This window comes from Escherichia sp. SCLE84 (assembly GCF_012584495.1).
Taxonomy (GTDB): Bacteria; Pseudomonadota; Gammaproteobacteria; order Enterobacterales; family Enterobacteriaceae; genus ECMA0423.
This window is the reverse complement of record NZ_CP051430.1, coordinates 3166673-3397358: the sequence shown is the minus strand read 5'-3', so window position 1 is coordinate 3397358 and position 230686 is coordinate 3166673. Positions and strand designations below refer to the sequence as shown.

Here is a 230686-nt window from a genome sequence, read left to right as displayed (position 1 = left end):
GACTGAGCTGATTTCCAGAATCAGCTTAAAAAAAGCCTTTCAAAAGTAAGCAACGTCTGCTTACTGCCCCTCTACCTGCTTCGGCCGATAAAGCCGACGATAATACTCCAGACGTTGTAGATATAACGGCACGCTTTCATCGGGTATTCCGGACGGAATCGCGTTACGGGGAGGAAGTTTTTTCAGATACTCCCGGAACGCCTGGCTTGATGCCATGAAATCTACGGCTTTATCGATAAGAAGCGGAACGTTTTCACCTAATTTGCCCATGATGATATCTCCGTATTACCCCGCGCCGGGAATGCGCGGCCGCCAATTTTAGTTTAGGTTCCCGGTAAAGATGACATTAAGGAAAACGTGCTGAATCCTCAATAATCATCCGCTGCTGTTTATTATCTTTTTTCTATAGATTTCTTAATTAATCAACGAATTGCGTAGTTTTTGAGCATGTTAATGATTACGTTGCAGAACTATTACAATGTCATCAGTTGTGAACAAAGCACCTGGTCGCGCATACTAGGGGCTATAAATTTATCTTTATCAGAAGCCATCACATGAAAGAAGTCGAAAAAAACGAAATCAAACGTCTCAGCGATCGCCTGGACGCCATCCGCCACCAGCAGGCCGATCTATCGCTGGTTGAAGCCGCAGACAAATATGCCGAGCTGGAAAAAGAGAAAGCCACGCTGGAAGCAGAAATTGCTCGCCTGCGTGAGGTTCATAGCCAAAAACTGAGTAAAGAAGCACAGAAGCTGATGAAGATGCCGTTTCAGCGCGCAATTACCAAAAAAGAGCAGGCTGATATGGGCAAGCTGAAGAAAAGTGTTCGCGGACTGGTGGTTGTGCACCCAATGACCGCGCTGGGCCGTGAAATGGGCCTGCAGGAGATGACTGGATTCTCTAAGACTGCGTTTTAAGCGCCTCAGACGACTGGTTCGATCATATCAACCCGCATCTGGCTTGCCTTAGCTGGTCAATGCGGGGACTCTCCTGTCTACTCGCCTAATTACCAAACAATTCACTCCCTTTACGTCGATTTACCGCTGGTTGATATTCTGAAAATGCATTTTTACCGAAATAGCCACCTATAAACAATAAAAATATATAGAAGATATCATTTATTAATTAACAAGCATTTACGTCTCTTTTTTTCGGATTTAATTGTGAAATTTTAATCATCATATTCATACAATAAATTATCTGTAAATTTTTTCCCAGACATGGTTTCTTTCATATTTGACATTTATTAATAATCATCATTAGAATCCACGAAAATAATATATTCATACAAACACAGACATCTTTTGAAACGAATGATACATTTTTATGATGAATGCTTAAAACAATATTTAATCGACACACATCACTGTCATTAATATAAAGCAACATAGATCACCAATAATACAATGGACAACTCTACCGGCATTGATCGCTGGTCGGAGGAAATAAGGATTTTTACATGAACTTGAAGAAGATTTTTTTCAGTGCTGTCACTGTTTCAGTTCTCTGCGCATTAACGGGATGTGACTACATTGAAGAAGGCAAGCCAGAAAGTAGTTTATTGAAACAACAAGAAGAACATAACAATAAAATTGATCTACTTGAAAAACAACAAGCACAGCTAAAGAGTCAACTGGAAACTATTCAAAAACAACAAACTGGCATAATAAGCAGTACAAAGACTTTAACTCACGTAATTAAATCCGTTAAAGATCAACAAAACACTTTTATTTTTACCGAGTTTAACCCAGCAAAAACGAAGTATTTCATCCTGAACAATGGTTCGGTGGCTTTAGCGGGTCGAGTGTTATCCATTGACGCCACAGAGAATGGCAGTGTTATTCATATTTCACTGGTCAACTTATTAAGTACACCTATCTCAAATATTGGTTTTAATGCGACATGGGGTGGTGAAAAACCTGTCGATGCCAAAGAGTTTGCCCGGTGGCAACAATTACTTTTCAACACATCAATGAAATCCACATTGAAATTATTACCAGGTCAATGGCAAGACATTAATTTGACCCTGAAGGGTGTATCGCCCAATAACCTGGGATATCTGAAGTTAGCCATCAACATGGAAAATATTCAGTTCGACAATCTTCCCTCTGCTGAAAATCGGCAGAAAAGAAGCAAAAAATAAATGCAGTTAGTACGCTTATAACAAGGAATAGCGAGCATCATTAATGAACAAAATATTTAAAGTTATCTGGAACCCTGCGACAGGGAATTATACTGTTACCAGCGAAACGGCAAAAAGCCGTGGCAAGAAATCTGGGCGCAGTAAGCTGTTAATTTCTGCGCTGGTTGCGGGTGGAATGTTGTCGTCGTTTGGGGCATTGGCGAATGCCGGGAATGACAACGGTCAGGGTGTTGATTACGGTAGTGGATCAGCTGGCGACGGCTGGGTTGCTATAGGCAAAGGGGCGAAAGCAAATACTTTTATGAACACCAGTGGTTCCAGTACTGCTGTGGGTTATGACGCTATAGCTGAAGGCCAATATAGCTCTGCCATCGGGTCAAAAACCCATGCGATTGGCGGTGCATCAATGGCCTTTGGGGTTAGTGCAATATCAGAAGGCGATAGAAGTATAGCACTGGGTGCCTCTTCGTATTCATTGGGCCAATACTCAATGGCCCTCGGCCGTTATTCAAAAGCATTGGGTAAATTGTCTATTGCTATGGGGGACTCTTCCAAAGCGGAAGGAGCAAACGCCATTGCCCTGGGAAATGCCACTAAAGCTACTGAGATTATGAGTATTGCTCTTGGCGACACCGCCAATGCGTCAAAAGCGTATTCAATGGCGCTGGGAGCAAGTAGCGTCGCATCTGAAGAAAACGCAATTGCCCTGGGGCGTAGCAGTGTAGCTAGCGGTACTGACAGCCTCGCATTTGGCAGACAATCACTTGCCAGCGCAGCGAACGCTATTGCGATAGGTGCTGAGACCGAAGCCGCTGAAAATGCAACTGCTATTGGCAATAATGCGAAGGCAAAAGGGACTAATAGCATGGCAATGGGGTTCGGAAGCCTTGCCGATAAAGTCAATACTATCGCATTAGGAAATGGCAGCCAGGCTCTGGCAGATAATGCAATCGCCATAGGCCAGGGCAACAAAGCTGATGGCGTGGATGCCATCGCTCTGGGTAATGGTAGCCAGTCGAGAGGCTTAAACACCATTGCCTTAGGCACAGCCAGTAATGCAACTGGTGATAAGAGTCTTGCGCTTGGTAGTAATAGCAGTGCCAACGGTATTAACTCTGTCGCACTGGGCGCAGATTCCATTGCGGATTTAGACAATACCGTCTCTGTCGGCAATAGTTCATTAAAACGCAAGATCGTTAATGTGAAAAATGGCGCGATCAAGTCTGACAGTTACGATGCCATTAATGGTTCACAGCTTTATGCCATTAGCGACTCGGTAGCAAAAAGGCTTGGAGGAGGGGCTGCAGTAGATGTTGATGACGGTACTGTTACAGCACCAACCTACAATTTAAAAAATGGTAGCAAAAATAACGTAGGGGCTGCGCTCGCTGTACTTGATGAAAACACCCTGCAATGGGACCAAACCAAAGGCAAATACAGCGCTGCTCATGGTACTAGTAGCCCAACTGCCAGCGTAATCACCGATGTTGCGGATGGCACGATTTCAGCCTCCAGTAAGGATGCGGTTAACGGTTCCCAACTGAAAGCTACCAATGACGATGTCGAAGCCAACACCGCCAATATCGCTACTAATACCAGCAACATTGCCACGAATACGGCAAATATTGCCACCAATACCACCAATATCACCAACCTGACGGATTCCGTTGGTGACCTTCAGGCTGATGCCCTGCTCTGGAACGAAACTAAAAAGGCATTCAGTGCAGCTCACGGCCAGGATACCACCAGCAAAATCACCAACGTTAAAGATGCCGACCTGACGGCTGACAGCACTGATGCTGTTAACGGCTCTCAGCTGAAAACCACCAACGATGCTGTGGCGACGAATACCACCAATATCGCCAATAACACTTCCAATATTGCCACTAACACCACCAACATCTCTAACCTGACTGAGACGGTGACTAATCTTGGTGAGGATGCGCTGAAATGGGATAAGGACAATGGTGTATTCACGGCAGCTCATGGCACCGAGACCACCAGCAAAATCACCAACGTTAAAGATGGCGACCTGACGACTGGCAGCACCGATGCCGTTAACGGCTCTCAGCTGAAAACCACCAACGATGCCGTGGCGACGAATACCACCAATATCGCCACTAACACCACCAACATCTCTAATCTGACTGAGACGGTGACTAATCTTGGTGAGGATGCGCTGAAATGGGATAAGGACAATGGTGTCTTCACTGCAGCTCATGGCAACAATACCGCCAGCAAAATCACCAATATCCTGGACGGCACAGTCACTGCAACCAGTTCCGATGCCATTAACGGTAGCCAGCTTTATGACTTAAGCAGCAATATCGCCACCTACTTCGGCGGCAATGCTTCTGTGAATACTGACGGTGTGTTTACCGGTCCAACCTACAAAATCGGTGAAACAAATTATTATAACGTCGGCGATGCACTGGCTGCGATTAACTCCTCATTTAGCACGTCTCTCGGCGATGCTCTGCTTTGGGATGCCACCGCAGGTAAATTCAGTGCCAAACACGGTACTAATGGTGACGCAAGCGTGATCACTGATGTCGCAGATGGTGAAATTTCAGACTCCAGTTCTGACGCAGTAAACGGCTCACAACTCCACGGCGTGAGCAGTTATGTTGTTGATGCGCTGGGGGGTGGTGCCGAAGTCAATGCAGACGGCACCATCACTGCGCCGACGTACACCATTGCTAATGCTGATTACGATAATGTCGGTGATGCCCTGAATGCTATCGATACCACTCTTGACGACGCTCTGCTCTGGGATGCGGACGCCGGTGAAAATGGTGCATTTAGCGCCGCTCACGGAAAAGATAAAACTGCCAGTGTAATCACTAACGTCGCTAACGGTGCAATCTCTGCTGCCAGCAGCGACGCGATTAACGGCTCACAACTCTATACCACCAATAAGTACATCGCTGATGCGCTGGGTGGTGACGCAGAAGTCAACGCTGACGGCACCATCACCGCACCGACTTACACCATTGCGAACGCCGAGTACAACAACGTCGGTGACGCCCTGGATGCGCTTGATGATAACGCCTTGCTGTGGGATGAGACTGCCAATGGCGGTGCTGGAGCCTACAATGCCAGCCATGACGGTAAAGCCAGCATCATCACTAATGTCGCTAATGGCAGTATTAGTGAGGACAGTACCGATGCAGTGAACGGTTCTCAGTTGAATGCGACGAATATGATGATTGAGCAGAACACCCAAATTATCAATCAGCTCGCTGGTAACACCGACGCAACCTATATCCAAGAAAACGGTGCGGGTATTAACTATGTGCGTACTAACGACGACGGCTTAGCGTTCAACGACGCCAGCGCACAGGGTGTTGGCGCTACAGCTATAGGTTATAACTCTGTCGCCAAAGGCGATAGCAGCGTAGCTATTGGTCAGGGCAGCTACAGCGACGTTGATACGGGTATCGCCCTGGGTAGCAGCTCTGTTTCCAGCCGAGTGATTGCCAAAGGCTCCCGTGACACCAGCATAACGGAAAATGGCGTTGTTATTGGTTACGACACCACGGATGGCGAACTGCTCGGTGCATTGTCTATCGGTGATGACGGTAAATATCGTCAAATCATCAACGTAGCCGATGGTTCCGAAGCCCATGACGCCGTTACGGTTCGTCAATTGCAGAATGCGATTGGTGCGGTCGCAACCACGCCGACTAAATACTTCCACGCTAATTCAACGGAAGAAGATTCACTGGCAGTGGGAACTGACTCGCTGGCAATGGGTGCGAAAACCATCGTGAATGGCGATAAAGGTATTGGTATCGGTTATGGTGCCTACGTGGACGCGAATGCACTTAACGGCATTGCCATTGGTAGCAATGCGCAAGTCATTCATGTCAACAGTATTGCGATAGGTAATGGTTCTACGACCACTCGTGGCGCTCAAACCAATTATACCGCCTACAACATGGACGCACCGCAGAACTCTGTCGGTGAATTCTCAGTCGGTAGTGCGGATGGTCAACGTCAGATCACTAACGTCGCAGCAGGTTCGGCTGATACCGATGCGGTCAACGTGGGTCAGTTGAAAGTAACGGATGCGCAGGTTTCCCAGAATACCCAGAGCATTACTAACCTGAACAATCAGGTCACTAATCTGGATACTCGCGTTACTAATATCGAAAACGGTATTGGCGACATTGTCACCTCCGGTAGCACCAAGTACTTCAAGACCAACACCGATGGCGTAGATGCCAACGCCCAGGGTAAAGATAGCGTTGCTATTGGTTCTGGTTCCATTGCTGCCGCTGACAACAGCGTCGCACTGGGTACCGGTTCCGTTGCAGAGGAAGAAAATACAATCTCTGTAGGTTCTTCTACTAACCAACGCCGTATCACCAACGTAGCTGCCGGTGTTAATGCCACCGATGCGGTTAACGTGTCGCAGCTGAAATCTTCTGAAGCAGGCGGCGTGCGCTACGACACCAAAGCTGATGGTTCTATCGACTATAGCAATATCACCCTCGGTGGTGGCAACGGCAGTACGACTCGTATCAGAAACGTCTCCGCTGGCGTCAACAACAACGACGCGGTGAACTACGCGCAGTTGAAGCAAAGCGTGCAGGAAACGAAGCAATACACCGATCAGCGGATGGTTGAGATGGATAACAAACTGTCTAAAACTGAAAGCAAGTTGAGCGGTGGTATCGCTTCTGCAATGGCAATGACCGGTCTGCCGCAGGCTTATACACCGGGTGCCAGCATGGCTTCTATTGGTGGCGGTACTTACAACGGTGAATCGGCAGTTGCTTTAGGTGTATCGATGGTGAGCGCCAATGGTCGTTGGGTCTACAAATTACAAGGTAGTACCAATAGCCAGGGTGAATACTCCGCCGCACTCGGTGCCGGTATTCAGTGGTAATGATCCATTAAGTTAGTGTGACTAAGGGCAAACGCCAAATTGCCTGATGCGTTACGCGCATCAGGCAAGATAAGGCGCTCCGGGTCAACAATCTAAGGGCAATTCTCTGATGAGGATTGCCCTTTTCTTTACCAGACATCTCCCCCCCACAAGAATTGGCCCTACCAATTCTTCGCTTATCTGACCTCTGGTTCACAATTCCCCAATTAAAACTCACATCAATATTGCCAATACATAACATTTAGTTAACCATTCATTGTCATTATCCCTACACAACACAATTGGCAGTGCCACTTTTACACAACGTGTGACAAGGAGATGAGCAACAGACTCATTACACGATGTGCGTGGACTCCAGGAGACCTGCAATGAATCTCTGGCAACAAAACTACGATCCCGCCGGGAATATCTGGCTTTCCAGTCTGATAGCATCGCTTCCCATCCTGTTTTTCTTCTTTGCGCTGATTAAGCTCAAACTGAAAGGATACGTCGCCGCCTCATGGACGGTAGCAATCGCCCTTGCCGTGGCTTTGCTGTTCTATAAAATGCCGGTCGCTAACGCGCTGGCCTCGGTGGTTTATGGCTTCTTCTATGGTTTGTGGCCCATCGCGTGGATCATTATTGCAGCAGTGTTCGTCTATAAGATCTCGGTGAAAACCGGGCAGTTTGACATCATTCGCTCGTCTATTCTTTCGATAACCCCTGACCAGCGTCTGCAAATGCTGATCGTCGGTTTCTGTTTCGGCGCTTTCCTTGAAGGAGCCGCAGGCTTTGGCGCACCGGTAGCAATTACCGCCGCATTGCTGGTCGGCCTGGGTTTTAAACCGCTGTACGCCGCCGGACTGTGCCTGATTGTTAACACCGCGCCAGTGGCATTTGGCGCGATGGGCATTCCAATCCTGGTTGCCGGACAAGTAACAGGCATCGACAGCTTTGAGATTGGCCAGATGGTGGGGCGGCAGCTACCGTTTATGACCATTATCGTGCTGTTCTGGATCATGGCGATTATGGACGGCTGGCGCGGTATCAAGGAGACGTGGCCTGCGGTCGTGGTTGCGGGCGGCTCGTTTGCCATCGCTCAGTACCTTAGCTCTAACTTCATTGGGCCGGAGCTGCCGGACATTATCTCTTCGCTGGTATCACTGCTCTGCCTGACGCTGTTCCTCAAACGCTGGCAGCCAGTGCGCGTATTCCGTTTTGGTGATTTGGGGGCGTCACAGGTTGATATGACGCTGGCCCACACCGGTTACACTGCGGGTCAGGTGTTACGTGCCTGGACACCGTTCCTGTTCCTGACAGCTACCGTAACACTGTGGAGTATCCCGCCGTTTAAAGCCCTGTTCGCATCGGGTGGTGCGCTGTATGAGTGGGTGATCAACATTCCGGTGCCGTACCTCGATAAACTGGTTGCCCGTATGCCACCAGTGGTCAGCGAGGCTACAGCCTATGCCGCCGTGTTTAAGTTTGACTGGTTCTCTGCCACCGGCACCGCCATTCTGTTTGCTGCACTGCTCTCGATTGTCTGGCTGAAGATGAAACCGTCTGACGCTATCAGCACCTTCGGCAGCACGCTGAAAGAACTGGCTCTACCCATCTACTCCATCGGCATGGTGCTGGCGTTCGCCTTTATCTCGAACTATTCCGGACTGTCATCAACACTGGCACTGGCACTGGCGCACACCGGTCATGCATTCACCTTCTTCTCGCCGTTCCTCGGCTGGCTGGGGGTATTCCTGACCGGGTCGGATACCTCATCTAACGCCCTGTTCGCCGCGCTGCAAGCCACCGCAGCACAACAAATTGGCGTCTCTGATCTGTTGCTGGTTGCCGCCAATACCACCGGTGGCGTCACCGGTAAGATGATCTCCCCGCAATCTATCGCTATCGCCTGTGCGGCGGTAGGCCTGGTGGGCAAAGAGTCTGATTTGTTCCGCTTTACTGTCAAACACAGCCTGATCTTCACCTGTATGGTGGGCGTGATCACCACGCTTCAGGCTTATGTCTTAACGTGGATGATTCCTTAATGATTGTTTTACCCAGACGCCTGTCAGACGAGGTTGCCGATCGTGTGCGGGCGCTGATTGATGAAAAAAACCTGGAAGCGGGCATGAAGTTGCCCGCTGAGCGCCAACTGGCGATGCAACTCGGCGTATCACGTAATTCACTACGCGAGGCGCTGGCAAAACTGGTGAGCGAAGGCGTGCTGCTCAGTCGACGCGGCGGCGGGACGTTTATTCGCTGGCGTCATGACACATGGTCGGAGCAAAACATCGTCCAGCCGCTAAAAACGCTGATGGCCGATGATCCGGATTACAGTTTCGATATTCTGGAAGCCCGCTACGCCATTGAAGCCAGCACCGCATGGCATGCGGCAATGCGCGCCACACCTGGCGACAAAGAAAAGATTCAGCTTTGCTTTGAAGCAACGCTAAGTGAAGACCCGGATATCGCCTCACAAGCGGACGTTCGTTTTCATCTGGCGATTGCCGAAGCCTCACATAACATCGTGCTGCTGCAAACCATGCGCGGTTTCTTCGATGTCCTGCAATCCTCAGTGAAGCATAGCCGTCAGCGGATGTATCTGGTGCCACCGGTTTTTTCACAACTGACCGAACAACATCAGGCTGTCATTGACGCCATTTTTGCTGGTGATGCCGACGGGGCGCGTAAAGCAATGATGGCGCACCTTAGTTTTGTTCACACCACCATGAAACGATTCGATGAAGATCAGGCTCGCCACGCACGGATTACCCGCCTGCCCGGTGAGCATTATGAGCATTCGAGGGAGAAAAACGCATGATTATTTCCGCAGCCAGCGATTATCGCGCCGCAGCGCAACGCATTCTGCCGCCGTTCCTGTTCCACTATATGGATGGTGGTGCATATTCTGAATACACGCTGCGCCGCAACGTGGAAGATTTGTCAGAAGTGGCACTGCGCCAGCGTATTCTGAAAAACATGTCTGACTTAAGCCTGGAAACGACGCTGTTTAATGAGAAATTGTCGATGCCGGTAGCACTGGCACCGGTGGGTTTGTGTGGCATGTATGCGCGTCGTGGCGAAGTTCAGGCAGCCAAAGCGGCGGACGCGCATGGCATTCCGTTTACTCTCTCGACGGTTTCCGTTTGCCCGATTGAAGAAGTCGCGCCAGCCATCAAGCGCCCAATGTGGTTCCAGCTTTATGTACTGCGCGATCGCGGCTTTATGCGTAACGCGCTGGAGCGAGCAAAAGCAGCGGGTTGTTCGACGCTGGTTTTCACCGTGGATATGCCGACACCGGGCGCACGCTACCGTGATGCGCATTCAGGTATGAGCGGCCCAAATGCGGCAATGCGCCGCTACTTGCAGGCGGTGACGCATCCGCAATGGGCGTGGGATGTGGGCCTGAACGGTCGTCCACATGATTTAGGTAATATCTCAGCTTATCTCGACAAACCGACCGGACTGGAAGATTACATCGGCTGGCTGGGGAATAACTTCGATCCGTCCATCTCATGGAAAGACCTTGAGTGGATCCGCGATTTCTGGGATGGCCCGATGGTGATCAAAGGGATCCTCGATCCGGAAGATGCGCGCGATGCAGTACGTTTTGGTGCTGATGGAATTGTGGTTTCTAACCACGGTGGCCGCCAGCTGGACGGTGTACTCTCTTCCGCTCGTGCGTTGCCCGCTATTGCAGATGCGGTGAAAGGTGATATCGCCATTCTGGCGGATAGCGGAATTCGTAACGGGCTTGATGTCGTGCGTATGATTGCGCTCGGTGCCGACACCGTACTTCTGGGTCGTGCTTTCCTGTATGCGCTGGCAACAGCGGGCCAGGCGGGTGTAGCTAACCTGCTAAATCTGATCGAGAAAGAGATGAAAGTGGCAATGACGCTGACTGGCGCGAAATCGATCAGTGAAATTACGCAAGATTCGCTGGTGCAGGGGCTGGGTAAAGAGTTGCCTACGGCACTGGCTCCGATGGCGAAAGGGAATGCGGCATAGTCGTTTGAGCCCCCTCACCCTAACCCTCTCCCTCAGGGAGTGGGGACCGTTCGGCGCTGTATGTACTCCCTCACTCTGAAACGACACCGCACTCTTTTTTTCTCCCTCGCCCCTCCGGGGTGAGGGGAAAAGGCCGCACTGCTCACCAATTTTCTGCTATCCTGCCCCCGCACTAAGGGGGCAGTATGCTAAACATCGTACTTTACGAACCAGAAATTCCGCCAAATACTGGCAATATCATCCGTCTTTGCGCTAATACCGGCTTTCGTCTGCATATCATCGAACCGATGGGATTTGCCTGGGACGATAAGCGCCTGCGCCGCGCGGGGCTGGACTATCACGAGTTTACCGCCGTTACGCGTCATCATGACTTTCGCGCGTTCCTCGAAGCAGAAAATCCCCAGCGCCTGTTTGCCCTCACCACGAAAGGTACGCCTGCTCACAGCGCCGTAAACTATCAGGATGGCGATTATCTGATGTTCGGCCCGGAAACACGCGGCCTGCCAGCGAGCATTCTTGATGCCCTGCCCGCTGAACAAAAAATTCGCATTCCGATGGTGCCGGACAGCCGCAGCATGAACCTGTCCAATGCGGTGTCAGTTGTGGTGTATGAAGCCTGGAGGCAGCTGGGATATCCGGGAGCGTTGTTGAGAGATTAGTTACTGTATGCCGGATAGATGATTACATCGCATCCGGCACGATCACAGGACATCAGATCCCATCCCCATACTCAAATGTATGGTTAATACCGTTGAAATGCTGGTCCATATCCATTGATGGCTTATCGCTGTCTGGTTTACCGACAATACGAGCCGGAACGCCAGCGGCGGTTGTATGCGGCGGCACCGGTTGCAGCACCACGGAACCTGCGCCAATCTTCGCGCCGCGACCAACTTCAATATTGCCGAGGATTTTCGCGCCCGCGCCAATCATCACACCTTCACGAATTTTCGGGTGACGGTCACCACCAGATTTACCCGTACCGCCAAGCGTCACAGATTGCAGAATCGATACGTCGTTTTCAATTACCGCCGTTTCACCCACAACGATGCCCGTGGCGTGGTCGAGCATAATGCCACGGCCAATTTTTGCTGCCGGGTGAATATCGACCTGGAACGTCACAGAAACCTGGTTTTGCAGAAAGATTGCCAATGCGCGACGCCCCTGATTCCACAACCAGTGACCGATGCGATAGGCCTGCAAGGCATGAAAACCCTTCAGGTATAACAACGGGGTTGAGTATTTATCGACTGCCGGGTCGCGGGTACGCACCGCCTGAATATCACAGGCCGCAGAGGCGATCATTTCCGGGTCAGCGGCGTAGGCTTCTTCCACCACTTCACGGATAGCAATAGCAGGCATAATTGGCGATGACAGCTTGTTCGCCAGCATGTAGCTCAGTGCACTACCAAGGTTTTCGTGCTTGAGTAGCGTCGCGTGGTAAAAACTGGCCAGCATTGGCTCACAGTCCGCCAGCGTTCTGGCTTCGGCTTTAATATTGTTCCAGACAATTTCCAGTTCTTCACACGACATTGCTTACTCCACACGATGAGATAATGACCGGCCCGTTCTGCGCGGGCCGGGTCATAGCGGTAACAAAGGTTCCCTGGGGTTAGTGGCTGCTGCGCTCGTCCTTGCGTGCACGACCTAATAACGTCAATGCTGCCTCGCGCGCGTTTTTTCCGCAATATAATACTTGATAAATTTCCTCGGTTATTGGCATTTCAACGCCGAAGCGATGCGCCAGTTCGCGGACTTCTTTCGTATTGCGGTAGCCTTCCACCACCTGACCAATCTTCTCCTGCGCGCTTTGTACATCCATGCCCTGACCGAGCATCATGCCAAAACGGCGGTTACGCGACTGGTTGTCGGTACAGGTAAGCACCAGATCGCCCAGCCCCGCCATGCCCATAAAGGTGGCAGGATCGGCACCCAGCGCCGCACCAAGACGCGACATTTCAGCCAGCCCACGGGTGATCAGCGCCGTACGCGCATTCGCACCAAAACCGATACCGTCGGACATCCCCGCACCAATGGCAATGACGTTTTTCACCGCGCCGCCAAGCTGCACGCCAATGAAATCCGGATTGCTGTAAACGCGGAAACTTTTGCCACAGTGCAGCAGCTGCTGGAGATCATCGGCAAAGGTCTGATCGGTCGAGGCCAGCGAAATAGCTGTCGGTAAACCTGCCGCCAGTTCTTTCGCAAACGTTGGGCCAGAGATAACCGCCAGCGGAATTTGATCGCCTAACGCCTCGCGCGCCACGTCCTGTAACAGACGTCCGGTTTCCGCTTCCAGCCCTTTGGTCGCCCACACCAGACGCGCATCAGGACGCATCAGCGGTTTAATCTGGCGCAGCACTTCACCAAAGACATGGCTGGGTACGACGACAAGAATATTACGGCTGGCGGCCAGTGCGGTGGCGAGATCGCTTTCAAGATGGAGCGTATCGGGGAAAGGCACATCGGGGAGAAACGCGGCGTTACAGCGGTCGCGTTCAAGCGTTGCGATATGTTCAGGGTCATGGCCCCAGAGGACAACCTCGTGGCCATTTCTTGCCAGGGTAATGGCAAGAGCGGTGCCGTACGAGCCGGCACCGATCACAGTCATTGAAGCATTACGTTGGTTCATCAGGCATCCTGATGTTCTTCAGTACCTTCGCCAGCCTGCTGCTGCAAATAGTTCATGAACAGCGCATCGAAGTTAACCGGCGCAAGGTTCAGTTGCGGGAATGTACCGCGGGATACCATGCTGGTGATGCACTCACGAGCATACGGGAACAGAATGTTCGGGCAGTATGCGCCCAGGCAATGTGCCATCTGGGTGCCTTCGATACCCGCGATGGAGAAAATACCGCCCTGCTGAACTTCACACAGGAACGCGGTTTCTTCGCCCAGGGAGGCCGTTACGGTAACACGCAGTACCACTTCGTATACGTCATCTGCCAGTTGGGAAGATGCCGTATCCAGATCAAGTTTAACTTCTGGTTGCCAATCTTTCTGGAAAACGTGCGGCGCGTTCGGCGCTTCGAAAGAGATATCCTTGGTATAAATACGTTGGATCTGGAAAGTCATTTCAGTGTTGTTTTGTTCTGACATGTGTAGAAAACCCTTAAGTGTTGTCCTTAAATACTGCGCAATGTAATGCCAACGTTCACACGTTATTTCAGCAGGGGATCCAGTCCACCACGTGCATCCAATGCATACAAGTCATCACAGCCGCCAATGTGCTGTGCGTCAATAAAAATCTGGGGAACCGTGGTGCGACCGCTGCGTTTGATCATCTCTTCACGCTTGGCGGCATTGCCATCGATCGGCAACTCCTGAAAACTCACGCCCTTGCTGCTCAGCAGTGCTTTTGCACGATGGCAATACGGGCAGGTTTCTTTGGTATAGATTTCAACATTGGCCATAATTTAGCTCCTGTTTTTTTACCCTGAAATTTCATGTTGCAGGGCGGCTGCAAAATGGAGTGTCCCCAGAAGCTTATAACAATAAGTCGCTGGGGGCCTAATTGCAGCTAACGGCCTGCATCATGAAAGACGACAGGTAAATTATTTGCCGCGCACCAGAGGCAAGTTTTCGCCAGCCCAGCCAGCAACGCCCTCTTTCAGCACGAATACTTGCGCAAAACCAGCTTTCGTCAGCGCGTTTGCAGGCTCCTGGCACTGCATGCCAGAACCGTCTACCACGATAACCGGTTTGTCTTTGTGCTTCTCAAGCTCACCAACATTGTTGGCTTTGATTTCACTCGGCAACAGATTGATAGAACCTGCGATATGGCCTTTACGGAAGTCATCACGCTGACGTAAATCCACAACCACAGCGTCTTCTTTGTTGATCAGACGCGTAGCTTCACCACGAGTAATCACCTTCACTTTCGAGGTCAGGCTCTTAAACGTAGTCACAAGAACCGCCACCAGTAACGCGATCCAGGCGATACTCAGTATGGGATGACGGCCAACAAATTGCATAATTTCTTGCATGGGGGGTAACAACTCCCGACGTAGTGATTAAAAAAACCAGGAAAGGAGTATACCTGCGCGGTGCGGCAAATACAGCCAGCGCGTTAACTGGAATGCAATTTTGCGGGGCACGACGAAAAAAAAGCGCAAATCTGGCATCGGCTTGCCGCGAGCGGTCGTATATTTTGATCTTCAGAGGCTATTTTATCGATTCAGCTGTAGTAAAATTACGCAAATTTTGACTCTTGAGTATGAGGTTGTCGCAATGTCGGTTTCTAAAAAACCTATGGTACTGGTGATTCTGGATGGCTATGGCTATCGTGAAGAACAGCAGGATAACGCCATTTTTAGTGCTAAAACCCCGGTAATGGATGTACTGTGGGCCAATCGTCCGCATACCCTGATCGACGCTTCCGGTCTGGAAGTCGGTCTGCCTGACCGTCAGATGGGTAACTCCGAAGTAGGCCACGTTAACCTGGGTGCCGGCCGCATCGTGTATCAGGACCTGACTCGTCTGGACGTTGAAATCAAAGATCGCGCTTTCTTTGCTAATCCAGTGCTGACTGGCGCGGTAGATAAAGCGAAAAACGCAGGTAAAGCAGTACACATTATGGGTCTGCTCTCCGCAGGCGGCGTACACAGCCACGAAGATCACATCATGGCGATGGTAGAACTGGCAGCTGAACGCGGCGCAGAAAAAATCTACCTGCACGCATTCCTTGACGGTCGCGACACCCCGCCGCGCAGTGCTGAATCCTCGCTGAAAAAATTTGAAGAGAAATTTGCTGCGCTGGGTAAAGGCCGCGTAGCGTCCATCATTGGTCGTTACTACGCGATGGACCGCGATAACCGTTGGGATCGCGTTGAAAAAGCCTATGACCTGCTGACTCTGGCGCAGGGTGAGTTCCAGGCCGATACTGCCGTTGCTGGTTTGCAGGCAGCTTATGCTCGCGACGAAAACGACGAGTTCGTGAAAGCGACCGTTATTCGTGCAGAAGGTCAGCCAGATGCGGCAATGGAAGACGGCGATGCGCTGATTTTCATGAACTTCCGTGCTGACCGCGCGCGTGAAATCACTCGTGCATTCGTGAACGCTGATTTCGATGGCTTCGCGCGTAAGAAAGTGGTTAACGTCGATTTCGTGATGCTGACCGAATACGCCGCTGACATCAAAACTGCGGTTGCTTACCCACCCGCTTCCCTGGTTAACACCTTCGGCGAGTGGATGGCGAAAAACGACAAAACTCAGTTGCGTATTTCCGAAACCGAAAAATATGCCCACGTTACTTTCTTCTTCAACGGTGGCGTAGAAGAGTCGTTCAAAGGCGAAGATCGCATTCTGATCAACTCACCGAAAGTGGCTACCTACGATCTGCAACCGGAAATGAGCTCCGCAGAGCTGACCGAAAAACTGGTTGCGGCCATCAAGAGCGGCAAATACGACACCATTATCTGTAACTATCCGAACGGCGACATGGTAGGTCACACCGGGGTGATGGAAGCGGCGGTTAAAGCGGTTGAAGCACTGGATCACTGCGTGGAAGAAGTCGCGAAAGCGGTTGAGTCCGTGGGTGGACAACTGCTGATCACCGCTGACCACGGTAACGCTGAACAGATGCGCGATCCGGCAACGGGTCAGGCACACACGGCACACACCAACCTGCCAGTTCCGCTGATTTATGTTGGTGATAAGAACGTGAAAGCGGTTGAAGGCGGCAAACTTTCTGACATCGCGCCGACCATGTTGTCGCTGATGGGTATGGAAATCCCGCAAGAGATGACTGGTAAGCCGCTGTTCATCGTGGAATAATCCCTCCCCATGAGGGGAAAGGCGATTAATACCATGACACGGGCCGTGAAACCGCGCAGGTTTGCAATCAGGCCCATCATCTACGCCAGCGTTCTTAGCGCTGGCGTATTGTTGTGCGCCTTTTCCGCCCACGCGGATGAGCGTGACCAACTCAAATCTATTCAGGCCGATATCGCCGCAAAAGAGCGCGCGGTACGCCAAAAGCAACAACAACGCGCAAGCCTGCTCGCACAATTGAAAAAGCAGGAAGAAGCGATCTCTGAAGCCACCCGTAAGCTGCGCGAAACGCAAAACACGCTCAATCAACTCAATAAACAGATTGATGAGATGAACGCGTCGATTGCCAAACTGGAGCAGCAAAAAGCCGCCCAGGAGCGCAGCCTCGCCGCGCAACTGGATGCCGCATTCCGTCAGGGCGAGCATACCGGTATTCAGCTAATTCTCAGCGGTGAAGAAAGCCAGCGTGGACAGCGTTTACAGGCTTATTTCGGCTATCTCAACCAGGCGCGACAAGAAACCATTGCCCAGTTGAAGCAAACGCGTGAAGAAGTCGCCATGCAGCGTGCTGAACTGGAAGAGAAACAAAGCGAGCAACAAACGCTGTTATATGAACAGCGCGCCCAACAGGCGAAACTGACTCAGGCGCTGAACGAGCGTAAAAAGACGCTGGCAGGGCTGGAGTCTTCCATCCAGCAAGGTCAGCAACAGTTGAGCGAGCTGCGCGCCAACGAATCCCGTCTGCGTAGCAGCATTGCCCGTGCGGAAGCCGCGGCGAAAGCGCGTGCAGAACGAGAAGCACGTGAGGCCCAGGCGGTTCGCGACCGCCAGAAAGAAGCGACGCGTAAAGGCACCACCTACAAACCGACTGAAAGCGAAAAATCGCTGATGTCCCGTACCGGTGGTCTGGGCGCGCCGCGTGGTCAGGCATTCTGGCCGGTTCGCGGGCCGACGCTGCATCGCTATGGCGAACAGCTACAGGGTGAATTACGCTGGAAAGGGATGGTGATTGGTGCCTCTGAAGGTACTGAAGTTAAAGCGATTGCCGACGGTCGGGTGATTCTGGCTGACTGGCTGCAAGGCTACGGTCTGGTGGTGGTGGTTGAGCATGGTAAAGGCGACATGAGTCTTTACGGCTATAATCAGAGCGCACTGGTGAGCGTTGGTTCGCAGGTTCGCGCGGGCCAGCCAATTGCACTGGTGGGCAGCAGTGGCGGTCAGGGTCGGCCTTCACTCTATTTCGAAATTCGCCGCCAGGGTCAGGCGGTCAATCCACAGCCGTGGTTGGGAAGATAAGTTTTGTTTCCATTTCGTCGTAACGTTCTTGCATTTGCCACTCTGTTGGCGCTCTCCTCCCCCGTACTTGCTGGCAAACTTGCCATCGTCATTGATGATTTTGGGTATCGCCCGCACAACGAAAACCAGGTGCTGGCGATGCCTTCCGCTATCTCCGTCGCTGTATTACCCGATTCACCGCACGCCAGAGAGATGGCGACCAAAGCGCATAACAGCGGTCACGAAGTGTTGATTCATCTGCCAATGGCACCGTTGAGTAAACAGCCGCTGGAGAAAAATACGCTGCGCCCGGAGATGAGCAGCGACGAAATTGAGCGCATTATTCGTAGTGCGGTCAATAACGTGCCCTATGCCGTGGGGATCAACAACCACATGGGTAGCAAGATGACCTCTAACCTGTTTGGTATGCAGAAAGTGATGCAGGCGCTGGAGCGTTACAATCTTTACTTCCTCGACAGTGTAACCATTGGTAATACCCAGGCGATGCGCGCCGCGCAAGGCACTGGCGTGAAGGTTATTAAACGGAAGGTGTTCCTCGACGATTCACAGAACGAAGCGGACATCCGTGTGCAGTTCAATCGCGCAATTGATCTGGCGCGTCGCAACGGTTCAACCATTGCCATTGGGCATCCTCACCCTTCAACGGTACGCGTGCTACAACAGATGGTTTATAACCTGCCGCCAGACATTACGCTGGTGAAAGCCAGCAGCTTGCTGAATGAACCGCAGGTTGATACGTCTACACCGCCGAAAAACACTGTGCCCGACACACCGCGTAATCCGTTCCGTGGCGTGAAGCTGTGCAAACCGAAGAAACCGATAGAACCTGTTTATGCTAATCGCTTCTTTGAAGTATTAAGCGAAAGCATCAGCCAGAGCACGCTGATCGTTTACTTCCAGCATCAGTGGCAAGGCTGGGGCAAACAGCCCGAAGCGGCGAAGTTTAACGCTAGCGCAAATTAAAGGCGCTACGCGTAATGCGATGGTGCGACCGCGTTTTGTCGCGCCATTGCCATAAGCGGAAAGACCACAGTAACGCCTGGTAACCGACCTTCACGCTGCGCACATTGGTAATCAGGCGCTTATACATACCGGAAGTAAATATCTCGGCAATCATCCGTTGGCGGGTAAGAATATCCGGCTCTTTGCGCACCGCATGGCAAACACGCAATGCCTCGTAAGTTATTTGCTGATGAAATTCCGGATAAATCATAATTTTGTCGGCATAATTTCGATTTAATTTCTCCAGCAGGCGGGTAATCTTAATATAGTGACGTTGATAATTAAGGTTTTTATTCCCTTGTCTATGCAACCGACTCACTGACGTATTATGCAGATAATATTTATATAATGATTGCTCGGTATATCGCGCACGCAGCGCGTTAAACATGAATTCTGTTGTCCAGACAATATCCTGATGATGTAATCCGGCAATAAATTTAATGTTATTTTTAACAATAACATCACGGCGATAAACCCCCATCCAGACAACGTGAGTCCAACGGCGCGAAGAAAGCCCCATCCGCAGCCAGTCCGGGCCGGTTAATACGCCGGTTGAGCGAAGGCGATCGCTGGGGATGGATTGCCAGGTTTCTCCCGTTTCACGAAAACACCAGTCAGCGTTGCACTGCGCCACGTCGAGGTCATCCTCTAACGCCATGGTCATCAGCGTTTCGTACATGGTGGGATAGACCTCATCGTCAGCATCGACAAAAGCGACATATTTGCCCGTCGCCACCTCGATCCCACGATTACGCGCTACCGATGCGCCAGCATTCGCCTGATGCAACAAACGAACGTGCGGATAGTTTTCTGCGTAATGCTTTGCTATTTCAACAGAATTATCCGTTGAACCATCGTTAATAATAATGATTTCCAGAGCAGTCCAGGTTTGCGTAATTAAAGATTCCATACAAGTGCGGAAATCATCGCCCGCATTATATAACGGAATAATAACACTAAGTTTATTGGTGCTGTTCATCATAAATTACCGACGACCTCTGAAGTTATCCTGACGTTTTACAGGCTTTGTATTAAGAAACTATTAAGCCTGTGAGATATTATTTTTACAGGTGAGAGAGTCACTTCAGGGTAGAGAGATAATGAGAGCAGCTATATAAGAGATCAGCGCAATTACGATATCTTTATTACACTGACAGGATTTTACATATTTAACGGATTATCCTCAGGCAAAAGGGCTGGAATACCAGCCCTTGTTCGTGTTAATCCCAACTCAGAATTACTTTCCCGGACTGGCCCGAACGCATAGCGTCAAAGCCCTTCTGGAAATCATCGATAGAGAAACGATGGGTAATGATCGGCGAGAGATCCAGACCTGACTGAATCAGCGCCGCCATCTTGTACCAGGTTTCAAACATCTCACGACCGTAAATACCTTTAATGAACAAGCCTTTAAAGATTACTTTGGTCCAGTCGATAGACATATCGGACGGTGGAATACCCAGCATCGCAATGCGACCGCCGTGGTTCATGGTGTCGAGCATGGTACGAAACGCTGGCGGCGCACCGGACATTTCCAGACCGACATCAAAGCCTTCGGTCATGCCCAGTTCTGCCATCACATCATTAAGGTTTTCTTTAGCGACGTTGACCGCACGGGTGATACCCATTTTGCGCGCCAGCTCAAGGCGGTATTCGTTAACATCGGTGATCACCACATTGCGTGCACCAACGTGTTTCGCCACCGCCGCAGCCATAATACCTATCGGACCTGCACCAGAAACCAGCACATCTTCGCCCACCAGATCGAACGACAGCGCGGTATGCACGGCGTTACCGAAGGGATCAAAAATGGAAGCCAGGTCGTCGGAGATATTGTCGGGGATTTTGAAAGCGTTGAACGCCGGAATCACCAGATATTCGGCGAAGCAGCCCGGACGGTTAACACCGACACCAATGGTGTTGCGGCACAGATGGGTACGACCGCCACGACAGTTGCGACAGTGACCGCAGGTGATATGGCCTTCGCCAGAAACGCGATCACCGATTTTGAAGCCTTTCACTTCCTGACCAATACCTACCACTTCACCGACATATTCATGGCCTACGACCATCGGCACCGGGATGGTTTTTTGCGACCACTCATCCCAGTTATAGATGTGAACGTCAGTCCCGCAGATGGCTGTTTTACGGATTTTAATCAGCAGATCGTTATGCCCGAGTTCCGGTACAGGAACGTCGGTCATCCAGATGCCCTCTTCCGCTTTCAGTTTGGATAACGCTTTCATCTCACATCCTCAGGCGATAACGCCCAGTTGTTTACCAATACGCGTGAATGCTTCTACTGCACGCGTAATTTGCTCAGGGGTATGCGCCGCAGACATCTGGGTACGAATACGCGCCTGACCTTTCGGAACGACCGGATAGAAGAAACCGGTGACGTAAATGCCCTCTTTTTGCAGCTCACGGGCAAATTTCTGTGCCACTACTGCATCGCCAAGCATGACCGGAATAATGGCATGATCGGCTCCCGCCAGGGTAAAGCCCGCCGCCGACATTTGCTCACGGAACTGGCGCGCGTTCGCCCACAGACGGTCACGCAGTTCGCTGCCCGCTTCGACCATCTCCAGTACTTTGATGGACGCGGCAACAATGGCCGGTGCCAGCGAGTTGGAGAACAGGTACGGACGAGAACGCTGGCGCAGCCACTCAACCACCTCTTTGCGCGCCGCGGTATAACCACCAGAAGCCCCGCCCAGCGCTTTACCAAGCGTACCGGTGATAATATCGACCCGGCCCATCACATCGCAGTATTCATGGGAACCACGACCATTTTCACCGACAAAACCGACCGCGTGGGAGTCATCCACCATCACCAGGGCATCGTATTTATCTGCCAGATCGCAAACGCCTTTCAGGTTGGCAATCACGCCGTCCATTGAGAACACACCATCGGTGGCAATCAGCACATGACGCGCACCGGCTTCACGCGCTTCTTTCAGACGTGCTTCCAGCTCCTGCATATCGTTGTTGGCATAGCGATAGCGTTTAGCTTTGCACAGACGCACACCATCAATAATAGACGCGTGGTTCAGTGCGTCGGAGATAATGGCGTCTTCCGCACCCAGCAGCGTTTCAAACAGTCCACCGTTAGCATCAAAGCAGGAAGAGTAGAGAATCGCATCTTCCATCCCCAGGAATGCCGCCAGTTTTTGTTCAAGCTCTTTATGGCTGTCCTGAGTGCCGCAAATAAAACGCACCGAAGCCATGCCGAAACCGTGAGAATCCATTCCCGCCTTTGCTGCCGCAATCAGATCCGGATGATTCGCCAGCCCGAGATAGTTGTTGGCACAAAAGTTAATGACGTGGCTTCCATCAGCCACAGTGATATCTGCTTGCTGCGCAGACGTAATAATGCGCTCTTCTTTAAACAACCCTTCCGCCCGTGCGGTTTCCAGATCGTTGGTTAACTGCTGATAAAATTCTCCACGCATTGCGATTCTCCAGACAGGGCAAATTCCAGCACATATTACCCAAACTTATAGGTCGCGACGAGATGACGCGTTAACACTTCTGCAAAATTCAGGATAAATAACGTGTAACTTGATGTCTCTCAACACCTACAGATAGTAGAAAAACTGTACAGTTTTGGCTGGGCATAATGATGATTGATTTTACTGCATTGATATAAAAAGAAAAAATGATGCCAAAGCATCATTTTTCCTATCTCAGTTGGTATCAAAACGCTACCCACTAATGGAGGGAAACCTATTTTCTTGAAAGGAAAATTCTCAGCGCCTGCATTTTTGCCCCTAAAGTGTTACTCCTGAAGCAGCGAAACAAATCGAACCATTTTCCTCTCCCCAGATAGTTTAGGTTGAAGAGATCGGGGCGTTTGTAATAGCACATGACAAAAATGCCCTGGTCATCATCCACAATGTTATTATTTAGTGTTATTTTTTGACTTTCCAGAACTAATTTATAGAATTCTTTCCATTTATGCTGTGAACCAACAATTGCGCCCCCAATAATATATACATGATTGCCAATCATGAAATCAAAAACCTGTTGTTGAGATGTGACAGTAAGCCCTTTTTTTATAGTGAAAAGATGCATCTTACTTTCATCAAATGGGAAATCCCAAATTTTCAATCCTCGAGTTACATTTGGCTTACGGCAATAGCCAAAATCTATCCACGCAACAAGAGGCGTTTTCACTAAGCCCATGTTGATAGCTTTATTTACAAAATAGGCCTTAAGGTTACATACCAAAACATACTCTGGTGACCAGTACTCTGGGTTTTTTAATTGTCGAGGCTCAAGTCTATTTGTAAACGACTCATCTTTTTGAATTTTTTCGATACGACTTCTGATATATCTAAATTTCTTTTTTATATCGATAACGATAACCGTTGTTGGTTTTCCGTTGCGAATCGCTTCAACCCTTGGTTTCAAATCGGGAGAAGTGAAAATAATCATCTCATTTTCAAGTGCGGCCAGACGCTCAAAGTAACTAAAATAAACATCAACTGAACGAGCTAGTTTTTCACGGAACCCTTTATTAGCAGTCCAATCCCCTCTACCAATGTCAAAATATGCAGTGATAATTGTGGTGGATGATTTCATTACTAATAAGACCATTAATATAAAAAAAGAATTATATCATAAATATTAACAGAATGTATACTGTATATTATCCATTCAAATGCTTCCGTTATTTATCATACATCGGAATATTGATACTAAAGCACTATTCACATGCAAAACCAACATCCGCCATGAAGGACTAGCTAAAACCCAAACTAGTTTGTTGCAATTAGCATCCTTGCACCTCTATGTAAAGGGCTGAAGGGATTCGGATGTGATGGTATGATTACAGACATTCGTGTCTGAGATTGTCTCTGACTCCATAATTCGAAGGTTACAGTTATGATCATCGTTACCGGCGGCGCGGGCTTTATCGGCAGCAACATCGTTAAAGCCCTGAATGATAAAGGCATCACCGATATTCTGGTGGTGGACAACCTGAAAGACGGCACCAAGTTTGTGAACCTGGTGGATCTGAATATCGCAGACTATATGGATAAGGAAGACTTCCTGATCCAGATTATGGCTGGCGAAGAGTTCGGCGATGTCGAAGCGATTTTCCACGAAGGCGCGTGCTCTTCCACCACCGAGTGGGACGGCAAGTATATGATGGATAACAACTATCAATACTCCAAGGAGCTGCTGCACTACTGCCTGGAGCGTGAAATCCCGTTCCTGTACGCTTCTTCCGCAGCCACCTACGGCGGACGCACCTCCGACTTTATTGAATCCCGCGAGTACGAAAAACCGTTGAACGTCTACGGTTACTCAAAATTCCTGTTTGATGAATATGTTCGTCAAATCCTGCCGGAAGCGAACTCGCAGATTGTTGGCTTCCGTTATTTCAACGTTTATGGACCGCGTGAAGGCCATAAAGGCAGCATGGCGAGCGTCGCTTTCCATCTCAACACCCAGCTTAACAACGGTGAATCACCGAAGCTGTTTGAAGGTAGCGAGAACTTCAAACGCGACTTCGTCTATGTGGGCGACGTGGCTGATGTGAATCTGTGGTTCCTGGAAAATGGCGTTTCCGGCATCTTCAATCTCGGTACTGGTCGTGCGGAATCCTTCCAGGCGGTAGCTGATGCTACGCTGGCTTATCACAAGAAAGGCCAGATCGAATACATTCCGTTCCCGGATAAACTGAAAGGCCGCTATCAGGCGTTCACTCAGGCAGATCTGACGAATCTGCGCGCGGCGGGTTACGACAAACCGTTCAAAACCGTTGCTGAAGGTGTAACGGAATACATGGCCTGGCTGAATCGCGACGCATAAGAGCTCTGCATGAAAATACTGGTGATCGGCCCGTCTTGGGTTGGCGACATGATGATGTCGCAAAGTCTCTATCGCACGCTCCAGGCGCGCTATCCCCAGGCGATAATCGATGTGATGGCACCGGCATGGTGCCGTCCATTATTATCGCGGATGCCGGAAGTTAACGAAGCTATTCCTATGCCTCTCGGTCACGGAGCGCTGGAAATCGGCGAACGCCGCAAACTGGGTCATAGCCTGCGTGAAAAGCGCTACGACCGCGCCTACGTCTTACCCAACTCCTTCAAATCTGCATTAGTGCCTTTCTTCGCGGGTATTCCTCATCGCACCGGCTGGCGCGGCGAGATGCGCTACGGTTTACTCAACGATGTACGCGTGCTCGATAAAGAAGCCTGGCCGCTAATGGTGGAACGCTATATAGCGCTGGCCTATGACAAAGGCATTATGCGCACAGCACAAGATCTGCCGCAGCCATTGTTATGGCCGCAGTTGCAGGTGAGCGAAGGTGAAAAATCATATACCTGTAATCAATTTTCGCTTTCATCAGAACGTCCGATGATTGGTTTTTGCCCGGGTGCGGAGTTTGGTCCGGCAAAACGCTGGCCACACTACCACTATGCGGAGCTGGCAAAGCAGCTGATTGATGAAGGTTATCAGGTGGTTCTGTTTGGCTCGGCGAAAGATCATGAAGCGGGCAATGAGATTCTTGCCGCTTTGAATACCGAGCAGCAGGCATGGTGTCGGAACCTGGCGGGGGAAACACAGCTTGATCAAGCGGTTATCCTGATTGCAGCCTGTAAAGCCATTGTCACTAACGATTCTGGCCTGATGCATGTTGCGGCGGCGCTCAATCGTCCGCTGGTTGCCCTGTATGGTCCGAGTAGCCCGGACTTCACACCGCCGCTATCCCATAAAGCGCGCGTGATCCGTTTAATTACCGGCTATCACAAAGTGCGTAAAGGTGACGCTGCGGAGGGTTATCACCAGAGCTTAATCGACATTACTCCCCAGCGCGTACTGGAAGAACTCAACGCGCTATTGTTACAAGAGGAAGCCTGACGGATGCGGGTTTTGATCGTTAAAACATCGTCGATGGGCGATGTTCTCCATACGTTGCCCGCACTCACTGATGCCCAGCAGGCAATCCCAGGGATTAAGTTTGACTGGGGGGTGGAAGAAGGGTTCGCACAGATTCCTTCCTGGCACGCTGCCGTTGAGCGAGTTATTCCTGTGGCAATACGTCGCTGGCGTAAAGCCTGGTTCTCGGCCCCCATAAAAGCGGAACGCAAAGCGTTTCGTGAAGCGCTACAAGCAGAGAACTATGACGCAGTTATCGACGCTCAGGGGCTGGTAAAAAGCGCGGCGCTGGTGACGCGTCTGGCGCATGGCGTAAAGCATGGCATGGACTGGCAAACCGCTCGCGAACCTTTAGCCAGCCTGTTTTACAATCGTAAGCATCATATTGCAAAACAGCAGCACGCCGTAGAACGCACCCGCGAACTGTTTGCCAAAAGTTTGGGCTATAGCAAACCGCAAACCCAGGGCGATTATGCTATCGCACAGCATTTTCTGACGAACCTGCCTACAGATGCTGGCGAATATGCCGTATTTCTTCATGCGACGACCCGTGATGATAAACACTGGCCGGAAGAACACTGGCGAGAATTGATTGGTTTACTGGCTGATTCAGGAATACGGATTAAACTTCCGTGGGGCGCGCCGCATGAGGAAGAACGGGCGAAACGACTGGCGGAAGGATTTGCTTATGTTGAAGTATTGCCGAAGATGAGTCTGGAAGGCGTTGCCCGCGTGCTGGCCGGGGCTAAATTTGTAGTGTCGGTGGATACGGGGTTAAGCCATTTAACGGCGGCACTGGATAGACCCAATATCACGGTTTATGGACCAACCGATCCGGGATTAATTGGTGGGTATGGGAAGAATCAGATGGTTTGTAGGGCTCCGGGGAATGAGTTGTCTCAATTGACAGCAAATGCTGTTAAGCGGTTCATTGAAGAAAACGCTGCCATGATTTAAATTACAACTCTTTAATAGATAATTTTGAAATAAAATCAGCTTCCTTGCTGATTTTATTTCACATATTCATTACTTCTCTAATAAACATTGGTCCGATTGTGCTTTAAAATAAGCACAAAGCAATATTATGGTGATAAACACAGCAGTCGGAACCGGTTTAGAAAAGAGTATTACATCACTTAGTCCTACTACCAGTAGTGAAAAAAGCAAGATTAAAATATAAGGTTCTTTAGCAGTTCTTAAGGCATATATGAGTATTGCTGAAAATGCTAAAATTGTTAATACAACTCCAGGAATACCACGCGTTGATAACGTATCTATGAGATCGTTATGCAAATGAGAATCTACATAGGGTAAAGCGCCACTCAATCTAGGCTCTTTTTCTTCTAGTTCATGTATTTTTTCCGCACGTTTTTCCAGTGATTGTCCTATTGGAGAATATGTTTTTAAGCCAACTTCATACATTGCCAGACGGGCACCGACTGAAGTTCTGGTGTTATCATGCGAATAATTAACTAAATCGTTATTTAAGTCATTCATTCTCATAAGCAATGTATCTTTAAAAGAAAATACACCTGCTAATAATGCAATCGTAATAAAACAATATAACTTATAATTAATTCGCTTATTAATATAACTATCCATTACGATTAATATTAACGCAAAGAATGGAAACACTAATATGGCTGCACGCGTCTCAGTTACTATGACAGCACATAAGCTAAGCATGAAGTTAATTGTATATAATGTTGTTTTATGTCTAAAGTCGGATTTTAAAATGAGAATTGATGCCAGTAAAGAAGGAAAAAGGATGATGTAGCCTGCTGTTGTAGCGTGGGAAGCTGATAATGCAACACGGTCGACGTTTAAATAGAAATGTTGCCACATGGCATGCGCAAAAAAAAGTAACTGCGTTGCCAGGGATGCGAACAGAATTAGTTTCCCAAATTTTATTTTTGTTCTCATCTCATTTTTAGCAAAAAGAACTAATAAAATAAAAGCGCTACACAAGGCAATTTTTCCAGTTTCCATTGGGCCACGATATGCATTGGTATAAACAGAGCCTGAAACTTTATAATGTGAATACCAGATGATATTTACGATACCCAAAAGACATAATGAGATGAAAATTAACAAAGTAGGATTATTAGTTATTGTTTTTTTTGGTGTCGCAAGAAAATACAATGCAGATATAATTCCAGCTGCATGAAGAAACTTTGTTGCAACATCATCCCATAAAGACAAAGTCATTAAAGAAAAAATACATAATATGAGAATTAAAGACTTTATACCAGAATTAATTTCATTCCAACAAAACGACATATAGTTTCAACCTATGCTACGAGGATGGGTTATTTAATGCAAGATCTAACGTTTATTCTTTTTTCTATTTACCAGTCTTACCATCCTCCAGAGAATATAATTTTTTGATGCTAATATTTTTGCTCGTCTCTTATCTCTCTTGCCAGGAAGATTACAATCTCTTAATTCTTTTTCATTGCTTTCAACTAATTGATTCAATAGTTTAAAATCACCATTAAGTAGAACATTCCATAAATAACGAGTTTTATGATAAGCTCTATTTTGACTCAATAATGTATGAATTTCTTCTTTCCGGTTACCTTTGTATAACTGCATCACAGAAGAGTAGATTCTTTCGTGCGCAAATGACTCATGTCGATAATGAGTGATGGTTCTACATGAGTTCATTAAGGAATTTTCTCTATAGTTATGCTTATACATATAATATGGAACCGCATACATATCGCATGTAATTAGCAGTCGATAGATAAAATCAAGATCTTCTCCTAGTCGTAAATCTTCATCAAAAAAAAGATTATTCTCTTCCAGAAGTTGTTTTCTTATAAACAAGCACCCTATATGGAATCTAACCTTTTTATAAAAAAAGTCGAAAAGTAAAGATCCTTCATTAAACTCTGTATTTATAGGTGAGTAAGTAACACCATCTTTTATATAATGGCCATAAAGCCCACAATAAATCGCATCCCCTCCCGTCTCATGTTGTCTGGTATACATCTTCAGCAGATAGTTAGGATCTATCTCATCATCATCATCCATAAAACATATAAACTGTCCTTGCGCCTTGCGGATACCTGTATTCCTGGCAGACGAAACACCGCCATTTTCTTTATTGATAATAATTAATCGAGAGTGGGTTAACCCATACTCTCTCAAAACGTTTGATGTGTTATCTTTAGAACCATCATTAACAATAACAATTTCAAAATTTGGGTAAGTTTGTTTTTCTAATTTCGTTAGAGTTTCAGTAATGTAATCAGATGAATTATACGTCGGTATTATTATGGATACTAAAGGGTAATCATTGCTCATCGTGTTCTCTTGCCTGAACTAATAAAATATGATAGTACTCATCCTTAATTATTATTGTAACTCAGACATCCATGATTTTTATTATTATCCAAATAGTTTTCTTTTATACTTATTTAATTTAAATTTAATGAAGTAAATAAAAGCGTTAAACGTATCACCATTTTTCTTTGCATGTTGATATTTTACTTGATGCTGCTTTTCATTCGTGGCTGGAATAAACGCCACATCATTCCAGCAAGAAGCCTGATAAGCCTCATTAAAATACTTCTGGCAGGGATAATTCGTCCAGTCGTTCCAGGGCTTCGTTACGCCAACATAATGAATCAGCTTAGTATCATCGGTAATGGTCTTTTTATAATCTTCATCGCTTTTATTTTTTAACTCATAGTCAATGCCATAAAAGCAATCATAATCGCCGCTAATAAAAATACAATGACCAAAGAACAGAATATTTAAAATATCCTGATCAAGGCATTTATACTTCGTGTGCTGCGGGTCACTTGCCAGCATAGCAATGGCTTTATTCATAAAATCATTTTTCGCCCATGCTTCAAGCTGCAGATATACTACACCGGCGTTGAAATAATTCCCTGGAAGTCCCTCTATAGCCAGACGCTTCGCTGGTTTTTCCTGCATAAAAGGCACATCTTTAATAACAGCTGCGAACTTATCCTCATCAAAATTAATATCAAGCAATCCAGCTAATGAGCCTTTACAGATGACATCAGCATCGATATATAACAGATTTTCAATAGTTTCACTCAAATACTGGAACGCAACTAAACGGAAGAATGTTGCATAAGACCACTGTTTCAGGCTGGGGAAGATATCAATAAAGGCATTGGAGACTTTATAAATTATTACTTCAACGTTAGCATTTTTGCTGGTAAAAGCATTAACACGTTGTAGATAATCTTCATCAATGTAGTCGGTAAAGAGATGAAACTTAACCGCAAGATCCGGGTTATGCATAACAACTGATTGCATAGATACTGCCGCACCAAATAAAAAGTTACGGTCAATACCGTAAGCGATATTTAACACACGATCGGTGTTAGCAATTTCCCCAGAGACAGCGACTTCAGTAATACTCTCAGCTAATAAATCCATGTTGGTTCCGTTTTGACTGTGTGGTTTACGCTTTGCCTTTTAATTTTTTAATAAATTTGCGTAGTTTGGTTCTGTAGATTACTGAATAGTAGCCATAATCTTTTATTTCGTTGACAATACCCAGGTGACGTTCCATGGCCAGACGATCACGAGCTTTACGCTCTGCCGTACAGCTTTTACCGGATAGGTCAATTATCCTGACACCATCTTTACTAACGATAAAGTTACCCCGGTGTGGGTCGCCCGATAGCATATTTAAGGCATGCAATTTTTCCATTGAAGCCTTAATTTCTGCTTTAACATTTTCTGGAATAATCGGCATATCATTGAGCTCTACGCCCTCGACATACTCGATAAGCATGATAAAAACACTGGCATAGTTGAAAATTTTACGCTCAGCCAGAAAATAAAAATCATTAGGAAAAGTAAGACCTGCACTTCTGACACGATCGGTTTCAACGATCAAATTCTGATAGTAGTCACCTTTTACAAAAGATTTTAAAAAACGTTCATTCCTTTTCGTTTTCGGAGCAAAGACTTTAAAAACATAGCGACCATATTTCGTATCAATCAAAGATACTTTGGTATCATCAATATTACGTAATACTTTTACTGTTTTAAAATTATAGGCCAGTATTTCATCAAAGATTTCTTTATATTTATTATCATTATCTTTGTAATAAAATGAGAAGCCGCGATAACGTATACTTGTAATCATAAGAGTAATTTATTTCTTAAGCTTGTACTTAATTAATGAAGTTATGCCTTTTATATACTCACCATGGGCAAACAGATGCTTATATTGTTTCTGCATTTCTGCAACAGTCCGCGCCTCTTTAAGAGGATATTTCTTCCAGGGAGATTGTTCACGCGCGATATTAAAGTATGATGCAGACGGATATCCAGCCCAGCTATGCCATGGTTTAGTTATCCCTGTATAGTGAATCAACACTGTTTTATCGGTAATGGTTTGCTGATACTTTCGATGACTACGATCATAAAGTTCGTTTTTCAGGGTATAAATAGTATCAAAATCCTTCGCAAGGTAGATATTATTCATATTAAATGCGATATTCAACGCATCCTGATCTAAATATTTAAGAGAGCCATATTTAGTTTCCCCTCGTAAAAGTTTGAGTAAATACGGTGTCAAATTTGCTTCATGCCATTTTTTAAGATTGACATAGATAACGCCTGCATTGAAATAACGTCCATTCATTTCGGGAATGTTGAGGCGTTTTGCACATGCCGCCTGAGTACTATCATTGTCAGGAATGACCGCAGCAAACTCATCTTTAAATATAATTTCTGTGAGAGGTTTCAGGCTTCCTTTACAAACAACATCGGCATCCAGATACAGCAGTGTGGAAATACTTTCACTCAGATATTCAAAAGACAATACCCTGAAGTATGTCGCGTACGACCAAAACTGTGACGTCGGCAGATCAGCAAAGTATTTGGGGTCAATTAAATATACAATAATTGAGGTATTAAATTGTTTTGCTGTTTCATTAAATGACTTTAAATAATCATCATCCACATAATCAGTGAAAACATGAAAGACAAAATTAATATCTGAATTATTAATCAAAACGGAAGAAATTGAAACGCCAGCACCATACAAAAAATTCTTATCGATACCGTAGGAAACATTTAGCTCTGGGGCGTTTTCTTTTTTATTATCTGCTAAATACGAAAACCGTTCTTTTATAAATTCATTCATTTAACTTTTCTCAATTTCATTTTATTATCTTTAAATAAAAATAATAAATATAATTCATTATCCCGTTAATTGGTTTGTTTTGTTTAAAATTATGCTTGGCGCAATAACGAGCATAGTTTGAGTTAACTGGCCGCATTAACGGTTCATTTTTCCAGGGCGATGCTTCTTTGGCTTTGATAAAAGGTTGCGCACTTGGATAACCGGCCCAGTAATGCCAGGGTTTTGTCGGGCCGACATAATGAATTAATACGGTTTCATCATTAATTGGACAAACAAATGATTTTTTTAATTCATAATTTAAACTAAATTGCGTATTGTATTTAGCATCAATGAATTTAACTTTCCCTAACAGGATAAGATTAAGGATATCTTGATCCATATAGGTTAAACGGGAAACGATGGCTTTATCAGCAAGCATCGACATCGCTTTAGCAGAAACGGACTCCTGCGCCCACGCTAGTGTATTAATTAACAGGACACCTGAATTAAAGTAACCCTTTTCAAGTTCATTACACTGCAGACTTTGACCCCGTAACGACCACCAGTTAGCATCGCGTTCAGTAACAACAGCAGCAACGTTATTGGCAAGATCCATTGTTATCAGCGGCTTTAAGTTTCCCTGACAGGCGATATCAGCATCCAGGTAAAGGATCTTATCTTGTTGATCAATAAAGTAATCTGCAATTACAAAACGGAAATACATGGCAATAGACCAATTTTTGGTCGTCGGTAATGCCTTAAGCCGTTCACAATTTACCAGATGGATCTGGATACAGGTACGATAGCTTTTCGCCAATTGGGCTAAACGCTGGATATCGGCTTCAGGGATATCATCAATAAAAACGTGGAAAACAAAACTCACGTCGTTGTTATGTAACAAAACTGACGTGATTGAAACACCACAACCAAAAAGAAAGTTTTTATCAATGCCATAAGCAACATGGAATGATGATGCCACTGACGCCGCTGGCCTTTCATCGAAGATGATTGTCTTATTGATCATCTCTTGTGGATTAAAATAGTGGGCACTCATATTTCTCTCCGGAAATTACAACGATTTTCGAATCGTTCTTTCCCTGATTTTTGTGGCTTTTGCTTCTGCTTGCGACAGCAGTCCTTGTTCCTGCTTGAGAATGTCTTTAAGCGGGGCGGCAAAATACACTTTCATAAACCGCCAGATATCCCGCTGAGTCAGGCCGATATTCATCGAAGAAAAATAAAGCCCAATAAGATCTTTATCCCGCCAACGACGTGGAACGCGCGTGCGAAGCTGCGCCCGGTGCAGGTCAATTACCGAAATTTTTAACTCCTCTTCCTTACCGGAAAAAGGCAAGTGCAGCAGGAAATGACAGATATAACAGTCACGGTGGTTAATGCCCGCAGCATGCATATCGCGCACCATCGTCGCGACACGCTTAATAAGCATACGCTTTACGCGAACATCTGGAGGGTTAGTCGCCCAGTCAGCACAGTAATCTTCAAGACTTATGGTTGGTGTCAGATCTTCGGTAATAATAAATGAAGTTCTGGTCAGCGGATTCATGCCTTTTTCGCCGAATGCCACCCCATACATAGTATCAACGCCGACATCCCGCAGTCGATGAATCGCATTCCATTCGCGGTCTGCGCCTAATACTGGCATCCGCAATGAGAGTAAATTTTTGATTATCTCTTTCAGGGTCGTGCCGCGATGCCATTTGAGAAAATAGCTTTTGCCCGCCATTTCAAAGCGCAGAGTACGGCGAGTTTCCAGTTCACGAAATACCTCACCCTGCAAGGTTTTAACTTCCTCAAAAGGATCTTTGCCGCGCCATAACGTGGCAAACGGCTCTTTAAGTTCAACCATCCAGACCACCCGTTATGATATCCGCCGCTTTCTCTGGCAGACTGTATAAATCTTGTGTATCAGCATAATGTCGCGCATTTTCCGCCCAGGCCTGGCGCAATGAAGATTGCGTTAACGCTTTGCGTAAAATCTCATTCAATGTTTCCTGGCGGAATGGCTCAGCAATAGCCTCGCCGCAATTAGCGTCGACAATATAATGCGCATAGCCACAAACGGCAGTTGTTAGTACCGGTAATCCTGCAGTAATCGCTTCCAGCAGCACAATTCCCGCCGCTTCCTGGTAGGCAGGATGCAGTAATAAATCCGCCGCCGCCATTAATTCCGAGACATCGTTGCGCCCCGAGAAGAAGTGAACATTACTGCGCACGCCGCGTTTTTCTGCCAGTGCCTCAAATTTTCGCGGTTTATCCTGCCCAACAACATATAGCAATGTGTTGTGGCGCAGCGAATCCGGTAACGAAGCAAGTGCTTCAATGGAACGATCGACACCTTTACGCGTGAAGTCTGAACCGACCTGCAACAATAAATATTGTTGTTCGGTTATTCCATTCTTCTTACGGAAGATTTCACGGCTATTGGCTGGCTGCTGGCTATATTTACGATCAGGATAAATCCCCGGTGGCAGAATATGAAAACGCTCCGCTTCAGTCTGATAATGTTTCTGGAAATCGGCGATTTGCTTATCTGTCAGCATCAGCAGCTGTGTCGGCTTGCCCTGTTCGAAGGTTGCCCGCTCAAAGGCGGCATAATGGCGATAACGTGACGTCAGGCGATAGAAAAAGCCTTTTTCCTGCGCTACTTTCTCGGCATAACAAACATCAGCGGCATAATAAACGTCCAGCCCCGGCATTTTGTTGAATCCAACGACTTTATCGACGGGATGTTCGCGTAAATGTTTTTGCACCCAGGCAAAATACTCCGCATTGCGCCCGTGATTGGTATGCGATTTAACCGGCGCTTTGATCAGTTCAAATACATCAGGGCATTCGCCTTCCCACGACTGGGTATAAACCCGAACATGATGACCTCGGGCGGCGACTGTCTGAGCAATACGCATAAAATCGCGCTGCAAACCGCCAAAGGGAAAATATTTATATAAACAAAAAGCAACGATCATAACGACGTACCTGTCGTGGAGGAGGGCAGTAATTTATCGACAGCAGCAATGACATCTGCCGCCGGAATAACCGAAAGATACATCTCATTTCGGTCACGCTGATCGCGCGTTGGCATTTCCCGGTAATCTCCCGCCCAGAATTGAATCATGTTATTTGACCAGGGACGCCAGAAAATATGATCTGTTGCGCCAAACAGCGATATCAGCGGCGTATTAACTGCAGCGGCAATATGCGCCGGTGCGGAATCAACGCCAATAAACAGCTGCGCATGATCGATTAACGCACCAAGTTCCGGGAAGGTCACCTTTCCAGCCAGCGCCGTTACTGGTGGCGTCTGGCATCCCTGCGCAATTTCATTGACGCAGGCCAGATCGTCTTTATCTGGGCCGGACGTCAGAACGACTTCATAACCACGAGCATGTAAGGCATCAATCACAGCGGAAAACTTGGCGTTGTCCCAGCATTTGAAGATTTGCCGCGCCGTAGGTTGGATAACCACATAATTTTGTCCAACACCAGCGTGATCAAGTTCGCGACGCATACGTTTCCAGCTTGCAGGCGGGTAACTCATGGTTGTCTGCTTCACCAACGAATCAAGTCCCAATGGTGTCAGCACGGATAAGTTACTTTCCACCACATTTCCACCCTGCAACGGCACCAAATGGGTGAAACTTTTACGCCAAAAAGCAGACTGCCGATGATGATAATCCTGGGAAATTTTCACACGGGCATTTAATAAGCGAACCAGTATAGCAACCATCCATTGATCGGTAAGATTGACGATAAGGTCATACTTATTGGCACGTAATACCTTGATGAGATGAAAAAAGTTGGCAATTTTTTCTGAGGCTTTTGCTTTTTTATTTTTTATGCCGTAGAGCGCGTTAATCTCTGGATTTTCAGACAGGATCGGGATGGTGTCCTGATAAAGCAGCACATCGATTTTTGCGTCAGGGTAATTTTTTTTCAGCGAACTAATGACGGGAGTAGTTAATAACATATCCCCATGAAAACGCATCTTAATGAGCAAAATTCTTCGAAATGGCTTATCCACAAGTAACTCTTTTTGTTGAGATTATCCGATTAAGGTGAAGCAGAAAAAGCACGCTACCGCCCCAGGCTCAACAGCTACCTGAATACTGATACCGCACTGATATTGACGCGCTAGTGTATCACTTCTTTCGCGGCAATCCGACCCGAATGATTTTTAAGCACATTGTTGATTTTCAATAAAGAAATCAATCAAATAAAATCATTAGCAACCATATTCTTTCACTGTTGCTCTGCGATTCCTTCCTGCACGTACAGCAGAAATCAATGAATCGCATAAAAATACAAAAAAAGTATAGATGTTCAGCAAGAATTGGCGGGTAAATTGCTATTTAAGTCAAAAACGGGAAAAGTAATGGTAAAGCCACAGCTAAATACATAGAATCCCCAGCACATCCATAAGTCAGCTATTTACTATGCTCGAATTGCTTTACACCGCCCTTCTCTACCTTATTCAGCCGCTGATCTGGATACGGCTCTGGGTGCGCGGACGTAAGGCTCCGGCCTATCGAAAACGCTGGGGTGAACGTTACGGTTTTTACCGCCATCCGCTAAAACCAGGCGGCATTATGCTGCACTCCGTCTCCGTCGGTGAAACTCTGGCGGCGATCCCGTTGGTGCGCGCGCTGCGCCATCGTTATCCTGATTTACCGATTACCGTTACAACCATGACGCCAACCGGTTCGGAGCGCGTACAATCGGCTTTCGGGAAGGATGTTCAGCACGTTTATCTGCCGTATGACCTGCCCGATGCACTCAACCGTTTCCTGAATAAAGTCGACCCTAAACTGGTGTTGATTATGGAAACCGAACTATGGCCTAACCTGATTGCGGCGCTACATAAACGTAAAATTCCGCTGGTGATCGCTAACGCGCGACTCTCTGCCCGCTCGGCCGCAGGTTATGCCAAACTGGGTAAATTCGTCCGCCGCTTGCTGCGTCGTATTACGCTGATTGCTGCGCAAAATGAAGAAGATGGTGCACGTTTTGTGGCGCTGGGCGCAAAAAATAACCAGGTAACCGTTACCGGTAGCCTGAAATTCGATATTTCTGTAACGCCGCAGTTGGCTGCTAAAGCCGTGACGCTACGCCGCCAATGGGCACCACACCGCCCGGTATGGATTGCCACCAGCACTCACGAAGGTGAAGAGAGCGTGGTCATTGCCGCACATCAGGCATTGTTACAGCAATTCCCGAATTTATTGCTCATCCTGGTACCCCGTCATCCAGAACGCTTCCCGGATGCGATTAACCTTGTCCGCCAGGCTGGACTAAGCTATATCACACGCTCTTCAGGGGAAGTCCCCTCCACCAGCACGCAGGTTGTAGTTGGCGATACGATGGGCGAGTTGATGTTACTGTACGGCATTGCCGATCTCGCCTTTGTTGGCGGTTCACTGGTTGAACGTGGTGGGCATAATCCGCTGGAAGCTGCCGCACACGCTATTCCGGTATTGATGGGGCCGCATACTTTTAACTTTAAAGACATTTGCGCGCGGCTGGAGCAGGCAAGCGGGCTGATTACCGTTACCGATGCCACTACGCTTGCAAAAGAGGTGTCCTCTTTACTCACCGACGCCGATTACCGTAGTTTCTATGGCCGTCATGCCGTTGAAGTACTGTATCAAAACCAGGGCGCGCTACAGCGTCTGCTTCAACTGCTGGAACCTTACCTGCCACCGAAAACGCATTGAGGTTGTTATGCAAAAACGGGCGATTTATCCGGGTACTTTCGATCCCATTACCAATGGTCATATCGATATCGTGACGCGCGCCACGCAGATGTTCGATCACGTTATTCTGGCGATTGCCGCCAGCCCCAGTAAAAAACCGATGTTTACCCTGGAAGAGCGTGTGGCACTGGCACAGCAGGCAACCGCGCATCTGGGGAACGTGGAAGTGGTCGGGTTTAGTGATTTGATGGCGAACTTCGCCCGTAATCAACACGCTACGGTGCTGATTCGTGGCCTGCGTGCGGTGGCGGATTTTGAATATGAAATGCAGCTGGCGCATATGAATCGCCACTTAATGCCGGAACTGGAAAGTGTGTTTCTGATGCCGTCGAAAGAGTGGTCGTTTATCTCTTCATCGTTGGTGAAAGAGGTGGCACGCCATCAGGGCGATGTCACCCATTTCCTGCCGGAGAATGTCCATCAGGCGCTGATGGCGAAGTTAGCGTAGCGTTTATGCCGGATGGTATGCCATCCGGCGCGCATGAATTACTTCTGGCACTGCCGACAATAAAACGTTGCCCGCTGCGCATGTTTAGTCGCCACAATCGGCGTACCGCACACCCGACACGGCTCACCTTTTCGCCCGTAAACCTGCAATTCCTGAGCGAAATAGCCCGGTTTACCATCACTTTGCAGAAAATCTTTCAGCGTTGTACCACCCTGCTCAATCGAACGCAGCAACACCGCTTTAATCACCCGAGCTAACAATTCACACTCTGCCAGCGACAGTGATGACGCCAGCCGATCCGGATGGATCCCCGCCGCAAACAGTGATTCGCTGGCATAGATATTCCCTACCCCTACCACCAGCTTGTTATCCATCAGCCACGGTTTAATCGCCGTTTTTTTCTTCGCGCACTTCTGATGCAGATACTCACCATTGAAATCGTCGCTAAGCGGCTCCGGTCCAAGATGAGCCAGCACGTTGTGCCCTTCCAGCTCTTTGGTCCACAGCCAGACACCAAAGCGGCGCGGATCGGTGTAGCGCAGCACTTTGCCGTTGCTCATCACCAAATCCACATGGTCATGCTTTTCAGGGGGAAGTTCTTCTGGAAGGATGCGCAGGCTGCCAGACATCCCTAAATGAATGATAATCCAGCCCTCAGGCAGCTCCAGCAGCAGATATTTAGCCCGCCGCTGCACGCTAAGCACTGGTTGGTCGCTTAAACGGTAGATCTCTTCTGAAACCGGCCAGCGCAAGCGTCCGTTGCGCACCACTGCATGAAGAATGGTTGCACCAACGAGATGCGGTTCTATGCCGCGGCGGCTGGTTTCAACTTCGGGTAATTCAGGCATAGCATCTCCAGGAATGAACAGATGCAGTCAATATGGGGGCAAGCAGATAACAAAAAACCCCGCCGGAGCGAGGTTTTTTGTTACATCAAAGCGAGAATTATTTGATTTTCGCTTCTTTGTAGATCACGTGCTGGCGAACAACTGGATCGAATTTTTTCAGTTCCAGTTTTTCCGGCTTAGTACGTTTGTTCTTCGTAGTGGTATAGAAGTGACCAGTACCAGCAGAAGAAACCAGCTTGATTTTCTCACGAATACCTTTAGCCATGATTTATTTCCTCTAAGTACTTAGTACTTTTCGCCACGGGCACGCAGTTCAGCCAGAACTGTATCGATGCCTTTTTTATCGATTACACGCATACCTTTAGCAGATACGCGCAGGGTGACAAAACGCTTCTCGCTCTCAACCCAGAAACGGTGAGAGTGCAGGTTCGGCAGGAAACGGCGTTTAGTCGCGTTCAGTGCGTGGGAACGGTTGTTACCGGTCACCGGACGCTTGCCAGTAACTTGGCAGACTCGGGACATGTCTATTCTCCAAAAATCAAATTAGCTCGAGCTTCGTATGGGGTATTGGCGCCTCGTCAGGCTTTACAGCCCGGTCATCGCAGTTCTATGTGAACTCTCGATTGCCAGGCCCAAATGCCAAACCCGAGATTCTCAAAGGTGGCGTAGTATACGCTGACTCAGCGATGTGCTCAAGTCCCGAACAGACAAAGATCCCGAAGGATCGCGCATAGCGGGTTAAATCCAGCCGCGTTCGGCAAAAGAAACATACTCTCCACGCCCAATCACGATATGGTCGAGCACGCGTAAATCCATGAACTGACAACTCTTTATTATCCGTTCAGTAATGAGTTTATCCGCTTTACTGGGTTCAGCACAACCCGAAGGGTGATTATGTGCAAGGATCAGCGCCGAGGCGTTTATTTTTATCGCTTCGCGGATAATTTCCCGAGGATGGACTTCAACATGGTTTAGCGTGCCGGAAAAAAGACGGCTATGCGTTATAACCCGGTGTTGGGAGTCGAGAAAGATCACCATAAAGATCTCCCGCTCCTCACCCGTGAGCTGGCTTTGTAAAAATTCCCTCGTCATCTCCGGGCTGAGTAAAGGGCTTTCTTCACGCATCCGCACGTTGTAGTAACGCCGCGCCAGTTCAGCAATCCCCTTTAACTGGGCAAATTTCGCCACGCCAATTCCATGAACGCCACTAAATTGTTCATATTCAGAGGTTAACAAGCCATAAAGAGAGCCGAAATTCTCCAGCATCTCTTTTGCCAGGGTTAATACATCTTTACCGCGCGTTCCGGTACGCAGAAATAGCGCCAGCAGCTCGACATCCGTTAAGGCGCTAATACCAAACTTCAGCATTTTTTCGCGCGGCATCAACAGCTGTGAATTGTTTTTCACCTTCACCTCCTTTGTGGTGCTCGCATCCTGTCATAGCCGTTCCGTTAAATCGACGGCCAGTTTTCAATCCTGGAAAGCGCCTCGCAAAGTGATTCTCAGGTGAAGGCACGACAACAAAAGTATTGTGATAAAATCGCCAACTTCTGGTGTCACCCAACAGGAAAAATCATCATGAGCCTGGCCGGTAAAAAAATCGTTCTCGGCGTTAGCGGCGGTATTGCTGCCTATAAAACCCCTGAACTGGTGCGTCGTTTGCGCGATCGCGGGGCCGACGTCCGCGTAGCCATGACCGAAGCGGCAAAAGCCTTTATCACCCCACTTAGCTTGCAGGCGGTTTCTGGTTATCCCGTTTCCGACAGTCTGCTGGACCCGGCAGCCGAAGCCGCTATGGGCCATATTGAGCTGGGTAAATGGGCTGATTTAGTGATTCTCGCCCCTGCCACGGCAGATTTGATTGCCCGTGTTGCTGCCGGAATGGCGAATGACCTGGTATCGACGATTTGTCTGGCTACACCTGCGCCTGTAGCCGTGCTCCCCGCCATGAACCAGCAGATGTACCGTGCCGCTGCCACGCAGCATAATTTAGAGGTGCTTGCTTCCCGTGGTTTGCTCATCTGGGGGCCAGACAGTGGCAGTCAGGCTTGTGGTGATATCGGTCCTGGGCGAATGCTCGATCCGTTAACCATTGTGGATATGGCGGTAGCGCATTTTTCGCCCGTCAACGACCTGAAACATCTGAACATTATGATTACCGCCGGCCCGACGCGTGAACCGCTCGATCCCGTGCGTTATATCTCTAATCACAGCTCCGGCAAGATGGGTTTTGCTATCGCCGCCGCCGCTGCCCGTCGTGGCGCGAACGTCACGCTGGTATCAGGTCCGGTTTCACTACCGACGCCACCGTTTGTTAAACGTGTTGATGTGATGACCGCGCTGGAAATGGAAGCCGCCGTGAATGCTTCTGTACAGCAGCAAAATATTTTTATCGGCTGCGCCGCCGTGGCGGATTATCGCGCAGCTACCGTGGCCCCAGAGAAAATCAAAAAGCAGGCCACGCAGGGTGATGAATTAACAATAAAAATGGTTAAAAACCCCGATATCGTCGCAGGCGTTGCCGCACTAAAAGACCATCGACCCTACGTCGTTGGATTTGCCGCCGAAACAAATAATGTGGAAGAATACGCCCGGCAAAAACGTATCCGTAAAAACCTTGATCTGATCTGCGCGAACGATGTTTCCCAGCCAACTCAAGGATTTAACAGCGACAACAACGCATTACACCTTTTCTGGCAGGACGGAGATAAAGTCTTACCGCTTGAGCGCAAAGAGCTCCTTGGCCAATTATTACTCGACGAGATCGTGACCCGTTATGATGAAAAAAATCGACGTTAAGATTCTGGACCCGCGCGTTGGGAAGGAATTTCCGCTCCCGACTTATGCCACCTCTGGCTCTGCCGGACTTGACCTGCGTGCCTGTCTCGACGACGCCGTAGAACTGGCTCCGGGTGACACTACGCTGGTTCCGACCGGGCTGGCGATTCATATTGCCGATCCTTCACTGGCGGCAATGATGCTGCCGCGCTCCGGATTGGGACATAAGCACGGTATCGTGCTTGGTAACCTGGTAGGATTGATCGATTCTGACTATCAGGGCCAGTTGATGATTTCCGTGTGGAACCGTGGTCAGGACAGCTTCACCATTCAACCTGGCGAACGCATCGCCCAGATGATTTTTGTTCCGGTAGTACAGGCTGAATTTAATCTGGTGGAAGATTTCGACGCCACCGACCGCGGTGAAGGCGGCTTTGGTCACTCTGGTAGTCAGTAACACATACGCATCCGAATAACGTCATAACATAGCCGCAAACATTTCGTTTGCGGTCATAGCGTGGGTGCCGCCTGGCAAGTGCTTATTTTCAGGGGTATTTTGTAACATGGCAGAAAAACAAACTGCGAAAAGGAACCGTCGCGAGGAAATACTTCAGTCTCTGGCGCTGATGCTGGAATCCAGCGATGGAAGCCAACGTATCACGACGGCAAAACTGGCCGCCTCTGTCGGCGTTTCCGAAGCGGCACTGTATCGCCACTTCCCCAGTAAGACCCGCATGTTCGATAGCCTGATTGAGTTTATCGAAGATAGCCTGATTACTCGCATCAACCTGATTCTGAAAGATGAGAAAGACACCACAGCGCGCCTGCGTCTGATTGTGTTGCTGCTTCTCGGTTTTGGTGAGCGTAATCCTGGCCTGACCCGCATCCTCACTGGTCATGCGCTGATGTTTGAACAGGATCGCCTGCAAGGGCGTATCAACCAGCTGTTCGAGCGTATTGAAGCGCAGCTGCGTCAGGTATTGCGTGAAAAGAGAATGCGTGAGGGTGAAGGTTACACCACCGATGAAACCCTGCTGGCAAGCCAGATCCTGGCCTTCTGTGAAGGTATGCTGTCACGTTTTGTCCGCAGCGAATTTAAATACCGCCCGACGGATGATTTTGACGCCCGCTGGCCGCTAATTGCCGCGCAGTTGCAGTAATATGACGCCGGATGACTTTTCATCCGGCGAGTTTCTTTAAACGCCAAACTCTTCGCGATAGGCCTTAACCGCCGCCAGATGTTCCGCCATTTCCGGCTTCTCTTCCAGGTAAGCAATCAGGTCTTTCAGGGTGATGATAGAGATCACTTTGCAGTTGTAATCACGCTCAACTTCCTGAATCGCCGAAATCTCGCCGCGCCCCCGTTCCTGACGATCAAGCGAAATCAACACGCCAGCAAGCGTCGCGCCATTAGCCTGAATAATCTCCATCGATTCGCGAATCGCCGTTCCGGCGGTGATCACATCATCTACCAGCATTACGCGTCCTTGTAACGCGCTACCAACCAGATTGCCGCCTTCACCGTGGTCTTTTGCCTCTTTGCGGTTAAAGCAGTACGGCAGGTCAAGGTCATGATGCTCCGCCAGCGCCACGGCGGTAGTGGTGGCAATCGGGATCCCTTTGTAAGCAGGGCCAAACAGCAGATCGAACTCAAGGCCGGAATCCACCAACGCTTCAGCGTAAAAACGGCCTAACAGTGCCAGATCGCGCCCGGTATTAAACAGCCCGGCGTTGAAGAAATAGGGGCTTTTGCGCCCGGACTTCAACGTAAACTCGCCAAACTTTAACACCTGCTTGCCAAGCGCAAATTCAATAAACTGGCGCTGATATGGTTTCATGCCTTCGCTCCTCATCTTACTTTTCTACAGACAAAAAAAAGGCGACTCATCAGTCGCCTTAAAAATCAGTTTGCCAGCGCCGCCTTCTGCGTCGCTACAATGGATTCGATTCCCCCTCGGGCCAGCGCCAACAAGGTGAGTAGCTCTTCATGGGTGAACGGCTCGCCTTCTGCCGTCCCCTGCACTTCAATGATGCGCCCGTCTTCGGTCATCACTACGTTCATGTCGGTCTCTGCGGCTGAGTCTTCAACGTATTCCAGATCGCAAATTGCTTCACCGTTTACAATACCGACAGAAACTGCGGCTACCATCCCTTTCATCGGGTTGGTTTTCAGCTTGCCGTTTTCCACCAGCTTCTGTAGCGCATCTGCCAGCGCCACGCAGGCACCCGTAATCGACGCGGTACGCGTGCCACCATCAGCCTGAAGCACGTCGCAGTCCAGCGTAATGGTGAACTCACCCAGCGCTTTCAAATCTACTGCCGCGCGAAGAGCACGGGCGATCAGACGCTGGATTTCCATTGTGCGTCCACCCTGCTTACCTTTCGCCGCTTCACGAGCGTTACGGGTGTGGGTAGAACGTGGCAGCATGCCGTACTCTGCGGTGATCCAGCCCTGGCCCTGACCTTTCAGGAAGCGCGGCACGCCTTCTTCAATAGAGGCGGTACACAACACTTTGGTATCGCCAAATTCGACCAGCACCGAGCCTTCTGCATGTTTTGTATAGTTACGAGTCAGGGTAACGGGACGCACCTGATTATTGCTACGGCCTGCTGGACGCATATTGAAATCTCCGGCTTGAAACAAATGTGGCTGCGCATTATACGGACTTCCGGCGGTTATTCCTATCCTGACAAGGCATCGATGGCTATAATCCTTCCACCTCTCCTTTTATAAACAGGAACGTCTATGATCCGCAGTATGACCGCCTACGCCCGGCGTGAAATCAAGGGTGAATGGGGGAGCGCAACCTGGGAAATGCGCTCGGTAAACCAGCGTTATCTGGAAACTTACTTTCGTCTGCCGGAGCAGTTCCGTAGCCTTGAACCTGTCGTTCGCGAGCGTATTCGTTCTCGCCTGACGCGCGGTAAAGTGGAATGTACCCTGCGCTATGAGCCAGATGTTAGCGCACAAGGTGAGCTGATCCTCAATGAAAAACTGGCTAAACAGCTGGTAACTGCCGCGAACTGGGTAAAAATGCAGAGTGACGAAGGGGAAATCAACCCGGTTGATATTCTGCGCTGGCCGGGCGTGATGGCAGCCCAGGAGCAGGATCTCGACGCCATTGCCGCTGAAATTCTCGCGGCGCTGGATGGTACGCTGGACGACTTTATCGTCGCACGTGAAACCGAAGGTCAGGCACTGAAAGCATTGATCGAGCAGCGTCTGGAAGGCGTCACCGCCGAAGTGGTCAAAGTCCGCGCCCATATGCCGGAAATCCTGCAATGGCAGCGTGAGCGTCTGGTCGCGAAGCTGGAAGATGCTCAGGTTCAGTTGGAAAACAACCGTCTGGAGCAGGAGTTGGTTCTGCTGGCACAACGAATTGACGTTGCCGAAGAACTGGACCGCCTGGAAGCGCATGTCAAAGAGACCTACAACATTCTGAAGAAAAAAGAAGCCGTTGGTCGTCGTCTGGACTTTATGATGCAGGAATTCAACCGCGAGTCGAACACTCTTGCGTCGAAATCTATCAATGCCGAAGTGACAAACTCCGCCATCGAGCTGAAAGTGTTGATTGAGCAGATGCGCGAGCAGATTCAGAATATCGAATAAGCTATCAGTAAAAATCACCAAGCAGCAAAAAACCACAAAGCCCGCGAAATGTCGGGCTTTTTTGTTATCATGAGCTATCATAACAACGCAACAAAGCGCACAATATGCGTGTACATAGAGGTGTACATAATGACTTTCATGTACATTGCTTTATGTACACCCCCATATTCGATATTCAGGTATTCGCAATGCCAAAACTCACAGATATGCAGATCCGCGCATGGATAAAGGCGGGAGACAGATTTGATGGCAAGGCAGACGGCAACGGCCTTTATATTTGCTACCCCAAAAACTACACAGTCCCGTTCTGGCGATTCCGCTATAAGCTCGCAGGAAAGCAGCGGGCTATGGTTATAGGCTCTTACTCCGAACTGTCACTATCAAAAGCCAGAGAAACAGCAAAAGAGCTGTCAGCCAGAGTTGCTCTTGGCTATGACGTAGCAGCAGAGAAACAGGAACGAAAAGCTGAAGCACTGGCAAAAATGGAGGCTGAGAAAAACGCCATGCGTGTTTCAGATCTGGCCTCCGAATACTTCGAGCGCCAGATACTTCCGAGATGGAAACATCCCGATATCCTTCGCCGGAGAATTGATAAGGATATTAACCCCTGCATTGGGCATATGAAGGTAGAGGACGTTAAGCCACGCCACATTGACGACATGTTGAAAGGTATCGTTGACCGAGGAGCACCAACGATAGCAACAGATGTATTACGCTGGACACGCCGTATCTTTGACTATGGGATAAAACGCCACGCTCTGGAGATAAACCCTTGTTCAGCGTTTGAAGTATCTGATGCTGGTGGTAAAGAGGTTTCCCGCGACCGTTGGCTAACTCGCGATGAGCTTATCAGGCTATTCGAGGCTATGCGCACCGCAAAAGGATTCAGCCGCCAGAACGAACTGACATTTAAGCTATTGCTGGCACTATGCGTTCGTAAGATGGAGTTATGCGCCGCACGATGGGAAGAGTTTGATTTAGATGGTGCGGTATGGCATTTGCCGGAAGAACGCAGCAAAAACGGAGACCCTATTGATATACCTCTACCTTCCCCAGCCGTTGAATGGTTGAGAGAGCTACACACCTTTTCATGTAATAGCGCATGGGTGCTTCCGGCCAGGAAGATGCAAAACAGAATGATCCCACATATTCAGGAAAGCACTTTACCCGTAGCACTGGCTAAGGTTCGCGCCGAAATGCCGGATGTGCCTAATTTCACGATTCACGACTTCCGACGCACCGCACGTACTCATTTAGCAGCGTTGGGTGTTGATCCTGTTGTGGCGGAACGATGCCTCAATCATCGCATTAAGGGCGTAGAGGGGATTTATAACCGCCATCAGTATTTTGATGAGCGTAAAGCAGCACTGGCACAGTGGGCTGATCTGCTGGTGGCACTGGAAAGCGGAAAAGACTACAACGTAACGCCTCTCAGAAGGGCGAACTAACTGAATAGATTGAGCCTAGCTCGACGGGGCGAAAAGCGGGAAGCCTTACCGCCTGGCTCAATCACAAAATAAGGCGCAGCGTAAAAGGTGACGCAATGAACGACTCTCATGAAACAACTGCGGTGCATAGAAATTTATGGCAGGAATCAGGTATTCCACCTTTGGACTACTGCACGATAGAGCGAGCATCAAAATTATTAAATTGTGAAATTGATGATATATGGCATTGGAAAGATAGACTACATATAGACTTTTATGTCTATGCTGACTTTCTTGATTTCATTGAAGCTGATGCCGCCATCCACTTCAAAAAAGATGCTGATTTTATAACTGATTTATTACTTATGTACCCAGAAGAAGTAAGGTTTACATTTCCTTTTCTTATTACCAGCGCAAGCAACGAAGTTTATATCCCAGCATCTGAAAGCGGTGCTTATGAGCTATTTTATGCACATAAACCACTGACAGTTGAAGACAGAGACAATAAAAATGTTTTTGAACAAATTGGCAAAAACTCTTTTATTGTAAGAAAATCAATTGCATGCGGATTGTTGCGTGTACGCGGTAGTACAACACGACATTATCATTCACAAGAATGTGGAGAGCCATATGTGCGACTTGAAGCAACATTTGATTGTGATCTATATAAATTCAAAATGCAAAGTTCCCAGATTCACCTGAGTAGCCTGTCAGATAAAAACATTTATATAACAAAGGCTGATTTAGAATATCTTCACGACGCAAAGGTTAATGGAAGTTTTGACGCAGCTAAGAGCAAAAAACGATACGAAATGGCGGTAGAACAGGAACTAATACCTGAAATAAAAAATAGCAACCATAATGCCGAGAGACATGCTGAAAACAGGGAAAAACTTTTCAAATCAGCAATATATCTTTTGTCAAAGTATCCTGATGAATGCCGTGGCAAAAAGAAAGAAATAAGCCCTGAGAAGTGGCGGGATTGCATAGTGGCTCATAAAGACGAAATTCCACCGTTAGCAATCACAAATGAAGATGTGATTTTGAGACACTTACGTGCTGCCGCCAACGGTAAGGGGTAGAGTAGCTAACTATTCAGGCACAGTATCATTACTGTGCCTTTTTATTGTTCATATATGTACAGATACTTCCTCCCGTAACGAAGCAACAACTATCGCTAAGAGGTTACGGGAAGCATGAACACCGACACTATTCCTACAAAAGGCTATATCAGACGCTTCCGCCTGGCTGAATTGCTGGGCGTTAGTGTATCCACCATCGACCGTAAAGTAAGAAACGGTTCACTACCACGTCCGGTAAAGCTGGGAGAAAAAATAACTGCGTTTGATGCGGTTGAGATTCACAACTGGCTAGCAGAACGCCGCGGGAAGGTGGCCTGATGGAAAAGAAAAACCGCCCATTACAGGCGGCTAATTCAGATATTCGCGTATCTGATGTTACGCCCCTGACAAAATCCCTTCAAGCACCAAAGCGCACACCGAAAAAGCATCGTGCCAGAGTCTATATGCTGCGTACTGGTATAGAGGGATGGACAGAAAATGACATTCTTCGCTACTGCCGTCTGTCTTCTGGTCGTAACTATGCAACAGAGTTAGAACGCCAGCTTGGAATCACTCTGGAGCGTATCGACGAAAAGAATCCTGATGGTATCGGAACACACCTTCGCTACCGTTTCTCCTGCCGTGGTGATGTTCTGAAAGTGATCACTCATATTAACCATCTTGCGAACATAAATGATCACAACGGACTTTCTCAGCAGGAAATTGCCGACATTCTGAAACTCTACCCGGACGCGTTTAACGCCGCCTAACGGAGACTGAAAATGAACATCGAAAAAAGCAGATTAATTTCTGAGGCCGCCCCTCATCTGAACGCCTCTCTGGGCACAATTAACGGTAATGAATTTGCCGCAATTGTCCCGGTTATTCCTGGTCATATCGGTGGGCGTGAAACCAATATTGTTAGCGCAAAAGCGTTGCACAAAGCGTTGGGCGTGGGAAAAGACTTCTCTACATGGATCACTGATCGCATCTCTGAATATGACTTCACCATTGGGCACGATTACTCAGTCCATAAAACAATTTCCCCAAATTTGGGGAAAAGCCCGAATGGCGCGGCTTACAGCAAGATTAAGCACTCTGGCAGACCCGGCAAAGACTATCTGTTAAGTGTCGGAATGGCGAAAGAACTGGCAATGATCGAACGCAATGATCAGGGTCGCGCTATCCGCCGTTATTTCATCCAGTGCGAGGAAGAATTACAGCGTAGCGTTCCTGAAATCGCCGCCCGCTATCGTCGCCAGCTAAAAGCCCGTCTCAGTGCCGCAAACAACTTTAAGCCAATGTGCGATGCGCTGAACATGGCCCGTGCCGAGCAGGGGAAAACGACGCAGCAACACCACTACACAAACGAGAGCAATATGATTTCTCGTATCGTTCTTGGTGGGCTAACTGCTAAGCAGTGGGCGCGGATAAATGGCTATTCTGGCGAACCTCGCGACCATATGAACGCAGAACAGCTTGAGCACCTCTCATATCTCGAAAGCACCAATATCACGTTAATTGATATGGGCATGGAATATGAGCAGCGCAAAGGAGAACTCACCCGCCTGTCGCAACGCTGGCTCGCCAAGCGTCTGGAGGCGCTCAATGTCTAAGCCAACAGGAACACCACAACCACAAAAACGCTACAAAGATGCCCACGGAGCACTCGTTACTGTCGAAAGCGTGTCTCACAACCGAGTGACGTTTTATCGCGACGGGTATCAATCGCCATGCGTACAACCGCTGGCGCGTTTCATGAAGGAGTTCGCGGAGGTTAACCAATGATACCCGTCCAGAAGAAGACATTTTCACTGGCTGGCATGTCGCCAAAATCCAGAAATATGACGGCAAAGTCAGGCATTAATACAGCAGATACAAGCAAAGTTTATCATTTGCTGGTGGTCGGAACGGATGCCTTAACCATACCAGAAATCTCGGGCGATGATATTAGCATTGAGAAGGTCAGCGGCTGCGCCAGAAAATTTCTGGTCGTAGATGATGTCTTCAGCTCGTGTAGTGACTCCACAAAAACATTCGTCCACGCGCGTGACGTTAACGAAATGAGCGCGATGTACTGTGCTTCTGGTTCTTCCAATAGTGAGTTTTCGGAGTCCATAAAAAAGAGCTTGCCGTTATGCGGCAACACGGTTTATGGTTATAAGGCACCTCATAAAACGGGTGCCGGGATTGGCGTCCTGGTAAATCGAATGGCGACATATGACGCGCCGAGCGTCTTTTTTTATGTCGTAGGTCTGACTCACCCATTTTTTGGGCGTTGGTGTATAATCCAGCGCCTTTGTCAATCAATGGTGGCTCAGGCAGGGGCTTCTTCGGAAGCGCCGGTATCCATTCGAGCCGGTTACGCCAACCCTGTCTGGGCTACCACCAGCGAAATTGGCGTTTCCGGTGGTAGCGTTACATGCTATCGAATGGAGGCTGCCACATGCTGGCTACTACCCCTACCCAAAAACCGCAATTTATCTGGATTATCGCCGCAGTTCGCCGCGATTGCCCGACAATTACCGCCAAAATTCATCATATTGCTGCCGAGTCTGAACGCGATGCTCGCCGTTCTCTGGTGCGCGATCACATCTGCTTTTTTGCTGGTCGTATCCGCATGGAGGTGGCACATGATTAAAACCTACGATGTGCATATGGATCCCCTCGAACGCACAAGCCAGATCATCACACTGACAGAAGTGATTAACGACATTCTGGTGAGCAACTCTCCCTCACGAGACGAAAGACTGAAGGCGTTACTCGCGATATTGGATCTCGCCGTTCGTGACGTTCATTTCCTGCTGGAAGGTGGCGAAATGCCAGGAAAAACGGGGGCAACCAATGAATAACTCAATTAATACCCCTCGCCTTACGTCCGCACTTCAATTAATCGAGCAAGCAGCGGCTGTCCTGGTTGCTGTCAGTCTTTCGGCTGAAGAAATGGACGCTGCTGATGTCGTGGATGCGATTAAAGCGTGCTCATCTTTGGTTAACGATGCCCGTGCCGAGCTGGTAATTCTTGGGGGTGAAAAATGAATATCAACTTAATTTATCGTCATCCGTGTGAGCTGGAAATTGAATCATTGCTGGGGCGTGAAGAGCCATATCCAGACACATTCACTCCCGCAGATTGCGCGACTGAACGGCTTACCAGAGCGCGCACAGGTCTGGTTCATGTGATGAATGAGATTGTTCCCTCGGTGGGAGGGGAACAGGCGACAGTAATCAATAGCTGGCTACAAAAAGTTACCTCCCTGATAGATATCGGTTTAATCGATGTGGAGAGTGCGAAATGACCAACATCCAGCTCATTGAAGCGCAATGTCGCATCGAACAGGTTCAGACTGTTTTAGGGTTCTGGCTTGAAGGGGCCAGCCCCAGCAACAGAGACAAGTTAATGATTGGCGCGGTTATGTCACTGCTCAATGGCGTACCAGAAGCTATTCAGGAAGCGGACGAATTGTTGGGCAAATATGAGTTACAGAATCATTCAGGCGAGGCGAAACATGAATAATTTCTTAACTTTCCATGCAGAAGCAACGCCTGACGGCGTAAACATCATGTACCGCAGCAACGATGGCATGACAGAACGCGTTGAGGCCGTCTCATATATTGATGCCGTAAATCGTCTGGATGCCGGGGATTATGACGATAAACCAGATGAAGGTATGTCAATACATCTCGCTATTGCCGATGGCGGCAACCAGGGATATTTCGATTACACATCACAGCATAACGTCATTATGTGGAGATGGCTGATCGCAACAGTATTCATGCTGGAAATGAGAGAGGAAAACGGCACTGTCAGCATCATTGATGATACTGGCAATCCTTCCGAAGTGGCTGTTTATTCCAACGGCATCGTCGCCATGCCGCTGTATCCAGTAGCAGAGCGCCTCGCTATGGCAAACAACATTGAGGGAGCGATGATAGAACGTTTTGGCATCGAGTCTGGCACAGAACGCGCCATCATTTTCTACAGAGCCATGATGGATGTGGAACAAGGAGCACTGACTCCATTTGGTCGTGAAACGCTTGCTGAACTTCACAACAGCTTTATAGCTGAACTGAATGAAAACGGCATGCCAGCGGAACCAGTGACGCACTGAGGATGGAGCCATGATTACTAAAAATTTCCGACTGAATGCGCTGGCAAATAAGTATGCGTCGGCACTGTATAACCACATTACCTCCACCAGCGGCGGGGACTATTTCATGGTTGATGCGGACGGCGAGGCCGTACGTGTGGAAATCGTCAATGGAGTAAAAGGCGTTCGCAGCCTGATCGATAGCTACACACTGGCAGCCATGAAAGTGTTCTACCCGCAGTGGGAAACCGTGGGGATCGAGCTTCTTGAGCGTTGCGTCACTAAGGACGGATTGACTGGCGTCGGGCGTGAGATATGGCAAAGCATGGTTAATGACATGGGCGCAACTGTAGCGGGAGGTTCTCATGCGTGAAAATGCAGAAATGGCGCTTAGCTCCGCAATCGGAGAGCAGGTGGCAAAGATTGCTGGTGCTGTGTGGATTCATAACCTTCATTCTACTGGTGAAGAGAAAATGGCAATTCAGACGCCAGAGGGACGCACCATTACTACATCTCTGAAGCCGTCAGATGTTTGTGATCTGATTTGCGCATTCATGTACCCAGCAATGAGGACTGTCCACGGCGATAAGTGGAAACTTGCGACAACCGCTGAATTTGATATGTGGCTAAACAATGATGGCATGATGACTGATTACGGAATAACCAAGTGGCAGATGCTGGTTAGCCATATCGCAAACGCTATAGACCACGTGGGGTACGGTGATGCGAAACATTGATCTTATCCGTCAGGTTATCAGTGCGTCTGAAAACAACTGGCCTCATGTGCTGGGCTGCCTGAACATAAATGTCCCTGACTCTCCGCGCCGTCATGCTCCCTGCCCTGCATGTGGGGGCAAAGATCGATTCCGGTTCGATGACAACGGGCGCGGTAGCTTCATCTGTAATCAGTGCGGCGCTGGTGATGGGCTGGATTTAATTAAACGCGTAAATAACTGCGACACAACAGAGGCGGCGCTTCTTGCCGCTGATGTTCTGGGTATTGATTACCGGACAACGGAAACACCAGAAGCCACCAGCCAGAAACGGGAACAACTGGAAACCGAGCGCCAGCGACGCGAACAGGAGCGCCTGAAAAGGGCAGAGAAGGACGAACAACAAAGACGGGATACGTTTTCCCGTCAGTTTGATGACATGCGCAGAAAGGCTGTAAACGGCAAATCTGATTATCTGGTTGCGAAAGGGGTAGGTGATTTTACATTCCCCGTGTTGCCCGATGGATCTCTGTTGCTGGCGCTGGTGGATAAATCCGGCGCAGTCACAGCAGCACAGACTATTACATCACATGGTGAAAAAAGACTCCTGACAGGTTCAGCAAAGCGGGGGGCATATCACGCCATAAACGCGCCAGAAACAACACATAGCATCTTAATCGCAGAAGGGCTGGCAACGGCATTATCTGCCCATTTAATTCGTCCAGAGGCGCTGACAGTGGCGGCGATTGATGCCGGGAACCTGTTATATGTCGCCCAGGTACTGCGGGATAAATTTCCTTCAGCACAAATCATCATTGCTGCGGATAACGACCACAGCGAAGGAAGACAAAACACGGGGAGAATAGCAGCAGAAAAAGCAGCTTTATCTGTTTCTGGATGGGTGGCATTACCCCCGACAGATCACAAAGCAGACTGGAATGATTACCACCAAAAACACGGCATTAAATGCGCCACAGAAGCGTTCAATAAGTCAATGTACCAACCACAGGGTAATGGCGTGAAACAGGAGCCACAGACCATTGAGGGAAGCGATTTTAAGGTTATGGATACCGACCCACTGAAACCAAGAATAGAAAGCCGCGAGGATGGTATTTATTGGGTATCTCCGAGAGCTGACAGCCAGAGTGGAGAAATCATCAATAACGAAAGCTGGTTATGTTCTCCGTTAAGCGTTATCGGTACTGGCAGAGACGATAAAGACCAGTATCTCATTCTTCGCTGGCTGTCGTTTGGTTCTGAAACGCCGACAACCGCTGCCATTCCACTGGCTGATATTGGTGAACGTGAAGGATGGCGCACACTTAAAGCTGGTGGGGTAAATGTCACGACCAAAAGCAGCCTCAGAGCAATACTGGCAGACTGGCTACAACGCAGTGGCTCTCGTGAATTGTGGCGTGTTGCTCATGCCACTGGCTGGCAATGCGGAGCGTACATCATGCCTGATGGGGAAATCATCGGAACACCTGAAAATCCTGTGCTGTTCAGCGGGAGAAGCTCAGCCGCAGCCGGATATACCGTCTCAGGGAGCGCGAAAAGCTGGCGTGATAACGTGGCGCGTCTGGCCTTTGGTAACTATTCAATGATGACCGGGATCGGCGCAGCACTGGCAGCGCCATTGATTGGGCTGGTGGGCGCTGACGGGTTCGGCATTCATTTCTATGAGCAGTCGAGCGCAGGTAAGACCACCACGGCAAACGTGGCGAGCAGCTTATACGGCAACCCTGATTTACTGCGGCTGACGTGGTACGGAACCGCGCTGGGGCTGGCAAATGAGGCCGCCGCCCACAATGACGGACTAATGCCGCTTGATGAAGTTGGTCAGGGCGCTGATCCTGTCAGCGTTTCACAGTCTGCCTATGCGTTATTTAACGGTGTAGGGAAACTGCAAGGCGCTAAAGATGGTGGAAACCGGGATCTAAAACGCTGGCGTACAGTGGCAATCAGCACCGGAGAAATGGATTTAGAAACATTTATCGCTACTTCCGGGCGAAAAACCAAAGCCGGGCAACTGGTGCGACTGCTGAATATTCCGTTGAGTAAAGCAGTACGCTTTCACGATTACCAGAACGGAAAACAGCACGCAGACGCACTGAAAGACGCTTACCAGCATCACCATGGCGCAGCCGGGCGTGAGTGGATTAAATGGCTGGCAGACCACCAGCAACAGGCTATTAAAACTGTTCGTGATTGCGAAAGCAGATGGAGAAGCCTGATCCCACCCGATTATGGTGAGCAGGTTCACCGTGTAGCCGCGCGATTTGCCATTCTGGAGGCCGCATTGCTGTTAGGCGAGGTTGTAACAGGCTGGGATGCTCAGACATGCCGTGATGCGATACAGCACAGCTATAACGCATGGTTGCGCGAGTTCGGCACAGGTAACAAAGAACATCAGCAGATTATTGAACAAACGGAGGCATTTCTTAATGCCTATGGGCTTAGCCGTTTTGCACCATTTCCATACAGCCCGGCAGATTTGCCCATCAAAGATTTAGCCGGATACCGTCAGCGTGGAGAACATGACGAAAGCCCAATGATTTTCTACACATTCCCGGCCACATTTGAAAAGGAGATCGCATGTGGTTTCAACGCAAAACAGTTTGCTGAAGTGTTGAAAAAAGCCGGGATGCTAACCCCACCAAACAGCGGTCGTGGATACCAAAGAAAATCACCACGTATTCAGGGACGACAAATAAACGTTTATGTACTCAATTACCAGCCAGGAGATTATAACTCATCTGAAGAATGAGCTTCTTCATGTGCGTAGAAAAGGTGTTGGTTCAGTTGGTTCAGTTGGTTCAATTTGTAAAGAGTATTGTTTTATAAGGATTTTATTCTTTTTATTGAACCAACACTGAACCAACAACACGGTATTTTGAACCAACACAATGTGACTGAATTGATGCGCACAACACCTGGCTGGCATCAGAGAGTGTTTTACGAGACTTTCGTAAAATCCTGTGTACAAGGGCGTGACGTTTTTGAAAGTGAGCACTACGAAATTTTCGTAGTTCAAAAAACAGCCTCTGAGAAGTTATTATGCCTGTTCAGCAAACCATCCGCATAGCTGATCGCGAATCAAATTACCAATGGAGCCAGAAGCAAGGGCAGAACTGAAAAGCGCCTGCCGTGAAGAGTAATGCGATACCATAAATATAGTTTTTAGAGTCCATAAAAAACCTGTCAAAACCTGACACACAGAACGATGCCACCAGCTACTGAGCGGTGGCATTTTTTTGTGCTATTTGTTTCATATTTTGCAATTACGATGATGAATATTGCGATTTGTGAAACTATAATAACTGTTGTTTTATACAGTTCTAAGGGGGCGTTATGGCTATTTCAGTAAAGCCGGTATTGATAAGTGAGAAGCAAATGGAAGCGATAAAGAAAATTCAGGAAGAGCAGCGTAAAAAATCAGGAATTGGAGTAGCGCCAACTCTGCATGAAATTGCACGAGGGTTAATAGATAAGGCGCTGGCAGGCTGTATGTGAAAATGGATGGCATCGCATGGAACTAAAATTTATTGATAACCCTGTGCGATTACAGGCCTTTCTTAACGAGCCAGGCAATACCGAAAATATTGTTGAGCCGGGGCACACGTACTACATCAAGCCTGATGCGGTATATCTCGGCATCTACGAAGGATTAGTGCTGGCTGGCGTTCATGAAGTGCGTAACTTCTGGCATAGCGTTGTTGAATGCCATGCGGTGTACGACCCCGGATTCCGTGGTGAATATGCACTGCAAGGGCATCGATTATTCTGCAAGTGGCTTCTCGAAAACTCACCATTCCTTAACAGCATCACTATGGTTCCTGACACCACAAAATATGGACGGGCAATTATCCGTTTGCTTGGCGCTACCCGTGTTGGTCACCTTGATGATGCTTATATCAGATGTGGTAAACCCGTCGGCGTAACGCTTTATCAGTTAACTCGGCAACAATATAAGGAATTCAGCGAATGTTAATTACCCATATAGCTCATAAACATCTCAATCGTGCCGTATACGAAAAAGGCGGTGATGGTGGTGCCTCTAAAGCTCAGGCGAAGGCCCAGCAGCAGGCAATTGATTTGCAGCGCGAGCAGTGGAATACGGTGATGAATAATCTCAAGCCGTATGCAGAAGTCGGATTGCCTGCTTTACAACAACTGCAAGGACTGATGACTCTGGAAGGGCAGAATAAAGCCGCGAATGATTTCTTTGGTTCTGGTTTATATAAAACACAGGCAGATCAGGCCCGTTATCAGAACCTTGTCTCAGCAGAAGCTACCGGGGGGCTTGGCTCAACAGCTACCAGTAACCAGTTATCTTCCATTGCGCCCATGCTTTATAACAATTGGCTCAGTGGGCAAATGCAAAATTATGGAAACCTGCTAAATGTCGGGATGAATGCGGCATCAGGGCAGGCAACGGCAGGGCAAAACTACGCCAATAATACCGGACAACTCTTGCAGGGGCTTGGCGCTATTCGTGCAGGTCAGGCGCAGCAGCCATCCAGTCTTGCGCGTGGTATTGGTGGGGCAGCATCAGGCGCTTTAGCGGGTGCGCAACTTGGTTCCGTTGTTCCTGGAATAGGAACTGCGGCCGGCGCTATTGGTGGTGGGCTTATTGGTCTTGTTGGGGGGCTTGGATTCTAATGGCGACATGGCAACTTGGCGGGCTGCCTAGCATGGCACCGCAAAATGATAATGCTCCTCGTTCTTCCGTTCCTCAGCCTGTGCAGTATCAGCAGCAGCCAAACGTAGGTTTAATGGCGCTACAGGGGCTAAGAGGCGTTGCTGAGATTAATCAGCAGGCGCAAATTTCCCAGCAGTTAAAAGAATATCAGGCACGGTTGGGTAGTGCGGTAGCTAATAATGATCGTGTTGGCGTGCAGAAGTTAATGGCCCAGTATCCCCAGTTTATGGCTGATTCTCAAAAACAGATGGGATTCATTGATGCTGAGCAAAATCGACAGACCGCTGACGCTGCCATGAATCTGCGTCTTGCGTCACAAACTGGAGATCCACTGATCATGCAGAAGGCCATTCAGCAGGCAAATCCAGTATTACAGCGATTTGGTCTTCCTGCTGAAGAGGTTTATCAGTCTTGGCAGAATGACCCACAGGAATTCAACAGAATCACTGACCTCATCCACCTCCATGCTGATCCAAATAGTTACTTTAGTGTTCAAGAGAAGCAGCAAGGGCAGAGCATTGCACAGCAGAACGCAGATACATCCGCATATAATGCTCAGGTTAATGCGGAACAGGGTAATCGACGTCTCGATATGGAGCAGTTCAAAGTCCTATCCGATAACCAACTACGCACGAGAGAAATGGTTCTGAAAGCACGACTTGGACGTGCTCAAAATGACATCGAGAGAGACAAGCTCAATGCTGAACTGAGCAAGGTACAGCAGGCGAAAGTGGAGAAGATGAACGATAAAATTAATACTGTTGCAGGTAACATCGACTCCTTGAACTCTGCGCTTGAAGTGGGTCATGAACTGGCGGGAATTGTAGGGAAACATCCTTCGGCCGTTACCCGCTCGCAGAACTATAACCCCCTGACGCTGGGGTTTGGATTCCTTCCTGATGTAGCAGAAGACACACGAAGCCTACGCGCCAAAGCTGATGAATACAACCTAAAGGTTATTCTGCCTAGCCTCAAAGGGACTTTTGGCTCTAACCCAACCGAAGGGGAAAGGGCTGCCCTTATGCAATCTCAAAATGGCATTAAGTCAGCAACCAGCAATGAGGCATTTTTGCGAGAGTTGAATAAAGCGCAGGACGTAATTATTCGAATGCAGAAACGACAGATTGCCGGGCTCGGTATTCCTGTAACCAAATCTAAGGACGAAGAAACTGATACCAAAATGCTGTTGCAGGATCCTTCACTGGTTAAGGATTATGTGACCGCACATGGCTATCTGCCGGAAAGTTACTATCAGGCAAAACTTAAGGGATGGCAATGATGGCACAACTGACAGAAAAACAGAAAGCCTATTCCCGTCATCTCGATGAAAAATATGGTTTCCCATCAGGGACGATGGAAACATTAGTTGGCAATGAATCTAGTGGTAACGGAAGTGCCGAGTCACCGAAAGGAGCTAGAGGATTTGCTCAACTGATGCCCTCAGTAATGAGTGATGCTGGTTATCGTGGAACAGATCCGCGCTCACTGCCATTTGAAAAGCAAATGGATATCGCAGCAAACCATCTCAATAAAGGAATGAAGCGATTTGGTGATATAGGTATGGCATTGGCTGGGTATAATTCTGGCTATGCTCGTATTAATGCCGTCAGAAACGGTAAATCTACACTGCCAGATGAAACGGCTAATTACGTAAGTAAATTTGCAGATGCCGGAATAATCCCTGATGACAGTGAAATCTTGCAGTTTGCACAAACCAGTCAACATCGCAATCTTCAGCAGCCTGACTACTCAGAGCTTGATAAAGAAATCTCTCAGGTGGGAGATATTTCTGCATGGGAAGCAAAACGTCAGCAATTTAAGAACATAGAAGCAGGACTACCAACAGCCAGTTCATGGGAGCAGAAAAGAGCTCAGTTTCTCGCCGATGAAAATGCCGGGGAACCGCAGCAGCAAGTAGCCAAGTCTAACCTTAATCCTGAGATGGAATATCTTTCGCCAGGACTGAAAGCTGCGCCAGAGCAGATGGCCAGAGGGATTGCTAATATACCGTTTGATGTAATGGACGCAGGCGTGGGGGTAGTCAATGCGGCGCAATCAGCCGGAGCATGGGCAGCTCAGAAGCTTGGTGTGGGTGATGGCACATACACGCCCATATCACCTGTCTTTCGCCCAGTAGACCAACCTACAGATCCATACGCGCAGGCTGGTGAGCAGCTAGCACCTTACCTTATTACAGGATTAGGTGCAGGAAAGGCAGCTACCGCAGCTTCTTCAATTGCCAACGCTCCACGTGCTGAACGTGCGGCCACAAAGGTGGCTAGTATGTTGGCAGAAAACCTGCCAGGTACATTGGTGAACGCCCAAAAGAACGGGCAGATCAGCCCAGAAGACCTAGCAAAAGAGACAGGTATTGGCCTAGCAGGATCGCTAGGAGCACGCGCTTTAATAAAGAGCGGACAGACAGCCAGTGACGTAATGCGAGATGTATTGCGGAGTAATACAAATCAATCAGGCCATGTGTTAGGGGCAGCAAATACTCTGGAAACCGCCAATGATGTATCGAAAGCAGCGCGTTCTGCCGTAGGCCGAGAGCATATCGCATCGCAGGCATCAAACGTCAGAGATGATGTCGCTAAGGCGGCGAAAATCACTGGTATTAATATCAACACCCTGACGCCTGGAATGCGCTCAGGTAGTCGTGGAATTGCCCAAGCAGAAGGTGTTCTGGCATCAACTCCTGGGAATGTTCAGGATGCTCACCTTACGGCCTTCAATGAAATATCCTCAAAGTTGAATAAGCAGTTGTCTGATTTCGGTGCTGAGTCTGGAAGCGCATCAGAAAAAAGCGCAGCAATTAAAGAGCGCATCATCGCGAGCCTCAGTGATATGAAAACAGCAGAGAATATGGCATGGGCAGAACTGCGAAGCACGATGCCACGCGAAAGGATGAAAATGAGTAATGGGATGGCTGTCGTCCAAGCAGAAAAAGCAGCCAATGTTCCACTCAGCCCGGAGATGAAACAGTTTCAGGCTGCCAACAACCAAGGTGGCGGCATAACCTTCGACGGGATGAAGGCATGGCGTGCTAAGTTTGCTGATGCTGAACAAGCAAACACCCGGGCAGGTAAGGCCAATGCCGCCCGGATTGCCGGAGAAATGCGCAGAGCTATCACTGATGACATGCGCATCATGGCTGAAAAAGGAAACTTCCTCACAGAATGGCAGAAAGCTAACGATCTCTCTAAAAGTTACATTATCGCCAAACAAAATGCCGAATCTGTTTTTGGTCGAGATCTCGCATCAGACGCTATGGTAAGAAAAGGTGCCGATACGCTTAAGGCATCCGCAAACACTGGAACGGGAGCTTTTCACCGTCTTATCTCCGCGCTGCCGGAAGCAGAACGCCAACCTGCAATAGCATCTATTCTTCAGCATGCTGTGGCGCAGGGAGAGAAGGGAGGAATCGGTGAAGAGTCAGGTATCCAGTATTTTGCCAAGCTCATGACCCAGCAGAATGTAAACGCCATCAGTCGTCATGCGCCAGATCTCGGTAGAATGATGAAAGAGTTCGGTGTACTCGCTAAAGCCAGTACCAGACCGCAGCGATACGTAGAGCGCACGGGAAGAACAACTGAGGCTCTCAAAACGCTCGATTCAGGCCTTCCAAAGATCGTCGGCGTGATTATGAACGGAGTTCAACAGTCAGGTGCGATCGCTGGAGGCTTTGGCGGTGGTGTAATTGGTTCGATTAGTGGTTTGGTTGCTGGTGGCGCGCTAAGAAATACTGTGGCTAAGATTGGGGCGACAAGAAGTGGTCGATATGCGATAGAGAAAGCCGTTCAGGAAGCTACAAAAGCAGTGCGCGCAGGGGCATCACCAGCAGCGATCGCCGCAGCAGAGAAACGATTTTCGGCCAATAAAATTGCCATGAAAGCAATTCGTGATGCCGTTGGGGCTGAAGAATTCGTGAAACTGACAAGGGCCGGGATTGTAGCTACCCTCAGTGGCATGAAAGATGTTAGCGAATGGGAATAGACGCTCTAACTAACAAAACCATAATAGCCAAGGACGGCATACTGATATTGAGCCAACTATCAAAATTCCATATCACATTACGAGCCTGTGGCTTACATTCGCTTACAGTGATGATAATTTATAACCACGCAATTCTTAGGTGAGATTATCATGATTAAAAATCTTCTTTTAATATTATCCCTGTCATTATTGGCTGGATGCGTACAAAAACCGTTAGTAACGGTCAATGCTTTATCTTCCGGGCAATCTGTCGGTAAGAAGTTCTTGATCATCCCCGCAAGCCAAGAACTTTGGAACACCAAACAGATTGAATACACTCAAATAGCTACGGTAGTAGCCGCCAGTTTATCAAGCCAAGGATATACACAAGTTAAAGATGAAAAATTGGCTGACCAGGTAATTCTCTTGAACTTTTTGAGAAGCGGGGCCATTTCAAATACTCGTAATGTAACCATCCCAATATACGGGCAAACTGGTGTGAGCTCAGCAACAACGTACGGAAACTCGAACACCACGTTCAATAGTTATGGTGGTGGCTACGGTACAGCTAATACCACTGGAACGGCAACAACAGTTTATACGCCTACTTATGGAATTACTGGCGCGTATAACACAACTGTGACGGACACGTTCTACGGCGCAGGGGTGATACTCCAGTCGTTTGATGCCAAGGCTTATCTCAATAATAGGCAGATTAATATGTTATGGAAAGTTGGTAGCTCAGTCGTCTCGCAACAGTCTGATGGAATTGCTGATTACAAGGGGTTGGCGAGAATAGCCGCTAGCTATGCCGGGAAAAATACAGAAGGTGATATAACTTTTAATGTTGACCCTAAAGCACCAAATTAACTAATAAGCCCGGTACGCCGGGCATTTATGCCCCTATTATTCATGAATCGCTTTTTCTAGAAGGTATGCGACAAACGTTAAGTGACATTGCCTACACATTCGGGGCGGGATTTCAAATCCGCTCCCAGTTGATGGGGCCATTACAGTACGCGCATATCCGCTTTATGTGAAACAGGAAGATTTTTCTGATATCACTGCCACAGCAAAACACCAATTTCGTGACCAGTACGCGCGCGAGGGGTATCAGTTGCAAAATTTTTTGCAACTGCGTCCGACCAGTACGCACACGATGGCGGGGGATACCATGAAACTGTTCTCTACACGAGACAGAGTGGTGGTGATGTGTTGATTATCGGCGTATATGCGCACAGGACGCGCTATGACGATGTTTTATGCGGGTACACCAATCACATGTATCTGGTGTGATAAATCGCGTTACATGACCTCTCTGTTGTGCTGGTGGTTATCACGACGTTCTGAATCTGGCTTTTGTCTGATATTTTGCGACAAGTACGTGCGCGTAGCATCGACAGCATACACATTGGATATTCATTTTGTGACCAATGCGATAAGTAGCGGGATAAGCATTGATAAAATCAACAGGCCGATGATCCACTTTTGATTTTCACTGGCCTTATCTCTATTTTCATCAATCTTATCCATAATTCGACGCTCCAAGCCGTGCATATCACCGCGAATGGCAATTATCTCATTGCGAACATCCGAGAAGTGGTTGGCTTGATGTTCCATGTGTGGCGTTCTGCCTTTCATGCCTGATCCTCACCTATCGTCACCACCTGCTGGTGTATAAAGGTATTGGCCCAAGCAGCTTTCCAATGGGCACTCATGTTTATACGCTGACCTTACAATCAATCACCGCTTTTAACTTTTCAGCATTGCTTCCCTGACGCTTCCACGCGCTGTAAATATCTTTATCCCACGCTTTACCAGCTTTTGTTTGATAGCCTGCTTCATTGATCCGTTCAGCTATCACACGCCCATTATCAAATCCCTGTTGGATGGTATCGGCAATGATCTTTATAACTGCCGTTTCGTTATATGGTTTTGGTGGGATGTTCGGCTTTCCGGCAATAAGCGACGCAGCGGCTTTTTCCATGCGATCCACCAGCCCAAGCATTCGTGAATCAATAGACTTTTCCGGCTGCCCCAGCTTCATGCGAATCGCATCAACAAGCCAGGAGGTTTTATCCCCTCCAGAAGCGAGAACAGACCGATTAAACTCATCCTGCAATTCAGATGGGATGCGGAACGCGATCAGATTAGATTTGCTCATTGCAAAGACCATATCAGTGAGTAATATCCATACAGTATACCACTGTATAACACTGTTATACGCTCAAATATCAGCCAGAAAATAACAGACCAATCACAAATCTATCGCTGTGTTGTTGGTTCAGAGCTGGGCTGTGTTGGTTCAAAATGAGTTGATGTTGGTTCAATATTTTAGAAAAAACACAATAAAAACAATACTCTTTACAAATTGAACCAACTGAACCAACTGAACCAACACCTTTTTGCTTATCTATATAATCTGAGAGGCAGAAATGATAAAGGACAGGAAAGCTGAAGAGCTGGAGTCAAAAGGGCTATACCGGAGAGCTGCCGCACGATGGGCAGAAGTCATGATGCTGGCAGATGGCGATAAAGAACGTGAACATGCAGCAAACAGACGCTCTGAATGTATCCGTAAGGCGGCACGCCCACCAGCAACTACAGACAGATTCGGAGATTTAAGACAGGCAGTTAAGCGGACTCATTCGGCTCTTGGTATGGATGAGGAAGCGAGAGGGTACTTCAGGCGTTATCGCGATAAAGATTGCCAGAGACAGTAATGCTCTCTCTGTTTTGGCAAATTACCCCTCACTTTGAAGGGATCGGAGCTATAAAAATGGTGTTATCCGGCTTCCTCAAATTGAGGATTGTGGAAGAATCAATGGGTTAGGTCATCGTGCAAATTTGCACTCTGCCAGCCAACGCAATTTCTCGTTGGCAGAAATATCAGGTATTTACTGAACGAACGATCTACCAGTCTGTTCAGTTACCAGTTGCACATGGCTGTTTCATGTGAGAACGGAGGTTTTTTTCGGACATCGCTATTGGGTACAGCAATTTCACGAGCAATACGCGCGCGCAGGACAACAAGCCTGAATATGGTTACACACCTCGATCCTGAGGGATGTAGACAATGGCTTCTGACCAAAGCACCCGAAAAAACCGTGTACATAAGGGTGTACATAATCAAAAATCGCATTAGAAAGAAACCAGCCACAATGCGCCATTGAAGCCAACACTCTACAAACAGATTCAGTAACTCGTAACACTAATTCTTACTTTTCAGCCTTCACAAATGCCGCCCACTCAAACAGAGCGGCATTTTTCTTCCCCGCAACTTCAATTCTGTTTTGCGTGCCTGCTCCAGATTTTGCGATGTTTTTTTGCCCAGCACACTGAGAACGTGAGATACTCACAACTGTATATAAATACAGTTACAGATTTACTTTCTTTGCAATCGATATCACATGGAGTGGGCAATGAACGAACATCATCAACCTTTTGAAGAAATACGGCATTATGGCACTGAAGGGCAAGAATTTTGGTCAGCTAGAGAATTGGCACCGTTACTGGATTATCGGGACTGGCGCAATTTTCAAAAGGTACTGGCCCGCGCGACTCAAGCGTGCGAAGCCAGCAATCAAGCTGCATCTGACCATTTCGTTGAAACCACCAAAATGGTTGTATTAGGTTCAGGGGCTCAACGAGAACTTGAAGATGTTCATCTCTCCCGCTATGCCTGTTACCTGGTAGTACAAAACGGCGACCCTGCGAAACCGGTTATTGCGGCAGGGCAAACTTATTTTGCTATCCAGACCCGACGGCAGGAGCTGGCTGACGATGAAGCTTTCAGGCAACTTCGTGAAGACGAAAAGCGTCTTTTTCTGAGAAATGAATTGAAAGAACATAACAAACAATTGGTTGAGGCAGCGCAGCAAGCTGGGGTAGCGACAGCTATCGATTTCGCCATATTTCAGAATCATGGTTACCGGGGGCTGTATGGTGGATTAGATCAGAAAGCCATCCATCAGCGGAAGGGGCTGAAAAAGAGTCAGAAGATCCTGGATCATATGGGTTCAACAGAACTGGCGGCTAATCTCTTTCGAGCTACCCAAACAGAAGAAAAACTCAAGCGGGATGGCGTGAATTCAAAACAGCAAGCTAATACCACACACTTTGACGTGGGTAGCAAGGTGAGGCAAACCATTCAGGAACTTGGCGGAACCATGCCTGAGGAGTTGCCGACCCCGCAGGTCAGCATCAAGCAGTTGGAAAACAGTGTAAAAATTACAGAGAAGAAATAGCAGAAACTAAAAACTCTTTTTGTTGATTGAGATACCCGATGCGTAAGCCAAAGTCCAGGTGCGGTGAACACAATGGCTAAACATTGCACCTTTCTTTTCCACCCCTCAATTTTAACCTATTTTTTCTTATGCATTTTCTCAGACAAGAAGTCAGAAGAATGCATCTACGCTACAGAAAATAGCGATTTCACATAACTACAAGTTATCAATTTCCTCTCACCTTAAAAAATCTCAATCGTGACAATACGCACAAATCGCTACCCTGCCAGACAGATTTTTAGGGAGAGAACCATGCTGTTACACATTTTGTATTTGGTTGGCATTACTGCCGAAGCCATGACGGGGGCTCTGGCGGCCGGGCGACGCCGCATGGATACATTTGGCGTAATTATTATTGCGACCGCCACCGCAATTGGCGGAGGGTCAGTGCGCGATATTCTGCTGGGCCACTATCCGCTCGGCTGGGTCAAACACCCGGAATATGTGATTATCGTCGCTACCGCCGCAGTACTCACCACTATCGTTGCTCCTGTAATGCCTTACCTGCGCAAAGTGTTTCTGGTGCTCGATGCGCTTGGACTGGTGGTCTTTTCTATCATCGGCGCACAGGTTGCACTGGATATGGGGCACGGCCCAATTATTGCCGTTGTCGCGGCGGTAACCACCGGCGTGTTTGGCGGCGTTTTGCGCGATATGTTCTGTAAACGTATCCCACTGGTATTCCAGAAAGAGTTGTATGCCGGTGTCTCATTTGCCTCCGCCGTGCTGTACATCGCGCTGCAACACTATGTTTCTAACCATGATGTGGTAATTATCTCCACCCTGGTATTCGGCTTTTTTGCCCGCTTACTGGCGCTACGCCTTAAGCTGGGATTACCGGTCTTTTACTACAGCCACGAAGGACACTAAGGTTCAAAACCTGTGATCTGCTGGGCAGCCAGCCAACTGCCCAGCTTCTTGATTTGCGCATTTTCCTTCCATTCAATAACCTGTCTGGCGCGCCCCGATCCAGTCCCCGGCAGCTGCTGCCAGAACTGCTCCGTGCTAAATAAAAGTTGCGACCAGGACCGTTCATCACTGGCATTAAGCGCCGCCCGGGTTAGCGGTATTCCCATTGCCATCACCCAGCGAGTAAAAGGCTGCTTACGAGCCAGATTAAACCGATGCCATAGCTGCGCACTTTTACTTTTCGCGATCCCCGGCGTGTTCTGTAATTGCTCTGGCGTTAATAAAAGCCAGGAAAAGATATGCTCAAAGCGATGAGTCTGATGCAGCGCGCGCCAGCCGGCCTCACCAATACCATCCAGCCCCAGAACCTGTTTTGACCCCAGCCAGACTAAGCGTGAAATGAACTGTTCCTGACAAACATCAGAAGCAAAGTAGCAGGTCAACGAGTTAAAGCGGTTTTCTGGTGGTGTCGGTTTTGTACGTTCTGCACCGCGCCAGACCACATCATCAATGCGAGGAATACCCTGACCGGCAAGGCTGACGAGGATCTGATCACCAGGCGCAATATCCCACTCCTGCCAGCGCCTGACGGAACCAATATTCACCCGCTGGACTTTTTTATCATCCAGCATGACAGGTGCGAGTGACGCAACCACCGATATTTTACCGCTCTTACCCACCGCAAACTGAATCGCCTTCACTTCGGCAACCTGAGCTACAGGTTGATATTTCCAGGCCACCAGCCATTCTGCCTGGCCTGGTAGCCAATGGCGGGATTCGGGTTCTTTCGCCCCTCGCACAACCACGCCATCGGTGACGAAGGGTAATTTCGCTTTCCACCACTCATTGCGTACGCGCGCAACCTCATCAGCATTTTTAACCGCACGGGTATACCTCTGCGTTAGAGTAAAACCTGCGGTAGCCAGCTCCTTTAAACGATCGGTCATTAACTGCGGTCCATCCGGCCATGCCCAGACAAAAACGCCCAGAGAATTCAGCGTGTCGCTATCGTCCTGGCGCATCATCAGGCCAGCAACTTTTGCGCGGGCATTTATTCCCCCCATTTGTTGTTGGATATGCCCCTCGCGCTGGAGAAATATTTCCCCCTGAAGCGTACTGTTGGCTAAAGGCCCGCTAACGGTTTGCGGCACAGCGGAAATTAAGCTAACTTTCTGCGTCCAGTCCTCGCCTTTCAGGCCATTACCGCGACTGATTGCTTTGTTCAGTTTCCCGTCCCGATAAACCAGGGTTACCGCAACGCCATCAACTTTTGGCTGCACCCAAAGATCGCTACGTTCTCGCATCCACAGACTTAATGCGTTTTTATCCACCATTTTGCGTACACCCGTATGGGCAACCGGATGCATAACCGCACCATTTAAAGGCGGCATCATCACGTCGCGGGGCTCGCTCCCAAAGCAGCGTTGCCACTGCGTAAGACGGGCGCTTAACTGATCGTAAACACCGTCTTCCACCTCACTTTTTCCTTCCTTCCAGTAGTCATCGTCCCACTGTTTTATTTGCTGTTGCAGGCGGGAAATTTCTTCCTGTGCTCTGGCTGGCGACCAGGCCGGACAGACCGCCCACACAGATGATTGCCAGCACAAGATACTTATTAATATCGCCATCCATACTTTCATCATCACCTCCGCTGTAGGTAGTCAGGCAGATATACAACGTGATGAAAGCAAAGCCGAGTGGCAAAAACGGAGTCTGCGAGGACGCTTCCTGAAAATCGTCTTTATTGCAGTGAATGACAGGCAAATGCGGAAGCAGCTACGCAAAACGCAACAACTTTGCGCAAAAAGTGTGAGCAAGGGCTACGTCACATGGCCGCGCCGTGTATAATAAGCTCGTATGTAGGCTTTATTTCGCTAATCACATACGAAAGATACTCATGGCTCAAGGCACGCTTTATATTGTTTCTGCCCCCAGTGGCGCGGGTAAATCCAGCCTGATTCAGGCTTTATTAAAAACCCAACCGTTGTATGACACCCAGGTTTCTGTTTCACACACCACACGCCAACCGCGTCCTGGTGAAGTCCACGGTGAACATTATTTCTTTGTTAATCATGATGAATTTAAAGAAATGATTAGCAGAGATGCGTTCCTCGAACACGCAGAAGTTTTTGGTAATTACTATGGCACTTCGCGTGAGGCCATTGAGCAAGTACTGGCGACCGGTGTCGATGTTTTTCTCGATATCGACTGGCAGGGCGCGCAGCAAATTCGCCAGAAAATGCCGCACGCGCGGAGTATCTTTATTTTACCGCCGTCCAAAATTGAACTGGACCGCCGTCTACGCGGTCGCGGTCAGGACAGCGAAGAGGTCATTGCAAAGCGTATGGCGCAAGCTGTTGCAGAAATGAGCCATTACGCCGAATATGATTATCTGATTGTGAATGATGACTTCGATACCGCGTTGACCGATTTGAAGACCATTATTCGCGCCGAACGTCTGCGCATGAGCCGCCAAAAGCAGCGTCATGACGCTTTAATCAGCAAATTGTTGGCAGACTGAACCTGATTTCAGTATCATGCCCAGTCATTTCTTCACCTGTGGAGCTTTTTAAGTATGGCACGCGTAACTGTTCAGGACGCTGTAGAGAAAATTGGTAACCGTTTTGACCTGGTACTGGTCGCCGCGCGTCGCGCTCGTCAGATGCAGGTAGGCGGAAAGGATCCGCTGGTACCGGAAGAAAACGATAAAACCACTGTAATCGCGCTGCGCGAAATCGAAGAAGGTCTGATCAACAACCAGATCCTCGACGTTCGCGAACGCCAGGAACAGCAAGAGCAGGAAGCCGCTGAATTACAAGCCGTTACCGCTATTGCTGAAGGTCGTCGTTAATCACAAAGCGGGTCGCCCTTGTATCTGTTTGAAAGCCTGAATCAACTGATTCAAACCTACCTGCCGGAAGACCAAATCAAGCGTCTGCGGCAGGCGTATCTCGTTGCACGTGATGCTCACGAGGGGCAAACACGTTCAAGCGGTGAACCCTATATCACGCACCCGGTAGCGGTTGCCTGCATTCTGGCCGAGATGAAACTCGACTATGAAACGCTGATGGCGGCGCTGCTGCATGACGTGATTGAAGATACTCCCGCCACCTACCAGGACATGGAACAGCTTTTTGGTAAAAGCGTCGCCGAGCTGGTAGAGGGGGTGTCGAAACTTGATAAACTCAAGTTCCGCGATAAGAAAGAGGCGCAGGCCGAAAACTTTCGCAAGATGATTATGGCAATGGTGCAGGATATCCGCGTCATCCTCATCAAACTTGCCGACCGTACCCACAACATGCGCACGCTGGGCTCACTTCGCCCGGACAAACGTCGCCGCATCGCCCGTGAAACTCTCGAAATTTATAGCCCGCTGGCGCACCGTTTAGGTATCCACCACATTAAAACCGAACTCGAAGAGCTGGGTTTTGAGGCGCTGTATCCCAATCGTTACCGCGTAATTAAAGAAGTGGTGAAAGCCGCGCGCGGCAACCGTAAAGAGATGATCCAAAAAATCCTCTCTGAAATCGAAGGGCGTTTGCAGGAAGCGGGAATACCGTGCCGCGTCAGTGGTCGCGAAAAGCATCTTTATTCGATTTACTGCAAAATGGTGCTCAAAGAGCAGCGTTTTCACTCAATCATGGACATCTACGCTTTCCGCGTGATCGTCAATGATTCTGACACCTGTTATCGCGTGCTGGGCCAGATGCACAGCCTGTACAAGCCGCGTCCGGGTCGCGTGAAAGACTATATCGCCATTCCTAAAGCGAACGGCTATCAGTCGTTGCACACCTCGATGATTGGCCCGCACGGCGTGCCGGTTGAGGTCCAGATCCGTACCGAAGATATGGATCAGATGGCGGAGATGGGTGTTGCCGCGCACTGGGCTTATAAAGAGCACGGCGAAACCAGTACTACCGCACAAATCCGCGCCCAGCGCTGGATGCAAAGCCTGCTGGAGCTGCAACAGAGCGCCGGTAGTTCGTTTGAATTTATCGAGAGCGTTAAATCCGATCTCTTCCCGGATGAGATTTACGTTTTCACACCGGAAGGGCGCATTGTCGAGCTGCCTGCCGGTGCAACGCCCGTCGACTTCGCTTATGCAGTGCATACCGATATCGGCCATGCCTGCGTGGGCGCACGCGTCGACCGCCAGCCTTACCCGCTGTCGCAGCCGCTTACTAGCGGTCAGACCGTTGAAATCATTACCGCTCCGGGCGCTCGCCCGAATGCCGCTTGGCTGAACTTTGTCGTTAGCTCGAAAGCGCGCGCCAAAATTCGTCAGTTGCTGAAAAACCTCAAGCGTGATGATTCTGTAAGCCTGGGCCGTCGTCTGCTCAACCATGCTTTGGGTGGTAGCCGTAAGCTCAATGAAATCCCGCAGGAAAATATTCAGCGCGAGCTGGATCGCATGAAGCTGGCAACGCTTGACGATCTGCTGGCAGAAATCGGACTTGGTAACGCAATGAGCGTGGTGGTCGCGAAAAATCTGCAACATGGGGACGCCTCCATTCCACCGGCAACCCAAAGCCACGGACATCTGCCCATTAAAGGTGCCGATGGCGTGCTGATCACCTTTGCGAAATGCTGCCGCCCTATTCCTGGCGACCCGATTATCGCCCACGTCAGCCCCGGTAAAGGTCTGGTGATCCACCATGAATCCTGCCGTAACATCCGTGGCTACCAGAAAGAGCCAGAGAAGTTTATGGCTGTGGAATGGGATAAAGAGACGGCGCAGGAGTTCATCACCGAAATCAAGGTGGAGATGTTCAATCATCAGGGCGCGCTGGCAAACCTGACGGCGGCAATTAACACCACGACTTCGAATATTCAAAGTTTGAATACGGAAGAGAAAGATGGTCGCGTCTACAGCGCCTTTATTCGTCTGACCGCCCGTGACCGTGTGCATCTGGCGAATATCATGCGCAAAATCCGCGTGATGCCAGACGTGATTAAAGTCACCCGAAACCGAAATTAATGTTTTATGAACCCAACACGTTATGCACGCATCTGCGAAATGCTCGCCAGGCGGCAGCCTGATCTGACCGTCTGCATGGAGCAGGTCCACAAACCTCATAACGTTTCTGCGATTATTCGTACCGCAGATGCCGTTGGCGTACATGAAGTTCACGCCGTCTGGCCTGGTAGCCGCATGCGCACCATGGCTTCGGCAGCGGCGGGTAGTAACAGCTGGGTACAGGTGAAAACACACCGCACCATTGGCGATGCCGTCGCTCATCTCAAAGGCCAGGGCATGCAGATTCTGGCAACCCATCTTTCTGATAACGCTGTCGATTTCCGCGAAATTGATTACACTCGCCCGACCTGCATTTTGATGGGACAGGAGAAAACGGGCATCACGCAGGAAGCATTGGCCCTGGCGGATCAGGACATCATCATTCCGATGATCGGCATGGTGCAGTCGCTGAATGTTTCCGTTGCCTCAGCCCTCATTCTTTACGAAGCCCAGCGTCAGCGGCAAAATGCAGGCATGTACCTGCGTGAAAACAGCATGTTGCCGGAAGCAGAGCAACAACGCCTGTTGTTTGAAGGCGGCTATCCGGTGCTGGCGAAAGTCGCAAAACGCAAAGGCCTGCCTTATCCCCACGTCAATCAGCAAGGCGAGATCGAAGCTGATGCCGACTGGTGGGCTACTATGCAGGCTGCAGGGTAAGTGCCATGAAAGGTCGCCTGTTAGATGCTGTCCCACTCAGTTCCCTAACGGGCGTTGGCGCAGCACTTAGTAACAAACTGGCGAAAATCAACCTGCATACCGTGCAGGATCTACTCTTACACCTTCCCCTGCGCTACGAAGATCGCACCCATCTCTACCCCATCGGAGAACTACTGCCGGGCGTTTATGCCACGGTGGAAGGCGAAGTGCTGAACTGCAATATCTCCTTCGGCGGTCGGCGGATGATGACCTGCCAGATCAGCGACGGTTCCGGCATCCTCACCATGCGCTTTTTCAATTTCAGCGCGGCAATGAAAAATAGCCTGGCGACGGGCCGCCGTGTACTGGCTTATGGCGAAGCAAAGCGCGGTAAATATGGTGCGGAGATGATCCACCCGGAATACCGCGTGCAGGGCGATCTCAGCACGCCAGAATTACAGGAAACGCTCACGCCGGTTTATCCAACAACGGAAGGCGTAAAGCAGGCCACGCTGCGTAAATTAACCGACCAGGCGCTGGATCTGCTCGACACCTGCGCCATTGAAGAACTCCTGCCGCCGGAACTGTCACAAGGAATGATGACGCTACCGGAAGCGTTGCGCACTTTGCACCGCCCGCCACCGACGCTACAGCTTAGCGATCTGGAAACCGGGCAGCATCCGGCGCAACGTCGTCTGATTCTGGAAGAACTGCTGGCGCACAACCTCAGCATGTTAGCCTTACGTGCCGGAGCACAGCGTTTTCATGCCCAGCCGCTGAGCGCCAATGACACGCTGAAAAATAAACTCCTCGCCGCCTTACCGTTCAAGCAAACGGGCGCACAGGCACGCGTAGTGGCGGAGATCGAGCGCGATATGGCGCTGGATGTGCCGATGATGCGTCTGGTGCAGGGCGATGTAGGTTCCGGTAAAACGCTGGTCGCCGCCCTCGCCGCGTTGCGTGCGATTGCCCACGGCAAACAGGTAGCATTGATGGCACCAACCGAATTACTCGCCGAGCAGCACGCCAATAACTTCCGCAACTGGTTTGAACCGCTCGGTATCGAAGTGGGCTGGCTCGCCGGTAAGCAGAAAGGCAAAGCGCGACTGTCTCAGCAGGAAGCCATCGCCAGCGGTCAGGTGCAGATGATTGTTGGTACGCACGCCATCTTCCAGGAACAGGTGCAGTTTAACGGTCTGGCGCTGGTGATTATCGACGAACAACATCGCTTTGGCGTGCATCAGCGTCTGGCGTTATGGGAGAAAGGCCAGCAGCAAGGCTTCCATCCGCATCAGTTGATCATGACCGCCACGCCGATCCCCCGCACGCTGGCAATGACTGCGTATGCCGATCTCGATACCTCGGTGATAGATGAGCTGCCGCCAGGCCGCACGCCAGTGACTACGGTCGCTATTCCTGATACCCGCCGTACCGACATCATTGACCGCGTGCGCCACGCCTGCATAACTGAAGGTCGTCAGGCGTACTGGGTTTGTACGTTGATTGAAGAGTCGGAATTGCTGGAAGCGCAGGCGGCGGAAGCTACCTGGGAAGAGTTGAAACTGGCGCTACCAGAGTTGAACGTTGGCCTGGTACACGGGCGGATGAAACCTGCCGAGAAACAGGCGGTGATGGCGTCGTTTAAACAAGGTGAGCTACACCTGCTGGTTGCCACAACCGTTATTGAAGTCGGCGTTGATGTGCCTAACGCCAGTCTGATGATTATCGAAAACCCGGAGCGTCTGGGTCTGGCGCAGTTACACCAGCTTCGCGGGCGTGTAGGTCGTGGTGCGGTGGCTTCTCACTGCGTGCTGCTCTACAAAACGCCGCTCTCCAAAACCGCGCAAATTCGGCTGCAAGTGCTGCGCGACAGCAACGACGGTTTTGTGATTGCACAGAAAGACTTAGAGATTCGCGGACCGGGTGAACTGTTAGGTACGCGTCAGACGGGTAATGCTGAGTTTAAAGTGGCGGATTTACTGCGCGATCAGGCGATGATCCCGGAAGTTCAGCGCCTGGCGCGACATATTCACGAACGTTACCCACAACAAGCAAAAGCCCTGATAGAACGCTGGATGCCGGAGACGGAACGTTACTCCAACGCATGACCAGACTCATCACAAGACAAGTCACGCAGTAAATCTTCAATCTGGATAGTGAGGATATCCATTGCCTCATACGCATCCTGTGCAATTCGCGCCGCCATTGCGCCTTCCGGTTCACCACGCAGAATTTCAGCCGCTGCCTGTACGCCAGCCACAATCATTTCAGGTGTTAACATTTGGCGAAGAAAAGCGCGATTATCAGAGGACCAGCCATCTTTATGGCCTAATGGATGCCCCCAGCCTATCCATTCTTGCGACCATAACGGATTGGCTTCTATGGGATAAATTAGATGCGCGGCATACTGAATAGCACACACCGCTTTTCCTGGCGTATCCAGCGCCCACCAGCGCGACCAGAGAGAACGAATTAACGGCGCGGCCCCACCCAGAGTATTGAACACCGCCAGCCAGCAAAGAACGTTATTGAAACCACGCTCGTTATCCATACGCTGCAACGCGGTGTCCAGTAAAAATTGCCGTACCTGCTGGCGTTGGGAAGCATTCATCATCTCCTGCCAGAGATAGGGCCGACACAATGCCTTCATTAAGGATTCTTCGAAGTGATCACCATAACCGCCAGCTAAAACGGTTTCATGCCATTGCGCCAGGCAGAGCGGAAACAGATAGCGAAACAACTCTATTTGCATCGGTTCGTTATAAACGAGATTGAGTACATAGTAAGCACTCAAATCCCATTCGCTGATCTGCTGCCACTCTTTAGCCGCCAGCGCCTTGAGTTCGGCATCTGCGTAATCAAATTCCGTTTCCCATACACAGAGCACTGGCGGCTCATCACCAAAAATATGGCGACAGTGTTCACGTAGCGTTTCCGGTTCCTTCCGACGCTTTTTCATTTTTAACCGGCAAAAATCGGCAACATTAAATACAGCTTAATCACCAGCGCATTGACGATATCGATAAAGAACGCACCGACCATCGGCACCACCAAAAACGCCATGTGCGACGGGCCAAAGCGTTCAGTGATCGCCTGCATGTTGGCGATTGCCGTTGGCGTTGCACCGAGGCCAAAACCACAGTGACCCGCAGCCAGCACTGCCGCATCGTAGTTTTTGCCCATCATGCGCCAGGTAACGAAGATGGCATACAACGCCATGAAGATGGTCTGTACCACCAGAATCGCCAGCATCGGCAGCGCCAGCGAAGCCAGCTCCCACAGTTTCAGCCCCATCAGCGCCATCGCCAGGAACAACGACAGGCTTACGTTACCCAGCACGGATACCGCACGCTCAAAGACGCGGTAAAAGCCCATCATTGACAGACCGTTGCTCAGAATCACGCCAACAAACAGTACACAGACGAAGGTCGGCAGTTCAAAAGCAGTGCCAGCCAAAAGTTGCGCAACAATTTTCCCCACCGTCAGGCAGATAGCAATCAGCGCGATAGTTTCAATCAGCACCAGCGAGGTGATCATGCGTCCCACATCCGGCTTTTCAAACGCCGTCGGGACTTCCTGGTCATCCGGAATACCGTTCGGCGTGGTGGAGTGTTTCACCAGATAGCGCGCCACCGGACCGCCAATCAAGCCGCCCAGCACCAGACCGAACGTTGCACAGGCCATCGCCACTTCCGTCGCATTGGTGAAGCCATAACGTTCAATGAACAATTTACTCCACGCAGCGCCCGTACCGTGACCGCCGGAAAGCGTAATAGAACCGGCCAACAGCCCCATCAGCGGATCAAGCCCTAACAGGCTAGCCATACCAATGCCAATGGCATTTTGCATCACCAACAGACCAACAACCACAATCAAGAAGATGCCAACCACACGCCCACCGGCACGCAAACTGGCAATGTTGGCGTTCAGGCCAATGGTGGCGAAGAAAGCCAGCATTAACGGATCGCGCAGGGACATATCAAAGTTGACTTCCCAGCCCATGCTTTTTTTCAGTACTAGTAGCGCCAGCGCCACCAACAAACCACCCGCAACAGGTTCCGGTATGGTGTATTTCTTCAAAAAGGAGACGGAATGGACCAACTTACGCCCGAGCAGCAACGTCAGCGTTGCGGCAACAAGCGTTGCTAAAGTATCGAGATGAAACATAGTTACTCCTTTGTATCCGCATCACTCTTTCATACTCGTCATACTTCATCGCGCAGTGGCAACTTCATGAACTATGACGGGTATCGAGTTATGCTTTCCTGGGTCAAATTCTCAGCTGTTAATGAACAAATGGCATGGATTTTAAGCAGAAAAATACCAAAAGTTATATAAAAAAGTGCATTTATCTCATTTAAATATTTAGATGAGGATGTGGCAAACGTTTGCTTTTCTCTTTCGGTCAGCTAAAATGCCCGCTTTGCTACCACGGGATTGTTTTCGATGTCTGTTTCCACCCTCGAGTCAGAAAATGCGCAACCGGTTGCGCAGACTCAAAACAGCGAACTGATTTACCGTCTTGAAGATCGTCCGCCGCTTCCTCAAACCCTGTTTGCCGCCTGTCAGCATCTGCTGGCGATGTTCGTTGCGGTGATCACGCCAGCGCTATTAATCTGCCAGGCGCTGGGTTTACCGGCACAAGACACGCAACACATTATTAGTATGTCGCTGTTTGCCTCCGGTGTGGCATCGATTATTCAAATTAAGGCCTGGGGTCCGGTTGGCTCCGGGCTGTTGTCTATTCAGGGCACCAGCTTCAACTTTGTTGCCCCGCTGATTATGGGCGGTACCGCGCTGAAAACCGGTGGTGCTGATGTTCCTACCATGATGGCGGCTTTGTTCGGCACGTTGATGCTGGCAAGTTGCACCGAGATGGTGATCTCCCGCGTTCTGCATCTGGCGCGCCGCATTATTACGCCGCTGGTTTCTGGCGTTGTGGTGATGATTATCGGCCTGTCGCTAATTCAGGTTGGGTTAACGTCCATTGGCGGCGGTTACGCAGCCATGAGCGATAACACCTTCGGCGCACCGAAAAATCTGCTGCTGGCAGGCGTGGTCTTAGCCTTAATTATCCTGCTTAACCGTCAACGTAACCCTTACTTACGCGTGCCCTCACTGGTGATTGCGATGGCGGCCGGATATGCGCTGGCGTGGTTTATGGGCATGTTGCCAGAAAGCAACGAACCGATGACGCAAGAACTGATTATGGTGCCAACGCCGCTCTATTACGGTCTTGGCATTGAATGGAGTCTGCTGCTGCCGCTGATGCTGGTCTTTATGATCACTTCGCTGGAAACCATTGGCGATATCACGGCGACCTCTGACGTTTCCGAACAGCCAGTGTCCGGTCCGCTGTACATGAAACGCCTGAAAGGCGGCGTGCTGGCAAACGGCCTGAACTCGTTTGTTTCGGCGGTGTTTAACACCTTCCCGAACTCCTGCTTCGGGCAAAACAACGGAGTGATCCAGTTGACTGGTGTTGCCAGCCGCTATGTCGGTTTTGTCGTCGCGCTGATGTTGATCGTGCTGGGTCTGTTCCCGGCAGTGAGCGGTTTTGTACAACACATTCCAGAACCGGTTCTGGGCGGCGCAACGCTTGTAATGTTTGGCACCATCGCCGCCTCCGGTGTGCGTATCGTTTCTCGTGAGCCGCTGAACCGTCGGGCGATTCTGATTATCGCGCTGTCGCTGGCGGTTGGTCTGGGCGTGTCTCAGCAGCCGCTGATTTTGCAGTTTGCCCCTGAATGGCTGAAAAACCTGCTCTCCTCCGGGATCGCCGCGGGCGGTATTACTGCCATCGTGCTGAATCTGATTTTCCCACCAGAAAAACAGTAATTCACTGGCGGCGGTAAGATAATTACCGCCGCAGTCTCACCTCTTTCACCATTCCCGCCTTGAGGATTGCGCGTAAATCGTGCATAACTCCCTTATGTGCATTTCACGGGATGGAAGACCATGAAATTTATTGGGAAGCTGCTTCTCTACATTCTCATCGCTCTGTTAGTGGTGATCGCTGGCCTCTATTTTCTTCTGCAAACCCGCTGGGGAGCAGAACATATCAGCGCATGGGTTTCCGAGAATAGCGACTATCATCTGGCCTTCGGGGCGATGGATCACCGTTTTTCCGCGCCATCTCATATCGTGCTGGAGAACGTCACGTTTGGTCGTGATGGTCAGCCCGCGACCCTGGTGGCAAAAAGTGTCGACATTGCGCTAAGCAGTCGGCAACTGACCGAACCACGCCATGTCGATACCATCCTGCTGGAAAACGGGACGCTGAATCTCACCGACCAGACCGCGCCGCTACCGTTCAAAGCCGATCGTCTGCAACTGCGTGATATGGCGTTTAATAGCCCGAATAGCGAATGGAAACTGAGCGCGCAGCGGGTAAATGGCGGCGTGGTTCCGTGGTCACCAGAAGCCGGTAAAGTGCTGGGTACGAAGGCGCAGATTCAGTTTAGTGCCGGATCGCTTTCGCTCAATGATGTTCCTGCCACCAATGTACTGATTGAAGGCAGTATTGATAACGATCGCGTTACGCTGACTAACCTGGGTGCCGACATCGCCCGCGGGACATTAACCGGAAACGCGCAGCGTAACGCCGACGGCAGCTGGCAAGTGGAAAATCTGCGCATGGCGGATATCCGTCTACAAAGCGAAAAATCGCTAACCGACTTCTTTGCGCCATTACGCTCTGTCCCGTCGTTGCAGATTGGTCGCCTGGAAGAGATCGATGCTCGTTTGCAAGGTCCGGACTGGGCGGTGACCGACCTCGATCTCAGCTTGCGCAACATGACCTTCAGTAAAGATGACTGGCAGACACAAGAAGGCAAACTGTCGATGAACGCCAGCGAGTTCATTTATGGTTCGCTGCATTTATTTGACCCGATTATAAACGCGGAATTTTCCCCGCAGGGCGTAGCGCTGCGCCAGTTCACCAGCCGCTGGGAAGGGGGTATGGTCAGAACGTCAGGGAACTGGCTGCGTGACGGGAAAACGTTGATCCTTGATGATGCGGCAATTGCCGGGCTGGAATATACCTTGCCGAAAAACTGGCAACAGTTGTGGATGGAAACGACACCCGGTTGGTTAAACAGCCTGCAACTGAAGAGATTTAGCGCCAGCCGCAATCTGATCATTGATATCGACCCTGACTTCCCGTGGCAGCTCACCGCGCTCGATGGTTACGGTGCCAACCTGACGCTGGTTACCGATCATAAATGGGGCGTCTGGAGTGGCTCGGCGAATCTGAATGCCGCCGCCGCGACATTCAATCGTGTTGATGTTCGTCGCCCGTCGCTGGCGCTGACCGCCAACAGCAGCACGGTGAATATCAGCGAACTGAGTGCATTTACTGAAAAAGGCATTCTGGAAGCCACCGCCAGTGTTTCACAAACGCCACAACGTCAGACACATATCAGCCTGAATGGACGCGGTGTGCCGGTGAATATTTTGCAACAGTGGGGATGGCCTAAATTACCGTTGACTGGCGACGGCAATATTCAGCTTACCGCCAGTGGCGATATTCAGGCCAATGTCCCGTTGAAACCTACGGTTAGCGGGCAATTGCATGCCGTGAACGCCGCAAAGCAGCAAGTGACTCAAACCATGAATGCTGGCATCGTTTCCAGCGGTGAAGTTACATCGACGGAGCCGGTGCGGTAAACATCAATCTCGCCGGGTACGACTCAGACGTACCCGGCATTCCATCAATAGATTACAACGTAATTGTCAGCGCATTCCCTTGAGGCTTCACCACCAGCCCCTGCTCACTTTCAGCCTGCGAACCGTCTTGCAGACCATTTACTTTCACAACATTGCGCAGGCACAGCGTCCAGTTCTTCGCCTCGCCCGCACCAGTCACAGTAATCGTGTTGCCAGTACGTGCTGCTTTTAAAGTAAAGATCACCGATCCGTCAGTAGCGGGCACTTCACAGACGGCTTCATGCCCGTCTTGCAGATTAAAGAGGTGGAATGCCGTGCCTTCGTGCCACACGTAATCGGGACGTTGATCGTTGTTGCCCAGCGCCAGTAGAGTGTTATCACGCACATAAACGGGCAGACTCAGGAAGCCGTGCTGCTGTTTATGCCAGCGACTACCGTCGAGTTCATCGTTGTGCCACAGGTGTGTCCAGCGACCTTCCGGCAGGTAGAACTGCACATCGCCCGCTTCAGTGAACACCGGCGCAACCATCACGTTGTCGCCTAACATGTATTGACGGTCAAGGTAATCACAAGCCGGATCGTCCGGGAACTCCATCATCATGGCCCGCATCATCGGCGTACCCCGCGCGTTCGCACGCGCAGCTTCACGATACAGATACGGCATCATGCGGCATTTCAGTTGCGTGAAGAAGCGCACCACATCACAGGACTCATCATCGTAGGCCCACGGCACACGATAAGATTTGCTACCGTGTAAACGGCTATGGCTGGAGAGCAAACCAAACGCGCACCAGCGTTTGTAAACGTGCGCCGGAGCGGTATTTTCAAAGCCGCCGATATCGTGGCTCCAGAAGCCAAAACCTGAAAGGCCAATAGACAAACCACCGCGCAGGCTTTCCGCCATTGATTCGTAGTTAGCGTAACAATCGCCACCCCAGTGTACCGGGAATTTCTGCGCACCGACGGAGGCCGAGCGGGCAAACAAGACAGCTTCTTCCTCACCAACGGTGTCCTTGAGCACGTTCCACACCAGTTCGTTGTAGATGTACGCATAATGGTTATGCATTTTCTGCGGATCGGAACCGTCAAACCACTGAACATCAGTTGGGATACGTTCGCCAAAGTCGGTCTTAAAGCAATCAACGCCCATCGCGACCAGACCTTTCAGTTTGTCGGCGTACCATTTGCAGGCATCCGGATTGGTAAAGTCATAAATCGCCAGACCTGGCTGCCATTTATCCCACTGCCATAGCGAACCGTCCGGGCGTTTGAGTAAATAGCCTTTCTCTTGTAACTCTTTAAAGACGGGGGATTTTTGACCGATATAGGGGTTAATCCAGACGCAGATTTTCAGTCCTTTCGCTTTCAGGCGGCGGATCATCCCTTCCGGGTCAGGGAAAGTCAGCGGGTCCCACTCAAAATCGCACCACTGGAAGGCTTTCATCCAGAAACAGTCAAAGTGGAAAACATGCAGCGGCAGATTGCGTTCCGCCATACCATCGATAAAGCTGTTTACCGTCGCTTCGTCGTAGTTGGTGGTAAATGAAGTGGTTAGCCACAGGCCGAAGGACCACGCGGGCGGCAGCGCCGGACGACCAGTAAAGCGGGTATAACGATCAAGTACCGCTTTCGGCGTCGGGCCGTCGATAACAAAGTATTCGAGATATTCACTCTCAACGCTGAACTGCACTTTGGAGACTTTCTCCGATCCCACTTCAAAAGAGACACACTGGGGATGATTGACCAGTACCCCATAACCACGGTTAGTCATGTAGAACGGGATATTTTTATACGCCTGTTCAGTACTTGTGCCGCCGTCCCGGTTCCAGGTCTCTACCGTCTGGCCATTGCGCACCAGGGCAGTAAAGCGCTCTCCCAGACCGTAAACTGTTTCGCCAACGCCAAGATCAAGCCGCTCAAACATATAATTGCGTTGATTATTCGTGTCCTGCACGTAGCCATTATTTTTCACCTGACTACCGGTAATACGTTCGCCGTTGCGCAGAAAATCCAGTGACCAGAACTCACCTTTGCTGACACGCGCGCTTAAGTTGCCACTTTTAAACTCAGCATAACGTTCTGTGTTTTCGATTGTGACCTTCACGTCCTGCAAAATATTGAGCGGATAATGAGGACCGTTATTCAGCGCCCCCTGAAAATGCTCAATCCGCACACCGACAATACCTTCCTGTGGGGAGAAAAAGCGCAACGTAAATAAAGGCGTATCAAGCTGCCAGGTACGTTCACGCACATCACGGGGGGCAGCATAGACCACCATTTCATTATCCTGCTGTTCAACCTCGAACACCTGAAGCGGGTGAATCAAATTGAGGCCAGGTTGAATCAACCAGTTTCCATCGCTAATTTTCATTGCCGTTCCTTAGTTCTGCACTTCTTGAGAGGTGAATTGTTGCTGGCAACGGCGTTTACCCTGAGCCAGCTGTTCCATAACGGTTTTCAGATTGTGCGTCGTGAGTGAGTAGTAGCGTTTAGCGATAATCGCGCTCAGCAAATAACAGATCGCCGGAACAATCGTGAATAGCGCAATAATGATGCTAATCGTGGCGCTGTTCTGCGCTTTTTCTGCCGCATCATATCCGCCATAAGCCAGCATCCAGCCGATAAGAGCGCCGCCGAAGGCCAACCCCAGTTTGAGCACAAACAGCGTGCCAGCAAAACTGATCCCGGTCAGGCGTTTACCATTGCACCACTCGCCGTAGTCGACGGTATCGGACATCATTACCCACTGGATAGGTGTCACCAGTTGATGCAACACACCAATCACGAAGATGAAGACAAACATAGTGATGCTGGCCTGCATGGGAACAAAGAACATCGCGAGGCTAATCACTGCCAGCAGGGCGTTCGTCCACCAGAAGATAGTGACTTTACATTTCCAGTCGGTCAGAGGTTTTGCCAGTGCGGAACCAATCAGGTTACCCACGCAATAAGTGGTGAGAAAAGCGACAAACACTTCCGGCGTGCCCAAAATCCATGTGACGTAATACATCATCGCCCCACCGCGTACGCACACCGCCAGGATATTGAAAATGGTTAGTAAACCGACAATCCGCCACTGGTCGTTTTGCCAGATATCACGTAAATCTTCCCGCATAGACGTTGTTGTAGGTGGTGCTTCAACGCGTTCTTTAGTGGTGAAGAAACAAAATGCCAGCATCATGAATGCCACCACGGAAAGGACCGCGATACCGCCCTGGAAACCGAGTGGTTTATTATCACCGCCAATTAAATTAACCAGTGGCATCATCAGAACAGTAGAAAGCATGCCTCCCGCGGTCGCCAGCACAAAACGCCAGGATTGCAGCGAGATACGCTGAGTCGGGTCATTGGTGATTACACCACCCAATGCGCAGTAAGGGATATTGACGACGGTATAAAGTAAGGTAAGTAGGGTGTAAGTAATTGCTGCATAGATCATTTTGCCGTTCATACTGAGATCTGGCGTGCTATAGGCCAGTACACAGACGATCCCGAATGGCAGTGCGCCAAACAGTACCCACGGACGAAATTTACCCCAGCGAGAGCGCGTTCGATCGGCCAACAACCCCATGCAAGGATCGGAAATCGCATCCAGTGCACGAGCGACCAAAAACATGGTTCCGACAAAACCGGCAGGAATGCCAAAAATATCGGTATAAAAGAACATCATATATAACATTACGTTATCGAAAATAATGTGGCTGGCGGCGTCTCCCATGCCATAACCAATTTTCTCTTTAACGGACAACACTTCACTCTTCATCTGCTTTTCCTTGATGCTATAGGGGTGCTGAGACCGATAACGCATTTTGTAAACCATCCCTGTGAGAGCGAATATTCCGATATCTGGTTATTAATTTATGATTCTTGTTTTATGTGATCGTGGTAGCGTTAATTTCGCTCATATATCATTGTAAAATATAGGTTTTATATGAACTATAATGCTTTCGTGATAATACGCTGCGTGTATTAGGCGGAAAAAACTGATCTGGGGGATGTAGAAACTCAAGGAAGTAGCTATAATGCGCCCCGCCTCCATGTAGCAATCGAGGCGCGGAAGATCGTCGTCTCCGGTGAGGCGGCTGGACTTCAAATCCAGTTGGGGCCGCCAGCGGTCCCGGGCAGGTTCGACTCCTGTGATCTTCCGCCAAAATGCCTCTCCTGACGTTCTCCAACCCCTTGTAATACTGTCAATCCAGATATTTTCTACTGCTCAATATTCAATCGGCTTCAGGAATACCTGGTCTAAGGTTTTGTGATGGACGATGAGCGGCTGAAGAATCCGCCTGTCGGTTCTTCTGTCCTCGAACGCATCCGCGATATTCACGCCAGTATGCGCCGTGTTTATTTGCAGGTGATTTGCCCCCCTGCTGACTCTCAGCCAACTGTATCGCCATTAAGGTGAAGATGTTGTTTTACTCGCCCCAGAACACCCTTTTTTATACGACTATTCTATTTCTTTAACCGCTGGCGAAAAAAACTGACTATAAACTTCACCAATAATCAGACTGCCATCAAGATTAATTTGTTCATTTAATATATCAAATCAACTTGTTTTATTTTTACTATCAAAAATAGCTCATTGCCTTACTATAATTAATATATAAATTCGGTAATTAATTCTTAACATGCTTTTGCTAATAATCTCAATTGCTGGCCCTATAATATTGCGCTAGCATTGCTTTCTGGTTGTATCAGCGATACTCAAAAATTCTTAATACAATACTCATTCGACTGGTACTTATTTGTAACTCAGTTATATTTTTTCGCCCGGTGATTCAGAAGAATGCAAAAAACGGCTACCACTCCATCAAAAATACTTGATCTCACTGCCGCGGCATTTTTACTTGTCGCCTTTCTGACGGGTATTGCGGGCGCTCTTCAGACTCCTACCCTAAGTATATTCCTCGCAGATGAACTGAAAGCCCGTCCTATAATGGTAGGTTTTTTCTTCACCGGTAGCGCTATTATGGGAATTCTGGTCAGTCAATTTCTGGCAAGGCACTCCGATAAACAAGGCGACCGTAAATTACTGATTCTGCTATGTTGCTTATTTGGAGTGCTGGCCTGCACGCTTTTTGCGTGGAATCGCAACTACTTCATTCTGCTCTCAACGGGCGTACTTCTGAGTAGTTTTGCTTCTACCGCAAACTCGCAAATGTTCGCCCTCGCCCGTGAACACGCCGACAGAACAGGCCGTGAGACGGTTATGTTCAGTACATTTTTACGTGCTCAGATCTCGCTTGCCTGGGTTATCGGGCCACCGCTTGCTTATGAACTGGCAATGGGATTTAGTTTTAAAGTGATGTATCTCACCGCTGCCATCGCATTTGTTGTTTGCGGACTGATAGTCTGGTTGTTTTTGCCATCAATACAAAGAAATATTCCTGTCGTTACCCAACCCGTAGAAATTTTACCCTCCACCCACAGGAAGCGGGATACGCGGCTACTTTTTGTGGTCTGTTCAATGATGTGGGCGGCGAATAATCTCTACATGATAAATATGCCGCTATTTATTATTGATGAACTGCATCTAACCGATAAACTGGCTGGAGAAATGATTGGTATCGCTGCCGGTCTGGAAATTCCGATGATGTTAATCGCAGGCTATTACATGAAACGTATTGGCAAGCGGCTATTAATGCTCATTGCTATCGTGAGTGGAATGTGTTTTTACGCCAGCGTACTCATGGCGACGACTCCGGCGGTTGAGCTGGAATTGCAAATTCTTAATGCCATCTTCCTTGGTATTCTCTGTGGTATCGGCATGCTTTATTTTCAGGACTTGATGCCTGAAAAAATAGGCTCTGCGACAACGTTATATGCAAATACTTCACGCGTCGGCTGGATTATCGCCGGCTCTGTTGACGGAATTATGGTTGAAATCTGGAGCTACCATGCGTTGTTCTGGCTGGCGATAGGGATGTTGGGTATTGCGATGATTTGCCTGCTGTTTATTAAAGATATTTAGCTCACCAGTCTGGGCTAAGAAAAATCGGCGTGGCGCAAACAGAGCCATCCTCGCCATTTTTGCTATCATGCCTGCATACATAAACGACAAAACAGTATGCAGAGGGAAAAATGGGTTCCACCAGAAAGGGGATGCTGAACGTTCTGATTGCCGCCGTGTTGTGGGGAAGTTCAGGGGTCTGCGCGCAATACATCATGGAGCAAAGCCAGATGTCGTCGCAGTTTTTGACTATGACGCGTTTGATATTCGCCGGTTTGATTCTACTGACGCTGTCATTTGTTCATGGCGATAAAATCTTTTCTATTATTAACAATCATAAAGATGCCATTAGCCTGCTGATTTTTTCCGTGGTTGGCGCGCTAACTGTACAGCTCACTTTTTTGCTAACCATCGAAAAATCGAACGCAGCCACGGCAACGGTGCTGCAATTCCTCTCACCGACGATTATCGTCGCCTGGTTCTCACTGGTGCATAAATCGCGCCCGGGCATTCTGGTTTTCTGCGCTATTTTGACATCGCTGGTCGGGACTTTTTTATTGGTGACACACGGTAATCCGACGTCATTATCGATCTCTCCTGCCGCGTTGTTCTGGGGCATTGCCTCGGCATTTGCTGCTGCATTCTATACCACCTATCCCTCAACGCTAATTGCCCGCTATGGCACGTTACCAGTCGTCGGCTGGAGTATGCTGATTGGCGGTCTGATTCTGTTGCCTTTTTATGCCAGACAAGGAACAAACTTTGTCGTTAACGGCAGTTTGATTCTGGCGTTTTTTTATTTGGTGGTCATTGGTACGTCCCTGACATTTAGTCTGTACCTGAAAGGAGCACAATTAATTGGCGGTCCAAAAGCCAGCATTTTGAGCTGTGCAGAACCATTAAGTAGCGCGCTACTCTCTTTGCTGTTGCTGGGGATCACGTTCACATTACCGGACTGGCTGGGAACGCTGCTGATTCTGTCATCGGTGATTTTGATTTCAATGGATTCCCGTCGCCGCGCCAGAAAAATAAATCGTCCGGCGCGGCATGAGTGAGAATTACCAGCCAGGCACCGCGCCACCGTTAAAAATGGTTTCTGCCGCTTTAGCGACTTCGGGTGATTGATAAGATTGCAGAAATTCCTTCACGTTTTCTGCATTCTTATTATCTTCCCGTGCCACCAAAATATTCACATACGGCGAATTCTTATCTTCAATAAATACGCTGTCGTGCACCGGAGAAAGCCCTGTCTGCTGAATGTAAGTGGTACTGATAATCGCTACATCAACTTTGGGATCATCCAGTACGCGCGGAAGCTGCGCCCCCTCGAGTTCCATAATCTGCAAATGACGAGGATTATCGGTTATATCCAGCGCGGTAGGTAATAACCCTTTTCCCTCTTTCAGAGTAATTAGCTTCTCTTTTTGCAACAGTAAAAGTGCGCGACCAAGGTTGGTCGGGTCGTTGGGGATCGCCACTGTCGCGCCTTCTTTTATTTGCGCCACGGTTTTGATTTTTTTGGAATAACCCGCCATAGGGAAGACAAACGTATTTCCCACCGCTACCAGTTTATAACCATGCGCCTGATTATCTTGTTCAAGAAAGGGTCGATGCTGGAAGACATTCGCATCAAGTTCGCCATGATTTGTCGCATCGTTCGGTAGCAACGAACCGCTAAATCCTACCAGTTCAACATCGAGGCCATATTTCTCTTTTGCCACCTTTTTAGCGACTTCCGCGACATCTTGTTCTGCGCCATTTATAACGCCAACTTTAATGTGTTTTGCATCGCTGCTACTCTGGTCGCAACCTGCCAGCAGAATTCCGGCCAGCAATAATGCGGCCCCTGTCCGTAGATGATGTGTTGTCAGTTTCATTTTTTTATCCTTTTATTAATGATTACCTGACTATAGCGGTAAGGTCGCTGCGGTTTAAAAAACGAAACGCTATCGATAAGAATAAAAAGGAATAAAAGTGGAATATAAAGTCTGGCACTTCTTACTGACCACGCAAGCGCGTTTCGTACAGCATGATGAGAGCGATGAAAGCAAACTACACTTATGCTTCATTCGATACACATTTGTAAAAGGTTGAATCCATGAAACCAACGACACTACTGCTTATTTTCACTTTTTTCGCTATGCCAGGCATCGTATACGCCGAGTCGCCTTTTAGCTCACTGCAGTCCGCAAAAGAGAAAACCACGGTATTACAAGATTTACGTAAAATTTGCACGCCACAGGCGTCATTATCAGATGAAGCGTGGGAAAAGTTAATGTTGTCAGATGAAAACAATAAACAACATATACGCGAGGCCATCGTGGCGATGGAACGTAATAATCAGAGCAATTATTGGGAAGCGTTGGGTAAGGTAGAATGCCCGGATATGTAAGAACAGCAACAACTACTGACCAACGCTTCTTTACCTGATATCAGGATTTCTTCATTTTCACCTTTGCAGTAACCAACAATGCAGTCAGCAACATCAATGTGCCGGACAACATCAACGGCGAAGTCAGACCAATATTATCCAGCGCATAACCGCCGATTGCCGCGCCACAGGTATTAGCAAGCTGAATAACCGCCACCTGAATAGACCCGGCTTTTTCTGCCTGATCGGCCAGCGAGCGGGTGATCCACGTTGACCAGCCGACGGGAACCAATGCAAAAGTTAGCCCCCAGATAATCGCCACGCCGGTAGCAACGATTTTATCGCTTCCCCACAACGTCAGTACCAACGCACTCACAGCCAGTATTAACGGCGCGCCTGCTAAGGCCAGTTTTACCGAACGTTTAAGAATGAACGACGAAAGCGACGTACCAATAAAGCTGGCGATACCAAAACTCAACAGCACCAGCGTTAAGCCATCCACGCCGAATCCCGCCAGGTTCATATACACCGGGCGAATATACGTGAAGAAAGCAAACTGCCCGGCGAAAGACATGAAGATGGCGATCATCCCTGCCATCACACCCGGACGTTGTAATAAGCGGAAAGTATTTTGTTTCTGATGCGAGGGTTCGCCTGGCAGTGAAGGCAATGATTTGATAATCCAGAAAATACACAACACGCCCATCACCGCCGCCGCATTAAAGACATTGCGCCAACCGATAAGCTCGCCTAAAAAACTGCCCAACGGCGCGGCAATCACCAGCGCAATAGAAACCGCGCCGAAGATCACCGACAGCGCCTTCGGCACCGTACGCGGCGGTACCAGACGCATGGTCAGCGACGCCGACATCGCCCAGAACCCGCCCAGCGCCAGCCCCAGACAGGCACGACCGATTAAAAGCAAACTGAATGAGTTGGCAAAGGAAACCAGCAAACAGGAGAGCGTCAGCAAAACGGCAAACAAAATAACAACGTAGCGGCGGTCAGTGGCCTGAATTGTCTGGGTAATAAACAAACTGGCAAACATTGCCACAAAGGCGGTCACGGTCACCGATTGCCCGGCAACCCCTTCCGAAATGCCTAAATCCTGGGCCATAGGCGTCAACAAACTGACGGGCAAAAACTCAACGATAATCAGACAGGCGACGCAAAACGCCACCGAGAAAACGGCTGACCAGTTCGGTCGGGTGATGGCATCCGCGCCGCGGTTTTCGGCAATAAATTCACTCATGGTGTTACCCGTGGCATGTTTCAGGGGAAAAGCCGACCACTTTAACATTGAAATGTGTGACGCATTTAACGTTTTTGCAACTTTTACGGTGTTGCTTGAGCTGGAGTTAAGATCGAAACGGAACAGGGCAAAGATTACCGGATGCGGCGTGAACGTCTTATCCACCCGACAGGTCAGGCGCGGTCTGTAGGCTGATAAGACGAAGCGGTTTTAATGCAGCCAGTGAACGCCCTCGGCAGGCTGAAAGAACGCGTTATAGCGCATCTGAAAAGCATTAATATCCTGCATTTCAGGTTCGGTTTCGCGCAGAAAACCCAGCGCCAGCCTGACCTGAGCATCGGTAATCGGCGCGGCAAGACGGGCTTTTTGTAAAATCCGATGCCATTGCAGCAGGTTCTGTTCGCTACCATCGACAATGACAATTTGCCAGATGAGCAACACCTGCGCGGCGTTTTGCAGGTGCGACTCATCCGGGCGATGCAAATAACGTAAAAATTCGTCACCGGCTGACTTTCCCATTTGATCGACCATCGACTCCACGGGTACGACATCGATATTCAGCCGATCGCTGAGACGGCGAATCGCTTTTCTGGCCCCGGATGTCAGCACCCGAAAACCAACCACAAACACTACCGCCAGCGTGGCGAGCATTATCCAGATCATGAGTTCTCCTGCGTAATCAGAACTCATGATATCTGGAAACCCTCGCCAGTTACTAATCCACCAGAATAATCTTCAGTGCAAACAGAGCTGCGACCACCACCACACACAGGTTCAGATCGCGCCAGCGCCCGGTGCACACTTTCATGATGCAGTACGACATAAAGCCGAGTGCAATCCCTTCGGTGATCGAGAAAGTAAAGGGCATCATCACCGTGGTAATAAACGCAGGCACCGATTCGGTAAAATCATCCCAGTTAACGCGCGCCAGGCTCGAAGTCATCAGCACGCCAACAAAGATTAACGCTCCGGCGGTTGCGTAAGGAGGAACCATCGCCACCAGCGGTGAGAAGAACATAACCAACAGGAACATAACGCCAACCACAACCGCAGTCAGCCCCGTGCGGCCACCGACTGCCACACCAGAAGTACTTTCAATATAGGCAGTAACAGACGAGGTGCCGATAAACGCACCCGCCACCGAACTGACGCTATCAACATACAGCGCCTTATTCATATTGGGGAATTTACCGTTACCATCTATTAAGCCCGCTTTATCAGTTACACCAATTAATGTTCCTGATGAATCAAATAGGTTGATCAGCATAAAGGAGAAAATGATACCGGCGAGTTCAAGTGTTAACGCGCCGCTCAAATCTACTTCACCAATGACGCCGCTAATATCAGGCGGAATGGAATAGACGCCGCTAAAATGAACATCACCGAAAAATAATCCACAGCAAGACGTCACCACAATAGAAACCAGCACCGCGGCATGAAAATGACGTGATGACAACACGGTTATAATAAAAAACCCTAAAATACCTAACAACACGCCGTGAGAACTTAAATCGCCAATCATCACCAGCGTGTCTTTATTGGCGACAATAACGCCAGTATTTTTTAATCCCATTAAGGCGATAAATAATCCAATTCCGCTGGTGATACCAATACGTAAACTTAAGGGAATGTTGGAGATCATCCAGTACCGGATACGAAACAGCGTGAGCAAAAATAGTCCAACTGCGCCCCAGAATATTGCGCCCATCCCGGTCTGCCAGGAGATGCCCATCGCCCCCACGACCACGAAGGCAAAGAAGGCGTTCAGCCCCATTGCCGGAGCCAGCGCCACGGGTAAGTTAGCAAATATCCCCATCGCAATACTGCCGATACCGGCAATCAAACAGGTGGTAACAAACACCACTTTCGGGTCCATTTGTGCCGCGCCGAGGATTTGCGGGTTCACAAAAACGATGTACACCATGGTTAAAAAAGTGGTCATCCCCGCAATCAATTCTGTGCGGACGGAGGTCCCATGCTGAGGTAGTTTAAATAATCGCGAAAGCGTCCCTGATTCATTACTCACGTAATCGGTATTGTCATTATTCATTTTTTTGTCCATTGGAGGAGATTTAATCCCTTGCTTTTGTAAAACAAATGACAACAACGGTTCAGTGATAATTATCACATTTCAATTGCACATTAATGGATATTCTTTAATAATCTCGCGACGTTTCTTTATGATAAATAATAATCAAATTGATAAAATCAAAATGAGAAAAATATGAATAATTCTATTAACCATAAATTTCATCACATTAGCCGGGCTGAATACCAGGAATTGTTAGCCGTTTCCCGTGGCGACGCTGTTGCCGATTATATTATTGATAATGTCTCTATTCTCGACCTGATCAATGGCGGAGAAATTTCCGGCCCAATTGTGATTAAAGGACGTTACATTGCCGGTGTTGGCGCAGAATACGCTGATGCTCCGGCTTTGCAGCGGATTGATGCTCGCGGCGCAACGGCGGTGCCAGGGTTTATTGATGCTCACCTGCATATTGAATCCAGCATGATGACGCCGGTCACTTTTGAAACCGCTACCCTGCCGCGCGGCCTGACGACCGTTATTTGCGACCCTCATGAAATCGTCAACGTGATGGGAGAAGCCGGATTCGCCTGGTTTGCCCGCTGTGCCGAACAGGCAAGGCAAAACCAGTACTTACAGGTCAGCTCTTGCGTACCCGCCCTGGAAGGCTGCGATGTTAACGGTGCCAGTTTTACCCTTGAACAGATGCTCGCCTGGCGGGACCATCCGCAGGTTACCGGCCTTGCAGAAATGATGGACTACCCTGGCGTAATTAGCGGGCAGAATGCGCTGCTCGATAAACTGGATGCATTTCGCCACCTGACGCTGGACGGTCACTGCCCGGGTTTGGGTGGTAAAGAACTTAACGCCTATATTACTGCGGGTATTGAAAACTGCCACGAAAGTTATCAGCTGGAAGAAGGACGCCGGAAATTACAACTCGGCATGTCGTTGATGATCCGCGAAGGGTCCGCTGCCCGCAATCTCAACGCGCTGGCACCGTTGATCAACGAATTTAACAGCCCGCAATGCATGCTCTGTACCGATGACCGTAACCCGTGGGAGATCGCCCATGAAGGACACATCGATGCCTTAATTCGCCGCCTGATCGAACAACACAATGTGCCGCTGCATGTGGCATATCGCGTCGCCAGCTGGTCGACGGCGCGCCACTTTGGTCTGAATCACCTCGGCTTACTGGCACCCGGCAAGCAGGCCGATATCGTCCTGTTGAGCGATGCGCGTAAGGTCACGGTGCAGCAGGTACTGGTGAAAGGCGAGCCGATTGATGCGCAAACCTTACAGGCGGAAGAGTCGGCGAGACTGGCACAATCCGCTCCGCCATATGGCAACACCATTGCCCGCCAGCCAGTTTCCGCCAGCGACTTTGCCCTGCAATTTACGCCCGGAAAACGCTATCGGGTCATTGACGTCATCCATAACGAATTGATTACGCACTCCCACTCCAGCGTCTACAGCGAAAATGGTTTTGATCGCGATGATGTGAGCTTTATTGCCGTACTTGAGCGTTACGGGCAACGGCTGGCTCCGGCTTGTGGTTTGCTTGGCGGCTTTGGACTGAATGAAGGTGCGCTGGCTGCGACGGTCAGCCATGACAGCCATAATATTGTGGTGATCGGTCGCAGTGCCGAAGAGATGGCGCTGGCGGTCAATCAGGTGATTCAGGATGGCGGCGGGCTGTGCGTGGTACGTAACGGCCAGGTCCAAAGTCATCTGCCGTTGCCCATTGCCGGCCTGATGAGCACCGACACGGCGCAGTTGCTGGCGGAACAAATTGACGCCTTGAAAGCCGCCGCCCGTGAATGCGGTCCGTTACCCGATGAGCCGTTTATTCAGATGGCGTTTCTTTCTCTGCCAGTGATCCCCGCGCTAAAACTAACCAGTCAGGGGCTATTTGATGGCGAGAAGTTTGCCTTCACTACGCTGGAAGTCACGGAATAATAAAAAAGCCCGGCGTCATGCCGGGCAAAAGTCACCAGTTACGTTTATGCCACTGTCAACTGCTGAATTTTTTTCTCGCGGCGGATTTTGCGTTCTTCCATCACCGCCACTATCGCCATCAGGCAGATACAACCAATCGCGGCGATATCAAGTGCGGCGAAGGTGCCTGCCCAGCCGGTAAGGCCGAATACCGGCGTCCCATCGGCAATCATTCCCAGACCTAACTTGGCAAAGCTGTCACCAATCAGGTAAGCAAAGGTGCCTTTAATACCATCGGCAGCGCCAATCGCTTTTTTAGGTACAAAGCCAACAGCAGCCACACCAATCAACAATTGCGGGCCAAAGACCAGGAAACCCAACGCAAAGAGAGAAGCCAGATAGATATATTCGTTGCTGGCATGTTGATACACACCGAGCGTGGCGATAATCAGCGCCAGCGCGATGCAGGCCACCAGGCCACGGCGACCGTTCGCCAGGTCAGAGAGCCAGCCCCACAGCAGCGTACCGACCAGCGCACCAGCTTCAAACAGCGTAAAGCCCTGAATCGCCACCGCTTTAGAGAGTTTCAGTTCCTGGAACGCGTATACGGTTGACCACTGGTCGATACCAATACGTACCACATAGAGGAAAATGTTGGCGAAGCACAGCAGCCAGATCACTTTGTTTTTCAGCACATACTCAACAAAGATCTGCCACTTGGTCATATCGGTAGATTCTGTCTCTTTGTCCTCTTCGCTGATCTCCTCGCCGAACAGTTCTTCAGCTTTGCCGAGGCCATAAGATTCCGGGGAGTCGCTGCCGTAACGCAGGCCGATAAAACCGACAATCAGCGCGATAATCGACGGGAAGATAAACATGCCGATGACATGGCCATCGAACAGGTAATTTGCCCCGAACAGCGCCACACCTGCTGCGCCTGCACCGCCAAGGTTGTGAGAAATATTCCAGAAACCGAGGAATGTCCCGCGTTTACGACGCGGCGTCCATTTGGTGATGGTGGAGTAACTGCACGAACCGCCGGTACTCTGGAAAAAGCCGCTTAAGGCGTAGAAGGCAATCATCAGGAACAGGCTAACCGAGCCGCTGCCCATACTGGCACTGAAGCCCAGCATACAAATGGCAGACAGGATCAGCATGAACGGCAGGAATTGTTTGGTGTTTTTGCCGTCGGCGTAGTAGGAAACCAGCGTTTTACCCACGCCATAAGTGATGGAGAAACCCAGGCCGATCATCCCCAGCTGCGTCATGCTCAACCCGTAGGTCGAGATCATGTCGTTCTGCGCGATGTTAAAGTTCTTGCGAATCAGGTACATCGTCAGGTAGCCGATAAAGACCACCAGGTAGGATTGCATGAACGGTTTGAACCACATTTTGCGCCGCACTTCGAGCGGAAGGTCCAGGGTCGGCTTGCGAACCTGGTTTAAGAAAGCCAGCATGGGTTACTCCTGAAATGAATACCTGCGTGAGGCATGCATTGTAAAAATCAGCAGCAAATCAGGCCTGAGATAGCGTCCAGGCAAAACCTGGAAAATTTCTTAGTTTTGCCGGATATGAAGTGAAAAGGTGAGATGCATCACGCTTCGCGCGGTGCCTGGGCGTTCAAAAAGGGCAGTAACAGCAGTGCGGAAATCCCGGCGGCGATAGAGATAACCACAAAAAATCCGCTCCAGTGCCAGGTATCGAGTACTTTCGCCAGCGGCCAACCAGCAAGCGACGCCCCCAGATAAGCAAACAAGCCGACAAACCCCGTCGCCGCCCCTGCCGCCTCTTTGTGGGAACACTCTGCCGCCGCCATACCGATTAACATCTGTGGGCCAAAGACAAAAAAACCAATGGTGAAGAAGCAGGTTGCCTGCATCACGTAGCTGGCAAATGGCATCAGCCACAGGGAGCCGACTGAAAGCAAAATTCCGGCGGCGAAAATCAAATTCATCGGCCCTCGGTTGCCGTTAAACAATTTGTCCGAGCCCCAACCGGCTACCAGCGCACCGATAAATCCGCCCAGTTCAAACATCGTCACTGCCGTATTCGCCGTGACCAGATCGACGCCCAGTGTCTCGGACATATACAAATTGCCCCAGTCGTTGATCGCCGCCCGGACCACATAGACCAGCACATAGCAAAACGAAAGCAGCCAGATATACGGATTCAGCAACACATATTTGGTGAGGATCTCTTTACGCGTCAACCCTGCCCCTTCTTGTTGTTGAGCAATTTCCAGCGCGTCGTGTCGCCATTCACCGACCGCCGGTAAACCTAACGCCTGCGGGCGATCGCGTAGCCGCCAGCAGAGAAAAATCCCCACGACTATCGCCATACAACCAGCAATCATCATCCCGGCACGCCAGCCGTAATGCAGCGCAGCCGCTGCCATCACAATGGGAATGAGTGCGCCGCCGACGTTATGCGCCGTGTTCCATAATGCCCACCAACCGCCGCGCTCGGTACGTGAATACCAGGCCGTTAACAGACGCGCACACACCGGTGAACCCCAGCCCTGGAAAAAGGCGTTCAGCACCCAGAGCACGGCAAACGCCCATAGCGACGTCGAGAAGCCAAACAGAATGTTGATAATGCCCGTGGCGATAAGCCCTATCCCCATAAAATAACGGGCATTTGAGCGATCGCTGACAATGCCGGAGACAAACTTCGACACGCCATAGGTAATGTAAAACAGGGTCGCTAACAGGCCGATATCGCTACGGCTGAGCACGCCGTTAGCAAGGATTTCTGGTACGGCGGCGTTAAAACTTTTCCGCGTGAAGTAAAACAGCGCATAACCCAGCCAGATGGTCAGCAGAATATGCCGACGCCAGTAGCGATAGCGGGCATCAATTTCATATTTATCAGTCATTAATGGCGCATCGGCAGGCGCTTTCAGAAACGGCAACATCATCAAACCTTAGACATAGCGTTGAGGTAGAGAAACGCTGACACGCGTGCCGTGCAGACAGGAAATGTGTAATGTGCCACCCAGCGCCGTTACGCGCTCGCGCATTCCGGTGAGGCCAAAACCTTGTTGCCCGGAACCCGGCGGCAAACCGCTGCCATCGTCTTCAATAACCAGCATCAACCGTTCATCCTGCTGCCAGCCTTGCAGCGTGACCGCGCTGGCATCAGCATGTTTCACAATGTTGTTCAGCCCTTCCTGGCAGACACGAAACAGCGTCACGCGCTGGTTTTCACTTAATGCTGATTCATCGATTCGCCATTCGAGATGGCTGACAATACCGCGCCCTTCCAGCTCCATTTCCCGCATCAGTGAGCGGATGGCCTGCTCCAGGGTGAGATCATCCAACTGGCGCGGACGTAACCGACCCAACAAACGGCGCACCGCGTCGTAAACGCCCAGCGATAGTTGTTCGATGAGCTGCCCGCTCTGCTTCACGCTGGCGTTATCTGCCGCCAGCCGCTGAACAATGCCCGCCTGAGTACGAATAGCAGTGATGGTCTGACCGATATCATCATGCAGCTCACGCGCCACATCACGACGCACGCTCTCTTCGGTTTCCAGCAACCGTTCAGCCAGATGCTGATTGCGCGCCAGTTCCTTTTGCAGCGACTGGTTAAGTTCACGCAACCGCTGGATGCCAGCGCCCAGTAACAACCCTGTCAGACTTTGCACCAGCAACGAGAGCAATAAATCCACCGGATGATCGCGCCAGGTTTGACTGGCGATCAGCGCGATGGCGTTCATCAACGTCGCGATCAGCGCCCCTTGCCAACCGTAGTGCCAGGCCAGCGCGATAATCGGCAGCGCCAGGCAGAATGGCGTAAAGCGCGACAGTTCGTCCGGCAATCCCAACTGGAGCCAGAGACTAATAACAAACAACAGCAAGTACCAGACCAGATGCCGCCCGCGCCAGTTGATCGGTTGAGAAACCAGTGACGGGCCGAGCGGCAGCCAGGTGTTATTGGCGAGATAGTGCCAGAACACCAGACATATCGGGGCCAGCATCAGGCCGCCAGTTAAAGTCAGCAACAGCGCATTCCACGACTCTTTGCCGTGCCAAAGCCAGGGCAGCGACTGCAACAACGCCGCCGCCGTTAACGCCGCACCCTGTAACAGCAAGGTGCGCCAGTCACGCTGATGGCGATAGCGCGAGATCAGCGCCACGGGCAGTAACGTCAGTAAACTACCGATCATCAATAACGGAAAATGGGTTAAACCGACCGCCTGCGTTAGCCAGTAAATCAGCAGCCACTCCGCGCCCAGCAGCACCGGCCAGTATCCGCGCGGGCATTGCAGCATTAGCCCCAGACGCAGACCAAACGGAAATAACAGCACCGCCATATCAGGGCGCTCAACCAGGTGCAGGCTGATACTCCACAGGCAAAACCATGCGGCAGAGAAGATAAAAAAGCAGGCAATAACGGTAATTAAGCGGGAGAACAACGTCTTCATCACCAGCCATCAAACATGCGGCGCGCCAGCTCTACGTCGTTACTGACACCCAGTTTTTCCATCAGGTTGGCGCGATGGACGTGCACCGTTTTCGGCGACAAGCCCAGTTCGGCAGCAATCTCTTTCACCGCCATTCCTTGCGCCAGTTTTTCCGCCACCTGCCGTTCGCGTTTGGTTAGCGGGTCCTGACGACCGGATGCCAGTTTAATGGCAATATCCGGCGTCAGATAACAGCCGCCCGTGGCAACCGTATGCACCGCCGCAATCAGTTCGTCAGGGCTACAGCGTTTGGAGAGAAAGCCGCGTGCCCCCGCGTTAAGCGCCTGCTCAACCAGCGCCGGACTGTCATGAACAGAGAGCATTATTGTCGCCATACCTTTCGGCAGCTGGCTTAGCAGTTCCAGACCGGAGATATCGGGCATGGAGATATCGCAAATACACACCTGCACACCGCGCCCCGGCAGCCCCGCCAGCGCCTCGCGCCCCGAACCAAACTCGGCAACTACCTGCAAATCAGGTTCCAGCCCCAGCAGCTGCGCAAAGCCGGAGCGGACGATGAGGTGATCGTCTATAAGGGCAACGGTGATCATGGTCTTGTCCTGGCGGGTAAAAAAAAACGCGCTTACCTTAACGATAAGCGCGATGTTGTTCAAGCCTTGAGCGGTTACTGAAAAAACACCGCAATCTTGTTAAACATAGTCGGATCGGACTGATTACGCTGCACTTTCACCACATCTTCCAGCTTATCGATTTGGCTTATCATCTGCTCCAGACGCTGGTCGTCATTGACCAGTAGCCAGATATGGCTTTTGTCGCTGTCCTGAATCGGCAGACAAAGAATGCCTTCAACGTTAAAAGCGCGGCGGGCAAAAAGGCCACAAACGTGGGTCATTACGCCCGGATGGTTGCGAACGGTGAGCTCCAGAATCACGTTGTCATGAGTTGTGTTTTGCATGGCTTATTCCCCCACCATTTCAGTATTCGCCGCACCTGGCGGCACCATCGGGTAAACTTTTTCTTCGGCATCAATGCGCACATGGATCAGCGCCGGGCCAGGGCGATTGATGATTTCCTGCAATGCAGCCTGCGGATCGGCTTCGTTATTCAAATCACAGGTTTCGAGGCCGAATCCGGCGGCAATCTGCATAAAGTTGATTTTTCCCGGATAGGTGGCGGCAAAAACGCCTTGCTCGTAGAACAGACTCTGTTGCTGATGCACCAGCCCCAGCGCTTCGTTGTTCATCAGAATGATTTTGACATCCAGCTGATTTTCACTGGCGGTCGCCATCTCCTGAATATTCATCATCAGGCTGCCGTCGCCGGAGAAACACAACACTTTGCGATCCGGGTTCGCCAGCGCCGCGCCAATCGCCGCAGGCAGGCCAAAACCCATCGTGCCCAGCCCACCGGAGGTCAGCCACTGGCGTGGGCGATTGAGCGGATAAGCTTGCGCGGTCCACATCTGATGCTGACCCACATCGGTGGTGATAATCGCATTGTCATCGACACAGGCGGCAACGGCGTTGATCAGGCCGTAATGGCTTAATGGATCGCACGCTTTCGGGATTGGACACGGGAATTCGCGCTGCAAATCCGCTACCAACTGGTGCCACTCTGCACGCGGTTGCGCTTCCACCTGCGGGATCAATTGCGCCAGCACGTCATCAACATCCGCCTGAATCGCCACATGCGGCTGCTTGATTTTACCCAGCTCTGCGCGATCGATATCGACATGAATAATTTTGGCATTCGGACAGAACTGCTCGGTTTTGCCAATCGCCCGGTCATCAAAACGCGCACCGAGCACTATCAACAAATCCGCCTCCTGCAAAATATAGTTGGTGCTGCGCACGCCGTGCATCCCCAGCATACCCAGCGACAACGGATGCGCTTTTGGCAACATGCCCAGCGCCATTAAAGTCATGGTGGTAGGCAGTTGCGCTTTCTCCGCCAGTTCACGCACCCGTGCGGGCGCATTGATCACACCGCCGCCCAGATAAAGCACCGGGCGTTTGGCAGCGTTAATCATCGCCGCTGCGTCACGAATGCTTTCTTCGCTAAAGGCGGGGGCGGCGGCTTTTTCTGCCATAGCGGGCTGTGTTTCAATCTCAAAAACTGCCGTTTGCACATCCTTAGGAATGTCTATCCACACCGGGCCTGGGCGGCCTGATTGCGCAATGCGGAAGGCATCGCTCATGACCTGCGGGAGTTCTTCGATATGTCTGACCAGATAGTTGTGTTTGGTGATGGGGATAGAGATGCCGTAGGTGTCCACTTCCTGGAAGGCGTCGGTGCCGATCATCGAGGCGGGAACCTGACCGGTGATGCAAATCAGCGGGATGGAGTCCAGCCGCGCATCGGCAATGGCGGTCACCAGGTTAGTCGCACCCGGTCCGCTACAGGCCATACAGACCGCCGGTTTACCGTCGGTGCGCGCCATCCCCTGAGCGATAAATCCCGCGCCCTGTTCATGACGGGCCAGAATATGGCGGATTTGCGTGCTTTGGCTTAAGGCATCGTAAACAGGCAGGATAGAACCGCCCGGAATGCCCGTCACAATCTTAATGCCCTGCTGTTCCAGGAAATGAACGATAAATTCTGCGCCGGTAAAGCGCTTACGCGTCGATGTTGTGCCCGAACTTGCCATGCTCCAGTCCTTTTCTTCTGGGCCGACTTTCCGGGAGGTGCTTAAACGAAAAACCCCGCCCGGTTTGCGCCGGCGGGGTTTTGGAATCGTGTGTTGTTCCAGTCCCTACGGCGCATTGCCGACGACCACCACCACACGCACGACGACCACTGCGGCGGATAGCGCAGTTGGTAGTAGTTTTGCGTTGAACATGGAAGTAGTCATTGGGGACCTTGTTGGTTTTGTGTTTAACAATATTTATACAAGCACAGCTTTACAGGGGAGACAATGGAAAATTTTTCAGCAAGGGAAAATTGAGGGGCTGATCACGTTTTGTACTGAATTGCAGGTAACAAAAAACCCCGCCGGAGCGAGGTTTCATCAGCCGCCTGCGGCTGGTAACCGCAAAGCACACTGTATTATGTCAACACTGAAAGTATACGTGTTCCGCGCAGAACGCGCAATTTCGGCACGAATTTTGACGTATTTAGGGCATAGTTGAGTATCGATCACAGTTTGCGTTTTGTCCAATATTACTGTTTATTTATACAGTAAACTTCTATAATATCACTGTACGCAATGTGTTATGCGGGGGCCGCATCGTTACCCGGCGCACTAAGTCCTGGCTGAAACGGGTGGTGCCGTCAGCGCCTTAACCCCGCGTGAGCACACTGTGTTATGTCAACAAGCACAACGTTTCTCCTTAAGATACCGCGTGCACAACAGCTGGCAACAGGCAGCGGAAAGGTACGTCAGCTGGCAGTGCTCCTGAACCACAGGAGACGCGTATGAGCCTGGTGGATATCGCCATTCTTATCCTCAAACTCATTGTTGCAGCACTGCAACTGCTTGATGCTGTTCTGAAATACCTGAAGTAATTCAGATTCAAGTCGCACCAAAGGGGAGCGGGTAACCGCTCCCCTTTTATATTTAGCGTGCGGGTTGGAGTTGGGGGCTTCTTCTACCAGCAGAATGTTTGCACCTGCGCTGCCTGTGCCCCTCACCCTAGCCCTCTCCCCAAAGGGGCGAGGGGACCGTCCCGTGCAATGTTTAGCTCATTTTCTGAAAGGGAACGGTGGTTTCCCCCTCGCCCCTTTGGGGAGAGGGTTACAGTTCGCACGTAATCCCTCCCGGCAACATTTATTGCCGCTTTTGTTTACATATTCTGCCGCTAAACAATTCCCCATTCCTGGCGTATATCTGGCTAACATTCATCAATGTGATAGATTCCTCTCCCGCATTTATGGGAATGCGTAGTGACTTATTCTAATTATTTTTATAAAAGCATCCGTGATAATGAAAAGGCAAAGAAACGTCAATTTGTTATTGATGTTGGTATTACTCGTGGCCGTCGGTCAGATGGCGCAAACCATTTATATTCCAGCTATTGCCGATATGGCGCGCGATCTCAACGTCCGTGAAGGGGCGGTGCAGAGCGTAATGGGCGCTTATCTGCTGACTTACGGTGTCTCACAGCTGTTTTATGGCCCGATTTCCGACCGCGTGGGCCGCCGACCGGTGATCCTCGTCGGAATGTCCATTTTTATGCTGGCAACGCTGGTCGCGGTCACGACCTCCAGTTTGACGGTGTTGATTGCCGCCAGCGCGATGCAGGGGATGGGCACCGGCGTTGGCGGCGTAATGGCGCGTACTTTGCCGCGAGATTTATATGAACGGACACAGTTGCGCCATGCTAACAGCCTGTTAAACATGGGGATTCTCGTCAGCCCGTTGCTCGCACCGCTAATCGGCGGTCTGCTGGATACGATGTGGAACTGGCGCGCCTGTTATCTCTTTTTGTTGGTTCTTTGTGCTGGTGTGACCTTCAGTATGGCCCGCTGGATGCCGGAAACGCGTCCGGTCGATGCACCGCGCACGCGCCTGCTTACCAGTTATAAAACGCTTTTCGGTAACAGCGGTTTTAACTGTTATTTGCTGATGCTGATTGGCGGTCTGGCCGGGATTGCCGCCTTTGAAGCCTGCTCCGGCGTGCTGATGGGCGCGGTGTTAGGGCTGAGCAGTATGACGGTCAGTATTTTGTTTATTCTGCCGATTCCGGCAGCGTTTTTTGGCGCATGGTTTGCCGGACGTCCCAATAAACGCTTCTCCACGTTAATGTGGCAGTCGGTTATCTGCTGCCTGCTGGCTGGCTTGCTGATGTGGATCCCCGACTGGTTTGGCGTGATGAATGTCTGGACGCTGCTCGTTCCCGCCGCGCTGTTCTTTTTCGGTGCCGGGATGCTGTTTCCGCTGGCGACCAGCGGCGCGATGGAGCCGTTCCCCTTCCTGGCGGGCACGGCTGGCGCGCTGGTCGGCGGTCTGCAAAACATTGGTTCCGGCGTGCTGGCGTCGCTCTCTGCGATGTTGCCGCAAACCGGTCAGGGCAGCCTGGGGTTGTTGATGACCTTAATGGGATTGTTGATCGTGCTGTGCTGGCTGCCGCTGGCGACGCGGATGTCGCATCAGGGGCAGCCCGTTTAAGCGCACGTCACCGCAGCATCGTCATCAGCTCCATGGGAGAACGATGCTGCTTTATCAGATCACGCATCACCCGCATATGCGGTGCGGAGTAAGAATAAAACGCCTGATAGCCCGCACAAAGCACGCTGTCTGGCGTCTCCTGGCGAGCGTGCGGGCACAGGCGATGCCAGTCGCACGCCTGGCAGTCACGGCGCGGTTGCGGGTTTTCGCTGCCACACCATTTTTGTAAGGTGGCGTCAAAAAGCTCAATCGAGATACGACTGATATCTGCCCGCACCCAACACTCGAACAGGGCAATTAAAAATTTCCCCCACAGCTCTGCTGTCACCGAAGCGGCCGTCAGATCGCCCCGGTCATCAAATTCAAGATAGGGAATGAGCTGTACGGAGCGGATGCCCCGCTGTTTGAAATTGTGATAAAAATCGGCAGGTTGCAGAGCATCCTTGTACTCTACAACCAGTTTATGCCTGTCCTCTTCAGCATCAATGACCTGACTTCCTGTCATGCGACTCTCTCAATAAATACGATAAGTTGATGTATATGCGTTACAGCAAACAGTATTGCGAGAGATAACACCGCGAGGGAGATCAAAAATTTGTCACGGACTACGTGAAATTGGGAAAAATCGCTATTCGTGACATCCATTAAATTGCGATTACGGGTGTAGTGCCAGAGGATCAGCGCCACGATGGCGAGAATGCCAATCGAAATCCAGAATAACATGCCCGCCTGGTGCCAGTTGTGTTTGATAGCCAACGCCATCAACGCGCCGTAGCCCAGCATGGTACGAAACCACGCCAGTGATGTGCGCTCCGGCTGCAGTCCTGGGTCGGCAATGCGTCTGGCTTTGCGGCTATCCGGCATACAACACCAGTCCCATAACGATCACCGCCACGACCATCAATATTAAGCTAATGATTAATAAGCTGTTGGTGTAGGGCAGGTCCTCTTTCAGACGCATCGCTTTTTCATTGCGTAACCAGCGCAGGTAGCCATACATCGCTAACCCGCCGGAAAACAGACACAACAACAACGCCAGCAGTTCACGAATGACGGGCGTGGCGAAATCTGGCGCAAGTTGATCAAGCCCAACCCCCGCCGCCAGAAATCCTAGTGCGGTACGGATCCACGCCAGAAAAGTACGCTCATTAGCCAGCGAGAAGCGGTAATCGGGCGCTTCTCCAAGGCGGGAAATTTTCATTGTTGCTCCTTTGCAATTTCACTAACGCTCTACCTTTAGCGGTTTTTTTTTAAGAATTTCGTCCGCCCGTTTCCTGATATGCTTTCGCCATCCGCTACAAGGAGGTCAGATGGGTATCATAGCTCAAAATAAAATCAGTTCATTGGGCATGCTGTTCGGTGCCATCGCTTTAATGATGGGGATTATCCACTTTTCATTCGGCCCTTTTTCCGCACCACCGCCAACGTTTGAAAGCATCGTGGCGGACAAAACGGCTGAAATTAAAAGAGGTCTTCTCGCCGGAATAAAAGGCGAAAAAATTACCACCGTGGAGAAAAAAGAGGACGTAGATGTCGATAAAATCCTCGATCAAAGCGGTATCGCACTGGCCATTGCTGCGCTACTTTGCGCATTTATTGGCGGTATGCGTAAGGAAAATCGCTGGGGCATTCGCGGCGCGCTGGTTTTTGGCGGCGGGACGCTGGCTTTCCATACCTTGCTTTTTGGTATCGGCATCGTGTGCAGCATTTTGCTGATATTCCTGATTTTTTCCTTCCTGACCGGCGGTTCACTGGTTTAAGCAGCCTGAATAATGCCCGCCGGGTGTTCATCAGCGGGCATTATCGTCAGAACTTCTGTTTTTTCTCTTCCACTTTCACTCCTTGCGTCGGTAGGCCGGTGTCATAGTCACGTACCACCGGCGAATAGCCATCTTGTGGGCGTGGACGAAATGCCCCCATCCAGCGCGGCAGTGCATCTTTACGCCACGGACGCAGGCTCCATTGGTAACTGCGGAACGGATCGCGAATTTTGTCCATGTAATCCAATAAGGCGTCATGCATTTTGCTGCGAACGTCTGCAAAACGGATATCATCGATCAGGTTATGCATTTCATTTGGGTCATTACGGCGATCGTAAAGTTCATCACTGGTGAAGAGGTTGAGTACCAGTTTAAAGTCATCCGTCACCCAGCAACGCACCGGAATAAAACCGCCAAAGCTGTCATGCTCAATCTCGTAGCGGTTAAATTCCACCATTACACCGCGTGGCTCTTTCACGGCAAGGATATTTTCCCCCGGCAGAATCTCTGGTTTTTCAATATCTGCCAGCGCCATCATTGTCGGCAGTAAATCGATATGACTGACTGGCGTATCGACCTGTCGCCGCTCCCCTTGCGGCGAACGGATGATCAGCGGAATACGGGTGATGTCGTCATACATCGCCGCTCCTTTACTGATCAGCTTATGTGCGCCCATCATTTCGCCGTGATCGGAAGTATAAATGACCCACGTATTTTCACGTTGCTCTGGCGTTAAGGCATTGATGACCCGTCCGATTTGGTCATCAACAAAGTCATTACAGGCAAAATAGAGCGGATGGTGATAAAGCCCGTCATCACCGACTGGCGATGGCATCGCCTGCGCCCATAAGCGGTGATGTTCCGGTTTGTTCGCCAGGTCATCCTGAGCTTTCTCGCCCAGATCGTAGTAAAAATCAGCGTATTTCTCTAAATACTCCACCGGACAGGTGAACGGGTGATGCGGCTCATCATACGAAACCACCATCAGGAAGGGTTCCTCGGCGCGCGCGGGCTGTTGCAGAAAATCTACCGCCCGATTGCTGATGCGGTGCGCCCAGGTGAAGGTTTCGTCGATATGGTTCGCCTGTAAATCCTCAACGCTGTTTAGGCCATTGCGCCACAGGCTGATCTCTTTTTCCGTCAGTTCGCTAAGGTAGTTCGCCCCATCGAACCAGTAATCAGCGTCCCACTCCGGCGGACACTCGCCAGTGCCGAAATAGTCATGACCGTCGAGATGCCATTTGCCGATGTAACAGGTGTGATAGCCGGCATCCTTAAAGTAGCGCCCCATAGTGGAGATGTTTTTGCCTGGCGCGACGTTGTTGGTCCACGGGCCGGACTGGTTAGCGTAGATACCGGTAAATAGTCCGGCGCGTGCAGGCGTACAAACCGGTGAACAGGTGTAGGCGGAATTAAAGCGAATACCTTCCGCCGCCAGACTATCAATATTTTGCGTATTCAGCGGTTTACCGCTATAGCAACCGACCATATTGGTGGCCTGGGTATCGGTCATGATGAACAGAAAATTGGGGCGTTTCATAGGCTATCCTTCGCGTCGGGAGTAAAGGTTACGGCTGGGTCGTGACGATGCCGCCAGCTGTCAAAAATCAGGTAGACAATCACTACGGCGGCAATGAAATAACTGATCATCGCTAACCAGCGCGTACCGTAGCCGCCGAATTCAGCCAGCCCGGCATAGACGCCAATCATCGCGAACAGGATGCCAATTGACGCGATCTTGACGTTTCTCCACGGTTTCATGTCCACCGCAAACGCATCTTTGAAGGTGAACGGCGTGGCGCGCGGTTTGATAAAACCGATCACCAGCATCACGACCACGTTGATGCAGAACGTACAGGCCAGCACATAGAGGAAATGGAAGTCGAACTTCACCAGATAGTTGATGGTGATGTAGCTGATTATGCCAATCCCCATCGCCACTTTTGCCGCCAGCGCCGGGATGCGCGGGAAGAAAAAGCCCATAATGATGATGGTAACCAGCGGCACGTTGTAAATGCCGTTGAGCTGTTTCATCCAGCTATACAGCCCCTGCGGCGCGTTGGCGATCCACGGCGCGACCAGCACCGAAACGATAGCGATAAAGAAACCAAATTTGCGCCCGACGGTGACCAGCTGCTGCGGCTCGGCATTCTGGTTAATGATGCGACGGTAAATACCCATACTGAATAACGTACTGGCGCTATTCAGAAAGCCGTTGAAGGTACTGATCACCGCACCAAATAACACCGCGCCGAAGAAACCCACCATTGGCACTGGCAGAACGTTATTGACCAGCGTCGGGTAGGCCATGTCGGCTTTCGGTAAATCCTGATACAGATGAAACGCAATCAACCCTGGCAGCACCAGTACCAGCGGGTCGAGCATTTTCAGCACCGCCGTTAACAGCGCCCCCTTTTGCCCTTCCGCCAGGCTTTTTGACGCCAGCGTGCGTTGCACGATGCCCTGATTTGTACACCAGTAAAAGGTGTTCACCAGAATCAAACCGGTAAATGCCGCGCCAATCGGCAAGGGATCGGTCGGGCCACCGATTGAGTTTAATTTCTCGGCGTGAACGGTGGTGAGTTGCTCAATGCCCTGCATAAAGCTGCCCTTGCCTATCGCGATCAGGCCAAATACCGGCACCATCAACCCGCCGATAACCAGCCCAATACCGTTGATGGAGTCCGCCACTGCCATTGCGCGCAGTCCGCCGATCACCGCATACAAAATTCCCGCCAGACCAAGCAAAATTACCAGTAGCCAGATAGCCGCACCGTGAGAAATCTGTAGCGATTCCCCGACGTGAAACAGGCTGTTGAGCGCCAACGCGCCGGAGTAGAGAACAATCGGCAGAAAGCAGACGCCGGTGGCAATGAGGAAGCAGAAGTCGATGATAATACGCGTCGTTTTATCATAACGTTCCTCCAGAAAATCGGGGATGGTGGCAATGCCGCGCTTCAGATAGCGCGGTAAAAAGATTAGCGCGAGGAAGATCAGCGTCACCGCTGAAGTCACTTCCCAGCCCATCACCGACATGCCGCTTTTGTAGGCCTGCCCGGAAAGGCCGACCAGTTGTTCCGTGGAAAGGTTGGTTAGCATTAACGAAGCGGCAATAACCGGCGCTTTTAGTGAACGTCCGGCAAGAAAATAGCCTTGTTGCGATCCGGTATCTGTTTTGCGGACCTTCCACCAGGTGATCACCGCCACCAGCAGCGTAAAACCGACAAAACTCAAGATTTGTAACGAATTCATCTCATAGCCCTTATTTATGTTTATGTCCCGGACGCATGAATATAGGGAGAGGTAAAATGCGTCGGGTCAGGCAGTCAGATTCTTAAAATACAAACGTCGTATCCCTGAACGGATTGTTTTCTGTTAAGTTCAGGTTGTGAGCATAATTCGCCGGAGGGATATTAAAATGAATGGAAAATTGCAAAGTTCAGATGTAAAAAACGAAACTCCGTACAATATTCCCTTATTGATTAACGAAAATGTGATCTCCAGCGGAATTTCTCTGATCTCGCTCTGGCATACCTACGCCGACGAGCATTACCGGGTGATCTGGCCGCGGGACAAGAAGAAACCGCTTATCGCCAACTCATGGGTTGCGGTGTATACCGTACAAGGATGTGGGAAAATTCTTTTAAAGAATGGCGAACAAATAACACTGCATGGCAACTGTATTATATTCTTAAAGCCAATGGATATTCACTCTTATCACTGTGAAGGTTTAGTCTGGGAACAGTACTGGATGGAATTTACCCCCACCAGTATGATGGATATTCCCGTTGGTCAGCAAAGCGTTATTTATAATGGCGAAATTTATAATCAGGAACTCACCGAAGTTGCTGAGTTAATAACTTCACCAGAAGCAATAAAAAATAATCTGGCAGTCGCTTTTCTGACGAAAATTATTTATCAGTGGATTTGTCTTATGTACGCAGATGGTAAAAAAGATCCACAACGGCGGCAAATTGAAAAATTAATTGCCACTTTACATGCCAGTCTGCAACAACGCTGGAGCGTAGCTGATATGGCTGCCACGATCCCCTGTAGCGAAGCCTGGTTGCGTCGTCTGTTTTTACGCTATACCGGCAAGACGCCGAAAGAATATTACCTCGATGCGCGTCTGGATCTGGCGCTATCGCTATTAAAGCAACAAGGAAACTCGGTTGGCGAAGTCGCTGATACGCTCAACTTCTTCGACTCCTTTCATTTCAGCAAAGCCTTTAAACATAAATTTGGTTATGCGCCGTCAGCCGTGCTAAAGAATACGGACCAGCACCCAACGGATGCCAGTCCACACAATTAACGTAACTCTGGCCAGTACGCTTTGTTGGCCTCCAGCAACTCATCCAGAATAGCTTTGGCGACCGAGGCGCTCGGTACCGTTTTCGACAACGTAATCGCCTGCCACAGGTGCTGATATGAACGCTGTTCCCAGGCGTCCACGACCAGTTTTTCCACCGCCACTTGCTGACTCATTAACCCTTTCTGAAACTGCGGGATATCGCCGACCACCAGTGGTTCAGGCCGTAGTAGCGCACGCGCATCTGTTTGCGATCTTGCAGCCCAACAATTTGCGCCATCCGGCTTTCAATACCGATTGGCATGTCACAGATGTTGAGGATTTTCGCATTCGGGCGCAGACGACGCGTGGCTTCTGCGACAATGGCTGCCGGGTTGGAGTAGTTGAGCATCCAGGCATTTGGTGAATATTTTTCCATATAATCCACCAGTTCCAGGACGCCGCCAATGGAACGCATGCCGTACGCTATTCCGCCGGGTCCGCAAGTTTCCTGACCAACAACACCGTGGCGCAGTGGGATTTTTTCATCCAGTTCGCGCATCGGGTACTTGCCGACGCGGATGTGCGCCATGACAAAATCAACGTCGCTGAACGCCACTTCAGGATCGGTGGTGTAACTAAACGCAATGTCCGGCGCTTTCTCTTTAAGGATGACTTTACAGGCTTCGGCAATCACTTCCTGCCGCGCGCCATCGTTATCATAAAATTTCAGTGCACGAAGCGGGAAACGCTCCTGATTCGCCAGGAGCATCAACACGATGCCTGGCGTAAAGGTGCTTCCACCGCCTGCGACAACCACTGAGAATTTGGTCATTATACTGCCTCCGTAATGGCAACATTTTCTGCTGATTGATGAGAATTAATTAAGCTATCGAGCTGTTCACGCAGCTGGGATACATGCAGACCAATGATCACCTGAATGGCATCGCCACTACGGAAGACGCCGTGCGCTCCCAGCTTTTTAAAGACTTCGTCATCCAGCGTTTGTGACATGTCATGCAGTGCAATGCGTAGACGCGTCGCACAATTGTTAATGCTGGAGATATTGCCGACCCCGCCCAGGGCTTGCAGGATACCGGCAGCCTGATCCAGCTCTTTTTTTGGCTCTGCCGCGGTGGTTTGGCCTCGCGAGGCTTTGTATTCGGCTTTTGAGTAGAGTTTCACTTCCGCATCTTCACGTCCCGGCGTGCACATGTTGAACTGCAGAATCAGTGTGCGGAAAACCACGAAGTACAGCAGGGTAAAGCACAACCCAATGGCGATTTGGGTCAGCATCATATCCGCGTGGTTGCTGAACATCGGGATCCAGTTTTGCGGTAAAACCTGGTCAATCAGACCTCCGCCCATGTTGCCCACCACACCAAAGAGATACATCACGGTCGACATTGAGGCCGCAAGCACAGCGTGTACCGCAAACAGCAACGGTGAAATGAACAGGAAGGTAAATTCCAGCGGTTCGGTAATTCCCACCAGCATGGCGGTTAAGGTTGCGGGAATCAGCAAGCCCGCCACTTTTACCCGATTTTCCGGTGCGGCAGTGAAGTACATCGCTAAAGAAATGCCCACGGCACCAAAGATTTTTGAGTTACCGTGCAGGGCAAAACCGCCTTCCGGGAACAACGATTTCAGCGGCTCGGCGCTCAGACTGAACTCTTGCAGATGCTGCGCCCAGTACATCTGAATGCCGCCTTCAACAGCTGCCGGACCAAAGATAAACTGTCCGTAGATGAAGTGGTGTAAACCGGTTGGGATCAGAATACGTTCGAGGAAGGTGTAAACCCACACCCCAAGCGCACCCGCCGAACGCAGGAACGCTTGCAGAGATTCAATCCCCATTTGTACTTTTGGCCAGCCGAGCAACGTCAGCCAGGCACAGGGGATCATCACCAGGAAGGCGATAATCACCACATAAGACGTCCCCTGGAAAATGCCGAGAAAAACCGGCAGTTTTTTATCGAACAGACGGTTATGCAGCGCCGTCACAATGCCGGAAATGATAATTGCGCCGATAATGCTGGTATCGAGGGTTTTAATCCCGGCCATCATTGTCAGACCGCTACCTGCCACCGCGTCCTGAGTGAAATCGACGCCGAAGTAGCTTCCCCAGGTCATTCCCATCGCGTTGATGAAATAGTTCCAGGTCAGGAAACTCACCATCACCGCCAGACAAGCACGCCCCTGCGCTTGCTTAGCAAGGCCAATGGGTAAACCGACAGCAAAAATCAGCGGCATATTACGGAACACCGTCCAACCGCCCTCTTCAATAATGTGTACGATTTGCGCGAATAAACTGTTCGGATCGGTCAGTGATTCCCCGACAAACATCGGGTTTTGCAGCAAGATGGCAAGACCCGCCACAATCCCGGCGAAGGGAAACAGCAGCACTGGCGTGAACATCGCGCCGCCAAAGCGTTGAATTTGACTGAGCATTTCCACATCCTCTTTTCTCAATTCTGTAAGTAGGAAGCCTGATTGGTTATGCGGCAGGCCTGGAGCGAGGATAGGAAGATGCGATCGGCAGAACATGACGACCCAATGGGATTCGTGATCGCTTTCATGCTTTTCGTTGGGCGGTAGAGATCTACGTTTTCGCGAAAAAGTAGACATCTGTGAGCACAGGTACACAGCATCGAACACATCTTTAAAAAAAAGATGTTTTTTCAATCGATTAAGCAGAACTTGTGGGCGCATTACCCGTGCTTGCAGGCAAAAAAGAGATCTAGAGATGATCTACAAAAGCATTGCGGAGCGGTTAAGAATTCGACTTAATTCCGCAGATTTCACGCTAAATAGCCTTCTTCCCGGTGAAAAAAAGTTGGCGGAAGAATTTGCGGTATCGCGGATGACCATCCGTAAAGCCATTGACCTGCTGGTAGCGTGGGGATTGGTGGTCCGCCGCCACGGCAGCGGCACTTACCTGGTGCGCAAAGATGTACTGCATCAAACCGCCAGCCTGACCGGGCTGGTGGAGGTGTTAAAACGGCAGGGAAAAACGGTCACCAGCCAGGTGCTGATTTTTGAAATCATGCCTGCGCCTCCGGCCATTGCCAGCCAGTTACGGATTCAAATCAACGAGCAGATCTACTTCTCCCGTCGCGTTCGTTTTGTGGAAGGGAAACCGCTGATGCTGGAAGACAGCTATATGCCGGTAAAACTGTTCCGTAATCTTTCGCTGCAACATCTGGAAGGGTCGAAGTTTGAATATATTGAACAAGAGTGCGGGATTTTGATTGGCGGTAATTATGAAAGCCTGACGCCAGTGCTCGCCGATAGACTGCTGGCGCGGCAAATGAAGGTAGCGGAACACACGCCACTGCTGCGGATCACCTCGTTGTCATATAGCGAGAGCGGGGAGTTTTTGAATTATTCAGTGATGTTCAGAAATGCCAGCGAATACCAGGTGGAGTACCATTTACGGCGACTCCACCCGGAAAAGAGTTAACCGATACTCCAGAAGAGCACCGCCAGTAATTGGGGGGTGATAATGCGCAGGAACATCACTAACGGATAGACAGTGGCGTAAGAGAGCGCCGCCGCACCGCTGGTTGGATGAAGATTATTAGCAAACGCCAGCGCCGGAGGATCGGTCATGGAACCTGCCAGCATCCCGCACATGGTCAGGTAATTCATTTTGGCTAACATCCGCGCCAGAATGCCAACAGTAATCAGCGGAACGGCGGTGATCAGGGCACCATAACCAATCCAGCTTAGCCCTTCGCCATTGACCAGGGTATTTACAAAATCCCCACCAGATTTCAGACCAACGACCGAGAGGAACAGCACGATCCCCAGCTCCCGCAGCGCGAGGTTGGCACTTGGCGGCATAAACCAGTACAGCTTGCCGATACTGCCGATACGCCCGAGGATCAACGCCATAATCAGCGGACCGCCCGCCAGCCCCAGTTTCAACGCGGCCGGGAATCCTGGCACAAAGACGGGAATAGAACCTAACAATACGCCAAGCCCGATGCCAATAAACACTGGCAGCATCTGAACCTGTTGCAGTTTTTGCTGCGCATTCCCCAGCACATTGGCAACGGCATCAATTGCGGACGGACGCCCCACCAGGTTGAGGATATCGCCGAACTGCAGGCTGATATCGCCACTGGCGACCAGTTCGACCCCGGCACGGTTCAGGCGCGAGATAACAACGTCATAGCGTTCTTTAAAGTGCAGGTCGCGAATACGTTTTCCGAGCACGTTTTCATTGGTGACCACCACACGCTCGACGCGCAAATCAGTGCCTTTCGTGGACAGCGAAGTATCGACCTCCTGACCAATCACCAGTTGCGCATTATGTAAATCCGCTGGCTGCCCCACCAGATGCAGCAAATCGCCCAGTTGGATAATGGTATCTGGCGAAGGAACTTTTAGGGTTTCTTCGCGTTTCAGACGCGAGCAGATAATTTTGTCGCCGTTGAGAATCGGTACATCTTTAATGGCTAAATCATGCAGGTTAGGGTTCTCAACGCGAATATTGATAGTCTTGATCAGCGCGCCGCCATTGGTGCGTGAAGACTCGTGCTGCTGAGCTTCTGTCTCGACATTGACGCGGAAAATAACCCGCAACATCCACATGGTGAACAAAATCCCGCAAATGCCGAATGGATACGCCATCGCGTAACTCATCCCCATCTGATCGACCATTTCCATTGGTGTACCCAAGTCGCGCAAAATCTGCTGCCCTGCCCCCAGCGCTGGCGTATTGGTAACCGCACCGGAGAAAATCCCCAGCACTACCGGCAGTGGAATATCAAACAGTTTATGCAGGATGGCGGTAACCAGACCACCGATGATGACGATCAGAACAGCAAACAGGTTGAGGCGTAATCCGGAGACGCGCAATGAGGCAAAGAAGCCCGGCCCTACCTGAATCCCGATAGTATAAACGAACAGGATCAGGCCAAATTCCTGAATAACATGCAGCATATCGCTACTTAATGTCATCCCCGCCTGAGAAACAAAATGGCCGACGATGATCCCACCAAACAGCACGCCGCCAATACCTAATCCTATGCCGCGAAATTTGACATTGCCGATAAACAAACCGACGACTGCCACCAAAGCCAGAATACTGACCGTTAATGCTATATCACTCATCGTCCATTTCTCTTGAGATAACATTTTTAATTGCTACGGATTATGGCTGAATCGGTGAAGCAGATTTGCCTTATAGCGCACATTATCACGGGAAAGAACGTGCCGAAATATCTTAAACAGTCGAAATTTAACGCATTGTTGAGTAAGTAAGACAAAAAAAGCCCCACCAGAATGGCGGGGCAAAGAGAATAGCTAGTTAGCTATTTAACGCGGGACGTTCGCTGATAGCGATACGCTGCGCTGCGATGGGTTCAGGCTCATTACGAATTAAATCAATATGCAGTAAACCGTTTACGAAGGTTGCGCCAGAGACTTCCATATTTTCAGCCAGCGTAAAGCTCAGGCTAAATGGCTGATTCATAAGCCCTTGATGCAGCCATTTTTTCTCTTCTTTTGGCTGCTCCGGCGTGCCTTTTACGCTCAGGCGCGTACCTTCCAGTTGAATCTCTAAATCTTCCTGACGGAAACCTGCCAGCGCAAGGGTAATGCGGTAGTGGTTATCGTCGCTTTTCTCAATGTTGTACGGCGGGAAGCTCTGGCTTTCACCGGCGTTTTGCAGTGCGTTGGCCAGTTTGTCAAAACCGATCCATTGACGCATCAGTGGGGATAAATCGAAGTTACGCATAGTCATTTCTCCTTCTAAGAAGCGAGTAAGTACCTGCAAATCCGAAGATTCGCATATGCTCCCTGACGGCGAGCATGGAGATGTCAGGCCGCGCCAGGCGGCCTTAGGGAATTAGTTGATTTCGATACGGCGCGGTTTTTTCGCTTCCGGAATCACGCGTTCGAGATCGATATACAGCAAACCATTTACCAGGTTAGCGCCACGAACATGAATGTTCTCAGCTAACTGGAATTTGCGTTCAAAGTTGCGTTCAGCGATGCCCTGGTACAGATAGGTGCGCTCTTTTTGTTCGTCGGCGTGAGCACCTTTCACCACCAGCAGATTATCCTGGGCGGTAATTTCCAGTTCGCTCTCAGCAAAACCAGCCACAGCGATAGCAATGCGGTAATGGTTTTCGTCTACCAGTTCAACGTTATACGGAGGGTAGCCGCCATTACTCTGGCTCTGGTTGTTTTCTAAGTGGTTAAACAAACGGTCAAATCCAATAGCAGAACGGTAAAGCGGGGATAAATCAAAGTTACGCATAATCAATAGCTCCTGAAATCAGCGAGAATGTAAGACCTTCCACAATGGACAGGTCAGGTAGCCAGAACACCCATCAGGCGCGTCCTCATCGGCTACGATGTAAAAATGGGTCTGGAAATGAACTTTTCAAGCCTTATCAGCGGACTTTTTTTTGCAGTTTATGGTCTATTGCATAGACTGAGGGGGCAGCACGAAACGTTAAAGTGCGATAGCCGCCACAGTGCGACGTAATGATGATGTTATTTTCAGCAAGGGATCGCTATAACTCATCAGGCCAACACCCACGATCAACAGATGAATTTATTATGATAAGAAATGTGTTGTTAGCGTTCATGATATGCAGCGGAATGACATTACTCGGAGGATGCTCCAGCGTGATGTCCCATACCGGGGGGAAAGAAGGAACGTATCCCGGCACCCGCGCCAGCGCCACCATGATTGGCGACGATGAAACCAACTGGGGCACTAAGTCGCTGGCGATTCTCGATATGCCGTTTACCGCTGTGATGGACACGCTTTTACTGCCGTGGGATGTGTTCCGCAAAGACAGCTCGGTGCGCTCGCGCGTTGAAAAAAGCGAAGCCAACGCGCAAGCCACCAATGCGGTTATTCCACCGGCCAGAATGCCTGATAACTGATTTAGCGATCAGTTTCGGTGATCCACAGCTGGCCGCCTTCCATCCACGCCAGCCACTGACCATCCGGCGAGAAGACCACGGCGTCCGCAGAAGGTGGATTGGCGTGGTTTTCGGTTAAATACTCAACCTCGCCGCTTTGCGCATGGGCACAAGCAATTCGATTATCCAGCACAAAGCCCAACCATTCTCCTGACGGATGCCAGTTAAATGCAGACTGAATATCCGTTTTGTTATGGGTTAACTGGCGCGGCTCGCCGCCCTGTGGCGAGATAAGCCACAGTTGCACAATGCCGTTATCATCACGCATTAAAAACGCGATTTGCGTACCCTGCGGATTACAGCGCACCCAGTGGCGCGGGACGTTGACTAACCCCGGATAAGCCCGATGGTGGGTAAAGGTTAAACGTCGCTGCACGACGCCGCGCGGTGGCGCGGGCAGGGTGGTTTCCGTTCCACTTAACGGCGCATCACCTGCCGCTTTCCAGCCAGCTTCATCTTGCGGTAACTCAACGATAAACAGCTCCGGCACTTTCTCGCCCTTTGGCGAAAGTGTGTCGCCAATAAACGCCAGCGCGTGATTTCCTACCCATCCTTCTTCATAAGCACGATTGATTTCATCGCTGCCAGGCTGCGGCGTGGGCGTGGTTTTACTCACCAGCACGCACCAGTGGCTACCGCTGTATTCACGCGGATGCTGCTTTTGTACGTTGACCGGGCCAAACGGCGCAGCAACACCGACGTTTCGCAAATCCAGCGCCGGATCGAGTTCATGCATTACATGGTCGTTATAGGTAAAGCTCACCCTTTCACCGTTCGGGCTAAAGACATGCACATGGCTGCCGCCGCGCAGCGCTCCTGGCGTATACGGCGCGGTAATATCCATTGCATCGAGATTGCTCACCTTGCCGCCTTCAGCAATGACTCCGCGTCGATGATGGAAATCGTAATGCCATGTTTCATCAGGATTTTCCGGGCCATGGATGAAAACATATTTCTCTGACTTCGGATGAACGGTCACCACGCCGACGTGTGCGCCCTGTGACGCGCGATAGATAACCTCGACCTCGCCGGTATGGATATTCACACGCTCAATGGTCTCGCCGGTAAACGACGCCCCAGAAGGACGCACGTCAAATACCAGCCACTGGCTGTCGGGCGTCCAGGTATTGGTATTGGTGAGCAGGTGATTACGGGGAGCAAAGGTTATCTGTTTCATGGCGCGGTCCTGATACAAAACGGGTCCCACCATCATACTTCACAAGGACTTCACTTTCAGACAATAGTCTTTTGCCATCGTGATGAATGTGAGTGAAAAGATGGAACATTTCGACGTGGCGATTATTGGCCTCGGCCCGGCAGGATCGGCGTTGGCGCGAAAATTAGCAGGCAAAATGCAGGTGATCGCGCTGGATAAAAAGCACCAGTGTGGTACTGAAGGTTTCAGCAAACCTTGCGGCGGTCTGCTGGCACCGGACGCGCAGCGATCTTTTATTCGCGATGGACTGACGCTTCCTGTCGATGTGATCGCCAATCCACAGATTTTCAGCGTCAAAACTGTCGACGTCGCCGCATCGCTCACGCGTAACTACCAGCGAAGCTATATCAATATTAATCGCCATGCTTTCGACTTGTGGATGAAATCGCTGATCCCCACCAGCGTTGAGGTTTATCACGATAGCCTGTGCCGAAAAATCTGGCGTGAGGATGATAAATGGCATGTCATTTTTCGTGCAGACGGCTGGGAGCAACATATTACCGCCCGCTATCTGGTCGGTGCCGATGGCGCAAACTCGATGGTGCGGCGACATCTCTACCCGGATCATCAAATCCGTAAATATGTCGCTATCCAGCAGTGGTTCGCGGAGAAACATCCGGTGCCGTTCTACTCCTGCATCTTTGATAATTCGATAACTAACTGTTATTCATGGAGTATCAGCAAAGACGGTTATTTTATCTTTGGCGGTGCTTATCCAATGAAAGACGGTCAGACGCGTTTCACGACGCTGAAAGAGAAAATGAGCGCCTTTCAGTTCCAGTTTGGTAAGGCGGTGAAAAGCGAAAAATGCACGGTGCTGTTTCCCTCACGCTGGCAGGATTTTGTCTGCGGTAAGGACAACGCCTTTCTGATTGGCGAAGCGGCAGGATTTATCAGCGCCAGTTCGCTGGAGGGGATTAGCTATGCGCTGGATAGCGCAGACATTCTGCGTGCGGTGTTACTGAAGCAGCCAGAGAAGCTCAATACCGCTTACTGGCGCGCCACCCGCAAACTGCGTTTAAAACTCTTCGGCAAGATAGTAAAAAGCCGATGCCTGACCGCACCGGCTTTAAGAAAGTGGATTATGCGCAGTGGTATGGCGCATATTCCACAGTTGAAAGATTAGCCAACGCGCTTCACATCGCCCACCAGCAGGATGTAAGAGAGCGCGCCAATCAACGCGACGGCGGAGATATAAACCAGTGCAGGTGCGAAACCGTAACCCTGCGCCAGGTACCCCACCACCAGCGGAACGGTGATGCCGCCCAGACCACCGGCGAAGTTAAACACGCCGCCGGTTAAACCAATCAGGCGCATCGGTGCCAGAGAAGAGACCAGCGACCAGGTAATCGAAGCAAAACCGTTGCCGAAGAATGCCAGCGCCATCAGGCACATAATCATCATCGGATCGTTGGTGTAGTTAGCGCCCATAATGCAGGTGGAGATCAGCAAGCCGCAGATAATCGGCGTTTTACGCGCAAAGCCCAGTGAAAAGCCCTTACGTACCAGCAGATCCGCGACCCAGCCAGAGAGCAGGACGCCGACAAACGCCGCGAGGAATGGCACCGTGGTCATAAAGCCTGCTTTCAGCGCCGTGATTCCTTTTTCCTGGGTTAAATAGTTCGGGAACCAGGTTAAGAAAAACCACAGTGTAGAAGCCACCGCAAATTGCCCAAGATAAACGCCGATCAGTTTACGATGGAACACCAGTTTCCAGTCTTTGGCTGTTAACGGCTGACGCGCCTCTTTCTTCACCGGCGCATCACCATCCACCAGACCGCCGCCATCACGAATGTAATCCAGTTCAGCTTTGCTGATACCTTTGGTCAGGCGCGGCGGCTGATAAACCTTAAACCAAATCAGCGACCAGATAATGCCGATACCACCAGTGACAATGAACACCCAGTGCCAGCTCAACATCTCCTGAATCCAGATCAGCAGCGGAGTCAAAAACGCCAGACCGACAAACTGACCAGACGTATAAAAACCAACGGCGGAAGCGCGTTCATGTTCCGGGAACCAGCTGGTCACCATCCGGTTATTGGTCGGGAAAGCGGGCGCTTCGAAAATACCGGTTATCGCACGCAGACCAATTAATGACATTAATCCCGTGGCAAAGCCCTGGAATAAAGTCGCCACTGACCAACCAAATATCGCAATAAAATAAGTCACGCGAGAACCTACGCGATCTAAAAACCAACCGCCGGGGATCTGGCATAGCGTATAAAGCCAGGCGAAGGCCGAAAATACATAGCCCATTTGCGCTTTGGTAATACCGAACTCTTCCTGAATATGGGCGGAAGCCACGGCCAGGTTAGCGCGGTCAACATAACAAATGACCACCGTAATAAAGATCATCACCAGCGTCAGATAACGCCGACGCCCCGGTTTTGCTGCATTAACGGGAATATCCATAGCGAGCTTTCTCCAGATTTTGGGCATAGCGAAGCCGCTCACCATGCCCTGTAATTTACAGAGGGTTATATTTTTGTATTGCTGTTTTAGTGCCCGATGAGGGGCTTACGTGGCAGGAATTACCACTCTGCTACGCTGTTATCTTCATGACGCCAGAGCGGATTACGCCAGTCCGGGGCATTTTTACTGAACTCAATAACTTTAGCTTCGTCGATTTCCACGCCTAAGCCCGGTTTCGTTAGCGGTTTAAAGAAGCCGCCAACCATGCTGAAGTCTTCTTTGTTTTTCACAAAGTCGAGTAACTCCGCGCCTTTGTTGTAATGAATGCCCATACTTTGTTCCTGAAGTACGGCGTTATAGGAAACAAAGTCGATATGCAGGCAAGCCGCCAGTGCAATCGGTCCGAGCGGACAGTGCGGCGCAAGGGTCACATCATAGGCTTCTGCCATTCCGGCAATTTTGTAGCATTCGGTAATACCGCCTGCATGGGAGAGGTCCGGTTGCAGAATCGAAATACCACCTGCCTCCAGCACGCGTTTAAAATCGAAACGTGAGAACATGCGCTCACCCGCCGCCAGTGGAATATGCGTTTGTGCCGCCAGTTTCGGGTAGTATTCGGCTTGTTCCGCCAGCACCGGCTCTTCAATAAACAGCGGGCGATACGGCTCCAGTTCTTTAATCAGCACTTTCGCCATTGGCGCGCTGACGCGACCGTGGAAATCAAGACCAAACTCAATCTGATTGCCAAAAGCTTCACGAATTTGTGCCACGGTGTTGACTGCCGCATCTACCGCGCGGGAGTTATCAATTAGCCCCAGTTCTTCACAACCGTTCAGTTTAAAGGTATCGAAGCCGATTTCGCGCAGGGTTTTAATGCCGTCGATAACATCCGCCGGACGATCGCCGCCGACCCAACTGTAGGCTTTAATTTTGTCGCGAACCAGGCCGCCCATCAGTTGCCAGACCGGCGCATTCAGCACTTTACCTTTGATATCCCATAACGCCTGGTCGATCCCGGCGATGGCGCTCATCAGGATTGGACCGCCACGATAAAATCCGGCGCGATACATCACTTGCCATAAGTCATTGATGCGCGATGGATCCTGACCAATCAAATAGTCACCCAGCTCGTGAACTGCCGCTTCCACCGTGCGGGCGCGGCCTTCAATCACGGGCTCGCCCCAACCGACCACGCCTTCATCGGTTTCAATTTTCAGGAACATCCAGCGGGGAGGTAAACGATACGTGGTAATTTTGGTGATTTTCATTGCACTGCCTCTCGATACGCCTTAACAAATGCTGCTGCCTGCTGCGCGGTGCGTTCTACGGACTGCCCGGCGCGATAGAGATCGCTGCCTAAGCCCGCCCCAGCACAACCTGCGTCTATCCACTGCGCCAGGTTTTCTGGCGTCACGCCGCCAACGGCAAAGACTGCGATGTCCGATGGCAATACCGCTTTTAACGCTTTGATGTATTGCGGACCAAAAGCCGATGACGGAAATATTTTCAGCGCCTGCGCGCCCGCTTCGAGCGCGGTAAAGGCTTCGGTCGCCGTCGCGCAGCCGGGGCAGACGGTCATGCCGTAGCCCACCGCACGGCGGATCACTTCACTATGGATATTGGGCGTAACGATGAGCTGACAGCCCATCCTGGCGAGCGCATCGACCTGTTCAGGTTTCAGTACCGTACCTGCGCCAATCAACGCCTTGTCGCCATACGCATCAACGATGGCGGGAATGCTTTGCTCCCATTGTGGGGAATTCAGCGGGATTTCAACCGCGTCGAACCCGGCGTCAATCACCGCGCCAACATGCGCCAGCGCCTCGTCGGGCTTAATGCCGCGCAAAATGGCGATCAGCGGAAGTTTAGTTTGCCACTGCATGAGCGATGCTCCTTATACCAGCCTGAAATGCCGTGTCGCCCGCCACCGCCGTCACGTCGCAACCCATCGCCTGAAAGGCTTGCTGGTAGCGCGCGGTCAGCGATGTTCCGGCGACAAGGGTGATGGCGTGTTGATGGGTCACATAGTCGCGCATACTGGCAACCTCTGCGCCAATCAACAAACCAGAGAGAAATTCGCTGACCTGTTCGCGGGGAAGTGTTCCCAGCACATGCGAGGCGCGAACTTCAAAAAGCTGCGGCAATATGGCGGGCGCATTAAGGCCGCGCTCAAGGCCAGCCGCGAAGGCATCGGCAGAGTTTTCCTGCGGCGGCAAACCTGCGCCAATCAATGAGTGATTTAACAGTAAATGATGTAATTCACCGGTCATCACGGTGCGAAAATCGTTGATTTGCTGGCTATCGGCCTGCACCCATTTGCAATGCGTACCGGGCATAACATAAAGAGAGGAAGGAGCCAGAGTTCGCGCGCCGATCAATTGTGTTTCTTCGCCGCGCATCACATTGTGGTTATCGTCATGAGAGACGCATAATCCGGGAATAATCCAGATATTGTCGCCAACAGACGTTAATTGTTCGCCAATAGACGAAAAACGGGCAGGAACAGATAAATACGGAGCAACTTTCCAGCCGACATTGCTGCCGACCATTCCTGCCATCACCACTGGCGTATTTTCTTCACGCCAGTCGGTCGTGACTTCTGCTAACACCGCAGCCGGAGATTTTCCGTTCAGGCGCGTGACGCCTGCTTCTGATTGCCTGCTCTCCAGGCAGTGGTCGCCCTGATAAAGCCAGGCGCGCAGATTGGTCGATCCCCAGTCAATTGCGATGTAGCGAGCTGTCATGTGATTTCCTTTAACCTTCGTGTCGAGCTGGCGATCATGGTAAGCGCCGCCTGCTCTGCCGCATCGCCGTCCTGATGCCGTATTGCATCGAACAGCGCCTTATGTTCCTGGAGCGTTTGCGGCATGTTGGCCTCATCGCCCATCCAGGTTCGTTCAAAAACCGCCCGCTGCAGCGAACTGATCGCAATGCTAAGTTGCTGTAACACCGGGTTATGCACCGACTGCAGCACCGCCTCGTGGTAGCGAATATCCGCTTCGTTAAACGCTTCGCGGTCCTGATTGTTGGCAATCATCTCGTTCAGCGCCGATTCAATCTGCGCCAGATCGCTGGAGGTCGCGCGCTCTGCTGCCCAACGGGCAATCGCCGGTTCCACCAGATTTCGCACTTCGCTCATGGCACTGATAAGCCGTGGGTCGTAGTCGTTTTCCAGCACCCATTGCAGTACGTCAGTGTCGAGGTAATTCCACTGGTTACGCGGTGCCACAAACGCGCCGCGATAACGTTTCATTTCAATCAGCCGCTTCGCCATCAACGAACGGAACACCTCACGGATGATGTTGCGCGAGGTTGCAAACTCTTCACAGAGCTCCGCCTCAGCCGGAAGTGGCGAGCCAGGTACGTATTTGCCGTGAACGATCTGTTTACCCAGCGTAATGACAATGCGATCGGTTTTATTGAGAGTCATGGAGAGTCCTTGTGCTCTGTATGTTCTTCTCTACTTTACCCCGATCGATGCATAACGCGGCAACTTTGTAGTACCAGCGTGATGACGTTCGCGTTTGCCGTGTGCGTAATGTAGTACAAACTTATATTGTTGTACTACAATTTAGATCACAAAAAGAACAATGCATAAAAAAATGACATGCGTCGGGCAGAAATCTGAAAAGGGATATCAGGCGCTAAACAGGAGGGAAAGAAGAGTATGCTTTCAACGGCTTAGCTACTCGTTTAAAGGATTAATCATGAAGTTGAATTTTAAGGGATTTTTTAAGGCTGCCGGTTTATTCCCACTGGCGCTGATGCTTTCAGGCTGTATCTCGTATGCTCTGGTTTCCCATACCGCAAAGGGTAGTTCAGGAAAGTATCAATCGCAGTCAGACACCATCACTGGGCTATCGCAGGCAAAAGATAGTAATGGAACAAAAGGCTATGTTTTTGTAGGGGAATCGCTGGATTACCTTATCACTGATGGTGCCGATGACATCGTTAAGATGCTCAATGATCCAGCACTTAACCGGCACAATATTCAGGTTGCCGATGACGCAAGATTTGTTTTAAATGCGGGGAAAAAGAAATTTACCGGAACAATATCGCTTTACTACTACTGGAATAACGAAGAAGAAAAGGCACTGGCAACGCATTATGGTTTTGCCTGTGGTGTTCAACACTGTACCAGGTCACTGGAAAACCTAAAAGGCACAATCCATGAGAAAAATAAAAACATGGATTACTCAAAGGTGATGGCGTTCTACCATCCATTTAAAGTGCGATTTTATGAATACTATTCACCCAGAGGCATTCCGGATGGTGTTTCCGCAGCATTACTGCCAGTGACTGTTACGCTGGACATCATTACTGCACCGCTGCAATTTCTGGTTGTATATGCAGTAAACCAATAATCAGTAAGCGGGCAAACGCATTCATGCTGTTTGCCCGCCCACAGATTAATTCAGCACATACTTCTCAATAGCAAACGCCACGCCATCTTCAAGGTTAGATTTGGTGACAAAGTTCGCCACTTCTTTCACCGAAGGAATAGCGTTATCCATCGCCACACCGACGCCTGCATATTCAATCATTGCGATATCGTTTTCCTGATCGCCAATCGCCATGATTTCTTCCGGTTTAATACCTAACACGTCGGCCAGTGATTTCACCCCCGTACCTTTGTTAACGCGTTTATCGAGGATTTCGAGGAAGTACGGCGCACTTTTCAGCACGGTATATTTCTCTTTCACTTCCTGCGGAATACGCGCGATAGCCTGGTCGAGGATGGCGGGTTCATCAATCATCATCACTTTCAGGAACTGGGTATTGGGGTCCATTTTCTCCGCTTCGCAGAACACCAGCGGAATGGTGGCAACGAAGGATTCATGCACCGTGTAGTAGCTGATATCACGGTTGGCGGTGTACAGCGTGGTGCGGTCCAGGGCGTGGAAATGAGAACCGACTTCGCGAGAGAGTTTTTCCAGGAAACGATAGTCGTCATAGCTGAGAGCAGTTTGCGCCACGGTGCTACCATCAGCGGCCTTCTGTACTAGCGCGCCGTTATAAGTAATGCAGTAGTCGCCCGGCTGTTCCATATGCAGCTCTTTCAGGTAGTTGTGCACACCTGCATACGGGCGACCCGTCGTTAGCACGACATTCACGCCACGGGCGCGAGCTGCGGCAATCGCATTTTTAACGGCGGGTGAAATGGTGTGATCGGGCAGCAGAAGGGTGCCATCCATATCGATAGCAATGAGTTTGATAGCCATGAGTTCCCCAGGTAGATTGGTTCCTGACCCATGCTAACGCGATTCCGCTCAAAAATCAGTACAACACCCGAGGGAAAAGGGGGATGCAACGCGGGTTGCATGCTCCCCATTTGCTTAGCGGAAGAGTTTCCCTTTCAGCAGTTCCATACCTGCGGAAAGCAGATCGTTATTGGCTTGTGGTGACACTTCACCTTGCGGTGAGAGCGCATCAATAATCTTCGGCAATTGCTCTGCCAGTAAACTGGAAGCTGTACTGGTATCCACGCCAAGTTTTTGCCCGAGATCGGACACCGCATTTGTGCCGAGCGCCGATTCCAGTTGCTCGCCACTAACCGATTGATTGCCCTGTTGATTACTCAGCCAGGTTGAGAGAATGGCCCCTAAGCCGCCACTTTGCAGTTTTTCCAGCAGCACCTGAATGCCGCCCTGCTCCTCAACCCAACTTAAAATAGCCTGATATTTCCCCGCATCGCCTTTCAGAAAGGCACCGACAACTTCATCAAAAAGCCCCATGATAATCACCTGTAAAGCGTTACGTGTTGACCCAAAAAGTATAGATTTGCGGGATGATAATTGCGGATTGCAGAAATAAAAAGGGCGGAGATGATCTCCGCCCTTTTCTTATAGCTTCTTGCCGGATGCGGCGTGAACGCCTTATCCGGCCTACAAAATTATGAAAATTCAATACATTGCAAGATTTTCGTAGGCCTGATAAGCGTAGCGCATCAGGCACGCTCGCATGGTTAGCGCCATTAAATATCGATATTCGCCGCTTTCAGGGCGTTCTCTTCAATAAACGCACGGCGCGGTTCAACGGCGTCGCCCATCAGCGTGGTGAACAACTGGTCGGCAGCAATCGCATCTTTAACGGTAACGCGCAGCATACGACGGCTTTCCGGGTCCATGGTGGTTTCCCACAGCTGTTCCGGGTTCATCTCGCCCAGACCTTTATAACGCTGGATGGAGAGACCGCGACGAGACTCTTTCACCAGCCAGTCCAGCGCCTGCTCGAAGCTGGCTACCGGCTGACGACGCTCGCCACGTTCGATAAATGCATCTTCTTCCAGCAAGCCACGCAGTTTCTCACCCAGCGTGCAGATACGACGATATTCGCCACCAGTGATAAATTCGTGATCCAGCGGATAGTCAGTATCCACACCGTGGGTACGCACGCGAACAATCGGCTCGAACAGGTTTTGTTCGGCATTGGTGTGGACATCAAACTTCCACTGGCTGCCGTGCTGTTCTTTGTCGTTCAGTTCGCTGACCAGCGCGTTCACCCAGCGGGTAACGGTCTGCTCATCAGAGAGGTCGGCTTCCGTCAGCGTCGGCTGATAGATAAGCTCTTTCAGCATTGCTTTCGGATAACGACGCTCCATGCGGTTGATCATTTTCTGCGTCGCGTTGTACTCAGACACCAATTTCTCTAACGCTTCGCCAGCCAATGCCGGTGCGCTGGCGTTGGTGTGCAGCGTTGCGCCATCCAGCGCGATAGAGATCTGGTACTGATCCATCGCTTCGTCGTCTTTAATGTACTGTTCCTGCTTGCCTTTCTTCACTTTGTACAGCGGCGGCTGAGCGATGTAGACGTGACCGCGTTCAACGATTTCCGGCATCTGACGATAGAAGAAGGTCAACAGCAGCGTACGAATGTGCGAGCCGTCGACGTCCGCATCGGTCATGATGATGATGCTGTGATAACGCAGTTTGTCCGGGTTGTACTCGTCACGACCGATACCACAGCCAAGCGCGGTGATAAGCGTCGCCACTTCCTGAGAAGAGAGCATCTTATCGAAGCGCGCTTTCTCAACGTTGAGGATTTTACCCTTCAGCGGCAGAATCGCCTGGTTCTTGCGGTTACGCCCCTGCTTCGCAGAGCCGCCCGCGGAGTCCCCTTCCACCAGGTACAGTTCGGAAAGCGCCGGATCGCGTTCCTGGCAGTCTGCCAGTTTGCCCGGCAGGCCCGCTAAGTCGAGCGCACCTTTACGGCGGGTCATTTCACGCGCGCGACGCGCCGCTTCACGGGCACGGGCAGCATCGATAATTTTGCCAACCACGATTTTCGCGTCGGTTGGGTTTTCCAGCAGGTATTCTGCCAGCAGTTCGTTCATCTGCTGTTCAACCGCTGATTTCACCTCAGAAGAAACCAGTTTGTCTTTGGTCTGGGAGGAGAATTTCGGGTCCGGCACTTTCACGGAAACGACCGCAATCAGGCCTTCACGCGCATCGTCACCGGTGGCGCTAACTTTGGCTTTTTTGCTGTAGCCTTCTTTGTCCATGTAGGCGTTCAGGGTACGGGTCATTGCCGCACGGAAGCCTGCCAGGTGAGTACCACCGTCACGCTGCGGAATGTTGTTGGTAAAGCAGTAGATGTTTTCCTGGAAGCCATCGTTCCACTGCAACGCCACTTCGACGCCAATACCGTCTTTTTCGGTGGAGAAGTAGAAGATATTCGGGTGGATCGGCGTTTTGTTCTTGTTCAGATATTCAACGAACGCCTTGATGCCGCCTTCATAGTGGAAGTGGTCTTCTTTGCCGTCACGCTTGTCGCGCAGACGAATGGAAACGCCGGAGTTGAGGAACGACAACTCACGCAGACGTTTCGCCAGAATTTCATATTCGAACTCGGTCACATTGGTGAAGGTTTCGAGGCTAGGCCAGAAACGCACCATGGTGCCGGTTTTTTCAGTCTCGCCGATAACCGCCAGCGGGGCCTGCGGTACACCGTGTTCGTAGATCTGACGGTGAATTTTACCCTCGCGCTGGATAACCAGCTCCAGTTTTTGCGACAGGGCGTTTACTACCGAAACACCAACGCCGTGCAGACCGCCGGACACTTTATAGGAGTTATCGTCAAATTTACCGCCTGCATGCAGAACGGTCATGATCACTTCCGCCGCCGATACGCCCTCTTCCGGGTGAATACCGGTCGGAATGCCGCGCCCGTCATCCTGTACAGAGACAGAGTTGTCGGCGTGAATGGTGACGATAATTTCTTTACAGTGACCCGCGAGCGCTTCGTCGATAGCGTTATCTACCACCTCGAATACCATGTGGTGCAGACCGGTGCCGTCATCCGTGTCGCCGATATACATACCCGGGCGCTTACGCACCGCATCCAGCCCTTTCAGGACTTTGATACTGGAGGAGTCATAAGAATTCGACATCAACGTTTCTCGCTCATTTATACTTGGGTTAATCCGTTATTTTACCCTTTTCCACGGTAAACATCTTCGAATTTTCGTCCGACATGTCTATAACGTGTTCAGCACTGATCGCGCTGACAAAGACCTGTGATTGCGTCGCTTTTAAGCGGCTGGCAAGCAGCCCGCGACGCTCATCATCAAGCTCAGAGGCAAAATCATCTATCAGGTAGAGACACCGCCGCCCGCTTTCACGGGTGAGGAACTCTCCTTGCGCCAGACGTAAGGCGCACATCAACAGCTTAAGCTGCCCACGCGATAAGGTATCTTCCACCGGCGCACCGTCGGCGCGAATGCGTAAGTCCGCTTTATGCGGGCCATGCGCGGTGTAGGTTAGCTGGCGATCGCGTTCAAAATTACGTTCCAGCACCTCAGCATATTCTGTCTCTTTCTCCCAGCCGCGCTGGAAAGAGAAAGTCAGAGAAAACTCAGGGAGAAATTGCTTACAAGTATCGGCCATATCAGCCGCGATACCGGCGCTATACTCCGCGCGCCAGGTGCTGATTTGCTCCGCCAGCGGGATCAGTTCTTTATCCCACGGGCGTAGCTGTTCGTAACGTGTCACCTGGCGCAGCGCCGCATTGCGCTGCTTGAGCAATCGCTTGAGATTGCTCCAGGCGGTGAAAAATCCGGGTTCGTTGTGAAAGCATCCCCAGTCGAGGAATGCTCTTCTGTATTTGGGGCCGCCGTTGAGTAAAGTAAACCCTTCTGGCGTTATCAACTGCATTGGCATCAGGTGCGCCAGTTCCGCGACCTTATGCCCGTCTGTACCGTCGATGCGGACTTTGCTGTCGCCCTGTTTGTCTTTGGTTAAGCCAATCGCTGTCTCGCGCTCTTCGCCCTGTAATCGCCCGTGGAGAACAAACGCCTCCTGCTCATGGCGAATGACGCGACCAATCTGCAAACTGCGAAACGCCCGACCATGGCCGAGCGTATAGATGGCTTCCAGCACGCTGGTTTTGCCACTGCCGTTGGCACCTACCAGAAAGTTAAAGCCGGGAGATAAAGCGAGATCCGCGGTTTCAATGTTGCGGAAATCGCGGATCAACAAGCGGGTGAGGGACATTACAGTCTCATTGGCATGACAACATAGGCAGCCGACTGTGATGCGGCATCTTCAATCTGCACGCTGGAAACCGAATCGGTCAGCATCATGCGGACGTTTTCGCATTTCAGCGCGTTCAGAACATCCAGCACATAGCTGACGTTGAAGCCGATTTCCATCTCCGCACCGCTATAGGTAACGTCGAGGATCTCTTCCGCTTCTTCCTGTTCCGGATTGTTGGCGGTGATTTTCAGCTGGTTTTCGCTGACATACAGGCGCACGCCGCGGAATTTCTCGTTAGAGAGAATTGCCGCACGGGCAAACGCCTGCTTGAGCAGATCGCAGCCAGCTTCCAGATGTTTGTCCGGATTCTTCGGCAGAACGCGGCGGTAATCCGGGAAGCGACCATCCACCAGTTTGGAGGTGAAGATAAAGTCGCCAACGTGGGCGCGAATATTGTTGCTGCCAATCTGCACGCGCAGCGGATTGTCGCCGCCGTCGAGCATACGCATCAGTTCAATCACGCCTTTACGCGGTACGATCACCGAATGGCTTGGCAAAGATTGACCAATTGGCATTGAACAGACCGCCAGACGGTGGCCGTCGGTTGCCACGGTGCGCAGTTCTTCACCTTCGGTTTCAAACAGCATACCATTTAAGTAATAGCGAACGTCCTGATGCGCCATCGAAAACTGGGTCGCTTCAATCAGACGCTTCATCGTTGCCTGCGGCAGGGTAAATTCGACTTCACTCTGCCAGTCATCGAGGTTCGGGAAATCCGCCGCTGGCAGGGTAGACAGCGAAAAACGGCTACGCCCGGAGCGTACCAGCATCCGTTCACCTTCCAGCTGCACGGCAATTTCCGCGCCTTCAGGCAGACCACGGCAGATATCAAAGAATTTGCGCGCCGGAACGGTCGTCGCTCCTGGCTCGTGTGGCTGAACCAGCGCAACACGTGCCACCATTTCCATCTCGAGATCAGTACCGGTCAGCGACAACGTACCGTCAGCAACCTGTAACAGCAGATTACCGAGAATCGGTAGCGTAGGACGACCACCTAACGGACCGCTCACCTGTTGTAGCGGTTTTAATAAATGCTCACGTTCTACGGTAAATTTCATAGGTTTACGATGACAATGTTCTGATTAAATTTGAAAAATCTTCTTTGATATCGTGGCTCTCTTCACGCAACTGCTCGATCTTACGGCAGGCATGAAGCACCGTCGTGTGGTCACGACCACCAAACGCATCGCCAATCTCCGGCAGACTGTGGTTAGTCAGCTCTTTCGCCAGCGCCATCGCCATCTGGCGCGGACGCGCCACCGAGCGGGATCGACGCTTGGAAAGGAGATCCGCGACTTTGATCTTGTAGTACTCCGCCACCGTCTTCTGAATATTGTCGATGGTGACCAGTTTTTCCTGCAATGCCAGCAAGTCGCGCAGCGCCTCACGCACGAAGTCGATGGTGATCGCCCGTCCGGTAAAGTTGGCATTGGCAATGACGCGGTTCAGCGCCCCTTCCAGCTCACGTACGTTAGATCGTAGACGCTTGGCGATAAAGAACGCCACTTCGCCCGGCAAACGAATGTCGTTTTCGTCGGCCTTTTTCATCAGGATCGCCACACGGGTTTCCAGCTCTGGCGGTTCGATCGCCACAGTCAGTCCCCAACCGAAGCGGGATTTCAAACGATCCTCAACGCCGTTGATCTCTTTCGGATAGCGATCCGAGGTGAGAATGATCTGTTGATTACCTTCCAGCAGGGCGTTGAAGGTATGGAAAAACTCTTCCTGAGATCGTTCTTTATTAGCAAAAAACTGAATATCGTCGATCAGCAGTGCATCTACGGAACGGTAGTAGCGTTTAAACTCTTCGATCGCGTTGTTTTGCAGGGCTTTAACCATGTCCTGAACAAAGCGCTCGGAGTGCATATAAACCACTTTGGCATTCGGCTTGCGCGCCATAATGCCGTTACCCACCGCATGCAGCAGGTGAGTTTTACCCAGACCCGTGCCGCCATAAAGGAACAACGGGTTATAGGCACCGCCAGGGTTATCCGCCACCTGGCGAGCCGCCGCGCGCGCCAGTTGGTTAGATTTACCTTCAACGAAGTTATCAAACGTGTGTTTGACGTTTACGTTAGAACGATAGGTCGGTTCTGCCGGGGCCGGGACGTTATCCCAACCTGAGCGCGTAGAAGGCGCAGCACGTTGCGGCTGCGTTTGCGCCACCTGTGCAGGGGCCGCGACGTTGCTCGTCACTGCCGCTTGTGGCGTTTGCGTCACCGGTTTGGTGCCGACTTCAAAACGCAGCTGTGGGGCATCCGCTCCGCAGAAACTGGTTAGCAGTCCATTGATATTATTAAGGTACTTGTCCCGTACCCAATCGAGGACAAAACGGTTTGGCGCGTACAGGGCCAGCGTGTTATCGCTCAGTTCCGCCTGCAATGGGCGTATCCACATACTGAATTCTGTGGCTGGTAACTCATCCTGCAATCGGGCAAGACACTGCTGCCAAAGCGAAAGTGACACGGCGGACTCCACTCGAACAAAAGTCGATAATGACTAAGGCTGAAACATTCATGATTGTTGACGTACGTCGAAAAGACCCTGCTTGAGGGTGACGCACGAACCGCTGTCTGCGGTTATATGCCCGATCAAGATCCTGCAAAACGATCGGGACCGCGGATCATAGCCTAAACTGCGCAAGAGATCTTCTGTTTCTCACAGATTTTCCCGATTTATCCACAGGACTTTCCAGAACTCGCTAAGTGTAAACGATCCTGCCGCGAGGCGGGCACGATTTACGCCGCATATTGGAAAATTTAATGACCATAGACAAAAATTGGCTTAATCGATCTAATAAAGATCCAGGACGATCCTTGCGCTTTACCCATCAGCCCGTATAATCCTCCACCCGGCGCGCCATGCTGGTTTCCACTGGTGTGAGGTCGTACATTTTCCCTGCGAAAAGGTGCGGAAAAGCGCGGTAAATAAGGAAAGAGAATTGACTCCGGAGTGTACAATTATTACAATCCGGCCTCTTTAATCACCCATGGCTTCGGTGTCCATCGTTTCATTTTTCGGCGGATATCCAATAAAGCCATTGAATTTATTCAAGTTTAGGTAGAAATCGCCATGAAACGCACTTTTCAACCGTCTGTACTGAAGCGCAACCGTTCTCACGGCTTCCGTGCTCGTATGGCTACTAAAAATGGTCGTCAGGTTCTGGCACGTCGTCGTGCTAAAGGCCGCGCTCGTCTGACCGTTTCTAAGTAATAAAGCTAACCCCTGAGTGGTTAAGCTCGCATTTCCCAGGGAGTTACGCTTGTTAACTCCCAGTCAATTCACATTCGTCTTCCAGCAGCCACAACGGGCTGGCACGCCGCAAATTACCATTCTCGGCCGCCTGAATTCGCTGGGGCATCCCCGTATCGGTCTTACAGTCGCCAAGAAAAACGTTCGACGCGCCCATGAACGCAATCGGATTAAACGTCTGACGCGTGAAAGCTTCCGTCTGCGCCAACATGAACTCCCGGCTATGGATTTCGTGGTGGTGGCGAAAAAAGGGGTTGCCGACCTCGATAACCGTGCTCTCTCGGAAGCGTTGGAAAAATTATGGCGCCGCCACTGTCGCCTGGCTCGCGGGTCCTGATAGCCCTCATTCGGGTCTATCAACGCCTGATTAGTCCGCTACTCGGGCCGCATTGTCGTTTCACTCCAACCTGTTCAAGCTACGGAATTGAGGCATTGCGCAGGTTTGGAGTGATAAAAGGCAGTTGGTTGACGGTGAAACGCGTATTAAAATGCCACCCTTTACACCCTGGTGGTGACGATCCCGTCCCGCCCGGACCATTTGATACCAGAGAACACTAACGATGGATTCGCAACGCAATCTTTTAGTCATCGCTTTGCTGTTCGTGTCTTTCATGATCTGGCAAGCCTGGGAGCAGGATAAAAACCCGCAACCTCAGGCCCAACAGACCACGCAGACAACGACCACCGCAGCGGGTAGCGCCGCCGACCAGGGCGTACCGGCCAGTGGCCAGGGGAAACTGATCTCGGTTAAGACCGACGTGCTTGATCTGACCATCAACACCCGTGGTGGTGATGTTGAGCAAGCTCTGCTGCCTGCTTACCCGAAAGAGCTGAACTCTACCCAGCCGTTCCAGCTGCTGGAAACTTCACCGCAGTTTATTTATCAGGCACAGAGCGGTCTGACCGGTCGTGATGGCCCGGATAACCCGGCTAACGGCCCGCGTCCGCTGTATAACGTTGAAAAAGACGCTTATGTGCTGGCTGAAGGTCAAAACGAACTGCAGGTGCCGATGACGTATACCGACGCGGCAGGCAACACGTTTACCAAAACGTTTGTCCTGAAACGTGGTGATTACGCTGTCAACGTCAACTACAACGTGCAGAACGCTGGCGAGAAACCGCTGGAAATCTCCACCTTTGGTCAGTTGAAGCAATCCATCACTCTGCCACCGCATCTCGATACCGGAAGCAGCAACTTCGCACTGCACACCTTCCGCGGCGCGGCGTACTCCACGCCTGACGAGAAGTACGAGAAATACAAGTTCGATACCATTGCCGATAACGAAAACCTGAACATCTCTTCGAAAGGTGGTTGGGTGGCGATGCTGCAACAGTATTTCGCGACGGCGTGGATCCCGCATAACGACGGTACCAACAACTTCTATACCGCTAATCTGGGTAACGGCATCGCCGCTATCGGCTATAAATCTCAGCCGGTACTGGTTCAGCCTGGTCAGACTGGCGCGATGAACAGCACCCTGTGGGTTGGCCCGGAAATCCAGGACAAAATGGCAGCTGTTGCTCCGCACCTGGATCTGACCGTTGATTACGGTTGGTTGTGGTTCATCTCTCAGCCGCTGTTCAAACTGCTGAAATGGATCCATAGCTTTGTGGGTAACTGGGGCTTCTCCATTATCATCATCACCTTTATCGTTCGTGGCATCATGTACCCGCTGACCAAAGCGCAGTACACCTCCATGGCGAAGATGCGTATGCTGCAGCCGAAGATTCAGGCAATGCGTGAGCGTCTGGGCGATGACAAACAGCGTATCAGCCAGGAAATGATGGCGCTGTACAAAGCTGAGAAGGTTAACCCGCTGGGCGGCTGCTTCCCGCTGCTGATCCAGATGCCAATCTTCCTGGCGTTGTACTACATGCTGATGGGTTCCGTTGAACTGCGTCAGGCACCGTTTGCACTGTGGATCCACGACCTGTCGGCACAGGACCCGTACTACATCTTGCCGATCCTGATGGGCGTAACGATGTTCTTCATTCAGAAGATGTCGCCGACCACAGTGACCGACCCGATGCAGCAGAAGATCATGACCTTTATGCCGGTCATCTTCACCGTGTTCTTCCTGTGGTTCCCGTCAGGTCTGGTGCTGTACTATATCGTCAGCAACCTGGTAACCATTATTCAGCAGCAGCTGATTTACCGTGGTCTGGAAAAACGTGGCCTGCATAGCCGCGAGAAGAAAAAATCCTGATTCGGTGAGTTTTCGCTAAAATAAGGGCGGTCAGTTGACCGCCTTTTTTCTTTTCGTAGGGCGGATAAGCACCGCGCATCCGCCACACAAAGCAACAGGAACATCATGAGCGATAATGACACTATCGTAGCCCAGGCCACGCCTCCGGGACGTGGCGGCGTTGGCATCCTGCGCATCTCCGGCTTCAAAGCCCGTGAAGTTGCCGAAACCGTGCTGGGTAAACTACCTAAGCCGCGCTACGCCGATTATCTTCCGTTTAAAGACGCCGACGGCAGCGTGCTCGATCAGGGGATTGCGCTATGGTTCCCTGGCCCGAACTCGTTCACCGGCGAAGATGTGCTGGAACTGCAAGGTCATGGCGGTCCGGTGATCCTCGACCTGCTGTTAAAACGCATTCTGACCATTCCCGGCCTGCGGATTGCTCGCCCTGGTGAGTTTTCCGAACGCGCGTTTCTTAACGATAAACTCGACTTAGCCCAGGCCGAGGCGATTGCCGATCTTATCGACGCCAGTTCGGAACAGGCGGCCCGTTCGGCACTTAACTCGCTGCAAGGCGCATTCTCCGCACGGGTCAACCATCTGGTGGAAGCCCTCACCCACTTGCGCATTTACGTCGAAGCGGCAATTGATTTCCCTGATGAAGAGATCGATTTCCTCTCCGACGGCAAAATTGAAGCCCAGCTTAATGACGTGATTGCCGATCTCGATGCAGTGCGTGCTGAAGCACGTCAGGGTAGTTTGTTGCGCGAAGGGATGAAGGTGGTGATTGCCGGACGTCCTAACGCCGGTAAATCGAGCCTGTTAAACGCGCTGGCGGGCCGTGAAGCAGCAATCGTAACTGATATCGCCGGAACCACACGTGACGTGCTGCGTGAGCATATCCACATTGACGGAATGCCGCTGCATATCATCGATACCGCTGGGCTACGTGAAGCCAGTGACGAAGTGGAACGTATTGGTATCGAGCGCGCGTGGCAGGAAATTGAACAGGCCGACCGCGTGCTGTTTATGGTCGATGGCACCACAACAGACGCCGTGGATCCGGCAGAGATCTGGCCGGAATTTATTGCCCGTCTGCCAGCGAAACTGCCGATCACCGTGGTGCGCAATAAAGCCGATATCACCGGCGAAACGCTGGGAATGAGTGAAGTGAACGGTCACGCGTTAATTCGTCTCTCGGCAAGGACTGGTGAAGGCGTGGACGTGCTGCGTAACCATCTCAAACAGAGCATGGGCTTTGACACCAACATGGAAGGCGGCTTCCTGGCGCGTCGTCGCCACCTACAGGCGCTGGAACAGGCAGCGGAACATCTACAACAGGGCAAAGCGCAACTGTTGGGAGCCTGGGCAGGTGAACTGCTGGCGGAAGAGTTGCGTCTGGCACAGCAGAACTTAAGCGAAATCACCGGGGAATTTACTTCAGACGACCTGCTGGGGCGGATTTTCTCCAGCTTCTGTATTGGTAAGTAACCGCGCTTACGAAGCCGTATTCTGACTGTCAGATGCGGCTTCGCTTCATTGTTAGCACTCCTGTTATTCCTCAACCCTTTTTTTAAACATTAAAATTCTTACGTAATTTATAATCTTAAAAAAAAGCATTTAATATTGCTCCCCGAACGATTGTGATTCGATTCACATTTAAACAATTTTAGAATAGACAAAATTCTTGAGTATTATACTGTAGCCTCGTGTCTTTCGAGGATAAGTGCATTATGAATATCTTACATATATGTGTGACCTCAAAATGGTTCAATATCGACAATAAGATTGTCGATCACCGCCCTTAATTTACCCTTCTGTAGCCATCACCAGAGCCAAACCGATTAGATTCAATGTGAACGATTAGTTTGCTATATCTTAATTTTGCCTTTTGCAAAGGCCATCTCTCGTTTATTTACTTATTTTAGTAAATGATGGTGCTTGTATATATACATGGCGAATTAATGGATATTGCAGATGTAATATTCACAGGGATCACTGTAATTAAAATAAATGAAGGATTATGTAATGGAAAACTTTAAACATCTCCCTGAACCGTTCCGCATTCGTGTTATTGAGCCAGTAAAACGTACTACTCGCGCTTATCGTGAAGAAGCAATTATTAAATCCGGTATGAACCCGTTCCTGCTGGATAGCGAAGATGTGTTTATCGATTTACTGACCGACAGCGGCACCGGGGCGGTAACCCAAAGTATGCAGGCAGCGATGATGCGCGGCGACGAAGCCTACAGCGGCAGCCGCAGCTACTATGCGTTAGCCGAGTCAGTGAAAAATATCTTTGGTTATCAATACACCATTCCGACTCACCAGGGCCGTGGCGCAGAGCAAATTTATATTCCGGTACTGATTAAAAAACGCGAGCAGGAAAAAGGCCTGGATCGCAGCAAAATGGTGGCATTCTCTAACTATTTCTTTGATACCACGCAGGGCCATAGCCAGATTAACGGCTGTACCGTGCGTAACGTCTATATCAAAGAAGCCTTCGATACTGGCGTGCGTTACGACTTTAAAGGTAACTTTGACCTTGAGGGATTAGAACGCGGTATTGAAGAAGTTGGCCCGAATAACGTGCCGTATATCGTTGCAACCATCACCAGTAACTCTGCAGGTGGTCAGCCGGTTTCACTGGCAAACTTAAAAGCGATGTACAGCATCGCGAAGAAATACGATATTCCGGTGGTAATGGACTCCGCACGCTTTGCTGAAAACGCCTATTTCATCAAGCAGCGTGAAGCAGAATACAAAGACTGGACCATCGAGCAGATCACCCGCGAAACCTACAAATATGCCGATATGCTGGCGATGTCCGCCAAGAAAGATGCGATGGTACCGATGGGCGGCTTGCTGTGCATGAAAGACGACAGCTTCTTTGATGTGTACACCGAGTGCAGAACCCTTTGCGTGGTGCAGGAAGGGTTCCCGACATATGGCGGCCTGGAAGGCGGCGCGATGGAGCGTCTGGCGGTAGGTCTGTATGACGGCATGAATCTCGACTGGCTGGCTTATCGTATCGCGCAGGTACAGTATCTGGTCGATGGTCTGGAAGAGATTGGCGTTGTCTGCCAGCAGGCGGGCGGTCACGCGGCATTCGTTGATGCCGGTAAACTGCTGCCGCATATCCCGGCAGACCAGTTCCCGGCACAGGCGCTGGCGTGCGAGCTGTATAAAGTCGCCGGTATCCGTGCGGTAGAAATTGGCTCTTTCCTGTTAGGCCGCGATCCGAAAACCGGTAAACAACTGCCATGCCCGGCTGAACTGCTGCGTTTAACCATTCCGCGCGCAACATATACTCAAACACATATGGACTTCATTATTGAAGCCTTTAAACATGTGAAAGAGAACGCGGCGAATATTAAAGGATTAACCTTTACCTACGAACCAAAAGTATTGCGTCACTTCACCGCAAAACTGAAAGAAGTTTAATTAATACTACAGAGTGGCTATAAGGATGTTAGCCACTCTCTTACCCTACATCCTCAATAACAAAAATAGCCTTCCTCTAAAGGTGGCATCATGACTGATCAAGCTGAAAAAAAGCACTCTGCATTTTGGGGTGTTATGGTTATAGCAGGTACAGTAATTGGTGGAGGTATGTTTGCTTTACCTGTTGATCTTGCCGGTGCCTGGTTTTTCTGGGGTGCCTTTATCCTTATCATTGCCTGGTTTTCAATGCTTCATTCCGGGTTATTGTTATTAGAAGCAAATTTAAATTATCCTGTCGGCTCCAGTTTTAACACCATCACCAAAGATTTAATCGGTAACACCTGGAACATTATCAGCGGTATTACCGTTGCCTTCGTTCTCTATATCCTCACTTATGCCTATATCTCTGCTAATGGTGCGATCATTAGTGAAACGATATCAATGAATTTGGGCTATCACGCTAATCCACGTATTGTCGGGATCTGCACAGCCATTTTCGTTGCCAGCGTATTGTGGATAAGTTCGTTAGCCGCCAGTCGCATTACCTCATTGTTCCTCGGGCTGAAGATTATCTCCTTTGTGATCGTGTTTGGTTCTTTCTTCTTCCAGGTCGATTACTCCATCCTGCGCGATGCCACCAGCACCACTGCGGGAACGTCTTACTTCCCGTATATCTTTATGGCTTTGCCGGTGTGTCTGGCGTCATTTGGTTTCCACGGCAATATTCCCAGCCTGATTATTTGCTATGGAAAACGCAAAGATAAGTTAATCAAAAGCGTGGTATTTGGTTCGCTGCTGGCGCTGGTGATTTATCTCTTCTGGCTCTATTGCACGATGGGGAATATTCCGCGCGAAAGCTTTAAGGCGATAATCTCCTCAGGCGGCAACGTTGATTCGCTGGTGAAATCGTTCCTCGGCACCAAACAGCACGGCATTATCGAGTTTTGCCTGCTGGTGTTCTCTAACTTAGCTGTTGCCAGTTCGTTCTTTGGTGTCACGCTGGGGTTGTTCGATTATCTGGCGGACCTGTTTAAGATTGATAACTCCCACGGCGGGCGTTTCAAAACCGTGCTGTTAACCTTCCTGCCACCTGCGTTGTTGTATCTGATCTTCCCGAACGGCTTTATTTACGGGATCGGCGGTGCCGGGCTGTGCGCCACCATCTGGGCGGTCATTATTCCCGCAGTGCTTGCAATCAAAGCTCGCAAGAAGTTTCCCAATCAGATGTTCACGGTCTGGGGCGGCAATCTTATTCCGGCGATTGTCATTCTCTTTGGTATAACCGTGATTTTGTGCTGGTTCGGCAACGTCTTTAACGTGTTACCTAAATTTGGCTAAATCCTTCAAGAAGCCAGCCATTCGCTGGCTTCTTGCCTCTCAGGAAATCACTTATGTCCAAATGGCAACTCGCCTGATTCTCCTTCACCACGTATGCTTTGCGTCACCTTACTATTAGGACGCTTTAGCCCATGTCCCGCTTTTTAATTTGTAGTTTTGCCCTGGTTTTACTTTATCCCGCCGGGATTGATATGTACCTCGTTGGTTTACCGCGCATCGCCGACGATCTCAATGCCAGCGAAGCGCAGTTGCATATTGCGTTCTCCGTTTATCTGGCGGGCATGGCAGCTGCGATGTTATTTGCCGGTAAAGTGGCCGATCGTTCAGGGAGAAAGCCTGTCGCCATCCCCGGCGCGGCGCTATTTATTATCGCTTCGGTGTTCTGTTCACTGGCTGAAACCAGCACGTTATTTCTTGCAGGCCGATTTCTACAGGGGTTGGGCGCAGGCTGTTGTTACGTAGTGGCGTTCGCCATTTTGCGCGACACGCTGGATGATCGACGTCGGGCTAAAGTGCTGTCATTACTCAACGGTATTACCTGCATCATTCCGGTGTTAGCGCCAGTGCTCGGACATCTGATTATGCTTAAATTCCCGTGGCAGAGTCTGTTCTGGGCGATGGCAATGATGGGCATCGCGGTACTGATGTTGTCTTTGTTTATTTTAAAAGAAACGCGCCCAGCGTCCCCCGCTGCTTCGGACAAACCACGAGAAAATAGCGAGTCGCTGCTTAATCGGTTTTTCCTCAGCCGTGTTGTTATCACCACCCTCAGCGTTTCGGTGATCCTCACTTTCGTCAATACATCGCCGGTATTGCTGATGGAAATCATGGGTTTTGAGCGCGGAGAATACGCCACCATTATGGCGTTGACTGCTGGCGTCAGCATGACCGTTTCATTCTCCACGCCATTTGCGCTGGGAATTTTTAAGCCACGTACGTTGATGATCACCTCGCAGGTGTTATTCCTTGCAGCGGGGATCACCCTTGCCGTTTCACCTTCCCATGCGGTTTCTCTGTTTGGTATCACGCTGATTTGCGCCGGTTTCTCGGTAGGTTTTGGCGTAGCGATGAGTCAGGCGTTAGGACCATTTTCATTACGCGCGGGCGTAGCCAGCTCGACCTTAGGTATTGCGCAGGTTTGCGGTTCGTCACTGTGGATTTGGCTGGCAGCGGTGGTTGGTATCGGCGCATGGAATATGCTGATCGGGATTCTGATTGCCTGTAGCATAGTGAGCCTGTTGCTGATTATGTTCGTCGCGCCTGGACGCCCCGTTGCCGCTCATGAAGAAATCCATCACCACGCTTGATCTCAATCTGCTGCTCTGTCTGCAACTGCTGATGCAGGAGCGCAGCGTGACCAAAGCGGCGAAGCGGATGAACGTGACCCCTTCAGCGGTGAGTAAGTCGCTGGCAAAGTTAAGAGCGTGGTTTGACGACCCGCTCTTTGTGAACTCACCGCTGGGCCTGTCGCCCACACCGCTAATGGTCAGCATGGAGCAAAATCTGGCGGAATGGATGCAAATGAGCAATCTGCTGCTGGATAAACCGCACCACCAGACACCGCGCGGCCTGAAGTTTGAGTTGGCGGCGGAATCGCCGCTGATGATGATCATGCTTAATGCGCTGTCGAAACGGATCTACCAACGTTACCCGCAGGCGACCATCAAACTACGTAACTGGGATTACGATTCCTTAGATGCCATTACTCGTGGTGAAGTGGATATTGGTTTTTCCGGTCGCGAAAGCCATCCTCGCTCGCGGGAGCTGTTAAGCTCGCTACCGTTAGCCATTGATTATGAAGTGCTGTTTAGTGATGTACCCTGCGTCTGGTTACGCAAAGATCATCCGGCACTGCATGAAACGTGGAATCTGGACACCTTTTTACGTTATCCGCATATCAGCATTTGCTGGGAACAGAGCGACACCTGGGCGCTGGACAATGTGTTACAGGAGCTGGGGCGCGAACGCACGATTGCTATGAGCCTGCCGGAATTTGAGCAGTCACTGTTTATGGCAGCGCAACCCGACAATCTGCTACTGGCGACCGCGCCGCGCTACTGTCAGTACTACAATCAACTCCATCAACTGCCGTTGGTTGCTCTTCCTCTCCCGTTTGACGAAAGCCAGCAAAAAAAGCTGGAAGTTCCTTTTACCCTGCTGTGGCATAAACGGAACAGCCATAATCCGAAGATCGTCTGGTTACGGGAAACCATTAAAAACCTTTACGCGTCGATGGCATAACCGAATCGTATGAAACGCGACCCAATTTCACAATAAAATGTAAAAAAGTTGTAATAAGCTTGTCTGAATCGAACTTTTAGCCGCTTTAGTCTGTCCATCATTCCAGTAAATGATTACTCTTGTATTCATAATGGACCATTAAGCATGGAGCGAAAAATGGCGACTCACTTTGCCCGAGGGATTTTAACGGAAGGACATCTGATTTCTGTTCGTCTCCCCTCCCAGTGTCATCAAGAAGCCCGAAACATTCCCCCTCATCGTCAAAGCCGTTTTCTGGCGTCTAGAGGTTTACTCGCAGAACTGATGTTCATGCTGTATGGCATTGGCGAATTGCCGGAAATCGTCACCCTGCCGAAAGGTAAACCGGTTTTCAGTGATAAAAATTTGCCTTCGTTTTCTATTTCCTATGCCGGGAATATGGTTGGCGTGGCGTTAACAACCGAAGGTGAATGTGGTCTCGATATGGAACTACAGCGTGCGACGCGCGGGTTTCATAGCCCACACGCGCCCGATAACCACACCTTTTCCAGCAATGAATCGCTATGGATCAGTAAACAAAACGATCCTAACGAAGCGCGGGCGCAGCTCATCACGCTGCGCCGAAGCGTGCTAAAACTAACCGGTGATGTTTTGAATGACGATCCGCGCGATCTGCAGCTGCTGCCCATTGCCGGACGCCTGAAATGTGCTCATGTAAATCATGTAGAAGCGTTATGCGACGCGGAGGACGTGCTGGTGTGGTCCGTGGCGGTCACGCCCACGATTGAAAAGCTCAGTGTCTGGGAGTTCGATGGCAAACACGGCTGGAAAAGCCTGCCGGATATTCACAGCCGCGCCAACAATCCTACCAGCCGGATGATGCGTTTTGCCCAGCTCTCTACCGTGAAGGCTTTTTCGCCAAATTGATAGACAACCACAGGAGTCATCATGTCTGAAAAATTGCAGGTGGTTACGTTACTGGGGAGCCTGCGCAAAGGCTCATTTAATGGCATGGTTGCACGTACCCTGCCGAAAATTGCTCCGGCGAGCATGGAAGTCAATGCGTTACCTTCCATTGCCGACATTCCCTTGTATGACGCTGACGTACAGCAGGAAGAAGGTTTTCCAGCAACGGTTGAAGCTCTGGCGGAACAGATCCGTCAGGCTGACGGTGTGGTGATCGTCACGCCGGAATATAACTACTCGGTACCGGGTGGGCTGAAAAATGCCATCGACTGGCTTTCCCGCCTGCCGGATCAACCGCTGGCCGGTAAACCGGTGTTGATTCAGACCAGCTCAATGGGCGTGATTGGCGGCGCGCGCTGTCAGTATCACCTGCGCCAGATTCTGGTTTTCCTCGATGCAATGGTGATGAACAAGCCGGAATTTATGGGCGGCGTGATTCAGAACAAAGTTGATCCGCAAACCGGAGAAGTGATTGATCAGGGTACGCTGGACCACCTGACCGGGCAATTGACCGCATTTGGTGAGTTTATTCAGCGAGTTAAGATCTAAATAAAAAACCCGCCAGCAATCATGCATGGCGGGTTTTTAACGCGCTATCGATTTTAGTGAGCGTCGATAAAGACAATCTTCAGGATAAACAGCAGCGCAACGATGATTACGCACGGGCTTAGATCACGCAGACGTCCGGTACCGATTTTCATCACGCAGTAGGAGATAAAGCCCAGCGCGATACCTTCGGTAATCGAGAAGCTGAACGGCATCATCACGGCGGTAATAAACGCCGGAACAGATTCAGTAAGATCCTGCCAGTTCACGCGTGCCAGACTGGAAGTCATCAGCACGCCAACGTAAATCAGCGCACCAGCTGCAGCGTAGCCTGGCACCATCCCCGCCAGCGGCGACAGAAAGATAACCAGCAGGAACAGCAGACCAACAACCACTGCCGTCAGACCGGTACGACCGCCAACCGATACGCCGGAAGAGGACTCAATATAAGCCGTAACGGAAGAAGTACCGATAAACGAACCGGTCACGGAAGAGATACTGTCGACATACAGCGCCTGCTTCATGCGCGGGAATTTACCCTTCTCATCCGCCAGGCCTGCTTTATCGGTCACGCCAATCAGCGTACCGGAGGAGTCAAACAGGTTGACCAGCATGAAAGAGAAAATCACCCCTGCCAGCCCGAGGTTAAACGACCCGGCTAAATCTACATGACCCACAACTGTCATTACGCTCGGCGGCGCAGAAACGATGCCATTGTAGTGCACATCACCCAGCATCCAGCCCAGCAGCGTCGTCACCACGATAGAAACCAGCACCGCTGCGTGAATGTTGCGCGAGGCCAGAATAGCAATGATGAAGAAGCCGAGGATCCCCAGCAGCACGCTGTGAGAAGTCAGGTTACCGATGCTGACCAGCGTTTCCGGGTTAGCGACAATCACACCTGCATTCTTCAGTCCCATCATACCAATGAACAGACCGATACCGCTGGTGATGCCCACACGCAGACTTACCGGAATGTTGGCAATCATCCAGTAGCGAACGCGGAAAATCGTCAGTAACAGCAGACCAATCGCACCCCAGAAGATTGCGCCCATCCCGACTTGCCACGGCAAGCCCATCGCCTGTACAACGACAAAAGCGAAGAACGCATTCAGGCCCATAGCGGGTGCCAGTGCAACTGGCAGGTTAGCAAACAGTCCCATCATAATACTGCCGAATGCAGCGATCAGACAGGTAGTGACGAAGACGGCGCTGGTATCCATGCCAGCAACGCCAAGAATTTGCGGGTTAACAAAAACGATGTAAACCATCGTCAGGAAGGTGGTAAAACCGGCGATCACTTCGGTCCGTGCCGTCGTGCCATGTTCGCGCAGTTTAAACACGCGTTCCAGCATCCCCTGGCCAGAAGCCTGGGTTGTGTGTTGTTGACTCATTATCTATTTCCGAACAAGGAGGGAAAATCCGTCGCTATCGTATACCAAAATGAGACAATATGGACGGCTGAAGATAACTTTTTTTCATTGTATTTGCTTATACGGCAACGATTGCGTCATGCGAATTGGCATGACGAAAACGTTAAACTAACGATAAAGGAAAGACATGTCCCAGATAGAAGCGGTATTTTTCGACTGCGACGGTACGCTGGTCGACAGTGAAGTCATTTGCTCCCGCGCATATGTAACGATGTTTCAGGAATTTGGTATTACGCTCGATCCTGAAGAGGTATTCAAACGTTTCAAAGGTGTAAAACTGTACGAAATTATCGATATTGTTTCCCTTGAACATGGTGTTACGTTAGCGAAAACAGAAGCTGAACACGTTTACCGTGCAGAAGTCGCTCGGCTGTTCGATTCAGAACTGGAAGCCATCGAAGGGGCTGGAGCGCTCCTGTCAGCGATCACTGCGCCAATGTGTGTGGTATCTAACGGCCCAAATAACAAAATGCAGCATTCTATGGGCAAGCTGAATATGTTGCACTACTTCCCGGATAAACTGTTCAGCGGCTACGATATTCAGCGCTGGAAGCCAGACCCGGCGTTAATGTTCCATGCGGCAAAAGCGATGAATGTAAATGTAGAAAACTGCATTCTGGTTGATGACTCAGTTGCCGGTGCGCAATCTGGTATCGACGCAGGTATGGAAGTGTTCTACTTCTGCGCCGACCCGCACAATAAGCCGATCGTTCACCCGAAAGTCACCACCTTTACCCATCTTTCGCAGTTACCGGAACTGTGGAAAGCGCGTGGTTGGGATATTACGGCATAGTTCTTCACACTCCCTTCACTTACCCCGCTTAAATTGGCGCTCAAAGGTAAGTAAAGGGAGTTTGATATGTCTGTTTCACGTCGGGTAATACATCACGGACTTTATTTTGCGGTTTTAGGACCGTTAATTGGTGTTCTGTTTCTTGTCCTCTACATATTCTTCGCAAAAGAACCGCTGGTTCTTTTGCGAAGAATACAGGTACTTCCATTGTTTCTCTTATTGTCGATTACTACGGGAGTTATTCCTGCATTGTTAACCGGCGTGATGGTCGCCTGTCTGCCGGAAAAGATCGGGTCACAGAAAAATTATCGTTGTCTGGCTGGTGGCATAGGTGGCGTCGTTATCACCGAAATCTATTGTGCAGTTATTGTACATATTAAGGGCATGGCTTCCTCGGAGTTGTTTGAAAACATTCTTTCTGGTGACAGTCTCGTTGTCCGCATCATTCCTGCATTGCTGGCAGGTGTGGTGATGAGCAGAATCATTACCCGTCTGCCCGGATTGGATATTTCATGTCCTGAAACAGACTCTTTAAGTTAAGCGGGATACTTTATCTTTGGGCTACTCAAAAGCAGACAGGATGTTACTATGACTCAAAATATCAGGCCGTTACCCCAATTCAAATATCATCCCAAGCCACTGGAAACAGGCGCATTTGAACAGGATAAAACCGTAGAGTGCGATTGCTGTGAACAACAGACGTCAGTTTATTACTCGGGTCCCTTTTATTGCGTTGATGAAGTTGAACATCTCTGTCCGTGGTGTATTGCGGACGGTTCTGCTGCTGAAAAGTTTGCAGGTAGTTTTCAGGATGATGCCAGCATAGAAGGTGTTGAATTTGAGTATGATGAAGAGGACGAATTTGCCGGTATTAAGAACACATATCCTGATGAAATGCTGAAAGAGTTGGTTGAACGCACGCCAGGTTATCATGGATGGCAACAGGAATTCTGGCTTGCGCATTGTGGCGATTTCTGTGCTTTTATCGGCTATGTGGGCTGGAATGATATAAAAGATCGCCTCGATGAATTTGCCAACCTTGAAGAAGATTGTGAGAATTTCGGTATTAGAAATTCTGATCTAGCTAAATGCCTGCAAAAGGGTGGTGATTGTCAGGGTTATCTCTTCCGCTGTCTCCACTGCGGCAAGCTGAGACTGTGGGGTGATTTTTCGTAGTTATTTAAATAATGAGAACAGGCCGGAGCGTAATTCATACATCCGGCCTTATTTCTTCAGCTTAACCGAGCGCTAATTCTGCGGCAGCGGCTTTATCAGCGATTACCATCAGCGAAGGATGCAGCTGCAACACGGAAGCTGGAACATCTTCGGTAACCGGACCTTGCAGAACATTTTTCAGTGCCTGCGCTTTACCTGCGCCACTGACAATTATCAGCAAGTTTTTCGCCGCCATGATGCTTTTCGGCCCCATCGTCACGTAGCTGTCAGGCACTAACGAAAAGTCGCCGCCCAACTCACCATGCGCCACAATATCAACCATCTCTCCCTGGATCGGGAACTCCACGGTTTGCTCATGGAAATGGGTCGTATTCGGCAAATTGCCACAAAAATGACCATCTGCACCTAATCCCAGCACCACCAAATCCAGGCCGCCTTCACGCGCCAGTTTCTGATCATGCTCGCGGTAGTTATCAATAGTGAGCTTCTGGATATTCTCTTCTTTGATCCCCGCAGGGGTGAAAAACAGATTACGCAGATTGGTAATCGTTACACCTTCTCCCTCTTTGCCGCGAAAGGGAATTTCATCGAAATTATAGAAATAGCAGTTATCGTACCAGGGCTTACCTTTAACCAGGGTGGTGAGGTATTCATACATGCCTTTGGGCGTGCTACCGGCGGTAATTGCCAGGTTAACACGACGCGTCTTCGACATATAACCAAGCAGATGGTGTGCCGCGACACGGCTCATTTCCTGGTAATCTTCGGTAATGATTAATTTCATCTTAGTGCCTTATTTTATTTAAATAATTTCTGTATGAAGGCTGCATAGGCAGGCCGCCAGACATCCATTTCATGGTTCAGGCCGGGATATTCCTGGTAATCAAACTTAATTTTTTTCTGCTCAAGCTCAGTTTTCAGCCCGGCGATATCCTTGCCGGTTACGACATCTTTATCACCAACGACCACAGTAAAATTACGTAGTTGCTGGTTAATAGCTGCCGGATCGTTCAGCCGGGCCGCGACACCTTCATCCGGTACGGTTGTCGTGGTAACACCACTGAATGTGGCCAGCCAGCCAAAGCTTTCCAGATGATTCATTCCCGATACCAGCGCCTGATACCCACCTTGTGAAAGCCCTGCCAGTGCGCGACCATCGGCATCTTTACTGACGTTAAAACGCTTGCTAATCAGCGGGATAATATCGTTCATCAGTTCGCGATCTGCCGCTTTAGCATTCAGCGGATAAAAGACTTTACGTCTTTCCTGAGGCACGAAATCTTCGGGAATAATGCCCTTCGCATCGGTTTCGGTATCCGGGATCACCACCAGCATCGGTTTAATTTTCCCTTCAGCCAGCAGGTTATCCATGATTTGCGGGATACGCCCCTGATCGATAGCGGAACGTCCGGTATCACCAAAACCGTGATAGAAATAGAGCACTGGCAAAGGCTCGCCCATGCCGGTGTATCCTGGCGGGGTCCAGACATACATCTGACGTTCAGATTGCAATGCGTTGGAGTGGTAAGTTATGGCGATCAAATCACCATGCGCAACAGAACGCGTATCCAGATAACTGCCTGGCACCAGAATCATACTGGAGTTAACCTGGCGCTGAGGCTTAGTCATTGCGGTGCCTGTATCAATGCTGCGTACACCATCAACATTGAAAAAATACTCGTACAGGTTGCCTTTCAGGATAGGTGTGCGCCACGACCAGACTCCTGCTTCGTCTTTGGTCATCGGGTGAATATTGTCCAGAACCGGAACACCCACCACTACAGAGACATTTTTTGCCCCAGGGGCAAAGTAGCGAAAGGTCACGCTGTTATCGGCATTGACCTGAGTCACATACTGTTTCACCGGGATAGTGGGTGCCGGGCTGGCTGGCATATCCGCTGCTATGGCCCACTGAGCAGAAATACCGCTGGCAATAGCCAGCGTTAAAGCAGCAATTTTTATATTCATCGTAATATTCCTTTCATTAAGTTCCATTACCACCAGATTTCAGCCTGGGCACCGACAGCAAACTGGTCGTCTTTATTGTCTTCGAAGGTGAAGCCATCCAGTTCGTTTTCCAGGGCTTTGATATACGTGGCGTAGAAACGAATTTCCGGACGCGAGGTCAACATACTGGTATTGACTTTAAAGGTATGGAAGAGCGTGGTTTTATAACCAGACTCATTAAATTTATTACTATTCGCATCTTTGTTTTGCTGGGTGAAATAGCCCAGTTCAACACCTGTCTGGTTATATTGGTCCCAAATATAGGCCGGGCGAACAACCGCACGAATAGATTCGAAATCAGAGTGTGCGCCTGTTTCGTAGCTATAAATATCGTTACCGAAGGAGTAAACAATCGCGTTAGCCACAATGAAATGATCGCCGATATAGGCTTCGCCCTGTGAAGTCAGACGAACTGCTGTTCCGCCGGTGTGATCACCATAATAACGACCATTAAAGGTGGTAAATGGACTTGCGCCAGCATAACGGCCAAAGTTACTGGCGATAGAGTTATTCGCAACCAGGAAGGAGAATTCGTTGAAGCCACCTTTATCAAATTTCTGCGTTAAAGATGTGCCAAACATCCAGGTATCTTTCCAGTCATAATAGCCGTTATTATCCTGATTATCTTTTTCCGATGCGCTTTCGTTTGCCGTGACATAACGACCACTCACCATTAAGGTCGCTTTATCCCATAACGGGATATCTTTATAGCGTAAATCAATAGTATTGGTATTAATCTGCTGTTTGTTTTGCAGGCTGCGATCGTAATCATCGACATCTTCGCGAACCAGCGCGATATCAATTTTACCCGGACCGACTTTCCAGTTTTCCAGACCTACACCCGCTGCGGCATCAGTACGCTGCGTTTTCCAGTCCAGCATCTGGATTTCAATTTTCGGCGCACCGTGTTTACCCACCCAGAAATCAGCCTCTGGCGCAAAGGGCAGGAAACCTTTGGTGGTAACGTACATATCGGAGAACTGCATAAAGTTCTCGCCACCGGCGTTATCGCCAAACCAGCCGGTAGAGTACTGCTGACCAACGTTACCATCCATCATCACAACGGCATCAACCCGTTTGCCGTTTTCGTTGTAGACACGTTGTTTTAACTGCAAATCAAACCAGCCGGAGTATTCGTTACCAAAGCGGCCCAGAGAACCAATCGCCCATGATTTAGGTGAACCATGAGAGGCGGTCCCCCAACCAGAACGGTAATAGCCGTTGTAACTAAAGCCAATTTCATCTTTCACAAACTTACTGAAATCTTTCAGAGTCATGGAAGAATAAATCGAGCCTGTCTCACTGGCATTTTTCTCTTCATTTTTGACCAGTACAGCATCAGGTTTTGCGGCACTACTGGTCGGGAACGGATTGGCGGCATACCCTTGATCATTCGTACTTACGCTACGATTCACCGTCGCTGGCGTATATTTTTTCTTCTCTTCATCTTTATACTTTTTGAGTTCGCTTTGCGTTTCTCTTAACGCTTTTTCTAATAACTCAAGGCGATGTTCCACCGTTAATGATTCAGCCAATGATTGTGCAGAAAAGGCTAACGGTGCCATTAATAAGATGGCAGAGGTAATAAGATTTCGTCTAAACATAATATCCCTTTATGGTGCAAAGAAAGAATTAACGTATCGCATCCAGACTGTTCTGAATGCGACGATAATTAAGGTGCTTTATTGGTTATTTTTTTAATGACAGCCCCCGCGTTTTGATCACTTCTGCATACCATCCGAAGCTTTTCTTACGCGTTCTTGTGAGGCTTCCTTCGCCATTATCATCACGATCCACATAAATAAAGCCGTAGCGCTTAGACATTTGTGAATGAGATGCACTGACTAAATCAATTGGCCCCCAACTGGTGTACCCCATAATATCCACACCATCGGCAATCGCTTCATTTACCTGTACCAGGTGATCGTTTAAATAGGCAATTCGATAATCGTCCTGTATCGAACCATCCGCTTCAACGCTGTCTTTTGCGCCTAATCCGTTCTCGACAATAAATAACGGTTTTTGATAACGATCCCAAAGCGTATTTAACAGAACCCGTAATCCAACCGGATCAATTTGCCACCCCCACTCTGAACTTTTCAGATGCGGATTGGGGATCATATTCAGTATGTTGCCCTGCGCATTTTTATTAATGCTTTCGTCGTGGGAAACACAACCAGTCATGTAATAACTAAAAGAGATGAAATCTACGGTATGTTTTAAATCTTCTGCGTCACTTTCAGTCATCTCAATGGTGATATTGTGGTCGCGGAAGAAACGCTGCATATAGCCGGGATACTGACCACGCGCCTGAACATCACCAAAGAACATCCAGCGCCGGTTCTCTTCCATGGCCTCCAACATATCCTGTGGCTGGCAGGTGAGGGGGTAAACCAGCCCGCCGAGAAGCATATTGCCGATTTTCGCTTCGGGGATCAGGCTATGACAGGCTTTAACTGCCCGCGCACTGGCAACCAGTTGATGATGGATCGCCTGATAAACTTCCGCCTCGCCACTCTCTTCTGCCAGCCCCACGCCCGTGAATGGCGCGTGTAACGACATATTGATTTCATTAAACGTCAGCCATAACGCTACTTTATGTTGGTAGCGGGTAAAGACCGTGCGGGCGTAATGCTCGAAGTGATCGATGACCGCCCGATTAGCCCAACCGCCGTAGTTTTTCACCAGCCCATATGGCATTTCGTAATGGGATAACGTTACCAGCGGCTTGATCCCCGCCTGCGCCATTTCATCAAACAGCCGATCGTAAAACGCTAACCCCGCTTCATTCGGTTCGGCTTCGTCGCCCTGAGGGAAAATTCGCGCCCAGGCAATGGAAATACGCAGACAGGTGAAGCCCATCTCGGCAAATAACGCGATATCTTCCGGGTAACGGTGATAAAAATCGATGGCGACATCTTTGATATTCTCTTTCCCCAGGATGCGCGGTTCCATTTTTCCCATTACGCCATGAGGCTGTAAATCTGAGGTCGTGATCCCTTTGCCATCTTCCAGCCAGGCACCTTCCACCTGATTGGCAGCTGTTGCGCCACCCCAAAGAAATGTTTCTGGAAATGCTTTCATAATTAACTCCTTTTATCGTTAGCGAATGATGGATAACAGCGGCTCACCAGCGCTTATCTGCGCCGTGCCGTGGGGTAATACGTCTGTAAAATCATCGCTATTACTGATTAATACCGGCGTCGTCAGATCAAATCCGGCCTCGCGAATAGCAGGGATATCAAAAGAAATCAGCCGATCGCCTGTATTGACCTTGTCACCCACGTTGACGTGAGCGGAAAAGAATTTGCCGTCCAGTTTTACGGTGTCGATACCGACATGAATCAGGATCTCCACACCATCATCTGACTCAATGCCAATAGCGTGTAATGTGGCGAACAACGAAGCAATTCGACCCGCAACCGGAGAACGCACTTCACCAACCGAGGGCAGAATGGCGATACCTTTACCCAACAGGCCACTGGCAAACGTGGTATCAGCGACGTGAATGAGCGGCACAATCTCTCCCGTCATCGGTGAACAGATACCGCCCTGCTCAGGTGGTGTAATAACCTCTGGTGTTTTCTCTTGCGGGGCACCCTGCGCTGGCTGACGTTTAGCGGTGATGAAATGAAGCATCACCGTACCGACAAATGCGCAACCGATGGCAATGACACCGCCAATAACGCTGGCCCAGACGGTGAAATCAATTCCCGTTGACGGGATGGTTTGCATGAAGGTGAAAATACTTGGCAAACCAAAGGAGTACACTTTCGTTTGCGCGTAGCCAATGATGGTGGCCCCCAAAGCCCCACTGATACAGGCGATAACAAAGGGGTACTTACGCGGCAGATTAACGCCATATACCGCTGGTTCGGTGATACCAAACAGGCCCGTCAACGCCGCTGATCCCGCCACCACTTTTTTCTGCGCATCGCGTTCGCAGAGGAAGACGCCGAGCGCCGCCCCGACCTGCGCCATAATGGCGGGCATTAACAGCGGGATCATGGTGTCGTAGCCCAGCACGGTGAAGTTATTGATACACAGCGGCACCAGGCCCCAGTGCAGTCCGAACATGACGAAGATTTGCCAGAAGCCGCCCATTACCGCGCCCGCAAATGCAGGAACCGCCTGATAAAGCCAGAGATAACCGGCGGCAATCAGTTCGCTTATCCAGGTTGATAGCGGCCCCACCAGCAGAAAGGTGACGGGTGTGATAACCATCAGACATAGCAATGGTGTGAAGAAATTTTTGATTGCCGACGGTAACCACGCATTAAGTCGGCGTTCCAGAATGCTGCACAACCAGGCAGAAAAAATAATGGGAATAACCGATGACGAGTAATTCAACAATGTGACCGGAATACCCAGGAAATCCAGCCCCAGCTCATCCGCTTTTTGCCCGTTCTCGAAAGCAGTCAGAATTAATGGATGCACTAACGCTCCACCAATCACCATGGCAGTAAATGGATTACCGCCGAAGCGTTTCCCCGCGGTGTATCCCAGGATTATCGGGAAGAACCAAAACAAGGCATCACTGGCGCTGAATAAAATTAAATAAGTACCACTTTGTTCGGTCGTCCACTGAAAAGTGAGCGCCAGAGCCAGCATACCTTTCAGGATCCCGGTTGCCGCCATCAAACCGATCAGAGGCGTAAAAATACCTGAAATAACATAAACAAAGCGGTTTAGCAGATTACCTTTCTCATCATTTTCCGGTGCCTGTTGCGCTTTTTCGCCAAGGCCTGCCACGCTGTTGACCGCCAGGAAGACATCGGCCACATGGTTACCTATGACCACCTGAAACTGGCCACCGCTTTCCACCACCATAATAATACCGGGGGTGTTTTTCAGTACCTCAGCTTGCGCTTTGCTTTCATCCTTTAACTTAAAACGTAATCGCGTTGCGCAATGCATCAGACTAACAATGTTATCTGCGCCCCCGACTCCTGCGACTATTTTTCTGGCTAACTCCGTCATAACTTGCCCTCTACCGCTTTGCGGCAAAACTCCAAAAAAAACCTGAAAAAAACGGCCTGACGTGAATCAAGCAATTTTTTTCAGGTTTTGCCCGCTTAGTGCGGTAACAATCCTTTACTCAGTAATAATATTTCAGTGTTCTTTGCGCACGCGCTCTATATTTATGGCTAAAAACATAATCTCTGCGGGTGAAATTTTACGTTGATACTGCAAACCAATAAAAATGGCGATCCGTTCCGCACATTGCCATGCTTGCGGGTAATTTTGTTTTACTGCTTGTTGTAATGATTCATCACTATCGTTAATTGAAGCATGTTCAAGAATACGCCAGGATAAAAACTTCAGATGTGTAACCAGTCGCTGATAACTCAAGCTTTCTTCCTGGTAATTAAGGCTGAACTGAAATTTTATTAATTGCAGCATTTCGCGCATTAACTGCGTGACACCTGCAACATCCTCCATATTTCCGCTCATTTGGGCACTGACCAGATGCATGGCAATAAAGCCCACTTCATCTTTCGGTAACTGCACGCCCAACCGTTTATCAATAATGGTTAACGCTTCTTCCCCTAGCTGGAACTCTTTCGGGTAAAGCCGCTGGATATCCCACAGCAACGGGTTGGGCAGCAACACGTTTTGCTGAAAGCGTTTAATCGCAAACTGGCAATGGTCAGTTAGCGAGATATAAATACTGTCCTGTAATTTTCCCAAGCGCTCCTGCGCTAAAGAGATAATACGATCACAGGTTGCCATCACCTCAAGAGGAATATGACTTAAGAGTTCGCTTAATCACCCGTTCAGTTCATGACTGCTCAAGGCATACTCTTTTTCTATTCCACTTGAGTTAATTCTTTCGCCAGCGCGTTTTTGAAAGCCAATTCCTCGCCCCATGACGACTTTTTCCCGCTGTTGATCATCAATAACCACCACAACATTATTGTTGAGAATTTTGGTGATTTGCATGTTCATAGCAAGGACCTTTTTTATAAACAAAAAAACCCGACTTCACCAGTATTCTCTGGTTATGTCAGGTTTTGCCTGCGAATGCAGTAACAATCCAGTCATTTATTAATGGTTTTTATAACGAACATCCAGGTTCGGAAATTAATTTAATTGCGTGCAGAGAAAATAGCAATGCGCTATTGATAAAAATATGACCATGCTCGCAGTTATTAACTTTGTGTAATTTTAGGAATTTATAAAGTTATATATAACAAATCCCAATAATTAAGTTATTGGGATTTGTCTGGTGAATTATTTGTCGCTATCTTTTCCCGCCAGCAGTTTATCCAGCTCATCACCGCCTACATGACGGAAATCCTGCCCCTTCACGTAGTAGAAGATAAACTCACAAATATTCTGGCAGCGGTCGCCAATACGTTCGATAGAACGCGCGCAGAACAGCGCAGTAAGTACGCTCGGAATGGTACGCGAATCTTCCATCATGTAGGTCATCAGTTGACGAACAATACCTTCGTATTCCTGATCGACTTTTTTATCTTCACGATAAATACGTACCGCTTCGTCAATGTCCATCCGCGCGAACGCGTCCAGCACGTCGTGCAGCATCTGGATGGTATGACGGCCCAGCGACTCCAGACTTACCAGCAACGGCTGATGCTGCTGGGAGAATTTCTCCAGCGCAGTACGGCAGATTTTGTCCGCCACGTCGCCAATACGCTCCAGCTCGGCAATGGTTTTACTGATCACCATAACCAGTCGCAGGTCGCTCGCCGTCGGCTGACGTTTGGCGATAATGCGCACGCAGGCTTCATCGATCGCCACTTCCATCATGTTGACGTTCTTGTCGCCTTCGATCACGCGCTTCGCCAGATCGCTGTCCTGGTTATGCATCGCGGTGATTGCATCAGAAAGCTGCTGCTCCACCATGCCGCCCATGGTCATCACCTGCGTGCGGATACTTTCCAGTTCGGCGTTGAACTGGCCGGAAATATGTTTATTAAGATTGAGACTGTCCATAACGCACTCCTGAATCAACCGTAACGACCGGTGATGTAGTCTTCTGTTTGTTTCTTCGCTGGCTTGGTGAACAGATCGTCCGTGTTGCTGAACTCAATCAATTCGCCCAGGTACATAAACGCCGTGTGGTCGGAACAACGCGCAGCCTGCTGCATGTTGTGGGTGACGATCACCACGGTGTAATCCTGCTTCAGTTCGGTGATCAGCTCTTCAATACGCCCGGTAGAGATAGGGTCGAGCGCCGAACACGGTTCGTCGAGCAGCAGCACTTCCGGGCGAATGGCGATACCACGCGCAATACACAGACGCTGTTGCTGACCACCAGAGAGAGAGTAACCGCTCTGGTGCAATTTATCTTTGGTTTCGTTCCACAATGCGGCTTTGGTCAATGCCCACTGCACGCGCTCGTCCATGTCGGCACGGGAGAGCTTCTCAAACAGACGAACGCCAAAAGCGATGTTGTCGTAGATGGACATCGGAAACGGCGTCGGTTTCTGGAACACCATGCCCACTTTCGCACGCAGCAGGGCGATATCCTGAGAGTTGGTCAGGATGTTGTCGCCATCAAGCAGAATTTCACCTTCCGCACGCTGCTCCGGGTACAGTTCAAACATTTTGTTGAAGGTACGCAGCAGCGTCGATTTACCGCAGCCGGACGGCCCGATAAACGCCGTTACCTGGTTTTTAGCGATATCCAGGTTGATGTTTTTCAGGGCATGGAATTTGCCGTAGTAGAAGTTCAAATTACGAACCTGAATTTTACTCGGGGCAGTTTCAACCATACTCATTGCAATCTTTTCCTCATCGTGCCTGATGCACTTCGCGAATCAGGCTTACCGTAGGCCGGATAAGGCGTTCACGCCGCATCCGGCAAAGTGTTAACCGTGTTTATTCTTCGCAAAAACAACGCGCGCCAGAATGTTCAGCAGCAGTACGCACAGGGTAATAATCAACACCCCGGCCCAGGCCAGTTGCTGCCATTCTGCAAACGGGCTCATCGCAAACTTAAAGATCGTCACCGGCAGGTTGGCGATCGGCTGCATCATGTCCGTGCTCCAGAACTGGTTGGAGAGCGCGGTAAACAGCAGCGGCGCGGTTTCACCGGCAATACGGGCAATCGCCAGCAGGATACCGGTCATGATCCCGGACACCGACGCTTTCAGCGTAATCGCGGAGATCATTTTCCACTTCGGTGTACCCAGCGCATAAGCCGCTTCACGCAGGCTGTCCGGCACCAGTTTCAGCATGTTCTCGGTGGTGCGGATAACAATCGGCACCTGCAACAGCGCCAGCGCAATTACACCCGCCCAGCCAGAGAAGTGCTCCATCTGCGCCACCACGATGGTGTAAACAAACAGACCAACCACAATCGACGGCGCGGAGAGCAGAATGTCGTTAATGAAGCGAATCACTTCTGCCAGCCAGGATTTACGACCATATTCCGCCAGATAAATCCCCGCCATAATGCCCAGCGGCGTACCGAATACCGTGGCCCACAAAATTAACAGCCCGCTACCCGCCAGGGCGTTCGCCAGACCACCACCTTCCGTATTGGGCGGCGGCGTCATTTCAGTGAACAGCGCCAGCGACATACCGTCGATACCGCGAGTGATGGTGGACATTAAAATCCAGATCAGCCAGAACAGGCCGAAGGCCATCGTCGCCATCGAGAGCGTCAGCGCAATACGGTTTTTGAGGCGGCGACGCGCCTGCATTTTGCGGCGAGATTCAGCCAGCGCCGCAGTGGTTTGCATTTCAACCATAGCCATTAGCGTGCCCCCTCATTCTTAGCCAGGCGCATAATCATAAACTTCGATGCGGCGAGGACGATGAAGGTAATCACAAACAGGATCAGGCCCAGTTCCATCAGTGCGGCAACGTGCAGACCGGATTCCGCTTCCGCAAATTCGTTCGCCAGCGCAGAGGTGATACTGTTGCCCGGCATATACAGCGAGGCGCTGTCGAGCTGGTAGGTGTTACCGATGATAAAGGTCACCGCCATGGTTTCACCGAGCGCGCGGCCCAGCCCCAGCATGATGCCGCCGATAACACCATTTTTGGTGAACGGAAGAACGATACGCCAGATAACTTCCCAGGTGGTGCAGCCAATACCGTAGGCCGACTCTTTCATCATCACCGGGGTTTGTTCGAACACATCACGCATTACCGCCGCAATGTACGGAATAATCATGATGGCGAGGATCACGCCTGCCGCGAGGATACCGATACCAAATGCGGGGCCAGAGAACAGCGCGCCAACAATCGGGATATTCGACATGATATTGCCGACCGGCTCCTGAAAGTAAACGGCGAACAGCGGCGCAAAGATAAACAGGCCCCACATGCCGTAAACGATACTTGGAATGGCTGCCAGCAGCTCAATGGCGATACCCAGCGGGCGTTTCAGCCAGCCAGGCGCAAGCTCAGTCAGGAACAGGGCGATACCGAAACTCACCGGGACGGCGATCAGCAGCGCGATAAACGAAGTCACCAACGTACCGTAGATCGGCACCAGCGCCCCGTAGATATCGTTCGGTGCATCCCACTCTTTGGTCCATAGGAAAGCCAGACCAAATTTCTGAATGCTCGGCCAGGAGGAGATGATCAGAGAGACAATAATGCCACCCAACATCAATAGCACAATCAGCGCCGCCAGTTTTACCAGCACGCTGAAAATTATGTCGCCCTTTTTACCCGGTGGGTTAAAAGCAGGCTTGGTTGCAGCCATAAGTTACTCTTCAGTTAAACGCGTTTACAAAGTCATTTTGTAATGCCGGATGCGGCGTAAAACACCGTACCCGGCCTGGAGTTTTATTAGTACAGCGGCTTACCGCTACTGTCTTTAATATTGGTCTTCCACGCAGCGCGAACCTGTTCAACTACGCTATCCGGCAGGCTGGCGTAATCCAGGTCGTTCGCCTGTTTAGCCCCGGTTTTGTAAGCCCAGTCGAAGAACTTCAGCACTTCTGTGCCTTGTTCTGGTTTCTTCTGATCTTTGTGGATCAGAATGAACGTGGTAGAGGTAATAGGCCATGCATCTTCGCCTTTCTGGTTGGTCAGATCCTGAGCGAAGGTTTTGCTCCAGTCTGCACCTTTTGCTGCATTAGCGAAGTTTTCTTCGGTCGGACTAACCGGTTTACCATCAGCGGAGATCAGTTTGGTGTACGCCAGGTTGTTCTGCTTCGCGTAAGCATATTCAACATAACCAATTGCACCCGGCAGACGCTGAACGAACGCGGCGATACCGTCGTTACCTTTACCGCCCAGACCGATCGGCCATTTTACGGTAGAGCCAGTACCAACGTTGTTTTTCCACTCTTCGTTCACTTTCGCCAGGTAGCTGGTGAAGACGAAGGAAGTCCCGGAGCCATCTGCGCGGCGTACTACAGCAATGTTTTGTGAAGGCAGTTTCAGACCCGGATTCAGTTTGGCGATGGCTTCATCATCCCACTTCTTGATTTTGCCCAGGTAGATGTCGCCGAGGGTTTTACCATCCAGCACCAGTTCGCCAGACTTCAGCCCTGGAATGTTAACCGCCAGCACCACGCCGCCAATCACGGTCGGGAACTGGAACAGACCTTCCTGAGCCAGTTTTTCGTCAGACAGCGGCGCGTCAGAGGCACCAAAATCAACGGTATTAGCGATAATCTGTTTTACGCCACCGGAAGAACCGATACCCTGGTAGTTAACTTTATTACCGGTTTCTTTCTGGTAAGTGTCAGCCCATTTGGCATACACCGGCGCAGGGAAGGTTGCACCTGCACCTGTCAGGCTTGCTTCTGCAAACACAGAGAAAGCGCTCATCGATAAGGTCGCGGCGACAACAGTTGCGACGGTGGTACGCATAACTTTCATAATGTCTCCTGGGAGGATTCATAAAGCATTGTTTGTTGGCTACGAGAAGCAAAATAGGACAAACAGGTGACAGTTATATGTAAGGAATATGACATTTTTATGACAGAAAGGAATTATCAAATAACTTACTGATTTTAAATGTGAAGATGAAAATCCCACATGTCATCTTTTTGTCATGATGCATTTAAAAGTGATAAAGAAATGGGTGAGATGACAACGATGTGATGAACAATCGTTGTCAGACCTATTAGCGCACAATCTCAACAGTTATCGTCGCTGTTGCAGTAAATTGCCCCGGGGCTGGGCGAGCTCCAGTAAGGCTCGCAGGAGCAGCTGAAAAAGTTACACTACCTGATTTTTCACCATACACTGTTGATTTACCCATGTCTGTTGGCAACTCACCACCGTTCACTTTGATTTCCTTATTATTTTTGTCGTAAATTTTTATCCCCACGTTAGAGTTTGAAGTTACGACCATTGAATTGTCCGTATTGGGTTCGGTAGCATAAAAAGACGTACTGATATCATCGGTATTCAGTATCCCCAGGTTTTCACACTCAATAGTGACCGTTTTAGTAATTTTATGTGTTGTTACCGCACTTCCAACAACAGATGAAAAATCTGCAGCTGGTATTTCTTTAAAATCAAAATAAACTGGCTGTAAATTATTTATTTCGCAACTTTGCGGAGCTGTAATATCGCCCCGAATATAAACATCAGCCATCGGCTGTGAGTAATCCACCGGGGGGTCACGGCTAATTGTTCCATACAATGTCACTATCTTTGTTTCAGGAATAATCAATTTTCCTGCAAATGTCTTCTTGATATAAAAATATACTATCGCTTTAGCCCCACTAGATATACTTAAAGGTTCAATGCGGTTGCAATTGTACTTTGTATTACCAGACGGGTTGTTAGCATGATATTCAAAAGGTGCATTCACATACCCAACCCCAAGAATATCTATAGCAATCCCAACATCAAGGTTCGGATTAAGATCATAATAATTAATATTAGAGTGAACCCCAGCATAAGTTAATGCCAGGTTTATTTTTGACGTATAATAGATATAGGGGAATTCTCCTACGTTACCAGTATCACAATGACAGCGTCCAGGATATGAGGATCCATTAGTTACAGTGGTGTTAAATGTCGTTCCAACCTTATTTTCGTTCGCGGTAATAAGATATCCCGAGAAATCAAGCGTACTGTGAAATACGCCATTATCAGGGGTACAGATACCTTTAGGAGCTGCAAGTGCTACACTACTTAACGAGAGCATAAACACAGCAAAGCACCACTGTTTGATATACTTGTTCATAAAAATCCTTTTAATGACATGTCACACCCTGTTCAATTAATCCGCTCTCACTTTCTGGTGTCGAAAGTGAATAATTGAAGATGCATTTTGTTGAGGCGTTTTCTCCCCAGGATAACGTAACCTGTCCTTTTTCTGGTAGACCAGAAAGATAAAGTTCGCCACGGTCACCGACAATTCCTGAATCTGCCAAACTTGCATCTTGTATCGCAGCAATGGCTCCAAAAGGTACCGGTTTACCATTTGCATTTAACACTCTGAAGAGAACGCGATAACCCACATGAGTCACAAACTCCGCTTTAACCACTGCACCACGCGTGGGAACCATCGTAACGACGGTATTATCAAGTTCTATATTCGACTTCGAGAAATAGTTATCGCTGATTGCTACCCGATTTTCATCATAAGGGTTTAGCTGTGTCTTGACCGTATAGCCGCGCCAGTCCGTCGCAGCACCGCGCATATTATCTATTTCTAACCCGGCGGCCCCAGGTGCTTTAACAAGAGCAATAGTTTCACCTAACTCCTGACTTAACGTTACCCCTTCGCTGTGTGCCAGAATTCCCCCTCTGATACCATAATTCAGCCTCTGGGAATTTTGGCTGTAGTTATAGCTGCCGTTCACCGTGCCATAAGAGCCATCATAGGTCAGGGACATATTACCGCCAACCTCATCATCATGACTGTTATAGGACTGCATTAAATTCCATGAAAGGTTATTTCTTTCCAGCGCCGTACCGCTGAGTCCGAGTTGATGTGAGCTACCGGAATTATCGTTTTGCGAAACAGAATAGGTGGCGTAACTATTACCCCACCAGCCCGATAAAGGAACAGATAAAGAGAGCATGTAGATCTGCTCACTGGTGTTATCACTGGCATGGTTGTTCCCCGTCCCCTGTCTGGCAGTATTGGAATAACTCCAGGAGACGTTCCACGAGAGACGCTTCCAGCTACTGCTGTAGCCAAATTGCATTAATCGTTCGACATCATCGGTATGCCAGTATTGTTGCCGGCTTAATGTCAGGTATAAATTGCCATAATCTCTCCCCAACGACTGCGTTAGCGTTCCCTCCACGCGACTACGTCGGTTACCTGTTTCCCAAAAGTCTTCAGGGCTGTTGCGCCGCGATGCCCACTCATTGAGGGTATAGTAGCCCTCGGTGGAGTAACGATAGCCAACCAGGCGCAAGCTAGTGTCTGTGTCGTCAAATCGTTTTGAATAGAGAAAGCGATATGACTGACCCGTTTCTGTATCATCATGGCTAAAATTCGCACGAGCATGTGTCACATCGAAAGAAATTGCGCCCAAAGCGCCAAGATCTTTACCGACACCCAGAGCTGCAGAACCATAATTTTCAGCAGCCTGCATACCTCCATATAAAGTGATCCCGTGGGAAAAACCATGAAGTATTTGCGCCTGAAGGACGTCCGGTGTAAATCCGTCTTCATCGCGCAATTCACCCACGCTGACATCAACATCTGTCTGACCTTCACGTTTAAGAATCGCCAATGAAGCATAAGGTTGGGTGAATCGTTGTTCGCTACCGTCTTCTTCTTTGATGGTTACGTCCAAATCGCCACCTGTACTGGCGGTGTTGAGATCGGTGATCTCAAAAGCACCTTGTGGAACGGCAGACTGATAAATCACGTAGCCATTCTGCCGAATGATGACGGTGGCGTTGGACTTTGCAATCCCACGAACCACAGGAGCAAAGCCATTCTGGCTGGCGGGTAGCATATCGTTATCAGTATACAAACGCGCGCCGCGAATTTGCGTACTGTCGAAAATATCGCTCGCCGTCCACGTATCACCAATCATAATCTGGCTTCTTAACGCGGCAATATCGCGCTGTATCCAGGTACTAATGGAGTTGTATTCCGCACGGCCATCGCTGGTGTTTAAAGTACTGTAATTACGTAGCCGCCACGGTCCAATATTCAGTCCATTGCGCAGATTGAGATAACTGGTATCTGTCTCTTGTGAACCATAATCTGAACGTAGTGTATGTGAACCAGAAAAATCGTAGTTGATGGTGAGCGCGTTAATCCCCTCATCCCAACGCGTGGGGCTGATGTAATCATAAGCCATCGCGTCCATGTAGATTTGGGGAATGGATATATTCAGCTGCAATTTATCACTGTCAAACTGCCAGGATGAGCCTTCAATACGTGGAGCAGGATCGAGGCAAACCGTCTCATCCACATCATTGAACGATTTGAGCGCATCAACTTTTATGCCAAAGGAGGACAGTGTTTTTTTAATGGCAATAAAGCATGCGTGCAGATCAGCATCTGGATTATCCTGAACAAATGTCACATCCTGACGTTCAAACATTTTACCGTTGATAAAAATATCAACGCTATAAACACCTGGGGGCATCAGGTTTGCCCGATTAAACTGGCGAATATCGACTCCGGATTGATGGTCGATTTCCAGAAGCGCCGGATTGAATACACTGACCTCGGCCATCAGGTTTTGCGAGAAAATCAGACACGTCCCTGCCGTGAGGCCAACCACTATTCTGGTCGTCATCATAATACGCCTATCCTTATCCCTTGCTTACAGCGTCATTTTTATCGGGTCACTGACTGCGCCGTAATCATTAATAAATCGCCAGGTCATTTGGCCTCCCGCAGAATTAGCAGGTAAAGGTAACGTGAGCGTTTCAAAAGGACGGATCATATTGAGGGGCACATCATGGCCATCAACGATGACATCCATCACACTGATATGAATTGGGTTGGGATTCTCTGCTATCAGATTTCGCCCTTCCCGGCGCCATTTCACTTTCGGCGCAGCATCTTCGGGAATAAGGCGGATATTTGCTGGTCGCCAGAACAGCTTGATACGCGTTTTTACTGCTATTTCCAGCGAGTTCGTCGCTTTGTTGCTCGCTGATGGCGGAATATTTTTAATATTCAGCCAGAAGACTGACTCGCGATCATCAGGCAATGACACACCTTTGGTGTGAATAATGCGTAATATTTTTTCTTGCGAAGGTTCTAATCGTGATACTGGCGGAATAACGGTAAACGGCGCTTTGCTTTTATCCTCTTTATTAAATGGATCTACCCAAGCCTGGATGAGATAAGGTATTTTTTCTTCTTTGCTAAATACAGAAATAGATTTATCAGCATTATTACTTAAGTAAACCACCCGCGTACCACCAATGACAACGCCTGCATAAGTTAATGCTGGTTGGCCTAAAAAAACGCTGAGTATAATCGCGGTAAATAACTTACATGAAACTGTTGTTTTAAAGAGCCTGATTAAACAACTTTTTCTGGACATAACGACTCCCTGGCCAAAGCCAACTGAATAAAAAGGCCCTTGATAAATTATTTCTTATATTCGACAGTAAATTGTGAATCAGCGTTCGCCGTACCAGCCGTTACGGTCGCATTGGTTGCCACATAGCGTGCAATAAACTTCATTTCAGCCTTGCCTTCAGCATCGATAGCGGTATAAGCAGAGTCGTTATAAAGTTTAACCTGCGAATTATCGGACTGGTTAAAAATACGAATACCAACGCCGGTTGCCGCAATCGCTTGTCCTGTACCGGTAAAATCACCAGGGTTGCCTGCTGTAAGCGGCGTACCCACTTTCAGGTCGCCGTCGCCGCCAGGCGCTTCTGTACCATCAAAACGAACGGCTGCTTGAGTGTACGTTGCCGGGCAATTTTCAAGCTTAATACTGAACTTCTGTGGCGACGCCAGACTACCTACACCTGAAAATGCATTTTTACTGACTTTACCCAGTGGGACAATTTGATCGGCTGTATCGGAGGTAACTTCACAAGTAGTGTCGACAATTTCACCGACGAAGTGAACAACACCATCTTCTGCCAGTGCATGCCCGGCCAGCATTAGAGATGCCAGAGTGAATGCACCGCCTATAATATTACGCTTCATAAAAACTCCATTGATATAATATATCCTTTACCATGAATCATCACTTATATTAATAAGTGTATTTTTGATTCAAAGGAATAGTACACCAAAGAGACGGCTTTATCTAAAAATAATATTAATTACGCAAAAATAAAATATAAATTTATTGTTTAAATATTATTTAAACAGTAAAAAATCAAGTTTGTTATCAGACATTAATGATAATTCAGAATATATTTATATAGAAAGATAGATGAATTTATTGATGTCAGTTATAAAAAAGGGCCACCGGTCGGCAGCCCTTTTTTATCTATGATAGTGATTACTCAACCGTAACCGATTTTGCCAGGTTACGCGGCTGGTCAACGTCGGTGCCTTTGATCAGCGCGACATGGTAAGCCAGCAGCTGCAGCGGAACGGTGTAGAAGATCGGTGCAATCACCTCTTCCACATGCGGCATCTCGATGATGTGCATGTTATCGCTACTTACAAAACCCGCATCCTGATCGGCGAAGACATACAACTGACCGCCACGCGCGCGAACTTCTTCAATGTTGGATTTCAGTTTTTCCAACAGTTCGTTGTTCGGTGCAACGACGATAACCGGCATATCCGCGTCAATCAGCGCCAGCGGGCCGTGTTTCAGCTCGCCTGCAGCGTAGGCTTCAGCGTGAATGTAAGAGATCTCTTTCAGTTTCAATGCGCCTTCCAGCGCGATTGGGTACTGATCGCCACGGCCCAGGAACAGCGCGTGATGTTTGTCAGAGAAATCTTCTGCCAGAGCTTCAATGCGTTTGTCCTGAGACAGCATCTGCTCAATACGGCTCGGCAGCGCCTGCAGACCATGCACGATGTCATGTTCAATGGAGGCATCCAGACCTTTCAGGCGAGACAGCTTCGCCACCAGCATCAACAGCACAGTTAACTGAGTGGTGAATGCTTTAGTGGATGCCACGCCGATTTCCGTACCCGCGTTGGTCATCAGCGCCAGATCGGATTCGCGCACCAGAGAAGAACCCGGAACGTTACAGATTGCCAGCGAACCAAGGTAACCCAGCTCTTTCGACAGACGCAGGCCCGCCAGGGTATCCGCGGTTTCGCCAGACTGTGACAAGGTTATCATCAGGCTGTTACGACGCACGGCAGATTTGCGATAGCGGAATTCAGAGGCGATTTCGACGTCGCACGGAATACCTGCCAGCGATTCAAACCAGTAACGGGAAACCATACCGGAGTTATAAGAAGTACCACAGGCGAGGATCTGAATATGCTCAACCTTCGACAGCAGTTCGTCGGCGTTCGGTCCCAGCTCGCTTAAATCAACCTGACCGTGGCTGATGCGCCCGGTAAGGGTGTTTTTTATCGCGTTCGGCTGTTCGTAGATCTCTTTCTGCATGTAGTGACGGTAAATACCTTTATCGCCCGCGTCATATTGCAGATTGGATTCGATATCCTGACGTTTTACTTCCGCGCCAGTTTTATCGAAGATGTTTACCGAACGGCGAGTAATTTCCGCAATATCGCCCTCTTCAAGGAAGATAAAGCGACGGGTCACCGGCAACAGCGCCAGCTGGTCAGAAGCGATAAAGTTTTCGCCCATACCCAGGCCAATCACCAGCGGACTACCAGAACGTGCCGCCAGCAGGGTATCCGGGTGACGGGAGTCCATGATCACTGTACCGTACGCACCACGCAGTTGCGGGATAGCACGCAGAACAGCCTCACGCAGAGTACCGCCCTGTTTCAGCTCCCAGTTCACCAGATGGGCAATTACTTCGGTGTCTGTTTCAGAAACGAAGGTATAGCCACGCGCTTTTAACTCTTCGCGCAGCGGTTCATGGTTTTCGATGATGCCGTTATGCACCACCACAATGTGTTCAGAAACATGCGGATGCGCATTCACTTCTGAAGGTTCACCGTGGGTCGCCCAGCGAGTATGAGCAATACCCGTACCGCCATGCAGAGGATGTTCTTCCGCTGCCTGAGCCAGCATCTGGACTTTACCGAGGCGACGCAGGCGGGTCATATGACCTTCCGCATCAACAACGGCCAGACCGGCAGAGTCATATCCGCGGTATTCCAGACGACGTAAACCTTCAAGAAGGATTTCTGCTACATCACGTTGCGCGATCGCGCCAACAATTCCACACATAGTTTTTGATTCCGATTTATATCGTTGTCGGTCAACCTGTATGCCCGTTTTTTCGGGCGCCCCGAGCCTTGTAGAGAGTGGGGTTATTTTTATAGTTACTGCTTGTGGGAGGGAGATTATGTTATCTCCTCATCCCATGTGACCGGATTACCCGGCCAGAATCACTTTTTCTTTACCGGACGACGCCAGCCTTCTTTCTGAGTCTGCGGCACACGGCTGATAGCTAATGCATTTTCGCCGACATTACGCGTCACAGTTGTACCCGCAGCAATGGTCGCGCCTTTGCCTACTGTTACCGGGGCCACCAGCTGAGTGTCGGAACCGACAAACACATCGTCGCCGATAATGGTCTTAAATTTATTCGCACCATCGTAGTTGCAGGTAATGGTTCCCGCGCCGATGTTAACGTTATCGCCAATTTCCGCATCGCCCAGGTAAGTCAGATGACCAGCTTTCGAGCCTTTACCCAGACGCGCTTTTTTCATCTCAACAAAGTTACCGACGTGTGCACCTTCCAGCAACTCAGCACCAGGACGCAGTCGGGCAAACGGGCCAATAGTACAGGCCGCTGCCAGATTCGCGTCTTCCACAACGGTATACGGACTGATTTCGCAATCATCGCCAATCACGCTGTTTTTAATCACGCAACCGGTGCCGATTTTCACGCGATGACCGAGAGTCACGTTGCCCTCGATGATAACGTTAGTATCAATTTCAACATCGCGCCCGTGAGTAAGCGTACCGCGCAAATCAAAACGCGCCGGATCGCGCAGCATAACGCCTGCTAACAGCAGTTTTTCAGCCTGTTCGGACTGGTAAACGCGCTCCAGACGGGAGAGTTGCAGGCGGTTATTCACACCTTCTACTTCGCTTAAACGTTGCGGATGAACGGCGACGATTTCACGCCCTTCCTGATACGCCAGCGCAATAATGTCGGTGATGTAGTATTCGCCCTGAGCATTATTGTTGGTCAGCTTCGCCAGCCAGCGTTTCATATCTGCGCCGTTAGCGATCAGAATGCCGGTGTTGATCTCCTGAATCTGACGCTGCTCGTCGGTGGCATCTTTGTGCTCAACAATGCCGGTAACTTTGCCATTTTCACGGGTGATACGTCCATAACCGGTCGGATCATCCAGTTTCACCGTCAGCAGACCAATGCCACCCTGCGGTTTAGCATCACGCAGGCGCTGGAGTGTTTCGACAGAGATCAGCGGCACGTCGCCGTAGAGCATTAAAATGTCTTCATCATCGGCAAAGAAAGGTGCGGCCTGCTGCATTGCATGACCCGTACCCAGCTGCTCTGCCTGAAGCACCCAGTTAAGGTTGTCGTCTTTCAGCGCCTGTTTAAGCAGATCGCCGCCGTGACCGTACACCAGGTGAACGTGCGCTGCGCCTAATTCATTCGCAGCATCAATGACATGCTGAACCATCGCTTTCCCGGCAAGGGTATGCAGCACTTTCGGAAGATCGGAATACATGCGCGTGCCTTTGCCTGCGGCAAGGATCACTACGCTCATAGCATTATTCAACATACGCGTCCTGACTGTAATTTGAGAACGAATTTAAACCGCTTCACCTTGAAAAAACTACATTTTTTTCATCGTGAAATGGACAGAGGATAAATTGTTCAATAACGGATTATCCCCGCTGACGAAAGTGCCATTTTCGACCATCGTCACGCCTTTTGTCTGCAGAAAATTAAGGCAGTACCTTCATTTAAGCGTCAGGTGGATGTTTTTGCTCTTATTTCGATCAATGAATAAACGGGAAAACAGGGGTGTTTTATATCAGCAGGATCTATGTGAACGCTCTTCAGGACGGATCACGCGTAAAAAAAAGCCAGCCTGTTTCCAGACTGGCTTTTGTGCTTTTCAAGCCGGTGTTACATCGCTTTTTTGGTCAACTCGATAACGCGCAGCTGCGCGATCGCTTTGGCCAGTTCCGCAGACGCCTGAGCGTAATCTACGTCGCCGTGAGAGCTGCTAATGTGCTCTTCAGCCTTACGTTTCGCTTCCATGGCTCGCGCTTCGTCGAGATCCTGGCCGCGAATTGCGGTGTCGGCCAGAACGGTCACGTTGCCAGGCTGCACTTCAAGAATGCCGCCAGACAGATAGATAAACTCTTCGTGACCGTGCTGTTTCACGATGCGAATCATACCAGGCTTAATGGCGGTGAGCAGCGGTGCGTGGCCAGGGTAGATCCCCAGTTCACCTTCGCTACCCGTTACCTGGATTTTCTCGACCAGATCAGAGAACATTTGTTGCTCTGCGCTGACGACGTCCAGGTGGTAAGTCATTGCCATATCACCCTCCGATTAAGGCGTTAAAGTTTTTTGGCTTTTTCCACAGCTTCTTCGATGGAACCGACCATGTAGAACGCCTGCTCCGGCAGGTGATCGTATTCGCCTTCCATGATGCCTTTAAAGCCACGGATGGTGTCTTTCAGGGAGACGTATTTACCCGGAGAACCGGTGAATACTTCTGCCACGAAGAACGGCTGGGACAGGAAGCGCTGGATCTTACGAGCACGCGCTACCACCAGTTTGTCTTCTTCAGACAGTTCATCCATACCCAGGATGGCGATGATGTCTTTCAGTTCCTGATAACGTTGCAGGATGGACTGAACGCCACGCGCGGTGTCGTAGTGTTCCTGACCAACCACCAGCGGGTCCAGCTGACGGCTGGTGGAGTCCAGCGGGTCAACGGCCGGGTAGATACCCAGAGACGCGATCTGACGGCTCAGTACCACGGTTGCGTCAAGGTGCGCAAAGGTGGTTGCCGGAGACGGGTCAGTCAAGTCATCCGCAGGTACGTATACTGCCTGTACGGAGGTGATAGAACCAGTTTTGGTGGAGGTGATACGTTCCTGCAGAACGCCCATCTCTTCCGCCAGGGTCGGCTGATAACCTACCGCTGAAGGCATACGGCCCAGCAGTGCGGATACTTCCGTACCTGCCAGGGTGTAACGATAGATGTTGTCAACGAACAGCAGAACGTCACGACCTTCGTCACGGAATTTCTCAGCCATGGTCAGACCGGTCAGAGCAACGCGCAGACGGTTTCCCGGCGGCTCGTTCATCTGGCCATACACCAGGGATACTTTGTCGATAACGTTGGAGTCGGTCATTTCGTGGTAGAAGTCGTTACCCTCACGAGTACGTTCACCTACGCCCGCAAACACAGAGTAACCGGAGTGCTCGATCGCGATGTTACGAATGAGCTCCATCATGTTTACGGTTTTACCTACACCCGCACCACCGAACAGACCAACTTTACCGCCCTTAGCGAACGGACACATCAGGTCGATAACTTTGATACCGGTTTCCAGCAGTTCCTGAGAGTTTGACAGCTCTTCGTAGGAAGGTGCTGCGCGGTGAATCGCCCAACGCTCTTCTTCACCGATCTCGCCTTTCATGTCGACCGGTTCACCCAGTACGTTCATGATACGGCCCAGAGTCGCTTTACCTACCGGGACTTCGATCGGGTGTTCGAGGTCTTTTACATCCAGACCGCGACGCAGACCGTCGGAGGAACCCATTGCGATGGTACGCACGATACCGCCGCCGAGCTGCTGCTGAACTTCCAGCACCAGACGCTCATTACCATTTTGCACCTCAAGAGCATCGTACACGCGCGGTACGGCATCCTGAGGGAATTCGACGTCAACTACGGCGCCGATTACCTGGACAATCTTTCCAGTAGCCATCTTAAATCCTCTACGAAATAACCTGTTTAAACCGCGGCGGCCCCCGAGACGATCTCGGTGAGTTCCTGAGTAATGCTGGCCTGACGAGCTTTGTTGTATACCAACTGCAGCTCTTTAATCAGGCTGCCGCCATTGTCGGTCGCGGCTTTCATCGCCACCATACGGGCGGCCTGCTCGCTGGCCAGGTTTTCAACCACGCCCTGATAAACCTGAGATTCGACATAACGACGCAGCAGGGTATCCAGCAACGCCTTCGGATCGGGTTCGTACAGGTAATCCCAGGATTTATGTTTCAGATCATCATCATCTGATGCCGGTAACGGCAGCAGCTGGCTGATGGTCGGAACCTGAGACATGGTGTTAATAAATTTGTTGCTGACAATGTAAAGCTTGTCCAGACGGCCTTCGTCGTAGGCCTGCAACATCACTTTTACCGGACCGATCAGTTCGGACAGGGAAGGGTTATCCCCCATGCCGGTGACCTGGGCAACAACATTGCCGCCCACGGAGTTGAAGAACGACACGCCTTTCGAGCCGATCATTGCGAGGTCGCATTGAACGCCTTTGTCGGTCCAGGTCTTCATTTCCGCCAGCAGTTTTTTGAACAGGTTAATGTTCAAACCACCGCACAAACCACGGTCGGTCGACACCACCAGGTAGCCCACGCGTTTAACGTCGCGGTCTTCCAGGTAAGGGTGCTTATATTCCAGATTACCGTGTGCAAGGTGACCAATCACTTTGCGCATGGTTTCTGCATAAGGACGGCTGGCCGCCATGCGATCCTGCGATTTACGCATTTTGGAAGCGGCGACCATCTCCATCGCTTTAGTGATCTTTTGCGTGTTCTGGACGCTTGCGATCTTACTACGTATCTCTTTTGCGCCGGCCATGAGCTTCTCCTCAATGCCTTGCGGCCTGCCCTAAGGCAAGCCGCCAGACGTTACCAGGATTGGGTTGCTTTGAAGGAATCGAGGATGCCTTTCAGCTTGCCTTCGATTTCGTCGTTGTAGCCACCGGTCTGGTTGATCTCTTGCATCAACGGAGCGTGATCACGGTCGACGTAAGCCAGCAGAGCGGCTTCGAAGCTGCCAATTTTCGACAGTTCAACATCCGCCAGGTAACCACGTTCTGCTGCGAACAGAACCAGAGACTGCTGCGCAACGGACATCGGCGCATACTGTTTCTGTTTCAGCAGTTCGGTCACTTTCTGACCGTGGTCAAGCTGCTTACGTGTTGCATCGTCAAGGTCGGATGCAAACTGAGAGAACGCTGCCAGTTCACGATACTGTGCCAGAGCGGTACGGATACCACCGGACAGTTTTTTCATGATCTTGGTCTGTGCTGCACCACCAACACGGGATACGGAAATACCCGGGTTAACCGCAGGACGAATACCGGCGTTGAACAGGTTGGTTTCCAGGAAGATCTGACCATCGGTAATGGAGATTACGTTGGTCGGAACGAACGCAGAAACGTCACCCGCCTGAGTTTCGATAATCGGCAGTGCGGTCAGAGAACCGGTTTTCCCTTTCACTTCACCTTTGGTGAAGGCTTCAACGTATTCGGCGTTAACACGTGCAGCACGCTCCAGCAGACGAGAGTGGAGGTAGAAAACGTCGCCCGGGAATGCTTCACGTCCTGGCGGACGACGGAGCAGCAGGGAGATCTGACGGTAAGCAACAGCCTGTTTAGACAGGTCATCGTAAATGATCAGCGCATCTTCACCGCGGTCACGGAAGTATTCGCCCATTGCGCAACCGGCATACGGTGCCAGGTATTGCAGTGCAGCGGATTCAGACGCGGTTGCTACCACAACGATGGTGTTAGCCAGTGCGCCGTGCTCTTCCAGTTTACGTACCACGTTAGAAATGGTGGACGCTTTCTGGCCGATAGCGACATAGATACATTTGATACCGGAATCGCGCTGGTTGATGATGGCATCGATAGCCAGTGCGGTTTTACCTGTCTGACGGTCACCGATGATCAATTCACGCTGACCACGACCGATTGGGATCATGGAGTCAACGGCTTTATAACCGGTCTGTACCGGCTGATCTACGGACTGACGTTCGATAACGCCCGGAGCGATTGCTTCTACAGCAGAGAAGCCGTCGTGATCCAGCGGACCTTTACCGTCGATTGGTGCACCCAGAGTGTTAACCACACGGCCCAGCAGGCCACGGCCAACCGGAACTTCCAGGATACGGCCAGTACACTTAACTTTCATGCCTTCGGCAAGGTCAGCGTACGGACCCATAACAACCGCACCTACAGAGTCGCGCTCGAGGTTCAGTGCGATAGCGTAACGGTTACCCGGCAGGGAGATCATTTCACCCTGCATACAATCGGCCAGGCCGTGAATGCGGATAACACCGTCACTTACAGAAACAATAGTACCTTCGTTGTGAGCTTCACTCACAACATTGAACTGAGCAATGCGCTGCTTGATCAGTTCGCTGATTTCGGTGGAATTCAGTTGCATGCTCCAGTCCCCTTAAGACTGCAAGACGTCTGCAAGGCGCTCAAGACGACCGCGTACGCTGCCATCAATGACCATATCACCCGCTCGGATGATAACGCCTGCCATTACAGACTTATCGATTTTGCAATTCAGCTTAACTTTGCGTGACAGACGTTTTTCCATCGCAGCAGAAATTTTCGCGAGCTGTTGTTCACTCAGTGCGGCAGCGGAAATGACGTCTACCTCAGCGGTAGCCTCACTCACGGCACGAAGGTGAATAAACTGCTCCAGAACATCCGGGAGCGCGTTAAGACGACCATTTTCAGCCATTACCCGAATCAGGTTCTGACCGTTTTCGTCCAGTTGCTCACCACAAACTGCGATAAACGACTCGGCGAGCGTTTCTGGCGCAAGCGCGCCAGAGAGAAGCTCTGCCATTTGTTCGTTTTTGGTTACCTCGGCGGCAAACGCCAGCATGTCCTGCCAGCGTTCTACACTTTGGTGTTCGACGGCAAAGTCAAAAGCTGCTTTGGCGTAGGGGCGAGCTACCGTAATAAATTCAGACATCAGCCCCTCCCTCCTTACAGTTCAGCGACAAGTTTATCCACGATGTCGCTGTTAGCAGCTTCATCCACGGAACGTTCGATGATCTTCTCGGCGCCAGCAACAGCCAGGATAGCAACTTGCTTACGCAGCTCTTCACGGGCACGTTTACGCTCGGCTTCAATTTCTGCCTGCGCCTGGGCCACGATTTTAGTACGTTCCTGTTCTGCCTCAGCTTTCGCTTCGTCCAGAATCTGCGAGCGGCGTTTGTTCGCCTGCTCGATGATTACCTGGGCTTCCGCTTTCGCTTTTTTCAGCTGGTCGGTCGCGCTGGCCTTTGCAAGGTCAAGGTCCTTATGTGCTCGTTCTGCGGAAGCAAGGCCGTCAGCAATTTCTTTTTGACGTTTTTCGATGGCTGCCATTAATGGCGGCCATACGTACTTCATGCAGAACAGAACGAACAGGACAAACGCGATGGCCTGGCCGAGGATTGTTGCGTTAAGATTCACAGCACAATGCCTCTATTTAGTTAACGTTCTGATATTGCTCTTTAAATAAAAGCAACGCTTACTACGCGACAGCGAACATCACGTACAGACCCAGACCTACAGCGATCATCGGGATAGCATCCACCAGACCCATAACGATAAAGAACTGAGTACGCAGCAGAGGAATCAGATCAGGTTGACGCGCTGCGCCTTCCAGGAATTTACCCCCGAGGATGCCGATACCGATCGCAGCACCGATTGCCGCCAGACCCATCATCACAGCGGCAGCCATGTACAGCAGATCCATATTCAGGTTTTCCATGACAGTCTCCAGTTTGTTTCAGTTAAAACGTAGTAGTGTTGGTAAATTAATGTTCTTCAGACGCCATCGACAGATAGACGATCGTCAGAACCATGAAGATGAAGGCTTGCAGCGTAATGATCAGGATGTGGAAAATGGCCCACGGCACATTCAGGATCCACTGTGACCACCACGGCAACAGACCAGCAATCAGAATGAAAATCAGCTCACCGGCATACATGTTACCGAACAGTCGCAAACCAAGTGAAACTGGTTTGGACAGCAGGCTTACCCCTTCAAGGATTAAGTTGACAGGAATGAACGCCCAGTGATTGAACGGCTGCAGCGTCAACTCTTTCGTGAAGCCGCCGATGCCTTTCATTTTGATGCTGTAGAACAGAATCAGGATAAATACGCCCAATGCCATAGACAGCGTTACGTTCACGTCCGCAGACGGAACCACACGCAGTGCAGGCAGACCCAGTACATGTTCAGCAATGTACGGCAGCAGGTCGATAGGCAGTAAATCCATCAGGTTCATCAGGAATACCCAGACGAAGATCGTCAGGGCCAGCGGAGCAATCAGCTTGCTTTTGCCATGGTACATGTCTTTCACGCTACCATTAACAAAGCCGATCACCAGCTCAATCGCGGTCTGAAACTTACCTGGCACACCGCTGGTCGCCTTTTTGGCTACGCTACGGAATAAAACCAGGAACAACAGACCCAGCACCACCGAGAAGAACATGGAGTCAATATTGATTGTCCAGAAGGTGGCTGGGGGGTTTTGTGGATCCACCAGCGAGAATGTACGCAGGTCCAGCTGAAGGTTATTCAGGTGGTGTCCTATGTAATCCTGCGGCGTCATATTTTCTGAAGCCATGATGCCTTTTACCCTTTGTTGTTAATTACAGCCGGTGCCAGTATCTGAACCACCAGCACCAAAACCCACGTAACGATCAGCGGCAAGAATACCGCCTTTAAAACCGCCAACGCCACCACCAGTAACACCAACATCGCCAGAACTTTGAAAGCTTCGCCAAATGCGAATGTCCAGGCCACCCGGCCTTTCGCTGGTGTATGCGCCTGGTGACGCCAGGCAAATATCATAAACAAAACGTTAGGCAGAAAGACTGCCAGGCCCCCGCTTATTGCAGAGACGCCCCAGAAGGGGTCTTTGAGGCTGAACAGCAATCCACTTGCTATCACCACCAGTAACTGAACGAGCAGAAGCTTCCGAGCAACGTTTCGACTCACGAGCGACACAGACATCACGTTTTTCACTCCTGCTCCCTTCGAGGTATGCCGCGTGTCGTATAAAACTTTCTTTAAGGCTTAGAGTCAAGCATCAAAAAGCGGTCAAATTATACGGTGCGCCCCCGTGATTTCAAACAATAAGTAGCCAAAAGGTGAATAAATGTTTAAATATTTTTCCAGTGCATACAATTGCGACTTTTCTGCTAACCCTGTTCGATCATGAAAAACTGTAAATAACGCGTAAACACTGGTGATAAAGCGTGCTTCAGATCACATATTGCGCATGTTCGCGCACAGCATATTTATTTACTTGGCAAATGATGCCTTTGCAAGTTTATGATATTTAAGTCTAAAAACAGATACTGTTTTAATAAATGACATTTACACAACAAAAACCACCCATTGACATTTTTAATAATGTTTTAACAGCCAATGATGATTCTTAGCGCCGATTTTTAGCAGACTGATATTTTCACTAATGACTTATTTTCTGCTTACCAAAAAAAGCCACGTTATCTTGTTGATGCAAAAGAGTGAACGTGGCGTTAAATGTAACCAGTTATATCAGTAGAAAACCTGGTTGTTGTTAACAGTCTAACCGGTCAATTTTTTATGATTTTTTTGATAAAAATTAAATTTTATTTGCTTTAATCACCACCAGATGGCGTTCGCCATCCAGGGCAGGAACCTGAAGTTTAACCACTGATTCAACCTGATATTCTTCGGGCAACAAAGCGATTTCATCTTCCGGCATTTGCCCTTTCAGCGCGTAGAAACGGCCTTGCTCACCAGGAAGATGGTGACACCAGCTCACCATATCGTTCAGAGAGGCAAAAGCGCGGCTAATTACGCCATCAAATGGCGGCTCTGAAGGAAACTCTTCTACCCTGCTCTGTACTGGCTCAATATTCTCCAGTTTAAGCTCATGTTGCACCTGACGAAGGAAACGCACGCGTTTACCAAGGCTATCCAACAGAGTGAAATGGGCTTCAGGACGCACGATAGAGAGTGGAATGCCAGGCAGTCCAGGACCGGTGCCGACATCGATAAACCGTTCACCTTGCAGATACGGTGCCACCACAATGCTATCGAGAATATGGCGTACCAGCATCTCATTAGGATCGCGGACCGAAGTCAGGTTGTACGCTTTGTTCCATTTATGCAGCATATTCACGTAGGCAATAAGCTGGTTTTTCTGGTGATCGGTAAGCGAAATACCTGCGTCTTTCAGCAGTAAGGAGAGTTTGTTGAGCACGGTGATTACCTGTTCTTGATGCGTTGCCTGGTAAGCGGGTGCTTACCAGGCATTTTTAATGCGTTATGCGCTACGACGCAGCATACCCTGTTTTTTCAGCCACACCAGCAGAATGGAGATGGCCGCAGGCGTGACGCCAGAAATACGTGAAGCCTGGCCGATAGAGGCCGGTTTGTGATCGTTAAGTTTGGCGATCACTTCGTTAGAAAGACCGGATACCTGGCGGTAATCCAGTGTCGCTGGTAGCAGGGTGTTCTCGTTACGCAGCTGCTTTTCGATCTCATCTTGCTGGCGCGCGATATAACCTTCGTATTTAACCTGAATCTCAACCTGTTCCGCCGCCTGTTCGTCTGTCAACGCAGGGGCAAACGGCGTCAGCGTGGTTAATTTTTCATAAGTCATTTCCGGACGACGCAGCAGATCTTCACCACTGGCTTCACGGGAAAGCGGCGCAGTCAGGTGAGCATTCACTTCGGCTGCAGCTTCCGCCGACGGGGTTACCCAGGTCGATTTCAGACGCTGACGCTCACGCTCGATATTCTCAAGTTTCTCGTTAAAGCGCGCCCAACGTTCGTCATCCACCAGGCCCAGTTCACGACCGATTTCAGTCAAACGCAGATCCGCATTATCTTCGCGCAGCATCAGACGATATTCTGCGCGCGAAGTAAACATACGATACGGTTCTTTGGTTCCTAAAGTGCACAGGTCATCAACCAGTACGCCGAGATAGGCCTGAGAACGCGCCGGAGCCCAACCTTCTTTGTCAGCAGACAGACGGGCAGCGTTAAGACCGGCCAGCAAACCTTGCGCAGCGGCTTCTTCGTAACCGGTAGTGCCGTTAATCTGACCAGCAAAGAACAGCCCCTGGATAAACTTGCTCTCCAGCGTCGGTTTCAGGTCGCGAGGATCGAAGAAGTCATACTCAATGGCATAACCCGGACGCACGATCTTCGCGTTTTCCATCCCCTGCATAGAGCGGACGATTTGCATCTGCACATCGAACGGCAGGCTGGTGGAGATACCGTTCGGATAAATTTCGTTAGAAGTCAGCCCTTCCGGTTCAAGGAAGATCTGATGCTGATTTCTGTCGGCGAAGCGCATGACTTTGTCTTCGATCGACGGGCAGTAGCGTGGGCCGACACCTTCGATCACCCCTGCATACATTGGGCTACGATCGAGGTTACTGCGGATCACATCATGGGTTTTCTCGTTGGTATGAGTGATATAACACGGCACCTGCTGGGGATGCTGGGACGCATTGCCCATAAACGAGAATACCGGCATTGGGTTATCGCCATGCTGTTGCGCCAGCACACTAAAGTCGATAGTTCGAGCATCAATACGCGGTGGTGTCCCGGTTTTCAGACGACCAACGCGCAGCGGCAGTTCACGCAAACGGCGAGAAAGCGGAATGGACGGCGGATCACCAGCACGGCCACCGCTGTAATTATCCAGACCGATATGAATTTTACCGTCGAGGAACGTCCCAACGGTGAGCACGACGGCTTTGGCACGGAACTTCAGTCCCATTTGGGTAACAGCACCGACCACGCGATCGTTTTCGACAATAAGATCTTCAACCGCCTGCTGGAAGATCATCAGGTTCGGTTGGTTCTCCAGCGCCGTACGTACCGCCTGACGGTAGAGCACACGATCCGCCTGAGCTCGGGTAGCGCGAACCGCCGGTCCTTTGCTTGCGTTTAGTATCCTAAACTGGATACCCGCTTGATCGATCGCTTTCGCCATCAGACCGCCGAGTGCATCCACTTCTTTTACCAGATGTCCCTTCCCAATACCGCCGATCGCCGGGTTGCAGCTCATCTGCCCCAGAGTGTCGATATTGTGTGTCAAAAGCAGAGTCTGTTGACCCATACGCGCCGCGGCCATCGCGGCCTCGGTGCCTGCATGACCCCCGCCAATGATGATGACGTCAAAAGGATCCGGATAAAACATGGTGATTGCCTCGCATAACGCGGTATGAAAATGGATTGAAGCCCGGGCCGTGGATTCTACTCAACTTTGTCGGCTTGAGAAAGACCTGGGATCTTGGGTATTAAAAAGAAGATCTATTTATTTAGAGATCTGTTCTATTGTGATCTCTTATTAGGATCGCACTGCCCTGTGGATAACAAGGATCCGGCTTTTAAGATCAACAACCTGGAAAGGATCATTAACTGTGAATGATCGGTGATCCTGGACCGTATAAGCTGGGATCAGAATGAGGGGTTATACACAACTCAAAAACTGAACAACGGTTGTTCTTTGGATAACTACCGGTTGATCCAAGCTTCCTGACAGAGTTATCCACAGTAGATCGCACGATCTGTATACTTATTTGAGTAAATTAATCCACGATCCCAGCCATTCTTCTGCCGGATCTTCCGGAATGTCGTGATCAAGAATGTTGATCTTCAGTGTTTCGCCTGTCTGTTTTGCACCGGAATTTTTGAGTTCTGCCTCGAGTTTATCGATAGCCCCACAAAAGGTGTCATATTCACGACTGCCAATACCGATTGCGCCAAAGCGGACCGCAGAAAGATCGGGCTTCTGTTCCTGCAATGCTTCATAGAAAGGAGAAAGGTTGTCCGGAATATCTCCGGCACCGTGGGTGGAGCTGATAATCAGCCAGATCCCCGAGGCAGATAAATCTTCCAACAGCGGACCGTGCAGCGTTTCGGTGGTAAAACCCGCCTCTTCCAGCTTTTCAGCCAGGTGTTCTGCTACATATTCGGCACCGCCGAGGGTGCTGCCGCTGATAAGAGTGATATCTGCCATAAACCGCCACCTTTATTAAGAGTGGCGTATTGTACGCTGTGAACGCGTTGGGATCTACCTGTGGAAAAGTATGGGATTAAAAAAGCCGATTATGGCTTGATGGTACGCATGATCGGGTTTTGCAGGACGATCAATGTCTCGGTGGACTGAATTTCATCAATTGTTTGGATCTTGTTGATAAGTACATGCTGGAGAGCGTCGATCGAACGGCACATCACTTTTATAAAGATGCTGTAGTGGCCGGTTGTGTAATAGGCTTCAGTGACTTCATCAAGGCTTTCCAGCTTTGCCAGCGCGGAAGGGTAGTCTTTGGCGCTCTTTAATATAATGCCGATAAAGCAGCCTACGTCATAACCGAGCTGCTTCGGGCTGACATCAATACGCGCCCCGGTAATGATCCCCGCCTGCTTCATTTTCTCTACTCGAACGTGAATCGTCCCCGGACTGACGCCAAATTGTTTCGCCAGTTCGGCGTAAGCGGTGCGCGCATTGCCCATTAATGCTTCCAGGATGCCACGGTCCAGATTGTCGATCAGATAATTTTCCATAGGATTTTCTTATGCAGATTGATGATTCATTCTATTTTAGCCTTCTTTTTTAATGAATCAAAAGTGTGTTAGGCTTTTTATTGAATGATTATTGCATGTGTGTCGGTTTTTGTTGCTTAATCATAAGCAACAGGACGCAGGAGTATAAAAAATGAAAACCGCTTACATTGCCAAACAACGCCAAATTAGCTTCGTGAAATCTCACTTTTCTCGCCAACTGGAAGAACGTCTGGGGCTGATCGAAGTCCAGGCGCCGATTCTTAGCCGTGTGGGGGATGGCACGCAGGATAACTTGTCGGGCTGTGAAAAAGCGGTGCAGGTAAAAGTGAAAGCTCTGCCTGATGCCCAGTTCGAAGTGGTTCATTCACTGGCGAAGTGGAAACGTCAGACCTTAGGGCAACACGACTTCAGCGCGGGCGAAGGGCTGTACACGCACATGAAAGCCCTTCGCCCCGATGAAGAGCGTCTTTCTCCGTTGCACTCGGTCTATGTTGACCAGTGGGACTGGGAACGCGTAATGGGCGACGGTGAGCGTCAATTCTCGACTCTGAAAAGCACGGTAGAGGCGATCTGGGCGGGAATTAAAGCAACCGAAGCTGCAGTTAGCGAAGAGTTTGGTTTGGCACCGTTCCTGCCGGATCAGATCCACTTCGTACACAGCCAGGAGTTACTGTCTCGTTATCCGGATCTCGATGCCAAAGGGCGTGAGCGGGCGATTGCGAAAGATCTTGGCGCGGTATTCCTCGTCGGGATTGGCGGCAAGCTGAGTGATGGTCATCGTCACGACGTGCGCGCACCGGATTATGATGACTGGAGCACCCCGTCAGAGCTGGGCCATGCGGGTCTGAACGGCGATATTCTGGTATGGAACCCTGTACTGGAAGATGCGTTTGAGCTTTCTTCCATGGGGATCCGCGTGGATGCCGACACGTTGAAGCATCAGTTGGCGCTGACCGGTGATGAAGATCGTCTGCAGCTGGAATGGCATCAGGCGCTGCTGCGCGGTGAAATGCCGCAGACCATCGGCGGCGGTATCGGCCAGTCTCGTTTGACCATGCTGCTGCTGCAACTGCCGCATATCGGCCAGGTTCAGTGTGGTGTATGGCCAGCTGCTGTTCGCGAGAACGTCCCTTCTCTGCTGTAATAATTTATCGCCGCCAGCGTCTGAGCAGGCGGCTTCGCATCCCGGTATCAAAGCGCCAGATATGATCGAAAATGCGCATGATGCCGGGTTTGCCGTGTGCCGACATCGCCACGGCATGAAAGCGATGCTGATGTACCCGCTGCAGCTCTTTCACTTTACTCGTCACGTCGTCAGGCAACCGCTGAGCGATAAAATCAGAAATCACCACCGCGTCGGCATCAAACCATTCCCTGCTTTGCAAGCGTTCCATAATGGCGCGAAAACAACTGGCAAGATCGGTGCCGCCACGAAACTGCTGGCTTAAAAAACGGATTGCTTGTTCGATGCCTTGTGGGCCTGAAAGCTCATAACGGACGATCTCGGTGGAAAATAGCATAATATAGCAGCGCCGGTTTTCAGCGAGAGCAATGCGCATCAAGGCCAGGCAGAACGCTTTCGCACACTGTTCATTAAAGCCGCCCATTGAGCCGGAAGTATCCACACAGACAATAAACGGCCCGCGCGGCTGTTCATCGTAATCTTTATGTACCACCGGACGTTCGATCACTTTTTCACGCCACGACTCACCGTGCAGGCGATAGGTGAGCAACTGTTTTTCCACCAGCCGACGGTAAAACTCATACTCCAGTTCCGTTATCCCTAGTGTCGCCAGTTCTGGCGGCAGGAGACGTAAAATATCATCGCTTTGTTGCAGACCATCAACCTGCTCAGGAACAGTTGCCGGTTCGCGCACCATGGTGCGGAAGGCTTCCATCTGCGCATCGTTACGCGGTATTGATTTGGCTTCCCGGGAACGCCCCAGCTGTTCTGCCAGGCGTTTCAGTTCCGGCTGTTCGTTAAGAAATTCACCGTATTTCACAATCAACTGATAGTCGCCACGTTTAAGCTGACCGGCGCTCATATCCCACAGACGACCAGCTGCGGTATTGTTATCTGCGAGAATCGGTTCAAGTTGTCCGCTCAGCGTCATGCGTTCCTGAACTTCACTTAACAGTTGTTCGCGTTCTTCTTCTAATAGCTGTTGATTTAACGTCGTTGCTTGCACGATCAGACTTAAACGCCAACGCTGGAGGAAAAGCGTATGTAACGCTGAAGTGATCGTGCTGTTAGCATCAACCAACTGTCGGGCTTGTTCTGCCCATGGGGAATTCAGACGATGCAGTAAGTCCAGGATCTGTGGTAGCTGCACAATAAACTGCGGCGTGGAGAGGAGCTGGCTTTGCTGATAGCACATCACCTCTTCGGTGAGTTCCGGCGGGACTCGGGCATCTTTCAGCCGACTGCGCAGCGCCTCACGCCAGCGGGGAACATCATCAGTGATTGCCGCCTTCAGTCGTGGGAATTTTTCAAAGAAGACTGCCAGCTGCGGTGAGGCCAGCAGCGCGATGATCATCTCTTCGATCAATCCCTCTTCGCTGACGGCCAGCATCACATTAAGCGTATCCAGCGTTAGCATTGTTGTGCCTGGCGAATCTGTGCGCCGACATCCTGTAGGCTGGCTTCAATGCGACCTAACCAGTCGCCAGGGATAAACAGACATTTTTGCTGTTCGCTGAATAAAGCGTGTTGCTTGCGCCAGTCACTTTCAAGCTCTTCCAGTTGTTGTTTTATTTCACCTGGCAGACCTTCAGCCGATGAACCGGGAAGTGCCAGCGTACTGCCTTGTAAACTTACATCGCGTACAACAAGATGTTGGGCGCTATCCACTTCCAGATTCAATTTCTGGGCAAAGCCGATACCGTTCAGTTTGCCGCGAATTTCACCACCTTTACTCAGCCACTGTTCCAGCGCGTTACGCTCAAAGGAGATATGAACCACTTCCATATCATGCAATTTTAACGGTTTTTGCAGCAGCAGAGTCAGAGTGGAAGCAGTAACGTTAACAGGAAGTTGATACTGCTGACGACGGCTGAAAATGCCGCCCAGACGAATTACCGTTAAGGCTGTTTTATCGCTTTGTTGCTGCTGGAGTTGCAGGTGACGTTGCACAATCGCGCCAAGGCGAGTCAACATCCCTTGCTGTTGCCAGGCGTGACCGGTCATCAATACATCAATTTGTTGTTGTATCAAATTCAGGCTTTGCGCGTCATACCACAGGCAATCTTTCAGCAAAATGAGATCTACCGGGGCAACAGCACTGCGACCGCTAAAAAAGGCGCTGGCCTGCAATAATCGGATCGCTTTTTTCCAGCGACGATCCGAGACATAAGGCGCATCCGGTAATTTATCCAGTTGCTGGCGCAGCATAAAAATCAGCTCAAATACATGATCGGGCAGCGTAATTTCACCAATCTCTTTCTGCCAACGTTCATATTCTTCATCTGTGACCTGCAAGGCATCAGGAACCGGATTGTCGTTTTCATCCTGTTGACTGGTCAGCATGGAGCGGAAATTCGCTTTATCCTGCACTTTATCTAACCACAGACGAATCAGCATGCGGTCATATAACGCTTCCAGACTGCTGTCTGCTTCCGGCAGCTCGTTGGAGGCCGCCACCAGCAGACGCATCGGGATTTTTTCTACGTGTGCACCGTTGCGGAACTGGCGCTCGTTAATGGCGGTGAGCAAGGTATTAAGAATTGCCGGGCCCGCTTTCCAGATCTCATCCAGAAAGACAATTTCTGCTTCCGGCAGGTAACCGCTGGTTAAACGTTCATAGCGCCCTTCATCTTTTAGCGCCTGAATAGAAAGGGGACCAAAAACTTCTTCCGGCGTGGAGAAGCGGGTCATCAGATATTCAAACGCGCGGGCATTCTGAAAGGCGAATTTTAAGCGCCGGGCGATCAAACTTTTGGCAATACCTGGCGGGCCAAGGAGGAACACACTTTCACCACTTAATGCCGCTAATAAACACAAGCGGATGGCGTGGCTACGTTCATAAAGCCCCTTTTCCAACGAACTGCTCAGGCGGGAAATTCTTTCCGCTAATAAATGAGGGTGAGCCATAATGAAGTGGCGTCCTTTCGTCAAAAGTTCTGCGTAAATTGCGAGTATAGACGTTTCTTGCTGGTGGCTAAAATAGTCTCAAAGGGGGGGTATTTTTCTTTGAGCCAGGTTAATGTGGCCGCATTTAGGAGTACGATTTTGCCGTTAATCGTGCATACTGTGCGCTTTTTTGTGGGCCAAGGGACTAAGCACACATTTCATATTTCAACGAAAGACTAGTCTATGAGCACTGATAATAAGCAATCATTGCCCGCGATTACCCTCGCGGCGATTGGAGTTGTCTACGGCGATATTGGTACCAGCCCGTTATATACACTTCGTGAATGTTTGTCCGGCCAGTTTGGTTTTGGCGTTGAACGCGATGCCGTGTTTGGCTTTTTATCGCTGATCTTCTGGCTGCTAATCTTTGTGGTTTCCATTAAATATCTCACCTTCGTGATGCGGGCAGATAACGCCGGTGAGGGGGGGATCCTGACGTTGATGTCGCTTGCCGGGCGTAATACGTCGGCGCGAACCACATCAATGCTGGTGATTATGGGGCTAATCGGCGGCAGCTTTTTCTATGGTGAAGTCGTCATAACACCCGCTATTTCGGTGATGTCAGCCATTGAAGGTCTGGAAATCGTCGCCCCGCAGCTGGATACCTGGATAGTTCCCCTCTCAATTATCGTTCTCACTTTATTATTTATGATTCAAAAACATGGCACGGCTATGGTCGGTAAGCTGTTTGCGCCGATCATGCTGACCTGGTTTTTGATTCTGGCAGGACTGGGGTTACGTAGCATTATTGCTAACCCGGAAGTGCTGCATGCGCTGAATCCAATGTGGGCGGTGCATTTCTTCCTTGAATACAAAACGGTTTCTTTTATTGCATTAGGGGCAGTGGTGTTGTCGATTACGGGGGTCGAGGCGCTGTATGCTGATATGGGGCACTTTGGTAAGTTCCCTATTCGCCTGGCGTGGTTCACCGTCGTATTACCTTCCTTGACCCTTAATTACTTCGGTCAGGGAGCGCTGTTGTTAAAGAACCCGGAAGCGATTAAGAACCCGTTCTTCCTGTTGGCACCGGACTGGGCGCTGATCCCGCTGCTGATCATCGCCGCACTGGCGACGGTAATCGCCTCGCAGGCTGTCATCTCTGGCGTCTTCTCATTGACGCGTCAGGCGGTACGTCTGGGATATTTGTCGCCGATGCGCATTATTCACACCTCCGAAATGGAGTCAGGGCAAATCTATATTCCGTTTGTGAACTGGATGCTCTATGTCGCGGTCGTGATTGTGATTGTCAGCTTTGAGCACTCCAGCAACCTGGCGGCGGCGTACGGGATTGCGGTGACCGGAACCATGGTGCTGACGTCTATTCTCTCGACTACTGTGGCACGTCAGAACTGGCACTGGAATAAGTATTTTGTTGCGCTGATCCTGATTGCTTTCCTTTGTGTCGATATTCCATTGTTCACCGCTAACCTCGATAAACTGCTCTCCGGCGGCTGGTTGCCATTGAGCCTCGGTACTGTGATGTTTATCGTGATGACCACCTGGAAGAGCGAGCGTTTCCGCTTGCTGCGGCGGATGCATGAACATGGTAACTCTCTGGAAGCGATGATTGCTTCGCTGGAGAAATCACCGCCTGTTCGCGTGCCCGGGACCGCGGTGTATATGTCGCGTGCAATCAACGTCATTCCCTTTGCGCTGATGCATAACCTTAAACATAACAAGGTATTGCATGAGCGGGTGATTCTGTTAACTCTGCGCACCGAAGACGCGCCATATGTCCATAACGTCCGTCGGGTACAGATAGAACAACTGTCGCCCACTTTCTGGCGCGTGGTGGCAAGTTATGGTTGGCGAGAAACGCCAAACGTGGAAGAAGTTTTCCACCGCTGCGGTCTGGAAGGATTAAGTTGCCGGATGATGGAAACCTCCTTCTTTATGTCGCATGAGTCGTTGATCCTCGGCAAACGCCCGTGGTATTTGCGTCTGCGCGGCAAGCTGTACTTGCTGCTGCAACGTAATGCGCTGCGTGCACCAGATCAATTTGAAATTCCGCCAAACAGGGTTATCGAACTGGGTACTCAGGTCGAAATCTAACGCCAGACGCCTCCTTTCTCCATAAGGGGGCGTTTTTGTTTTCATGGTTAATCACCATGTAAAACGTTTCGAGGTTGATCACATTTCCGTAACGTCACGATGGTTTTCCCAACTCAGTCAGGATTAAACTGCGGGTCAGCGAAACGTTTCGCTGATGGAGAAAAAAATGAAAAAAGGCACCGTTCTTAATTCTGATATTTCATCGATGATCTCCCGTCTGGGACATACCGATACGCTGGTGGTGTGTGATGCTGGTTTACCCATCCCCAAAAGTACAACGCGTATCGATATGGCATTAACCCAGGGTGTACCTTCTTTTATGCAGGTGCTGGGCGTCGTCACAAATGAAATGCAGGTCGAGGCTGCCATTATCGCGGAAGAGATCAAACAACATAATCCGCAACTCCACGAAACGTTGCTCACTCACCTTGAGCAGCTGCAAAAACACCAGGGAAATACCATTGAAATTCGTTACACCACGCATGAACAATTCAAACAACAAACCGCAGAAAGTCAGGCGGTAATTCGCAGCGGAGAATGTTCTCCGTATGCGAATATCATTCTCTGTGCTGGCGTGACGTTCTGAGGCCGTCATGGAAGCATTACTTCAGCTTAAAGGCATCGATAAAGCCTTCCCGGGCGTAAAAGCCCTCTCGGGCGCAGCGTTAAATGTCTATCCGGGCCGCGTGATGGCGCTGGTGGGCGAAAACGGCGCGGGTAAATCCACCATGATGAAAGTGCTTACTGGTATCTATGCTCGCGATGCCGGCACGCTTTTATGGCTGGGGAAAGAAACGACATTTACCGGGCCGAAATCTTCCCAGGAAGCCGGGATTGGGATTATCCATCAGGAACTGAACCTGATCCCGCAGTTGACCATTGCCGAAAACATTTTCCTCGGTCGTGAGTTTGTTAATCGCTTTGGCAAAATTGACTGGAAAACCATGTATGCCGAAGCGGATAAATTGCTGGCTAAACTTAACCTGCGCTTTAAAAGCGACAAGCTGGTGGGCGATCTTTCCATCGGTGACCAGCAAATGGTTGAAATCGCCAAAGTGCTGAGCTTTGAGTCGAAAGTCATCATTATGGATGAACCGACCGATGCGCTGACCGATACCGAAACCGAATCCCTGTTCCGCGTCATACGCGAGCTGAAATCGCAAGGCCGCGGTATTGTCTATATCTCCCACCGCATGAAAGAAATCTTCGAGATTTGCGATGACGTTACCGTTTTTCGTGACGGGCAATTTATTGCTGAGCGCGAAGTGGCATCACTGACCGAAGATTCGCTGATTGAGATGATGGTGGGCCGCAAGCTAGAAGATCAATATCCACACCTGGACAAAGCGCCGGGAGATATCCGCCTGAAAGTCGATAATCTCTGCGGACCTGGCGTTAACGATGTCTCTTTTACTTTACGCAAAGGCGAAATTCTTGGCGTCTCTGGTTTGATGGGCGCAGGTCGTACCGAACTGATGAAAGTGCTCTACGGCGCACTACCGCGCACCAGCGGTTACGTCACCCTGGATGGGCATGAAGTCGTTACCCGTTCACCGCAGGATGGCCTGGCAAGCGGCATTGTGTATATCTCCGAAGACCGTAAACGTGACGGTTTAGTGTTGGGCATGTCAGTAAAAGAGAACATGTCGCTGACAGCGCTGCGCTACTTCAGCCGCGCTGGCGGCAGTTTGAAGCATGCCGATGAACAGCAGGCTGTGAGTGATTTCATTCGTCTGTTTAATGTGAAAACACCGTCGATGGAACAGGCAATTGGTCTGCTTTCCGGTGGCAATCAGCAAAAAGTGGCGATTGCCCGCGGTCTGATGACACGCCCCAAAGTGTTGATCCTTGATGAACCTACCCGTGGCGTAGATGTCGGCGCGAAAAAAGAGATCTATCAACTGATTAACCAGTTCAAAGCCGATGGCTTGAGCATCATTCTGGTGTCATCGGAGATGCCAGAAGTATTAGGCATGAGCGATCGCATCATCGTCATGCATGAAGGGCATCTCAGCGGGGAATTTACTCGTGAGCAGGCCACCCAGGAAGTGTTAATGGCTGCCGCTGTGGGCAAGCTTAATCGCGTGAATCAGGAGTAAAAAAATGACAACCCAGACTGTCTCTGGTCGCCGTTATTTCACGAAAGCGTGGCTGATGGAGCAGAAATCGCTTATCGCTCTGCTGGTGCTGATCGCGATTGTCTCGACGTTAAGCCCGAACTTTTTCACCATCAATAACTTATTCAATATTCTCCAGCAAACCTCGGTGAACGCCATTATGGCGGTCGGGATGACGCTGGTGATCCTGACGTCGGGCATCGACTTGTCTGTAGGTTCTCTGTTGGCGCTAACCGGCGCAGTTGCTGCATCTATCGTCGGCATTGAAGTCAATGCGCTGGTGGCTGTCGCTGCCGCTCTCGCGTTAGGTGCCGCAATTGGTGCGGTAACCGGGGTGATTGTAGCGAAAGGTCGCGTTCAGGCGTTTATCGCTACGCTGGTTATGATGCTTTTACTGCGCGGCGTGACCATGGTTTATACCAACGGTAGCCCAGTGAATACCGGCTTTACTGAGAACGCCGATCTGTTTGGCTGGTTTGGTATTGGTCGTCCGCTGGGCGTACCGACGCCAGTCTGGATCATGGGGATTGTCTTCCTCGCGGCCTGGTACATGCTGCATCACACGCGTCTGGGGCGTTACATCTACGCGCTGGGCGGCAACGAAGCGGCAACGCGTCTTTCTGGTATCAACGTCAATAAAATCAAAATCATCGTCTATTCTCTTTGTGGTCTGCTGGCATCGCTGGCCGGGATCATTGAAGTGGCGCGTCTCTCCTCCGCACAACCCACGGCGGGGACTGGCTATGAGCTGGATGCTATTGCTGCGGTGGTTCTGGGCGGTACGAGTCTGGCGGGCGGAAAAGGTCGCATTGTTGGGACGTTGATCGGCGCATTAATTCTTGGCTTCCTTAATAATGGATTGAATTTGTTAGGTGTTTCCTCCTATTACCAGATGATCGTCAAAGCGGTGGTGATTTTGCTGGCGGTGCTGGTAGACAACAAAAAGCAGTAATAACGACTACAGGACATCTTGAATATGAACATGAAAAAACTGGCTACCCTGGTTTCCGCTGTTGCGCTAAGCGCCACCGTCAGTGCGAATGCGATGGCAAAAGACACCATCGCGCTGGTGGTCTCCACGCTTAACAACCCGTTCTTTGTATCGCTGAAAGATGGCGCGCAGAAAGAGGCGGATAAGCTTGGCTATAACCTGGTGGTGCTGGACTCCCAGAACAACCCGGCGAAAGAGCTGGCGAACGTGCAGGACTTAACCGTTCGCGGCACCAAAATTCTGCTGATTAACCCGACCGACTCCGACGCAGTAGGTAATGCTGTGAAGATGGCTAACCAGGCGAACATCCCGGTTATCACTCTTGACCGCCAGGCAACGAAAGGTGAAGTGGTGAGCCACATTGCTTCTGATAACGTACTGGGTGGCAAAATCGCCGGTGATTACATCGCGAAGAAAGCGGGTGAAGGTGCCAAAGTTATCGAGCTGCAAGGCATTGCTGGTACATCCGCAGCCCGTGAACGTGGCGAAGGCTTCCAGCAGGCCGTTGCTGCTCACAAGTTTAATGTTCTTGCCAGCCAGCCAGCAGATTTTGATCGCACTAAAGGTTTGAACGTAATGCAGAACCTGTTGACCGCTCATCCGGATGTTCAGGCTGTATTCGCGCAGAATGATGAAATGGCGCTGGGCGCGCTGCGCGCACTGCAAACTGCCGGTAAATCGGATGTGATGGTCGTCGGATTTGACGGTACACCGGATGGCGAAAAAGCGGTGAATGATGGCAAACTAGCAGCGACTATCGCTCAGCTACCCGATCAGATTGGCGCGAAAGGCGTCGAAACCGCAGATAAAGTGCTGAAAGGCGAGAAAGTTCAGGCTAAGTATCCGGTTGATCTGAAACTGGTTGTTAAGCAGTAGTTTTAATCAGGTTGTATGACCTGATGGTGACATAAATACGTCATCGACAGATGAACGTGTAATATAAAGAAAAGCAGGGCACGCGCCACCCTAACACGGTGGCGCATTTTATGGACATCCCGAATATGCAAAACGCAGGCAGCCTCGTTGTTCTTGGCAGCATTAATGCTGACCACATTCTTAATCTTCAATCTTTTCCTACTCCAGGCGAAACCGTAACCGGTAACCACTATCAGGTTGCATTTGGCGGCAAAGGCGCGAATCAGGCTGTGGCTGCTGGGCGTAGCGGTGCGAATATCGCGTTTATTGCCTGTACGGGTGATGACAGCATTGGTGAGAGCGTTCGCCAGCAGCTCGCCACTGATAACATTGATATTACTCCGGTCAGCGTGATCAAAGGCGAATCAACAGGTGTGGCGCTGATTTTTGTTAATGGCGAAGGTGAGAATGTCATCGGTATTCATGCCGGCGCTAATGCTGCCCTTTCCCCGGCGCTGGTGGAAGCGCAACGTGAGCGTATTGCCAACGCGTCAGCATTATTAATGCAGCTGGAATCACCACTCGAAAGTGTGATGGCAGCGGCGAAAATCGCCCATCAAAATAAGACTATCGTTGCGCTTAACCCGGCTCCGGCTCGCGAACTTCCTGACGAACTGCTGGCGCTGGTGGACATTATTACGCCAAACGAAACGGAAGCAGAAAAGCTCACCGGTATTCGTGTTGAAAATGATGAAGATGCAGCGAAGGCGGCGCAGGTACTGCATGAAAAAGGTATCCGTACTGTACTGATTACTTTAGGAAGTCGTGGTGTATGGGCTAGCGTGAATGGTGAAGGTCAGCGCGTTCCTGGATTCCGGGTGCAGGCTGTCGATACCATTGCTGCCGGAGATACCTTTAACGGCGCGTTAATCACGGCGTTGCTGGAAGAAAAACCATTGCCAGAGGCGATTCGGTTTGCCCATGCTGCCGCTGCGATTGCCGTAACACGTAAAGGCGCACAACCTTCCGTACCGTGGCGTGAAGAGATCGACGCATTTTTAGACAGGCAGAGGTGACGCTTGGCTACAATGAAAGATGTTGCCCGCCTGGCGGGCGTTTCTACCTCAACAGTTTCTCACGTTATCAATAAAGATCGCTTCGTCAGTGAAGCGATTACCGCCAAAGTTGAAGCGGCGATTAAAGAACTCAATTACGCGCCATCAGCCCTGGCGCGTAGCCTCAAACTCAATCAAACACATACCATTGGCATGTTGATCACTGCCAGTACCAATCCTTTCTATTCAGAACTGGTGCGTGGCGTTGAACGCAGCTGCTTCGAACGCGGTTATAGTCTCGTCCTTTGCAATACCGAAGGCGATGAACAGCGGATGAATCGCAATCTGGAAACGCTGATGCAAAAACGCGTTGATGGCTTGCTGTTACTGTGCACCGAAACGCATCAACCTTCGCGTGAAATCATGCAACGTTATCCGACAGTGCCTACTGTGATGATGGACTGGGCTCCGTTCGATGGCGACAGCGATCTTATTCAGGATAACTCGTTGCTGGGCGGAGACTTAGCAACGCAATATCTGATCGATAAAGGTCATACCCGTATCGCCTGTATTACCGGTCCGCTGGATAAAACTCCGGCGCGCCTGCGGTTGGAAGGTTATCGGGCGGCGATGAAACGTGCGGGGCTCAGCATTCCTGATGGCTATGAAGTCACTGGTGATTTTGAATTTAACGGCGGGTTTGACGCCATGCGCCAACTGTTATCACATCCGCTGCGTCCTCAGGCCGTCTTTACCGGAAATGACGCTATGGCTGTTGGCGTTTACCAGGCGTTATATCAGGCAGAGTTACAGGTTCCGCAGGATATCGCGGTGATTGGCTATGACGATATCGAACTGGCAAGCTTTATGACGCCACCATTAACCACTATCCACCAACCGAAAGATGAACTGGGGGAGCTGGCGATTGATGTACTCATCCATCGGATAACCCAGCCGACCCTTCAGCAACAACGATTACAACTTACTCCGATTCTGATGGAACGCGGTTCGGCTTAGATTTACGCTGTCTTTTGATCAAATTATTACCATCGGTTGTTTTCAGAAGCATGAACATTGCTGCTGAAGCAACAGTAATAATGCCCATCGTGATAAACGTATAGTGGAATTGTTCGACAGTCGTTGTGCCTTCCATCCCTTCATAAACGCGAAGGACGGCCGCACTTACAGCAACGCCTAAACTAATCGACAGTTGCTGCGTGACCGCCAGAACACTGTTACCGCTGCTGGCGTTGTCATCGGTCAGATCGGCAAGTGTGATGGTATTCATCGCGGTAAATTGCGTCGACATAGCCATCCCTAATATAAACAACGGCAAGATCAGCATCCATATCGCCATTGCCGGTGATTGCAAAGAGAACTGAGCGATCATTAGCCCAATAATCACCGTGATCCCCACTAACGTATGGCGATAGCCCAGACGACGTAAGACTTGGGTAACCATCGATTTTGCAATAATGGAACCTAACGCTGTCGGTGCCATCATACAGCCGGCAATAAACGCCTGATAACCAAATCCTACCTGTAACATCAATGGCATAAGGAACGGTACACAACCGGTCCCCAGACGGGTTGCAATATTGCCTACGATACCGATCGAGAAAGTGCGGGTTTTAAATAAATCTAATGAAATTAATGGGTTTGGCGTGTGTCGCGCATGGAGAATATAGAGAAGCAGTAACCCGATGCTGGTGACAATTACCGTCAAGGCAATCCAGCTGGCGACAATCTTTTCCCCGAATAGCTCTATTCCGCTTGAGAAGAGAACAAGGCTGAGGCCAAACAGCAAAAAGCCAGTGATATCGAATCTGCGTCGTGCGGTGGTGAAATTGGGCATATGTTTGCGCGCGTAAAGAAGGCCCGCAATACCTATGGGGATATTGATTAAAAATATCCAGTGCCAGGTTGCCCAGGTGACCAGCACGCCGCCAAGAACGGGGCCTAAAATTGGCCCCACCAGACCCGGCATGGCGACAAAATTCAATACTGGAAGAAGTTCATTACGAGGATAAGCGCGCAGTAAGGCCAGCCGAGCAACAGGCATCATCATTGCGCCGCCTATCCCCTGAATAACCCGGAAGACAACCAGCTGTGGTAGCGAATTAGAAAGTGCGCAGGCCAGAGAACCCAATGTGAACAGACTCACGGCAAGGGTAAAAATGCGACGCGTACCGAAGCGATCGGCTAGCCATCCGCTTACCGGAATAAGCATCGCCACCGTCAGCGTATAACTGATGATGGCTGATTGCATCGCGAGAGGAGAACGATTAAGGCTATGAGCAATTGCGGGTAAGGCGGTATTCAGAATAGTGGCATCAAGTGCCTGCATGAAGAAGGCCATCGCCGCGATCCACGGCAAACCCGCCATACTGCGCTTCTTTTTATCGCTCATTCAATGTCCTGTTATCGGGTTGTCACTTATCAGGTGAGCGTAGCAGCGCCTGACAAGCTTTAAATGCCGCGTCGCCATCGCTTTGGACAATCGCATCGACAATCGCCTGGTGCAGATCCAGCTTTATCACTGTGTCGCTGGTAATTGACGTGAAGTAAGTGTGATAAACCGAATGGAATAGCGAGGCGAATGAGGTCAAAAACGGATTGGCGCTCATTTCATAGATATGCTCATGCCAGGCCATATCGACTTCGATCCAGCGTTCACGGCGAAAGTTCTCTTTTAATGCCGCCATTTCGGCCATTAACGTATTGAGATGCGCCTTCTGTTCCGCGGTGCCAACCGTTGCAGCCAGTAGGCAAGCTTGCGGCTCCAGACAGATACGCATAACCAGAAAGTGATCGATGACCTGATGAAAGTTCTCTTCTGTCATCCACCAGGTAAGCAATTCCTGATCAAGAAAATTCCAGTTTGATTGTGGCATGACCCGGGTACCAATTCGCGGTCGCGGTAAAACCATCCCTTTTGCCGTTAACGTTTTGACCGCTTCGCGTACCGCTGTACGACTCACTCCAAATTGCTCGCCCAGCTCAATCTCACCAGGCAAAATGGTGCCGGGTTCATATTCACCTTTTAAGATGCGTTGCGCCAGCTTCTCAGCCAGAACATACGAAAGGTTTTTCTGTGCAGCTAACTGTTGTGCGCTTAAAGGCATTACTAATCTTCCTTTTTCTTTTTATTCCTCCTTAGTATGCCACCAGGAAGTGTGATTACGGTTGCAAAAACGGCAAATTGCTTGTTTTATGGCACATTAACGGGGGTTTTGCTGAAAAAATGCGCGGTCAGAAAATTATTTTAAATTTCCTCTTGTCAGGCCGGAATAACTCCCTATAATGCGCCACCACTGACACGGAACAACGGCAAACACGTTGCCGGGTCAGCGGGGTTCTCCTGAGAATCTCAACAGAGAAAAGCAAAAAATGCTTGACTCTGTAGCGGGAAAGCGTATTATGCACACCCCGCGCCGCTGAGAAAAAGCGAAGCGGCACTGCTCTTTAACAATTTATCAGACAATCTGTGTGGGCACTCGAAGATACGGATTCTTAACGTCGCAAGACGAAAAATGAATACCAAGTCTCAAGAGTGAACACGTAATTCATTACGAAGTTTAATTCTTTGAGCATCAAACTTTTAAATTGAAGAGTTTGATCATGGCTCAGATTGAACGCTGGCGGCAGGCCTAACACATGCAAGTCGAACGGTAACAGGAAGAAGCTTGCTTCTTTGCTGACGAGTGGCGGACGGGTGAGTAATGTCTGGGAAACTGCCTGATGGAGGGGGATAACTACTGGAAACGGTAGCTAATACCGCATAACGTCGCAAGACCAAAGAGGGGGACCTTCGGGCCTCTTGCCATCGGATGTGCCCAGATGGGATTAGCTTGTTGGTGGGGTAACGGCTCACCAAGGCGACGATCCCTAGCTGGTCTGAGAGGATGACCAGCCACACTGGAACTGAGACACGGTCCAGACTCCTACGGGAGGCAGCAGTGGGGAATATTGCACAATGGGCGCAAGCCTGATGCAGCCATGCCGCGTGTATGAAGAAGGCCTTCGGGTTGTAAAGTACTTTCAGCGGGGAGGAAGGGAGTAAAGTTAATACCTTTGCTCATTGACGTTACCCGCAGAAGAAGCACCGGCTAACTCCGTGCCAGCAGCCGCGGTAATACGGAGGGTGCAAGCGTTAATCGGAATTACTGGGCGTAAAGCGCACGCAGGCGGTTTGTTAAGTCAGATGTGAAATCCCCGGGCTCAACCTGGGAACTGCATCTGATACTGGCAAGCTTGAGTCTCGTAGAGGGGGGTAGAATTCCAGGTGTAGCGGTGAAATGCGTAGAGATCTGGAGGAATACCGGTGGCGAAGGCGGCCCCCTGGACGAAGACTGACGCTCAGGTGCGAAAGCGTGGGGAGCAAACAGGATTAGATACCCTGGTAGTCCACGCCGTAAACGATGTCGACTTGGAGGTTGTGCCCTTGAGGCGTGGCTTCCGGAGCTAACGCGTTAAGTCGACCGCCTGGGGAGTACGGCCGCAAGGTTAAAACTCAAATGAATTGACGGGGGCCCGCACAAGCGGTGGAGCATGTGGTTTAATTCGATGCAACGCGAAGAACCTTACCTGGTCTTGACATCCACGGAAGTTTTCAGAGATGAGAATGTGCCTTCGGGAACCGTGAGACAGGTGCTGCATGGCTGTCGTCAGCTCGTGTTGTGAAATGTTGGGTTAAGTCCCGCAACGAGCGCAACCCTTATCCTTTGTTGCCAGCGGTCCGGCCGGGAACTCAAAGGAGACTGCCAGTGATAAACTGGAGGAAGGTGGGGATGACGTCAAGTCATCATGGCCCTTACGACCAGGGCTACACACGTGCTACAATGGCGCATACAAAGAGAAGCGACCTCGCGAGAGCAAGCGGACCTCATAAAGTGCGTCGTAGTCCGGATTGGAGTCTGCAACTCGACTCCATGAAGTCGGAATCGCTAGTAATCGTGGATCAGAATGCCACGGTGAATACGTTCCCGGGCCTTGTACACACCGCCCGTCACACCATGGGAGTGGGTTGCAAAAGAAGTAGGTAGCTTAACCTTCGGGAGGGCGCTTACCACTTTGTGATTCATGACTGGGGTGAAGTCGTAACAAGGTAACCGTAGGGGAACCTGCGGTTGGATCACCTCCTTACCTTAAAGAAGCGTTCTTTGAAGTGCTCACACAGATTGTCTGATAGAAAGTGAAAAGCAAGGCGTCTTGCGAAGCAGACTGATACGTCCCCTTCGTCTAGAGGCCCAGGACACCGCCCTTTCACGGCGGTAACAGGGGTTCGAATCCCCTAGGGGACGCCACTTGCTGGTTTGTGAGTGAAAGTCACCTGCCTTAATATCTCAAAACTCATCTTCGGGTGATGTTTGAGATATTTGCTCTTTAAAAATCTGGATCAAGCTGAAAATTGAAACACTGAACAACGAGAGTTGTTCGTGAGTCTCTCAAATTTTCGCAACACGATGATGAATCGAAAGAAACATCTTCGGGTTGTGAGGTTAAGCGACTAAGCGTACACGGTGGATGCCCTGGCAGTCAGAGGCGATGAAGGACGTGCTAATCTGCGATAAGCGTCGGTAAGGTGATATGAACCGTTATAACCGGCGATTTCCGAATGGGGAAACCCAGTGTGTTTCGACACACTATCATTAACTGAATCCATAGGTTAATGAGGCGAACCGGGGGAACTGAAACATCTAAGTACCCCGAGGAAAAGAAATCAACCGAGATTCCCCCAGTAGCGGCGAGCGAACGGGGAGCAGCCCAGAGCCTGAATCAGTGTGTGTGTTAGTGGAAGCGTCTGGAAAGGCGCGCGATACAGGGTGACAGCCCCGTACACAAAAATGCACATGCTGTGAGCTCGATGAGTAGGGCGGGACACGTGGTATCCTGTCTGAATATGGGGGGACCATCCTCCAAGGCTAAATACTCCTGACTGACCGATAGTGAACCAGTACCGTGAGGGAAAGGCGAAAAGAACCCCGGCGAGGGGAGTGAAAAAGAACCTGAAACCGTGTACGTACAAGCAGTGGGAGCACAGAGCAATCTGTGTGACTGCGTACCTTTTGTATAATGGGTCAGCGACTTATATTCTGTAGCAAGGTTAACCGAATAGGGGAGCCGAAGGGAAACCGAGTCTTAACTGGGCGTTAAGTTGCAGGGTATAGACCCGAAACCCGGTGATCTAGCCATGGGCAGGTTGAAGGTTGGGTAACACTAACTGGAGGACCGAACCGACTAATGTTGAAAAATTAGCGGATGACTTGTGGCTGGGGGTGAAAGGCCAATCAAACCGGGAGATAGCTGGTTCTCCCCGAAAGCTATTTAGGTAGCGCCTCGTGAATTCATCTCCGGGGGTAGAGCACTGTTTCGGCAAGGGGGTCATCCCGACTTACCAACCCGATGCAAACTGCGAATACCGGAGAATGTTATCACGGGAGACACACGGCGGGTGCTAACGTCCGTCGTGAAGAGGGAAACAACCCAGACCGCCAGCTAAGGTCCCAAAGTCATGGTTAAGTGGGAAACGATGTGGGAAGGCCCAGACAGCCAGGATGTTGGCTTAGAAGCAGCCATCATTTAAAGAAAGCGTAATAGCTCACTGGTCGAGTCGGCCTGCGCGGAAGATGTAACGGGGCTAAACCATGCACCGAAGCTGCGGCAGCGACGCTTATGCGTTGTTGGGTAGGGGAGCGTTCTGTAAGCCTGTGAAGGTGTACTGTGAGGTATGCTGGAGGTATCAGAAGTGCGAATGCTGACATAAGTAACGATAAAGCGGGTGAAAAGCCCGCTCGCCGGAAGACCAAGGGTTCCTGTCCAACGTTAATCGGGGCAGGGTGAGTCGACCCCTAAGGCGAGGCCGAAAGGCGTAGTCGATGGGAAACAGGTTAATATTCCTGTACTTGGTGTTACTGCGAAGGGGGGACGGAGAAGGCTATGTTGGCCGGGCGACGGTTGTCCCGGTTTAAGCGTGTAGGCTGGTTTTCCAGGCAAATCCGGAAAATCAAGGCTGAGGCGTGATGACGAGGCACTACGGTGCTGAAGCAACAAATGCCCTGCTTCCAGGAAAAGCCTCTAAGCATCAGGTAACATCAAATCGTACCCCAAACCGACACAGGTGGTCAGGTAGAGAATACCAAGGCGCTTGAGAGAACTCGGGTGAAGGAACTAGGCAAAATGGTGCCGTAACTTCGGGAGAAGGCACGCTGATATGTAGGTGAAGTCCCTCGCGGATGGAGCTGAAATCAGTCGAAGATACCAGCTGGCTGCAACTGTTTATTAAAAACACAGCACTGTGCAAACACGAAAGTGGACGTATACGGTGTGACGCCTGCCCGGTGCCGGAAGGTTAATTGATGGGGTCAGCGCAAGCGAAGCTCTTGATCGAAGCCCCGGTAAACGGCGGCCGTAACTATAACGGTCCTAAGGTAGCGAAATTCCTTGTCGGGTAAGTTCCGACCTGCACGAATGGCGTAATGATGGCCAGGCTGTCTCCACCCGAGACTCAGTGAAATTGAACTCGCTGTGAAGATGCAGTGTACCCGCGGCAAGACGGAAAGACCCCGTGAACCTTTACTATAGCTTGACACTGAACATTGAGCCTTGATGTGTAGGATAGGTGGGAGGCTTTGAAGTGTGGACGCCAGTCTGCATGGAGCCGACCTTGAAATACCACCCTTTAATGTTTGATGTTCTAACGTGGACCCGTGATCCGGGTTGCGGACAGTGTCTGGTGGGTAGTTTGACTGGGGCGGTCTCCTCCTAAAGAGTAACGGAGGAGCACGAAGGTTGGCTAATCCTGGTCGGACATCAGGAGGTTAGTGCAATGGCATAAGCCAGCTTGACTGCGAGCGTGACGGCGCGAGCAGGTGCGAAAGCAGGTCATAGTGATCCGGTGGTTCTGAATGGAAGGGCCATCGCTCAACGGATAAAAGGTACTCCGGGGATAACAGGCTGATACCGCCCAAGAGTTCATATCGACGGCGGTGTTTGGCACCTCGATGTCGGCTCATCACATCCTGGGGCTGAAGTAGGTCCCAAGGGTATGGCTGTTCGCCATTTAAAGTGGTACGCGAGCTGGGTTTAGAACGTCGTGAGACAGTTCGGTCCCTATCTGCCGTGGGCGCTGGAGAACTGAGGGGGGCTGCTCCTAGTACGAGAGGACCGGAGTGGACGCATCACTGGTGTTCGGGTTGTCATGCCAATGGCACTGCCCGGTAGCTAAATGCGGAAGAGATAAGTGCTGAAAGCATCTAAGCACGAAACTTGCCCCGAGATGAGTTCTCCCTGACTCCTTGAGAGTCCTGAAGGAACGTTGAAGACGACGACGTTGATAGGCCGGGTGTGTAAGCGCAGCGATGCGTTGAGCTAACCGGTACTAATGAACCGTGAGGCTTAACCTTACAACGCCGAAGCTGTTTTGGCGGATGAGAGAAAGATTTTCAGCCTGATACAGATTAAATCAGAACGCAGAAGCGGTCTGATAAAACAGAATTTGCCTGGCGGCCGTAGCGCGGTGGTCCCACCTGACCCCATGCCGAACTCAGAAGTGAAACGCCGTAGCGCCGATGGTAGTGTGGGGTCTCCCCATGCGAGAGTAGGGAACTGCCAGGCATCAAATTAAGCAGTAAGCCGGTCATAAAACCGGTGGTTGTAAAAGAATTCGGTGGAGCGGTAGTTCAGTCGGTTAGAATACCTGCCTGTCACGCAGGGGGTCGCGGGTTCGAGTCCCGTCCGTTCCGCCACCCTAATTAGGGGCGTAGTTCAATTGGTAGAGCACCGGTCTCCAAAACCGGGTGTTGGGAGTTCGAGTCTCTCCGCCCCTGCCAGAAATCATCCTTAGCGAAAGCTAAGGATTTTTTTTATCTGAAATAACCCTCTCCGAAGTAAATCCTTCTACCGGCATCCTTGCCAGCCATTCATATTAATACACTTCATCCAGCACGTTAATTTTCAAAAGATCGCGAATCAACGTATTTTTATCGCTATTTTGCAGCCATATGGCATAAAGCGGCCGTGAAAGTGTTGTGCTATCGACAACGGTATGCAGGCCGCCTTTTTTACGCGCCCAGCTGACGGGTAGCCAGGTGCAACCATTAAGCATCGCAATCTGTTGCTGTGCCAGTTCAGCAGAACTGGTTGTCAGAATGGGCACTTCGTCAGCACCGATCAAACCTGCCTCATGCTGTTGAAAATCTGGCCCCCACTCAAGTCGCAGATAATTAAGATCTCCCTTTAGTTTTGAAGGGGCACTGGTATAAAGCGCTAAAGTGAAATATCCCAGCAACTGACTACTAAATTCGTCCATTTTGGGCGCTTCAGTGGTAATAAGAAGATCAAGCTGGCGTTCATGCAGCTGTTTTACCAGAGACTGCCGTTGGGCAATTCGCGCTTCGAACTGTAAGCCTGTATGGGCATCCTGATTTTGATACAAACGTCCCAGCCACTGATTAAGCATACATTCCCACAACGAGGCGCTGGCACCGATAGAAAACTCGTTATGTCGTGAGGTATGCGCCACCTCCTTACGGGCGGCCTGCCAGGTGCTCATGAGCGTTTCTGCATAAGGCAGTAGTTTTTCACCGGCAGCGGTTAAACGGATATTGTTTCTGTGGCGGGTGAAAAGGTTCACACCCAGTTGATTTTCCAGTTGTCTGATTCGAAAGCTCACTGCTGACTGGGTCAGATAGAGCGATTCAGCCGCTCGACCAAAGTGACGCGTTCGGCTAACTTCCAGGAAAGTTTTTAACAATTCCGTATCCACAGTGCTCTCCGCAAAATTATTTGTCGTTATGATTTAAATGTTTTGTTTTACACTCTGTCAAGCGTAACTAATACTCCGCGCCATAACTAGCTCGGTCAAAGAATTAGGAGCGTGCAGGATGGCGGAAAGCTTTACGACGACTAATCGATATTTCGACAATAAACATTATCCACGTGGATTCTCTCGTCATGGTGATTTCACCATCAAAGAGGCACAACTGCTTGAGCGTCATGGTTATGCCTTCAATGAGTTGGATCTTGGCAAACGCGAGCCGGTTACCGAGGAAGAGAAACTCTTCGTAGCAGTATGCCGTGGCGAACGTGAGCCAGTGACAGAAGCAGAACGCGTGTGGTCCAAGTATATGACGCGTATTAAGCGTCCAAAACGTTTTCACACCCTTTCCGGCGGTAAACCGCAGGTTGAAGGTGCTGAAGACTACACCGATTCTGATGATTAATAAAAAGGGCGAAATGCCCTTTTTTTATGTCAGTAGTTTTTGCAGATGGATGAGCAAACGGTCAATCGCACGATAGCTAACTGCCTCCTGCAAATGCTGACGTGTGATAATGTCAGACTGATCAATATCAGCAATGGTTCGTGCAACTTTCAATAACCGCTGCCAGGCACGAATCGATAACCCCAGATGGATCAGTGTTCCTTCCAACCACATCGCATCTTCGCTCTCAAGTTTGCAGAATTGGCGTATTTCCGGACTATCCAGCCAGGCATTCAGTTTATTCTGCCGCTTAAATTGGCGCTCTCTGGCGGCCATTACGCGTTGTTTAACGGTGGCGCTGCTTTCTCCCGGCACTACCGTTTTACTCAAAATGCCGGGGGGTGGTAATGGGATCTCCAGTGAGAGATCGAAGCGGTCGAGAAAGGGCCCCGAGAGCCGGTTGAGATAACGTAATGTCTGTTCTGGCGTGCAGCGGTTATGGTTTCCCTGATAATGTCCGGTAGGGCTGGGATTCATCGCCGCAACAAGCTGGAAACGGGCTGGATAGGTTATTTTTGCTCGTGTGCGTGAAAGATGGATCTGCCCGGATTCAATCGGCTCTCGCAAGGCATCCAGTGTACGCCGTTCAAATTCAGGTAGCTCATCAAGAAAAAGCACGCCGTTATGCGCCAACGAAATTTCACCTGGCCCTGGAATTGCACCACCGCCCACCATCGCAGTTAACGACGCACTGTGATGAGGTGAGCGGAACGGGCGCTGCCGCCATTGTTTTTGTACTGATTCAGCATTTACCAGACTTAATATCGCAGCGCTCTCCAGTGCCTCTTCATTGCTTAAATCTGGCAACAGGCCATTAATACGGCTGGCGAGCATTGTTTTACCTGTTCCCGGCGGCCCAATCAGTAAAAGGTTGTGCCCGCCAGCGGCGGTAATTTCCAGTCCTCGCTTTCCTTGTTCCTGACCGACAACATCACTGAGATCATGTTGTAGCGCCCGGGATACTGCATCAGTTGGTTTCGGGCGTTCGAGAGCGTGCTTACCTTCCAGAAACGCACAGACAGCTTGCAGATGATCGGCTATCAGGCATCCTTCACCGTTAATTAGCCCCACTTCATCTTCGTTATCTTTCGCGACGATAATTTTTCTGCCCGACTTAATAGCTTCAGTTGCACTGGAGATTGCACCGGGAACGCCACGCAGAGCGCCTGTAAGAGCCAGTTCTCCGACTAATTCATATTCATCTAACTTATTGGCTGTAAGCTGTTCTGAGGCCGCCAGCAACGCAATGGCGATAGGTAAATCATATCGTCCCCCTTCTTTTGGCAGATCGGCTGGAGCCAGGTTGATGGTGATTTTTTTCGCCGGATATTCATATCCGCTATTGATAATGGCGCTGCGCACGCGATCGCGAGCTTCTTTTACCGTTGTTTCTGGTAAGCCCACCATCGTTAAGCCGGGTAGACCTTTACTGATATGTACCTCAACAGTGATCGGGGGCGCATTTACTCCCAGGGCTGCGCGGGTATGAACAATTGACAGTGACATAAGCCCTCCTTGAGTCACCATTATGTGCATAAGATATCGCTGCTGTAGCCCGCTAATTCGTGAATTTTAGTGGCTGATTCCTGTTTATTTGTGCAAGTGAAGTTGAGTTGTTCTGGCGGTGGAATGATGCTCGCAAAAATGCAGCGGACAAAGGATGAACTACGAGGAAGGGAACAACATTCATACTGAAATTGAATTTTTTTCACTCACTATTTTATTTTTAAAAAACAACAATTTATATTGAAATTATTAAACGCATCATAAAAATCGGCCAAAAAATATCTTGTACTATTTACAAAACCTATGGTAACTCTTTAGGCATTCCTTCGAACAAGATGCAAGAAAAGACAAAATGACAGCCCTTCTACGAGTGATTAGCCTGGTCGTGATTAGCGTGGTGGTGATTATTATCCCACCGTGCGGGGCTGCACTTGGACGAGGAAAGGCTTAGAAATCAAGCCTTAACGAACTAAGACCCCCGCACCGAAAGGTCCGGGGGTTTTTTTTGACCTTAAAAACATAACCGAGGAGCAGACAATGAATAACAGCACAAAATTCTGTTTCTCAAGATTCAGGACGGGGAACTAACTATGAATGGCGCACAGTGGGTGGTACATGCGTTGCGGGCACAGGGTGTGAACACCGTTTTCGGTTATCCGGGTGGCGCAATTATGCCGGTTTACGATGCATTGTATGACGGCGGCGTGGAGCACTTGCTGTGCCGACATGAGCAGGGTGCGGCAATGGCGGCTATCGGTTATGCCCGTGCTACCGGTAAAACTGGCGTATGTATCGCCACGTCTGGTCCGGGCGCAACCAACCTGATAACCGGGCTTGCGGACGCACTGTTAGATTCCATCCCTGTCGTTGCCATCACCGGTCAAGTGTCCGCACCGTTTATCGGCACCGACGCATTTCAGGAAGTGGATGTCCTGGGATTGTCGTTAGCCTGTACCAAGCACAGCTTTCTGGTGCAGTCGCTGGAAGAGTTGCCGCGCATCATGGCTGCAGCATTCGACGTTGCCAGCTCAGGTCGTCCTGGTCCGGTTCTGGTCGATATCCCAAAAGATATCCAGTTAGCCAGCGGCGATCTGGAACCGTGGTTCACCACCGTTGAAAACGAAGTGACTTTCCCCCATGCCGAAGTTGAGCAAGCGCGCCAGATGCTGGCAAAAGCGCAAAAACCGATGCTGTACGTTGGTGGTGGCGTGGGTATGGCGCAGGCAGTTCCTGCTTTACGAGAATTTCTCGCTACCACAAAAATGCCTGCCACCTGCACGCTGAAAGGGCTGGGCGCAGTTGAAGCAGATTATCCGTACTACCTGGGCATGCTGGGAATGCATGGCACCAAAGCGGCGAACTTCGCGGTGCAGGAGTGCGACTTGCTGATCGCCGTGGGTGCACGTTTTGATGACCGGGTGACCGGCAAACTGAACACCTTCGCACCACACGCCAGTGTTATCCATATGGATATCGACCCGGCAGAAATGAACAAGCTGCGTCAGGCACATGTGGCATTACAAGGTGATTTAAATGCTCTGTTACCAGCATTACAGCAGCCGTTAAATATCAATGACTGGCAGCAATACTGCGCGCAGCTGCGTGATGAACATACCTGGCGTTACGACCATCCCGGTGACGCTATCTACGCGCCATTGTTGTTAAAACAACTGTCGGATCGTAAACCTGCGGATTGCGTCGTGACCACAGATGTGGGGCAGCACCAGATGTGGGCTGCGCAGCACATCGCCCATACTCGCCCGGAAAATTTCATCACCTCCAGCGGCTTAGGCACCATGGGTTTCGGTTTACCGGCGGCGGTTGGCGCGCAAGTCGCGCGACCGAACGATACCGTCGTCTGTATCTCCGGTGACGGCTCTTTCATGATGAATGTACAAGAGCTGGGCACCGTAAAACGTAAGCAGTTACCGTTGAAAATCGTCTTACTCGATAACCAACGGTTAGGGATGGTTCGACAATGGCAGCAACTGTTTTTCCAGGAACGATATAGCGAAACCACCCTTACCGATAACCCCGATTTTCTCATGTTAGCCAGCGCCTTCGGCATCCCTGGCCAACACATCACCCGTAAAGACCAGGTTGAAGCGGCACTCGACACCATGCTGAACAGTGATGGGCCATACCTGCTTCATGTCTCAATCGACGAACTTGAGAACGTCTGGCCGCTGGTGCCGCCTGGTGCCAGTAATTCAGAAATGTTGGAGAAATTATCATGATGCAACATCAGGTCAATGTATCGGCTCGCTTCAATCCGGAAACCTTAGAACGTGTTTTACGCGTGGTGCGTCATCGTGGTTTCCACGTCTGCTCAATGAATATGGCCGCCGCCAGCGATGCACAAAATATAAATATCGAATTGACCGTTGCCAGCCCACGGTCGGTCGACTTACTGTTTAGTCAGTTAAATAAACTGGTGGACGTCGCACACGTTGCCATCTGCCAGAGCACAACCACATCACAACAAATCCGCGCCTGAGCGCAAAAGGAATATAAAAATGACCACGAAGAAAGCTGATTACATTTGGTTCAATGGGGAGATGGTTCGCTGGGAAGACGCGAAGGTGCATGTGATGTCGCACGCGCTGCACTATGGCACTTCGGTTTTTGAAGGCATCCGTTGCTACGACTCGCACAAAGGACCGGTTGTATTCCGCCATCGTGAGCATATGCAGCGTCTGCATGACTCCGCCAAAATCTATCGCTTCCCGGTTTCGCAGAGCATTGATGAGCTGATGGAAGCTTGTCGTGACGTGATCCGCAAAAATAATCTCACCAGCGCCTATATCCGTCCGCTGATCTTCGTCGGTGATGTTGGCATGGGAGTAAACCCGCCAGCGGGATACTCAACCGACGTGATTATCGCTGCTTTCCCGTGGGGAGCGTATCTGGGCGCAGAAGCGCTGGAGCAGGGGATCGATGCGATGGTTTCCTCCTGGAACCGCGCAGCACCAAACACCATCCCGACGGCGGCAAAAGCCGGTGGTAACTACCTCTCTTCCCTGCTGGTGGGTAGCGAAGCGCGCCGCCACGGTTATCAGGAAGGTATCGCGCTGGATGTGAACGGTTATATCTCTGAAGGCGCAGGCGAAAACCTGTTTGAAGTGAAAGATGGTGTGCTGTTCACCCCACCGTTCACCTCCTCCGCGCTGCCGGGTATTACCCGTGATGCCATCATCAAACTGGCGAAAGAGCTGGGAATTGAAGTACGTGAGCAGGTGCTGTCGCGCGAATCCCTGTACCTGGCGGATGAAGTGTTTATGTCCGGTACGGCGGCAGAAATCACGCCAGTGCGCAGCGTAGACGGTATTCAGGTTGGCGAAGGCCGTTGTGGCCCGGTTACCAAACGCATTCAGCAAGCCTTCTTCGGCCTCTTCACTGGCGAAACCGAAGATAAATGGGGCTGGTTAGATCAAGTTAATCAATAAATACAAAAAATGGGACGGCACGCACCGTCCCATTTACGAGACAGACACTGGGAGTAAATAAAGTATGCCTAAGTACCGTTCCGCCACCACCACTCATGGTCGTAATATGGCGGGTGCTCGTGCGCTGTGGCGCGCCACCGGAATGACCGACGCCGATTTCGGTAAGCCGATTATCGCGGTTGTGAACTCGTTCACCCAATTTGTACCGGGTCACGTCCATCTGCGCGATCTCGGTAAACTGGTCGCCGAACAAATTGAAGCGGCTGGCGGCGTTGCCAAAGAGTTCAACACCATTGCGGTGGATGATGGGATTGCCATGGGCCACGGGGGGATGCTTTATTCACTGCCATCTCGCGAACTGATCGCTGATTCCGTTGAGTATATGGTCAACGCCCACTGCGCCGACGCCATGGTCTGCATCTCTAACTGCGACAAAATCACCCCGGGGATGCTGATGGCTTCCCTGCGCCTGAATATTCCGGTGATCTTTGTTTCCGGCGGCCCGATGGAGGCCGGGAAAACCAAACTGTCCGATCAGATAATCAAACTCGATCTGGTTGATGCGATGATCCAGGGCGCAGACCCGAAAGTTTCTGACTCCCAGAGCGATCAGGTTGAACGTTCCGCCTGCCCAACCTGCGGTTCCTGCTCCGGGATGTTTACCGCTAACTCAATGAACTGCCTGACCGAAGCGCTGGGCCTGTCGCAGCCGGGCAACGGCTCGCTGCTGGCAACCCACGCCGACCGTAAGCAGCTGTTCCTTAATGCTGGTAAACGCATTGTTGAATTGACCAAACGTTATTACGAGCAAAACGACGAAAGTGCACTGCCGCGTAATATCGCCAGTAAGGCGGCGTTTGAAAACGCCATGACGCTGGATATCGCGATGGGTGGATCGACTAACACCGTACTTCACCTGCTGGCGGCGGCGCAGGAAGCGGAAATCGACTTCACCATGAGTGATATCGATAAGCTTTCCCGCAAGGTTCCACAGCTGTGTAAAGTTGCGCCGAGCACCCAGAAATACCATATGGAAGATGTTCACCGTGCTGGTGGTGTTATCGGTATTCTCGGCGAACTGGATCGCGCGGGGTTACTGAACCGTGATGTGAAAAACGTACTTGGCCTGACGTTGCCGCAAACGCTGGAACAATACGACGTTATGCTGACCCAGGATGACGCGGTAAAAAATATGTTCCGCGCAGGTCCTGCAGGCATTCGTACCACACAGGCATTCTCGCAGGATTGCCGTTGGGATTCTCTCGATGACGATCGCGCCAATGGCTGTATCCGCTCGCTGGAACACGCCTACAGCAAAGACGGCGGCCTGGCGGTGCTCTACGGTAATTTCGCAGAAAACGGCTGCATCGTTAAAACCGCGGGCGTCGATGACAGCATCCTCAAATTCACCGGCCCGGCGAAAGTGTACGAAAGCCAGGACGACGCGGTAGAAGCGATCCTCGGTGGCAAAGTTGTCGCGGGCGATGTGGTGGTGATCCGCTATGAAGGCCCGAAAGGCGGCCCTGGCATGCAGGAAATGCTCTACCCAACCAGCTTCCTGAAATCAATGGGTCTCGGTAAAGCCTGTGCGCTGATCACCGACGGTCGTTTCTCTGGCGGCACCTCTGGTCTTTCCATCGGCCACGTCTCACCGGAAGCGGCAAGCGGCGGCAGCATTGGTCTGATTGAAGATGGTGACCTGATCGCTATCGACATCCCGAACCGTGGCATTCAGTTACAGGTAAGCGATGCCGAACTGGCGGCGCGTCGTGAAGCGCAGGAAGCTCGGGGTGACAAAGCCTGGACGCCGAAAAACCGTGAACGTCAGGTTTCCTTTGCCCTGCGCGCCTACGCCAGCCTGGCAACCAGCGCCGACAAAGGTGCGGTGCGCGATAAATCGAAACTGGGGGGTTAATAATGGCTGACTCGCAACCCCTGTCCGGTGCTCCGGAAGGTGCCGAATATTTAAGAGCAGTGCTGCGCGCGCCGGTTTACGAGGCGGCGCAGGTTACGCCGCTACAAAAAATGGAAAAACTGTCGTCGCGTCTTGATAACGTCATTCTGGTGAAGCGCGAAGATCGCCAGCCAGTGCACAGCTTTAAGCTGCGCGGCGCATACGCCATGATGGCGGGCCTGACGGAAGAACAAAAAGCGCACGGCGTGATCACTGCTTCTGCGGGTAACCACGCGCAGGGCGTCGCGTTTTCTTCTGCGCGGTTAGGCGTGAAGGCCCTGATCGTTATGCCAACCGCCACCGCCGACATCAAAGTCGATGCGGTACGTGGATTCGGCGGCGAAGTGCTGCTTCATGGCGCGAACTTTGACGAAGCGAAAGCTAAAGCGATCGAACTGTCACAGCAGCAGGGGTTCACCTGGGTGCCGCCGTTCGACCATCCGATGGTGATTGCCGGGCAAGGCACGCTGGCGCTGGAACTGCTCCAGCAGGACGCCCATCTCGACCGCGTATTTGTGCCAGTCGGCGGCGGCGGTCTGGCGGCGGGCGTTGCGGTGCTGATCAAACAACTGATGCCACAAATCAAAGTGATCGCCGTAGAAGCGGAAGACTCCGCCTGCCTGAAAGCAGCGCTGGATGCGGGTCATCCGGTTGATCTGCCGCGCGTAGGGCTATTTGCTGAAGGCGTAGCGGTAAAACGCATCGGTGACGAAACCTTCCGTTTATGCCAGGAGTATCTCGACGACATCATCACCGTCGATAGTGATGCGATCTGTGCGGCGATGAAGGATTTATTCGAAGATGTGCGCGCGGTGGCGGAACCCTCTGGCGCGCTGGCGCTGGCGGGAATGAAAAAATATATCGCCCAGCACAACATTCGCGGCGAACGGCTGGCGCATATTCTTTCCGGTGCCAACGTGAACTTCCACGGCCTGCGCTACGTCTCGGAACGCTGCGAACTGGGCGAACAGCGTGAAGCGTTGTTGGCGGTGACCATTCCGGAAGAAAAAGGCAGCTTCCTCAAATTCTGCCAACTGCTTGGCGGGCGATCGGTCACCGAGTTCAACTACCGTTTTGCCGATGCCAAAAACGCCTGCATCTTTGTCGGCGTGCGCCTGAGCCGCGGCCTCGAAGAGCGCAAAGAAATTTTGCAGATGCTCAACGACGGCGGCTACAGCGTGGTGGATCTCTCCGACGACGAAATGGCGAAGTTGCATGTGCGCTATATGGTCGGCGGGCGTCCGTCACATCCGTTGCAGGAACGCCTCTACAGCTTCGAATTCCCGGAATCACCGGGCGCGCTGCTGCGCTTCCTCAACACGCTGGGTACGCACTGGAACATTTCTTTGTTCCACTATCGCAGCCATGGCACCGACTACGGGCGCGTACTGGCGGCGTTCGAACTCGGCGACCATGAACCGGATTTCGAAACCCGGCTAAATGAGCTGGGCTACGATTGCCACGACGAAACCAATAATCCGGCGTTCAGGTTCTTTTTGGCGGGTTAGGGAAAAATGCCTGATAGCGCTTCGCTTATCAGGCCTACCCGCGCGACAACGTCATTTGTGGTTCGGCAAAATCCTCCAGAACGCCTCAATCAGCGGCTCATGCAGCCGCTTTTTTTGTGCACACACGCCCAGTTCAAACGGCGTTTTCTCATCGCTGCGATCTAAAATCATTACCCGGTTGCGTACAGGCTCCGGGCTGTTTTCCAGCACCACTTCCGGCAACAGCGCCACACCACAGCCGAGCGCCACCATCGATACCATCGCTTCATGCCCGCCAACCGTGGCGTAAATCATCGGGTTGCTGATTTTATTGCGTCGAAACCACAGTTCAATGCGGCGGCGTACCGGCCCCTGATCGGCCATAATAAACGGCACCGTTGACCAGTCGGGCTTTTCGACAGATACCTGATTACGCACCGGGCAGGGCAGCGCGGGGGCAATCAGCACTACTGCCAGATTCTCCAGCATCGAAAACGCCACAGCGCCGGGTAGCGTCTCCGGTTTCCCGGCAATCGCCAGATCCGCTTCTCCCGTGACCACTTTTTCCATTGCATCTGCCGCATCACCAGTGGTGAGTTTGATCTCCACCGACGGGTGTTCCGCGCGGAAGCGGTCGAGAATCGGCGGTAGATGGCTGTAAGCGGCGGTCACCGAGCAGAAAATATGTAACTCGCCAGAGAGCGACGGCCCTTGCTGATCGATGGTGTGGCGCAGTTGCTGATACTGCAACAATGTTTGCTGGGCGAAAACGCGTAACTCTTCGCCCGCTTCGGTCAGCGTTACCGTGCGGTTATCGCGCACAAATAGCGGCTGACCAAGATCTTCTTCCAGGCGCTGAATCTGCCGTGAGAGCGTGGATGGGCTAACGTGCATCGCCCGCGCGCTGCGGCCAAAATGGCGGCTTTCCGCCAGATGCAGGAAGGTTTTCAGATCGCGTAAATCCAATGGCGCAGCCCTCAATGTTGACGTTGCAGAAATTGCAATGTGACGTTGTGAATATATCAATTTCCGCAATAAATTTCCTGTCATATAGTGAATTCAATCTCGCAAACGCGAACCGAACAATAAGAAGCACAACATCACGAGGAATCACCATGGCTAACTACTTCAATACACTGAACCTGCGCCAGCAGCTGGCACAGCTGGGCAAATGTCGCTTTATGGGGCGCGACGAATTCGCCGACGGCGCGAGCTACCTTCAGGGTAAAAAAGTGGTTATCGTCGGCTGTGGCGCACAGGGGCTGAACCAGGGCCTGAACATGCGTGATTCTGGTCTCGATATCTCCTACGCTCTGCGTAAAGAAGCGATTGCCGAGAAGCGCGCGTCCTGGCGTAAAGCGACCGAAAACGGTTTTAAAGTTGGTACTTACGAAGAACTGATCCCGCAGGCGGATCTGGTGGTTAACCTGACGCCGGACAAGCAGCACTCTGATGTAGTGCGCACCGTACAGCCACTGATGAAAGACGGCGCGGCGCTGGGTTACTCGCACGGTTTCAACATCGTCGAAGTGGGCGAGCAGATCCGTAAAGATATCACCGTAGTCATGGTTGCGCCGAAATGCCCTGGCACCGAAGTGCGTGAAGAGTACAAACGTGGATTCGGCGTACCGACGCTGATTGCCGTTCACCCGGAAAACGATCCGAAAGGCGAAGGTATGGCGATCGCTAAAGCATGGGCGGCAGCAACCGGTGGTCACCGTGCGGGCGTGCTGGAATCGTCCTTCGTTGCGGAAGTGAAATCTGACCTGATGGGTGAGCAAACCATCCTGTGCGGTATGTTGCAGGCTGGCTCGCTGCTGTGCTTCGACAAGCTGGTGGAAGAGGGCACCGATCCGGCATACGCAGAAAAACTAATTCAGTTCGGTTGGGAAACCATCACCGAAGCGCTGAAGCAGGGCGGCATCACCCTGATGATGGACCGTCTCTCTAACCCGGCGAAACTGCGTGCTTACGCGCTGTCTGAACAGCTGAAAGAGATCATGGCACCCCTGTTCCAGAAACATATGGACGACATCATCTCCGGCGAATTCTCCTCCGGTATGATGGCGGACTGGGCCAACGATGATAAGAAACTGCTGACCTGGCGTGAAGAGACCGGCAAAACCGCCTTCGAAACCGCGCCGCAGTATGAAGGCAAAATCGGCGAGCAGGAGTACTTCGATAAAGGCGTACTGATGATCGCGATGGTGAAAGCGGGCGTTGAACTGGCGTTCGAAACCATGGTCGATTCCGGCATCATTGAAGAGTCTGCATATTATGAATCACTGCACGAGCTGCCGCTGATTGCCAACACCATCGCCCGTAAGCGTCTGTACGAAATGAACGTGGTTATCTCTGATACCGCTGAGTACGGTAACTATCTGTTCTCTTACGCTTGTGTGCCGTTGCTGAAACCGTTTATGGCAGAGCTGCAACCGGGCGACTTGGGTAAAGCTATTCCGGAAGGCGCGGTAGATAACGCGCAACTGCGTGATGTGAACGAAGCGATTCGCAGCCATGCGATTGAGCAGGTAGGTAAGAAACTGCGCGGCTATATGACAGATATGAAACGTATTGCTGTTGCGGGTTAAGTGCGCGCTGATGCCCTCACCCCGACCCTCTCCCACAGGGAGAGGGAGAAAACACCCAAGGCCTTCTCCTGGAGAAGGCCTTGCTATTAGTTGCGGTACAGCACCTTAATGATGTGGTAACCGAACTGGGTGTGCAGCGGGCCGGTCGGCTCCAGTACCGGACAAGAGAACACAACTTTATCGAACGCCGGAACCATCTGACCCTGGCGGAATTCACCTAAATCACCGCCGCGTTTGCCTGATGGGCAAATGGAGTGTTTCTTCGCCAGCTTGCCGAAATCGGCACCGTTCTTAATCTGCTCGAGAAGATCCAGAGCCAGTTTCTCTTCTTTTACAAGGATATGCAGTGCTGCTGCTGTTTTTGCCATGATCGTGCCTTGAGTGAATAATTGTCAGGCGGCGATTTTAGCATGATCCGCAGATGCTAACGTAATTGTCAGTCAGGGAGGGGCTGGTACATATATGGCAAAAGCCCGGAAAATCCGGGCTTCGCAGGTCCCTCAAGGGGAGAAAACTTAGGGCCTCTATGGGCTACAAAGTCATTATCGGGGATGGTGATTTTATTGTCAATTTATGAGCGATATGGCATTGATTGACTTGATGACCGCCCTCTGTATGTCTGCAACCAACTCATGTGGCAAACATTGATTAAGATACCCTCTGTAAGTCCTTGCTCTATTTAATCGGTTTCGACTGACTTGTTGTACCAGGTCGGCTTTGGCCCAACGAATCTGCTGATCAAAGAATTGCAGGCCATTGATAACATTACTGGCTATTTCAACATGCATTCCACGATTTAACTTGTCATGATCGCGAGTGGTTGATAATGGAATGACGATACATGCGTTGCCATTAATTTTTCCGTTGAGCACGACAACTAACCTGTTTTTTATCATTTCAGGAGGAATGCGGCCATCGTAATACGTGGTGCTGAACTGTCCATTCTGGCTAACAGGATAGTTACCAAAGTTGCATTCCAGTATTTCACCAACCTTAGGACTGAAATTAATCGCCACGAGTACACCTCTCCTTAGTAAACTCTGAAAAAGTAATAACACAACGTTACGACCCGATATTTTCTAAGTCTAATGGATTCACGATGAACTCCGGTTTCGGTCTTCTCTCTCTGATTTAAACATCCGCAGCCAACCGGTTAGCGGCTTACACGCGGTCACATTCAAATGCGATTCTGCTACAATCCTCCCCCCGTTCGAAGATTGAGCAATACACCTATGCGTCTAAACCCCGGCCAACAACAAGCTGTCGAATTCGTTACCGGCCCCTGCCTGGTGCTGGCGGGCGCGGGTTCCGGTAAAACTCGTGTTATCACCAATAAAATCGCTCATCTGATCCGCGGTTGCGGTTATCAGGCGCGACATATCGCGGCGGTGACCTTTACCAATAAGGCGGCGCGCGAGATGAAAGAGCGTGTCGGGCAGACGCTGGGTCGCAAAGAGGCGCGTGGGCTGATGATCTCCACCTTCCACACGCTGGGGCTGGATATCATCAAGCGTGAGTATGCGGCGCTGGGGATGAAGGCGAACTTTTCGCTGTTTGACGATACCGATCAGCTGGCGTTGCTCAAAGAGTTGACCGAAGGGCTGATTGAAGATGACAAAGTTCTCCTGCAACAGTTGATTTCGACCATCTCTAACTGGAAGAACGATCTCAAAACACCGTCCCAGGCGGCAGCCAGTGCGATTGGCGAGCGGGACCGTATTTTTGCCCATTGTTATGGGCTGTATGATGCACACCTGAAAGCCTGTAACGTTCTCGACTTCGATGATCTGATTTTATTGCCGACGTTGCTGCTGCAACGCAATGAAGAAGTCCGCGAGCGCTGGCAGAACAAAATTCGCTATCTGCTGGTGGATGAGTATCAGGACACCAACACCAGCCAGTATGAGCTGGTGAAACTGCTGGTGGGCAGCCGCGCGCGCTTTACCGTGGTGGGCGATGACGACCAGTCGATCTACTCCTGGCGCGGCGCACGTCCACAAAACCTGGTGCTGCTGAGTCAGGATTTTCCGGCGCTGAAGGTGATTAAGCTTGAGCAGAACTACCGCTCTTCCGGACGTATTTTGAAAGCGGCGAACATCCTGATCGCCAATAATCCGCACGTCTTTGAAAAGCGTCTGTTCTCCGAACTGGGTTACGGCACAGAGCTAAAAGTTTTAAGCGCGAATAACGAGGAACATGAAGCCGAGCGCGTTACTGGCGAGCTGATCGCCCATCACTTCGTCAATAAAACGCAGTACAAAGATTACGCCATTCTTTATCGCGGTAACCATCAGTCGCGGGTGTTTGAAAAATTCCTGATGCAAAACCGCATCCCGTACAAAATTTCTGGTGGTACGTCGTTTTTCTCTCGTCCTGAAATCAAGGACTTGCTGGCTTATCTGCGCGTGCTGACTAACCCGGACGATGACAGCGCATTTCTGCGTATCGTTAACACGCCGAAGCGAGAGATTGGCCCGGCGACGCTGAAAAAGCTGGGTGAGTGGGCGATGACGCGCAATAAAAGCATGTTTACCGCCAGCTTTGATATGGGCCTGAGTCAGACGCTTAGCGGACGTGGTTATGAAGCATTGACCCGCTTCACTCACTGGTTGGCAGAAATCCAGCGCCTGGCGGAGCGGGAGCCGATTGCTGCGGTGCGTGATCTGATCCATGGCATGGATTATGAATCCTGGCTGTACGAAACATCGCCCAGCCCGAAAGCCGCCGAAATGCGCATGAAGAACGTCAACCAACTGTTTAGCTGGATGACGGAGATGCTGGAAGGCAGTGAACTGGATGAGCCGATGACGCTCACCCAGGTGGTGACGCGCTTTACTTTGCGCGACATGATGGAGCGTGGTGAGAGTGAAGAAGAGCTGGATCAGGTGCAACTGATGACTCTGCACGCGTCAAAAGGGCTGGAGTTTCCTTATGTCTACATGGTCGGTATGGAAGAAGGGTTTTTGCCGCACCAGAGCAGCATCGATGAAGATAATATCGATGAGGAGCGGCGGCTGGCCTATGTCGGCATTACCCGCGCCCAGAAGGAATTGACCTTTACGCTGTGTAAAGAACGCCGTCAGTACGGCGAGCTGGTGCGCCCGGAGCCGAGCCGCTTTTTGCTGGAGCTGCCGCAGGATGATCTGATTTGGGAACAGGAGCGCAAAGTGGTCAGCGCCGAAGAACGGATGCAGAAAGGGCAAAGCCATCTGGCGAATCTGAAAGCGATGATGGCGGCAAAACGAGGGAAATAATCAAGGCCGGAAAAGATGCGTCAGCATCGCATCCGGCACTTACTCATTAATGCACTTCCAGCGGCCAGTGGACATAGCTCTGCCACTGGCTTTCCTGAGCAATAATCTCTTTACCCAGCGGATTTTGGGTTAGCCAACCTTGCGGAAGCGTCAAGGTCAACAGTTCATGGTTAGCCTGTAATGTCATCTCTGGCACTAAATCGTCACGACGACGGCTGGCAAAAATGATGGCCAGGCGGAGTAAACGGCAGAGTTGTTCTGCGACGCGCGGTGGTACGGCATTTTGCTGATGCAGCGATGAGAGATCGACCGGGTTAGTCTGGTTGAGCAGTAGCGTCGCCAGCAGTTTTTTCTGTGCAGGGGTAAAACCGGGAAGATCCAGGTTACGCACCAGATAAGCAGCGTGTTGCGGCGCTTGTTTGAAGTCAACGCTCAGGCCGATTTCATGAAGCTGACAAGCGCTGATGAGCAAATCGCGGCTTATTGCTTCAAGATACCATTCGTTTTCCACCTGATCGAAGAAGTTAGCTGCAACTTTGGCTACGCGCTGCGCCTGATCAATATCGATCATAAAGCGGCGCTGAATATTACGCAGCGTACGGCTGCGAATATCCTGCTCGACGGCCAGATGCAACATGCCGTAGACCAGGCCTTCACGCAGCGCACCGCCCGCCAGGGTCATACACTGAATATTCAGTTCGGTAAAAATGGCGATCAGGATCGCCAGACCACTCGGGAACACTAACGCACGTTCCAGCGTCAGCCCGTCAATCTCCAGTTCCTCCAGCCGACCGCAATGAATGGCTCGCTGTTTCAATTGCTGCAACTTTTCCAGGGTAATGCGTTCATCCATCCCCTGTGCCATCATGATTTCCTGTAACGCCTGCACGGTGCCGGAAGCACCAACGCACACTTTCCAGCCGTGATACCGTAATTCATCGGCAACCGGACGTAACACTTCGCGTGCCGCTTTTTCTGCAGCATCAAAATTTTCCTGCCCCAGATTACGATCGGCAAAATAGCGTTCCAGCCAGGTGACGCAGCCCATCGACAGGCTGAACAACGAGGTGGTTTGTGCACCCGTGCCGGTTACCAGTTCAGTACTGGCACCGCCTATATCCACCACCAGGCGCTGATCGGCACCGCCAGTTGTGTGAGCAACGCCCTGATAAATCAGACGTGCTTCCTCTTCACCGCTGATTACCTGTACCGGACAACCGAGGATTTCCTGCGCTTTGGCAATAAAATCACCCGCATTGACGGCAAGACGTAATGTCGCCGTAGCGACAACGCGAATTTGCGAGGGAGGGATATCTTGCAGACGTTCAGCAAACAGGCGCAGACATTGCCAACCGCGCTCCATTGCTTCATTAGACAGGGCATTTTCGCTATTCAGGCCAGCAGCCAGACGCACTTTGCGTTTTATTCGCGTCAGCGTCTGGATGCTTCCAGCCACCTCGCGCACAACCAGCATATGAAAACTATTCGAACCGAGATCAATGGCTGCATACAGCGACGAGGTGGAACCCATACTCTTCATCCTTCAATCTGTCTCTGTGTTGGCTGCATTCTTTCACCTGAATCACTTACTACAGTATGCTCATCGGGATTCATTCTCTTGCCATCTTGATACAGTTTGAATGATTTTGAGTATGACATTTTATTTAACCTGAACGACGACGATTACGCGGAGCGCCAGTACGACGCGGACCATTGCCTGTACGTGGGCGCGTGAGGCGCAGCGGTTTTGGCAGATCGGTCATCAATGCGTCCGGATTGTATTTGCTTACCGGAATTGAGTGACCAATATAGGTTTCAATAGCAGGTAAATTCAATGCATACTCTTCACACGCCAGGCTGATAGAGTGACCGCTTGCGCCTGCGCGACCTGTACGACCAATACGGTGAACGTAATCTTCACAGTCATCGGGTAAATCGTAGTTAAAGACGTGCGTCACTGCCGGAATATGCAAACCACGCGCGGCAACGTCGGTGGCAACCAGAATATCCAGATCGCCACGGGTAAATTCATCAAGAATACGCAGACGTTTTTTCTGCGCGACATCGCCTGTCAACAAACCAACACGATGACCATCTGCCGCCAGGTGGCCCCAGATCTCTTCACAACGGTGTTTGGTATTGGCGAAAATAATCGCTCTGTCTGGCCACTCTTCTTCGATCAGCGTTTGCAGCAAACGCATTTTTTCTTCGTTAGAAGGGTAGAAAAGCTCTTCTTTAATACGGTGGCCCGTTTTCTGTTCCGGTTCCACTTCAATATATTCGGCATTGTTCATCTGCTCGAACGCCAGTTCACGTACCCGGTACGAAAGCGTGGCGGAGAACAGCATGTTGAGGCGCTGGTTTGCAGGCGGCATACGGCGGAACAGCCAGCGGATATCTTTAATAAAGCCCAGATCGTACATGCGATCGGCTTCGTCCAGTACCACTACCTGAATGGCACCGAGGTTAATGTGGTTCTGCTTGGCGTAGTCAATTAAACGACCCGTGGTGCCAATCAGAATGTCAACGCCGCTTTCCAGCACTTTCAGCTGTTTGTCGTAGCCATCACCACCGTAAGCCAGACCCAGCTTCAGGCCGGTAGCTTGCGCAAGTGGCTCCGCGTCGGCGTGGATCTGCACGGCAAGTTCACGCGTCGGTGCCATAATTAAGGCACGCGGCTGATTCACCTTGCGATCGGCAATCGCAGGATGAGAGAGAAGATAATGAAACGTTGACGTAAGAAACGCCATCGTTTTCCCGGTACCGGTTTGCGCCTGCCCGGCTACGTCACGACCCGCCAGCGTCAGCGGAAGGGCCAGTGCCTGAATGGGCGTACAGTTATGAAACCCTTTTTTTTCAAGGGCTTCTACAACCTTCGGATGCAGGGCGAAGTCGGAAAACTTCTGTTCTGTTAAATGTGTTTTGCTCATAGTGTGGTAGAATATCAGCTTACTATTGCTTTACGAAAGCGTATCCGGTGAAATAAAGTCAACCTTTAGTTGGTTAATGTTACACCAACAACGAAACCAACACGCCAGGCTTATTCCTGTGGAGTTATATATGAGCGATAAAATTATTCACCTGACTGACGACAGTTTTGACACGGATGTACTCAAAGCGGACGGGGCGATCCTCGTCGATTTCTGGGCAGAGTGGTGCGGTCCGTGCAAAATGATCGCCCCGATTCTGGATGAAATCGCTGACGAATATCAGGGCAAACTGACCGTTGCAAAACTGAACATCGATCAAAACCCTGGCACTGCGCCGAAATATGGCATCCGTGGTATCCCGACTCTGCTGCTGTTCAAAAACGGTGAAGTGGCGGCAACCAAAGTGGGCGCACTGTCTAAAGGTCAGTTGAAAGAGTTCCTCGACGCTAACCTGGCGTAAGGGAATTTCATGTTCGGGTGCCCCGTCGCTAAAAACTGGACGCCCGGCGTGAGTCATGCTAACTTAGTGTTGACTTCGTATTAAACATACCTTATTAAGTTTGAATCTTGTAATTTCCAACGCTTCCCATTTTATCTTAAATGCGAAGTGAACAGATTTCTGGCTCGTCACTCAATCCGTCTTGTCGTTTCAGTTCTGCGTACTCTCCTGTGACCAGGCAGCGAAAAGACATGAGTCGATGACCGTAAACAGGCATGGATGATCCTGCCATACCATTCACAACATTAAGTTCGAGATTTACCCCAAGTTTAAGAACTCACACCACTATGAATCTTACCGAATTAAAGAATACGCCGGTTTCTGAGCTGATCACTCTCGGCGAAAATATGGGGCTGGAAAACCTGGCTCGTATGCGTAAGCAGGACATTATTTTTGCCATCCTGAAGCAGCACGCAAAGAGTGGCGAAGATATCTTTGGTGATGGCGTACTGGAGATATTGCAGGATGGATTTGGTTTCCTCCGTTCCGCAGACAGCTCCTACCTCGCCGGTCCTGATGACATCTACGTTTCCCCTAGCCAAATCCGCCGTTTCAACCTCCGCACTGGTGATACCATCTCTGGTAAGATTCGCCCGCCGAAAGAAGGTGAACGCTATTTTGCGCTGCTGAAAGTTAACGAAGTTAACTTCGACAAACCTGAAAACGCCCGCAACAAAATCCTCTTTGAGAACTTAACCCCGCTGCACGCAAACTCTCGTCTGCGTATGGAACGTGGTAACGGTTCTACTGAAGATTTAACTGCTCGCGTACTGGATCTGGCATCACCTATCGGTCGTGGTCAGCGTGGTCTGATTGTGGCACCGCCGAAAGCCGGTAAAACTATGCTGCTGCAGAACATTGCTCAGAGCATTGCTTACAACCACCCGGATTGTGTGCTGATGGTTCTGCTGATCGACGAACGTCCGGAAGAAGTAACCGAGATGCAGCGTCTGGTAAAAGGTGAAGTTGTTGCTTCTACCTTTGACGAACCCGCATCTCGCCACGTTCAGGTTGCGGAAATGGTGATCGAGAAGGCGAAACGCCTGGTTGAGCACAAGAAAGACGTTATCATTCTGCTCGACTCCATCACTCGTCTGGCGCGCGCTTACAACACTGTTGTTCCGGCGTCAGGTAAAGTGTTGACCGGTGGTGTGGACGCCAATGCCCTTCATCGTCCGAAACGCTTCTTCGGTGCGGCGCGTAACGTGGAAGAGGGCGGCAGCCTGACCATTATCGCGACGGCGCTTATCGATACCGGTTCTAAAATGGACGAAGTTATTTACGAAGAGTTTAAAGGTACAGGCAACATGGAACTGCACCTCTCTCGTAAGATCGCTGAAAAACGCGTCTTCCCGGCTATCGACTACAACCGTTCCGGTACCCGTAAAGAAGAGCTGCTCACGACTCAGGAAGAACTGCAGAAAATGTGGATCCTGCGCAAAATCATTCACCCGATGGGCGAAATCGATGCAATGGAATTCCTCATTAATAAACTGGCCATGACTAAGACCAATGACGATTTCTTCGAAATGATGAAACGCTCATAAATTTGTCTTATGCCAAAAACGCCACGTGTTTACGTGGCGTTTTGCTTTTATATCTGTAATCTTAATGCCGCGCTGGCGATGTTAGGAAAATTCCTGGAATTTGCTGGCATGTTATGCAATTTGCATATCAAATGGTTAATTTTTGCACAGGACTGGTGGGTTCGGAACGGACTTTCCCTTCTGAATAAAGGTCTTCGTGGTTATACTTCTGCTAATAATTTTCTCTGAGAGCATGCATTGTGAATTTACTGACAGTGAGTACTGATCTCATCAGTATTTTTTTATTCACGACACTGTTTCTGTTTTTTGCCCGTAAAGTGGCAAAAAAAGTCGGTTTAGTGGATAAACCAAACTTCCGCAAACGTCACCAGGGATTGATACCTCTCGTTGGGGGGATTTCGGTTTACGCAGGGATTTGCTTCACGTTCGGAATTGTCGATTACTATATTCCGCATGCATCTCTCTATCTCGCTTGTGCCGGTGTGCTTGTTTTCATTGGCGCGCTGGATGACCGTTTTGATATCAGCGTAAAAATCCGTGCCACCATACAGGCCGCTGTTGGCATTGTTATGATGGTGTTCGGCAAACTTTATCTCAGTAGCCTGGGTTATATCTTTGGCTCCTGGGAGATGGTGCTCGGACCGTTTGGTTACTTCCTGACGCTATTTGCCGTCTGGGCGGCCATTAATGCGTTCAACATGGTTGATGGCATTGATGGCTTGCTGGGCGGGTTGTCCTGCGTCTCGTTTGCAGCAATCGGTATGATTTTGTGGTTCGACGGGCAAACCAGCCTCGCAATCTGGTGCTTTGCGATGATCGCCGCCATCCTGCCATACATCATGCTTAACCTTGGTATCCTGGGTCGCCGCTACAAAGTCTTTATGGGTGATGCGGGCAGTACGCTGATTGGTTTTACCGTTATCTGGATCCTGCTCGAAACGACCCAGGGCAAAACCCATCCCATCAGCCCGGTTACCGCTTTGTGGATAATCGCCATTCCGCTAATGGATATGGTGGCGATTATGTACCGTCGCCTGCGTAAAGGCATGAGCCCATTCTCTCCTGACCGTCAGCATATTCACCATTTGATCATGCGTGCCGGGTTTACTTCCCGTCAGGCGTTTGTGCTGATTACCCTTGCCGCAGCACTGCTCGCTTCCATTGGCGTGCTGGCAGAATATTCTCATTTTGTCCCGGAGTGGGTCATGCTGGTGCTCTTTTTGCTAGCATTCTTCCTCTATGGATATTGCATTAAGCGTGCCTGGAAAGTTGCTCGCTTTATTAAGCGCGTAAAACGCAGACTGCGTAGAAATCGTGGTGGCAGCCCCAATTTAACCAAATAAATGAGGATGTGATGACACAACCAATGCCTGGGAAACCGGCCGAAGACGCTGAAAATGAACTGGATATTCGTGGGTTGTTTCGTACCTTGTGGGCTGGGAAGCTATGGATTATTGGCATGGGGCTGGCGTTTGCGTTAATCGCGCTGGCGTATACTTTTTTTGCTCGTCAGGAGTGGAGCTCGACGGCGATTACCGATCGTCCAACGGTGAATATGCTGGGGGGATATTACTCGCAGCAGCAATTTTTGCGTAACCTGGATGTCCGTTCAAACATGGCTTCTGCCGATCAACCATCGGTCATGGACGAAGCCTATAAAGAGTTTGTTATGCAACTGGCCTCGTGGGATACCCGCAGAGAGTTCTGGCTGCAAACCGACTATTACAAACAGCGGATGGTGGGCAACAGCAAAGCCGATGCGGCGTTGCTGGATGAAATGATTAACAACATCCAGTTTATCCCCGGAGACTTTACCCGCGCGGTCAATGACAGCGTGAAGCTTATTGCCGAAACCGCGCCTGACGCTAATAACCTGTTACGTCAGTATGTTGCTTTTGCCAGCCAGCGTGCAGCCAGCCATCTGAATGATGAGCTGAAAGGCGCATGGGCGGCACGCACCATCCAGATGAAAGCTCAGGTGAAGCGTCAGGAAGAGGTGGCGAAAGCCATCTACGACCGCCGGATGAACAGCATTGAGCAGGCGCTGAAAATTGCTGAGCAGCATAATATTTCGCGCAGTGCGACAGATGTGCCTGCCGAGGAATTACCTGATTCAGAAATGTTCCTGCTTGGGCGTCCAATGCTCCAGGCTCGACTGGAAAATTTACAGGCCGTCGGTCCGGCCTTTGATCTCGACTATGATCAGAATCGGGCCATGTTAAACACCCTGAATGTTGGTCCAACCCTGGATCCGCGTTTTCAGACCTATCGCTATTTGCGTACGCCGGAAGAACCGGTAAAACGCGATAGCCCACGTCGTGCCTTCCTGATGATTATGTGGGGCATTGTCGGGGGGCTGATCGGGGCTGGTGTCGCATTAACCCGCCGTTGCTCGAAATAGCAACACTGCTGCTGCGAGCGCAAAGGCGCTCGCCGCTTATTCGAAGAGAATCGATGTGAAAGTACTGACTGTATTTGGTACGCGCCCGGAAGCCATCAAGATGGCTCCGTTGGTGCATGCGTTGGCAAAAGATCCTTTTTTTGAGGCTAAAGTTTGCGTCACTGCGCAGCATCGGGAGATGCTCGATCAGGTGCTGAAACTCTTTTCCATTGTACCTGACTACGATCTCAACATAATGCAGCCAGGACAGGGCCTGACAGAGATAACCTGTCGGATTCTGGAAGGGCTAAAACCTATTCTTGCCGAGTTCAAACCAGACGTCGTGCTGGTTCACGGCGACACAACAACGACGCTGGCAACCAGCCTGGCGGCGTTTTATCAGCGTATTCCTGTTGGTCACGTTGAGGCTGGTTTACGCACGGGCGATCTCTATTCGCCGTGGCCGGAAGAGGCTAACCGTACATTGACCGGGCATCTGGCGATGTATCACTTCTCTCCAACCGAAACTTCCCGGCAAAACTTGCTGCGTGAAAACGTTGCGGATAGCCGAATCTTCATTACTGGTAATACAGTCATTGATGCACTGTTATGGGTGCGTGATCAGGTGATGAGCAGCGACACGCTGCGTTCAGAACTGGCGGCAAATTACCCGTTTATCGACCCCGATAAAAAGATGATTCTGGTGACCGGTCACAGGCGTGAAAGTTTCGGTCGTGGCTTTGAAGAAATCTGCCACGCGCTGGCAGACATCGCCACCACGCACCAGGACATCCAGATTGTCTATCCGGTGCATCTCAACCCGAACGTCAGAGAGCCGGTCAATCGCATTCTGGGGCATGTGAAAAATGTCATTCTGATCAATCCCCAGGAGTATTTACCGTTTGTCTGGCTGATGAACCACGCCTGGCTGATTTTGACCGACTCAGGCGGCATTCAGGAAGAAGCGCCTTCGCTGGGGAAACCGGTGCTGGTGATGCGCGATACCACTGAGCGTCCGGAAGCGGTGACGGCGGGTACGGTGCGTCTGGTAGGCACGGATAAGCAGCGAATTGTCGAGGAAGTGACGCGTCTTTTAAAAGACGAAAACGAATATCAAACTATGAGCCGCGCCCATAACCCGTATGGTGATGGTCAGGCATGCTCTCGCATTCTGGAAGCGTTAAAAAATAATCGGATATCACTATGAGTTTTGCGACCATTTCTGTTATCGGACTGGGTTACATCGGGCTGCCTACAGCAGCAGCGTTTGCCTCACGGCAAAAACAGGTGATTGGTGTCGATATCAACCAACACGCGGTTGATACCATCAATCGTGGCGAAATCCATATCGTCGAGCCTGATTTGGCGAGCGTAGTAAAAACTGCCGTAGAAGGCGGTTTTTTACGAGCGAGCACGACGCCAGTTGAAGCGGATGCCTGGCTGATTGCTGTACCCACGCCGTTTAAAGGCGATCATGAGCCAGATATGACCTACGTTGAATCGGCTGCTCGCTCCATTGCGCCAGTGCTGAAAAAAGGCGCGCTGGTGATCCTTGAATCCACCTCGCCGGTGGGGTCAACCGAGAAGATGGCAGAATGGTTAGCAGAGATGCGTCCGGATCTCACTTTCCCACAGCAGGTGGGCGAGCAGGCGGACGTCAACATTGCTTACTGCCCGGAACGCGTGTTACCGGGCCAGGTTATGGTCGAGCTGATTAAAAACGATCGCGTGATTGGTGGTATGACGCCGGTTTGTTCGACCCGCGCCAGCGAACTGTACAAAATTTTCCTCGAAGGTGAGTGTGTCGTCACTAACTCGCGGACGGCGGAAATGTGTAAGCTCACCGAAAACAGCTTCCGCGATGTGAATATCGCTTTTGCTAATGAATTGTCGCTGATTTGTGCCGATCAGGGGATTAACGTCTGGGAACTGATTCGCCTGGCGAATCGTCACCCTCGCGTTAATATTCTTCAGCCTGGCCCTGGCGTGGGCGGTCACTGCATTGCTGTTGATCCGTGGTTTATCGTGGCACAGAACCCCCAGCAGGCGCGGCTTATCCGTACCGCGCGCGAAGTTAACGATCACAAACCGTTCTGGGTTATCGATCAGGTGAAAGCGGCGGTTGCCGACTGCCTTGCTGCTACCGATAAACGCGCCAGTGAACTGAAAATCGCCTGCTTTGGTCTGGCGTTTAAACCGAATATTGATGACCTGCGCGAAAGCCCGGCGATGGAAATCGCTGAACTGATCGCCCAGTGGCACAGCGGCGAAACGCTGGTTGTTGAGCCTAACATCCACCAGTTGCCGAAAAAACTGACCGGGCTTTGTACTCTGGCGCAGCTTGACGAGGCGCTGGCAACGGCAGACGTGCTGGTGATGCTGGTCGATCATAGTCAGTTCAAAGTTATCAATGGCGACAATGTCCATCAGCAGTATGTCGTCGATGCCAAAGGAGTCTGGCGCTGATGAGAAAAATTCTGATAACAGGTGGTGCCGGGTTTATTGGCTCGGCGCTGGTGCGTTATATCATCAACGAAACGAGCGATGCGGTGGTAGTGGTCGATAAGCTGACCTACGCCGGAAACCTGATGTCGCTGGCACCGGTCGCGCAAAGCGAGCACTTTGCCTTTGAGAAAGTTGATATCTGCGATCGGGCAGAACTGGCACGCGTATTCACTGAGCATCAGCCAGACTGTGTCATGCATCTGGCAGCCGAAAGCCATGTTGACCGTTCTATTGACGGCCCGGCAGCGTTTATTGAAACCAACATTGTCGGGACTTATACATTGCTTGAAGCGGCGCGGGCTTACTGGAATACGCTGACGGAAGATAAAAAATCAGCGTTCCGTTTTCATCATATCTCCACCGACGAAGTATATGGTGACCTGCACTCGACGGATGATTTCTTCACCGAAACCACGCCGTATGCGCCGAGCAGCCCTTATTCCGCGTCAAAAGCCAGCAGCGACCATCTGGTGCGCGCCTGGCTGCGGACCTACGGTCTGCCGACGCTGATCACCAACTGCTCGAATAACTACGGTCCTTACCACTTTCCGGAAAAACTGATCCCGCTGATGATCCTCAACGCGCTGGCGGGTAAACCGCTGCCGGTATATGGCAACGGGCAGCAAATCCGTGACTGGCTGTATGTGGAAGATCACGCCCGCGCGCTGTATTGCGTGGCGACCACCGGGAAAGTCGGTGAAACCTATAATATTGGTGGTCACAACGAGCGTAAGAATCTCGATGTTGTGGAAACCATTTGCGAGCTGCTGGAAGAACTGGCTCCGAACAAGCCGCACGGCGTGGTGCACTATCGTGACTTGATCACCTTTGTCGCTGACCGTCCGGGGCATGATCTGCGTTATGCCATTGATGCTTCGAAAATTGCCCGTGAACTTGGTTGGCTGCCACAGGAAACCTTTGAAAGTGGAATGCGTAAAACGGTGCAGTGGTATCTGGCTAATGAAAGCTGGTGGAAGCAGGTGCAGGACGGCAGCTATCAGGGCGAGCGTTTAGGTCTGAAAGGCTAATTTTCAGCGGAGGCAAACATGAAAGGTATTATCCTGGCGGGCGGTTCCGGCACCCGATTGCATCCGATTACGCGCGGCGTATCGAAGCAACTGTTGCCGATTTACGATAAGCCAATGATTTACTATCCGCTGTCGGTGCTGATGTTGGCCGGTATCCGCGAAATTCTCATCATCACTACGCCGGAAGATAAAGGTTATTTCCAGCGCCTGCTGGGCGATGGTAGTGAGTTCGGTATCCAGCTGGAATACGCCGAACAGCCCAGCCCGGACGGTCTGGCGCAGGCCTTTATCATCGGTGAAACCTTCCTCAACGGTGAACCTTCTTGTCTGGTGCTGGGCGATAACATCTTCTTCGGTCAGGGCTTCAGTCCGAAGCTGCGTCATGTTGCGGCGCGCACGGAAGGGGCGACGGTATTTGGCTATCAGGTGATGGACCCGGAACGCTTTGGCGTGGTGGAGTTTGACGACAATTTCCGCGCTATCTCGCTGGAAGAAAAGCCAAAACAGCCGAAGTCAAACTGGGCGGTGACCGGGCTTTATTTCTACGACAGTAAAGTCGTGGAGTACGCAAAGCAGGTGAAGCCGTCGGAGCGTGGTGAACTGGAGATTACCTCCATCAACCAGATGTACCTCGAGGCGGGCAACCTGACCGTTGAACTGCTCGGGCGCGGATTTGCCTGGCTGGATACCGGCACTCACGACAGCCTGATTGAAGCCAGTACCTTTGTGCAGACAGTAGAAAAACGCCAGGGCTTTAAGATTGCCTGCCTGGAAGAGATCGCCTGGCGTAACGGCTGGCTCGATGACGAGGGTGTGAAGCGTGCTGCCAGTTCATTAGCGAAAACTGGCTACGGCCAATATCTGCTGGAGTTACTTCGTGCCCGTCCGCGCCAGTATTGAGCCACTAACCTGGGAAAACGCCTTCTTTGGTGTTAACAGCGCCATCGTGCGCATTACGTCTGAAGCACCGCTCCTGACGCCAGACGTGTTAGCGCCGTGGTCACGGGTGCAGGCCAAAATTGCGGCATCAAATACGGGTGAACTGGATGCCCTGCAACAGCTGGGATTCTCCCTGGTAGAAGGTGAAGTTGATTTGGCACTACCCGTGAACAATGTCAGTGATAGTGGTGCTGTAGTGGCACAAGAGACCGATATTCCCGCATTACGTCAGTTAGCCAGCGCCGCATTTGCGCAAAGCCGTTTTCGTGCGCCGTGGTATGCGCCTGACGCCAGCGGACGCTTTTATGCACAGTGGATTGAAAATGCCGTGCGCGGCACCTTTGATCATCAATGTCTGATTTTACGTGCGGCGTCCGGCGGTATTCGCGGTTATGTCTCTTTACGGGAACTCAATGCGACAGATGCGCGAATTGGCCTGCTGGCTGGACGCGGTGCAGGTGCTGAGCTGATGCAAACGGCGCTAAACTGGGCGTATGCTCGCGGTAAAACAACTTTGCGGGTGGCGACCCAAATGGGCAACACCGCCGCGCTTAAACGATACATACAAAGTGGTGCGAATGTAGAAAGCACCGCGTACTGGTTATACAGGTGATCACATGATTCCATTTAACGCACCGCCGGTGGTGGGAACCGAACTCGACTATATGCAGTCGGCAATGGGTAGCGGCAAACTGTGTGGCGATGGCGGTTTTACCCGTCGCTGCCAGCAGTGGCTGGAGCAACGTTTTGGCAGCGCCAAAGTGTTACTGACGCCGTCCTGCACCGCTTCGCTGGAGATGGCGGCGCTGCTGCTCGATATCCAGCCTGGCGATGAAGTGATCATGCCGAGCTACACCTTTGTCTCCACCGCCAATGCCTTTGTGCTGCGTGGCGCAAAAATCGTTTTTGTGGATGTTCGCCCGGACACCATGAACATCGACGAAACGCTGATTGAAGCGGCGATCACCGACAAAACGCGCGTTATCGTGCCGGTCCATTACGCGGGTGTGGCCTGCGAAATGGACACCATTATGGCGTTGGCGAAAAAGCATAATCTGTTTGTGGTAGAAGATGCCGCTCAGGGCGTGATGTCCACTTACAAAGGGCGTGCACTGGGAACCATTGGTCATATTGGCTGCTTTAGCTTCCATGAAACCAAAAACTATACGGCGGGTGGTGAAGGCGGCGCGACGCTGATTAACGATAAAGCGTTAATCGAACGAGCCGAGATCATCCGTGAAAAGGGCACTAACCGCAGCCAGTTCTTCCGTGGTCAGGTCGATAAATATACCTGGCGCGATATTGGCTCCAGCTATTTGATGTCCGATCTGCAAGCTGCGTACCTGTGGGCGCAACTGGAAGCAGCGGATCGTATCAACCAGCAACGTCTGGCGCTGTGGCAAAACTACTACGATGCGTTAGCGCCTCTGGCGAAAGCCGGGCGTATCGAGCTGCCGTCGATTCCCGATGGCTGCGTGCAGAACGCGCATATGTTCTACATTAAACTGCGGGATATTGATGACCGGAGCGCGTTGATTAACTTTCTGAAAGAAGCGGAAATCATGGCGGTGTTCCATTACATTCCGCTGCACGGTTGCCCTGCGGGGGAACGCTTTGGTGAGTTCCACGGTGAAGATCGCTACACCACCAAAGAGAGCGAGCGCCTGCTGCGCCTGCCGCTGTTCTACAACCTGTCGCCCGTCAATCAGCGTACGGTAATTGCGACTTTGTTGAACTACTTCTCCTGATATGTCGTTGGCAAAAGCGTCCTTGTGGACGGCGGCCAGTACACTGGTCAAGATTGGTGCCGGGTTACTGGTCGGTAAGTTGCTGGCTGTGTCATTTGGTCCGGCGGGGCTTGGGCTGGCGGCAAATTTCCGCCAGTTGATTACCGTGCTCGGCGTGCTTGCCGGAGCTGGCATCTTTAACGGTGTAACCAAATACGTTGCCCAGTACCATGATAATCCGCAACAGCTGCGCCGCGTGGTCGGCACTTCATCAGCGATGGTACTTGGTTTCTCTACGCTGATGGCGCTGGTTTTTGTGCTGGCAGCTGCGCCAATCAGCCAGGGATTGTTTGGTAATACCGACTATCAGGGGCTGGTGCGTTTAGTGGCGCTGGTGCAAATGGGGATCGCCTGGGGCAACCTGTTACTGGCGCTGATGAAAGGCTTTCGCGATGCCGCAGGTAATGCGTTATCGCTGATTGTCGGCAGCTTGATTGGCGTTCTCGCGTACTACGTCAGTTACCGTTTGGGCGGTTATGAAGGGGCGTTGCTGGGTCTGGCGCTGATTCCCGCGCTGGTGGTAATTCCTGCCGCTATCATGTTGATCAAACGTGGTGTCATCCCGTTAAGCTATCTGAAACCCAGCTGGGATAACGGTCTGGCAGGGCAGTTGAGCAAATTTACGCTCATGGCGTTGATTACGTCGGTGACCTTGCCTGTTGCTTACATCATGATGCGTAAACTGCTGGCGGCGCAGTATAGCTGGGATGAAGTGGGGATCTGGCAAGGGGTGAGCAGTATTTCCGATGCCTACCTGCAATTTATTACGGCATCGTTCAGCGTATATTTGCTGCCCACGTTGTCGCGGCTAACGGAAAAGCGCGATATCACCCGGGAAGTGGTTAAATCGCTGAAATTCGTCTTACCGGCAGTGGCGGCGGCGAGTTTTACCGTCTGGCTGCTGCGTGATTTTGCTATCTGGCTGCTGTTGTCGAATAAATTTACCGCTATGCGCGATCTCTTTGCCTGGCAGTTAGTGGGTGATGTGTTAAAAGTGGGCGCTTATGTCTTTGGTTATCTGGTGATCGCCAAAGCGTCATTGCGGTTTTATATTCTGGCGGAAATCAGCCAGTTCACTTTATTGATGGTATTTGCCCACTGGCTAATCCCTGCGCATGGTGCACTGGGCGCGGCGCAGGCATATATGGCAACTTATATCGTCTATTTTTCTCTTTGTTGTGGCGTGTTTTTACTCTGGCGTAGGCGGGCATGACTGTACT

General features: G+C 50.5%; 215 protein-coding genes, 4 tRNA genes, 3 rRNA genes, 4 pseudogenes and 1 other annotated feature (2 of these 227 cut by a window edge). Of the genes and pseudogenes, 118 read left to right on the top strand and 108 right to left on the bottom strand.

The window, feature by feature from the left end:
- On the top strand, window positions 1-49 hold the 3' end of the coding sequence (gene mtlR / locus HGD79_RS16500; RefSeq protein WP_168848449.1) for a mannitol operon repressor MtlR. Its footprint begins 539 nt before the window's first position; the window shows 49 of its 588 coding nt (coding positions 540-588); its start codon lies off the left edge, out of view; it ends in the stop codon at window positions 47-49.
- Between the two features lie 11 nt (window positions 50-60).
- Here mtlR and yibT read toward each other — a convergent pair whose 3' ends face one another.
- Window positions 61-270 (bottom strand): protein YibT, encoded by a 210-nt coding sequence (gene yibT, locus HGD79_RS16495; RefSeq protein WP_000517100.1) that lies wholly within the window; start codon window positions 268-270, stop codon window positions 61-63.
- Between the two features lie 284 nt (window positions 271-554).
- Here yibT and HGD79_RS16490 point away from each other — a divergent pair, with 284 nt between their 5' ends.
- The 7 genes from HGD79_RS16490 to trmL all read left to right on the top strand — a co-directional run bounded on the left by HGD79_RS16490 (window position 555) and on the right by trmL (window position 11683).
- Entirely contained in the window at window positions 555-917 is a 363-nt protein-coding gene (locus tag HGD79_RS16490) for a YibL family ribosome-associated protein (protein ID WP_000665680.1), read from the top strand.
- 542 nt (window positions 918-1459) lie between these two features.
- Window positions 1460-2143: a DUF3251 domain-containing protein gene (locus HGD79_RS16485; RefSeq protein ID WP_001049539.1), complete on the top strand. Its 684-nt coding sequence runs from the start codon at window positions 1460-1462 to the stop codon at window positions 2141-2143.
- Between the two features lie 43 nt (window positions 2144-2186).
- Window positions 2187-7037 carry a trimeric autotransporter adhesin EhaG gene (gene ehaG, locus HGD79_RS16480; protein WP_168848448.1) on the top strand — a complete coding sequence of 1617 codons (4851 nt, stop codon included), beginning with the start codon at window positions 2187-2189 and terminating at the stop codon, window positions 7035-7037.
- A gap of 368 nt (window positions 7038-7405) precedes the next feature.
- Window positions 7406-9061, top strand: coding sequence for an L-lactate permease (lldP, locus tag HGD79_RS16475; RefSeq protein WP_001297977.1), 1656 nt, complete (start codon window positions 7406-7408; stop codon window positions 9059-9061).
- Window positions 9061-9837, top strand: coding sequence for a transcriptional regulator LldR (gene lldR / locus HGD79_RS16470; protein WP_001297449.1), 777 nt, complete (start codon window positions 9061-9063; stop codon window positions 9835-9837). Before lldP ends, lldR begins: the two co-directional genes overlap by 1 nt.
- A complete protein-coding gene (lldD, locus tag HGD79_RS16465) occupies window positions 9834-11024 on the top strand; it encodes a quinone-dependent L-lactate dehydrogenase (protein WP_045172604.1) in 1191 nt (396 codons plus the stop codon). The genes lldR and lldD overlap by 4 nt, the downstream gene beginning before the upstream one ends.
- Window positions 11025-11209: 185 nt before the next feature.
- Window positions 11210-11683: a tRNA (uridine(34)/cytosine(34)/5-carboxymethylaminomethyluridine(34)-2'-O)-methyltransferase TrmL gene (gene trmL, locus HGD79_RS16460; RefSeq protein ID WP_000932342.1), complete on the top strand. Its 474-nt coding sequence runs from the start codon at window positions 11210-11212 to the stop codon at window positions 11681-11683.
- A gap of 52 nt (window positions 11684-11735) precedes the next feature.
- Here trmL and cysE read toward each other — a convergent pair whose 3' ends face one another.
- From cysE to HGD79_RS16435, 5 genes are all read right to left on the bottom strand, one after another.
- Complete coding sequence (gene cysE / locus HGD79_RS16455; RefSeq protein WP_001277561.1) at window positions 11736-12557, bottom strand: serine O-acetyltransferase; 822 nt, start codon at window positions 12555-12557, stop codon at window positions 11736-11738.
- 79 nt (window positions 12558-12636) lie between these two features.
- Window positions 12637-13656, bottom strand: coding sequence for an NAD(P)H-dependent glycerol-3-phosphate dehydrogenase (gene gpsA, locus HGD79_RS16450; RefSeq protein WP_001076194.1), 1020 nt, complete (start codon window positions 13654-13656; stop codon window positions 12637-12639).
- Window positions 13656-14123, bottom strand: coding sequence for a protein-export chaperone SecB (secB, locus tag HGD79_RS16445; protein WP_000003377.1), 468 nt, complete (start codon window positions 14121-14123; stop codon window positions 13656-13658). The genes gpsA and secB overlap by 1 nt, the downstream gene beginning before the upstream one ends.
- Before the next feature lie 62 nt (window positions 14124-14185).
- The gene (gene grxC / locus HGD79_RS16440) at window positions 14186-14437 is read right to left on the bottom strand and encodes a glutaredoxin 3 (RefSeq protein ID WP_000024392.1); all 252 of its coding nucleotides are present in this window, start codon (window positions 14435-14437) and stop codon (window positions 14186-14188) included.
- A gap of 141 nt (window positions 14438-14578) precedes the next feature.
- Window positions 14579-15010 (bottom strand): rhodanese-like domain-containing protein, encoded by a 432-nt coding sequence (locus HGD79_RS16435; RefSeq protein ID WP_001156181.1) that lies wholly within the window; start codon window positions 15008-15010, stop codon window positions 14579-14581.
- A gap of 244 nt (window positions 15011-15254) precedes the next feature.
- Between HGD79_RS16435 and gpmM the strand changes: the two genes are divergently transcribed.
- The 3 genes from gpmM to HGD79_RS16420 are packed head-to-tail and all read left to right on the top strand — an operon-like array spanning window position 15255 to window position 19055.
- Window positions 15255-16799, top strand: a complete 1545-nt coding sequence (gene gpmM / locus HGD79_RS16430) for a 2,3-bisphosphoglycerate-independent phosphoglycerate mutase (RefSeq protein ID WP_001461747.1) — start codon at window positions 15255-15257, stop codon at window positions 16797-16799.
- 33 nt (window positions 16800-16832) lie between these two features.
- Window positions 16833-18092 carry a murein hydrolase activator EnvC gene (gene envC, locus HGD79_RS16425; RefSeq protein WP_001465696.1) on the top strand — a complete coding sequence of 420 codons (1260 nt, stop codon included), beginning with the start codon at window positions 16833-16835 and terminating at the stop codon, window positions 18090-18092.
- A 3-nt stretch (window positions 18093-18095) separates the two neighbouring features.
- Window positions 18096-19055 (top strand): divergent polysaccharide deacetylase family protein, encoded by a 960-nt coding sequence (locus tag HGD79_RS16420; RefSeq protein ID WP_001472520.1) that lies wholly within the window; start codon window positions 18096-18098, stop codon window positions 19053-19055.
- Here HGD79_RS16420 and waaH read toward each other — a convergent pair.
- The 4 genes from waaH to yibB form a co-directional block, all read right to left on the bottom strand.
- Window positions 19042-20076 (bottom strand): UDP-glucuronate:LPS(HepIII) glycosyltransferase, encoded by a 1035-nt coding sequence (waaH, locus tag HGD79_RS16415; protein WP_000982085.1) that lies wholly within the window; start codon window positions 20074-20076, stop codon window positions 19042-19044. The two genes, HGD79_RS16420 and waaH, sit on opposite strands and share 14 nt — an antisense overlap.
- Before the next feature lie 238 nt (window positions 20077-20314).
- Window positions 20315-21340 (bottom strand): L-threonine 3-dehydrogenase, encoded by a 1026-nt coding sequence (tdh, locus tag HGD79_RS16410; protein ID WP_000646014.1) that lies wholly within the window; start codon window positions 21338-21340, stop codon window positions 20315-20317.
- A gap of 9 nt (window positions 21341-21349) precedes the next feature.
- The gene (kbl, locus tag HGD79_RS16405; RefSeq protein WP_001213834.1) at window positions 21350-22546 is read right to left on the bottom strand and encodes a glycine C-acetyltransferase; all 1197 of its coding nucleotides are present in this window, start codon (window positions 22544-22546) and stop codon (window positions 21350-21352) included.
- Window positions 22547-22820: 274 nt separating this feature from the next.
- The gene (yibB, locus tag HGD79_RS16400) at window positions 22821-23678 is read right to left on the bottom strand and encodes a protein YibB (RefSeq protein WP_000842823.1); all 858 of its coding nucleotides are present in this window, start codon (window positions 23676-23678) and stop codon (window positions 22821-22823) included.
- A 303-nt stretch (window positions 23679-23981) separates the two neighbouring features.
- On the opposite strand from yibB, the gene rfaD reads away from it, so the two are divergent.
- The 3 genes from rfaD to rfaC are packed head-to-tail and all read left to right on the top strand — an operon-like array spanning window position 23982 to window position 26945.
- On the top strand, window positions 23982-24914 hold the full coding sequence (gene rfaD, locus HGD79_RS16395) for an ADP-glyceromanno-heptose 6-epimerase (protein WP_000587764.1): 933 nt from the start codon (window positions 23982-23984) through the stop codon (window positions 24912-24914).
- Window positions 24915-24923: 9 nt separating this feature from the next.
- Window positions 24924-25970: an ADP-heptose--LPS heptosyltransferase RfaF gene (rfaF, locus tag HGD79_RS16390; RefSeq protein ID WP_000699219.1), complete on the top strand. Its 1047-nt coding sequence runs from the start codon at window positions 24924-24926 to the stop codon at window positions 25968-25970.
- A 3-nt stretch (window positions 25971-25973) separates the two neighbouring features.
- Window positions 25974-26945: a lipopolysaccharide heptosyltransferase RfaC gene (gene rfaC / locus HGD79_RS16385; protein WP_168848447.1), complete on the top strand. Its 972-nt coding sequence runs from the start codon at window positions 25974-25976 to the stop codon at window positions 26943-26945.
- A gap of 69 nt (window positions 26946-27014) precedes the next feature.
- On the opposite strand, the gene HGD79_RS16380 is transcribed toward rfaC, so the two are convergent.
- From HGD79_RS16380 to rfaQ, 9 genes are all read right to left on the bottom strand, one after another.
- Window positions 27015-28268 carry an O-antigen ligase family protein gene (locus HGD79_RS16380; protein WP_168848446.1) on the bottom strand — a complete coding sequence of 418 codons (1254 nt, stop codon included), beginning with the start codon at window positions 28266-28268 and terminating at the stop codon, window positions 27015-27017.
- 45 nt (window positions 28269-28313) lie between these two features.
- Entirely contained in the window at window positions 28314-29297 is a 984-nt protein-coding gene (locus HGD79_RS16375; protein WP_000064013.1) for a glycosyltransferase family 2 protein, read from the bottom strand.
- A gap of 84 nt (window positions 29298-29381) precedes the next feature.
- Entirely contained in the window at window positions 29382-30407 is a 1026-nt protein-coding gene (locus HGD79_RS16370) for a glycosyltransferase (RefSeq protein ID WP_168848445.1), read from the bottom strand.
- Window positions 30408-30432: 25 nt separating this feature from the next.
- Entirely contained in the window at window positions 30433-31125 is a 693-nt protein-coding gene (gene rfaY, locus HGD79_RS16365) for a lipopolysaccharide core heptose(II) kinase RfaY (RefSeq protein WP_000633089.1), read from the bottom strand.
- A 9-nt stretch (window positions 31126-31134) separates the two neighbouring features.
- Entirely contained in the window at window positions 31135-32130 is a 996-nt protein-coding gene (locus HGD79_RS16360) for a glycosyltransferase (RefSeq protein ID WP_001001720.1), read from the bottom strand.
- Between the two features lie 16 nt (window positions 32131-32146).
- Window positions 32147-33163: a lipopolysaccharide 3-alpha-galactosyltransferase gene (gene waaO / locus HGD79_RS16355; protein WP_001272734.1), complete on the bottom strand. Its 1017-nt coding sequence runs from the start codon at window positions 33161-33163 to the stop codon at window positions 32147-32149.
- 15 nt (window positions 33164-33178) lie between these two features.
- Window positions 33179-33976: a lipopolysaccharide core heptose(I) kinase RfaP gene (gene rfaP, locus HGD79_RS16350; protein WP_001295235.1), complete on the bottom strand. Its 798-nt coding sequence runs from the start codon at window positions 33974-33976 to the stop codon at window positions 33179-33181.
- The gene (locus HGD79_RS16345) at window positions 33969-35093 is read right to left on the bottom strand and encodes a glycosyltransferase family 4 protein (RefSeq protein ID WP_096147557.1); all 1125 of its coding nucleotides are present in this window, start codon (window positions 35091-35093) and stop codon (window positions 33969-33971) included. Before HGD79_RS16345 ends, rfaP begins: the two co-directional genes overlap by 8 nt.
- Window positions 35090-36148, bottom strand: coding sequence for a lipopolysaccharide core heptosyltransferase RfaQ (rfaQ, locus tag HGD79_RS16340; RefSeq protein WP_000360402.1), 1059 nt, complete (start codon window positions 36146-36148; stop codon window positions 35090-35092). Before rfaQ ends, HGD79_RS16345 begins: the two co-directional genes overlap by 4 nt.
- Window positions 36149-36560: 412 nt before the next feature.
- On the opposite strand from rfaQ, the gene waaA reads away from it, so the two are divergent.
- Window positions 36561-37838, top strand: coding sequence for a lipid IV(A) 3-deoxy-D-manno-octulosonic acid transferase (gene waaA / locus HGD79_RS16335; protein WP_000891564.1), 1278 nt, complete (start codon window positions 36561-36563; stop codon window positions 37836-37838).
- Between the two features lie 7 nt (window positions 37839-37845).
- Window positions 37846-38325, top strand: a complete 480-nt coding sequence (coaD, locus tag HGD79_RS16330) for a pantetheine-phosphate adenylyltransferase (protein WP_001171866.1) — start codon at window positions 37846-37848, stop codon at window positions 38323-38325.
- A 38-nt stretch (window positions 38326-38363) separates the two neighbouring features.
- Here the strand turns inward: coaD and mutM are convergent, their stop codons facing one another.
- The 4 genes from mutM to radC all read right to left on the bottom strand — a co-directional run bounded on the left by mutM (window position 38364) and on the right by radC (window position 40580).
- Window positions 38364-39173, bottom strand: coding sequence for a bifunctional DNA-formamidopyrimidine glycosylase/DNA-(apurinic or apyrimidinic site) lyase (gene mutM, locus HGD79_RS16325; protein ID WP_168848444.1), 810 nt, complete (start codon window positions 39171-39173; stop codon window positions 38364-38366).
- 97 nt (window positions 39174-39270) lie between these two features.
- Window positions 39271-39438: a 50S ribosomal protein L33 gene (gene rpmG / locus HGD79_RS16320; RefSeq protein WP_001051798.1), complete on the bottom strand. Its 168-nt coding sequence runs from the start codon at window positions 39436-39438 to the stop codon at window positions 39271-39273.
- Between the two features lie 20 nt (window positions 39439-39458).
- Window positions 39459-39695: a 50S ribosomal protein L28 gene (rpmB, locus tag HGD79_RS16315; protein ID WP_000091955.1), complete on the bottom strand. Its 237-nt coding sequence runs from the start codon at window positions 39693-39695 to the stop codon at window positions 39459-39461.
- Window positions 39696-39911: 216 nt separating this feature from the next.
- Complete coding sequence (gene radC / locus HGD79_RS16310) at window positions 39912-40580, bottom strand: DNA repair protein RadC (RefSeq protein WP_001298959.1); 669 nt, start codon at window positions 40578-40580, stop codon at window positions 39912-39914.
- A gap of 171 nt (window positions 40581-40751) precedes the next feature.
- Between radC and coaBC the strand changes: the two genes are divergently transcribed.
- The 3 genes from coaBC (at window position 40752) to slmA (ending at window position 43111) form a co-directional block, all read left to right on the top strand.
- Window positions 40752-41972, top strand: coding sequence for a bifunctional phosphopantothenoylcysteine decarboxylase/phosphopantothenate--cysteine ligase CoaBC (gene coaBC, locus HGD79_RS16305; RefSeq protein ID WP_000050139.1), 1221 nt, complete (start codon window positions 40752-40754; stop codon window positions 41970-41972).
- A complete protein-coding gene (gene dut / locus HGD79_RS16300) occupies window positions 41950-42408 on the top strand; it encodes a dUTP diphosphatase (RefSeq protein WP_021534570.1) in 459 nt (152 codons plus the stop codon). The genes coaBC and dut overlap by 23 nt, the downstream gene beginning before the upstream one ends.
- A gap of 106 nt (window positions 42409-42514) precedes the next feature.
- Window positions 42515-43111 carry a nucleoid occlusion factor SlmA gene (gene slmA / locus HGD79_RS16295; protein ID WP_000818601.1) on the top strand — a complete coding sequence of 199 codons (597 nt, stop codon included), beginning with the start codon at window positions 42515-42517 and terminating at the stop codon, window positions 43109-43111.
- Window positions 43112-43147: 36 nt separating this feature from the next.
- Here slmA and pyrE read toward each other — a convergent pair whose 3' ends face one another.
- Together pyrE and rph are read right to left on the bottom strand one after the other, a co-directional pair.
- Window positions 43148-43789 carry an orotate phosphoribosyltransferase gene (pyrE, locus tag HGD79_RS16290; RefSeq protein WP_000806161.1) on the bottom strand — a complete coding sequence of 214 codons (642 nt, stop codon included), beginning with the start codon at window positions 43787-43789 and terminating at the stop codon, window positions 43148-43150.
- Window positions 43790-43854: 65 nt separating this feature from the next.
- Window positions 43855-44571, bottom strand: coding sequence for a ribonuclease PH (gene rph, locus HGD79_RS16285; RefSeq protein ID WP_001247089.1), 717 nt, complete (start codon window positions 44569-44571; stop codon window positions 43855-43857).
- A 126-nt stretch (window positions 44572-44697) separates the two neighbouring features.
- On the opposite strand from rph, the gene HGD79_RS16280 reads away from it, so the two are divergent.
- From HGD79_RS16280 to HGD79_RS16180, 22 genes and pseudogenes are all read left to right on the top strand, one after another.
- Window positions 44698-45561: a YicC/YloC family endoribonuclease gene (locus HGD79_RS16280; RefSeq protein WP_000621336.1), complete on the top strand. Its 864-nt coding sequence runs from the start codon at window positions 44698-44700 to the stop codon at window positions 45559-45561.
- A gap of 188 nt (window positions 45562-45749) precedes the next feature.
- Complete coding sequence (locus HGD79_RS16275; RefSeq protein ID WP_001555742.1) at window positions 45750-47009, top strand: site-specific integrase; 1260 nt, start codon at window positions 45750-45752, stop codon at window positions 47007-47009.
- Window positions 47010-47104: 95 nt separating this feature from the next.
- Entirely contained in the window at window positions 47105-48070 is a 966-nt protein-coding gene (locus tag HGD79_RS16270; protein WP_001555743.1) for a hypothetical protein, read from the top strand.
- 114 nt (window positions 48071-48184) lie between these two features.
- On the top strand, window positions 48185-48388 hold the full coding sequence (locus tag HGD79_RS16265) for an AlpA family phage regulatory protein (protein ID WP_001090781.1): 204 nt from the start codon (window positions 48185-48187) through the stop codon (window positions 48386-48388).
- Window positions 48388-48819 carry a hypothetical protein gene (locus HGD79_RS16260; RefSeq protein WP_000412538.1) on the top strand — a complete coding sequence of 144 codons (432 nt, stop codon included), beginning with the start codon at window positions 48388-48390 and terminating at the stop codon, window positions 48817-48819. Before HGD79_RS16265 ends, HGD79_RS16260 begins: the two co-directional genes overlap by 1 nt.
- Before the next feature lie 12 nt (window positions 48820-48831).
- Window positions 48832-49665, top strand: coding sequence for an antA/AntB antirepressor family protein (locus HGD79_RS16255; RefSeq protein WP_168848443.1), 834 nt, complete (start codon window positions 48832-48834; stop codon window positions 49663-49665).
- Window positions 49658-49837, top strand: a complete 180-nt coding sequence (locus HGD79_RS16250) for a DUF4222 domain-containing protein (RefSeq protein WP_000042978.1) — start codon at window positions 49658-49660, stop codon at window positions 49835-49837. Before HGD79_RS16255 ends, HGD79_RS16250 begins: the two co-directional genes overlap by 8 nt.
- Window positions 49834-50469: pseudogene (locus HGD79_RS26985) on the top strand (ash family protein); the annotation flags it as partial. The gene HGD79_RS16250 and the pseudogene HGD79_RS26985, both read left to right, overlap by 4 nt.
- A 2-nt stretch (window positions 50470-50471) precedes the next feature.
- Complete coding sequence (locus HGD79_RS26685) at window positions 50472-50690, top strand: host cell division inhibitor Icd-like protein (RefSeq protein ID WP_306464756.1); 219 nt, start codon at window positions 50472-50474, stop codon at window positions 50688-50690.
- Between the two features lie 203 nt (window positions 50691-50893).
- Window positions 50894-51088 carry a hypothetical protein gene (locus HGD79_RS16240; RefSeq protein ID WP_001065738.1) on the top strand — a complete coding sequence of 65 codons (195 nt, stop codon included), beginning with the start codon at window positions 50894-50896 and terminating at the stop codon, window positions 51086-51088.
- Window positions 51085-51348: a hypothetical protein gene (locus tag HGD79_RS16235; RefSeq protein ID WP_001024675.1), complete on the top strand. Its 264-nt coding sequence runs from the start codon at window positions 51085-51087 to the stop codon at window positions 51346-51348. The genes HGD79_RS16240 and HGD79_RS16235 overlap by 4 nt, the downstream gene beginning before the upstream one ends.
- Window positions 51345-51566, top strand: a complete 222-nt coding sequence (locus HGD79_RS16230; RefSeq protein ID WP_000181940.1) for a hypothetical protein — start codon at window positions 51345-51347, stop codon at window positions 51564-51566. The genes HGD79_RS16235 and HGD79_RS16230 overlap by 4 nt, the downstream gene beginning before the upstream one ends.
- Window positions 51559-52161 (top strand): hypothetical protein, encoded by a 603-nt coding sequence (locus tag HGD79_RS16225; protein ID WP_001058743.1) that lies wholly within the window; start codon window positions 51559-51561, stop codon window positions 52159-52161. Before HGD79_RS16230 ends, HGD79_RS16225 begins: the two co-directional genes overlap by 8 nt.
- Before the next feature lie 10 nt (window positions 52162-52171).
- On the top strand, window positions 52172-52513 hold the full coding sequence (locus tag HGD79_RS16220) for a hypothetical protein (RefSeq protein WP_016234636.1): 342 nt from the start codon (window positions 52172-52174) through the stop codon (window positions 52511-52513).
- A complete protein-coding gene (locus HGD79_RS16215; protein WP_168848442.1) occupies window positions 52506-52877 on the top strand; it encodes a hypothetical protein in 372 nt (123 codons plus the stop codon). Before HGD79_RS16220 ends, HGD79_RS16215 begins: the two co-directional genes overlap by 8 nt.
- Window positions 52864-55620, top strand: a complete 2757-nt coding sequence (locus tag HGD79_RS16210; RefSeq protein ID WP_168848441.1) for a TOPRIM and DUF927 domain-containing protein — start codon at window positions 52864-52866, stop codon at window positions 55618-55620. Before HGD79_RS16215 ends, HGD79_RS16210 begins: the two co-directional genes overlap by 14 nt.
- A 584-nt stretch (window positions 55621-56204) precedes the next feature.
- Window positions 56205-56366, top strand: coding sequence for a hypothetical protein (locus tag HGD79_RS16205; protein WP_001018524.1), 162 nt, complete (start codon window positions 56205-56207; stop codon window positions 56364-56366).
- 16 nt (window positions 56367-56382) lie between these two features.
- The gene (locus HGD79_RS16200) at window positions 56383-56844 is read left to right on the top strand and encodes a DUF2824 family protein (protein ID WP_000420674.1); all 462 of its coding nucleotides are present in this window, start codon (window positions 56383-56385) and stop codon (window positions 56842-56844) included.
- Complete coding sequence (locus tag HGD79_RS16195; protein WP_000909176.1) at window positions 56838-57515, top strand: hypothetical protein; 678 nt, start codon at window positions 56838-56840, stop codon at window positions 57513-57515. Before HGD79_RS16200 ends, HGD79_RS16195 begins: the two co-directional genes overlap by 7 nt.
- 32 nt (window positions 57516-57547) lie before the next feature.
- Complete coding sequence (locus HGD79_RS16190) at window positions 57548-58834, top strand: phage DNA ejection protein (RefSeq protein WP_247653380.1); 1287 nt, start codon at window positions 57548-57550, stop codon at window positions 58832-58834.
- Entirely contained in the window at window positions 58831-61551 is a 2721-nt protein-coding gene (locus HGD79_RS16185) for a lytic transglycosylase domain-containing protein (RefSeq protein ID WP_168848440.1), read from the top strand. Before HGD79_RS16190 ends, HGD79_RS16185 begins: the two co-directional genes overlap by 4 nt.
- A gap of 150 nt (window positions 61552-61701) precedes the next feature.
- Window positions 61702-62400, top strand: coding sequence for a hypothetical protein (locus HGD79_RS16180; protein WP_000594596.1), 699 nt, complete (start codon window positions 61702-61704; stop codon window positions 62398-62400).
- A 549-nt stretch (window positions 62401-62949) separates the two neighbouring features.
- Here HGD79_RS16180 and HGD79_RS16175 read toward each other — a convergent pair.
- Together HGD79_RS16175 and HGD79_RS16170 are read right to left on the bottom strand one after the other, a co-directional pair.
- Window positions 62950-63171: a hypothetical protein gene (locus tag HGD79_RS16175; protein ID WP_000678613.1), complete on the bottom strand. Its 222-nt coding sequence runs from the start codon at window positions 63169-63171 to the stop codon at window positions 62950-62952.
- Between the two features lie 79 nt (window positions 63172-63250).
- Window positions 63251-63694, bottom strand: coding sequence for a hypothetical protein (locus HGD79_RS16170; RefSeq protein WP_247653379.1), 444 nt, complete (start codon window positions 63692-63694; stop codon window positions 63251-63253).
- A 271-nt stretch (window positions 63695-63965) separates the two neighbouring features.
- On the opposite strand from HGD79_RS16170, the gene HGD79_RS16165 reads away from it, so the two are divergent.
- The 3 genes from HGD79_RS16165 to HGD79_RS16155 all read left to right on the top strand — a co-directional run bounded on the left by HGD79_RS16165 (window position 63966) and on the right by HGD79_RS16155 (window position 66686).
- A complete protein-coding gene (locus HGD79_RS16165) occupies window positions 63966-64253 on the top strand; it encodes a PerC family transcriptional regulator (protein WP_000588629.1) in 288 nt (95 codons plus the stop codon).
- A 699-nt stretch (window positions 64254-64952) separates the two neighbouring features.
- Window positions 64953-65777: a DNA damage-inducible protein D gene (gene dinD / locus HGD79_RS16160; RefSeq protein ID WP_001297374.1), complete on the top strand. Its 825-nt coding sequence runs from the start codon at window positions 64953-64955 to the stop codon at window positions 65775-65777.
- A gap of 291 nt (window positions 65778-66068) precedes the next feature.
- Complete coding sequence (locus HGD79_RS16155; protein WP_000924289.1) at window positions 66069-66686, top strand: trimeric intracellular cation channel family protein; 618 nt, start codon at window positions 66069-66071, stop codon at window positions 66684-66686.
- Here HGD79_RS16155 and ligB read toward each other — a convergent pair.
- The gene (gene ligB, locus HGD79_RS16150) at window positions 66683-68365 is read right to left on the bottom strand and encodes an NAD-dependent DNA ligase LigB (RefSeq protein WP_000870053.1); all 1683 of its coding nucleotides are present in this window, start codon (window positions 68363-68365) and stop codon (window positions 66683-66685) included. The two genes, HGD79_RS16155 and ligB, sit on opposite strands and share 4 nt — an antisense overlap.
- Window positions 68366-68622: 257 nt before the next feature.
- On the opposite strand from ligB, the gene gmk reads away from it, so the two are divergent.
- The 5 genes from gmk to recG are packed head-to-tail and all read left to right on the top strand — an operon-like array spanning window position 68623 to window position 74486.
- Window positions 68623-69246, top strand: coding sequence for a guanylate kinase (gene gmk / locus HGD79_RS16145; RefSeq protein ID WP_001295237.1), 624 nt, complete (start codon window positions 68623-68625; stop codon window positions 69244-69246).
- A 54-nt stretch (window positions 69247-69300) separates the two neighbouring features.
- Window positions 69301-69576 carry a DNA-directed RNA polymerase subunit omega gene (rpoZ, locus tag HGD79_RS16140; RefSeq protein WP_000135058.1) on the top strand — a complete coding sequence of 92 codons (276 nt, stop codon included), beginning with the start codon at window positions 69301-69303 and terminating at the stop codon, window positions 69574-69576.
- An 18-nt stretch (window positions 69577-69594) separates the two neighbouring features.
- On the top strand, window positions 69595-71703 hold the full coding sequence (gene spoT, locus HGD79_RS16135) for a bifunctional GTP diphosphokinase/guanosine-3',5'-bis pyrophosphate 3'-pyrophosphohydrolase (RefSeq protein ID WP_000280488.1): 2109 nt from the start codon (window positions 69595-69597) through the stop codon (window positions 71701-71703).
- Between the two features lie 6 nt (window positions 71704-71709).
- Window positions 71710-72399, top strand: coding sequence for a tRNA (guanosine(18)-2'-O)-methyltransferase TrmH (gene trmH / locus HGD79_RS16130; RefSeq protein WP_001070177.1), 690 nt, complete (start codon window positions 71710-71712; stop codon window positions 72397-72399).
- 5 nt (window positions 72400-72404) lie between these two features.
- A complete protein-coding gene (recG, locus tag HGD79_RS16125) occupies window positions 72405-74486 on the top strand; it encodes an ATP-dependent DNA helicase RecG (protein WP_000678448.1) in 2082 nt (693 codons plus the stop codon).
- Here recG and HGD79_RS16120 read toward each other — a convergent pair.
- Window positions 74471-75337, bottom strand: a complete 867-nt coding sequence (locus HGD79_RS16120) for a hypothetical protein (protein ID WP_000747329.1) — start codon at window positions 75335-75337, stop codon at window positions 74471-74473. The genes recG and HGD79_RS16120 overlap by 16 nt on opposite strands.
- A gap of 2 nt (window positions 75338-75339) precedes the next feature.
- Complete coding sequence (gene gltS / locus HGD79_RS16115; protein WP_000468836.1) at window positions 75340-76545, bottom strand: sodium/glutamate symporter; 1206 nt, start codon at window positions 76543-76545, stop codon at window positions 75340-75342.
- Window positions 76546-76824: 279 nt separating this feature from the next.
- Here gltS and xanP point away from each other — a divergent pair, with 279 nt between their 5' ends.
- A complete protein-coding gene (gene xanP, locus HGD79_RS16110) occupies window positions 76825-78216 on the top strand; it encodes a xanthine/proton symporter XanP (RefSeq protein ID WP_168848439.1) in 1392 nt (463 codons plus the stop codon).
- Between the two features lie 120 nt (window positions 78217-78336).
- Window positions 78337-80046: an AsmA family protein gene (locus HGD79_RS16105; RefSeq protein WP_139496548.1), complete on the top strand. Its 1710-nt coding sequence runs from the start codon at window positions 78337-78339 to the stop codon at window positions 80044-80046.
- Window positions 80047-80098: 52 nt separating this feature from the next.
- Here HGD79_RS16105 and yicI read toward each other — a convergent pair whose 3' ends face one another.
- Entirely contained in the window at window positions 80099-82417 is a 2319-nt protein-coding gene (gene yicI / locus HGD79_RS16100; RefSeq protein WP_000702901.1) for an alpha-xylosidase, read from the bottom strand.
- 9 nt (window positions 82418-82426) lie between these two features.
- Window positions 82427-83809, bottom strand: coding sequence for a glycoside-pentoside-hexuronide family transporter (locus HGD79_RS16095; protein WP_000834439.1), 1383 nt, complete (start codon window positions 83807-83809; stop codon window positions 82427-82429).
- A gap of 292 nt (window positions 83810-84101) precedes the next feature.
- Here HGD79_RS16095 and HGD79_RS16090 point away from each other — a divergent pair.
- From HGD79_RS16090 to HGD79_RS16075, 4 genes and pseudogenes are all read left to right on the top strand, one after another.
- Window positions 84102-84196, top strand: a tRNA-Sec gene (locus HGD79_RS16090).
- A 78-nt stretch (window positions 84197-84274) separates the two neighbouring features.
- Window positions 84275-84436: pseudogene (gene rhuM / locus HGD79_RS26680) on the top strand (RhuM family protein); the annotation flags it as partial.
- A 396-nt stretch (window positions 84437-84832) separates the two neighbouring features.
- Complete coding sequence (locus tag HGD79_RS16080; RefSeq protein ID WP_001172889.1) at window positions 84833-86017, top strand: sugar efflux transporter; 1185 nt, start codon at window positions 84833-84835, stop codon at window positions 86015-86017.
- Between the two features lie 110 nt (window positions 86018-86127).
- On the top strand, window positions 86128-87051 hold the full coding sequence (locus HGD79_RS16075) for a carboxylate/amino acid/amine transporter (RefSeq protein WP_168848438.1): 924 nt from the start codon (window positions 86128-86130) through the stop codon (window positions 87049-87051).
- 3 nt (window positions 87052-87054) lie between these two features.
- Here HGD79_RS16075 and nlpA read toward each other — a convergent pair whose 3' ends face one another.
- Complete coding sequence (gene nlpA, locus HGD79_RS16070; RefSeq protein WP_000779426.1) at window positions 87055-87873, bottom strand: lipoprotein NlpA; 819 nt, start codon at window positions 87871-87873, stop codon at window positions 87055-87057.
- Window positions 87874-88094: 221 nt separating this feature from the next.
- On the opposite strand from nlpA, the gene yicS reads away from it, so the two are divergent.
- Window positions 88095-88388, top strand: coding sequence for a protein YicS (yicS, locus tag HGD79_RS16065; RefSeq protein WP_000805509.1), 294 nt, complete (start codon window positions 88095-88097; stop codon window positions 88386-88388).
- 40 nt (window positions 88389-88428) lie between these two features.
- On the opposite strand, the gene nepI is transcribed toward yicS, so the two are convergent.
- The 3 genes from nepI to adeQ all read right to left on the bottom strand — a co-directional run bounded on the left by nepI (window position 88429) and on the right by adeQ (window position 91669).
- Window positions 88429-89619 carry a purine ribonucleoside efflux pump NepI gene (gene nepI, locus HGD79_RS16060; RefSeq protein ID WP_001288549.1) on the bottom strand — a complete coding sequence of 397 codons (1191 nt, stop codon included), beginning with the start codon at window positions 89617-89619 and terminating at the stop codon, window positions 88429-88431.
- 210 nt (window positions 89620-89829) lie between these two features.
- Window positions 89830-90282 (bottom strand): DUF1198 domain-containing protein, encoded by a 453-nt coding sequence (locus HGD79_RS16055; RefSeq protein ID WP_001295241.1) that lies wholly within the window; start codon window positions 90280-90282, stop codon window positions 89830-89832.
- Between the two features lie 52 nt (window positions 90283-90334).
- Window positions 90335-91669, bottom strand: coding sequence for an adenine permease AdeQ (gene adeQ, locus HGD79_RS16050; protein ID WP_021534572.1), 1335 nt, complete (start codon window positions 91667-91669; stop codon window positions 90335-90337).
- A 174-nt stretch (window positions 91670-91843) separates the two neighbouring features.
- On the opposite strand from adeQ, the gene adeD reads away from it, so the two are divergent.
- Entirely contained in the window at window positions 91844-93610 is a 1767-nt protein-coding gene (adeD, locus tag HGD79_RS16045) for an adenine deaminase (RefSeq protein ID WP_001065694.1), read from the top strand.
- Window positions 93611-93654: 44 nt separating this feature from the next.
- Here the strand turns inward: adeD and uhpT are convergent, their stop codons facing one another.
- The 7 genes from uhpT to ivbL form a co-directional block, all read right to left on the bottom strand.
- Window positions 93655-95046 (bottom strand): hexose-6-phosphate:phosphate antiporter, encoded by a 1392-nt coding sequence (gene uhpT, locus HGD79_RS16040; RefSeq protein WP_000879194.1) that lies wholly within the window; start codon window positions 95044-95046, stop codon window positions 93655-93657.
- Window positions 95047-95183: 137 nt separating this feature from the next.
- Complete coding sequence (uhpC, locus tag HGD79_RS16035) at window positions 95184-96503, bottom strand: MFS transporter family glucose-6-phosphate receptor UhpC (RefSeq protein WP_000936565.1); 1320 nt, start codon at window positions 96501-96503, stop codon at window positions 95184-95186.
- A gap of 9 nt (window positions 96504-96512) precedes the next feature.
- Window positions 96513-98015 (bottom strand): signal transduction histidine-protein kinase/phosphatase UhpB, encoded by a 1503-nt coding sequence (gene uhpB / locus HGD79_RS16030; RefSeq protein WP_168848437.1) that lies wholly within the window; start codon window positions 98013-98015, stop codon window positions 96513-96515.
- Window positions 98015-98605, bottom strand: a complete 591-nt coding sequence (uhpA, locus tag HGD79_RS16025; RefSeq protein ID WP_000633668.1) for a transcriptional regulator UhpA — start codon at window positions 98603-98605, stop codon at window positions 98015-98017. Before uhpA ends, uhpB begins: the two co-directional genes overlap by 1 nt.
- Window positions 98606-98679: 74 nt before the next feature.
- Window positions 98680-98970, bottom strand: coding sequence for an acetolactate synthase small subunit (gene ilvN / locus HGD79_RS16020; RefSeq protein WP_001181706.1), 291 nt, complete (start codon window positions 98968-98970; stop codon window positions 98680-98682).
- A 3-nt stretch (window positions 98971-98973) separates the two neighbouring features.
- Window positions 98974-100662 (bottom strand): acetolactate synthase large subunit, encoded by a 1689-nt coding sequence (gene ilvB, locus HGD79_RS16015; protein WP_000168480.1) that lies wholly within the window; start codon window positions 100660-100662, stop codon window positions 98974-98976.
- 105 nt (window positions 100663-100767) lie between these two features.
- Window positions 100768-100866: an ilvB operon leader peptide IvbL gene (ivbL, locus tag HGD79_RS16010; RefSeq protein ID WP_001315912.1), complete on the bottom strand. Its 99-nt coding sequence runs from the start codon at window positions 100864-100866 to the stop codon at window positions 100768-100770.
- Window positions 100867-101429: 563 nt separating this feature from the next.
- Between ivbL and tisB the strand changes: the two genes are divergently transcribed.
- Window positions 101430-101519 (top strand): type I toxin-antitoxin system toxin TisB, encoded by a 90-nt coding sequence (gene tisB / locus HGD79_RS16005; protein ID WP_000060506.1) that lies wholly within the window; start codon window positions 101430-101432, stop codon window positions 101517-101519.
- Between the two features lie 262 nt (window positions 101520-101781).
- Here the strand turns inward: tisB and ysdE are convergent, their stop codons facing one another.
- Window positions 101782-101856 (bottom strand): protein YsdE, encoded by a 75-nt coding sequence (gene ysdE, locus HGD79_RS26675; protein ID WP_211180519.1) that lies wholly within the window; start codon window positions 101854-101856, stop codon window positions 101782-101784.
- Between the two features lie 81 nt (window positions 101857-101937).
- Here ysdE and emrD point away from each other — a divergent pair, with 81 nt between their 5' ends.
- Window positions 101938-103122, top strand: a complete 1185-nt coding sequence (gene emrD / locus HGD79_RS16000) for a multidrug efflux MFS transporter EmrD (RefSeq protein WP_000828746.1) — start codon at window positions 101938-101940, stop codon at window positions 103120-103122.
- 7 nt (window positions 103123-103129) lie between these two features.
- On the opposite strand, the gene HGD79_RS15995 is transcribed toward emrD, so the two are convergent.
- From HGD79_RS15995 to HGD79_RS15985, 3 genes are read right to left on the bottom strand one after another with little or no spacing between them, the layout of a single operon-like run.
- On the bottom strand, window positions 103130-103627 hold the full coding sequence (locus tag HGD79_RS15995) for a radical SAM protein (protein WP_000148063.1): 498 nt from the start codon (window positions 103625-103627) through the stop codon (window positions 103130-103132).
- The gene (locus HGD79_RS15990) at window positions 103624-103986 is read right to left on the bottom strand and encodes a DUF202 domain-containing protein (protein ID WP_001113432.1); all 363 of its coding nucleotides are present in this window, start codon (window positions 103984-103986) and stop codon (window positions 103624-103626) included. The genes HGD79_RS15995 and HGD79_RS15990 overlap by 4 nt, the downstream gene beginning before the upstream one ends.
- On the bottom strand, window positions 103976-104323 hold the full coding sequence (locus HGD79_RS15985; RefSeq protein ID WP_000703959.1) for a YidH family protein: 348 nt from the start codon (window positions 104321-104323) through the stop codon (window positions 103976-103978). The genes HGD79_RS15990 and HGD79_RS15985 overlap by 11 nt, the downstream gene beginning before the upstream one ends.
- A 109-nt stretch (window positions 104324-104432) precedes the next feature.
- On the opposite strand from HGD79_RS15985, the gene yidI reads away from it, so the two are divergent.
- Entirely contained in the window at window positions 104433-104882 is a 450-nt protein-coding gene (gene yidI, locus HGD79_RS15980) for a protein YidI (RefSeq protein WP_000511287.1), read from the top strand.
- Between the two features lie 46 nt (window positions 104883-104928).
- On the opposite strand, the gene HGD79_RS15975 is transcribed toward yidI, so the two are convergent.
- Together HGD79_RS15975 and HGD79_RS15970 are read right to left on the bottom strand one after the other, a co-directional pair.
- The gene (locus HGD79_RS15975) at window positions 104929-106422 is read right to left on the bottom strand and encodes a sulfatase-like hydrolase/transferase (RefSeq protein ID WP_000828483.1); all 1494 of its coding nucleotides are present in this window, start codon (window positions 106420-106422) and stop codon (window positions 104929-104931) included.
- Window positions 106419-108134: a solute:sodium symporter family transporter gene (locus HGD79_RS15970; RefSeq protein ID WP_001087135.1), complete on the bottom strand. Its 1716-nt coding sequence runs from the start codon at window positions 108132-108134 to the stop codon at window positions 106419-106421. Before HGD79_RS15970 ends, HGD79_RS15975 begins: the two co-directional genes overlap by 4 nt.
- 166 nt (window positions 108135-108300) lie before the next feature.
- Between HGD79_RS15970 and HGD79_RS15965 the strand changes: the two genes are divergently transcribed.
- A complete protein-coding gene (locus HGD79_RS15965) occupies window positions 108301-109194 on the top strand; it encodes an AraC family transcriptional regulator (RefSeq protein ID WP_001013540.1) in 894 nt (297 codons plus the stop codon).
- On the opposite strand, the pseudogene HGD79_RS15960 reads toward HGD79_RS15965, so the two are convergent.
- Together HGD79_RS15960 and HGD79_RS15955 are read right to left on the bottom strand one after the other, a co-directional pair.
- Window positions 109191-110005 (bottom strand): annotated as a pseudogene (locus tag HGD79_RS15960) (hypothetical protein). The gene HGD79_RS15965 and the pseudogene HGD79_RS15960 overlap by 4 nt on opposite strands.
- Complete coding sequence (locus HGD79_RS15955) at window positions 110005-111621, bottom strand: PTS sugar transporter subunit IIB (RefSeq protein ID WP_000951099.1); 1617 nt, start codon at window positions 111619-111621, stop codon at window positions 110005-110007. The pseudogene HGD79_RS15960 and the gene HGD79_RS15955 overlap by 1 nt, the downstream one beginning before the upstream one ends.
- A 295-nt stretch (window positions 111622-111916) precedes the next feature.
- On the opposite strand from HGD79_RS15955, the gene HGD79_RS15950 reads away from it, so the two are divergent.
- Window positions 111917-112633 carry a GntR family transcriptional regulator gene (locus HGD79_RS15950; protein WP_001300779.1) on the top strand — a complete coding sequence of 239 codons (717 nt, stop codon included), beginning with the start codon at window positions 111917-111919 and terminating at the stop codon, window positions 112631-112633.
- Here the strand turns inward: HGD79_RS15950 and HGD79_RS15945 are convergent.
- The 3 genes from HGD79_RS15945 to ibpA form a co-directional block, all read right to left on the bottom strand.
- Window positions 112630-114291 (bottom strand): putative transporter, encoded by a 1662-nt coding sequence (locus HGD79_RS15945; RefSeq protein WP_001279752.1) that lies wholly within the window; start codon window positions 114289-114291, stop codon window positions 112630-112632. The genes HGD79_RS15950 and HGD79_RS15945 overlap by 4 nt on opposite strands.
- Window positions 114292-114487: 196 nt before the next feature.
- Window positions 114488-114916 (bottom strand): small heat shock chaperone IbpB, encoded by a 429-nt coding sequence (gene ibpB, locus HGD79_RS15940; protein ID WP_001243431.1) that lies wholly within the window; start codon window positions 114914-114916, stop codon window positions 114488-114490.
- Between the two features lie 111 nt (window positions 114917-115027).
- Window positions 115028-115441 (bottom strand): small heat shock chaperone IbpA, encoded by a 414-nt coding sequence (gene ibpA / locus HGD79_RS15935; protein WP_001243437.1) that lies wholly within the window; start codon window positions 115439-115441, stop codon window positions 115028-115030.
- Window positions 115435-115507, bottom strand: a sequence feature (ROSE (Repression Of Heat Shock gene Expression) occurs in the 5'-region of heat shock genes and acts as an RNA thermometer to modulate expression.). (Overlaps the previous gene by 7 nt.)
- 239 nt (window positions 115508-115746) lie before the next feature.
- Between ibpA and HGD79_RS15930 the strand changes: the two genes are divergently transcribed.
- Window positions 115747-116079 carry a YceK/YidQ family lipoprotein gene (locus tag HGD79_RS15930; protein ID WP_000620888.1) on the top strand — a complete coding sequence of 111 codons (333 nt, stop codon included), beginning with the start codon at window positions 115747-115749 and terminating at the stop codon, window positions 116077-116079.
- 1 nt (window position 116080) lies between these two features.
- On the opposite strand, the gene HGD79_RS15925 is transcribed toward HGD79_RS15930, so the two are convergent.
- Window positions 116081-117295, bottom strand: a complete 1215-nt coding sequence (locus HGD79_RS15925) for a DUF3748 domain-containing protein (protein WP_001295245.1) — start codon at window positions 117293-117295, stop codon at window positions 116081-116083.
- Window positions 117296-117395: 100 nt separating this feature from the next.
- On the opposite strand from HGD79_RS15925, the gene cbrA reads away from it, so the two are divergent.
- A complete protein-coding gene (cbrA, locus tag HGD79_RS15920) occupies window positions 117396-118460 on the top strand; it encodes a colicin M resistance lipid reductase CbrA (RefSeq protein WP_001298958.1) in 1065 nt (354 codons plus the stop codon).
- Here the strand turns inward: cbrA and HGD79_RS15915 are convergent.
- The 5 genes from HGD79_RS15915 to dgoR all read right to left on the bottom strand — a co-directional run bounded on the left by HGD79_RS15915 (window position 118457) and on the right by dgoR (window position 123179).
- A complete protein-coding gene (locus tag HGD79_RS15915; RefSeq protein ID WP_000253471.1) occupies window positions 118457-119794 on the bottom strand; it encodes an MFS transporter in 1338 nt (445 codons plus the stop codon). The genes cbrA and HGD79_RS15915 overlap by 4 nt on opposite strands.
- Before the next feature lie 74 nt (window positions 119795-119868).
- Window positions 119869-121017 (bottom strand): galactonate dehydratase, encoded by a 1149-nt coding sequence (dgoD, locus tag HGD79_RS15910; RefSeq protein WP_000705001.1) that lies wholly within the window; start codon window positions 121015-121017, stop codon window positions 119869-119871.
- Window positions 121014-121631 (bottom strand): 2-dehydro-3-deoxy-6-phosphogalactonate aldolase, encoded by a 618-nt coding sequence (gene dgoA, locus HGD79_RS15905; RefSeq protein ID WP_001198699.1) that lies wholly within the window; start codon window positions 121629-121631, stop codon window positions 121014-121016. The genes dgoD and dgoA overlap by 4 nt, the downstream gene beginning before the upstream one ends.
- A complete protein-coding gene (gene dgoK, locus HGD79_RS15900) occupies window positions 121615-122493 on the bottom strand; it encodes a 2-dehydro-3-deoxygalactonokinase (RefSeq protein ID WP_000127112.1) in 879 nt (292 codons plus the stop codon). Before dgoK ends, dgoA begins: the two co-directional genes overlap by 17 nt.
- Window positions 122490-123179: a D-galactonate utilization transcriptional regulator DgoR gene (gene dgoR, locus HGD79_RS15895; RefSeq protein WP_000174305.1), complete on the bottom strand. Its 690-nt coding sequence runs from the start codon at window positions 123177-123179 to the stop codon at window positions 122490-122492. The genes dgoK and dgoR overlap by 4 nt, the downstream gene beginning before the upstream one ends.
- 277 nt (window positions 123180-123456) lie before the next feature.
- Here dgoR and yidX point away from each other — a divergent pair, with 277 nt between their 5' ends.
- Entirely contained in the window at window positions 123457-124113 is a 657-nt protein-coding gene (gene yidX, locus HGD79_RS15890; protein WP_000772934.1) for a protein YidX, read from the top strand.
- 45 nt (window positions 124114-124158) lie between these two features.
- Here yidX and yidA read toward each other — a convergent pair whose 3' ends face one another.
- From yidA to dnaA, 6 genes are all read right to left on the bottom strand, one after another.
- The gene (yidA, locus tag HGD79_RS15885; protein ID WP_000985549.1) at window positions 124159-124971 is read right to left on the bottom strand and encodes a sugar-phosphatase; all 813 of its coding nucleotides are present in this window, start codon (window positions 124969-124971) and stop codon (window positions 124159-124161) included.
- A 114-nt stretch (window positions 124972-125085) separates the two neighbouring features.
- Window positions 125086-125484: a YidB family protein gene (locus tag HGD79_RS15880; protein ID WP_000522208.1), complete on the bottom strand. Its 399-nt coding sequence runs from the start codon at window positions 125482-125484 to the stop codon at window positions 125086-125088.
- A gap of 239 nt (window positions 125485-125723) precedes the next feature.
- Entirely contained in the window at window positions 125724-128138 is a 2415-nt protein-coding gene (gene gyrB / locus HGD79_RS15875; protein ID WP_063121202.1) for a DNA topoisomerase (ATP-hydrolyzing) subunit B, read from the bottom strand.
- Window positions 128139-128166: 28 nt separating this feature from the next.
- Window positions 128167-129240, bottom strand: coding sequence for a DNA replication/repair protein RecF (gene recF / locus HGD79_RS15870; RefSeq protein WP_000060112.1), 1074 nt, complete (start codon window positions 129238-129240; stop codon window positions 128167-128169).
- Window positions 129240-130340: a DNA polymerase III subunit beta gene (dnaN, locus tag HGD79_RS15865; RefSeq protein WP_000673464.1), complete on the bottom strand. Its 1101-nt coding sequence runs from the start codon at window positions 130338-130340 to the stop codon at window positions 129240-129242. The genes recF and dnaN overlap by 1 nt, the downstream gene beginning before the upstream one ends.
- Window positions 130341-130344: 4 nt before the next feature.
- A complete protein-coding gene (gene dnaA / locus HGD79_RS15860) occupies window positions 130345-131748 on the bottom strand; it encodes a chromosomal replication initiator protein DnaA (RefSeq protein WP_000059111.1) in 1404 nt (467 codons plus the stop codon).
- Between the two features lie 296 nt (window positions 131749-132044).
- On the opposite strand from dnaA, the gene HGD79_RS15855 reads away from it, so the two are divergent.
- The 13 genes from HGD79_RS15855 (at window position 132045) to yieF (ending at window position 143237) form a co-directional block, all read left to right on the top strand.
- A complete protein-coding gene (locus HGD79_RS15855) occupies window positions 132045-132125 on the top strand; it encodes a protein YsdD (protein ID WP_120795392.1) in 81 nt (26 codons plus the stop codon).
- 229 nt (window positions 132126-132354) lie between these two features.
- Window positions 132355-132495, top strand: coding sequence for a 50S ribosomal protein L34 (gene rpmH, locus HGD79_RS15850; RefSeq protein ID WP_000831330.1), 141 nt, complete (start codon window positions 132355-132357; stop codon window positions 132493-132495).
- A gap of 16 nt (window positions 132496-132511) precedes the next feature.
- Window positions 132512-132871 (top strand): ribonuclease P protein component, encoded by a 360-nt coding sequence (gene rnpA / locus HGD79_RS15845; RefSeq protein ID WP_000239730.1) that lies wholly within the window; start codon window positions 132512-132514, stop codon window positions 132869-132871.
- Window positions 132835-133092 carry a membrane protein insertion efficiency factor YidD gene (gene yidD, locus HGD79_RS15840; protein WP_001307474.1) on the top strand — a complete coding sequence of 86 codons (258 nt, stop codon included), beginning with the start codon at window positions 132835-132837 and terminating at the stop codon, window positions 133090-133092. The genes rnpA and yidD overlap by 37 nt, the downstream gene beginning before the upstream one ends.
- Before the next feature lie 2 nt (window positions 133093-133094).
- A complete protein-coding gene (gene yidC, locus HGD79_RS15835) occupies window positions 133095-134741 on the top strand; it encodes a membrane protein insertase YidC (RefSeq protein ID WP_000378258.1) in 1647 nt (548 codons plus the stop codon).
- Between the two features lie 105 nt (window positions 134742-134846).
- Window positions 134847-136211, top strand: coding sequence for a tRNA uridine-5-carboxymethylaminomethyl(34) synthesis GTPase MnmE (mnmE, locus tag HGD79_RS15830; RefSeq protein WP_001282346.1), 1365 nt, complete (start codon window positions 134847-134849; stop codon window positions 136209-136211).
- A 242-nt stretch (window positions 136212-136453) separates the two neighbouring features.
- A complete protein-coding gene (gene tnaC, locus HGD79_RS15825) occupies window positions 136454-136528 on the top strand; it encodes a tryptophanase leader peptide (protein WP_001364348.1) in 75 nt (24 codons plus the stop codon).
- A gap of 220 nt (window positions 136529-136748) precedes the next feature.
- On the top strand, window positions 136749-138164 hold the full coding sequence (tnaA, locus tag HGD79_RS15820; protein ID WP_001295247.1) for a tryptophanase: 1416 nt from the start codon (window positions 136749-136751) through the stop codon (window positions 138162-138164).
- 90 nt (window positions 138165-138254) lie between these two features.
- A complete protein-coding gene (gene tnaB / locus HGD79_RS15815; protein WP_000131911.1) occupies window positions 138255-139502 on the top strand; it encodes a low affinity tryptophan permease TnaB in 1248 nt (415 codons plus the stop codon).
- 131 nt (window positions 139503-139633) lie between these two features.
- Entirely contained in the window at window positions 139634-140809 is a 1176-nt protein-coding gene (gene mdtL / locus HGD79_RS15810; protein WP_000086024.1) for a multidrug efflux MFS transporter MdtL, read from the top strand.
- Window positions 140784-141743 (top strand): HTH-type transcriptional regulator YidZ, encoded by a 960-nt coding sequence (gene yidZ / locus HGD79_RS15805; RefSeq protein ID WP_000748502.1) that lies wholly within the window; start codon window positions 140784-140786, stop codon window positions 141741-141743. The genes mdtL and yidZ overlap by 26 nt, the downstream gene beginning before the upstream one ends.
- 156 nt (window positions 141744-141899) lie before the next feature.
- Window positions 141900-142649 (top strand): 4'-phosphopantetheinyl transferase superfamily protein, encoded by a 750-nt coding sequence (locus tag HGD79_RS15800; protein WP_001349996.1) that lies wholly within the window; start codon window positions 141900-141902, stop codon window positions 142647-142649.
- 21 nt (window positions 142650-142670) lie between these two features.
- A complete protein-coding gene (gene yieF, locus HGD79_RS15795; protein WP_001291268.1) occupies window positions 142671-143237 on the top strand; it encodes a class I chromate reductase YieF in 567 nt (188 codons plus the stop codon).
- 53 nt (window positions 143238-143290) lie between these two features.
- On the opposite strand, the gene adeP is transcribed toward yieF, so the two are convergent.
- Window positions 143291-144628 carry an adenine permease AdeP gene (gene adeP, locus HGD79_RS15790; RefSeq protein ID WP_000082693.1) on the bottom strand — a complete coding sequence of 446 codons (1338 nt, stop codon included), beginning with the start codon at window positions 144626-144628 and terminating at the stop codon, window positions 143291-143293.
- 166 nt (window positions 144629-144794) lie between these two features.
- Here adeP and yieH point away from each other — a divergent pair, with 166 nt between their 5' ends.
- From yieH to cbrC, 3 genes are all read left to right on the top strand, one after another.
- Window positions 144795-145460, top strand: coding sequence for a 6-phosphogluconate phosphatase (yieH, locus tag HGD79_RS15785; protein ID WP_000078043.1), 666 nt, complete (start codon window positions 144795-144797; stop codon window positions 145458-145460).
- 66 nt (window positions 145461-145526) lie between these two features.
- Complete coding sequence (locus tag HGD79_RS15780) at window positions 145527-146000, top strand: hypothetical protein (RefSeq protein WP_000116763.1); 474 nt, start codon at window positions 145527-145529, stop codon at window positions 145998-146000.
- Between the two features lie 48 nt (window positions 146001-146048).
- Window positions 146049-146636, top strand: coding sequence for a PF03691 family colicin E2 tolerance protein CbrC (cbrC, locus tag HGD79_RS15775; protein WP_000193070.1), 588 nt, complete (start codon window positions 146049-146051; stop codon window positions 146634-146636).
- A 61-nt stretch (window positions 146637-146697) separates the two neighbouring features.
- Here the strand turns inward: cbrC and HGD79_RS15770 are convergent, their stop codons facing one another.
- The 30 genes and pseudogenes from HGD79_RS15770 to asnC all read right to left on the bottom strand — a co-directional run bounded on the left by HGD79_RS15770 (window position 146698) and on the right by asnC (window position 180152).
- Window positions 146698-147420, bottom strand: coding sequence for a glucosamine-6-phosphate deaminase (locus HGD79_RS15770; RefSeq protein ID WP_000766900.1), 723 nt, complete (start codon window positions 147418-147420; stop codon window positions 146698-146700).
- Window positions 147421-147434: 14 nt separating this feature from the next.
- The gene (locus tag HGD79_RS15765; RefSeq protein WP_139496546.1) at window positions 147435-148604 is read right to left on the bottom strand and encodes an esterase family protein; all 1170 of its coding nucleotides are present in this window, start codon (window positions 148602-148604) and stop codon (window positions 147435-147437) included.
- 26 nt (window positions 148605-148630) lie between these two features.
- A complete protein-coding gene (bglH, locus tag HGD79_RS15760) occupies window positions 148631-150247 on the bottom strand; it encodes a carbohydrate-specific porin BglH (RefSeq protein WP_000489849.1) in 1617 nt (538 codons plus the stop codon).
- Between the two features lie 85 nt (window positions 150248-150332).
- Window positions 150333-151727: a 6-phospho-beta-glucosidase BglB gene (gene bglB / locus HGD79_RS15755; protein ID WP_000643210.1), complete on the bottom strand. Its 1395-nt coding sequence runs from the start codon at window positions 151725-151727 to the stop codon at window positions 150333-150335.
- An 18-nt stretch (window positions 151728-151745) separates the two neighbouring features.
- Window positions 151746-153623, bottom strand: a complete 1878-nt coding sequence (gene bglF / locus HGD79_RS15750; protein ID WP_000137316.1) for a PTS beta-glucoside transporter subunit IIABC — start codon at window positions 153621-153623, stop codon at window positions 151746-151748.
- A 132-nt stretch (window positions 153624-153755) separates the two neighbouring features.
- Window positions 153756-154592: pseudogene (gene bglG, locus HGD79_RS15745) on the bottom strand (transcriptional antiterminator BglG).
- Window positions 154593-154877: 285 nt separating this feature from the next.
- Window positions 154878-155603 (bottom strand): phosphate signaling complex protein PhoU, encoded by a 726-nt coding sequence (phoU, locus tag HGD79_RS15740; RefSeq protein WP_000377786.1) that lies wholly within the window; start codon window positions 155601-155603, stop codon window positions 154878-154880.
- A gap of 14 nt (window positions 155604-155617) precedes the next feature.
- Window positions 155618-156391: a phosphate ABC transporter ATP-binding protein PstB gene (gene pstB, locus HGD79_RS15735; protein ID WP_000063125.1), complete on the bottom strand. Its 774-nt coding sequence runs from the start codon at window positions 156389-156391 to the stop codon at window positions 155618-155620.
- Window positions 156392-156481: 90 nt separating this feature from the next.
- Entirely contained in the window at window positions 156482-157372 is an 891-nt protein-coding gene (pstA, locus tag HGD79_RS15730; RefSeq protein ID WP_001251991.1) for a phosphate ABC transporter permease PstA, read from the bottom strand.
- On the bottom strand, window positions 157372-158331 hold the full coding sequence (gene pstC, locus HGD79_RS15725) for a phosphate ABC transporter permease PstC (RefSeq protein WP_000741620.1): 960 nt from the start codon (window positions 158329-158331) through the stop codon (window positions 157372-157374). Before pstC ends, pstA begins: the two co-directional genes overlap by 1 nt.
- A gap of 86 nt (window positions 158332-158417) precedes the next feature.
- Window positions 158418-159458 carry a phosphate ABC transporter substrate-binding protein PstS gene (pstS, locus tag HGD79_RS15720; RefSeq protein ID WP_000867146.1) on the bottom strand — a complete coding sequence of 347 codons (1041 nt, stop codon included), beginning with the start codon at window positions 159456-159458 and terminating at the stop codon, window positions 158418-158420.
- Window positions 159459-159705: 247 nt separating this feature from the next.
- Window positions 159706-160779 carry a long polar fimbrial minor subunit LpfD-O113 gene (lpfD-O113, locus tag HGD79_RS15715; RefSeq protein WP_168848436.1) on the bottom strand — a complete coding sequence of 358 codons (1074 nt, stop codon included), beginning with the start codon at window positions 160777-160779 and terminating at the stop codon, window positions 159706-159708.
- A 10-nt stretch (window positions 160780-160789) separates the two neighbouring features.
- Complete coding sequence (lpfC-O113, locus tag HGD79_RS15710) at window positions 160790-163312, bottom strand: long polar fimbrial usher protein LpfC-O113 (protein WP_000989215.1); 2523 nt, start codon at window positions 163310-163312, stop codon at window positions 160790-160792.
- A 24-nt stretch (window positions 163313-163336) separates the two neighbouring features.
- Window positions 163337-164068, bottom strand: coding sequence for a long polar fimbrial chaperone LpfB-O113 (gene lpfB-O113, locus HGD79_RS15705; RefSeq protein WP_000088114.1), 732 nt, complete (start codon window positions 164066-164068; stop codon window positions 163337-163339).
- Between the two features lie 47 nt (window positions 164069-164115).
- Complete coding sequence (gene lpfA-O113 / locus HGD79_RS15700) at window positions 164116-164688, bottom strand: long polar fimbria major subunit LpfA-O113 (RefSeq protein ID WP_000827806.1); 573 nt, start codon at window positions 164686-164688, stop codon at window positions 164116-164118.
- A gap of 301 nt (window positions 164689-164989) precedes the next feature.
- Window positions 164990-166819 (bottom strand): glutamine--fructose-6-phosphate transaminase (isomerizing), encoded by a 1830-nt coding sequence (glmS, locus tag HGD79_RS15695; protein ID WP_000334099.1) that lies wholly within the window; start codon window positions 166817-166819, stop codon window positions 164990-164992.
- Between the two features lie 161 nt (window positions 166820-166980).
- Complete coding sequence (gene glmU, locus HGD79_RS15690) at window positions 166981-168351, bottom strand: bifunctional UDP-N-acetylglucosamine diphosphorylase/glucosamine-1-phosphate N-acetyltransferase GlmU (protein WP_000933736.1); 1371 nt, start codon at window positions 168349-168351, stop codon at window positions 166981-166983.
- A gap of 350 nt (window positions 168352-168701) precedes the next feature.
- Complete coding sequence (locus HGD79_RS15685) at window positions 168702-169121, bottom strand: F0F1 ATP synthase subunit epsilon (protein ID WP_168848435.1); 420 nt, start codon at window positions 169119-169121, stop codon at window positions 168702-168704.
- 20 nt (window positions 169122-169141) lie between these two features.
- Complete coding sequence (gene atpD, locus HGD79_RS15680; RefSeq protein WP_000190506.1) at window positions 169142-170524, bottom strand: F0F1 ATP synthase subunit beta; 1383 nt, start codon at window positions 170522-170524, stop codon at window positions 169142-169144.
- Window positions 170525-170550: 26 nt separating this feature from the next.
- A complete protein-coding gene (gene atpG, locus HGD79_RS15675; RefSeq protein WP_000896498.1) occupies window positions 170551-171414 on the bottom strand; it encodes a F0F1 ATP synthase subunit gamma in 864 nt (287 codons plus the stop codon).
- A 50-nt stretch (window positions 171415-171464) separates the two neighbouring features.
- The gene (gene atpA / locus HGD79_RS15670) at window positions 171465-173006 is read right to left on the bottom strand and encodes a F0F1 ATP synthase subunit alpha (protein ID WP_001176745.1); all 1542 of its coding nucleotides are present in this window, start codon (window positions 173004-173006) and stop codon (window positions 171465-171467) included.
- Window positions 173007-173018: 12 nt separating this feature from the next.
- Entirely contained in the window at window positions 173019-173552 is a 534-nt protein-coding gene (atpH, locus tag HGD79_RS15665) for a F0F1 ATP synthase subunit delta (protein WP_001288587.1), read from the bottom strand.
- 14 nt (window positions 173553-173566) lie between these two features.
- Window positions 173567-174037, bottom strand: coding sequence for a F0F1 ATP synthase subunit B (atpF, locus tag HGD79_RS15660; RefSeq protein ID WP_001052219.1), 471 nt, complete (start codon window positions 174035-174037; stop codon window positions 173567-173569).
- A 61-nt stretch (window positions 174038-174098) separates the two neighbouring features.
- The gene (gene atpE, locus HGD79_RS15655) at window positions 174099-174338 is read right to left on the bottom strand and encodes a F0F1 ATP synthase subunit C (RefSeq protein WP_000429386.1); all 240 of its coding nucleotides are present in this window, start codon (window positions 174336-174338) and stop codon (window positions 174099-174101) included.
- A 46-nt stretch (window positions 174339-174384) separates the two neighbouring features.
- Window positions 174385-175200, bottom strand: a complete 816-nt coding sequence (gene atpB, locus HGD79_RS15650; RefSeq protein WP_000135625.1) for a F0F1 ATP synthase subunit A — start codon at window positions 175198-175200, stop codon at window positions 174385-174387.
- A gap of 8 nt (window positions 175201-175208) precedes the next feature.
- The gene (gene atpI / locus HGD79_RS15645; protein ID WP_000116695.1) at window positions 175209-175589 is read right to left on the bottom strand and encodes a F0F1 ATP synthase subunit I; all 381 of its coding nucleotides are present in this window, start codon (window positions 175587-175589) and stop codon (window positions 175209-175211) included.
- 616 nt (window positions 175590-176205) lie between these two features.
- Window positions 176206-176829: a 16S rRNA (guanine(527)-N(7))-methyltransferase RsmG gene (rsmG, locus tag HGD79_RS15640; protein ID WP_000932839.1), complete on the bottom strand. Its 624-nt coding sequence runs from the start codon at window positions 176827-176829 to the stop codon at window positions 176206-176208.
- Between the two features lie 63 nt (window positions 176830-176892).
- Complete coding sequence (gene mnmG / locus HGD79_RS15635) at window positions 176893-178782, bottom strand: tRNA uridine-5-carboxymethylaminomethyl(34) synthesis enzyme MnmG (RefSeq protein WP_000499788.1); 1890 nt, start codon at window positions 178780-178782, stop codon at window positions 176893-176895.
- 378 nt (window positions 178783-179160) lie between these two features.
- Complete coding sequence (gene mioC, locus HGD79_RS15630) at window positions 179161-179604, bottom strand: FMN-binding protein MioC (protein WP_000763731.1); 444 nt, start codon at window positions 179602-179604, stop codon at window positions 179161-179163.
- An 89-nt stretch (window positions 179605-179693) separates the two neighbouring features.
- Complete coding sequence (asnC, locus tag HGD79_RS15625) at window positions 179694-180152, bottom strand: transcriptional regulator AsnC (RefSeq protein ID WP_000432970.1); 459 nt, start codon at window positions 180150-180152, stop codon at window positions 179694-179696.
- 151 nt (window positions 180153-180303) lie between these two features.
- On the opposite strand from asnC, the gene asnA reads away from it, so the two are divergent.
- Window positions 180304-181296: an aspartate--ammonia ligase gene (gene asnA, locus HGD79_RS15620; RefSeq protein ID WP_000845133.1), complete on the top strand. Its 993-nt coding sequence runs from the start codon at window positions 180304-180306 to the stop codon at window positions 181294-181296.
- A 4-nt stretch (window positions 181297-181300) separates the two neighbouring features.
- On the opposite strand, the gene viaA is transcribed toward asnA, so the two are convergent.
- Window positions 181301-182752 (bottom strand): ATPase RavA stimulator ViaA, encoded by a 1452-nt coding sequence (viaA, locus tag HGD79_RS15615; RefSeq protein ID WP_000956630.1) that lies wholly within the window; start codon window positions 182750-182752, stop codon window positions 181301-181303.
- Window positions 182746-184242 carry an ATPase RavA gene (gene ravA, locus HGD79_RS15610; RefSeq protein WP_001315921.1) on the bottom strand — a complete coding sequence of 499 codons (1497 nt, stop codon included), beginning with the start codon at window positions 184240-184242 and terminating at the stop codon, window positions 182746-182748. Before ravA ends, viaA begins: the two co-directional genes overlap by 7 nt.
- Before the next feature lie 222 nt (window positions 184243-184464).
- Here ravA and kup point away from each other — a divergent pair, with 222 nt between their 5' ends.
- The 7 genes from kup to rbsR all read left to right on the top strand — a co-directional run bounded on the left by kup (window position 184465) and on the right by rbsR (window position 192368).
- On the top strand, window positions 184465-186333 hold the full coding sequence (gene kup / locus HGD79_RS15605) for a low affinity potassium transporter Kup (protein ID WP_000102319.1): 1869 nt from the start codon (window positions 184465-184467) through the stop codon (window positions 186331-186333).
- 166 nt (window positions 186334-186499) lie between these two features.
- Window positions 186500-186919 carry a D-ribose pyranase gene (gene rbsD, locus HGD79_RS15600; protein ID WP_001297694.1) on the top strand — a complete coding sequence of 140 codons (420 nt, stop codon included), beginning with the start codon at window positions 186500-186502 and terminating at the stop codon, window positions 186917-186919.
- A 7-nt stretch (window positions 186920-186926) separates the two neighbouring features.
- On the top strand, window positions 186927-188432 hold the full coding sequence (gene rbsA / locus HGD79_RS15595; RefSeq protein WP_000387753.1) for a ribose ABC transporter ATP-binding protein RbsA: 1506 nt from the start codon (window positions 186927-186929) through the stop codon (window positions 188430-188432).
- 4 nt (window positions 188433-188436) lie between these two features.
- The gene (gene rbsC, locus HGD79_RS15590; RefSeq protein ID WP_000211858.1) at window positions 188437-189402 is read left to right on the top strand and encodes a ribose ABC transporter permease; all 966 of its coding nucleotides are present in this window, start codon (window positions 188437-188439) and stop codon (window positions 189400-189402) included.
- A gap of 24 nt (window positions 189403-189426) precedes the next feature.
- Window positions 189427-190317, top strand: a complete 891-nt coding sequence (rbsB, locus tag HGD79_RS15585; RefSeq protein ID WP_001056273.1) for a ribose ABC transporter substrate-binding protein RbsB — start codon at window positions 189427-189429, stop codon at window positions 190315-190317.
- Window positions 190318-190442: 125 nt separating this feature from the next.
- Entirely contained in the window at window positions 190443-191372 is a 930-nt protein-coding gene (gene rbsK, locus HGD79_RS15580) for a ribokinase (protein ID WP_001300603.1), read from the top strand.
- A gap of 3 nt (window positions 191373-191375) precedes the next feature.
- Window positions 191376-192368: a ribose operon transcriptional repressor RbsR gene (gene rbsR / locus HGD79_RS15575; RefSeq protein WP_000224476.1), complete on the top strand. Its 993-nt coding sequence runs from the start codon at window positions 191376-191378 to the stop codon at window positions 192366-192368.
- On the opposite strand, the gene mdtD is transcribed toward rbsR, so the two are convergent.
- Together mdtD and HGD79_RS15565 are read right to left on the bottom strand one after the other, a co-directional pair.
- Window positions 192334-193761, bottom strand: a complete 1428-nt coding sequence (mdtD, locus tag HGD79_RS15570; protein WP_001280838.1) for a multidrug transporter subunit MdtD — start codon at window positions 193759-193761, stop codon at window positions 192334-192336. The genes rbsR and mdtD overlap by 35 nt on opposite strands.
- 22 nt (window positions 193762-193783) lie before the next feature.
- Window positions 193784-194476, bottom strand: a complete 693-nt coding sequence (locus tag HGD79_RS15565; protein ID WP_001131169.1) for a FadR/GntR family transcriptional regulator — start codon at window positions 194474-194476, stop codon at window positions 193784-193786.
- A gap of 478 nt (window positions 194477-194954) precedes the next feature.
- Between HGD79_RS15565 and HGD79_RS15560 the strand changes: the two genes are divergently transcribed.
- The 6 genes from HGD79_RS15560 (at window position 194955) to HGD79_RS15535 (ending at window position 200182) form a co-directional block, all read left to right on the top strand.
- Window positions 194955-196496, top strand: a 16S ribosomal RNA gene (locus HGD79_RS15560).
- Window positions 196497-196581: 85 nt separating this feature from the next.
- Window positions 196582-196657: transfer RNA gene (locus HGD79_RS15555), tRNA-Glu, on the top strand.
- Window positions 196658-196850: 193 nt separating this feature from the next.
- Window positions 196851-199756, top strand: a 23S ribosomal RNA gene (locus tag HGD79_RS15550).
- A gap of 95 nt (window positions 199757-199851) precedes the next feature.
- Window positions 199852-199967, top strand: a 5S ribosomal RNA gene (gene rrf / locus HGD79_RS15545).
- Together the 16S, 23S and 5S rRNA genes with 3 tRNA genes alongside form the textbook arrangement of a ribosomal RNA operon.
- Before the next feature lie 54 nt (window positions 199968-200021).
- Window positions 200022-200098, top strand: a tRNA-Asp gene (locus HGD79_RS15540).
- Between the two features lie 8 nt (window positions 200099-200106).
- Window positions 200107-200182, top strand: a tRNA-Trp gene (locus HGD79_RS15535).
- Window positions 200183-200277: 95 nt separating this feature from the next.
- Here HGD79_RS15535 and hdfR read toward each other — a convergent pair.
- Window positions 200278-201117: an HTH-type transcriptional regulator HdfR gene (gene hdfR / locus HGD79_RS15530; protein WP_000379246.1), complete on the bottom strand. Its 840-nt coding sequence runs from the start codon at window positions 201115-201117 to the stop codon at window positions 200278-200280.
- A 118-nt stretch (window positions 201118-201235) separates the two neighbouring features.
- Between hdfR and maoP the strand changes: the two genes are divergently transcribed.
- Window positions 201236-201574, top strand: coding sequence for a macrodomain Ori organization protein MaoP (gene maoP, locus HGD79_RS15525; RefSeq protein WP_000841001.1), 339 nt, complete (start codon window positions 201236-201238; stop codon window positions 201572-201574).
- A gap of 24 nt (window positions 201575-201598) precedes the next feature.
- Here the strand turns inward: maoP and HGD79_RS15520 are convergent, their stop codons facing one another.
- On the bottom strand, window positions 201599-203119 hold the full coding sequence (locus tag HGD79_RS15520) for a YifB family Mg chelatase-like AAA ATPase (protein WP_000058976.1): 1521 nt from the start codon (window positions 203117-203119) through the stop codon (window positions 201599-201601).
- Between the two features lie 352 nt (window positions 203120-203471).
- On the opposite strand from HGD79_RS15520, the gene ilvL reads away from it, so the two are divergent.
- The 7 genes from ilvL to ilvA all read left to right on the top strand — a co-directional run bounded on the left by ilvL (window position 203472) and on the right by ilvA (window position 210027).
- On the top strand, window positions 203472-203570 hold the full coding sequence (ilvL, locus tag HGD79_RS15515) for an ilv operon leader peptide (protein ID WP_001311244.1): 99 nt from the start codon (window positions 203472-203474) through the stop codon (window positions 203568-203570).
- An 86-nt stretch (window positions 203571-203656) separates the two neighbouring features.
- Window positions 203657-203707 (top strand): peptide IlvX, encoded by a 51-nt coding sequence (gene ilvX / locus HGD79_RS15510; RefSeq protein WP_001387183.1) that lies wholly within the window; start codon window positions 203657-203659, stop codon window positions 203705-203707.
- A 2-nt stretch (window positions 203708-203709) separates the two neighbouring features.
- Entirely contained in the window at window positions 203710-205356 is a 1647-nt protein-coding gene (gene ilvG / locus HGD79_RS15505) for an acetolactate synthase 2 catalytic subunit (RefSeq protein WP_001012602.1), read from the top strand.
- Entirely contained in the window at window positions 205353-205616 is a 264-nt protein-coding gene (ilvM, locus tag HGD79_RS15500; RefSeq protein ID WP_000983255.1) for an acetolactate synthase 2 small subunit, read from the top strand. Before ilvG ends, ilvM begins: the two co-directional genes overlap by 4 nt.
- Window positions 205617-205635: 19 nt before the next feature.
- A complete protein-coding gene (gene ilvE, locus HGD79_RS15495) occupies window positions 205636-206565 on the top strand; it encodes a branched-chain-amino-acid transaminase (RefSeq protein ID WP_000208520.1) in 930 nt (309 codons plus the stop codon).
- A gap of 64 nt (window positions 206566-206629) precedes the next feature.
- Window positions 206630-208480 (top strand): dihydroxy-acid dehydratase, encoded by a 1851-nt coding sequence (gene ilvD, locus HGD79_RS15490; RefSeq protein WP_001127394.1) that lies wholly within the window; start codon window positions 206630-206632, stop codon window positions 208478-208480.
- A 2-nt stretch (window positions 208481-208482) separates the two neighbouring features.
- Window positions 208483-210027: a threonine ammonia-lyase, biosynthetic gene (gene ilvA, locus HGD79_RS15485; RefSeq protein ID WP_000785599.1), complete on the top strand. Its 1545-nt coding sequence runs from the start codon at window positions 208483-208485 to the stop codon at window positions 210025-210027.
- A 51-nt stretch (window positions 210028-210078) separates the two neighbouring features.
- On the opposite strand, the gene ilvY is transcribed toward ilvA, so the two are convergent.
- Window positions 210079-210972: an HTH-type transcriptional activator IlvY gene (ilvY, locus tag HGD79_RS15480; protein ID WP_000365788.1), complete on the bottom strand. Its 894-nt coding sequence runs from the start codon at window positions 210970-210972 to the stop codon at window positions 210079-210081.
- Window positions 210973-211121: 149 nt separating this feature from the next.
- Here ilvY and ilvC point away from each other — a divergent pair, with 149 nt between their 5' ends.
- Window positions 211122-212597: a ketol-acid reductoisomerase gene (ilvC, locus tag HGD79_RS15475; RefSeq protein WP_000024951.1), complete on the top strand. Its 1476-nt coding sequence runs from the start codon at window positions 211122-211124 to the stop codon at window positions 212595-212597.
- An 86-nt stretch (window positions 212598-212683) separates the two neighbouring features.
- Here the strand turns inward: ilvC and ppiC are convergent, their stop codons facing one another.
- Both ppiC and HGD79_RS15465 read right to left on the bottom strand, forming a co-directional pair.
- A complete protein-coding gene (gene ppiC / locus HGD79_RS15470) occupies window positions 212684-212965 on the bottom strand; it encodes a peptidylprolyl isomerase PpiC (RefSeq protein ID WP_001140251.1) in 282 nt (93 codons plus the stop codon).
- Between the two features lie 198 nt (window positions 212966-213163).
- Entirely contained in the window at window positions 213164-213613 is a 450-nt protein-coding gene (locus HGD79_RS15465) for a type II toxin-antitoxin system PemK/MazF family toxin (protein ID WP_000996696.1), read from the bottom strand.
- A gap of 216 nt (window positions 213614-213829) precedes the next feature.
- Between HGD79_RS15465 and rep the strand changes: the two genes are divergently transcribed.
- A complete protein-coding gene (gene rep / locus HGD79_RS15460; protein ID WP_001238890.1) occupies window positions 213830-215851 on the top strand; it encodes a DNA helicase Rep in 2022 nt (673 codons plus the stop codon).
- Between the two features lie 46 nt (window positions 215852-215897).
- On the opposite strand, the gene gppA is transcribed toward rep, so the two are convergent.
- Together gppA and rhlB are read right to left on the bottom strand one after the other, a co-directional pair.
- The gene (gene gppA, locus HGD79_RS15455) at window positions 215898-217382 is read right to left on the bottom strand and encodes a guanosine-5'-triphosphate,3'-diphosphate diphosphatase (RefSeq protein ID WP_168848434.1); all 1485 of its coding nucleotides are present in this window, start codon (window positions 217380-217382) and stop codon (window positions 215898-215900) included.
- Window positions 217383-217515: 133 nt separating this feature from the next.
- Entirely contained in the window at window positions 217516-218781 is a 1266-nt protein-coding gene (gene rhlB, locus HGD79_RS15450) for an ATP-dependent RNA helicase RhlB (RefSeq protein ID WP_000047508.1), read from the bottom strand.
- A gap of 130 nt (window positions 218782-218911) precedes the next feature.
- On the opposite strand from rhlB, the gene trxA reads away from it, so the two are divergent.
- The 13 genes from trxA to rffT form a co-directional block, all read left to right on the top strand.
- Window positions 218912-219241 (top strand): thioredoxin TrxA, encoded by a 330-nt coding sequence (gene trxA, locus HGD79_RS15445; RefSeq protein WP_001280776.1) that lies wholly within the window; start codon window positions 218912-218914, stop codon window positions 219239-219241.
- A 140-nt stretch (window positions 219242-219381) separates the two neighbouring features.
- Window positions 219382-219483, top strand: a complete 102-nt coding sequence (gene rhoL, locus HGD79_RS15440; RefSeq protein ID WP_001295255.1) for a rho operon leader peptide RhoL — start codon at window positions 219382-219384, stop codon at window positions 219481-219483.
- 84 nt (window positions 219484-219567) lie between these two features.
- Window positions 219568-220827, top strand: a complete 1260-nt coding sequence (gene rho / locus HGD79_RS15435; protein WP_001054527.1) for a transcription termination factor Rho — start codon at window positions 219568-219570, stop codon at window positions 220825-220827.
- Window positions 220828-221066: 239 nt separating this feature from the next.
- Window positions 221067-222170, top strand: a complete 1104-nt coding sequence (gene wecA / locus HGD79_RS15430; RefSeq protein WP_001050960.1) for a UDP-N-acetylglucosamine--undecaprenyl-phosphate N-acetylglucosaminephosphotransferase — start codon at window positions 221067-221069, stop codon at window positions 222168-222170.
- Window positions 222171-222181: 11 nt separating this feature from the next.
- The gene (gene wzzE, locus HGD79_RS15425) at window positions 222182-223228 is read left to right on the top strand and encodes an ECA polysaccharide chain length modulation protein (protein ID WP_001295256.1); all 1047 of its coding nucleotides are present in this window, start codon (window positions 222182-222184) and stop codon (window positions 223226-223228) included.
- Between the two features lie 55 nt (window positions 223229-223283).
- Window positions 223284-224414, top strand: a complete 1131-nt coding sequence (gene wecB / locus HGD79_RS15420) for a UDP-N-acetylglucosamine 2-epimerase (non-hydrolyzing) (protein ID WP_000866673.1) — start codon at window positions 223284-223286, stop codon at window positions 224412-224414.
- Window positions 224411-225673, top strand: a complete 1263-nt coding sequence (wecC, locus tag HGD79_RS15415) for a UDP-N-acetyl-D-mannosamine dehydrogenase (protein ID WP_000006625.1) — start codon at window positions 224411-224413, stop codon at window positions 225671-225673. Before wecB ends, wecC begins: the two co-directional genes overlap by 4 nt.
- Window positions 225673-226740 (top strand): dTDP-glucose 4,6-dehydratase, encoded by a 1068-nt coding sequence (gene rffG, locus HGD79_RS15410; RefSeq protein WP_001226588.1) that lies wholly within the window; start codon window positions 225673-225675, stop codon window positions 226738-226740. The genes wecC and rffG overlap by 1 nt, the downstream gene beginning before the upstream one ends.
- An 18-nt stretch (window positions 226741-226758) precedes the next feature.
- Window positions 226759-227640, top strand: a complete 882-nt coding sequence (gene rfbA / locus HGD79_RS15405) for a glucose-1-phosphate thymidylyltransferase RfbA (RefSeq protein ID WP_000676056.1) — start codon at window positions 226759-226761, stop codon at window positions 227638-227640.
- A complete protein-coding gene (gene rffC, locus HGD79_RS15400; protein ID WP_001145194.1) occupies window positions 227618-228292 on the top strand; it encodes a dTDP-4-amino-4,6-dideoxy-D-galactose acyltransferase in 675 nt (224 codons plus the stop codon). Before rfbA ends, rffC begins: the two co-directional genes overlap by 23 nt.
- A 4-nt stretch (window positions 228293-228296) precedes the next feature.
- Window positions 228297-229427 carry a dTDP-4-amino-4,6-dideoxygalactose transaminase gene (gene rffA / locus HGD79_RS15395; protein ID WP_000612044.1) on the top strand — a complete coding sequence of 377 codons (1131 nt, stop codon included), beginning with the start codon at window positions 228297-228299 and terminating at the stop codon, window positions 229425-229427.
- A gap of 1 nt (window position 229428) precedes the next feature.
- The gene (gene wzxE / locus HGD79_RS15390; RefSeq protein WP_000050260.1) at window positions 229429-230679 is read left to right on the top strand and encodes a lipid III flippase WzxE; all 1251 of its coding nucleotides are present in this window, start codon (window positions 229429-229431) and stop codon (window positions 230677-230679) included.
- Window positions 230676-230686 carry the 5' end (the start) of a TDP-N-acetylfucosamine:lipid II N-acetylfucosaminyltransferase gene (rffT, locus tag HGD79_RS15385; protein WP_000217237.1) on the top strand. The gene runs 1069 nt beyond the window's last position, so 11 of the gene's 1080 nt are visible here — the first part of the coding sequence; the start codon lies at window positions 230676-230678; its stop codon lies off the right edge, out of view. The genes wzxE and rffT overlap by 4 nt, the downstream gene beginning before the upstream one ends.

Bases quoted from the DNA above. Each gene is read 5' to 3' on its own strand.
- yibT (WP_000517100.1), bottom strand. From the start codon at position 270: ATGGGCAAATTAGGTGAAAACGTTCCGCTTCTTATCGATAAAGCCGTA.
- HGD79_RS16490 (WP_000665680.1), top strand. From the start codon at position 555: ATGAAAGAAGTCGAAAAAAACGAAATCAAACGTCTCAGCGATCGCCTG.
- HGD79_RS16485 (WP_001049539.1), top strand. From the start codon at position 1,460: ATGAACTTGAAGAAGATTTTTTTCAGTGCTGTCACTGTTTCAGTTCTC.
- ehaG (WP_168848448.1), top strand. From the start codon at position 2,187: ATGAACAAAATATTTAAAGTTATCTGGAACCCTGCGACAGGGAATTAT.
- lldP (WP_001297977.1), top strand. From the start codon at position 7,406: ATGAATCTCTGGCAACAAAACTACGATCCCGCCGGGAATATCTGGCTT.
- lldR (WP_001297449.1), top strand. From the start codon at position 9,061: ATGATTGTTTTACCCAGACGCCTGTCAGACGAGGTTGCCGATCGTGTG.
- lldD (WP_045172604.1), top strand. From the start codon at position 9,834: ATGATTATTTCCGCAGCCAGCGATTATCGCGCCGCAGCGCAACGCATT.
- trmL (WP_000932342.1), top strand. From the start codon at position 11,210: ATGCTAAACATCGTACTTTACGAACCAGAAATTCCGCCAAATACTGGC.
- cysE (WP_001277561.1), bottom strand. From the start codon at position 12,557: ATGTCGTGTGAAGAACTGGAAATTGTCTGGAACAATATTAAAGCCGAA.
- gpsA (WP_001076194.1), bottom strand. From the start codon at position 13,656: ATGAACCAACGTAATGCTTCAATGACTGTGATCGGTGCCGGCTCGTAC.
- secB (WP_000003377.1), bottom strand. From the start codon at position 14,123: ATGTCAGAACAAAACAACACTGAAATGACTTTCCAGATCCAACGTATT.
- grxC (WP_000024392.1), bottom strand. From the start codon at position 14,437: ATGGCCAATGTTGAAATCTATACCAAAGAAACCTGCCCGTATTGCCAT.
- HGD79_RS16435 (WP_001156181.1), bottom strand. From the start codon at position 15,010: ATGCAAGAAATTATGCAATTTGTTGGCCGTCATCCCATACTGAGTATC.
- gpmM (WP_001461747.1), top strand. From the start codon at position 15,255: ATGTCGGTTTCTAAAAAACCTATGGTACTGGTGATTCTGGATGGCTAT.
- envC (WP_001465696.1), top strand. From the start codon at position 16,833: ATGACACGGGCCGTGAAACCGCGCAGGTTTGCAATCAGGCCCATCATC.
- waaH (WP_000982085.1), bottom strand. From the start codon at position 20,076: ATGATGAACAGCACCAATAAACTTAGTGTTATTATTCCGTTATATAAT.
- tdh (WP_000646014.1), bottom strand. From the start codon at position 21,340: ATGAAAGCGTTATCCAAACTGAAAGCGGAAGAGGGCATCTGGATGACC.
- kbl (WP_001213834.1), bottom strand. From the start codon at position 22,546: ATGCGTGGAGAATTTTATCAGCAGTTAACCAACGATCTGGAAACCGCA.
- yibB (WP_000842823.1), bottom strand. From the start codon at position 23,678: ATGAAATCATCCACCACAATTATCACTGCATATTTTGACATTGGTAGA.
- rfaD (WP_000587764.1), top strand. From the start codon at position 23,982: ATGATCATCGTTACCGGCGGCGCGGGCTTTATCGGCAGCAACATCGTT.
- rfaF (WP_000699219.1), top strand. From the start codon at position 24,924: ATGAAAATACTGGTGATCGGCCCGTCTTGGGTTGGCGACATGATGATG.
- rfaC (WP_168848447.1), top strand. From the start codon at position 25,974: ATGCGGGTTTTGATCGTTAAAACATCGTCGATGGGCGATGTTCTCCAT.
- HGD79_RS16380 (WP_168848446.1), bottom strand. From the start codon at position 28,268: ATGTCGTTTTGTTGGAATGAAATTAATTCTGGTATAAAGTCTTTAATT.
- HGD79_RS16375 (WP_000064013.1), bottom strand. From the start codon at position 29,297: ATGAGCAATGATTACCCTTTAGTATCCATAATAATACCGACGTATAAT.
- HGD79_RS16370 (WP_168848445.1), bottom strand. From the start codon at position 30,407: ATGGATTTATTAGCTGAGAGTATTACTGAAGTCGCTGTCTCTGGGGAA.
- rfaY (WP_000633089.1), bottom strand. From the start codon at position 31,125: ATGATTACAAGTATACGTTATCGCGGCTTCTCATTTTATTACAAAGAT.
- HGD79_RS16360 (WP_001001720.1), bottom strand. From the start codon at position 32,130: ATGAATGAATTTATAAAAGAACGGTTTTCGTATTTAGCAGATAATAAA.
- waaO (WP_001272734.1), bottom strand. From the start codon at position 33,163: ATGAGTGCCCACTATTTTAATCCACAAGAGATGATCAATAAGACAATC.
- rfaP (WP_001295235.1), bottom strand. From the start codon at position 33,976: ATGGTTGAACTTAAAGAGCCGTTTGCCACGTTATGGCGCGGCAAAGAT.
- HGD79_RS16345 (WP_096147557.1), bottom strand. From the start codon at position 35,093: ATGATCGTTGCTTTTTGTTTATATAAATATTTTCCCTTTGGCGGTTTG.
- waaA (WP_000891564.1), top strand. From the start codon at position 36,561: ATGCTCGAATTGCTTTACACCGCCCTTCTCTACCTTATTCAGCCGCTG.
- coaD (WP_001171866.1), top strand. From the start codon at position 37,846: ATGCAAAAACGGGCGATTTATCCGGGTACTTTCGATCCCATTACCAAT.
- mutM (WP_168848444.1), bottom strand. From the start codon at position 39,173: ATGCCTGAATTACCCGAAGTTGAAACCAGCCGCCGCGGCATAGAACCG.
- rpmG (WP_001051798.1), bottom strand. From the start codon at position 39,438: ATGGCTAAAGGTATTCGTGAGAAAATCAAGCTGGTTTCTTCTGCTGGT.
- rpmB (WP_000091955.1), bottom strand. From the start codon at position 39,695: ATGTCCCGAGTCTGCCAAGTTACTGGCAAGCGTCCGGTGACCGGTAAC.
- coaBC (WP_000050139.1), top strand. From the start codon at position 40,752: ATGAGCCTGGCCGGTAAAAAAATCGTTCTCGGCGTTAGCGGCGGTATT.
- dut (WP_021534570.1), top strand. From the start codon at position 41,950: ATGATGAAAAAAATCGACGTTAAGATTCTGGACCCGCGCGTTGGGAAG.
- slmA (WP_000818601.1), top strand. From the start codon at position 42,515: ATGGCAGAAAAACAAACTGCGAAAAGGAACCGTCGCGAGGAAATACTT.
- pyrE (WP_000806161.1), bottom strand. From the start codon at position 43,789: ATGAAACCATATCAGCGCCAGTTTATTGAATTTGCGCTTGGCAAGCAG.
- rph (WP_001247089.1), bottom strand. From the start codon at position 44,571: ATGCGTCCAGCAGGCCGTAGCAATAATCAGGTGCGTCCCGTTACCCTG.
- HGD79_RS16280 (WP_000621336.1), top strand. From the start codon at position 44,698: ATGATCCGCAGTATGACCGCCTACGCCCGGCGTGAAATCAAGGGTGAA.
- HGD79_RS16275 (WP_001555742.1), top strand. From the start codon at position 45,750: ATGCCAAAACTCACAGATATGCAGATCCGCGCATGGATAAAGGCGGGA.
- HGD79_RS16270 (WP_001555743.1), top strand. From the start codon at position 47,105: ATGAACGACTCTCATGAAACAACTGCGGTGCATAGAAATTTATGGCAG.
- HGD79_RS16265 (WP_001090781.1), top strand. From the start codon at position 48,185: ATGAACACCGACACTATTCCTACAAAAGGCTATATCAGACGCTTCCGC.
- HGD79_RS16260 (WP_000412538.1), top strand. From the start codon at position 48,388: ATGGAAAAGAAAAACCGCCCATTACAGGCGGCTAATTCAGATATTCGC.
- HGD79_RS16255 (WP_168848443.1), top strand. From the start codon at position 48,832: ATGAACATCGAAAAAAGCAGATTAATTTCTGAGGCCGCCCCTCATCTG.
- HGD79_RS16250 (WP_000042978.1), top strand. From the start codon at position 49,658: ATGTCTAAGCCAACAGGAACACCACAACCACAAAAACGCTACAAAGAT.
- HGD79_RS26685 (WP_306464756.1), top strand. From the start codon at position 50,472: ATGCTATCGAATGGAGGCTGCCACATGCTGGCTACTACCCCTACCCAA.
- HGD79_RS16240 (WP_001065738.1), top strand. From the start codon at position 50,894: ATGAATAACTCAATTAATACCCCTCGCCTTACGTCCGCACTTCAATTA.
- HGD79_RS16235 (WP_001024675.1), top strand. From the start codon at position 51,085: ATGAATATCAACTTAATTTATCGTCATCCGTGTGAGCTGGAAATTGAA.
- HGD79_RS16230 (WP_000181940.1), top strand. From the start codon at position 51,345: ATGACCAACATCCAGCTCATTGAAGCGCAATGTCGCATCGAACAGGTT.
- HGD79_RS16225 (WP_001058743.1), top strand. From the start codon at position 51,559: ATGAATAATTTCTTAACTTTCCATGCAGAAGCAACGCCTGACGGCGTA.
- HGD79_RS16220 (WP_016234636.1), top strand. From the start codon at position 52,172: ATGATTACTAAAAATTTCCGACTGAATGCGCTGGCAAATAAGTATGCG.
- HGD79_RS16215 (WP_168848442.1), top strand. From the start codon at position 52,506: ATGCGTGAAAATGCAGAAATGGCGCTTAGCTCCGCAATCGGAGAGCAG.
- HGD79_RS16210 (WP_168848441.1), top strand. From the start codon at position 52,864: ATGCGAAACATTGATCTTATCCGTCAGGTTATCAGTGCGTCTGAAAAC.
- HGD79_RS16205 (WP_001018524.1), top strand. From the start codon at position 56,205: ATGGCTATTTCAGTAAAGCCGGTATTGATAAGTGAGAAGCAAATGGAA.
- HGD79_RS16200 (WP_000420674.1), top strand. From the start codon at position 56,383: ATGGAACTAAAATTTATTGATAACCCTGTGCGATTACAGGCCTTTCTT.
- HGD79_RS16195 (WP_000909176.1), top strand. From the start codon at position 56,838: ATGTTAATTACCCATATAGCTCATAAACATCTCAATCGTGCCGTATAC.
- HGD79_RS16190 (WP_247653380.1), top strand. From the start codon at position 57,548: ATGGCACCGCAAAATGATAATGCTCCTCGTTCTTCCGTTCCTCAGCCT.
- HGD79_RS16185 (WP_168848440.1), top strand. From the start codon at position 58,831: ATGATGGCACAACTGACAGAAAAACAGAAAGCCTATTCCCGTCATCTC.
- HGD79_RS16180 (WP_000594596.1), top strand. From the start codon at position 61,702: ATGATTAAAAATCTTCTTTTAATATTATCCCTGTCATTATTGGCTGGA.
- HGD79_RS16175 (WP_000678613.1), bottom strand. From the start codon at position 63,171: ATGAAAGGCAGAACGCCACACATGGAACATCAAGCCAACCACTTCTCG.
- HGD79_RS16170 (WP_247653379.1), bottom strand. From the start codon at position 63,694: ATGAGCAAATCTAATCTGATCGCGTTCCGCATCCCATCTGAATTGCAG.
- HGD79_RS16165 (WP_000588629.1), top strand. From the start codon at position 63,966: ATGATAAAGGACAGGAAAGCTGAAGAGCTGGAGTCAAAAGGGCTATAC.
- dinD (WP_001297374.1), top strand. From the start codon at position 64,953: ATGAACGAACATCATCAACCTTTTGAAGAAATACGGCATTATGGCACT.
- HGD79_RS16155 (WP_000924289.1), top strand. From the start codon at position 66,069: ATGCTGTTACACATTTTGTATTTGGTTGGCATTACTGCCGAAGCCATG.
- ligB (WP_000870053.1), bottom strand. From the start codon at position 68,365: ATGAAAGTATGGATGGCGATATTAATAAGTATCTTGTGCTGGCAATCA.
- gmk (WP_001295237.1), top strand. From the start codon at position 68,623: ATGGCTCAAGGCACGCTTTATATTGTTTCTGCCCCCAGTGGCGCGGGT.
- rpoZ (WP_000135058.1), top strand. From the start codon at position 69,301: ATGGCACGCGTAACTGTTCAGGACGCTGTAGAGAAAATTGGTAACCGT.
- trmH (WP_001070177.1), top strand. From the start codon at position 71,710: ATGAACCCAACACGTTATGCACGCATCTGCGAAATGCTCGCCAGGCGG.
- recG (WP_000678448.1), top strand. From the start codon at position 72,405: ATGAAAGGTCGCCTGTTAGATGCTGTCCCACTCAGTTCCCTAACGGGC.
- HGD79_RS16120 (WP_000747329.1), bottom strand. From the start codon at position 75,337: ATGAAAAAGCGTCGGAAGGAACCGGAAACGCTACGTGAACACTGTCGC.
- gltS (WP_000468836.1), bottom strand. From the start codon at position 76,545: ATGTTTCATCTCGATACTTTAGCAACGCTTGTTGCCGCAACGCTGACG.
- xanP (WP_168848439.1), top strand. From the start codon at position 76,825: ATGTCTGTTTCCACCCTCGAGTCAGAAAATGCGCAACCGGTTGCGCAG.
- HGD79_RS16105 (WP_139496548.1), top strand. From the start codon at position 78,337: ATGAAATTTATTGGGAAGCTGCTTCTCTACATTCTCATCGCTCTGTTA.
- yicI (WP_000702901.1), bottom strand. From the start codon at position 82,417: ATGAAAATTAGCGATGGAAACTGGTTGATTCAACCTGGCCTCAATTTG.
- HGD79_RS16095 (WP_000834439.1), bottom strand. From the start codon at position 83,809: ATGAAGAGTGAAGTGTTGTCCGTTAAAGAGAAAATTGGTTATGGCATG.
- HGD79_RS16080 (WP_001172889.1), top strand. From the start codon at position 84,833: ATGCAAAAAACGGCTACCACTCCATCAAAAATACTTGATCTCACTGCC.
- HGD79_RS16075 (WP_168848438.1), top strand. From the start codon at position 86,128: ATGGGTTCCACCAGAAAGGGGATGCTGAACGTTCTGATTGCCGCCGTG.
- nlpA (WP_000779426.1), bottom strand. From the start codon at position 87,873: ATGAAACTGACAACACATCATCTACGGACAGGGGCCGCATTATTGCTG.
- yicS (WP_000805509.1), top strand. From the start codon at position 88,095: ATGAAACCAACGACACTACTGCTTATTTTCACTTTTTTCGCTATGCCA.
- nepI (WP_001288549.1), bottom strand. From the start codon at position 89,619: ATGAGTGAATTTATTGCCGAAAACCGCGGCGCGGATGCCATCACCCGA.
- HGD79_RS16055 (WP_001295241.1), bottom strand. From the start codon at position 90,282: ATGATCTGGATAATGCTCGCCACGCTGGCGGTAGTGTTTGTGGTTGGT.
- adeQ (WP_021534572.1), bottom strand. From the start codon at position 91,669: ATGAATAATGACAATACCGATTACGTGAGTAATGAATCAGGGACGCTT.
- adeD (WP_001065694.1), top strand. From the start codon at position 91,844: ATGAATAATTCTATTAACCATAAATTTCATCACATTAGCCGGGCTGAA.
- uhpT (WP_000879194.1), bottom strand. From the start codon at position 95,046: ATGCTGGCTTTCTTAAACCAGGTTCGCAAGCCGACCCTGGACCTTCCG.
- uhpC (WP_000936565.1), bottom strand. From the start codon at position 96,503: ATGTTGCCGTTTCTGAAAGCGCCTGCCGATGCGCCATTAATGACTGAT.
- uhpB (WP_168848437.1), bottom strand. From the start codon at position 98,015: ATGAAGACGTTGTTCTCCCGCTTAATTACCGTTATTGCCTGCTTTTTT.
- uhpA (WP_000633668.1), bottom strand. From the start codon at position 98,605: ATGATCACCGTTGCCCTTATAGACGATCACCTCATCGTCCGCTCCGGC.
- ilvN (WP_001181706.1), bottom strand. From the start codon at position 98,970: ATGCAAAACACAACTCATGACAACGTGATTCTGGAGCTCACCGTTCGC.
- ilvB (WP_000168480.1), bottom strand. From the start codon at position 100,662: ATGGCAAGTTCGGGCACAACATCGACGCGTAAGCGCTTTACCGGCGCA.
- ivbL (WP_001315912.1), bottom strand. From the start codon at position 100,866: ATGACTACTTCCATGTTCAACGCAAAACTACTACCAACTGCGCTATCC.
- tisB (WP_000060506.1), top strand. From the start codon at position 101,430: ATGAGCCTGGTGGATATCGCCATTCTTATCCTCAAACTCATTGTTGCA.
- emrD (WP_000828746.1), top strand. From the start codon at position 101,938: ATGAAAAGGCAAAGAAACGTCAATTTGTTATTGATGTTGGTATTACTC.
- HGD79_RS15995 (WP_000148063.1), bottom strand. From the start codon at position 103,627: ATGACAGGAAGTCAGGTCATTGATGCTGAAGAGGACAGGCATAAACTG.
- HGD79_RS15990 (WP_001113432.1), bottom strand. From the start codon at position 103,986: ATGCCGGATAGCCGCAAAGCCAGACGCATTGCCGACCCAGGACTGCAG.
- HGD79_RS15985 (WP_000703959.1), bottom strand. From the start codon at position 104,323: ATGAAAATTTCCCGCCTTGGAGAAGCGCCCGATTACCGCTTCTCGCTG.
- yidI (WP_000511287.1), top strand. From the start codon at position 104,433: ATGGGTATCATAGCTCAAAATAAAATCAGTTCATTGGGCATGCTGTTC.
- HGD79_RS15975 (WP_000828483.1), bottom strand. From the start codon at position 106,422: ATGAAACGCCCCAATTTTCTGTTCATCATGACCGATACCCAGGCCACC.
- HGD79_RS15970 (WP_001087135.1), bottom strand. From the start codon at position 108,134: ATGAATTCGTTACAAATCTTGAGTTTTGTCGGTTTTACGCTGCTGGTG.
- HGD79_RS15965 (WP_001013540.1), top strand. From the start codon at position 108,301: ATGAATGGAAAATTGCAAAGTTCAGATGTAAAAAACGAAACTCCGTAC.
- HGD79_RS15955 (WP_000951099.1), bottom strand. From the start codon at position 111,621: ATGCTCAGTCAAATTCAACGCTTTGGCGGCGCGATGTTCACGCCAGTG.
- HGD79_RS15950 (WP_001300779.1), top strand. From the start codon at position 111,917: ATGATCTACAAAAGCATTGCGGAGCGGTTAAGAATTCGACTTAATTCC.
- HGD79_RS15945 (WP_001279752.1), bottom strand. From the start codon at position 114,291: ATGAGTGATATAGCATTAACGGTCAGTATTCTGGCTTTGGTGGCAGTC.
- ibpB (WP_001243431.1), bottom strand. From the start codon at position 114,916: ATGCGTAACTTCGATTTATCCCCACTGATGCGTCAATGGATCGGTTTT.
- ibpA (WP_001243437.1), bottom strand. From the start codon at position 115,441: ATGCGTAACTTTGATTTATCCCCGCTTTACCGTTCTGCTATTGGATTT.
- HGD79_RS15930 (WP_000620888.1), top strand. From the start codon at position 115,747: ATGATAAGAAATGTGTTGTTAGCGTTCATGATATGCAGCGGAATGACA.
- HGD79_RS15925 (WP_001295245.1), bottom strand. From the start codon at position 117,295: ATGAAACAGATAACCTTTGCTCCCCGTAATCACCTGCTCACCAATACC.
- cbrA (WP_001298958.1), top strand. From the start codon at position 117,396: ATGGAACATTTCGACGTGGCGATTATTGGCCTCGGCCCGGCAGGATCG.
- HGD79_RS15915 (WP_000253471.1), bottom strand. From the start codon at position 119,794: ATGGTGAGCGGCTTCGCTATGCCCAAAATCTGGAGAAAGCTCGCTATG.
- dgoD (WP_000705001.1), bottom strand. From the start codon at position 121,017: ATGAAAATCACCAAAATTACCACGTATCGTTTACCTCCCCGCTGGATG.
- dgoA (WP_001198699.1), bottom strand. From the start codon at position 121,631: ATGCAGTGGCAAACTAAACTTCCGCTGATCGCCATTTTGCGCGGCATT.
- dgoK (WP_000127112.1), bottom strand. From the start codon at position 122,493: ATGACAGCTCGCTACATCGCAATTGACTGGGGATCGACCAATCTGCGC.
- dgoR (WP_000174305.1), bottom strand. From the start codon at position 123,179: ATGACTCTCAATAAAACCGATCGCATTGTCATTACGCTGGGTAAACAG.
- yidX (WP_000772934.1), top strand. From the start codon at position 123,457: ATGAAGTTGAATTTTAAGGGATTTTTTAAGGCTGCCGGTTTATTCCCA.
- yidA (WP_000985549.1), bottom strand. From the start codon at position 124,971: ATGGCTATCAAACTCATTGCTATCGATATGGATGGCACCCTTCTGCTG.
- HGD79_RS15880 (WP_000522208.1), bottom strand. From the start codon at position 125,484: ATGGGGCTTTTTGATGAAGTTGTCGGTGCCTTTCTGAAAGGCGATGCG.
- gyrB (WP_063121202.1), bottom strand. From the start codon at position 128,138: ATGTCGAATTCTTATGACTCCTCCAGTATCAAAGTCCTGAAAGGGCTG.
- recF (WP_000060112.1), bottom strand. From the start codon at position 129,240: ATGTCCCTCACCCGCTTGTTGATCCGCGATTTCCGCAACATTGAAACC.
- dnaN (WP_000673464.1), bottom strand. From the start codon at position 130,340: ATGAAATTTACCGTAGAACGTGAGCATTTATTAAAACCGCTACAACAG.
- HGD79_RS15855 (WP_120795392.1), top strand. From the start codon at position 132,045: ATGACCATAGACAAAAATTGGCTTAATCGATCTAATAAAGATCCAGGA.
- rpmH (WP_000831330.1), top strand. From the start codon at position 132,355: ATGAAACGCACTTTTCAACCGTCTGTACTGAAGCGCAACCGTTCTCAC.
- yidD (WP_001307474.1), top strand. From the start codon at position 132,835: ATGGCGCCGCCACTGTCGCCTGGCTCGCGGGTCCTGATAGCCCTCATT.
- yidC (WP_000378258.1), top strand. From the start codon at position 133,095: ATGGATTCGCAACGCAATCTTTTAGTCATCGCTTTGCTGTTCGTGTCT.
- mnmE (WP_001282346.1), top strand. From the start codon at position 134,847: ATGAGCGATAATGACACTATCGTAGCCCAGGCCACGCCTCCGGGACGT.
- tnaA (WP_001295247.1), top strand. From the start codon at position 136,749: ATGGAAAACTTTAAACATCTCCCTGAACCGTTCCGCATTCGTGTTATT.
- tnaB (WP_000131911.1), top strand. From the start codon at position 138,255: ATGACTGATCAAGCTGAAAAAAAGCACTCTGCATTTTGGGGTGTTATG.
- mdtL (WP_000086024.1), top strand. From the start codon at position 139,634: ATGTCCCGCTTTTTAATTTGTAGTTTTGCCCTGGTTTTACTTTATCCC.
- yidZ (WP_000748502.1), top strand. From the start codon at position 140,784: ATGAAGAAATCCATCACCACGCTTGATCTCAATCTGCTGCTCTGTCTG.
- HGD79_RS15800 (WP_001349996.1), top strand. From the start codon at position 141,900: ATGGCGACTCACTTTGCCCGAGGGATTTTAACGGAAGGACATCTGATT.
- yieF (WP_001291268.1), top strand. From the start codon at position 142,671: ATGTCTGAAAAATTGCAGGTGGTTACGTTACTGGGGAGCCTGCGCAAA.
- adeP (WP_000082693.1), bottom strand. From the start codon at position 144,628: ATGAGTCAACAACACACAACCCAGGCTTCTGGCCAGGGGATGCTGGAA.
- yieH (WP_000078043.1), top strand. From the start codon at position 144,795: ATGTCCCAGATAGAAGCGGTATTTTTCGACTGCGACGGTACGCTGGTC.
- HGD79_RS15780 (WP_000116763.1), top strand. From the start codon at position 145,527: ATGTCTGTTTCACGTCGGGTAATACATCACGGACTTTATTTTGCGGTT.
- cbrC (WP_000193070.1), top strand. From the start codon at position 146,049: ATGACTCAAAATATCAGGCCGTTACCCCAATTCAAATATCATCCCAAG.
- HGD79_RS15770 (WP_000766900.1), bottom strand. From the start codon at position 147,420: ATGAAATTAATCATTACCGAAGATTACCAGGAAATGAGCCGTGTCGCG.
- HGD79_RS15765 (WP_139496546.1), bottom strand. From the start codon at position 148,604: ATGAATATAAAAATTGCTGCTTTAACGCTGGCTATTGCCAGCGGTATT.
- bglH (WP_000489849.1), bottom strand. From the start codon at position 150,247: ATGTTTAGACGAAATCTTATTACCTCTGCCATCTTATTAATGGCACCG.
- bglB (WP_000643210.1), bottom strand. From the start codon at position 151,727: ATGAAAGCATTTCCAGAAACATTTCTTTGGGGTGGCGCAACAGCTGCC.
- bglF (WP_000137316.1), bottom strand. From the start codon at position 153,623: ATGACGGAGTTAGCCAGAAAAATAGTCGCAGGAGTCGGGGGCGCAGAT.
- phoU (WP_000377786.1), bottom strand. From the start codon at position 155,603: ATGGACAGTCTCAATCTTAATAAACATATTTCCGGCCAGTTCAACGCC.
- pstB (WP_000063125.1), bottom strand. From the start codon at position 156,391: ATGAGTATGGTTGAAACTGCCCCGAGTAAAATTCAGGTTCGTAATTTG.
- pstA (WP_001251991.1), bottom strand. From the start codon at position 157,372: ATGGCTATGGTTGAAATGCAAACCACTGCGGCGCTGGCTGAATCTCGC.
- pstC (WP_000741620.1), bottom strand. From the start codon at position 158,331: ATGGCTGCAACCAAGCCTGCTTTTAACCCACCGGGTAAAAAGGGCGAC.
- pstS (WP_000867146.1), bottom strand. From the start codon at position 159,458: ATGAAAGTTATGCGTACCACCGTCGCAACTGTTGTCGCCGCGACCTTA.
- lpfD-O113 (WP_168848436.1), bottom strand. From the start codon at position 160,779: ATGAACAAGTATATCAAACAGTGGTGCTTTGCTGTGTTTATGCTCTCG.
- lpfC-O113 (WP_000989215.1), bottom strand. From the start codon at position 163,312: ATGATGACGACCAGAATAGTGGTTGGCCTCACGGCAGGGACGTGTCTG.
- lpfB-O113 (WP_000088114.1), bottom strand. From the start codon at position 164,068: ATGTCCAGAAAAAGTTGTTTAATCAGGCTCTTTAAAACAACAGTTTCA.
- lpfA-O113 (WP_000827806.1), bottom strand. From the start codon at position 164,688: ATGAAGCGTAATATTATAGGCGGTGCATTCACTCTGGCATCTCTAATG.
- glmS (WP_000334099.1), bottom strand. From the start codon at position 166,819: ATGTGTGGAATTGTTGGCGCGATCGCGCAACGTGATGTAGCAGAAATC.
- glmU (WP_000933736.1), bottom strand. From the start codon at position 168,351: ATGTTGAATAATGCTATGAGCGTAGTGATCCTTGCCGCAGGCAAAGGC.
- HGD79_RS15685 (WP_168848435.1), bottom strand. From the start codon at position 169,121: ATGGCAATGACTTACCACCTGGACGTCGTCAGCGCAGAGCAACAAATG.
- atpD (WP_000190506.1), bottom strand. From the start codon at position 170,524: ATGGCTACTGGAAAGATTGTCCAGGTAATCGGCGCCGTAGTTGACGTC.
- atpG (WP_000896498.1), bottom strand. From the start codon at position 171,414: ATGGCCGGCGCAAAAGAGATACGTAGTAAGATCGCAAGCGTCCAGAAC.
- atpA (WP_001176745.1), bottom strand. From the start codon at position 173,006: ATGCAACTGAATTCCACCGAAATCAGCGAACTGATCAAGCAGCGCATT.
- atpH (WP_001288587.1), bottom strand. From the start codon at position 173,552: ATGTCTGAATTTATTACGGTAGCTCGCCCCTACGCCAAAGCAGCTTTT.
- atpE (WP_000429386.1), bottom strand. From the start codon at position 174,338: ATGGAAAACCTGAATATGGATCTGCTGTACATGGCTGCCGCTGTGATG.
- atpB (WP_000135625.1), bottom strand. From the start codon at position 175,200: ATGGCTTCAGAAAATATGACGCCGCAGGATTACATAGGACACCACCTG.
- atpI (WP_000116695.1), bottom strand. From the start codon at position 175,589: ATGTCTGTGTCGCTCGTGAGTCGAAACGTTGCTCGGAAGCTTCTGCTC.
- mnmG (WP_000499788.1), bottom strand. From the start codon at position 178,782: ATGTTTTATCCGGATCCTTTTGACGTCATCATCATTGGCGGGGGTCAT.
- mioC (WP_000763731.1), bottom strand. From the start codon at position 179,604: ATGGCAGATATCACTCTTATCAGCGGCAGCACCCTCGGCGGTGCCGAA.
- asnC (WP_000432970.1), bottom strand. From the start codon at position 180,152: ATGGAAAATTATCTGATCGACAATCTGGACCGTGGCATCCTGGAAGCA.
- asnA (WP_000845133.1), top strand. From the start codon at position 180,304: ATGAAAACCGCTTACATTGCCAAACAACGCCAAATTAGCTTCGTGAAA.
- viaA (WP_000956630.1), bottom strand. From the start codon at position 182,752: ATGCTAACGCTGGATACGCTTAATGTGATGCTGGCCGTCAGCGAAGAG.
- ravA (WP_001315921.1), bottom strand. From the start codon at position 184,242: ATGGCTCACCCTCATTTATTAGCGGAAAGAATTTCCCGCCTGAGCAGT.
- kup (WP_000102319.1), top strand. From the start codon at position 184,465: ATGAGCACTGATAATAAGCAATCATTGCCCGCGATTACCCTCGCGGCG.
- rbsD (WP_001297694.1), top strand. From the start codon at position 186,500: ATGAAAAAAGGCACCGTTCTTAATTCTGATATTTCATCGATGATCTCC.
- rbsA (WP_000387753.1), top strand. From the start codon at position 186,927: ATGGAAGCATTACTTCAGCTTAAAGGCATCGATAAAGCCTTCCCGGGC.
- rbsC (WP_000211858.1), top strand. From the start codon at position 188,437: ATGACAACCCAGACTGTCTCTGGTCGCCGTTATTTCACGAAAGCGTGG.
- rbsB (WP_001056273.1), top strand. From the start codon at position 189,427: ATGAACATGAAAAAACTGGCTACCCTGGTTTCCGCTGTTGCGCTAAGC.
- rbsK (WP_001300603.1), top strand. From the start codon at position 190,443: ATGCAAAACGCAGGCAGCCTCGTTGTTCTTGGCAGCATTAATGCTGAC.
- mdtD (WP_001280838.1), bottom strand. From the start codon at position 193,761: ATGAGCGATAAAAAGAAGCGCAGTATGGCGGGTTTGCCGTGGATCGCG.
- HGD79_RS15565 (WP_001131169.1), bottom strand. From the start codon at position 194,476: ATGCCTTTAAGCGCACAACAGTTAGCTGCACAGAAAAACCTTTCGTAT.
- maoP (WP_000841001.1), top strand. From the start codon at position 201,236: ATGGCGGAAAGCTTTACGACGACTAATCGATATTTCGACAATAAACAT.
- HGD79_RS15520 (WP_000058976.1), bottom strand. From the start codon at position 203,119: ATGTCACTGTCAATTGTTCATACCCGCGCAGCCCTGGGAGTAAATGCG.
- ilvL (WP_001311244.1), top strand. From the start codon at position 203,472: ATGACAGCCCTTCTACGAGTGATTAGCCTGGTCGTGATTAGCGTGGTG.
- ilvG (WP_001012602.1), top strand. From the start codon at position 203,710: ATGAATGGCGCACAGTGGGTGGTACATGCGTTGCGGGCACAGGGTGTG.
- ilvM (WP_000983255.1), top strand. From the start codon at position 205,353: ATGATGCAACATCAGGTCAATGTATCGGCTCGCTTCAATCCGGAAACC.
- ilvE (WP_000208520.1), top strand. From the start codon at position 205,636: ATGACCACGAAGAAAGCTGATTACATTTGGTTCAATGGGGAGATGGTT.
- ilvD (WP_001127394.1), top strand. From the start codon at position 206,630: ATGCCTAAGTACCGTTCCGCCACCACCACTCATGGTCGTAATATGGCG.
- ilvA (WP_000785599.1), top strand. From the start codon at position 208,483: ATGGCTGACTCGCAACCCCTGTCCGGTGCTCCGGAAGGTGCCGAATAT.
- ilvC (WP_000024951.1), top strand. From the start codon at position 211,122: ATGGCTAACTACTTCAATACACTGAACCTGCGCCAGCAGCTGGCACAG.
- ppiC (WP_001140251.1), bottom strand. From the start codon at position 212,965: ATGGCAAAAACAGCAGCAGCACTGCATATCCTTGTAAAAGAAGAGAAA.
- rep (WP_001238890.1), top strand. From the start codon at position 213,830: ATGCGTCTAAACCCCGGCCAACAACAAGCTGTCGAATTCGTTACCGGC.
- gppA (WP_168848434.1), bottom strand. From the start codon at position 217,382: ATGGGTTCCACCTCGTCGCTGTATGCAGCCATTGATCTCGGTTCGAAT.
- rhlB (WP_000047508.1), bottom strand. From the start codon at position 218,781: ATGAGCAAAACACATTTAACAGAACAGAAGTTTTCCGACTTCGCCCTG.
- trxA (WP_001280776.1), top strand. From the start codon at position 218,912: ATGAGCGATAAAATTATTCACCTGACTGACGACAGTTTTGACACGGAT.
- rhoL (WP_001295255.1), top strand. From the start codon at position 219,382: ATGCGAAGTGAACAGATTTCTGGCTCGTCACTCAATCCGTCTTGTCGT.
- rho (WP_001054527.1), top strand. From the start codon at position 219,568: ATGAATCTTACCGAATTAAAGAATACGCCGGTTTCTGAGCTGATCACT.
- wzzE (WP_001295256.1), top strand. From the start codon at position 222,182: ATGACACAACCAATGCCTGGGAAACCGGCCGAAGACGCTGAAAATGAA.
- wecC (WP_000006625.1), top strand. From the start codon at position 224,411: ATGAGTTTTGCGACCATTTCTGTTATCGGACTGGGTTACATCGGGCTG.
- rffG (WP_001226588.1), top strand. From the start codon at position 225,673: ATGAGAAAAATTCTGATAACAGGTGGTGCCGGGTTTATTGGCTCGGCG.
- rfbA (WP_000676056.1), top strand. From the start codon at position 226,759: ATGAAAGGTATTATCCTGGCGGGCGGTTCCGGCACCCGATTGCATCCG.
- rffA (WP_000612044.1), top strand. From the start codon at position 228,297: ATGATTCCATTTAACGCACCGCCGGTGGTGGGAACCGAACTCGACTAT.
- wzxE (WP_000050260.1), top strand. From the start codon at position 229,429: ATGTCGTTGGCAAAAGCGTCCTTGTGGACGGCGGCCAGTACACTGGTC.